We start from the raw sequence: 222,003 nt of genomic DNA, 5'->3' as shown, positions 1-222,003 counted from the left end.
GCGCGCGAGCGCGATCGTGGCCTCGGCGACAGGAGCAATCTCATGCGGTGTGCGGCGCTCCGCCGTCAGCGTGCCTCCCGAGCGCGCGAGCCTTGCTTCGGTGACCCGCAGCGTCTTGTCGAGCACCGTTGGCTTGATTCCGGGCAGCACCGTCTGGATGACGCCGACGCGCACCGGTCTGTAGGCGTTGACGGCGAAGACTTCACCGCCGGCGCACACCTTCGTCACCGCATCGACCAACGCGGAAGCGACCGCGAAGGGGATGATCTTCACCGTCGCGACCATCTGCCCTTTCTCGACGGGGGCATGCTGGGCAAGGGTGGCAATGGTGATGGCGGGATCGATGGCGTTGATCGCGTCGATGACCGCGGCATCGACCGTGAAGATGCCTGCCGCCTCGGCATGAAGATTGACGCGGCCGGTAGCGGCGGGCCTTGCCTCGATGCCGGTGAAAGCCATGCTCTCGGCGATTTTTTGCGCTGCCGCATCCTCGCCCAGGTCGCCGGGAGCAAGCACGGCCGCGACGACTTGCGTAACGCCCGCTGCCTTCAGCAAGGAGACGTCTTCGGCGCTCAGCCTGTGCGCCTTGCGAAACCTTCTTTCGCCGGCGGCGGTGGCATGCGCCAGCACCGCACCCTCGGCCGCTTCGATGGGAATTGGTCCGAACCTCACGCCGCGGCGCCCTTCACGTCCAGTCCGCGCGAGCGGAAGGCAAGGATGGTCTGCGCCAGGATCGCGACCGCTATCTCGGCCGGGCTCGCGGCGCCGATATCGAGCCCGATCGGCGCATGAATGCGGGCGATCTGCTCGGCGCTCGCGCCCAGCGCCAACAGCCGTTCGACGCGCTTGGCGTGCGTCTTGCGGCTGCCCAGCGCCCCGACATAGAAACAATTGGCGTCGAGGGCGGATTTCAGCGGGAAATCGTCGATCTTGGGATCATGCGTGACGGCGGCAAGCGCAGTGTAAGCATCGAGCGGCTGGCGCTGCAACACATCCTGCGGCCATTCCGCGTGCAAGGTGACTTCGGGAAAGCGGTCGGGCGTCGCGAAAGCCGTGCGCGGATCGATGATCTCAAGGGGGTAGCCGGCAATCCTGGCCATCGGAGCGAGCGCCTGACTGATATGGACGGCGCCGATCACCACCAGGCGCGGCCGCGGCAGATGCGCGTTGAGAAAAAAGGTCCGCCCCTCCGCCTCGACGGAGCCGGAATTACCGGATCGAAAAGCCTTGGCGATCGCCACTCCAAGCTCGCCGGCGACCTGATCGCCCTCGCGCACGATACGATCGCGGCCATCTCCGAGATCGGTGACAAGGATCGCGGCGCGGCGGGCGCGGCGCTCGGCGTTGAGGGTTTTCAGCGCGTAGGGATCCATCCGAAGTCACCCCAATCGTTCGACATAGACCTTGATACGACCGCCGCAGGACAACCCGACCTGCCACGCCGTCTCATCGGCCACGCCGAATTCCAGCATCCGGGCCTTGCCGGAACCGATGACGTCGATCGCCTCGGTCACGACGGCACCCTCGACACAGCCGCCCGACACGGAGCCATGGAAATTGCCGTCGGCATCGATGACCAGGTGGCTGCCGACCGGGCGCGGCGCCGAACCCCAGGTCTCGACCACTGTCGCGATGGCGACATCCTTGCCGTCCTTCATCCAACCTTCCGCGATGATCAGCGGGTCGCGGGCCTCATCGAGATAAAGACTGTCGCTCATGGTTGCTTCTCTCAGGGTCTGTTTTTCCGGGGGAGCTTAGAACATATGGCTATGCGGCGCGCCTCGCGCCAAAGTCCATCCACCGGCGCGGGTCGACCGACAGCACCGATTTCTTGTCGAGCGAGGCGCAGAGGTCGGCGAGCGCGTCGAGATTGTGCACCGAGCGGAATTCGTCGACATGCGGCAGCATGGCCCTGACGCCACGGGCGCGCGCCTGAAAGCCGTCGAACCGCAGCAATGGGTTGAGCCAGATGAGCCGCCGGCAGGATTTGCGCAGGCGCTCCATCTCCTGCGAAAGCCCGGCGACGTCGTCTCGCTCCAGCCCATCCGTGATCAACAACACCACAGCGCCCTGCCCCAGCACCCGCCGCGACCATACCAGGTTGAACTCGGCCAGCGTATCGCCGATGCGCGTGCCGCCCGACCAGTCCTTGACCGCCGCCGAGCAGTCGGCAAGAGCGGCATCGGGATCCCTGTGTCGCATCTGCCGGGTCAGATTGGTCAACCGCGTGCCGAAGACGAAAGTGTGCACGCGCCGCCGCTTTTCCGTCAACGCATGCAGGAAATGCAGGAAGATGCGTGTGTACTGGCTCATCGAACCGGAAATGTCGGCCAGCACCACCAGCGGCGGATGAACCTCACGGGCCGAGCGGAATTTCGGCAGGATCAACTCGCCGCCCGTTCGCGCGGCCGACCGCATCATGGCGCGCGGATCGATGCGACGGCCATGCGCGTCGGCCTTGAAACGGCGGGTCCGCACCAGGTCGACAGGCAGCCGCAACGCCGAGATCGCCTTCCTCGCATCTGCCATCTCGGCCGCGTTCATCTGGGCGAAATCCTTGCCTCGCAACAGCTCGTTGCCGGAGAAGGTAAAACGGGCATCGACCTCGATCTCAGGGATTTCCCGAGGCGGCTGGCTCTTCTGATGGCCTTCGAACATCGCCTGGCTGACACGGTTTTCAGCCGCGCGCGGCTTCTGCTTCTCCCTGGCATCAAGCGCCACGGGCGAAAACATCGCCAGCAGTTTCTCGATCAATTCGCGCGATTTCCAGAACAGCCGGAACGCTTCGTCGAAGGTTGCGTGATCCTCGTGACGCGAGACCAGCACCGCGTGCAGCGTCCAGTAGAAATCGTCGCGCGAACCGATGCCGGCCGCGAGCACCGCCTCTATGGCATCCTTGACCGAAGCCGGCCCGACCCGCATCCCGGCCTTGCGCAAAGTGCGCGCGAAGTAAACGATATTGTCGGCGATCCTACCGTCGGCGGTCGCTTCCCTGGGCTCGGCACGGGATGCGGTCACCGCCTACTCCGCCGCCGAAAGCTCGGCCTTGACCTCGTCGAGGATGCGCCGGCCCTCACCCGCGCCGATGCGGGCGATATCGTCCTGGTACTTCAACAGCACGCCGATCGTATCGGACACGGTTTCCGGGTCGAGCGCCACCTTGTCGAGTTCGGTCAGCGCGCCGGCCCAGTCGATGGTCTCGGCGACGCCTGGAACCTTGAACAGCTCGATCTGGCGCAGCTTCTGGATGAAGGAGACCACTTCGGCCGAAAGCCGCTGGTTGGCCCGAGGCACCTTCCGGCGAACGATCTCCAGCTCGCGCTCGGCATTGGGGTAATCGACCCAGTGATAGAGGCAGCGCCGTTTCAGCGCGTCATGGATCTCGCGGGTGCGATTGGTGGTGATGATGACGATCGGTGGCTCTTCGGCCTTGATCGTGCCGAGTTCAGGCACCGTCACCTGATAGTCGGACAGTATCTCAAGCAGGAAGGCCTCGAAGGCTTCGTCGGTGCGATCGAGTTCGTCGATCAGGAAGACCGGGGCGGCACCCGCCTTGCCGGTCAGCGCGTCGAGCACCGGGCGGCGGATCAGGTATTTTTCCGAAAAAACATTGCGTTCCATGGCGGAGCGATCGACCTTGCCCGACGCTTCCTCCATGCGGATCTCGATCATCTGCGCGGCGTAGTTCCACTCGTAGACGGCCGACGAGACATCGAGCCCTTCATAGCACTGCAAGCGGATCAGCCGGCGCCCGAGCGCCTCAGCCAGCACCTTGGCGATCTCGGTCTTGCCGACTCCGGCCTCACCCTCGAGGAACAAGGGCCGGTTCATGCGCAGCGACAGGAAAAGCACTGTCGCCAGCGACCGGTCCGCCACATAGTCCGCGCCGGTCAGGAGATCGAGCGTCTCATCGATCGTCCGCGGCGCGGCGCGCGGTTTCAAGTCGATCATTCCTTCTCCGTGGGTGCCGCAACCCCACTTTCCAGGACATGGTAGGCGCGGGCATGGTAGATCAGCGGCCGCAAATTATCGCCCATGCGCAGGCCTGTCACCTTGCCAAAAAGCACACGATGGGTGGCGAGGTCCTTGGTATCGATCAGTTCGCAGTCGAACACGGCGAGCGCGCCCCGCAGCGTCGGCGCGCCGGTGGAGATGACATCCCACTCGCCAAGCGCGAAACGTTCCTCCAGGGAAAGGCCGGTGATGCCGGAGAACCCGACAGACAGCGGCTGCTGGTGCGAGGCCAAGGTGTTGAGGGCAAATCTGCCGTTCTTCACAAAGGGCTCGTTCTTCGGATTCTCACGGTTGAGACAGACCAGAATGGTCGGCGGCGTGTCCGACACGGAGCAGGCCGCGATCACCGTAGCGCCGCGCTTGCCGGCCGGGCCGTCCGTGGTGACCACGTGGACGTGGCCGGCAAAGTGGCTCATCGCATCGCGATAGGCCTGTGGTCCAATGTCGTTCTTCTTCAGCACCGCAATTTTCCGCAACAGAAAGCCTATCGCTATATATGGCCAGACATGACATGCCACAAGCGAAGTGGCTGAAGCGTATCCTGAAATTCGCGTGTTGCGCCAAAGCCGGGCAGCCTTTAGGTCTTGGCGGCAAACAGTGCCAAGAGCATAAGACCGGCACAAAGGACGCCATCGCTCGAATGCGACCCGGGACAAGAACAATAACGGCGCTGTTCTGGCTGTTTGCAGCCGGCGGTGCGCATGCCGCGACGCTGCTGGTCGGCGTCGCCGCGCCCTTGTCCGGGCCGTCGGCCATCTTGGGCAAACAGATCGAGCTTGGCACCGGCCTGGCGGCGCAAGCGAATGGCATCGAGCTCAAGACCGTGGATGATGCGTGCTCCGCCGATGGCGGCGCCGCAGCGGCAAGGGAGTTCGCGGCGGCAAAGGTCAACATCGTGGTCGGCTTTCTCTGCACCGAAGCGATCGAGGCTGCGATGCCGATCCTGAAGGACACTGGCATTCCGGTCATCACGGTTGGCGTGCGGACCGAAAGTCTGACCGACCGCCGCGCCAAAACCGGCTGGCCGGTCTATCGCCTCGGCCCGCGCGGCGATGACGAGCGCAATGCCGTTGCCGCCACCCTCACCCGTCTGTGGCGCGACGAACTGTTCGCTATCATCGATGACGGCACCATCTATGGCCGCGAGATTGCCGAGACATTTCGCGCAGCGGCGGAGCAAGCGGCGCTGAAGCCCGTCTTCGTCGACACGTTCCGGCCTCAGCTCGACAACCAGATCGGCCTGATCGGACGGTTGAAGAAGGCCGGCGCCACGCATGTCTTTGCCGGCGGAGACGGCGACGACATCGCCATCATGGGCCGCGATGCCGCGCAGCTCCAGGCCGGCATCGTCATTGCCGGCGGCGAAAATCTGCGCACGCCCCCTGGCGATGTCCCTTATGCCACCGGCACGCTGATGATCGCGCCGCCCGAATGGGCCGATGTCGCCGATCCAAAAGTGCTGGCGGCCTTCACGGCGCAAAAAACCGTGGCGGACGGTTATGCGCTGCCGGCCTATGCGGCGGTCGAGATCGCCAAGGCGGCGTCGGCGCAAGCCGCGAGCACGGGCAAGCCGTTGACCGACACAATCACCGGGCATGATTTCGCCACGGCGATCGGGCCGGTCCGCTTCGATGCCAAGGGCGACCTCAGCCAGAGCCCCTACCGTGTCTTCCGCTTCGACGGCACCCGCTTCGTGCCCTTGGAAAGCAACTAATGTTCCGTACCGGCCCGCGCAACCTTATCACCGATGTTGCCGGCCTGCGTGTCGGCAATGCATCAGATGCGAGGCTGAAGTCAGGCGTTACCGCCGTTCTTTGCGACGAGGCCACGGTGGCCGGCGTGCAGATCCTGGGGGGCGCGCCGGGCACGCGCGAGACCGATCTGCTCGAACCGCACAATTCGGTAGAAGCGATCCATGCCGTTGTGCTGTCGGGCGGCTCGGCTTTCGGGCTAGATGCCGCGTCCGGCGTGCAGGCGGCGCTGCGCGAGCGCGGCATCGGCTTCGAGGTAGGCGGGTTTCGCGTGCCGATCGTGCCGGCGGCGATCCTGTTCGACCTGCGCAATGGCGGGACCAAGGATTGGGGCCTTTATCCCCCCTACCGTGACCTCGGCTACGAGGCAGCCCAGGCGGCGAGCGCCGACTTCCAGATCGGAACAGCCGGCGCCGGCACAGGTGCATTGACCGCCGGTCTGAAAGGCGGCCTGGGTTCAGCTTCGACGCGGCTGGACAATGGCGTGACGATCGGCGCGCTGGCCGCCGTCAACCCGACCGGCTCGGTGACCGTCGGCCGCACACGCCACTTCTGGGCCGCTCCCTTCGAAATCGGCAATGAATTCGGCGGGCTCGGCTACCCCTCGCCCATGCCGGACGATGCAAAACGCATTCTGCTCAAATACCGCGACAAGCAGGCCAGCATGCAGATGGAAAACGGTGGCAACACCACCATCGCCGTCATCGCGACCGACGCCGTCCTCACCAAGGCGGCTGCGAAACGGCTGGCGATGTCGGCGCATGACGGCTTCGTGCGCGCCATCTGGCCGACACACACCCCGGCCGACGGCGATCTGGTGTTCGCGCTGGCGACAGGCAGCAGCGGCATCACCCTCGAAGCCGACGCTGCCATCGATCTTTTTGCCGCTGCCGGCGCCACCATGGCGCGCGCCATCAGCCGTGGCGTCCATGCCGCCACGCCCTCAGAAAACGATCTGTTCCCGGTCTGGTCGGCGCGCGCGGACTGACCGAAGATCAGATGGGCCTTGGAGAGGGGCCGAGGGATCAGACTGGATCGGATTTTTCTTCCTCGAACGTCACCGCGACGTCGGAATTCGCCGACAGCCAGACCTTCTTGCCATCGACTTCGGCAACCAGCGCCAGCGAAATATAGTGGTGATGGCCCTTGTGGGCGCCCTCTCCGCTGTCGGCCTTGGTTAGCTTGATGCGCTGGCCGTCGACCTTGTCGACCGTGCCGACATGCACGCCATCGGCGCCGACGACTTCCATATGCTCGCGAATTTTGCTGGTGTCGGTCATATCAGGTTCTCCATTGGGTGGTTCGCCATTGGGATTGCCGACAATAACAAATGAGGGGCCGATTGGATGCATTGGCTTTTCGCCCGCACGACGTTTTGATTCCGCCGTGCTAGGGAGTGAGACAATCGCGGCCGCCGGAGTGAAAAACGATGCGAATGCTTTTCCTGTTTGCCGCGTCGCTCGCCGCACAGCTTGCCGCGCCGGTGGCCAGCCATGCCGGAGACGTCGCCGCATTGGAGATCCTGGGCTTCACCAAGGACGGCAATGTGTTCGCCTTCGAGGAATATGGCGTGCAGGACGGGTCAGGCTTCCCCTACGCCAACCGCTATTACATCGATACCCGCACCGACAGCTTTCTCAAGGGAACGCCGATCCGCGTCCGGCTGGACGACGAGAACGCCAAAGTGGATGCGGCACGCCTTCAGGCGCGGCAAAAGGGTGAGGCAATCGTTGCCCAGGCCGAGCTTGACGCCAACCGCGGCATCACCGCCGGCGCCAACCCGGTGACCGAACTTTCGGCCGACCCGCACCGGATGGTGGTCAATCCGCGCCCAATCTTTTCCCCGGTCGACCAGCCGCTCGAATTCCGGCTGGACGAGATCGGCATGAACGCTACCGAAGGCTGCGAAAGCCAGGGTGAAATCAACGGCTTCCGGCTGCTGCGCATCGAGGCGCAGGACGGCGGCACGACCAGGCTGCTGCATGAGGACAAGTCCATCCCGAAGAGCCGGGGATGCCCGAATGGCTATCGGATCGGGGCGGTGCAGACATTTTCAATGGACAGCCTCAGCGCCTACGCGGTGCTGATCGCGGTACGCCAGTATGGTTTCGAAGGGCCCGATTACCGCTGGATCGCCGTGACCGGCCGCCTGTGATGACAGAGCTTGTGCAATCCGCAAGGCGCAAGGGTGTCCTGAGCCACCTTCGCCGCGCGATGCCAGCCCCCGGCACGGCGCTTCTCGGCGCCGTGCTGTGGGCGGTCACGATGGGCGCCAGCGCGCTCGTCAACCTTTTGCTGGACAATTGGGTGACGCCCCAGAAAATCCGAACCGTCTCGGCGCTGTTCGCCGCCGGCGGTGGCCTGGCCTTTCCGGTTGGCCTCTTCGCTGCCCGGATCGTATCGCTCGGAAGGAGCCGGGAGGTCGCCTTCGCCGCGGCATTCGTCGGCATCGCCGCGGCGACGATCGGCCTGACAGCCTTACTGTATGCTCTGCACTACCGGTCCTACTATGCCGAATGGCATGCACCCGTCTTCACTCTCACCTGGGGATTTCAGTTCGCATTCACGATGGCGGTGGCATCCTACCAATTCGTCGTTCTGGGCATCCGGCTCTATTTTCCGCTCGGTTTTGTCGCCTTGTTCGCCGCCGGCCTCTGGTTTGCGCGGCATCGACGTTGAGCATTTTGCCTGCCTCTGTTAGGACGCGGGCTAATCCCTCCGATACGTCAGGACTGACCGATGATTCCTCGTTATTCCCGACCGGAAATGGTCGCCATCTGGTCGCCCGAAACCCGGTTCCGCATCTGGTTCGAGATCGAGGCCCATGCCTGCGATGCGCTCGCCGAGCTCGGCGTCATCCCCAAGGAAGCCGCCAGAACCATCTGGGAAAAGGGCGGCGCCGCGAAATTCGACGTCGAGAAGATCGACGCCATCGAGCGCGTCACCAAGCATGACGTCATCGCCTTCCTCACCCATCTTGCCGAATTCGTCGGACCGGACGCACGTTTCATCCATCAGGGCATGACGTCTTCGGACGTTCTCGACACCTGCTTTGCGGTCCAGCTCACCCGCGCCAGCGACATCCTGCTCGCCGACATCGACGCGCTGCTGGCGGCGATCAAACGCCGCGCCTTCGAACACAAGGACACCGTCACCATCGGCCGCAGCCACGGCATCCACGCCGAGCCGACGACCTTCGGCATCAAGCTCGCCCAGGCCTATGCCGAGTTCTCGCGCTGCCGCGAGCGGCTGGTGCACGCGCGCGAAGACATTGCCACCTGCGCCATATCAGGGGCGGTCGGCACCTTCGCCAACATCGAACCCTATGTCGAGGAACATGTGGCGGCAAAGCTCGGCCTGAAGCCGGAGCCGGTGTCGACGCAAGTGATCCCGCGCGACCGCCACGCCATGTTCTTCGCCACGCTCGGCGTCATCGCGTCGTCGATCGAACGGCTGGCGACGGAAATCCGCCATCTGCAGCGCACCGAGGTGCTGGAAGCGGAAGAGTTCTTTTCGCCCGGCCAGAAGGGCTCGTCGGCGATGCCGCACAAGCGCAACCCGGTTCTGACGGAGAACCTGACCGGCCTCGCCCGCATGGTGCGTTCCATGGCGCTGCCGGCGATGGAGAACGTGGCGCTCTGGCACGAGCGCGACATCTCGCACTCCTCGGTCGAGCGCATGATCGGCCCGGACGCCACGGTGACGCTCGATTTCGCGCTGTCGCGGCTCACCAGCGTCGTCGACAAGCTGGTCGTCTATCCCGGGAACATGCTGAACAACATGAACAAGTTCCGTGGTCTCGTTCATTCCCAGCGCGTCATGCTGGCGCTGACCCAGGCAGGCCTGTCGCGCGAGGACTCCTACCGGCTGGTGCAACGCAACGCCATGAAGGTGTGGGAGGAAGGTGCTGATTTTCTTGAGGAACTTCTGGCCGACAAGGAAGTGACGGCCGCCCTGCCCGAAGCCGAAATCCGCGAGAAATTCGACCTGGGCTACCACACCAAGCACGTCGACACGATTTTCAGGCGGGTGTTTGGGGAGGCTTGAGCTTTCCTTCTCCCCGTTTACGGGGAGAAAGAAGCTGTGCCGAAGTCCTCTCAAGCCTTCCCAGGAACCGTCCTGATCACCGTCCCCCACGGATCCTCGCGGGTAACCGCATCGCTCACATTGTCCGAACGCATCTCGACCCAGGCCAGCCCTGAGCGGGCTGGATCGCGGCGGCCGGCGCCGGGACTCTGCCAGGCATTGGCGCCGATGTGGTGGTGGTAATGGCCTGAAGACAGGAACACCGCCTGGCCGCCATACTTCGCAACGGTGTCGAAGCCGAATTCCTGGTTCCACCAGGCTTCGGCCTCTTCGGGCCTGCCGACGCGCAGATGGACATGGCCGATGATGCTGTTTTCGGGCGCGCCCTGCCAGCCGGCGTCGCCGGCCGGGATGCTGGCGACAACGGACGGGACGTTCAGCCGTTCGGTCGCCATGGCGATCCTGTCGCCGTTCCATTTCCAGTCCTGCGGGCGGCGGTCGGCATAGATCTCGATGCCATTGCCCTCGGGATCCGTCAGGTACAGCGCTTCGCTGACGAGATGGTCCGAAGCCCCCTCGATGGCGATCTTGTCCGCTATGGCGTGGTTGATCCAGCGGCCGAGATCGGCGCGGCTGGGCAGCAGGAAAGCCGTGTGGAACAGGCCCGCGCTGCGCGGATCATCCGGCTTGGCCGACGTGTCGGGCTCCAGCACCAGCAAGGGCCGCTCGCCGGCACCCAAGGTGATCGCGCCGTCGGCGCGGCTCAGTTCCTGCAGACCCACGACCCGGCGATAGTAGGCTGCAAGGCTTTCGGCGTCGCGCGCCTTCAGCCCGACCCGGGCAACGCTCACCGGGGTGGTGGCGGCAAATGGCAGTTCGCTCATCATTGTCTCCGTTGCGGCAACGCTTGATGAAGCCCCCAAAGCAAGGACCCCGGCGCCGCCGATCATTGTACGTCGTGTCAGTGCCAAAATCCGGTCCTTCACGGCTGTTTGTCTCAGCACCAGAGATCGTCGATCGGGATCGTTCACACAAGACGGCGAAAAGCGAACATGGTGTTCACCGATACGAGCAGAAGCGTCGCCGTCAACGGTTGCATGAGACAATCTCGCTCGCTATCTCAGCGGCATGAAAGTCAAAGACGCAGATATCCTCATCATTCCGGGTTACACCAATTCCGGACCCGAGCACTGGCAGACGCGCTGGCAGTCGAAACTCTCGACGGCGCGGCGCGTCGAGCAGGCGGAATGGTCGAAGCCAGTGTGCGAGGACTGGACGGCGAACGTGGCCAAGGCGGTCAACGAGGCCGAGAAGCCGGTGGTCCTGGTCGCGCATTCGCTGGGGGTGGCGGCGGCCGTCCAGGCCATTCCGCAATTCGTGAAGCCGGTGGCCGGCGCCTTCTTCGTGGCACCGCCCGACGTCTCCAATCCCGAGATCCGTCCGAGGCACCTGATGACCTTCGGACCCTATTCACGCGAGCCGCTGCCCTTCCCCTCGATGGTGATCGCCAGCCGCAACGACCCGTTCTGCGCCTTCGAGGTCGCCGAGGATATCGCCGCCGCATGGGGCTCGCTGTTCATCGATGCCGGCGAAGCCGGCCATCTCAACGCCGATTCGGGCTTCGGTCCGTGGCCGGAAGGCTCAATGACCTTCGCCAAGTTCCTGACGGAACTGAAGGCCTAGAGCCTCCCGGTGCGGTGTCTCAGGCGCCGATCGAATCCTTGATGCCCTTGAGCAAGGTCTTGGCGCCCAGCGAAATCAGCGCGTGTTCGGAGCCGGTGGCAAGCAGGCGGTAGCCCATCGACACGACCCGGCCGGCGATCGCCGGTTCGACGACATAGATCGCGGCGTGCTTGCCGGCCTTGCGGGTGCGCTCGGCAACCGAGGCCACGGTCTCCATCATGCTCTCCAGCGTCGAACTGACGGTGGCGCCGTTGGTCCAGGCGATCGAAAAATCGGATGGCCCGAGGAAAATGCCGTCGATGCCGGGCGTGTCGAGGATGCCGTCGAGCGCATCGAGCGCGGCCCTTGTCTCGACCATCGCGAAAGCCATGGTGCGCTGGTTGGTGTCGCGCAGCCACTCGGCATGGTCGCCCTTGCCATGGCGCGGGAAGGCGTAGGTCGGCCCCCAGGACCGCTCGCCGAGCGGCGGGTATTTCATCGCCGCCGCGAACAGTTTCGCGTCGGCCACCGAGTTCACCATCGGCGCAATGACCGCCTCGGCGCCGAAATCGAGCACTCGGCTTGCCATATCGAAGCGTCCGACCGGGATGCGCACAAGCGCCGGCTTGTTGGCGGCAAGCACGGGCACGAGGCCGCGCAGCACGCTGTCCTCGTGATGGCCGCCATGCTGCATGTCGAGCGTGACCGCGTCGAACCCTTGCTTGGCCAGGATCTCGACGGTCAGGGCATCCGGCACGCCGGACCAGGCGGTCACCAGCGTTTCATCGGCGGCAAGGCGGGACTTCAGCGACATCTAATCTCTTTCCTTGTTAAGGATCGCAGTTTCAGCCGGAAACTGCGGCAAAGGCAAAGAAAAACCGCCCGGTGATGCCGGGCGGTCGATTGGTCCAGCTGTGGAGATCAGGTGTTCTTGATCTGCTCGATCGCCTGCGCCATCAACTCGTCCATGGTGCGGCGGATCTGGTGGTCCGACTGGTCGACGCCTGCGGCATCGAAATCCCTGCGGATTTTGCGGAAAACGTCATGGTCTCCGGCTTCCTCGATATCGGAAATCACGACTTCCTTGGCGTAGGCATCGGCGTCAGCACCAGACTTGCCGAGCTTTTCGGCAGCCCACAGGCCGAGCGCCTTGTTGCGGCGGGCGGAAGCCTTGAACCGAAGCTCCTCGTCAAAAGCGAATTTGCGCTCGAAGCCCTCTTCGCGGTCTTTCATGCTGCTCATGGCGTCCCTCCGGGTCAAATCCGATTCGTTTGCGGTGAATATGTGTGTTGCCGAAGCACAAACCAAAAGGTCGCGAGCCGGTCAATACGCTTCGTGGCATGCTGCGCTGCGGCATTTCAGTCCCGAAAGCGGTTGATTGGAAGGATTTCACGATTGAGCAAACAATACGATTACGATAGACACCGGCATTGAACGCTACCGTCGCCGCACTAATTTAGGCAGACGGACAGGAACTGGTCGCTTGCCGCCTGCCCGCAAATCCAGAGAAAAAATCAAATGAAAAATCGCCGCCGCATTTATGAAGGCAAGGCCAAGATCCTCTATGAGGGTCCCGAACCGGGCACGCTGATCCAGTTCTTCAAGGATGACGCCACCGCTTTCAACAAGAAGAAGCACGAAGTGGTCGATGGCAAGGGCGTGCTCAACAACCGCATTTCCGAGCACATTTTCAACCATTTGAACCGCATGGGCATTCCGACCCACTTCATCCGCCGGCTCAACATGCGCGAGCAGCTGATCAAGGAAGTCGAGATCATTCCGCTCGAGGTTGTCGTGCGCAACGTCGCCGCCGGCTCGCTGTCGAAGCGGCTCGGCATCGAGGAAGGCACCGTGCTGCCGCGCTCGATCATCGAATTCTATTACAAGGCCGACGCGCTCGACGATCCGATGGTGTCGGAAGAGCACATCACGGCGTTCGGCTGGGCGAGCCCGCAGGAGATCGACGACATCATGGCGCTCGCCATCCGCGTCAACGACTTCCTGTCCGGCCTGTTCATGGGCGTCGGCATCCAGCTCGTCGACTTCAAGATCGAGTGCGGGCGCCTGTTCGAAGGCGACATGATGCGCATCGTCGTCGCCGACGAGATTTCGCCGGACTCCTGCCGCCTCTGGGACGTGGCGACGCAGGACAAGCTGGACAAGGACCGGTTCCGCCGCGACATGGGCGGCCTCGTGGAGGCCTATCAGGAAGTCGCCCGCCGCCTCGGCATCATGAACGAAAACGAGCCGCCGCGCCCCACAGGCCCGGTGCTGGTCGCGTCGACCGACGGCTTCAAGGGCAAGCCGCACTGACAGCGGCTTGCAATCCTCTATTCAGAACAGGAGCATATCCAGCGTGATCAAGGCCCGCATTACCGTCACCCTCAAGAACGGCGTGCTCGACCCGCAAGGCAAGGCAATCGAACACGCACTGTCGGGGCTGGGCTTTGACGGCGTCGGCCAGGTGCGCCAGGGCAAGGTGTTCGACGTCGAACTCGCCGGGACCGACAAGGCCAAGGCCGAGGCCGACCTGAAGGCCATGTGCGACAAGCTGCTGGCGAATACGGTGATTGAGAATTACGCGGTAGAGATTGGCTAAACGTGCCCAATGACGTCCAACTCTCAAAGTTCATGAGCCTTGTCCTGCGACATGCTCCGGAACAAGCGGAGTTGGTGCTAGATGAAAACGGCTGGGCGGATTTCGACGCACTCTGCAAGTCTCTGCATACGAAATTCGGGGCGTCCACCGCAGACGTATTGCGCATCGTTGAAGAGAACCCCAAAAAGCGCTTTGCCTTGGAAGGGAACCGCATTCGGGCGGTGCAAGGCCATAGCATCGATGTAGACTTGGGGCTGCAGCCTACGGCTCCGCCAGATGTTCTCTTCCACGGAACCAAGGATGAATTCCTTGCCAGCATCCTGAGAGAGGGTCTGACCCGACAGTCCCGCCAGCACGTACATTTGTCAAAGGACGTTGAAACGGCCCTGATTGTCACGCGGCGGCGCAAGGGCAAAGATGTTATCTTGCAGGTCGACTCGGCCGCAATGGCGAGCGATGGGGCGATGTTCTTCCTCTCTGACAATGGCGTCTGGTTGACCAACCACGTCCCACCCCGGTATCTGCGTCGGATCAACGAACGGGAACTGCCATGAAATCAGCCGTCGTCCTCCTCCCCGGCCTCAACCGTGACCGCGACATGATCGCGGCGCTGACCAAGATTTCCGGACACGCGCCGGCCACCGTCTGGCAAACCGACACCGAAATTCCCGACGTCGACCTGATCGCCATTCCCGGTGGCTTTTCGTTCGGTGATTATCTGCGATGCGGCGCCATCGCGGCGCGCATGCCGGTGATGCGTGCGGTCGCCGAAAAGGCCGCCAAGGGGGTCATGGTCGTCGGCGTCTGCAACGGGTTCCAGATCCTGGTCGAGGCCGGCCTGCTGCCGGGCGCGCTTATGCGCAATTCCTCGCTGAAATTCGTCTGCCGGCAGGTGAAGCTCGAGATCACGAATGCCAACACCATGTTCACCCGGCGCTACCAGCCGGGCCAGATCATCCGTTCGCCGGTGGCGCATCATGACGGCAATTACTTCGCCGACGCCGAGACGCTTGCCCGCCTCGAAGGTGAGGGCCAAGTGGTGTTCCGCTACGCCGAGGGCACCAATCCCAACGGCTCGATCAACGACATCGCCGGCATCGTCAGCGACAAGGGCAATGTGCTCGGCCTGATGCCACACCCCGAAAACCTGATCGAAGCAGCCCATGGCGGCAGCGACGGAAGGGCGTTGTTCGAAGGCGCCCTCGGCATTGCCGCTTGAAGTTTGCAACCGCAGCCTTAAGAATTGCGGTGAATCAAAATAACAATTCCGGGGAGAAACGGTCATGAAACTCTATTCGCGGCCGTTGTCGCCCTACTCGTCGATCGTGCGGGCGCTGGCCTATATCAAGGACGTGCCGCTCAAGGTCATCGCGCCGCCGCCGGGCTTTCCGATCCCCGAACAGTTTCGCGCCATCTCGCCCATGAACCGGATTCCGGTGCTGATCACCGGCTCAGGCGAAACGATCGTCGAATCGGTCGTCATCGCGGAATATCTCGAGGAACGGTTTCCGGAACCGGCGCTGCTGCCGGCCGATTCCAGGGACCGCGCCCTGGTGCGCATGTTCTCGCGCATCACCGATCTCGACGTGCTGACGCCGACGATGAAGCTCTTCGAGCTGCATTTCGTGCAGAAGCGAAACACCGCCGAGATCGATGCCCAGTTCGTCCGCCTTCACCACGGGCTGGCGGCGATCGAGGCGCGCATGGCGCAAGGACCTTTCGCGCTTGGCAACGACATCAGCTTCGCCGATGCCTGGCTGACGCCGACCCGTTTCGTCTTCAACAATTTCCGCGCCATGACCGGCCGCGCCGACCTGCTCGACGCCTACCCGAAATTCGAGGCCTATGAGCAGATCGCCTTGCAGCATCCCGCCCTGTCCCGGGTCTGGGGCGAGATGACGGACGGCCTGAAGGTCTTTCTGTCCGAACTGGAGATGGGTGCAGCTTGACCAGAGCCAAGACGATCGCCTTCGTTGCCGTGGCAGGCCTGGCGCTGGCGTCGTGCCAGTCGAGCCAGAAGAGCACGCCTGTCCCCTCGGGCAAGAGCGCATCGCTGCTTGCCATGGAACAGGTTGCGATCGCGGCCCACAAATGCTGGATCGCCAGCAAGGACCCGGCCTTCAAGCAGTATCAGATGGCGAACGAACTGAATTCGTTCAGCGGCACGCCTCGATTCCTGCTGGTGCCGGCCAAGCACTATGGCGGCAAGCCGCTTCTGGTCGTGCAGGCACAAGGCAATTCGAGCCGCGTCGACGTGTTCGGGCCGCTGATGAACGATCCGCTCGGCGCGCGCATCGGCTCCGACGTTGCCCGCTGGCAGGCAGGCAATCCGTCCTGCACGGCCGCCGCGTAAGCCCGCGATGAGCCGGCTCCTGCAGATTGCGGGACTGGTCCTTGGCCTGATCGGGCTCGTGCTGCAGTTCGCGATCACCATGCCGGCATCGATGGCGGCGGGCCGCGGCCTGTTCGGCTCTGTCGTCTTCTATTTCAGCTTCTTCACCATCCTGACCAACATCGGCGCGGTGCTCGTCCACATCTCGCTTCTGTCGTCCACCGGCTATGCGTGGTTGCCGGCCTTCGCGGGATCACGCATGCGTGCAGGGGTCGCGGTCTCGATCACGCTGGTGTCCATCGTCTACGCCACCGTTCTGGCGCGGCTATGGCAGCCGCAGGGCCTGTTCCTGCTATGCGATGTGCTGCTGCACTACGCGGCGCCCATCCTCTTCGTTGTGTGGTGGCTCGTATCTGGTGCCGACGGCAGGACGCGATGGAGCGACATTTCGTGGTGGGTGCTCTATCCCGTCGCCTATCTGGCCTACGTTCTGGCGCGGGCGCCGCTGGCGGGCGAAGTGCCCTACCCCTTCCTGGATATCGCCCACAACGGCATCGGCAGCGTCGCCATCGCGGCGCTCGCCATAACCCTATTGTTCCTGGTGATATCGGTCGTCGCGATTCTTGCCGATCACGCTCTCGCACGCCTCAGGACAGCAGGCGCTGGGTAAACGCAGTTCTTATTCCCAGAACGGCTTGATGCCCTCTCGATGCGCGTCGCAGCGGGAGATACCGATGTCCTTGAGTTGGTCATCCGTCATCTCGAGCAATGCCAACCGGCTGCGGCGGCGCTCCAGCAAATGGTCGATCCATCTCGCTAGCGATATCACCACCTGCACAAAGCGGCCGACGAAACCTCGCCGCGCCGACGGGCGGCCCGGCTGGCGTAGCAATTCGGTTGTCGGATGACGGATTGTTGCGATTGTATCCATTTTCTTTCTGCCAAAATGATCAATTGCACCCTTTCATGGCGCAATCGTGATATGTATTGACTCTCAAAACGGTGCAATATACAAAATTGTCACCATGACAAATTGGATTCCAGATCTCACGGGCTCCGGGCCGCTCTATCAGCGCCTGGCGGACTCCATAGAAGCGGATATCGATCGGGGCGTGATCGGCGCGGGGGTAAAACTGCCGCCGCAGCGCGACCTTGCCTACGACATCGGCGCCACTGTCGGCACGGTTGGGCGCGCCTACCAGTTGCTGCGCGAGCGCGGTCTCGTCAGCGGCGAAGTCGGACGGGGAACCTATGTGCTCGGCCAGAGCGCGGACGGTGACCAGCCGCAAGAGCCCGATGTCAGTGTCGAAGGCACGCGCTATGTGGATGCCCCCAAGGACAAGCTGCGGTTCGATAGCACCGCGGCGCCCGATATTGGCCAGGGCGCCATTGTAGCCGACGTGCTGTCGCGCGCGGCACAAGATCATCCGCATGAGATTTCCAGCTACACGCGCGACTTTCCGGACCGCTGGCATGAAGCCGGCGCCCGGTGGCTGTCGCGCAATTCCTTCCGGCCAACGGCCGATACGGTCGTCCCGACGCTCGGCACGCATGCGGCAGTCATCGGTGCGATCGCTGCCCTTACGACGCCCGGCGACTACGTCGCCTTCGAGCACCTCACCTACTCGCAGATTTCCCGCAGCGCCGGCCTGATCGGGCGGCGCACGGCACTGGTGGCGTCGGACGACGAAGGCCTGGACCCGACGGATTTCGAACGTGTCTGCGCGCAGAAGCACCCCAGGATGATGTTTCTGATGCCCACGGCGCAGAACCCGACCCTGGCCACCTTGTCGGCGACGCGTCGCGAAGCGATCGCGCGCGTCGCGCGGGAATACAATGTCATCCTGATCGAGGATGATCTCTACGGCCATCTGACCGACGACCCGACGCCGCTTTTGGCCGAATACGCGCCGGAGCGCACCATCGTCGCCGGCGGCCTCTCGAAATCGGTCGCCGCCGGGGTGCGCGGCGGCTGGCTCTCCTGCCCGCCCGCCTATCGCCACCGCATCCGCGTCGCCCACAAGATGATGACCGGCGGCATGCCGTTCCTGCTGGCGGAAGTGAATGCGCGGCTGGTTCTGTCTGGCCAGGCCGGCGATATCCGCAAGCGCAGCATTGCCGAGATCGGCGCCCGCATATCCATCGTGCGCGAGAGCCTGGCAGGCTTCGGCTTCAAGGCGCATGACAAGGTGCCGTTCGTCTGGCTAACCCTGCCCGATCCCTGGCTTTCCGGCACGTTCAAGAATGCCTGCCTGGAGCACGGCGTGCTGATCGACGACGAGGACGAGTTCAAGGCCGGGCGGTCGGAGCGGGTTTTCCATGGCGTGCGCTTCGGGGTTTCACAGCCGAGGCGGCGCGAGGACATCGCCGGCGGCGTAGCGGTGATCAGGCGGCTGCTGGACGAAGGCCGGGCGGGCTACGACAGTTTTTCCTGAACCGGATCAGTTCGCGGGATGACGATCTGGCCGGAGCGACTGCTCGCTTTGTCCGGTTTTCCTGCGTTTTTCGTCAATCGATGGGTGTATCGGCCTGTCGGCTTGCGATAAGAGGGGACTCAAATCCCCACTTCCATGGACATACATCACCGCCCATGACCATTTCCAATTCCATGCCGATCACATCAGAGCTCATTGCCGCCCACGGGCTGAAGCCCGACGAGTATCAGCGCATCCTCGATCTGGTCGGGCGCGAGCCGAGCTTCACCGAACTCGGCATTTTTTCGGCGATGTGGAACGAACACTGCTCCTACAAATCCTCGAAGAAATGGCTGCGCACGCTGCCCACCACGGGTCCGCAGGTCATCCAGGGACCGGGCGAGAATGCAGGCGTGGTCGACATTGGCGACGGCGACTGCGTCGTCTTCAAGATGGAAAGCCACAACCATCCCTCCTTCATCGAGCCCTACCAGGGTGCCGCGACCGGTGTCGGCGGCATCCTGCGCGACGTCTTCACCATGGGTGCGCGGCCGATCGCGGCGATGAACGCGCTGCGCTTCGGTGCACCGGACCATCCCAAGACCAGGCATCTCGTGGCAGGCGTGGTTTCTGGCGTCGGCGGCTATGGCAATGCTTTCGGCGTGCCGACGGTCGGCGGCGAGGTCAATTTCGACGCCCGCTACAACGGTAACATCCTGGTCAACGCCTTCGCGGCTGGCCTGGCCAAGACCGATGCGATCTTCCTGTCGGAAGCCAAGGGCGTCGGCCTGCCGGTCGTCTATCTCGGCGCCAAGACAGGCCGCGACGGTGTCGGCGGCGCCACCATGGCGTCGGCCGAATTCGACGACAAGATCGACGAGAAGCGCCCGACCGTTCAGGTCGGCGACCCCTTCACCGAAAAGTGCCTGCTGGAAGCCTGCCTGGAGCTGATGGCCTCGGGCGCGGTCATCGCCATCCAGGACATGGGCGCGGCCGGCCTCACCTGTTCGGCAGTCGAGATGGGCGCCAAGGGCGACCTCGGCATCGAGCTCGATCTCGACAAGGTGCCGGTGCGCGAGGAGCGCATGAGCGCCTATGAGATGATGCTTTCGGAAAGCCAGGAGCGCATGCTGATGGTGCTGCGCCCCGAGAAAGAGAAGGAGGCCGAGGCGATCTTCCACAAATGGGGGCTCGACTTCGCCATCGTCGGCAAGACCACCGACGATTTGCGCTTCCGTGTCCTGCATCAGGGCGATCAGGTCGCCGACCTGCCGATCAAGGATCTCGGCGACAAGGCCCCGGAATACGACCGTCCCTGGATCGAGCCCAAGAAGCCGGCGCCGCTGGCCGCCAACGACGTCCCGCATGCGGATGTCGCCGATGCGCTGCTGAAGCTGCTCGGCGGACCCGATCTGTCCTCGCGCCGCTGGGTATGGGAGCAGTATGACACGCTGATCCAGGGCAATTCGCTGCAACTTCCCGGTGGCGACGCCGGCGTCGTGCGGGTCGAGGGCCATGCCTCCAAGGCGCTGGCCTTCTCATCCGATGTGACGCCGCGCTACTGCGAGGCCGATCCCTATGAGGGCGGCAAGCAGGCCGTCGCCGAATGCTGGCGCAACCTGACCGCCACCGGCGCCCTGCCGCTGGCCGCCACCGACAACCTCAATTTCGGCAATCCCGAGCGCCCCGAAATCATGGGTCAGCTGGTCGGTGCGGTGAAAGGCATCGGCGATGCCTGCCGCGCGCTCGGCTTCCCGATCGTGTCGGGCAATGTCTCGCTCTACAATGAGACCAACGGCCAAGGCATCCTGCCGACGCCGACCATAGGCGGCGTCGGCCTGATACCGGACTGGTCGAAGATGGTGCGTATCGGTTTCGCCGCCGAGGGCCAGATGATCCTGCTGGTGGGGGCGCCCGCCGCCTGGGGAACGCATCTTGGCCAGTCGGTCTATATGCGCGACGTCCATGGCCGCACCGACGGCCCTCCGCCGCCCGTCGACCTGGAGCATGAGAAACGCGTCGGCGACCATGTGCGCTCGCTGATCGCTTCCGGCATCGTCACGGCGGCGCACGACGTTTCAGACGGCGGCATCGCTGTCGCCCTGGCCGAAATGGCGATGGCGTCCGGCATCGGCGCGACCGTTCCCGGACTTGTCGGCACCGATCCGATCCCCGTCTGGTTCGGCGAGGACCAGGGCCGTTACCTCTTGACGCTTTCCATTGACCCCCATGGTCAGGAATGGGACGCCATCCGCAAGCAGCAGGGCGAACTCGGCATTTTCGCGCCGTGGATCGGCTCGACCGGTGGTGACGCGCTGAAGCTCGGCGACGCCAGGGCAATCGCGGTCAGCGACCTGACCGCCGCGCATGAAGGCTGGTTCCCCCGCTTCATGGATCAGGCCAATTGAACGCACTGGCCGTCCGGGCGCTGCTCGCAGTTGTTTTCTGGCCGTCGTTCTTCTTCTTCTGGTGCCTGGGCCCGTTCGTCTTCTTCTTGCTGTCGACGACGTCGAGCCAGGTTTGCCCGCTTCTCGAAAGACGGGAGCAGTTCCTGGCCATGGCAAACGCCACGCTGCCGATGCTCGCCCTGCAGAACCTCATCTATGCCATTCCGATCATCTGCCTGGTGCTTTGGAGCCGAATTCTGCCGGAACCGGCGCGCGCGAAGCGGATCGTCACCTGCATCAAGCTTTTCCTCGCCGCGGCTGTCGTGGGCGCGCTGTGGGAATATGGTTCCTCGCTTATCTGCGATGGCTATGGCCAACCATTCTTCTCATCCGCCTGGGAGATGACGAGCTATCTGCCGATCGTCAATCTGGCGCTCAACATTCCGCTTTATGTACTGGTCTTCAGCCTTGGCCACGCCTTTTCGACGCGCGAGGATGATCCGATGCAGGACCAGGGCGACGCCAGCATCTGACCCTCAAATCGGACCGGGCCGGACGGAACCGCTTCAATCCGAGCGGGAAAGGCTCTAGGCTTACCCGACTCTCATCGCACGGGCCGCAGCGACGCCGCCCGCCCGACACAGGAATTACAGAATGGCAATGGACGCCCGCGACATCGAGAAACTGATCAAGGACGGCATTCCGGATGCACGGGTGACGATCCGCGACCTCGCCGGCGATGGCGACCATTACGCGGCGGAAGTGGTGGCCGAGAGCTTTCGTGGAAAAAGCCGCGTCCAGCAGCACCAGATGGTCTATGACGCGCTGAAGGGTAATATGGGCGGCGTGTTGCACGCGCTGGCGCTGCAGACCAGCGTTCCGGACTAGGCATTTCCACGCCCATGGGGCGCGTGGCCCGCCGCAGCGGACAGCAAGGATTGCACGATTGGCTCGCTTGGCCCAAACCGGCCCATTGTTTGCGCCATTTGGGCGCTGGCGCGGCTAATGTCTTGTTTCGGGCAACCTATGGGTTTATCTGAAAGACATGCTTCGAGCCTGACTCCCACAGGCGTGAAAGGATCGTCCATGAGCGGCATCAACGACTACATCGACAATGAAGTGAAGAGCAACGACGTCGTCCTTTTCATGAAGGGCACGCCCGGCTTCCCGCAGTGCGGCTTTTCCGGCCAGGTCGTCCAGATTCTCGACTATATCGGCGCCGACTACAAAGGCGTGAACGTTCTGGATTCGGCTGAACTGCGCCAGGGCATCAAGGACTATTCCAACTGGCCGACCATCCCGCAGCTCTACGTCAAGGGCGAATTCGTCGGCGGCTGTGACATCGTGCGCGAAATGTTCCAGGCCGGCGAATTGCAGGACTTCCTGGTCGAGAAGGGCGTCGGCGTCAAAGGCGCTGCCTGATTTAAGATTGGGCACGCGCTGAGCGCATGCCCTGAGCATCCGAGGCCGCCCCACCTCGGCAATTCATGTCCCGATACGGGACCGAGACGAGCCAATGCGCCGGCCCGCCGGCGCATTTTCGTTTGAGAGATCGGACTTGCCGTGGACCAGCAATCGACAGCGCAGCAACGGGCGAGCGCCCTGCCCCAGGCAAGCAAACTGCCCATTCCGCGCTGGGAATTCATCGCGCTCTGCGCGGCGCTGATGGCGCTGAATTCGCTGGCTATCGACATCATGCTGCCGGCGCTGCAGCAAATCGGCGCCTCGCTCGGCGTCGAGAGCGAAAACCACCGCCAGTATGTCATCACCGCCTATATGCTCGGTTTCGGCGGAGGGCAGCTTTTCTTCGGGCCGATCTCGGACCGGTTCGGGCGTCGTGCGCCGCTGGTCTTCGGCCTGATCGTCTATGTCGCCGCCGCGGCAGCCGCCGCCATTGCGCCGAGTTTCGCGATCCTGCTCACCTGCCGGCTCGTCCAGGGTTTCGGCGCCGCCGCGACACGCGTCATCGCCGTCTCGATCGTGCGTGACACATTCGAAGGGCGACGCATGGCCGAGGTCATGTCGCTGATCTTCATGGTCTTCATGGCGATCCCGGTCGTGGCGCCTGGCATCGGCCAGCTCATCATGCTGTTTGCCAGCTGGCACTGGATCTTCGTGGCCATGGCCGTCGGCGCGCTTGTCATATCGGCCTGGTCGCTGCTGCGCCTGCCGGAGACGCTGCATCCGGAATATCGCCGGCCGCTGACGGTAGCCTCTGTCGTCGAGGGCTTTCGCATCGTGCTCACCAATCGCCTCACGCTTTGCTATGCCTTTGCCAGCACATTCATCTTCGCGGCGATGTTCGGCTTCATCAGTTCGGCACAGCAGATCTATGTCGACATCTTCCATGTCGGCGAACTGTTCCCCGTCATCTTCGCCGGCGTCGCCGGTGTGCTCGCCTTCTCGAACTACCTCAATTCGCGGCTGGTCGGACGGATCGGCATGCGCCGCCTGTCACAGGGCGCGCTGCTCGTGTTCCTCTGCATCAGCCTTGCCTGGCTGGTGGTCTCGCTCGAAATGAAGATGCCACTCTGGCTGTTCATCACCTTCTTTGCCGGCGCGATGTTGCCGTTCGGCGGCCTGGGCGCGAATTTCAATGCGCTCGCCATGGAGCCTCTCGGTGAGCTCGCCGGCACGGCCGCATCCATACTGGGCTTCATGCAGACCTTCCTCGGTGCCATCATCGGCGCGCTGATCGGCCAGGCCTTCAACGGCACCGTGACACCGCTTGCCGCGGGCTTCTGCAGCGTCTCGGTTGCGGCGCTGCTGATGATCCTTATTGCCGAGCGGGGCAAGATGTTCCAGCCGCACAACCCACCCGTATCAGGGCATGTCACCGACCTGCATTGAGCTTCGCCGTCGGGCCTATTCCGCCCACAGCTCGCGACGCAGCTCCAGCCAGCTCTCCTTGTCGGGCGCCACCAGCAGGCCACCGCCGACATGCGAGGGCAGATAGGCGCTGCCGTCGAAGCGCGCCGCATGACCGCCGGCCTCGGCATGGATCAGCGCGCCGGCGAGATGATCCCAGGGCATGAGCTTGTTGTAGACGACGAAATGGCCATGGCCGCTGGCAAGCAACCTGTATTCGTGGGCGGCACAGCGGTAGTTGAACTGCGACAGCGTCTTGGTCTGGTTGCAGGCCAGGCGGGTGCGGTCGGGCTCGGCCATGTATTGCCAGGAGACGGCGCCCGTCATCTGCGAGATCGGCGCCGGCGCGGCGACCTTCACCTTCTCGATGGCGCCATGTGCATGGCGGATGTGGCTGCCGGCGCCCTTGGCGCCAATCAGCCAATCCTTGCCCACGGGATCATGGATGATGCCGGCAACCGTCTCGCCCTTGACCACCACGCCGAGCATGACGCCGAACAGCGGCACGCCGGAGGCGAAATTGAAGGTGCCGTCGACCGGATCGATGACGAAAGCAAGATCGGCGTCGCCCAGGCCATCGAGCAGTGCCGGATTGTCGGAACAGGCTTCCTCGCCCACGACCATGGCCGAGGGATAACGCTGACGTAGCCTGGCGGTGATCAGCCGCTCGGCGTTGACGTCCGCTTCCGTCACCAGGTCGGCGGCCGAGGTTTTCTGTCTGATGTCGCCATCGCCCAGCCGGCGAAAGCGGGGCATGATCTCGGTATCCGCCGCCTCGGCCAGCAAGCCGGCCAGCCAGTCGATCGCAGTCTCGTCAAATGTCATCGGAAGCGTCTTGTCCTGTCATGAGTGTGTCGTTCAGGGCGGCGAAATCGAACAGTTTTCGGTCGAGCAGGTGCGACGGCCTGGTGTTGGAAAGCGCACGGATCATCGTGTCCTTGCGGCCGGGCATGCGTCTTTCGATGTCTTCCAGCATGGCCTTCATGGCGTTGCGCTGAAGCCCTTCCTGGCTGCCGCAGAGATCGCACGGGATGATCGGGAACCGCATCGCAGTGGCGAATTTCTCGAGGTCGATCTCGGCGCAGTAGCTCAGCGGGCGAAGCACCATGACATCGCCCTCGTCGTTAAGCAGCTTTGGCGGCATGGCGGCGAGGCGGCCGCCGTGGAACAGGTTCATGAAGAACGTCTCGAGAATGTCCTCGCGATGATGGCCGAGGACCAGCGCCGAACACCCCTCCTCGCGCGCGATGCGGTAGAGATGGCCGCGCCGCAGCCGAGAGCAGAGGGAGCAATAGGTGCTGCCCTGCGGCAGCTTGTCGGTGACCACCGAATAGGTGTCCTGGTATTCGATGCGGTGCGCGATGCCGTTGGCGTTCAGATAATCCGGCAGGATGTGCTTGGGAAAATTCGGCTGGCCCTGGTCGAGGTTGCAAGCCAGCAATTCGACCGGCAGCAGGCCGCGCCATTTGAGATCCAGCAAGAGGGCCAGAAGACCGTATGAGTCCTTGCCGCCCGACAGCGCCACCAGCCAGCGCTGGCCCGGCTCCACCATCGAGAAATCCTCGATCGCCTGGCGCGTGAGACGCAAGAGCCGCTTGCGCAGTTTGTTGAACTCGACCGAGGACGGCACCGCAGCGAATAGCGGGTGGCAGCCGCCTTCCTCGACCGGTTCAAGCATCTCGACGTCTGGCAGCATGTTCATGGCACGGCGGCCCCAGGGTGTGACTTGCGCCCGGATTAGCGCATCGGCCGGAAAATCGAAACGGCAAAGCGGATACGCCAAACAAAAAGGCCGCCTCGACGGGCGGCCTTTCCATGATATCGCAAGAAGCGTTTCGCTTAGCGCGAATAGAATTCGACGACCAGGTTCGGCTCCATCTGCACGGCGAACGGAACGTCCGACAGGCCGGGGATGCGCGAGAAGGTCGCGACCATCTTGTTGTGATCGGCTTCGATGTAATCCGGCACGTCGCGCTCGGCGAGCGCAACCGATTCCAGCACGATCACCAACTGCTTCGACTTTTCGCGCACTTCGACGACATCGCCCGGCTTGCAACGGTACGAGCCGATGTTGACGCGCTTGCCGTTGACGTTGACGTGGCCGTGGTTGACGAACTGGCGAGCGGCGAAAATGGTCGGCACGAACTTGGCGCGGTAGACGACCGCATCCAGACGCGACTCGAGCAGGCCGATCAGGTTCTCGGAGGTATCGCCCTTGCGGCGGTCGGCCTCTTCATAGACCTTGCGGAACTGCTTTTCCGAAACGTCGCCGTAGTGACCCTTCAGCTTCTGCTTGGCGCGCAGCTGCAGGCCGAAGTCGGAAAGCTTGCCCTTGCGGCGCTGGCCGTGCTGGCCGGGGCCGTATTCACGCTTGTTGACCGGGGACTTCGGGCGGCCCCAGATGTTTTCGCCGAGACGGCGGTCGATCTTGTATTTCGCGGATTCGCGCTTGCTCATCGCATTCCCTTTTCAAAACAATACACCCGAACCCTCGTGGTCCGGGTGAAGGAAACGCGCCCTCCTCTGGCCTCCGTTTTCGAGACCTGACAGGGTTCTCCCACGCAACGCGGCGGAAAACCCACGGGACACGTCAGTTCAAACAAGACCGGAAACGGTTGAAGCAGCCGGCCTTGCGCATACAAAACAAACACCGGACATCGCTGCCCGGCGTTGGTGGGGTGGTTAAACCGAGATTTGGCCGGTGTCAAGCTTGTGAATGGCACCCCTAAACGCAACGCTATAGCTTTCGGAGCGTTGAGCCGATGCCGGATGTGGCGGGAGGTTTGCGCCAACGGCACCAGAAGGGACTGGAGCTAGAGGAGTTCAATCCAAATGAAGACGTTCTTCCTTACCCTGGCAGGCGCCGCAGTGCTCGCCGGATCTATGGCGGTCGCCCCTGAACCGGCGATGGCACGGCATTGGCACGGACACAAGCAGGTCTGCCGCATCGTCCAGGTAAAGAGATATGTCTGGCGTCACGGCCACCGCACGGTGGTCATCCGCAAGGTGCGGCGCTGCCACTGGGTCAAATAGCTGGTATCCCGCACATGAACCCCGAAAGGCCCACGACATTTTCGTGGGCCTTTCGACATTACCCGCACAATGCGCCCCGGCGAAAAGCTCAGTGGCTGGACTTCTTGTCTGGCAGTCCCTTGCGCTTGGTCTCGGCGAAGTCCTCAAGCTGCTTTTCGCTCATGGAGTCGTACATCTCGCGCGATGCGCCTTTCAATTCGCTCTTCTTCGTCTCGCCGCGCTTGGCGGAAAGTGCCGCACCGGCGGCTTTCTGCTGGGCTTTCGAGGTAGCAGGCATTGCGGTTCTCCCTTTCTGTGAGGAGAAACGTCGCGCTTTGGCGACAGTTCCAGTGCCGCGTGCTCTGTTCCGGTTCACGTGGCACCTGCCCTGCGATACGATTTTCATGGACAGCCTTCCCGTCTCCCAGGCGCCAGTGTAGGACGACTGCATGAAGTCGCTGACCGACCCTTCCCAAGCGCTCTCCACCGGCCTGGCGAAAATCCGCACCGAATTCCACGTGCCTGATGGATTTCCGGCAGACGTCATGGCGGCGGCGGACGCGGCGGCCAGACGTGTGCCGAACCAGCATGCCGATCGAACCGATATGCCCTTTGTCACGCTCGATCCGGCGGCCTCCACCGATCTCGACCAGGCGTTCTCGATCGAATCCAGCGGCGCCGATCTTCTGCTGCACTATGCCATTGCCGATGTGGCCTGGTTCGTCGGGGACGGCGACGCGATCGATCGCGAAGCCTGGGCGCGGGGCGAGACCTTCTATCTGCCGGACGGCAAGGCCGGGCTCTACCCGCCGGTAATTGCCGAAGGCGCGGCGAGCCTGCTGCCCGACGGACCACACCCGGCGGTGATCTTCACGGTTCGGGTCGCGCAGGACGGCGCGGCGACATTGGATGGCGCGGAGCGAGCCATCATCAAGAGCCGCGCGAAGCTCGCCTATGACAGCGTGCAACCCGCCGACGTGCCGGCCGGCTTCGCCGAAATGGCGCGGCGCGTGGCGGCGAACGAACAGGCTCGCGGCGCTTCGCGTGTCGACCCGCCCGAGCAAGAGGTGGAAAGGCTGGCCGATGGCACATTCCAGCTTTCGTTCAGGCCGATCCTTCAATCCGAGCAAGACAATGCAGCGCTTTCACTGGCTGCCAACATGGCGATTGCCGACGCCATGTTGGCGCACCATACCGGCCTGTTCCGGGTGATGTCGGGGCCAGATGCCTTCAAGGTGCAGAGACTGCGCAACGCAGCACAGGCGCTCGGGCTGTCCTGGCCGGCCTCCGCCAGCCTGCGCGACTATCAGCGGACCCTTGATCCGGCCGATCCGCGACAGGCAGCCCTGATGCTGGAGATCCGCCATGCAGGCCAGGGCGCGTCGTATCAGCCCTACAAGGAGGGCGTTGTTCCCTGGCATGAGGCGATGGCGGCGACCTATGCCCATGCGACCGCGCCCCTCAGGCGGCTGGCCGATCGCTACGTCGTGCGCTGCGCCCTGGCAATCGCCAACGGCCAGCCGGTGCCGCAGGCCGTAACCGATGCGTTCGCCGGATTGCCGAAGGTGATGGGGCGTGCGGACAGCCGCGCCGCGCAGATCAACCACGCGGCCATCGACCTTGCCGAGGCGGTGATGCTCAGGGATCGCGTAGGGGAGACGTTCAAGGCCGCTGTGACGGACATCGTCGACCAAGGGGTTCGCGTCCAGCTTGCCGACATGCCTGTCGTTGCCACGGTCAAAGCCTCCGGGGTCAGACAGGGCGACGGTCTGACGCTGAAGCTTGTGTCGGCCGATCCGGATCAGCGAAGCATCGTCTTCGAGACTGCCTGAGCGACGGGCATTTCCCGTCAGCGAACCGACAGTCCAAAACCCTGCATCAGCCGGCTAACGGCGAAATCCGCCTTGCCCGAGGTGAAGACGGCCATGTCGGGTTCGCTTTGCCGCCGCGGGCCGTCGATTGGCGGCAGCAGCGACAGCGCGCGCCGGGCAATCGCCTCGGCCGGATCGATCCAGTCGACCGGCCAGGGCGCGGTCTTGCGCATGCGGTTTACGAGAAAAGGATAGTGGGTGCAGGCGAGCACGACGATGTCCGTGCGCTGCCCGTCACGCTCCATGAAGCATGGCGTGATCTCGGCGCGCACGGCCTCTTCGTCGACGAAGCCCTCGCGCATGTAGGCTTCGGCAAGCCCCGCCAGCCTGTCGCTGCCGACCAGGCGGACATGGCATTTCTGCGCCCATTTGCTGATCAGATCGCGCGTGTACTGACGTTTTACCGTTCCCGGTGTCGCCAGCACGGACACAAGGCCGGAGCGCGTGCGTTCCGCCGCAGGCTTGACCGCCGGCACGGTGCCGACAAAGGGATGGCCGGGAAAGGCCTCGCGTAGCGCGTCGATCACCAGCGTGGAGGCGGTGTTGCACGCGATGACCGAAATGGCCGGCGTAAACCGCTCCAGCAGCTTGGCGAACAGCGCGAGTATGTGGGTACGCAGCGCCGGCTCTTCCCAGGCGCCGAAGGGGAAAGCCGCATCGTCGGCGACATAGATGAAGCGCCGGTCCGGCATCAACACCCGGGCCTCGCGCAACACGGTCAGGCCGCCGACGCCGGAATCGAACATCAGGATCGGCTGGTCAGTCATTGTCGGTTCCCTTGCCACCCAGCGGCGGCGCATCCTCGTCGTCACCGGCGGGCGGATGCGCTGTCTTGCGATCGGCTTCCGCCTTGTCCGTACGCGCGGCGGCGGGAAGCCGCCGCGGATCATCGCCCGGTGAGCCATCGCCGCGTGGCATCGCCGGCGAAAACCTGTCGAGCGAGGAGATGATGCCGCGCAGGACCTTCAATTCCGGCTCGGCGAAACCAGCCCGCGTCAGCACGGCGCGCAGATTGTCTACCATCTTCGGTTTCTTGGCCGCCGGGCGGAAATAGCCGCGGGCTTCGAGCGCGCCTTCCAGATAGCCGAACAGGCTGTGCAGTTGCTCTTTGGTCGCCGGGACCAGTTCGGGGCCGGCGAAGTTGGTCTGCGTCTCGTCCTCAAGGCCGGACTTCATCCATTCATAGGACATCAGCAGCACGGCCTGAGCGATGTTGAGAGAGGAAAAGCCCGGATCGACCGGGAAGGTCACGATCTCGTCGGCGAGGCCGACCTCTTCATTATAAAGGCCGAAGCGTTCGCGACCGAACAGAATGCCCGTGCGCAGGCCGGCCTGGGAGCGCGCCCTGAGCGCCCTGCCCGCTTCGACCGGCCCGCGTACCTGCTTGAACCCGTCGCGCTCGCGCGCCGTGGTGGCAAAGACGAAATTGAGGTCGGCGATCGCCGAAGCGAGATCGTCGAAAACGCTGACGGTATCGATGACGTGATCGGCACGGCTGGCGGCGGCGCGCGCCTTCTCGTTCGGCCAGCCGTCGCGCGGGTTGACCAGGCGCAGTTCGACCAGGCCGAAATTGGCCATGGCGCGTGCGACCATGCCGATGTTCTCGCCAAGCTGCGGCTCGACGAGGATGATGGCCGGACCTGCGGCTGGGTGGGTGGCGGTATCTTCGATGACTGGCATGATTGTCAATGAACTGCTGTTTGCGGCATTTCAGCGTCCCCTGCCATATTCGGCCGCGAAAATGAAGCATTCGCAAATGACGGCAGCCATCGCCTCACTTCGTGACCGATCGCCGTTTGCGTGGCCAAAAGCGCTTTGATATACGGGCGCATCCCCCGGCCGACGCCACGCGGGCAAGGCCGTCCCATTCCCAGCAACGAGGCATTCTTTCCATGGCGAAGATCAAGGTGGCGAACCCGGTCGTCGAACTCGACGGCGACGAGATGACCCGCATCATCTGGCAGTTCATCAAGGACAAGCTGATCCACCCTTATCTCGACCTGAAGCTTGAATATTACGACCTCGGCATCGAGCACCGCGACGCCACCAACGACCAGGTGACGATCGATTCGGCCAACGCCATCAAGAAGTATGGCGTCGGCGTCAAATGCGCGACCATCACCCCCGACGAGCAGCGCGTCGAGGAGTTCAAGCTGAAGAAGATGTGGAAGTCGCCGAACGGCACGATCCGCAACATCCTCGGCGGCACCATCTTCCGCGAACCGATCATCATGAAGAACGTGCCGCGCCTGGTGCCCGGCTGGACTAAGCCGATCATCGTCGGCCGCCATGCCTTCGGCGACCAGTACCGCGCCACGGATTTCCGCTTCCCCGGCAAGGGCAAGCTGACGATCAAGTTCGTCGGCGAGGATGGCCAGGTCATCGAGCATGACGTGTTCGACGCACCCGGCGCCGGCGTCGCCATGGCGATGTACAATCTCGATGAGTCGATCCGCGAGTTTGCCCGGGCGTCGCTGAACTACGGCCTGCTGCGCAACTATCCGGTCTATCTCTCGACCAAGAACACAATCCTGAAAGCCTATGACGGCCGCTTCAAGGACATTTTCCAGGAAGTCTACGAGGCTGAGTTCGAGGCGGAATTCAAGGCAAAGAAGATCTGGTACGAGCACCGCCTGATCGACGACATGGTGGCCTCCGCCCTGAAATGGTCGGGCGGCTATGTCTGGGCCTGCAAGAACTATGACGGCGACGTGCAGTCCGACACGGTGGCGCAGGGCTTTGGCTCGCTCGGCCTGATGACCTCGGTGCTGATGACGCCGGACGGCAAGACGGTGGAAGCCGAAGCCGCGCACGGTACCGTGACCCGCCACTATCGCCAGCACCAGAAGGGCGAGGAAACCTCGACCAATTCGATCGCTTCGATCTTCGCCTGGACGCGTGGCCTCGCCCACCGCGCCAAGCTCGACGACAACGCCGAATTGAAGCGCTTCGCCGACACACTGGAGAAAGTCTGTATCCAGACCGTCGAGAGCGGCTTCATGACCAAGGACCTGTCGCTTCTGATCGGCCCCGACCAGCCCTGGCTGTCGACCACCGGCTTCCTCGACAAAATCGACGAGAATTTGCAGAAGGCGATGGGGTAATCTCAATCTCTGATATACCGAAGGCTCCGCAAGGAGCCTTCTTCTTTTGGTGGAAGATCAGCGCAACGAAGGGCCTCTTCGATGACCAAGCGAGTCCTCTATGGCGCCGACTACAGCGTCTATGTCCGCATCGCGCGGATGGCGCTTGAGGAGAAAGGCGTCGATTACGAACTCGTGCCTCTCGACATCTTTGCCACTGACGGCATTCCCAGCTGGTATCTGGAGCACCATCCCTTCGGCCGCATCCCGGCTTTCGAACATGACGGTTTTCGCCTGTTCGAGACCAATGCCATCGCACGCTACATCGACGAAGCCTTCGACGGCCCTGCCCTCCAGCCGGCAGATGCGCGCGGCCGCGCCAGGATGAGCCAGATCATCTGCATGCTCGACGCCTATGGCTACCGCGCGATGGTCTGGGACGTTGCGGTGGAGCGACTGGAGAAGGCCAAGCCGGATGAGGGCCTGATCGCAAGCGGCCTGGACCAGGCGGGGAAGTTGCTAAAGGTCATGACGTCGTTGAAGCCGGATGGACCCTGGCTGCTTGGCGGTCAGCTGACGCTGGCGGACCTGCACACAGCGCCGATCATCAGCTATTTCGTCAAGGTTCCGGAAGGGCGCGATCTTCTGGCGCGCTTCACGGAGATTTGGGATTGGTATGCCCGCATCTCCGCCCGTGCGAGCTTTGTGCGCACTGAAAAGGCCGGCTGAGCCACAGGTCCAGGTGCCTACCGGCACGAGTAAAGAGCCGCAGATTTCCGCGGCTCTTCCTGATTCATACCATGGACAAGTCAGAGGGCCCGGCTCGACGCCACCGCGACGGAATCCGCCGCAGGACGCTCCGGCGCTACGCCAGCGGCATGTGGATTTCGGTCAACAATTCCGTCGGCGCAACTTCTCGCGGATTGTTGAGATATTCCTCGAACATGACGCTGTCCCGCAACCGGCGCCCGGATTTCGGCAGCCATTCGGCATAAAGCCACTCATAGGCCTTGTGCATGTTGGCGTAAGGTCCCTTGTGGCGCAGGACCGCGTAGTCGCCGCCCTCGATTGTCCTGCTTTCAAGCGGCTGGGCAACCGGCAAACCGGCCTTAGCGGTGACGCAAGCGTATGAGCGCAGGTCGTCGGCCGCGACGATGTCGGGATCGTCGAGATAAATGCCGATCATGCGCATGTCGGGACGAGCAAGCCCGCGTGCATAGAGCGCGCCGAAGAGTTGCTCGAAAGCCTTGCCGATCTGCATGTAGGAGCCTGAATGGGCAACGCCGGCAAGATGCGTTTGCGGGATCTGGCGAATGGAAACATCGAACATGGAGGAAGCCTTTCCTTGATAGCTTGTGTCAAAGTTCCTGTGGCTTCCTTCCTTCCGATAGCGTGCCGGCGGCATGCCGTAGACCGATCTGAAGATACGGTTGAACGATTGGACATTGGGATAGCCAAATCGTCTTGCAATGTTGCTGACGGACAGATCCGTCGCGACGATCTCGCCGGCCGCCCGATGCAGCCGTAGTCGCTTGACCGTGGCCGCTAGCGTCTCGCCATAGATAGCGCGATAGATCCGATGCCAGTGATAGCTCGACAGGCAGGCGATTTCGGCAAGCCGATCCATGTCGAGCTCCTCATCGAGATGCTCGTGGATGTAGTTCAGAACCTTGCTCAGGCGCGTCTCGTAGACCGCCCATGCCGTATCGCCGTTCATGTCGCGCTTTCTTTGCAATCGATCAGCCGGACGAAACCATAGTCCGATTTGACAAATCCTGCTGACTTGCGGCGGCCGGGCGAACGGCAAAAGGTCCTTTGATGCGGGCCTTTTACAAGTAACCGGCGATCAGGCCGCCTCCAGCGCCGCCCTGACCGCGGCGATCGCGTCATTGGCCTTCGACGCATCCGGACCGCCGGCCTGCGCCATGTCTGGCCGGCCGCCGCCGCCCTGCCCGCCCAGTGCGGCGGAGGCAACGCGCACCAGATCGACCGCGCTGAAACGGCCGACCAGATCATCGGTGACGGCCACAACGACGCTCGCCTTGTTGTCCTCACCGGCGCCGACGAAAACGACGACGCCCGAGCCGAGCGAGGTCTTGCCGGCATCGGCGAGCGGCTTCAGGTCCTTCGGCGAGACGCCCGAGACCGACTTGCCGAGGAAGCCGACGCCCGCGACCACCTCGTTCTCCTGGGCAGCGCCGGCGGCCGAGCCGCCGCCGAGCGCCAGCTTCTTGCGGGCTTCGCTTAGTTCCTTTTCGAGCTTCTTGCGCTCCTCAAGCAAAGCTTCGACGCGCGCCGGCACATCGGCAGGCGAAATTTTCAGCGTTGCGGCAGCCGCTTTCAGGCGCCGGTCCTGCTCATCGAGGTGCCTGCGCGCCGCCTCGCCGGTCAGCGCCTCGATGCGGCGAACGCCGGCGGCGACCCCGCCATCCGAGACGATGCGCACGAGGCCGATGTCGCCGGTCGACCGGACATGCGTGCCGCCGCAGAGCTCCACCGAATAGGGCCGGTTCGCCTTGGCGCCATGCAGGCCGGTGCCCATCGAGACGACGCGCACCTCGTCACCATACTTCTCGCCGAACAGCGCCATGGCGCCCTCGGCGATGGCATCGTCGACCGACATCAGGCGTGTTGTCACCGGGCTGTTCTGGACGACGATCTCGTTGGCCATGCGCTCGACCTCTTCGAGTTCCTCGGCCGAGATCGGCTTGTTGTGCGAGATGTCGAAACGCAGGCGCTCGGGCGCGACCAGCGAGCCCTTCTGCGCGACATGGGTGCCCAGCACCTCGCGCAACGCCTCATGGATCAGATGCGTCGCGGAGTGATTGGCGCGCAGCCGGGTCCGCCTGGCATGATCGACCTTCAGTTCGACAGCTGCACCCGTCTTGACTGTACCGCTCGCCACCTTGCCGAGATGCACGAAAAGGCCATCGGCCTTCTTCTGCGTATCGGAAATCTCGATCGAGAAGCCGTCGCCGGAAATGACGCCGGTGTCGCCCATCTGGCCGCCGGATTCACCATAGAACGGCGTCTGGTTGACGACGACCGCGACGGCCTCGCCCTTGCTGGCGCTGTCGACGGTCTTGCCGTCCTTGACCAATGCCTGGATGAGGCCTTCCGCCTGTTCGGTCTCATAGCCGAGGAACTCGGTCGCGCCGGCCTTTTCGCGCACCGGGAACCAGACCGTCTCGGTGGCGGCTTCGCCGGAACCGGCCCAATGCTTGCGCGCCTCGGCCTTCTGCTGCTCCATCGCATTGGTGAAGCCGGCGAGATCGACCGAGATGCTGCGCTGGCGCAGTGCATCCTGCGTCAGGTCGAGCGGGAAGCCGTAGGTGTCGTAGAGCTTGAAGGCCGTCTCGCCATCCAGCATGTCGCCGGCGTGCAGCGTTTCCGTCGCCTCCGAGAGCAGGCCGAGGCCGCGCACCAGCGTCTTGCGGAACCTCGTTTCCTCGAGCTTCAGTGTCTCTGATATCAACTGTTCGCCGCGCAGCAGTTCTGGATAGGCCTGGCCCATCTCGCGCAACAGCGCCGGCACCAGCTTCCACATCAGCGGCTCGTTCGCACCGAGCAACTGCGCGTGACGCATGGCGCGACGCATGATGCGGCGCAGCACATAGCCGCGGCCTTCGTTCGACGGCAAAACACCGTCGGCCACCAGGAAGGACGACGACCGCAGATGATCGGCGATCACGCGGTAGGACGCCACCGTCTCCGCGTCCGGGGCGCGCCCGAGCGCCGAGGACGCAGCGTCGATCAGGTGGCGGAACAGGTCGGTCTCGAAGACGCTTTCAACCCCCTGCAGGATGGACGCCATGCGCTCCAGGCCCATGCCGGTGTCGATGGACGGGCGCGGCAGGTCGATGCGCTCTTCCTTCGTCACCTGTTCATATTGCATGAACACCAGGTTCCAGAATTCGAGGAAGCGGTCGCCATCCTCTTCCGGGCTGCCGGGAGGCCCGCCCCAGATATGGTCGCCGCGATCGATGAATATCTCCGAGCATGGCCCGCACGGGCCGGTGTCGCCCATCGCCCAGAAATTGTCCGAGGTCGGGATGCGGATGATGCGATCGTCGGAGAAACCGGCAATCTTCTTCCAGTAGCCGGCCGCCTCGTCGTCCGTGTGGTAGACGGTGACCAGCAGCTTGTCCTTCTTCAACCCGAACTCTTTGGTGATCAGGTTCCAGGCAAGCTCGATGGCGCGCTCCTTGAAGTAGTCGCCGAAGGAGAAATTGCCGAGCATCTCGAAGAAGGTGAGATGGCGGGCGGTATAGCCGACATTGTCGAGATCGTTGTGCTTGCCGCCGGCGCGAACACTTTTCTGCGCGGTGGTGGCGCGCGAATAGGAGCGCTTCTCCAGTCCGGTGAAGACGTTCTTGAACTGCACCATGCCGGCATTGGTGAACATCAAGGTCGGATCGTTGCGCGGCACGAGCGGGCTCGAGGCCACGACCTCGTGGCCCTCCTTGCGGAAATAGTCGAGGAATGTCGACCGGATCTCGTTCACGCCACTCATGACTGCTGCCTTTTCGAGAGGGCCGCCGGCCGGACCGGCGGAAAATGGGCTTTTGTATTTTAGAAGATGGACTGGCCTTTTAGCCGTAGCTCTTGAGCCTGTCCAGAAACACGGAATTGGGCCAATCCGTAGGGTACACCGGCCTTCGCACGGGGCCACAAACGCAAACCGCCGGCACGAGGCCGGCGGTCTGTACGCAATACTTGAGAACGCTATTACATAAGCACAAGGACATAAACCCGGATTATGGCCGAACTCCGGCCACTGCCCGGCTGCTACATGGCGCCGGCTTCGTCCTCAAAACCGTCGTCGCCATTGCCCTCGGAGCCACCATTTTCGAGGAATTTCTCGGCGATCAGACCGGCATTCTGCCTCAGCGCCAGTTCGATCTCGCGTGCGGTATCGGGATTGTCGCGCAGGAACAGTTTTGCATTCTCGCGGCCCTGGCCGAGGCGCTGCGAATTGTAGGAGAACCAGGCGCCAGACTTCTCGACCACGCCGGCCTTGACGCCGAGGTCGACCAGTTCGCCGGTCTTCGACACGCCTTCGCCATACATGATGTCGAACTCGACCACCTTGAAGGGCGGCGCCAGCTTGTTCTTGACCACCTTGACCCGGGTCTGGTTGCCGACGACCTCGTCGCGATCCTTGACCGAGCCGATGCGGCGGATGTCGAGGCGCACCGAAGCGTAGAATTTCAGTGCGTTGCCGCCGGTCGTGGTTTCGGGCGAACCGAACATGACGCCGATCTTCATGCGTATCTGGTTGATGAAGATGACCATGGTGTTGGAGCGCGAGATCGAGGCGGTCAGCTTGCGCAGCGCCTGGCTCATCAGGCGGGCCTGCAGACCCGGCAACGAATCGCCCATCTCGCCTTCGATTTCGGCGCGCGGCGTCAGTGCGGCGACCGAATCGACCACCAGCACGTCGATGGCTCCGGAACGCACCAGCGTGTCGCAGATTTCCAGTGCCTGCTCGCCAGTGTCGGGCTGCGAGATCAGCAGGTTTTCCAAATCGACGCCGAGCTTGCGGGCATAGACCGGATCAAGCGCGTGCTCGGCATCGACGAAGGCGCAGATGCCGCCCTTCTTCTGGGCTTCCGCCACCGTGTGCAGCGCCAGCGTCGTCTTGCCCGAGCTTTCCGGCCCGTAAATCTCGATGATGCGGCCGCGCGGCAGGCCACCGACGCCAAGCGCGATGTCGAGGCCGAGCGAGCCGGTCGGCACCGTCTCGATCTCGACGACCTGCTCGTTGGCGCCGAGCCGCATGATCGAGCCCTTGCCGAAAGCCCGCTCGATTTGCGACAGAGCCGCATCCAGAGCCTTTGATTTGTCCACTGCCTTGTCCTCTACAAGCCGCAAAGAATTCTGAGCCATGATACATCACCCCTTGGTCGTCAATGAAGGCCGGACAATCCGTAATCCCTGCCAATTTGTACCTTTTTTGTTCTCATTTGGCAAGAGGCGCCAATATATTGAATTCCAATCATTATCGCGATTTGTTCTTTTTTTGTCTCATGCATCGGGGCAGGAGCAAGGCGGCCATTGGGCCAAGCGCCGTTTGTCATCATCCGCCGAATCGCCATCCCGGATGCGAAGATCTGTCGTGCGGCTTGACGCTTGTGCGACCCCGACAACACAGGTCATAACGCCGCCATGGTGACATCGGCAAAGATACTGGCCCTGGGCGGCGCCCATATAGACCGGCGCGGCCAGGTGTCCGGCGCCTATGTGCCGGCCGCCTCCAATCCCGGCACGATGCGGGAGGATGTCGGCGGCGGCGTCTTCAATGCGCTGCGCAGCACGGTGCGCCGCGGGGTTGCGGCTTCCCTGCTCTCGGTGCGCGGCGGCGACGCCGCGGGCGACACCGTTTCACGCGCCATTGCGGAAGCGGGCATCGCCGACCTGTCGGCGGTGTTTCTGGACCGCACCACGCCAAGCTATACCGCGCTGATCGACCGCGAGGGCGAACTCATCGTCGGCTTCGCCGACATGGCGCTTTACGATCTGGCGTTCCCCAAGCAGATGAGGCGATCCAAGATGCGCGAGGCGGTGGCTGCCGCCGACGCCATTCTGTGCGACGCCAATCTGCCGTCCAGCGCTCTCGAGCGGCTGTTGGCGCTCGCCGCCGGCAAGCCGGTTTTCGCCATTGCGATTTCGCCCGCCAAAGTGGTCCGGCTGATCCCGGTGCTCGGCGCGTTGTCGCTGCTCTTCATGAACCGGCGCGAGGCCGTCGTGCTGGCCGGCGTCAGCGCGAGCGCCGGCGCGCGCGAGACGATCGACGGATTGCGATGCAGCGGCCTTGCCGGCGGCGTGGTCACGGCGGGCAGCGGGCCGGTGCTGGGCTTCGATGAGGCCGGTGCCTTCTCGATCCAGCCACCCGCCCCCAGAAGGGTCAGTGACGTCACCGGCGCGGGTGATGCGCTGGCCGGCGCGACGGTCGCGGCGCTGTTGCGCGGCCTGCCGCTGCGGCAGGCCTTGCGCGAAGGCGTCGCCGCGGCGACGCTGGCGATCGAAAGCGCCAACGCCGTGCCCGATTTCACCGCCGCGAACTTCGCGGAAGCGCTGGCCCTTGTGCCCGATGCCAGGGAAGTGGCATGAGACCGGCAAAATCATAGTGCCGCGGTGAGGCCTGCGCGTCCGGATGGATGCACGGCGCCGCGGATTGGAGACCCACATGACGCCTGAAACCGCCCGTCCCTTCATCGACATCCATGCGCCCGTGGCGCAGGCGCTGGCCGCCGGCCGACCGGTTGTGGCGCTGGAAAGCACCATCATCACCCATGGCATGCCCTATCCCGACAATGGCGCCATGGCGGCGAACGTCGAGAAGATCATTGGCGACGGCGGCGCGGTGCCGGCGACGATCGCCATGGTCGGCGGGCGCATCAAGATCGGCCTGTCCGACGGCGAGCGCGAATCGCTGGCCATGACCGGCGACGCCATGAAGCTGTCGCGCGCCGATCTCGGCTTCGCCGTCGCGCAAGGCCGCACCGGTGGCACCACGGTCGCCGCGACGATGATCGCGGCTGAAATGGTCGGAATCAAGGTGTTCGCCACCGGCGGCATAGGCGGCGTGCACAAGGGTGCAGAGAAGAGCTTCGATATCTCGGCCGACCTCGATGAACTGGCGCGCACCCCGGTCATCGTCGTCTCGGCCGGCGCCAAGGCGATCCTCGACATCGAAAAGACGCTGGAAGTGCTGGAAACGCGCGGCGTACCCGTGATCGGCCATGGCTGCGAGACCATGCCGGCCTTCTGGTCCAGGCAGTCGCCCTTCCGCGCGCCGCTGACCTTGCACAAGCCGCAAGACATCGCCCATTTCTACAAGACGCGGGCCGCACTCGGTCTTGGCGGCGGCATTCTGATCGCCAACCCCGTCCCGGAAGACCAGGAGATCCCGGCCGCGGAGATGGCCGGCTACATCGAAGCCGCGCAAAAGGCCGCCGAGACGCTCAACGTCACCGGCAAGGCGGTGACGCCGTTCCTGCTGGCGAAAATCCTCGAACTCACCGGCGGCCGGAGCCTCAAGACCAACATCGCGCTGGTGGAAAACAATGCGCGGCTGGCGGCCGAGATCGCCAAGGCGCTGTAGGCAGGCGCGGCGAAGGCCCCCTCACCCGGATTGCCAAGACCGAATTGCAAAGCAATTCGGGGCAATCCGACCTCTCCCCGAGGGGAGAGGAGCGCGCCGGCGCCGATGCCTGTCTCTTCTCCCCAGCGGGGAGAAGGTGGCCGCGAAGCGGCCGGATAAGGGGGCGGCCTCGACGTGCCCTTCGTGGCCGTCAGCAACGGATGAAATCACTTCCCCGCCCTTCGCCCCGCCTCGTAGGCGCGCCGCGCCCACAGCGTCATCTCGTCAGGATCGTCGAAGGCGCTGTCGGGAATGCTCCAGTAAGGCATCGCCACCAGCTTGCCGTGGCGGGAGCCGGTATAGGTCCACTGCTTGCAGCCGGCGGCTTCGAAATCCAGGGCGCTCTGCTCATCGGCCTTCAGCTTCAACTCCCCGCGCAACACGATGGCGACAATGACGCCCTCGAAGTAGATACCCTTGCCGCCGAACAGCCTGCGGATGCTGACCGGCCCCAGGCCCTGGAAAAGTTCGGCGATGCGTTCATTGTCCATGGCGCGATCATGTCACCGGCGCCGGATCCTGTCACCGCCGCAACCAAAATCATGCTGACAGGTTGAAAAGCATCCATCGGAGTTTTTCACCATGCCTGTCCTGCTCAAGGGCTCCTGCCGCTGCAACGCCGTCCGCTTCGAGGTGGAAAGCCACACGCCGGTGCCGTTCATGCTCTGCTACTGTTCGATCTGCCGCAAGCAGCAAGGCGGCGGCGGTTTTGCCATCAACCTCGGCGCCGATTACGAGACGTTGAACATCAGGGGCAAGAGCAGCCTCGGCGTCTACCGGGCCGAGATCGAGGATGACGAGCATCCGCATTGCGAGGTCTCGACCGGCGAGCGCAATTTCTGCAGGAAATGCGGCTCGGCGCTCTGGCTCTATGACCCAACCTGGCCTGAACTGGTGCATCCCTTTGCGTCGGCGATCGACAGCGAGCTGCCGACACCGCCGGAGAAGGTGCATCTTATGCTGAAATACAGGGCGAACTGGGTCGAGCCCGTGATCGGCCAAAACGACAAGGCATTCGACGTCTACCCAGAAGAATCGATCGCCGACTGGCACAAACGGACGGGCATGTGGGTGGAGTAGTGTCTTCGCCCCGTCTACGGGGCGAAGGGAAATCAGGCCGAGGCACGCGCCTCGGCCAGCGCCTTGAGGTCGGCGGGCTTCAACTCGACGGATTCGCCGCAGCCACAGGCCGAACTCTGGTTGGGATTGTTGAAGGTGAAGCCGGTGCGCAGCACCGTCTGCTCGAAATCCATCTGCGTGCCGAACAGGAACAGGGCTGCCTCCGGCGCGACATAGACGTGGGCGCCGTCGCGCTCGATATGGTCGTCCTTGGGGTTCGGCTCGGTGACGAGGTCGACCGTGTATTCCATGCCCGCGCAGCCACCCTTCTTGATGCCGAGGCGAATACCATGCGCGTTGTCACGCGTGGCCACGATCTCGCGCACCCGCTCGGCGGCTTTTTCGGTCATCGTGATGACGGCGAAGCGTCCCATGTCATTCTCCACGTTCGCACGGGTTCAAGGCCCGCGGATCATTCTTACCTAAGATGGTGAACATTTTCGAATGCTGCAACCCCGCACAGCACCGGGCCGTCAAGTCAGTCGCTCGCTCTCGGACAAGAGGCGGGAGGCTTCCGCCTGAAGCGTGTCGTTCATACTTGTTGGATGGCGATCCTCGGCCGCATAGAATTGGTCCGTGGCAGCATCGAACGCGGTTTCCGGCAACTCGTCCATCTGGTCCATTCGTCGCTGGCGATCACGCGGAAAATCAGGACCAAAGACCGCCAGAGCGACCCCTGCGGCATCCGCATGCTCGCTCAAGTCGAGCTTATGCATCGCCTCTATGGCACGAGTGATCGTTATTCCGAACGAATTGTGGAAGTATTGATGAAAGGAGCCGTTGAGGACATCGCCGAGCAACAGGTCAGCGCAAACCACATCGGCGACGCTCGACGGCATCTCGCTCAGCACAGCGTCAAACGCAGCCGGGCTGTCCAAACTGTTGAGAAGCCGGTCGCCACCCCATCGCTCCATCAGTATCATGGTCGGAGGTGGTACGAATTCGGGAATTTCTATCTCCCAATCTTCCACGTGGCCCCCGTCAGTACCAGCCGACCGCCACCTGCGCCTCTTCCGACATGCGATCCGGCGTCCACGGCGGATCGAAGGTCATGTTGACCTCGACGCCCGACACGCCTTCGACGGCACCGACGGCATTCTCCACCCAGCCCGGCATCTCGCCGGCCACCGGGCAGCCGGGCGCGGTCAGCGTCATGTCGATCTTGACCGAGCGGTCATCCTCGATATCGATCTTGTAGACGAGGCCAAGCTCATAGATGTCGGCGGGGATCTCCGGGTCGTAGACCGTCTTCAGCGCCGAGACGATATCGTCGGTCAGCCGCGCCAGTTCGTCGGCGGGAATGGCCGAAGCCGAGACAACGCCTTTCGCGGCCGTCTCCGGCGCGGTCTCCGCTGATATGCTTACATCGTCCATGGTCATCACCCGAAGAATTTGCGCGCCTTGTCCAGCGCATCGGCCAAAGCGTCGACTTCGGCTCTGGTATTATACATGCCGAACGATGCCCTGCATGTGGAGGTTACGCCGAAGCGTTTCAACAGCGGTTGGGCGCAATGGGTGCCGGCACGCACGGCCACGCCCTGCCTGTCTATCACCATCGAGACGTCATGGGCATGAATACCTTGCAGTTCGAAGGAGATGATAGCGCCCTTGCCGGGCGCATCGCCGAAGATGCGCAGCGAATTGATGGCGCGCAGCCGCTCATGCGCGTAGGTCTTGAGGTCTTCCTCATGCGCGGCGATGCGTTCGCGGCCGATCTTTTCCATGTAATCGAGCGCCGCACCCAACCCGATCGCCTGGACGATCGGCGGCGTGCCGGCCTCGAAGCGGTGCGGCGGCTCGTTGTAGGTGACGATATCCTCCGTCACCTCCTCGATCATCTCGCCACCACCCATGAAGGGGCGCATGCCAGCCAGAATATCCTTCTTGCCGTAAAGCACGCCGATGCCCGAGGGGCCGTAGACCTTGTGTCCGGTGAAGACGAAGAAGTCGCAGTCGAGGTCCTGGACGTCGATGGGCATGTGCACGGCGCTCTGGCTGCCGTCGACAAGCACGGGAATTCCGCGCGCATGCGCGATGCGCACGATCTCCTTGATCGGCGTCACCGTGCCCAGCGCGTTCGACATCTGGGTGATGGCGACGAGCCTGGTGCGTGACGTCAGCCGCTTCTCGAATTCCTCGATGTGGAACGCGCCGAGGTCGTCGACCGGCACCCACACCAGTTTGGCGCCCTGCCTTTCCCTGATGAAATGCCAGGGGACGATGTTGGAATGGTGCTCCATGATCGACAGCACAATCTCGTCGCCCTCGCCGATATTGGGCATGCCGTAGCCGTAGGCGACGGTGTTGATGGCCGAGGTCGTGTTCGAGGTGAAGACGATGTTGTCGGTGCTCGGCGCGTTGAGGAAGCGCCGCACCGTCTCGCGAGCCTTCTCGTAGGCGTCGGTCGCGGCATTCGACAGGAAATGCAGGCCGCGATGGACGTTGGCATATTCCTGGGAATAGGCGTGCTGGATGGTGTCGAGCACCACCTGCGGCTTCTGCGCCGAGGCGCCATTGTCGAGATAGACCAGTGGTTTGCCGTAGACCTCCCGCGACAGGATCGGGAAGTCGCGGCGGATCGCTTCGACGTCGTAGGGAATGGTTTCGATCTTCTGGTCCATCTCAAACTCTTCCGAGGCACCGCCTCATTCCGTCCAGCACCCCTGATCCGTCTTGGCGCTTCGCGCCAATCCACCTTCTCCCACAAGGGGAGAAGGAAAGCGGCTCACCCGTGCGTCACGAACCACTCGTCGAGCCGCGCTTCCAGCGCCTCGACGATGCCCTCGTCGTCCAGTTCCTCGATGACCTCGGCGACGAACGCCTTCACCAGCAGGCCGCGTGCGCTCTTCTCGTCGACGCCGCGCGCCATCAGGTAGAACAGATGGTTGTGGTCGATCTCGGTGACGGTCGCGCCGTGGCCGCAGACAACGTCGTCGGCGAAAATCTCGAGCTCCGGCTTTGTCGAGAACTCGCCATCATCAGACAGAAGCAGCGTGTTGCAGGCCATCTTGGCGTTGGTCTTCTGCGCGTATTGATGAACGTTGATGCGGCCCTGGAAAACGCCGCGAGCCTTGCCGGTCACAACGTTGCGGATAATTTCGGTCGACGTCGTATGCGGCACGGCATGGTCGAGCACCATCGTCACATCGGTGTGGGTGTCGCCGGCCAGAAGGTTGATGCCGCGCAACTTGAAGTCGGCGCCTTCGCCCGTCGTCTTGACCAGCACCTCCTGGCGCACCAGCCTGCCGCCAGCGTTCATGACGAACAGCGTCAGCCGGGCGTTCTTGCCGATATGGGCCTTGAACTGCGCCAGATGGGTGGCTGTATCCGGCTGCTCCTGCACGATCAGCCACGTCACCTCGGCGCCCTCGCCGAGCACCAGCTGGCTGACGGAACTGACCAGCGCAGCGCCCTCGCCCGCCTGGCGCTCGACAATGACGGCTTTGGCGCCGGCACCGACACGCGCGGCCAAGCGCACATGGGCCTGGCCGCCGGCCTGCAAATTCTGCAACTCGATCGGCTTTTCCAGTTCAGTGCCGTCGGCGATATCGATGAAATAGCCGTCGGCGACGAAAGCCGTGTTCAGCGCGCCGATCGCATCGTCGCTGCCATAGGGATCGAGCCCCGGCGCAATGCTGCCATCGGTCAGCTTTTCCGACAGGCGCTGGAAGGTCACGCCTTCCACGGAAGGCATCTTGGCTTCCGACTTGCCGTTCAGGACCGGCAGCACGGCGGAACCGTCGATGATCGGCGCAATCGCCTTGGCCATTGCGGCCGGGTCGAAATCCGGAACGGAATTCAACAGCCGGCGCAGATCGGTATAGTGCCAGGATTCGACGCGGCGCGTCGGCAGGCCGTGCTTGATCGCCTCGATGGCGTCGTCGCGCTTCAGCGTCACCGCGCCGTCGCCCGGCAACAGCGACAGCCGGTCGCCGAACGCGTCGATCAACGCGGTTTCGGCCGGAGTCCGCTGCGGTTGTGTGTGCATATTCATCAGTTTGACCTTGCCTTCTGGCATCTCACGCGGCTTCGCCGATCACGCCGGCATAGCCATTGGCTTCGAGGTCGAGCGCCAGCGACTTGTCGCCTGATTTGATGACCTGGCCCTTGTAGAGCACGTGAACGGTGTCGGGAACGATGTGCTCAAGCAGTCGCTGGTAGTGGGTGATGACCAGGAAGGCGCGGTCAGGCGCGCGCAGCGCGTTGACGCCGTCTGAAACGATCTTGAGCGCATCGATGTCGAGGCCGGAATCGGTTTCGTCGAGCACGCACAGCTTCGGCTCCAGGAGCTTCATCTGCAGGATCTCCGCGCGCTTCTTCTCGCCGCCGGAGAAGCCGACATTGAGCGGCCGCTTCAGCATCGCCATGTCCATGCTGAGCGAGCCGGCGGCATCCTTCACGCGCTTCAGGAATTCCGGGATCTTCAGCGGTTCCTCGCCGCGCGCCTTGCGCTGCTCGTTCATGGCCACTTTCAGGAATTCCATGGTCGCCACGCCCGGTATCTCCATTGGATACTGGAAGGCGAGGAAGATGCCCGACGTGGCGCGCTCGGCCGGATCCATTTCGAGGATCGACTGGCCGTTGTAGAGGATGTCGCCCTCTGTCACTTCATAATCCTCGCGGCCGGCGAGGATGTAGGACAAGGTCGACTTGCCCGAACCGTTCGGGCCCATGATGGCGGCGACCTCGCCGGCTTTCACCGTCAGGTTCAAACCGCGGATGATTTCGGTGCCGTCGTCGACGATGCGGGCGTGCAGGTTCTTGATCTCAAGCATTGTTCTTTTCTCTGAAATAGTCGTCGTAAGTGATCGAATAATCGGTGTGACGGCGCTGTAGCGCCTTGAACCGCCAGAAGGACAGGCCGAAGGCGATGGCGAAGACCGCGATGCCGACATAAAGATTGACGAAGGCGGCCAAGAGGATGCCCGCGAATGCCGAGACGACGGTCGCGCCGGCATATTTCGCCATGGCGACGTTGCCCTCGCGCCGGACAGCCCAAAGCCGCCGCCAGCGGACGGCAAACCAGATTTCCTCTCTGGGCAGCCCGCTCGCCATGGTCACTAGCCCACCGAGCCTTCCAGCGAGATGCCGATCAGCTTCTGCGCTTCGACGGCGAACTCCATCGGCAGTTGCTGGATGACGTCCTTGACGAAGCCGTTGACGATAAGCGCGATCGCCTCTTCCTCGGGGATGCCGCGCTGCATGACGTAAAACTTCTGGTCCTCGGAGATCTTCGAGGTCGTCGCCTCATGCTCGAACTTGGCGGTCGCGTTCTTGGCTTCCATGTAGGGTACGGTATGCGCGCCGCACTGGTCGCCGATCAGCAGCGAGTCGCAATTGGTGAAATTGCGGGCGTTGGCGGCCTTGCGGTGCGCCGAGACCTGTCCGCGATAGGTGTTCTGCGAGAAGCCGGCGGCGATGCCCTTGGAGATGATGCGGCTCGACGTGTTCTTGCCGAGGTGGATCATCTTGGTGCCCGAGTCGACCTGCTGGTAGCCGTTCGACACGGCGATCGAATAGAACTCGCCCTGGGAATCGTCGCCGCGCAGGATGCAGCTCGGATATTTCCAGGTTATGGCGGAGCCGGTCTCGACCTGCGTCCACGAAATCTTGGAACGGTCGCCGCGGCAATCGCCGCGCTTGGTGACGAAATTGTAGATGCCGCCCTTGCCCTCGGCGTCGCCGGGGTACCAGTTCTGCACCGTCGAATACTTGATCTCGGCATCGTCGAGCGCCACCAGTTCGACGACGGCGGCATGCAACTGGTTCTCGTCGCGCTGCGGCGCCGTGCAGCCTTCGAGATAGGAGACGTAGGCCCCCTCCTCGGCGATGATCAGCGTGCGCTCGAATTGGCCGGTGTTCTTCTCGTTCATGCGGAAATAGGTCGACAGTTCCATCGGGCAGCGCACGCCCTTGGGAACGAAGACGAACGAGCCGTCGGTGAAGACGGCCGAATTCAGCGTCGCGTAGAAATTGTCAGAGGTCGGCACGACCGAACCCAGATATTTCTGCACCAGTTCGGGATATTCGCGGATGGCTTCCGAAATCGAGCAGAAGATGACGCCGGCCTGCGCCAGCTCCTTCTTGAAGGTGGTGACGACGGACACGGAATCGAACACCGCATCGACCGCGACACGGCCCGATTTGTAGACATTGTCGCTGACTTCCTCGAGCTCCGAGGCATCGGTCTTCTGCACGCCGGCCAGGATTTCCTGTTCCTTGAGCGGAATGCCGAGCTTCTCATAGACCTTCAAGATCTCCGGATCGACGTCGCTCAGCGAAGTCGGTCCGGGCGTGCTCTTGGGCGCCGCATAGTAATAGATGTCCTGGAAATCGATCTTCGGATACTCGACGCGCGCCCAGGTCGGCTCCTCCAGCGTCAGCCAACGGCGATAGGCTTCCAGACGCCATTCCAGCATCCAGGCCGGTTCGTCCTTCTTGGCCGAAATGAAACGGATGATGTCTTCGCTCAGGCCCTTGGGGGCCTTGTCCACAGCGATCTCGGTCTCGAATCCATATTTGTATTGGTCGACGTCGATCTTTCGGACCCGATCGATCGTGTCCTGCACAGCAGGCATATGCGTTCTCCATCCACGCCGGGGTCAAGGCCCGACAGTTTTCAAACTATGGCACCGCCGAAATGGACACTTGGCAGCGTCCGCGGCAGCGTAAGTTCCATATAGTGCGCCTCGACCGGAAATTCACCCGGCCACCATGAAACGCACGGCTCTACCAGGCCGAAAGGCCCAAAATCATTTTACTCAAGCATCGGATTTTCCAAAAACCGCTACGCACTTTTCGGTCCGATGCTCTCAACCGCTAAGCGGCTTTTTCCTTGTCCGCCCTACGCGCGGCTATTCCCGCAAGCGCGGCGCGGAACAGTTCGATGTCTTGCGCGCCCGTCGCCGCACCGATCGACACGCGCAGGGCGCCGAGACTGTCACCATAGCCCATGGCTCTCAGCACGTGGCTCGGCCCGACCTTGCCCGACGAGCAGGCGGAGCCGGCCGACAGCGCAATGCCTGCGAGATCGAAGGCGATCTGCGCCGTCTCGGCCTTGACGCCGGGAATAGCGAAGAATGTCGTGTTGGCAAGCCTTGGCGCGCCGGTTCCGAAGATTTCCACGTCAGAAACCAGCGTTTTCACGATGGTTTCGACCTCGTCACGACGTTGACGCACGGCCTCGATGACCTTCAGCCCGGTCACGGCTTCCCGCGCCGCGGCGCCAAAACCGGCAATGCCGACCAGGTTCTCGGTGCCGGCGCGATGACCTTTTTCCTGGCCGCCGCCATTGATCAGCGGCCTCGGCATCATCAGGTCGGAGGCCGCGACAAGAGCACCGACGCCCTTGGGGCCGCCGATCTTGTGCGAAGACAGAATCAGGTAATCGGCGTAACCCGCTGACATATCGATCGAAAGGCGGCCAGCAGCCTGGACGGCGTCGACCACCAGAACACCACCGGCAGCCTTGACGATTTCGGCGATGCGACCCAGAGGCTGGATGACGCCGGTTTCGTTGTTGGCGGCATGGACCGCGACCAGGGGAAGGCCTTCGGCCTTGTCGTGAGCAGCAAGCGCCGCCCTCAACGCGTCGAGATCGGCAATGCCGTCGCCATCGACACCGATCCGCGTCACCTGGGTCGACGGAAAGCGTCCACCATTCAGCAGGCAGGGATGATCGGCCTCGCAGACATAGAGACGGCTCATGCGCACCGCGCCCCGGCCCATCTGCCAGTCCGGCGTCAGAAGCGTCGAGGCGGCCTCCGTCGCACCCGAGGTGAACACGACATGCTCGGCCTTGCCGTTGACGAGCGCGGCCACGTCGCGCCTGGCGTTGTCGACCAGCCGCCGCGCGGCGCGACCTTCACCATGGACCGATGAAGGGTTGGCTGCATCGAACGCCACGACCATGGCCTCGCGTGCCGCCGCAAGCAGCGGCGCGCTGGCATTGTAGTCAAGATAGGCGCGTTTTGCGGCCATTTCCGTCCGTTCAGTCCCGTCAGAAGCCATTCCGCTGTCGTATGGCGTTATTTCCTTGAAATTCCAAGGCGAGCCGTCCTATTTACCCGGCTTGCGGCGAGGGCGGCCGGACGATTGCGTTTCGGCCACCCAGTTTTGAATAATTCTAAACTAGCTTCTATGAAGACGCTCGCCCTGCGTCAAGGTCTGTGGAAGCGGGGCCGGAGCAAGAGTGTTCCGGGCGTCGCGCACTTGTATGTCACGTGGAGTATTTCATGCCTGAGGTCATTTTCACCGGTCCGGCCGGCCGCCTGGAGGGTCGCTACCAGCCCTCGAAGGAAAAGAGCGCGCCGATCGCCATCGTCTTGCATCCGCATCCGCAGTTCGGCGGCACGATGAACAACAAGATCGTCTATGACCTCTTCTACATGTTCCAGAAGCGCGATTTCACCACGCTGCGCTTCAACTTCCGCGGCATCGGCCGCAGCCAGGGCGAATTCGACCACGGCACCGGTGAATTGTCGGATGCCGCCGCGGCTCTCGACTGGGTGCAGTCATTGCATCCCGATTCCAAGAGCTGCTGGGTCGCCGGTTATTCCTTCGGCTCGTGGATCGGCATGCAGCTTCTGATGCGCAGGCCCGAGATCGAAGGCTTCATCTCGATCGCGCCGCAGCCCAACACCTATGATTTCTCGTTCCTGGCGCCCTGCCCGTCCTCCGGTCTGATCATCCATGGCGATGCCGACAAGGTGGCACCGCCCAAGGATGTGCAAGGCCTGGTCGACAAGCTGCACACGCAGAAGGGCATCACCATCACGCAGAAGACCCTGCCCGGCGCCAATCATTTCTTCGCCAACGACGCCGACCTGCTGATCCAGGAATGCGCCGACTATCTCGACCGCAGGCTGGCCGGCGAATTGTCGGATCCGAGGCCGAAGCGGCTGCGCTAAGACATCGAGCAATGCAGATTCGTGGCTATGAGCGGGCAGACAATGCCCGCCTCGTCGAGATATGGCTCGCTGCAGTACGCGCGACGCATCTGTTCCTGAGCGAGGACGACATCCAGTTCTTCCTGCCGCAGGTTCGCGACCAATACCTGCCGGCGCTCGAAGTGTTCGTCGCGCTGGACGACGCAGAATTGACGGGCTTCGCTGGCCTGTCCGGCTCGAAGCTGGAAATGCTGTTCGTCGACCCCGCCCGGCATGGGACCGGCATCGGCAAGAAGCTGGTCGATCATGCGGTGGCGCTCAAAGGCGCCCTTGAGGTCGACGTCAACGAAGAGAATCCCGGTGCGGTCGCTTTCTACCGAAAGTGCGGCTTCCTGCCGGTTGGCCGTTCCGAGCTGGACAGCTCCGGCAAGCCCTTCCCGCTCATCCATATGGCGCAACTGGTACATAGCACAACCGGGTCGGACCGAGCATAATGTGCCTGCAAGCGCGAAAGGCACGACCATGTACGAACCCCCTCATTTCCAGGAAACGCGGCCGGATGTGCTGCATGGCCTGATCCGGGCACATCCACTCGGCATGCTGATCTCGAACGGGCCCGACGGCCCCGAGGCCAATGCTATCCCGTTCCTGCTCGACGCCCAGGTATCACCGAGCGGCAGGTTGCGCGCTCACATGGCCAAGGCGAACCCGCAATGGAAGCTTATTTCGGAAAACCCGTCATCGCCCGTGCTGGTCGTCTTCCAGGGAACCGACGCTTATGTGACGCCGTCCTGGTATGAGACCAAGCGCGAGACAGGCAAGGTGGTGCCGACCTGGAACTACGCCATCGTGCAGGTGCGCGGCACGGCTGAGGTGATCGACGATCAGGACTGGCTGGCGCGGCAGATCGCCGACCTGACCGCATCCCAGGAGGGCACCCGCGAGACCCCTTGGGCGGTGACCGATGCGCCCGCACCGTTCATCCAGTCGCAGATCAAGGGCATCATCGGCCTCGAAATCGCGATCAGCGAGATCCACGGCAAGTGGAAGGTCAGCCAGAACCGTCCCGTCGCCGACCGCGCCGGCGTTGCGCATGGGCTCGAGACCGAGGCGGCAAGCCAGTCGGGCATGGCCCGCCTTGTGAGATCCTACGGCGGTCTGGACGGCAATTAGCACAGACACGGGCGACCCGGCGCCGGCCTATTTTCCCGGAGCAATCAACCGGAATGACGCCTTGCGCACCGGCAACCCCGTCGATACCGGACGGAAGATGAAGCCGAGCCGGGCAAAGACCAGTCCGCATGCCAGTGCAAAGGCGCAGCCGAGCCCGAAACCGGCCACGGTGTCGCTCGGATAGTGGGCGCCGACGAACACCCTGGTCGAGGAGATGCAAGCGGTCACCACCAGGGCTATGTACCAGCGCCGTGGAAACAGAAGCAGCAGGATGCCGAACACCGCGCCCATCGTTGTGGCATGGCCAGAGGGAAAGCCGGCAAAGCGCGCGTCGAACGCGAAAGGATGCAGCGCGAGCACGCCGAAATCATCGAAATAGAGCGGCCGGGCGCGCCCGATCGCATATTTGAGGATGTTGACCAGCAGCCCGGACAGGCCGACGGCGCTCAGCATCAGGAACGCCAGGCAAGTCCAGTTGTAGACGAGCATCAGCGCGCGCCGTGACAGGCTTCGCCAATCGGTGAGGTTGGCTGCGACCAGCAGAAGCGCAGACGGAATGAGATACCAGCCGCCAAGCGCGAACTGGGTCAGGAACTCGGCAAGCCTGGCCAGGCCTGGCGACCATTGGCCGTGCGCCATTCCCGCCGGGGTGTCGAGGCGCACAAAGGCGGCCCCGGTCAGGAACACCCAGACCAGGATCCACGCCCACCATGAGATGTTGGGATAGCGTTCGGGGCGAACCGCAAGGCGATGTCTTGCGATCCGCACCGTGTCGCGAAAATTGTCGAGGGACCGGCGTCCTATGCCCAAAAGCGAACTGGAAACCGGAGGGCGCGATCTCACGAGCATTGGGAACTCGATCCTGTCATCGACCAGCCGTCATTGGTTCACACGATAAAGGCCGAGCGACAGCTTGTCTCCCGACGAATAGTTGAGGCCGTCGATTTCGGCGAGGCGCTTGGCCGATTTGTCCCGCACCGACAACATGCCGTTCAGCTTCTGCTCGTCCTCGATCGGCACCAGCGCCAGGGCGCATGCCGGGTCGGCGAGCAGATGGTCCGCCACGCCGCCAAGGCCGGTGAGCATCGTCTTTGTGCCCACCAGGAACACCAGGCTCGGTTCCTGATAGCGCGACGAAGCGAGAACAGTCGTGTCGCAAGGCTTGTTGGCGAGCACCGCCTGCTTGATGGCCGGGCTCAGCCACATCGGCTTCAGGGACGGGGCGATCACACCGAACAGCAAGGCATAGGTAATGCCGGCGCAAATCGCCACGGCGCCGATGCGGCGCAGCGGCACCTGCAACTGGCGCGAAAAGGCGAAGTAGCCGGCCGCAAGCGCCGCCGCGGCTGCCGGGATGCTCCACCAGGAAAACATATGGGTGAGGTAGATCGGCGCGCCGACACAGACGGCCGCGAGACCAATACTGACTACGACCAGGCCGAAAGCGGTTGCCCACCACAGCCATTGCTGCCAGCGCCTGAGCGGCGCATTGGCGTCCTGTGGCGGCAGGGTCAGCAGCCAGCCGATCAGCAGCGCCACGGCGGGATAGGCCGGCAGGACGTAATGCGGCAGTTTCGTAGGAATGAGTTCGAAGACGAGCCAGAAAGGAATGTACCAGGCAAGGCAGAAGCGCAGCCTCGGATCGTCGCGCAGGCGGTTGATGGCCTGCAGGCCGGCGCCGACCGCGATCAGGCCGAACGGCCACATGAACAGCGAATAGGTCAGCATGTAGAAGCCGGGCGGCAGGCCATGCGATTCCTCGCCCGAAGCGACCTTGCCCAGCATGTCCTTGCCGACGGCTTGCTGCAGGAAGGCGCCGTGGCTCTTCCAGGTGATCGCGGCGAGCCAGGGCAGCGCGATGACAACGACCAGCAGCAGGCCGCGCCCGATCCTGAGCTTCGACAGCCAGCGTCCGTCGCGTTCGAACGCAAAAAGCGTGAGGATGGTCAATGCCGACAGCAGCGGCGCTATTGGCCCCTTGATCAGGATCGCCGCCCCTTGCGCGATCCAGAATATCCACCAGAGATGGCCTCCGGCCGGTTCGTTGCGGCGCGACGCCAGGTAGATTTGCGCCAGCGCGCCTTGCGCGGCCACGCAGCAGGCGAGCAGCATCGCATCGGTCTTTGCGTCGCGGCCTTCGAAAGCGGTGGCGAAGATCGCCGCAGTCACAAGACCGGCGGCGATGCCGGCGCTGGCGCCAAAAAGATTGGTTCCCGTCCAGGCGATCGCCAGCACGGCAAGAGCAATGCCGAGGGCTGAGATCGTACGGTAGACCCAGATCGGCGCCTCGGCCCCCTGCCCGCTCAGCGTGACGGCCGCCGATTGCAGCCAGTAGATGCCGATCGGCTTCTGATAGCGCGAGGCCTCCTGGAAGCGGATATCGACATAGTCGCCGCTCTCCACCATCTGCTTGGTGGCCTGGACAAAGCGTGGCTCGTCGCGGTCGAGCGGCGGCATGGATGCCTGCCCCGAAACCGTCATCACCAGGCTGAACAGGAAGAGGAGGATGTAGTTCCTGTTCAACGCCATGCTTCAGCCTCGCCGATCATTTTCTCGATATGCCCCGGTTCCCGGCAGGCCGGGCCGTCAATCGACCTTGCTCATCGCCGCCTTGCGCTCGTTGGCGATCAGCCAGAGGTTCCTGATGTAGATGAACATGCCCATCGCCTGGCCGGCGATGAACACCGGATCCTGGCGCTGGATGGCATAGATCAGGAGCAGGCCGCCGCCGAACAGCGAGAAGAACCAAAAGGCCACCGGCACCACACTGCGCTTGGCCTTTTCGGAGGCGAGCCACTGGACGACGAAGCGCATGGTGAAGAAGAACTGGGCGATGAAGCCCAGCAGAACCCAGGCGTCGAATTGCTTGATGAAGACCTGGTGAAGCCAGGCCCCCAATTCCTGAAGCACATTAACCACGCTTGATTTCCTCTACTTTTGGCATTCTGCGGCGCCTGCGGCGCAACCACCAGACGCCACCCAGATCGAGCGCGCCCTGCAGGCCGCGATCGAAAATGCCGTAGTTCGACTTGCCGTGCCGGCGCGACCGGTCGACGACGTCGCAGTGCACCACCTTGTATCCTTCCTGGATGACCAGGGCCGGGACGAAGCGGTGGGTGCCGTCGAAGAACGGCAGCTTGCGCAGGATGTCGGCATGAACCGCCTTCAGGCCGCAGCCGGTGTCGCGTGTCTCGTCGTGCAGGATGGCGTTCCTCAGCCAGTTGGCGAAACGCGACGCGAGCTGCTTGACCTTGCTGTCCCGGCGCTTCAGGCGTTGCCCCTGCGCGGCGCCGAAGTCCGGACCGGCGCTGCGCAGTGCGTCGACCAGCACCGGAATGTATTGCGGATCGTTCTGGCCGTCGCCGTCGATCGTGGCGACGATGCCGCCACGCGCGGCCCAGGCCCCTGAACGAACCGACAGGCTCTGGCCAGCGGATTTCTGGTGCCGCAACTCACGCACCGGAAAAGACCGAAGCGCGGCCTGTTGGGCAAGCACGTCGGCCGTGTCGTCGGTCGAGCCGTCATTGACGATGATCAGTTCGAAGTCGCGGCCGGTCATCGCCGCCTCGATCTCGTCGATCAGCAGCGGCAGGTTTGCCGCCTCGTTCCTGCAAGGAATGACGATGGATATCAATGCGTCCGGCATGTCGCGTCGGGGCTCTGTCGTCGATGTGGCATTCATGGATGCCGTGCGGTGCCGCTCTAGGTCGTGGGCTGCAAGAACCTTGTGGCGCGGAGGCCTCATTACGCCAGCCGAAACGATGACGCAAGCATTCGTGCCGGACCACCGGTAACCCCGTTTCAACAAGGGGTGATCGTCGGGACACTGGCGATCCTCGGCGCAGAGGCGATCGGACGCAAAACCGGATTCCACTTTTGCTGATCGCGCTTGGGTGCTAAACGCGCCGCTGATCCATGTAATATGTCGGTCGCGACCGGCCGAACGCTTTGGGAAAAGAAGCATGTTTGCATACAAGTCCGACTTCTTAAACGTGATGAAGGAACGTGGTTTCATCCACCAGATCTCGGATGAGACCGGCCTCGACCAGCTTTTCGCCAAGGAAACGGTTACTGCCTATGTCGGCTACGACGCCACCGCGACGAGCCTGCATATCGGCAATTTGATCTCGGCCACCATGCTTTACTGGCTGCAGGAAACCGGGCACAGGCCGATCGCGCTGATGGGTGGCGGCACGTCGATGATTGGCGACCCGTCCTTCCGCGACGACCAGCGCAGCCTCCTGACGCCCGAGGCGATCGGCACCAACATCGAGGGCATCAAGCGCATCTTCGGCCGTATCCTGCGTTTTGGCGATGGCCCGAACGACGCTATCATGGTCAACAATGCCGACTGGTTGATGAAACTCAACTATGTCGAGTTCCTGCGTGACGTCGGCCGGCATTTCTCTGTCAACCGCATGCTGACCTTCGACAGCGTCAAGTTGCGCCTCGACCGCGAGCAGTCGCTGTCGTTTCTCGAATTCAACTACATGATCCTGCAGGGCTATGATTTCGTCGAACTGGCCCGGCGCCAAAACTGCCGCCTTCAGATGGGCGGCTCAGACCAGTGGGGCAACATCATCAACGGCGTCGATCTCGGCCATCGCATGGGCACGCCACAGCTTTATGCCCTGACCACTCCTCTTCTGACGACATCGTCAGGCGCCAAGATGGGCAAATCCGCGAAGGGTGCGGTCTGGCTCAACGGCGACCTCTTCTCGCCCTATGATTTTTGGCAATACTGGCGCAATACCGAGGATGCCGACGTCGAACGCTTCCTAAAGATATTCACTCGGCTCTCGCTTGATGAAATTGGGAAATTAGGAGCTTTAAGTGGCTCCGAAATTAACGTCGCGAAAAAAATCCTTGCAACGGAAGCGACTGCCATCGTGCATGGTCGCGAGGCAGCTATTGAGGCTGAAAAAACAGCAGAAGCGCTTTTCGAGAGAGGCCAGTCAATCGATTCTCTTCCGACAGTAACGATTAACAGAGGATCGGATGAGCAATGGCAGGTCGGGAGATCAAATACGGCCATAATAGTTGCTTCAGGTCTTGTGTCGTCCAACTCGGAAGCTCGTCGTAAAATCGCAGAAGGCGCGTTTCGTATAAACGATAAATTAGTAACAGACCCTAACGCTGTTGTTTTTTGGACAGATGTCCACGAAGACACTGGCGCATTCAAAGTTCAGCTGGGGAAAAAAAAGGTCGTCCTGGTGCGGCCTGTGTGAGGCCGCTCATCGATATTCGAAGATCGACCTGAATATTCCCGGCGCGATCACCGAGAGCGGGTTGACGTCGAGCACCGGCTTGTTGGCATTGCCCCGAAGCCGATAGGTGACGCCGATCAGGCCGCGATCGCGGCCATTGCCGAGCAAGGCGCCGACGATCGGCAGCTCACCGAAGATGCGATTGAGGCCATAGACCGGCATGAAGGTGCCGGTCATGTCCATGTTGTTGTTCTGATCGTAAAGGATGCCCTGGAACGTCGTGCCGATGCGCGGACCGCGCAGCACGCCATTGGCCAGTCTGAGATAGCCGCTGCCTTTCTCGATCTCGGCGTAGCCGCGTTCGAACTTGACGCGGGACGTGTCGAGAGAACCCTTGACCGCCTGATTGAGGCTGCGGTTGTCGCCGGCCGGCGTGGTCGAGACGATGGAGGCCAGTTTCGGTTCGTTGACGACGAAGAAATTGGTGGTGTCGACCTTGCCCTTCATCGGCCCGTCGCCGGCCCCGGTCAGAGCCAGCGTGATCGACCCGCCTTCCATGTGCTCGTAAACGTTGAGGAAGCGCAGGATCGCCCCGGCGTCCGCCGACTGGACATTCAGCGAGCGCCGGCCGTCGCCAGTGGTGTTGCTGATTGCGATGGCCGCGCCCGAACTCGCCGTGGCGCTGACCTTCAGCCCGTTCACCCGTGAGCCGGCCGCGCTGTAATCGAGCTTCAGGTTGGACAGTTGCTCGTCGTGGAAACCGGTGAGCTGATCGACATCGGCGCTGACGGAAATGGCGTCGCTGCCGGTCGTCTTGGTGGCCGTGTCGACGTCGGAGGTGAACTGCTTGATCAGCGAGCGGGCATCGAGCGCGTTGCCTGATATGCTGACCGCGTAGCCCTTGCCGGATCGCTTGACCGAAACGGCCACGTCGTCGCCCCTGTTCAGCGTCACCTTGCTGAACTTTGCCGACGACAGGGCGCTATTGACCAGGACGATTGTGCCATCGACCGAGAAGGTCTTGCCGTCCAGGTCGAAGTCCGACAGCGTCGTGGTGTCGCCCGATTTGGTCATCACGAAAGTGACGGTCGCGGGGACCCCTGCCCCCTTGCTCCAGCCGGCCCAGGGAATGTCCAGCCGGGCATTGGTCAGGTCGGCCGAGACGTTCTGGTTGCCGCTGCCGCTCTTGTCGATCGCCACCTTCACCGTTCCGCCCAGCAGCGGCGTGAGCCCGGGCATGGCGGCGGCACGGGTCTTGTCGTCGAGCACAAGTGCCACCTTGCGGCTGCGCGGCGGCCCGTTGTCGGCCAACGGCTCGATGAGGTCGAGTTCGGCCGGAATGCCATTCAGGGATGCCTTGGCGGAGATGACGGCCTTTTCCGGATCGACCGTGATCGAACCGTCGGCATCGGTCACGGTCTGCCCCTCGAACGGCTTGGCCAGCGACAGGCCGGTATAGTCGAGCGACACCAGCCAATCGAGCTTCGAGGTGTCCACACCCGACTGCAGCGGAATGTCCGCCTTGACGTGGCCTGTCACGCTGCCCGACAGGTCGTCCGGCAGGAAGCCGACATGGCGCATGGCGTTGATCGGCTCGTAGGAGGCCAGTTCGGCGACGGCCGGCGCTTCCCCTTCGACATCGATGTCGAGCGCGCCGATGACGGGCGGATGGTTCGCCTCCTTGACCGTCAGCGTACCGTTGCTGGCCGCCACCGTCCGGCCGCTGGGCATGAACACCGTGCCGGAAGACAAGGATATGTCGACGTCATTGCCATGGAAGCCGACAACGCCGACAGCGTCGCGGATCGGCGGAATGCGGCCAGCCGTATCGAAACGCGATCCTTCGATCTGGAAGCGCCCGAAAACCTCGTTGGCGGAAAGCGGCACGCCATTGCCCAGGCGATCCGGCACCACCTGGAACTGCAGATTGGCATCGACGACGCGGCCTCCGAACAGATTGTCCAGCACCCAGAGCCGGGCATTGCGCGCCGAAAACCACGGCCAAAGCTGTTTGACATGCGAGACCGGCATGTCATGCACGTTGAGCGCGAGATTGATGCCGGGAGCCTTGCCGTCAACGAACTCCACGGCAGCGGTGCCCAGAACCTCGCTGGACTGGGAGGACCGCACCGCGATCTGCTCGGCCACCAGCTTGTGGCTTCTGGTCTGGTAGACGCCGGCGATACGCGCCAGGAAGGTCAGCGCCGGCTCCGGCGACTCCGACGGCGCCAGGGTCGAACCGTCGCTGGTCAGGTCGTAACGATAGGAAGGCTCCTCGCCCGCCGCGCCCGTCGCGGGTTTTGGTCCTATCGAGCCGCCGAAGTCGAACGAGGATCGTCCGGTCTTCAAAAGCAGCTTGTCCACCTGGATCTTGTTGCTGCCGTTGACAAGCGTGGCGTCGACATCGACGTCGGCCGGCAACAGGCCGCGCGTGCCGAGATCGAGCACCGACCCGGTGGACGACAGCGCGGCCGTAAGGCGCGACGGGGTGGCGCCTGATCCTTCCGAGCCCGTCAGCTTCAAGGCGACGGTCCCAAGCTTGCCGGAGCCCGCGCTGGCGACACTGGCATCCGCCAGATCGAGCTTGGCATCCAGCTCCGTGATGCGATGCGCCGCGACATCGCGCCTGGCGGAAGCCGCGATGGTAACAGTCCGGCCATCGACATCCGCCTCTGAGGAAAACTCCATGCCGCTCGTGCCCGACTGAACGACGGTGGCGTTGGCGATCCTGATCAGTTTGACCGCTCCGGTTTCAGGCAGCACGAATTCGACATTGCTGAGATCGATCCGGCGCATCGAATCTTCCCGCACGGCGTCGAGTGCGCGGTGTATGTTGGCGAACACGGCATCGGACAGCTTCTCCGGGTCGACGAGGCCATCCTCATTGCGCAAGCCGGCGGTCCAGTCTCCGCCCGAGGGCATGGCCGCCGTGACGATGCGCGCGTCCGAAATCCTGGCACTGGTCAGCCGCACCTCGCCCCACAGCAGCGGCACGAGGCGGACGCCGAAGCGCACCCGCCCGGCATCGGCCATGGCCTGGCCGTCGGATGTCTTCAGACTGACATCGCTCACCTGGAGAGCGACGAAGCTCGAACCGTCGAGCGTGATACGGGCGGGCCCGACCGCGACATGGACATCGACACCGGCCAGCCGCTCGATGGCGCTCTCCGCCTCGATGCGCAGCCGGTCCGCCCCGATGCCGGAAAGGCCGATCAGATAAACGGCGGTCGCCGCCAGCAGCACGAGCGCGACGATGCCGGCAAACACGCGCGAGAGTATCCGGAAGCCGCGGCCGATCGAAGCCTGGCCAAGCGGCGGGACGCGGCATGCGGACGGCAAGGCGCCCAGGTCGGTGATCTCATCCCGCCTGAACCTTATCTTCTCGTGCTGCGGATGCTCCTGATCCAAACTCTGATCCGTTTTACGAACTCGCTCGTGGACGAATCCCCGGTCGACACTATATCGGTGTGGCTTCGCGCGTAACCTCAAACAAGGGCATCGATATGACTGACCTCGTCGTGGGCGACCTCGCACCGCAATTCGACCTGCCCCGGGATGGCGGCGGTTCGCTCAGCCTTGCCGCATCCGCCGGCAAGCCCGTGGTGCTTTATTTCTATCCTCAGGACGACACAACAAGCTGCACGCAAGAGGCCATATCCTTTTCACAGCTGAAGCCGGACTTCGAAAAGGCCGGCGCCGTGGTGATCGGCCTGTCGCCCGACCCCGTCAGGAAGCACGACAAGTTCAAGTCGAAATACAACCTCACCATCGACCTCGCCGCCGACGAGGAGCGCAAAGTCATAGAGGCCTACCATTTGTGGGTCGAGAAATCGATGTATGGCCGTAAATACATGGGCGTCGAGCGCGCCACGTTCCTGATCGGCCGCGACGGCCGGATCGCCCATATCTGGCGCAAGGTCCGGGTCAAGGGCCACGCCGAGGAAGTACTCGAGGCCGTGCGCGCGCTTTGAGGCGCGACGCGCCCTAGTCGTCTGACGTTTCCGCTTTCGGCTGCGGCTGCGCCCGCCAGGATTTCGAAACGTGGTTCGCACGATCAACCAGCGCGGCGAGATGACCAGGCAAGCCGCGCGCGCCCATCATCGACCACAGCGTGACTGATTGCGTGGCGAAGCGGCGCTTGAAATCCTCGCCGCCGCAGAGAAAATCGATCGTGGCCAGGCCGCGGTCGAGAGACCACTGGATATAGTCCATCATCAGCACCATGCCCGGCGAGGCGCGCTCGTGCTCGGGGTCGTAAGTGGTGACGAAAGCCATCATCGTGCCGTGCTGCTCGAAATTGATCGAGACGGCGATGATCGTGTCGTTGAGCTCCAGCACGAAGATGCGCAACAGGCCGAGCTCGGCCAGGACGGAGACGAGCGCCGCGAGAACCGGCGAGCCCTCGTCGAACAAATCCGAGACGCGGCCATGCCTGGCGAGCCAGAGGCGCTTCAGCGTCGCGACCCTTGCAAGCACTGGCTCGCGCGGGTCGTCCGCATCGAGCAGGCGGAAACGCAATTCGCCACTTTCGGCCATGAACTTGCGGCCACGGCGATAGTTCTGGCGGCCCTTCTTGGACAGCGTCTCGAACCAATCCGCCCCGCTCTGCCAGGAACCCGCGACGCGATAGCTGATTTCACTGCGGTGGTTCGGCCGAAGCGCCTTGCCATGGCCCAAACCCGGGTCCAGCAGGACACGAACACCGGCATCCGGCAGCAGGCGGTTGAGGTAGACGAGGTCGAAGCCGCCCTGATCAAAAATATGCTGCCAGAGCCGGGGGATCATCCGCGGATCGCTGTTGGGCGCAACCAGCGCGTCGCCATAGTCACTGTGATCCTTCGCCGCCCATTCGAGCATGCGTATACCGGAGCGCCTGAAAGTGGCGAGCGCGATGACGCCGTCGAGCCGGTCGCCGTTCCAGGCAAGTCCGATCCTGAGCGTACGCCGCTCCTGGTGCGGGGTGGTACGCCACCAGGCCGCGATCCAGTCCGGGTGCTGGAAGACAAGCCCGCCGGCCCGATGCCAGAGCGCGCTCCAGGCCGGCGCGATCTCGGCCAGGCGTTCCGCCGATGTCACGACTTCGAAGGTGCGTGTGCGCGGCATGGCGAGCACGAAGGGAGCGTTCATGGCCGTGTCCCTTCTTCCGATGATCGTGAGGTCCGTGGCTTTCCAGGCCGCATGCGCCTGGCAATATGCCTCCACATCCGCTTCAGCGGCATGACATAAAGGCCGGCCAGCGACTGGTAGTCGCGCACGTCGCGGTCGACCAACCCGAACTTGAAGTCCTCGTCGGGCTTCGGCACGCACAATGTTCCGAAGAACCGGTCCCAGAACGAGAACAGCAGCCCGAAATTCTTGTCGTAGTGGCGCGGATCGGTGCTGTGATGCAGCTGGTGCCAATGAGGACACAGGATCACACTGTTGAGCGGGCCGAACGAGATCTTGAAATGCGTGTGCCTGACGAAATCCATCATCAGGATGTTGCGCATGACATAGACATTGACGCCAAAGACGGTCAGCTCGACAAGATTCAGCGAAATCAGCGACCAGATGCCGAAGCAGACGCCCACGATGAGGCCGTCCCAGGCTCTATTCATCAGCTCGTCGAGCGGGTGGACGCGGTCCTTGGTGATCCCGACCATCACCTCGGCCGAGTGATGCACCTTGTGCAGTTCCCAAAGCAGGGGATAGCGATGCTGTGCGACGTGATAGAGATAGTAGGAAATGTCGTAGGCAAGCAGCATGGTGATGGTGAAGATCACCACCGTCACCGGCCCAGCCGGCCCCTCGATCAGAGGCGGCTGGAAGTGGAACAGTGTCGAAAACAGCCAGTTGGTTGCGTAGCCCACCGCCGTGACGAAGACGATCCCGGCGGGCAGCATCAGGAACGGCATAAGCGCCTTCTTCGTCACCCAGAACAGCAAGTCGGCCTTCGCCGAGGGATGGGTGATGACCTCATGCGGGACGACGAACTCGAAAAACTCCTTCCAGCTCTTCTCCTCGGCCGTGCGCCAATAGGCCACGAGCGCGCTGACAAAGGCCGTCAACAGCAACAGCCCGGTCGCCAGCAGACTGGCGCCCGAAATCTTGTCGACTATCTTGCCTGTCAGATCGCTCAGCATTCCCACCGCCACAATGAATCCCAAATCCCCAGACGCCTTTACTCGAAAACTGTCAATTAAATCCAATCGAAGACAGTTAAGAAACTGAACTTGATCCGACAAAGACAGGCCGTTCTCCCGCAGCACAATGGTGCTCATCACCGAAGATTTCGCGGCACTGCGGCCGCGCCATCGGCAGTTTTGCTGCAATCTGTTGCCCGCACCGCGTGCATTCGGTGTCCCGCAATCGATCCGGCAAGCCTTTGTTAACCCTAATAATGTGTAATCGAGCTGTCGTGGTGTCGTAACGAAAGCTTGGTCCCGTGAACGCAACCGGTCAGTCGGCGGTCTTTGGCAGGCGCAAGGAACCCCATACGGTCATCATCGCCCGCGGCAACGAAATCAGGCATTTCACGATCCGGCCCTGGCTCGCGGCATTTATCGGCTCGGCTCTCGCCGCCATTGCCATCGGATACCTGCTGGCGACCTCCTACCTCGTCCTGCGCGACGACCTGATTGGCGCGACCACGGCGAGGCAGGCACGCATGCAGCAGGCCTATGAGGACCGTATCTCGGCGCTTCGCGCCCAGGTCGACCGCATCACCAGCCGGCAATTGCTCGACCAGCAATTGATGGAAACCAAGGTCAGCGAGCTGCTCCAGCGCCAGACCCAGCTCAGCCAGCGCCACGGCCGCCTCGGCCCGTTGCTCGAACGCGCGGAAAACGAGGTCGGCACGACGCCGGCCGACAACCCGACGGCGGCCGCCAAGCCCGAAAAGCATGCCGAAATCACCGGCAGCATCAACCAGCCCGCACAGACCTATGCCGTGGCCAGCCTGAGCGCCGACCTTGGCGCCGCCGATACCAGGCCATTCTCCTTGTGGTCGACGCGTTCCGACCCGCTGCCCAGTGATTCAGCCGCCGACCGCGCCGACAAATTGTTCGTCTCGATCAACCAGTCGCTGAAATCGATCGAGAACGAGCAACTCAGCCGCATCAGTACGCTTGCCGACAACGCCTACAAAAGCGCCGATGCCATTCAGGAGGCGTTGCACGGGGCAGGCCTGCCAGTCGACAGCGATTTCGGCAAAGGCGAAAGCGACGTCGGCGGACCGCTGATCCCGCTCGACAGTTCGATGATCTTCGACAGCAAGGTCAAGGAACTCGACGAGGCGCTGGATACGCTCGACCAGTTGAAGAAGGAAGCGCGTCAACTGCCGCTTGCCAACCCCGCTCCCGGCCATTCCGTCACCAGCCCGTTCGGTGTGCGCACCGATCCCATACTCGGTACCGCCGCCCTGCATTCCGGCATGGATTTCAGGGCGCCGATCGGCATGGACGCGCGTGTCACCGCGCCTGGCGTCGTCACCAAGGCCGGCTGGAATGGTGGCTATGGCCGCATGGTGGAAGTCGATCACGGCAACGGTTTTGCCACCCGCTACGGGCATCTGAGCGAAATCGACGTGACCGTTGGCGAAAAACTCGATGCCGGCGCCGTCATCGGCAAGACCGGCAGCAGCGGCCGCTCGACCGGACCGCATCTGCATTATGAAGTCCGGCACAATGGCGAAGCGATAGATCCCCTGCGCTTCCTCACGGTCGGCAAGAAGGTCGCACAGTATCTTTGAAGCGCTCAACGCTTGAGCTGATAGGCGGGCCGTTTCCAGGATTCGCTCTGCCCTGACCCGAAGATGATCCGCCGACCGCGCCTGGACAATCGCTTCACGTTGCGAATCTGTGCCACTACTTTCTTACAAAAGTCGGCGCCGCCCCTCACCTGCCTGCCGGCATCCTCTACCTACAGCGACTGCTCTGGGCCAACTCAGTTCGCCCGTTGACAGGTTTCAAGTTGTAGGATGATATGTATAACCATACGCAACCGCCACGCCGGCCCTTGAATGACCATCCACGGCCTCTCGCCCGAAACCGTCGCTGCTCTGGAGCATGCTCTGGGGCAAGGCGGCGTCGCCATCGACCCCGCCGGAATGGCGAAATACCTCGTGGACTGGTCGGGTGATCATCGCGGCGAGGCGCTTGCGGTGCTGAAACCGGCTTCGGTCACCGAAGTACAGGCGGCGGTTCGCCTGTGCGGCACGCTCGGACTGGCGATGATCCCGCAAGGCGGCAACACCGGACTTGTCGCGGGCGCGATCGACATCGGTGCGGCGCGTGGCGCAGTCATCATCAACCTGGAGCGGCTGAACAGGATCCGCCGCGTCGACGCCGACAATTTCACGCTGCAGGCCGATGCCGGCTGCATCCTGCAGCACATCAAGGATGCGGCCGAAGATCGCGATTGCCTGTTTCCGCTGGCGCTCGGCGCCCAGGGCAGCTGCCAGGTCGGCGGCAACGCGGCCAGCAACGCCGGCGGCGTAAACGTGCTGCGCTACGGCATGGCCCGCGATCTCGTCGTCGGCCTGGAAGTGGTGCTGCCCGATGGCGAATTGTGGAACGGCTTTTCCGGCCTGCGCAAGGACAATCGCGGCTATGACCTGAAGCAGCTTTTCATTGGCGCCGAAGGAACGCTCGGCATCATCACCGGCGTCGAAGTGAAGCTGTTTCCGAGACCCGGAAAGATCGAGACGGCATATCTGGGCCTGCCCTCGTTCGAAGCGGCCATCGGGCTCTTCCAGCACGCCCGGCGCGAATGCTCCGACCTGATATCGGCCTTCGAGATCATCGGCGCGGAATGCATGGACCTTGCACGCCTGGCCGATCCGAAGGTCGTCACCCCGGTGAATGAGCCCGTCCATGCGCTCATCGAATTGTCGTCGAGTTCCGCGGTCGACCTGCGGGGCTTGCTGATGGATTTCCTTGCCGGCGCGTTGGAAAAACAACTCGTCGCCGACGCCGTCCTGGCCGAGAGCAATGCTCAAGCCAGGGCGTTCTGGGCCATCCGCGAAGGGTTGGTCGAAGGCCAGGCCAAGCGTGGCTACCACGTTCGCACCGACCTGTCGGTGCGCATCTCCGACATCCCGACACTGGTTGACCAAGCCCGCCAGTTCGTCGCGCAGAAGCATCCCGGCTGGATTTCACAGGCCTATGGCCATGCCGGCGACGGCAACATTCATTTCAACGTCCTGCCGCCCCTCGATCTCGCCCAGGCCGATGCGCGCGCCAGGGGTGCTGCCATCACCGCCGGCCTTTACGACATAGCCAATGCGCTGGGCGGTTCGATCAGCGCCGAGCACGGTATCGGCCGCACCCGCCAACACGCCTACTGGGCCGGACTCTCTCCGGTCCATCGCAGGCTCGCCAGCGCCCTCAAGGATGCGCTCGACCCGGACGGGCGCATGAACCCGGGTTGCCTCTTTCCCGCGACGGAGACCCTTTCATGAAACAGCGCCTGGCCGCCATCGGCACAGTCGAGGCACTTCCGCACCGGGTGGCGGCTTTCCTCAGCCGCGAGATCGAATCCGGCGACCTCAATCCCGGCAGCCTGCTGCCGACGGAGCAGCAGCTTTCGGAGAAATTCGGCGTCAGCCGCAACGTCGTGCGCGAGGCGATCGCGCAATTGCGCGCCGACGGCATGGTCGAGGCGCGGCAAGGCATCGGCTCCTTCGTGCTGGCGCCCGAACAGCGCGCGGCGATCCGCATCGACCGCGAGACGCTCCGGGAAGGCCAGAACATGGAGCGGCTCTTCGAATTGCGCTGCATCCTCGAGGCCGAATCCGCCGCACTTGCCGCCGAGCGGCGCGACCAGGAACATCTCGACGCCATCAAGGCAGCGCTCGACCGCATGAGCGGCGAGGAACGCTGGGAGGACGGCAGCATCGACGCCGATCTTTTGTTCCATCGCGAAATCGCCCGGGCAACGGGCAACGCCTACATCCACACCTTCATCTCCTTCGTCTGCGAGCAGATCCGTCGTTCGATCTACTACGCGCGGCAGACCAACCCATTACACGATCTGGTGGAAGTGAATGTCGGCGAGCATGTGCGCATCTACGAGGCGCTCGTCGCAGGCGACCCGGCCGCAGCGGAAGCGGCGATGCGCGCCCACATCATCGGCGCGGCCAATCGTGTCGGCGTCAAGCTGCCGCATTCTCGCGGCGAACGCACCGGCGGAGGAAAATGAGCATGGCTGGCGCAAGCGTAACCCGGATTTCGGACGTCTGCCTTCTCGTCGAGAACGTCGAACGGACCGTCGAATTCTATGTCGACAAACTCGGCTTCCGCCTGCGTCGCCGCGCCGAGGGCTTCGCCGACTTCCATGGCGAGGGCGTCACTTTGGCTGCCTGGGAGCTCGACCACATCAACAGGCATACCGGCGTATCGAACGGGAGATCGCCGCGCCATGCGCACAAGGTCTGTGTCGCCGTGTTGGTCGACACGCCGGCAGATATCGACCGGCTTCATGCCGAACTCAGCGCCAAGGGCGTACCGTTCCACGGCCCGCCCGAAAACTACGTCTGGAACGCGCGCTGCGCCTATTTCACCGATCCGGACGACACGCTTTGGGAACTCTACGCCTGGCTCGACGGCGGCCCCGGCGACTACCACGACGAACAGCCGTAGCGACACCCGCGCCAGGGGAACGGCGCGCAATCAAGAGACGAGACAGTCTTGCAACAGGAGCGAAAAATGAATGGGAACAGGGACTACGAGATGAACCGCCGCGGCTTCATGAAATCCGGCCTGGCGGCTGTTGCCGTGGCATCGGGCGGCATGCAACTGCTGCTGACCCCGGGCGCCAAGGCCGCCGGAAAGGTCGTCATCCAGTATGATTGGCTGATGTCCAACGGCCAGATCGGCGACATCGCCGCCGTTGCCAATGGCTACTTCAAGGATGCCGGGCTCGACGTGGAATTCAGCCCCGGCGGTCCGAACGCCTCGACCGTGCCGCCGGTGATTTCAGGCGCCGCGCAGCTTGGCCAGTTCTCCGAAACGCCACAGCTTTATGCCGCGCGCGCCAGCGGCGTGCCGGTCAAGATCATCGCCTGCGGCTTCCGCACCGGCCCCTACGCGCTCACCTCGAAGGGTTCGAACCCGATCAAGGGCGTCGCCGACCTGAAGGGCAAGAAGATCGGCATCCAGCCGACGGCGCGTTTCGTCATGGACGAAATCCTGGCCAAGAACGGCCTGAGCGCGTCCGACGTCACCGTCATCAACGTCGGCTTCGACAAGGGACCGCTGGTGCGCGGCGATGTCGATGCGATCGGCGGCTGGATCACCAACACCCAGGCGCTGAGCGTCGTTGGCGACGACCGCGTCGACCTCCTGGTGCGCGACCTCGGGCTGGCATCCTATGCCGATGTCTACTTCGCCACCGACGCGGCGATCGAGAAGGATCCCGAAACGCTGGCGAAATTCATCGGCGCCGTTGCCAAGGGCTGGGGCTGGGTGCACGCCAACCCGCAGGAGGCCGTCAAGAAGATGGTCGCCGCCTATCCCGAGATGGACCTCGGCTGGGAAGAAAAGACCGTCAACCTGGTGCTGAAACTCTCCTTCGACGGCACGACCGCCAAGGACGGCTGGGGCACGTTCGACCCGGCTTCGATCGAGGAGCAACTGGCCCTGCTCGACAAGGTCGGACAGTACCCGAACGGCCGGCCCGCCGCCGCGGACGTCTACACAACGAAAATCCTGGAACTGTCGGCCGCCGACCGTCCCAAGCTCGACGCGCCCGCCGCCTGATGGCGAACGCGATCGAAGCCAGCCGGCTCGATGTCGGCTATGGCGGTCGCATCGCGGCCGTCAAGGTGCTCTCCGGTCTCGACCTCACCGTCGAGGCTGGATCCTTCCTTTCAATTCTCGGCCCCTCGGGCTGCGGCAAGTCGACCTTGCTGCGGGTCGTCGCCGACCTGCTCGATCCGCTTGGCGGCACGATCAGCGTGCTTGGCGACACGCCGCACGCCGTGCGCTCCCGGCGCGATGTCGGCTTCGTCTTCCAGGACTCCACCTTGCTGCCCTGGCGCACCGTGCGCGACAATGTCCGCCTGCCGCTCGGCGTCGGGCAAGGCAGCCTGACCCGCAAAATTGAGGACCGCAGCGACGAATTGCTGGACCTGATGGGGCTCGCAGGCTTCGGCGACCGCCTGCCGCATCAGCTTTCCGGCGGCCAGCGCCAGCGCGTGGCAATCGCACGCGCCCTGCTCGGCCAGCCGAAGCTGCTGCTGATGGACGAACCGTTCGGCGCGCTCGACGAAATCACCCGCGATCGTCTCAACGACGAACTTCTCAATCTGTGGCGGCGCACGGGCACGACGATCCTGTTCGTCACCCATTCGATCGCCGAAGCCGCCTATCTCGGCGAACGCGTCATCGTGCTTGCCGCCAATCCCGGGCGGCTGGTCAAGGACATCGACATGCGGCCGCTCAAGCAGGACGGCAATCGCTGTAAGCGTGAAGACCCGGCAATCGTCACCGCCATGGCTGAACTTCGGACCGCGCTGGAGCAGGCATCATGAGGCAGGCGCCGCTGTCGCCGCAAATCGCCATCGCCCTGCCCGTTCTCGGCGCGGCATCGATCCTGCTTGCCTGGCAATATCTTCTGCCGGCCCTTGGCGTGCCGGCCTATATCGTGCCGACGCCGACAGCCATATTCGGCGTGTTCCAGAAGAACTTCGCGCTGCTCCTGGACAATCTGAGGCCGACGCTTATCGAAGCGCTGGCCGGTTTCGTCATCGGCAATCTGGCGGCCATCCTGCTGGCGGTGCTGTTCGTGCATAGCCGCGTCCTGCAGGCCGCCTACTTTCCGATCGTGCTGTTCTTCAACACCATTCCGATCCTGGCGCTTTCGCCGATCATCATCCTGATCTTCGGGCTCGGCATGACGCCCAAGATCGTCATCGCGGCGGTGATCTGCTTCTTTCCGACACTGGTGAACATGATCCGCGGCTTGGACTCGGCCGGCGACAACGAACATGAACTGTTCCGCGTACTGTCGGCCACGCGCTGGGAGGTGTTCTGGAGCCTGCGGCTGCCGCGCGCCTTGCCGATGCTGTTTTCCTCGCTCAGGATAGCGTCGGCAACCGCAGTGATCGGCGCCATCGTCGGCGAATGGATAGGCTCGGACAAGGGCCTAGGCGCGCTGATCATCCAGGCGACGTTCAACTACCAGTCGGACCGGCTCTATGCGGCGATCGTGCTGTCGTCGTGTCTCTCGATCGCACTGTTCTGCGTCGTCGTCCTGGCCGAGCGCCGGGCCATAAGATACTGATCGGAGCCGCTTGAGCCGGTGGGTCAGTCCGATTGCTCGGACAGGAAGCGGATCGCCGCCGAAGCCATCGTGGCCGCGCCAATTCCAAGCGCGGCTTCGTCGACGCGAAACCTGGGATGGTGCAGCGGAAAGACCGATCCGACCGCCTCGTTGCGGATTCCGAGGCGAAAATAGACTGAAGGACGCTTCTCGCTGTAATAGGCAAAGTCGTCGGCAATGCTCCATCCCGGCGTGTTGAGAACATTCTCGACCCCGATGCAGGCCCTGGCGCTGGCGGAAATGAGCTCGGCCATTTCGCCGTCATTGACGACACCGGGCTCGCCCTCGTGAACATCGACCTTCACGCTGGCGCCGTGGCTCGCCGCGATCCCTGCCAGCACCTCGCGAACACGGCGCCTTGCCCGTTCGCGGGTGGCCGTACTGCCGCTGCGGATAGTGCCCTTCAAGGCGACCTTCCCCGCGATCACATTATAGGCGCTGCCGCCATTGATGCCGGTCACCGAGATGATGAGCGGATCGTATGGGTCGATCTCTCGCGACACGATCTTCTGCAGCTCGCTCACCATGGAGCAGGCAACGGCAATCGCATCGACGCCCTCATAGGGCTTTGCCGCGTGCGCGGCCTCGCCGATGACAACCGCATCGAACGTATCGCATGCCAGCGTGTAGGGACCTGAACCGACCGCGACTTTGCCTGAGGGCGTATACGGATCGACGTGAACACAGATCGCCGCGTCGACGTCGTCGAGCAGCCCCTCCTCCACGACCCGTTTGCCGCCGGATGGCTCATCCTCCTCCGCCGGCTGGAAGATCAGGCGCACGGTTCCGCCGAACTCGGCCCTCGAACGATGAAGATGCGCAGCGACCGCGAACCCCATCGCGGCATGCGCGTCATGACCGCATGCGTGCATCACGCCGGGATTTGCCGAGGCATAGTCGACGCCGGACTCCTCTTCGATCGGCAAGGCATCAATGTCGGCGCGAATGGCGATCTTGCGATTGGAGGGCTTGCCGGTGCCGACGATGTCCACCGCCAGGCCAAAGCCCGCGACGTCGCTGATATTGGCGATCCCCTGCTGCGCCAGCGCCTGCCGGAGATAGCGCTGCGTGTTCGCCTCGCGGTTCGACAGTTCCGGATGGCGGTGCAGATGGCGACGGATCCGGATCATCTCGTCGAGAATGCCGGCATCGATGTCCACCGCGCCGACGCCCGGTGCGTTCGTCCCGTCAGGCTTTGACATGGATCTCTCGCGGGAACCGGGTCAAGGTCTCATGTCCGGCTTCGGTCACCAGGATCGTCTCGCTGACCTCGATGCCCCAGCCATCCATCCACATGCCGAGAATGGAGTGAAGCACGTTGCCTGGGGCAAGCACCGTCTTGTCACCCGGCCTGAGGCTGATCGTGTGCTCGCCCCAGTCCGGAGGATAGGCGACGCCGATGGAATAGCCGATGCGCGATTCCTTCTTCAGGCCGTGGCGCTCGATGACCTTGCGCCAGGCGCCTTCGACCGCCTCCGCCGTCGTTCCTGGCCTGACCGCGCCGAGCACCGCGTCCATGCCCTCGATCACGGCCGTCGCGGTATCGGAGACACGCGTCGGCGTCTTGCCGAGCTGCATCGTTCTTGCGAGCCCCGCGGCATAGCGGCGGCAGACGCCGGCAAGCTCCAACGCGATCGTTTCATTGTCTCCGAACCGCCTGTCGCTCCACATGACATGCGGGGCCGAGGCGTTCTCGCCGCCGAGGATGGTCGGCGGAAGAGCGGTGATGTCACCCGCGAAATCCGGACTGCCGGCGACCTGCGCCGCCTGGATCGCGGCAATGGCATCGCATTCGCGCACGCCCGGCGCGATGACTTCGTAGGCGCGGGTCACAGCGGCCTCGGCCAGCGCGGAAGCCTTGCGCAAATAAGCGATCTCGGGCGCAGTCTTGATGGCACGGATCCAGTTCACGAGCAGGTCGGCGTCATGCCATTTGGCGTTCGGCAAGCCGGCGACAAGTCGCGCATGCGCTTTCGGCGAGAAATAATAGGCCTCCAGTTCGATGCCGATGTGCCTGTTTCCCCAACCCTTTTGCGTGATCCAGCTGGCGATCCAGTCCATCGGGTGGCGATCGGCGCGCTGAACGTGGTCTTCCGGGAAGCCGACCACGTTTTCGGGCTTCATCCAGGCCGTCAGCAGACCGCCGGCCGCGTCCATGGCGCGCCCTATCCAGACCGGCTCTTCCTCCTCGATCGTCACCAGCACCACTTGCGGCGTGTAGAAGGACCAGCCGTCATAAGCGGTGATGTAGTGCTGGTTGGCGACGTCGTTGACGATCAGGAGCTCGAGACCGCGTTTGGCCATTTCCGCGCGGATCCTGCGAAGCCGGTGCTGGTATTCGTCGCGGGCAAACGGCAGTTCTATCATCTTTGCTCCATGCTTTGCTGGGTCAACGGTTGCTGGCTCGGCCACCATTGAAGCCATTTGCCGGTGTCGGCAATCGGCCAACAGCGGCACGTGGACAGGTCCTCGCGACCCTCCTCCGAGCGCCGTGGCGCATCCGATTTATTTTTGAATTCCATTTGACTGAATAAATCTTTGATGCGAACCTTACGTCAACTCGGGGGCGCAAGGCATGGCATTGCGGGGAACCAATCAGGAGTTCGGGCGGCCTTACAACCGGCGCATCGTCCTGGAGTCCATCCGCCTTCACGGCCCGATTGCGCGCGGTGACATCGCCGGACGCGTCGGCCTGACCGTGCAAACCGTGTCGACCATCGTTCGCGAACTGGAGGAACAGGGTTTTGTCCTGTCCTCGCGCGAAGAGCCTAAAGGGCGTGGCCTGCCCCCGGCAACGCTTCGGATCAATCCGGAGGGCGGCTATGCCGTGGGTGTCCACATCACCCCGTTCGGCATCAATGCCGCGCTGATCAATCTGAGCGGCGACGTGATCGAGAGCGCCTATCGCGAGGCTCCCAACGCAACGCCCGACCACGCCTTCGACCTGATCGGCGCCATGGGGGCTGAGTTGACTGGCCTGCGCGCCGGTGGACGGGTTCTCGGGGTCGGCATGGCCCTGCCCGGACCTTTCGGCGTCGAATCCATGAGCTTTGTCGGCCCGACCACCATGACGGGCTGGAAGGACGTCGCGCTGCGCGATCGGCTGGCCGCCGCGACCGGACTGCCGGCCTTCTTCGAGACCGACATGGCGGCCGCGGCCATGGGCGAACGACTCTACGGCCTAGGCACGCAATTCTCCGAATACTATTACCTCTATTTCGGCGTCGGCCTCGGTGGGGTCATGGTGCATGACGGCATCGCCCTGCGCGGCGCCTGGGGAAATGCCGGCGAAGTCGGGCATATTCCTGTCGTCCCGGGCGGCGAGGCCTGTCCCTGCGGCAACAGCGGCTGCCTCGAACGATACCTCTCGCTCGAGGCGCTGGGGCGCTGGAACGGCAGCGAGGCCGACTGGGTGGCGGAGGTCGCGCCGATCTTCCACAATGCCATCGCCGTCATCGAAAATCTGTTCGACCCTGAAACGGTCATCCTCGGCGGACTGGCATCAGCCGAACTGCTCGAACGGCTGGCCGCTTCGACCGACGACCTCCACAACTCCGTCTCGGCGCGCAAGGACCGAAAGGCGCGCCGGGTCATGGTCGCGCGCGGCGGTCAGCATTCCGTGTTGCGCGGCGCCGCAGCCCTCGCCGTATCGGGCGTGCTGTCGCCGCGCTTTGGCCAGATGTTCGCCGCCGAGCGCGAGCGCGGGCGCGATCTGCTGACCGCCAGGGAGATTGCGGCATGAGCGAACCCCTTCTGGTGCTAGACAATGTTACCAAGAACTATGGAGCGATCGAAGCCCTGAAGGGGATCAGCTTTTCGATCGGCCGCGGTGAAGTCGTGGCCTTGCTCGGCGACAACGGCGCCGGCAAGTCGACGCTGGTCAAGATCATCGCGGGCGGGCTGGAGCCGACTTCCGGCCGCATGCTGTTCGAAGGCAAGGAGTTTCTCGCCAGATCGCCGGCCGAAGCCAAGGCGGCGGGCATCGAGACCGTCTACCAGGATCTTTCGCTCTGCACCAATGTCGACGTGGTGGCCAATTTCTTCATGGGCCGTGAGATCACCAAGAAGGTTCTTGGCGTCCCCGTGCTCGACGAACGCGCCATGGAGGCCGTGGTTTCCAAGGCTCTGGCCAACGCTGGCACGCGCATCCCGTCGCTGCGGACCAATGTCGAGCATCTCTCGGGCGGCCAGCGGCAGGCCATCGAGCTCAACCGTTTTGTCCATTGGGGCGGCAAGCTGGTGCTGCTCGACGAACCGTTCGCAGCCCTTGGCGTCGAGCAGACGCGGCGCGGTCTCGACATGATCCGTCAGGTCGCCAACCAGGGCATCGGCGTCGTCATCATCACCCATATCATGCAGCAGGCTTTCCAGGTCGCCGACCGGATCGTGGTGATCCGGCAAGGCGTGGTGGCCGGCGATGTCGCCAGAAACAAAACAAGTCCCGATGCGGTGATCAACATGATCACCGGCGAGACGCTTGCCGGTGCCGGACCGGCGGGCTGAGGGACAAAGAGGGGTCCGGCTTAACAGGGAGCCAACGACATGAAGCGAATACTTCTTGCTGTCTTCGGTATCCTGGCACTGGCCGTTGCCACGCTCACGCCGGCATTCGCCCAGTCCAAGGGTACCGTCTATTACATGGTGCCGACCTTGCTCGACGAGTTCCAGACCGGCTCAGTGAGCGCGCTGGAACTGTTCCTGAAACAGGTCGGCTACGAGATGAAAACGCTGAACGCCGACAACAAAACGGACGCCCAGCAGTCGCAGATGAACGATGTGATCGCGCTGAAGCCCAAGGCGATCATCCTGGCAGCAGTCGATTTCAACGCGTTGAAGCCATCGATCGAGGCGGCGCGCGCCGCCGGCATTCCGGTGGTCGAGTTCGACCGCCAGATCACCTCGACGCCCTCCGATTTCACATCGGTGGCCGGCACGGTCGAGATCGGCCACATCGCCGCCGATCAGGCGGAGAAGCTGCTGAAGGCGAAGAACGGATCGGTGAAGGGCAAGGTGCTGCAGGTGCTCGGCGACCCCGGCGATCCCTACACGCTCGACATCCAGAAGGGTTTCGAGGAGAAGATGAAGGCATTCCCGGACGTCAAGATCATCTCGCTTCCGGCCATGCAGTGGGAGGCCAGCAACGCCGGCACGATCGTCGCCGACCAGATGCTCGCCAACCCCGACATCGACCTGATCTTCAGCCATGCCGCGCATCTGTCGGTCGCCGCCGTCGCCTCGCTCGAGGCCGCCGGCAAGAAGCCCGGTGACGTCATGTTGATGAGCTCGAACGGCGCGCCGGTCGGCCTCGACCTGATCCGCAAGGGCTGGCTCAACGTCGAAGTCGAGCAGCCGCTCTACGCACAGGCGGCCGCCGTCGCCATGTTCATGGACAAGGTCGCCAACAAGCAGGAGATCAAGCCCGGCGACTATGACGTGCTTGGCCTGAAATCGGTTGTGACCAAGGAGGCCTGGGGCCCGAACATCAAGATCCCGGGCGCCGCCATCACCAAGGAGAACGTCGACAATGCGGCCTTCTGGGGCAACCAGAAGGCGCCGACCGACACGGTCAAGTCAGTCGAATAGCAGGACACTGTCCGACACGCTCCGGGCCATCGGGCCCGGAGCAATTTCCGCGCAATTCCAATCCGCGCATGATTGTCTTGGGGATCGCAGGATCTCGGGACCATGCCGACAGCCGGATCGAACCATGAATCCCAGCACGCGCCACGTCCTCGAATTCATTCTCGACAACCTCGTCTGGTTCATGCTGGTCTTCGTGCTGGTCGTGTTCTCCCTGTTCATTCCCAACTATTTCCAGCTCGGTATCTTCGCCAACATCATCGAGGCCTCCAGCGTGCTCGGCGTCATGTCGATCGGCCTGGCGCTGGTCATCATCGCCGGCCATATGGACCTGTCGGTCGAATCGGTGGCCGCGCTCAGCGCCATGGCGGTGGGAATCCTGTTTTGCTCGTCGGGCATCGGGCTTGGCATCCAGTTGCATCCGGAATGGCTGATGGTGCCGGTGTCGCTGCTGCTGGCGCTTGCCGTCGGTGGGCTGATCGGCGCCTTCAACGGGTTCCTCGTCGTCAAGGTCAAAATGAGCGCCTTCATCATCACGCTGGCGTCCTATATCTGGGTGCGCGGCCTGGTGCTGGTCATTTCCGGCGGCCGCTCGGCGCAGGATCTGGCGCCGGCGATCCGCTGGTTCGGCATCCAGCGGCTCATCGGCCTGCCACTGACCGCCTGGATCGCCATCGCCTGTTTCGTTGTCTTTTCGCTGATCATGGCCAAGACGCCATTCGGCCGTCACCTCGTCATGATCGGCGGCAACGAGACCGCGACCTTCCGCGCGGGCATCAGGGTCAATCGCAACCTGATCATCGCCTTCGTGCTTGCCGGCGCCATTGCCGGCCTTGCCGGCTGGCTGCTGGCGATCCGGACCTCGGGCGCCACCGCCAATCTCGGCGTCGGCTTGTTGTTCAACGCCTTTGCCGCGGTCGTCATCGGCGGCGTCAGCCTGAAGGGCGGTGTCGGCACCCTGCCCGGCGTCTATGCCGGCGTGCTCCTGCTGTCGGCCATCAACACGGCGATCAACCTCATGGGCCTGCCGGCGAACTTCACCCAGGTCATCCACGGCCTGCTGGTGCTGGCGGCCGTGCTGCTCGACGCCTTCAAGCAAACCATTCGCCAAAGATTGGCGTGAGAAGGGATTGGCGACAGGCATGACCGGACGATTGAAAGACAAAGTGGCGCTGGTCATCGGCAGCGCGCGGGGTATCGGCAAGGGAATCGCGCTGCGCTTCGCCGAGGAAGGCGCAAAACTGGTGCTGGCCGATTCGGAGAGCGAGGCCGGGCAAGCGACCGCCAACGAACTCGGCGTTCCCTTCCTCCGCACCGACATCTCGCAGATGCGCGACGCGGAGGCCGCCGTCGCACTGGCGCTGAAACAGCATGGCCGTCTCGACATCATCGTCCAGAACGCCGGCATCTATCCTTGGCAACTGATCGAAAACACCAGCGCCGACGACTGGGACCGCGTCATGGCCGTCAACCTGCGCGGCACTTTCAACGCCAGCCGCGCGGCACTGGTGCCGATGAAGGCGCAGCGCTACGGGCGCATGCTCTACACCTCGTCGATCACCGGCCCGCATGTGACCAGCCCCGGCCACGGCCATTATGCGGCGACCAAGGCCGGTATCAATGGCTTCATCCGTTCGGCGGCGCTGGAATTTTCCGGCTACGGCATCACCGTCAACGGCGTCGAGCCCGGCAACATCCTCACCGAAGCCATCCAGGAGCATCGCGGCGCGGCCTACATCAAGAACATGGAGGATTCTATCCCGCTTGGCCGGCTGGGCAGCCCCCGCGACGTCGCCAATGCCTTCCTGTTCCTGGCCTCGGACGATGCCGGCTACATCACCGGCACGACCATTGTCGTCGATGGCGGGCAATTGCTGCCGGAGGGCAAGGATTTCCGGATGGCGCCACCTTGATACCGACGCGGGGCGTTTGCTCGCCCCCATTCTGACTGCAAGGGCGCGGGGGTGATATGCCACGCCTGCCATGGCTGCGGCCAGTGAACGGCCTCGATGCGTGGCCCATCAAGTAGGCTGGAACATTAGGCCTTGCCCCGCATTTTCTTTCGAGGTTTTAAAAACCGCGGGGTGTGCAAATTGTCTGTGATTGAAAGTCCCGAACGTGATCAGATGATCGCGCTTCGTGAGCGCTCAGGCGTTTCTCAAGGCGAAATGGCCAAGGCGATGGGCATACCGCCACCGACATATCAGGCCCTTGTCTACGGAGTGACACGCATCAAGCCCATTCACTACGAAATGGCCAAGATGGCGCTGATCAAGATCGCGATCTCCAAGGGCGATGGCAGCATCCTGACCCCCGAACTGAGAGACTTCATTCAGTCGGCTTACCAGCTCATCGCCTAGGATGCGGGAAACAAGGTCGTGCGAAGTCTAGGCATGTCGGAGAAAGCCGAAACTTCCGGAAGCCTGAACTTCCTTGTTCAAGGGAGGGTAGCTAACCCCTTGAACTTAAATGGCGCGAGTGACGAGGCGCGAACGGCGTGACATGCCGGCGATATTGCAAACCTAATCAACGATCGATTTCGACTCGTTCACGCTGCAATCTGCGCCAAAGGCAACCGAAGCTGAAACTGAAATCAGTCGATTTTTCGCTACTGGCCCTTGGCCTTCTCGTACAGGCTCTTTCCCCAGGGGGAAACCTCCCCAGTACTGGGAACGCGGCGGCGTCCGGCGAGTAAGTCACACCAACTCAAGCTCTTTAGAATGGTTGCTGATGTGGTAGTATGCCATTATGGTCATTTTTCCGAACGCAAAAGCCCGCCCCGGCGCGAACCGAGGCGGGCCTTTGTTTCCTCTGCTGTTTGATCACTGCAGCTGTGTATTTACCGCTTAGGCGGCCACCTGCGAAACGCGCTGGGCCGGCCATCTGGGCCCTCCGGTGTTGCTCTTGTGCAATGGTTTATCTCGGCGGGATACAATATCTCCCCTGACATTCCCACCACTGATATTGCCCGTTGACCTTCGTTATAGATCTTTTCCCCCCTGGTCCCACATCATCACTACAACCGTTGCGACAGGAACCTTGATCCTTCCAGCGAACGCCGATCCAAACGTTGCAATTGTTAATCCAATATCTCCCACTACCATCGAGCGTAAGGCATGCCGCCGAGGCAACAGCCGGAGCGGCAAAGAACCCAAACAACGCGACCGCTACAAATCTAAACTTTCCCACTATTAGCCCCCTTCGATACTTCAGACATAGCGCTCCAATGCGCGACTGCCATTGTAAGCAACGGGGCGTTTGTTCCGCAGCTCCCATTTGGGGGGCAGAAATGGACAATGGAGACCGCCGAGCGCGGATCACTCTTCTGTCGCGGCGGCGAGCGTGGTGGTGTCATCGGTAGGATTCGGCAGCGGCAGGCCGGACGCGCGGAAGCAGTCGACAACGAGCAAGGTCAGGCAGGCTGCAGCCAGCGCGTCGCAATGGGCGAGGCAACCATTTTGCGCAGCTTGTAGCGATGACGGGAGCGCGCGGCTGAACGCCTTAGGCTGGATCCCCGTCAGCAAAATGCCAGGACTAAACATCAAATATTGGCGTACATAGAATCACTCGCGGTCACGCTGCTGGACGATGCAGCGATCCTTCGGTCGCGCGGTTTCACATCAGGTCCTGAGGGCGCGCGGTGGCGTGCCCCGTACCAAGGATTCCCTGACCGACGATTTCGCGAATGCGCAAAAATGGCGTTCAGCGAAACGAAAAGCGCCGGCTGATGGACATGCGGCGTTCCGGCGCGGTCGAAGCCAACGCCGGCGGCGCCTCCGTCGAGGCGATCTCGGCGAAGATGGGCAATTCGATCGACGAGAACAAGGCGCTGCAGAAGACCTACATGCCGGTCAATCTTGCAGCCGTGCGCGCAGCCGACGATAGCCGCCGCAAGGGGCGTGCGCTTCTTGGCCAGGAACGGAATGAATACAAAAAATTGAAACTCTCCGGAAAATGAGAGTTGAAACTTGTTCAAGGGAGGGTAGCTAACCCCTTGAACTTAAATGGCGCGAGTGACGGGGCTCGAACCCGCGACCTCCGGCGTGACAGGCCGGCACTCTAACCAACTGAGCTACACCCGCGCATTTGACGAGCACGGTCAGCCGTGTTCGTCGTTGGGGCGCTGGATAAGGGGTTCGGTACCGGGTGTCAAGCGCACCAAACCATCATAACTGCAAACTGGAGAAGGTTTTTTGACAGCCGGCGTTTTGGTCGCAAATCAGCCCGCAAAACCCCGGGGCCGACGCGCATGGGCCTTGCGAAGCCGGCTGCGACCGCTTAAAGGTCCGGCCCGGAGCGGGCGATTAGCTCAGTTGGTAGAGCGCTTCGTTTACACCGAAGATGTCGGCGGTTCGAGTCCGTCATCGCCCACCACTTCGCTCTCTGGTTTTTTGAACTATTTCGCATCGTCGGCAGGCCGTTTCGTGGGGTTTCGAGCCGATATCTAAAGACAGGTGTGATGCGCTTTTGGATGTTTTCCGTTCGTCGAGACATTGTGGCGTCGCTGATTGGATGCCTGTTGGTGTCCGGCTGCTTCGATCTGAAGCAGGATCTGGCGTTCCGGCGTGATGGAACGGCTACGGCCAACGTGCGTATAGCTGTCGATGCCACGGCGCTTGCGATGGCCAAGGACGTCAACAGCAAATGGTGCAGTTCTGAAAAGCTGTTGTCTTCGAAGGGAATCACCGGAACCGCCGAGCGCACGACCGAAGGAGGGGATGAAGTCTGCTCCGTGTCTTTCTCCGGCAAGACGGAGGATCTCGTCGCGGCTCTATCGAACGCAAATGTCGGAGGCGACAAGAGGCAAGGCGTTCAACTCAACCGCCTTGGGGACAACTACGAATTCGTCGTCAATTTCCCCAGTCTGAAGCCAACCGACAAATATGCCGACGACCCGATGGCGCAAGGGTTGCGGACCCTCATCCTGGCGAAGATGTCCGGCAGGCACATCGCCTGGACGCTGACGGCGCCGCGCATCATCGAGACCAGCGGCACCATATCGGAAGACGGACGGACGGCATCATATTCGCGGCCGCTCGCCACGGTATTCTCCAGCGACCGGCCCACGACATTTCGTGCGGTGTTCTCACTGGAGCCGCCTGGAATGTTCGAGCAATTTCTGAACTGGTTTCGATAGGCAATAGAGGCTTTTCCGGCAAGGCTCATTCTTGAGCGGCCCTGGCCCGCCTCAGTTCCTCGAAAGAATCGCCTCCACTTCCTGTAGCGTCGGCATCGATGGCGCGGTCCCTTGTCGTGTCACCGAGATGCCGGCGACGGCACAGGCGAATCGAACGGCTTGCAGCGGCTCCACGCCACGCGACAGCGCGGCGGCGAAGCCGCCATTGAAGGCGTCGCCCGCTCCGGTGGTTTCCACCACCGGGCCGGCAGTGATGGCCGGGACATGTTCCGAGCGGCCCCTGGTGTGCAGCAGCGCGCCCTTGTCACCGAGGGTGACGATGACCGTGCCGGCACCCTTTTCGAGCAGCCTGTCGCCCGCGACACGCGCGTCGTCGACGGAGGCCACCTTCAATCCGGTCAACTCTTCCGTTTCGGTCTCATTGGGCGTGAGATAGTCGCAGAGCGAATAAATGCCGTCGGGAAGCTTTGCCGCCGGCGCCGGGTTGAGGATGGTGACCACCCCCGCCCCGCGCGCTATTTCCAATGCCCGCAGCGCGGCATCGATCGGCTGTTCGAGTTGCGTGACGAAGACGCCGGCGCCACGGATCAGCCCCGCATTGGCTTCGATATCGGCCGGCGAAATCAGCATGGCGGCGCCGGGGCTGACGATGATGGCGTTGTTGCCGGTTTCCTCTTCGACGAAGATGTAGGCGGCACCCGTATAGCTGCCGGGCGTGTCGATGACTGCGCTTTTCACGCCTGCATCCTTCCAGGTCCGCTTGGCCATGTCGGCGAAGGCGTCGACGCCGAGCCGGGTCAGGAACGTGGTGTCAGCGCCGAGCTTGCCGGCGGCCACGGCCTGATTCGAGCCCTTTCCGCCCGGGCCAAGCTTGAACGAATTGCCGAGGATCGTTTCGCCCATGCGCGGCTGCCGCCGCGCCCTGTAGGCCGTATCCGCGACAAAGACACCCAGGATGACGATCGGCTTGCCCGGGGCCATGCCTCTACTCCGCATCCGGCGGCACGACGCCCTTGCGGAAGGCGAAGCAGCCATAGAAGCGGCGTTCGCCGGTCTGGATGACGCAATAGGCCTGCTTGGCGCGCTCGTAGAAGGCGTAGCGCTCGACCGGCAGCATCGGCCAGGACTTGCCCTCGGCCGCGTCGATCTCCCTCTGCACCTCTTGCTGCACCGCTGGAATCTCGTCCGGCTTGCCGACGATCTCCATGCGCGCGGCGGAATCATCGACGAACGTGTCCAGTGGATAAAGCGACAGAACCGCCTTCACCACCTCGGCGGCCGGCGCGTCGATGCGCAGGAGGTAGCCGAGCGCGGTCTGGCGCGCCACCGAATCGGAGGGGAAATTGGTGTCGGCAATGATCAGGTCGTCGCCATGTCCCATTGCGCGCAATGCCTGCAGCACATCGGCATTGAGCAGCGGGTTGATCCCTTTCAGCATGATGGTCCTCGTCCGTTGGAGATCAGAGACGCTTGCCGGTCTCGGCGTCGAACAGGTGGATATGGTCGAGCCTCGGCTTGAGCTTGAGCGTATCGCCCGGCTTGAAGTCATGACGCTCGCGGAACAGCGCCACCATCTCGCCGTCGCCGAAGCGCAGGAAAACCAGCGTTTCCGAGCCGGTGGGCTCGACCACCGAAATCTTCGCCGGCACGCCATCGGGATGGATTTCGAGATGTTCCGGGCGCACGCCGTAGACGACGGCCCGCCCCTCTTCCACGGCATTGCCTTGCGCTACCGGAAATACCGTTCCGGCAATGTCGACGCCGTCCTTGCGCATGACGCCCTTGAGCAGGTTCATGGACGGCGAGCCGATGAAGCCGGCGACGAACAGATTGGCCGGGCGGTCGAACAGATCCAGCGGCGCGCCGACCTGCTCGATGCGGCCGTCGCGCATCACGACGATCTTGTCGGCCATCGTCATGGCCTCGATCTGGTCGTGGGTGACGTAGATGGTGGTGGTCTTCAGCCGCTGGTGCAGTTCCTTGATTTCGGTGCGCATCTGCACGCGCAGCTTGGCGTCGAGGTTGGAGAGCGGCTCGTCGAACAGGAACACCTGCGGATTGCGCACGATGGCACGGCCCATGGCCACGCGCTGGCGCTGGCCACCGGACAGCTGGCGCGGATAGCGCTTCAGATAGGGTGCAAGGTCGAGAATGTCGGCGGCGCGCTTCACCCGCTCCGCCACCACGGCCGGATCGGTTTTCCTGAGCTTGAGGGCGAAGGCCATGTTCTGCTCCACCGTCTTGTGCGGATAGAGCGCGTAGTTCTGGAACACCATGGCGATGTCGCGCTTGGCGGGCGGCAGATTGTTGACGATGCGGTCGCCAATGGCGATCGTGCCGCCGGAAACCGTTTCCAGGCCGGCCACCATCCTGAGCAGTGTGGACTTGCCGCAGCCCGAGGGACCGACCAGCACGACGAATTGCCCATCGGCAATGTCAACGCTGACCTCATGCAGCACCTTGACGGTTCCGAATGCCTTGGCCACATTGGCGATCGCGACTTGAGCCATCGTCCCCCCTTTTCTTGCGGTGAAGCTAGCCATTGCAAAGGGCAAGGGCAAGTCGGTATCTTATAGATAAAAAGTCATCGTCGTTGACAACGTAATCGATTACGCGAATAGTGTCTAATGCCAATCCGACAGTCGGATTTTCGTCCGGAAATCGGAGCTCCAGGCGACGCAGGGTGGGGTCCCACGTGCCCGTATGATAAAGGAGAACCGCCGCCGTTTCGGCGTCTGAAAGGTTGGCATTTCAAATTCGAGATTGGTCAATTCACCACTGTTGTTCTGGGAGGAATGGTAGATGAAAGTCGGTCTTTACGAGAAACTGGTGCGCGCAGGGGCAACCCGGCGCGATGTGTTGAAGGGCGCGGCCAGCATGGCGGCGATCGCCGCTGCGTCCGGCGCCGGGCTCGGCGCCCTGACACGCCCCGCTTCGGCGGCAAGCGAGCTGCGCGCAAAAATCCTGCAGATTCCAGGTGTCGGCAAAGGTCAGCCGACCGACGCCGACTTCCAGAAGGTCGGCGAGCTGTGCCTCGAAGCCACCAAGGCCAATGTCAAGGAAGGTGAGTTCGCCGGTGTCGAACTCAAGTTCATGGGCCTCAACAACCAGAACCTGCACAATGTGCTGTTTCGCGGCTTCCTGAAGCCTTGGGAGGCCTATACCGGCGCCAAGATCAGCTGGATCGACCTGGCGCAGGCCGACTACAATGCCCGCCTGCAGCAGTCGATCGCCACTGGCACCGTGGATTTCGACATTGCCGAGATGGGAGCGCCTTTCGAAGGCGATGTCTGCGGCAAGGGGCTGACCTCGGAAATGCCGGACTGGGTCAAGAAGCAGATCGATATCGACGACCTGGTCAATTATCTGAAGCCGCCGGTCGGCACCTGGGAAGGCAAGCAGTATCGCGTCACCATCGATGGCGATACGCACAACTTCAACTACCGCGCCGACGTCTTCGCCGACCCGGATCTCGCCAAGCAGTGGAAGGACAGCGGCGGTGCCGGCGAGTGGGGCGTGCCCAAGACCTGGCAGCAGGTGCAGGCCGTGACCAAGTTCCTCAAGGGCAAGAAGTTCAAGGGCCAGGACGTCTATGGCTATCTCGACGCGCCCAAGCCCTGGGGCGGCTTCGGCTTCTACTTCCTCGGCAGCCGCGCCACCGCCTACGCCAAGCACCCCGACGACAAGGCCTGGCTGTTCGACGCCGACACGATGAAGCCGCGCATCAACAATCCGGCCTGGGTGCGCGCCATCCAGGACGTGATCGACGCGCTGCCGTCCGAACCCGCCGACCAGATCAACGCCGACCCGAATACCACCGGCTTCCAGCAGTTCCTGGCCGGCACCGGTTCGATGATCCCATGGTGGGGCGACATCGGCTCCAATGCCAAAACCAACGATTCCTCGGTGGTTGGCGACCTGTGCGGCTTCGACATCCTGCCGGGCTCGGATGACGTCTACAATTCGAAGACCGGCCAATGGGACAAGCTGCCGGGCGGCCCCAACTATGCGCCCAACCTCGCCTATCTCGGATGGGGCATCTACGTCATGGCCCGCGTCGACAGCGATCCGAAGAAGCAGAAAGCCGCCTGGAGCGCGGCGGCGCATCTCGGTGGCAAGGACCTGGCAATCTGGACGGCCATGTATCCGTCCGGCTTCCAATGCTACCGCAACAGTCAGCACGACATCGACGAATGGGTGGCCGCCGGCTACGACAAGGCGTTCATCTCGAACTACCTGGATTCGCAGTTCAACTCCTACAACCATCCCAACGGCGCGATCGAGCCGCGTATTCCCGGCATCTTCCAGTATTACAGCGCCGCGGAAGACATCCTGGCCAACACCTTCGCGGGCAAGATGAAGGCACAGGAAGGCGCCGACGCCATCGCCGCCGCCTGGGAGAAGCTGACCGACCAGATCGGCCGCGAGAAGCAGATCAAGCTCTACAAGGCCTCGCTCGGCGTGTAGGCTTCTCCTTATGAACCGTGGCCCGGCGGCAGCGCCGGGCCACGCCTTTCAGCTTCGGCTCCGGGAGGAGCCTCCCAAACGGGCGGAATTTGTGGCTGACCAGACTTCGACCGCGAACCAGTGGCCGGCAGGCGCCGGCGCTTACGATCTGATCTCGCCGGCCCGAAAGCGGCTCGGATGGACATTGATGGCGGCGGCAACGCTTGGCCTGCTGGCGACCATCGTGTTCGAGATATTGTACAGGGCCGAGACGGAAACCTGGCGTCCCGCCGTCTATGCCTATGTGCTCTGGGGCGTGGCGCTGGGCATAGGCCAGGTGCTGACCCGCGGCGAGGATGGCCAGCGCGCGCTGTTCCTGCTGCCGGCGTTGCTCTTCACCATCGCCATGGTGATCTTCCCGACGCTGTTCGGCTTCTACATCGCGCTGACGGACTGGAACCTCAGTTCCTTCAGTGGTCGCAAATTCAACGGGCTCGACAATTTCTGGCAGATGCTGGGCGATCCCTACTACCGCAACGCGCTGTTCAACATGGTGCTCTACGTGCTTGCGGTTGCGGTCGAATATGTCATCGCCTTCGGCCTGGCACTGCTGCTCAACGCGCAGATCCGCGCACGAAAATTCTTCCGCGTCGTCTTCCTGATGCCCTTGATGCTGTCGCCCGTCGCGGTCTCCTGGATGATCGGCAAATCGCTGATGGAGTACCGGTTCGGGCCCGCCGCAACGCTGGCGCGCCATCTCGGCTGGGACAATCCTGCCTTCTTCTCCGACCCGATCACCGCTCGCATCTCGATCATGATACTCGATGCCTGGACCTTCATTCCCTTCATGATGATCATGCTTCTTGCCGGCCTGCAGGCCATGTCGCGCGAGGTGCTGGAGGCGGCCCGGGTCGACGGCGCCAATGCATGGCAGACCTTCTGGCAGGTCACCTTCCCGCTGATGCTGCCAGTCTCGGTGACCGCGGTGATCCTGCGCATCATCTTCAAGCTGAAGCTTGCCGACATCATCATCACGGTGACGTCGGGTGGCCCGGGCGGCGCCACCGATTCCGTCTCCAGCTTCATCTACCGCGAGTACCGCGACCGCTCGAATGTCGGCTACGGCACCATGCTGGCGATGGCCTATCTCGTCATCATCGTCGTGTTCGTGACCTGGCTGCTGAAAATCGCCAACCGCTTCGTGCGCAACGTCAACTGAGTGGCCACGATATGAGCGTTCAGACCACCAACTATACCGTCTCCGAAATAAGCTCCCCGGCGAGTTTCATCACCAGCCGCGTCTTCATCTATGGGGCGCTCGTCGTCTGGGCCTTCATCTGCCTGTTTCCGATCTACTGGACGATCACGACCTCGTTCAAATCGGCCGTCGACGTCACGCAGGGCCACCTCATCCCGTTCGTGGATTTCCAGCCGGACTGGAAAGGCTGGCGGTCGCTCGGCCTGTCACCGGATTCGATCTTCGAGACCTCGACAGTGCGCGACGAGTTCCTCAAGCGCTTCATGAACTCGGTCATCACATCGGTCGGCGCGTCGAGCCTTGCCATCATCATCGGCAGCCTCGCCGCCTACGGACTTACCCGTTACCGCTACAAGTTCGCCTGGTTCAGGAACGAGGACATCTCCTTCTTCTTCCTGTCGCAGCTCATCCTGCCGCCCGTCGTGCTGGCCCTGCCCTTCCTGGTGCTTTACCGGGAAGTCGGGCTGCTCGACACACGCCTCGGCCTGATCCTGCTCTACACGCTGATGGTGCTGCCGATTGTCATCTGGATCATGCGCGACCAGTTCAATTCGATCCCCGTCGAGCTTGAGGAGGCGGCCCTTGTCGACGGCCTGTCGATCTGGGGCGCCTTCTTCCGCATCGTCATGCCGATCGCGCTGCCGGGCATGGTGGCCGCCTTCATCCTGGCCATGGTGCTGTGCTGGAACGAATACTTCTTCGCCGCCCTTTTGACCTCCACCGACGCCAAGACCATTCCGGTCATGGTGGCGAGCCAGACCGGTTCGCAAGGCATCAACTGGTGGTCGATGGCCGCGCTCGCAACGGCCGCGATCGCGCCGCTCGCCGTCATCGGCATCGCGCTCGAACGTTACCTCATCATGGGCATGACGGCCGGAGCGGTGAAGTGACGACCCGGTACTGGTTCGCGCGCAACATCCGCGCCGGACACAAGGGCTATGACCGCTACGGCAAGGGCGTCATGCCGATCGCCTGGCAAGGCCGGGCCGTGATTGCCGGCTTCGTGCTGGCGATGCTGTGCGGCGGCCTGCTGATGGCCCTGGTCGGCTTCTACGCCAACCATCTCGCGCTCGGCATAGCCCTCTACGTCATCCTCGCCATAGCCGGCGCGGGCACCTTCATCTGGGCGGTCGCCACCAGGAGCGATCCGGACAAATCCATTGCCGACTACCGCGCGGAGAAGCAACGCGCGCAATCTTCAGCCAAGCTGAAGTGAATTCTTGAATCGGCCTGATTGCAAAAGTGCCAAGCTCCATCGGCACGATTGACCGCGTTACAGCATCTTGCCGTGTCCGGTCCGTGGATCGATAGTATCAATCCGAATGCGGAGCTCGCTGGAAGCAGCTTATCTCGGGGATGATGCATGGAAGAGCTTGGCGGATCAGCCGAAAGGCCACAGCGCGTCGTGGTCACGGTGCATGGCATTCGCACGTTCGGCCAGTGGCAGGATCGTCTGCGCGATCTGATTCACAAGCGGGCACCGGACGTGACCGTCGAGCCTTTCCGTTACGGTTATTTCAGCGCGCTGGCCTTTGCGTTCCCGTTCTTCCGATGGCTGGCAGTGTTGTTCTTCCGCGCCAGACTGAGGGACCTGATCCGCCGGCATCCGAACGCGCGCTTTGTCTTCGTGGCGCACTCCTTCGGCACGCATCTTACGGTGCATGGCCTGAAGGGCCTGAACAAAGACGAGGTCCCAGCGATCGACCTGATAATCCTTGCAGGAAGCGTGCTGCGCCCGAACTTCAATTGGCCGCGGTTCATGGAAAAGGTGCCGGCACGTCAGGTGGTGAACGACTGTGGCATCAACGATTCCGTACTCATCCTCAGTCAATTCGTGGTGCTGTTGACCGGCATGGCTGGTCGCGTCGGTTTCTACGGCTTTACCGGAGGCAATGTTCTCAATCGCTTCTTCGTCGGCGGCCATGGGCTTTACTTCGCGTCGAACCGTCACGACGCCAATCACTTCATGCGGACCCAATGGCTGAGTTCGATCGTCGATGACGCCCAACCCATGCCTGTCGACCAACGACCGCCATTCGGCGTCCTGGGCGGCCTGTCCAACGCTACCGTGAGATTGTCCGACCCGCTGAAGCTCGTCCTCTACGGCGCGCTGGTCTGGTTCGCCTACGACACGCTTTACCGCCAGCCGCGGCTGGAGCTCATCGCCGAGCAGGGCTCGCGCGAAGTCGCGGTGGCCGCGACGGCGATGGAAAACGACCTGCGCATGCCGACCTCCTACCAGTCAGCGATCCGCGTCGCGAAGCTCCGCGGTCAGGTTCGCGATCGCGACCGGGCGCTTGCCGAGGACATTGCGCGCTACTCCGGCCAAAGGCTGGCAACATTCGCCGACGCGCTCAAATCCCTCGAGCCCGGCGCCGTGTTCCGCTGGTCCGGCGTATCCTATGTGGCGGCCGATCCGCCGCTGCGCCTGCCCGGCGCACCAGCCTGGTTTGCGCGTGCGGGCGAGCCTGCGCGACTGCTGACGATCGACACGGATTCCACGGTTGCGGTTGTCGACGCCGGCGCAAGCCGCACGGTCGCTCGCCAGCGTATTCGCGAGGAACATGAAGGCCCGGTGGTCGGCGCAACCGAGGTGCTGTCACTCAAATCGGTTCCCAACATGATCGGTTTGGAACTCGTCGTTGAGCGTCCGAACGACGACGATTTGAGCCATTATGCGGTTACGGTCGATTTGGCCACCGGTGCGATCGAGAGCCACGCCGGGGGAGACGAGCGGACGACTTTCACCGCCACGCCCGACTGCAGCGCGTTCAAGATCGCCAAGGACATCGATGACTATGACGAGGACAACCTGTCGGCCGACCAGCTACAGGCCCTTCGAAAGGACATCCAGGAGGAAACCGCGATCACCGCGCGCTGCGTAGAACGGTCGGTTGCACGGGTCCCGAAGACATTCGTGTTCCCCAAGCTAATCGAGGAGAACGCGAACTGGCGTGTAGCCCGTGTCATGGCTGAGACACCGCCGGACCCCCAGGCATTGACGCCCCCCTGCCAGTCCTTGTCGGAAAGCGTCAAGTTTCCTCATGTCATACGCCCGGATGGGAGCATTCTCGACTTCTCGAAAACCGGGCGAAACGAACAAGGCGAACTCGTTGAGGATAACCCTGAAATCCGGTTCATCGACCCCGAAACAGGGGAAGGAAAGTGCTACGTCGAATTTCAGGGAGCCGGCGGAAAGACATTTGCACTCAACTACCGGTTCGCGGGCGAATGGCACATAAGCTACGCCATTTGCGAAGTGCTGGACGGCCGGACCGTCGGCAGATGCGTGTCGCCCGGCTTCGCGTGGAACGGCAGCGGCGATATTGTCCGGTCGCCGGACGGCAACCTCCTCGTGGTCTCCGGATTTGGCGCCGGATCCGCGCCGCCATGGAACATCACCGATCTGAGAACGATGCAGACCACATTCCGGGAAGACCCGACCTTCGGCCGCGTTTCCGGGATCGCCTTCGGAGCGGATTCGCGCACCGTTGCCGTCGCGGGACCGTTGGAAGGGATGGCTGGAGCCTTGAGGCTCGTCATCTACGATCTCGCCGACCCGATCAAGCCGCTCGCCAGCCGCATCATCGAGAGCTCGGCCGCGCCGGAACCGCTTGCTCAGGACGTCGCGAACCCTTTGGACACCGTTGCCATGTTCGGTTCCGATGGCGGATTCGTGGTGGCCATGCCCTATGGCGATGTCTTCGGCTTCCAGCTTGCAGACTACAACCCTCTTCCGGAACCAGCAGCGCGGTTGCTGGAGGCTTTGGGTGGCGCCAATGAACGATCATCGGCCATCACGCTCGACTGGTTGGCAACTCCTCTGGGTTTCTCGCCTCAGGCGCAGATCCGCTTTGACTTCGAGCCGGGGCAGAGGCAATTGCTGGCCTATGATCGTCGGCAGGCGAGGCTGATGGACACAACCGGCGGATACATGCTGACGGGCCTTGTCAGGCCCGCTGAACTGCCGGGTTGCAGTGGTGACATCGGCTCCGCGCAGTTGGAGGCCGACGGTCGCATATCAGTTTCGACGGGCACATGCGCGGCGGAGCGCGCCGCACCACTGGACTTCAAATCCGTGCCGCAGACGGCGAGCCAGGCCAGGATGCCGCAACCCGCCGACCCGAGCGGTCACCGGGAACTGCCGGAGGAGCGCGCAACGCAGGAACAGCGTTCTATGTCTCCGGACAGGTGAGGCTAGCTCTTCAGGATCGCGCGCAGGTGATCCATGATCATGGCGACGCCTTTTTGTCCCAGTTCCGCCGACGAGTCCTTCGCGCCCGCCGTGTACCAGCTCTTGTTGTCCCGGAAATGGTCGGCATCGACCGCCTCCGGACATAGCGCCAGCATCAGCGATGTCTCGCCGATGCCGGCATGATCGAAGGGATATCTGCCATTCATGGCGGCCGGCATCAGCGGATGCACCTGCACCCAGTTGAAGAAGTTTTCGCCGACCGCGTGTCCGGCATAGTAGTCGGCCATCGTCTCGGAACCCCACCAGCCCTCGCCGCGCTCCCTTTCGAGGAACCGGAAGATCGCCTGACGGCCGGCGGTCTTGAAGGCAAGATCGGTGGGCATGCCGGCGGCGAAGTTCTCGGTCTGATGATGAATGATGGCGTGGATGTTGCGAAAGCCGATGCGCAGCAGGCTGTAGAACAAATCCTCGCCGAACGGCGCCAGTTGATTTCCTCCGACCTGCACCGAGCCGGTGCCTTCGGGCGCCGCTACGGCGTAGCTTGCCGCGCCATAGTAGAAGGGCGGCAGGATGACGACGTCCCTCTCCTTCTCGAGCAGCTCGAGCGTCTTGACGACGGCCAGCGTATCCATGCCGACGGCCATGTGCTCGCCATGGTATTCGAGCACGCCCAACGGCAGCGCGACGGGCCATCTTTCGGCGATAGCCTTGCGGATCTGGTGCGGCAGCATCAACTCGTAGCGCATGATCTATTCCATGTTGGTGTGGCGGGCGCGCATGGCCTGCGGCGACGCGCCGGTCAGGGATTGGAGCTTCAGCACCATCACCTCGAACAGCAGGAACAGCGCTCCTTCGAAAACCGATCCCATCGGCAGGACCGATGTCTTTCGCGGCCCCTGGTCGTCGGCCATGGTCTGGGCCGGGATGACCAGCGTGGCGTCTGCCAACCCCGCCGCTGTGCCGCCGGGCTGAGCCGTCAGCAACAGGTTGGTTGCGCCAGCTTCCCGAGCGACGCGCATCAAGGTGAGCACCGTGGTGGTTTCTCCAGGCCCCGAACTGGCGAGGAAGACATCACCCGAGCCGAGCGGCGGCGTGGTCATATCGCCGACCACCGAGACAGGGAGGCCCAGATGATAGAGCCGCATTGCGAATCCCTTCACCTGCAAGGCTTCCCGACCGCAGCCATAGACGACGATCTGTCTCGCGCCGGCCAGCATCCGGCAAGCCGCGTCGATGCGGCTATCCTCGACACGCGCCAGCACATCGCCAAGCTCGTCGAGCGCGGTCCTGAACATTTCCAGGCCCGAGCTGCTCACAGCCGCACCCCCGGGGTGCCGGCAACCGGAAACGACTGGCAATTCCTGGTCACATCTTCCCCCGAACAGCCTGCTTTTTTTCATGCTAGCAATCACGAAAATGCGTGTCCAACGCTCGCCGGCGCTTTTGCCGGGCCACGGCCATGATAGTGTCATGTCAGACAAATCAATCCCGGGAAAATCGCAGGACATGAAGACACGGCATTTCGACCGCATCGGCAATGGCGGTATCAGCTTTACGGAACTCGGCTTCGGCACCGCGCCGCTCGGCAATCTCTACCGCGCCGTTTCGGACGAGGACGCCAACGCCACGCTGGAGGCTGCCTGGGCGACCGGCTGCCGCTACTATGACACCGCACCGCTCTACGGGCTTGGCCTGTCCGAAACGCGCCTCAATCCGTTCCTGCGCTCCAGGAAACGTGACGATTACGTGCTGTCGAGCAAGGTTGGCCGCATCATGCGCGCCTGCCCGCCCGACCAGCGCACGGGCATCGGCAAATTCTTCGACACGCCGTCGCGCAGGGAAGTCTACGACTACAGCTACGATGGTGTGATGCGCTCTTTCGAGGCCTCTCTCGAGCGACTTGGCGTCGACCGCATCGACATCCTCTTCGTGCACGACGTCGATATCTTCACCCATGGCAGCAAGGAAGCGTCCGACCAGCGCATCGAGGAGTTCATGCGCTCGGGTTATTACGGCCTGCTGTCGCTGCGCGACCAGGGCGTCATCAAGGCGTTCGGCGGCGGCATCAACGAGTGGCAGGTTGCGCAGACTTTGGCGGAGCGCGGCGACTTCGACCTGTTCCTGCTGGCCGGGCGCTACACATTGCTGGAGCAGGAAGCGCTGACGTCCTTCCTGCCGCTCTGCCAGAAGCGCGGCATCGGCATCGTTCTGGGCGGCCCCTACAATTCCGGCATCCTGGCAACGGGACCGAAGCCCGGCGCCTACTACAACTATTCCGAGGCGCCAAAGGAAGTCCTCGAGCGGGTCGCCGGGATCGAGGCTGTCTGCAAGCGCCATGGTATCAGGCTGATCGAGGCCGCCTTGCAGTTTCCGCTGCTGCACCCTTCGGTCGTCTCGGTCATCCCGGGCGGCCAGCGGCCGAGCGAGGTGGAAAGCAACCGGTCGCTGCTCGACGCGAAACTTCCGGCGGCATTGTGGGCCGACCTCAAACAGGAAAGGCTGATGCGCGCGGACGCGCCGACGGCATAACCGGCATCGTGCGGCCAAAGGCACAAAAATGAAAAGCCGGGCTAGCCCGGCTTTTCCAGTATTCTAAAAAGAAAAACGCGCTTAGTTGACGGCGTCCTTGAGGCCCTTGCCGGCCGAGAACTTCGGCACGGTACGCGCCGGAATCTTCACTTCCGCGCCGGTCTGCGGGTTACGGCCCGTCGACGCCGCACGCTTTGACACGGAGAAATTGCCAAAGCCGACAAGCCGGACATCGCCGCCCTTCTTCAGTTCGCCGGTGATGACGGAAAATACCGCATCGACCGCCGACTGCGCGTCACCCTTCGAAATGCTCGCGGCGTCGGCGACAGCGGACACCAGTTCGTTCTTGTTCATAAAAATTCCCTTCCATGAGAACACCGGAACTAACGACTCATCCGGCAGGAAACGGACTTTAGAAAGAAGCGTTCCCGCAACCAAGTCGAAAAGCCCGGAAAAATTGGAAAAAAGCCCGGAAATCCGGGGTTTTTCACATGAAAAAGCCGGGCGCGAGGCCCGGCTCTCTGTTTGTGCGTTGCAACTTTAGCCAGAACTAATGCGCAAGCGACTTGCCGGCATCGTCGGCGCTATCCGTGGCGGCCGGAGGATTGACCGGCTCCACCCACTCGATCGGCTCAGGCATGCGCACAAGGGCGTGACGCAACACCTCGCCGACCCGCGAGACCGGAATGATTTCCATGCCGTTCTTCACGTTGTCCGGAATCTCCGCCAGATCCTTGGCATTGTCTTCCGGGATCAGCACCTTCTTGATGCCGCCGCGCAACGCGGCAAGCAGCTTCTCCTTGAGGCCACCGATCGGCAAGATGCGGCCGCGAAGCGTTATCTCGCCGGTCATCGCCACATCGGCCCGAACCGGGATACCGGTCAGCACCGACACAATGGCCGTGGCCATGGCGGCGCCCGCGGACGGACCGTCCTTCGGCGTGGCGCCTTCCGGCAAGTGGACGTGGATGTCGCGCTTGTCGAAAAGCGGCGGCTCGATGCCGAAATCGATAGCGCGCGAACGGACATAAGACGCCGCCGCCGAAATCGATTCCTTCATGACGTCGCGCAAATTGCCGGTCACCGTCATGCGGCCCTTGCCGGGCATCATCACGCCTTCGATCGTCAACAGTTCGCCACCGACTTCCGTCCAGGCAAGACCGGTAACGACACCGACCTGATCGTCCGCCTCGACCTGACCGAAGCGGAAGCGCTGGACACCGAGGTAATCGGCGAGGTTCGCCGCCGTGATGCTCACCGACTTCTTCTTCGTCTTCAGGATCTCGGTCACCGCCTTGCGCCCGAGCTTCATCAGCTCGCGCTCCAGGCTGCGCACGCCCGCTTCACGGGTGTAGGTCTGGATGATGGCGCGGATCGCGTCCTCGCTGACCGAAAACTCCTTCGGCTGCAAGGCGTGGTCGCGCACCACCTTGGGCAGCAAGTGCCGCTTGGCGATCTCGATCTTCTCGTCCTCGGTGTAGCCGGCGATACGGATGATCTCCATGCGATCCATCAGCGGCGCAGGGATGTTCAGCGTATTGGCCGTCGTCACGAACATCACGCTCGACAGGTCGTATTCGACCTCGAGGTAATGGTCCATGAACGTCGCGTTCTGTTCGGGGTCGAGCACCTCGAGCAGAGCCGATGACGGGTCGCCGCGGAAGTCCTGGCCCATCTTGTCGATCTCGTCGAGCAGGAAGAGCGGATTGGACTTCTTGGCCTTCTTCATCGACTGGATGACCTTGCCGGGCATCGAGCCGATATAGGTGCGGCGGTGACCGCGGATCTCGGCCTCGTCACGCACGCCGCCAAGCGCCATGCGGATGAACTCGCGGCCGGTCGCCTTGGCGATCGACTTGCCGAGCGAGGTCTTGCCGACGCCGGGAGGGCCGACGAGGCACAGGATCGGCCCCTTCAGCTTCTTCTGGCGGCTCTGCACGGCCAGATACTCGACGATGCGGTCCTTGACCTTGTCGAGGCCGAAGTGGTCGGTATCGAGCACGTTCTGGGCATAAGCCAGATCCTGCTTGACCTTGGAGTTCCTGCCCCACGGGATCGACAGCAGCCAGTCGAGATAGTTGCGCACCACGGTCGATTCAGCCGACATGGGCGACATCGTCCTCAGCTTCTTCAATTCGGCTTCCGCCTTTTCGCGGGCCTCCTTGGAGAGCTTGGTCTTCTTGATGCGCGCCTCGATCTCGGCGGCCTCGTCGCGGCCGTCCTCGCCTTCGCCGAGCTCCTTCTGGATCGCCTTCATCTGCTCGTTGAGGTAGTACTCGCGCTGCGTCTTCTCCATCTGGCGCTTGACGCGCGAGCGGATGCGCTTCTCCACCTGCAGGACGGAGATTTCGGCTTCCATGAAGCCCATCGCCTTTTCCAGCCGCTCCTTGACGGAGAGCGTGGCCAGCATTTCCTGCTTCTCTGGAATCTTGATGGCGAGGTGCGATGCCACCGTATCGGCGAGCTTGGAATAGTCGTCGATCTGGCTGGCGGCGCCCACCACTTCGGGCGAGATCTTCTTGTTCAGCTTGACGTAGTTCTCGAAGTCGGTGACGACCGAACGAGCCAGCGCCTCGACCTCGACCTCTTCCTCTTCCGGCTCGACGAGAGCCTTGGCCTGCGCCTCGTGGAAATCGGGACGGTCGGTGAAGGAGACGATTTTAGCGCGCGAGGCGCCCTCGACCAGAACCTTGACGGTACCGTCGGGCAGCTTCAGCAATTGCAGCACATTGGCGAGCGTACCGATGTCGAAGATCGCATCGGGCTCGGGATCGTCATCGGCGGCATTCATCTGGGTGGCAAGCAGGATCTGCTTTTCCTGCCCCATTACCTCCTCCAGCGCCTTGATCGACTTCTCACGCCCGACGAAGAGCGGAACGATCATGTGCGGAAACACCACGATGTCGCGCAGTGGGAGGACTGCGAAGACGCCGTCGCTGGGAGCCTTGGATATTTTGGCCATTGTCCAACCTTTCATGTCGCGGCCACCATCAGGCCAACCGCGAATCTCATATTAACGACCGGGGATCGTTCCGCCTACCACCGTTTGTGACGGGAGTTTTACAGCACAGAATTCGGCACCTCGGCCTTCATGTGTTAGGTGGATGCAAGCAGGGCAAAGATCAAGGGTTAACATCGTGTACAGCCCACTCCTTCGGCGAGGTTACGCGCCCGTCACAGCAAAACGGCGCCGCAAGGGCGCCGTTCCACTTGATATAAGGGGTCGAGGCCATTTTCAGGCGCTGACATTGCCCTTCTTTTCCTTCTGTTCGGAATAGATGTAGAGCGGCCGGGCGCTGCCGGTCACCACCTCTTCCGAAATAACCACTTCGCGCACGCCTTCGAGCGCCGGCAGTTCGAACATGGTGTCGAGCAGGATCGCCTCCATGATCGAGCGCAGGCCGCGCGCGCCGGTCTTGCGCTCGATGGCGCGCTTGGCGATCGCCGACAACGCGTTCTCGTGGAAGGTCAGATCGACATTCTCCATCTCGAACAGGCGCTGGTACTGCTTGACGAGCGCATTCTTCGGCTCGGTCAGGATCTGGATCAGCGCCGGCTCGTCCAGGTCCTCCAGCGTCGCCAGCACCGGCAGACGGCCGACGAACTCGGGGATCAGGCCGAACTTCAGGAGATCCTCGGGCTCGACCTGGCGGAAGATGTCGCCGGTGCGGCGATCTTCCGGGGAAGCCACGGTGGCGCCGAAGCCGATCGAGGTCTTGCGGCCGCGATCCGAGATGATCTTGTCCAGCCCGGCGAAGGCGCCGCCGCAGATGAACAGGATGTTGGCGGTGTCGACCTGCAGGAATTCCTGCTGCGGATGCTTCCTGCCGCCCTGCGGCGGCACGGAGGCGACCGTGCCTTCCATGATCTTGAGCAGCGCCTGCTGCACGCCCTCGCCCGAAACGTCGCGGGTGATCGACGGGTTGTCGGACTTGCGCGAGATCTTGTCGATTTCGTCGATGTAGACGATGCCGCGCTGCGCCCGCTCGACGTTGTAATCGGCGGATTGCAGCAGCTTCAGGATGATATTTTCCACGTCCTCGCCGACATAGCCGGCTTCGGTGAGCGTGGTGGCATCAGCCATCGTGAACGGCACGTCGATGATGCGGGCCAGCGTCTGCGCCAGCAGCGTCTTGCCGCAGCCGGTCGGGCCGATCAGCAGGATGTTGGACTTGGCCAGCTCGACATCGTTGTTCTTGCCGGCATGCGCGAGGCGCTTGTAGTGGTTGTGGACCGCCACCGACAGCACGCGCTTGGCGTAGGGCTGGCCGATGACGTAGTCGTCGAGAACCTTGAGGATCTCCTGCGGTGTCGGCACGCCCTCGCGCGACTTCACCATCGAGGTCTTGTTCTCCTCGCGGATGATGTCCATGCAGAGTTCGACGCACTCGTCGCAGATGAAGACCGTCGGACCGGCGATCAGCTTGCGCACTTCGTGCTGGCTCTTGCCGCAAAACGAGCAATAAAGCGTGTTCTTGGAATCACCGCTATTGTTGCCGACCTTGCTCATTTTCATGTCCTTTCATGGCCGCCCGCCGATGGTCTGGCTGAAAGGGCGCATACTCTATTTATCGCGGGAATCCGCCGCCGCCAGTGTCCCGGCTCCCGCAACGTATTCCGTACGAAACACAAATCAGAAAACGTGGCAATGATTCGCAGCTTCCCCACGCAAAGCTAAGCCGTCGAAAATCAACATAGCCTTAACGTAGGCAATCCCAACGTCCGAGGGAACAGCCAATTGTGGCCGAAATGCCGCAAGACGCGCCAAAAGCGCGTGATGCCGCCATCCAACTGCCAACCAGCCCTTATGCCACCGCCCCTTCGGCCGGCTCACGCGACGAAATGACCTTGTCGATCAAGCCGAAATCCTTGGCCTCGTCGGCGGTCATGAAATGGTCGCGGTCGAGCGTGCGCTCGATCTCCTCGTAGGTCTTGCCGGTGTGCTTGACATAGACCTCGTTGAGACGGCGCTTCAGCTTGACGATGTCCATGGCGTGGCGCTCGATATCCGAGGCCTGGCCCTGGAAGCCACCCGACGGCTGGTGAACCATGATGCGGGCGTTCGGCGTAGCAAAGCGCATGTCCTTGTGGCCGGCGGTCAAGAGCAGTGAGCCCATCGATGCCGCCTGGCCGATGCACAGCGTCGACACGGCCGGCTTTATGAACTGCATGGTGTCGTAGATCGCCATGCCCGAGGTGACGACGCCGCCGGGCGAATTGATGTAGAGGTTGATTTCCTTCTTCGGGTTCTCGGCTTCGAGGAACAGGAGCTGCGCGCAGACCAGCGTCGCCATGCCGTCCTCGACCGGACCGGTAATGAAGATGATGCGCTCCTTGAGGAGGCGCGAGAAGATGTCGTATGCCCGCTCGCCGCGATTGGTCTGTTCGACCACCATCGGGACCAGGTTCATGTAGGTTTCGACGGGATTCTTCATCTGATATCTCTTGTCTCGCGGTGGGATTTTCCGGCGCCGGACAGGCTGGCAGCTCGGGCAGAATCGGTTCTGGATCGTTACGACGTAAATAGGATGCCGGCTCATCCTTGTGCAAGGCCGACCCGTCCTAGCCATCTGGGTAAGTCGAATCAAGCTTTCTGGCGGGAATTCGCCGCATTGAGCCTGCTCACGCCGCTTCACGACGCCGTCGGAGACGGCCAGGTAGCGGTTCCTTAACCGCATCGCTTAACGAAATGTGCCGAAACCGCTTTTCTCCGGCATGGCTTGCCCTACAATCCAACGTTGAACCGTCATTGTACCGTTCAACAGGGGGAGTGTCATGTTTGGGAAAACCGCATGCTTCGCCATTGCCGGGCTGACCGTGCTCGGCTCGATCTCGCCGACCGCCGCCGGCGGCCGCGCCGTCGAATGTTATGAGCCTGTCCGGACAGCCGCCGTCTATGACACGGTCTACGAAAACGTCATGGTCAGGCCTGCCGGCCAGCAGGTGGTGGATTATGACCCGCCGATCTACGGCACCCGCGAGCGCGTGGTGATGACGGTGCCCGCTCAGGTTCGATATGAGGTGGTGCCGGCGATCACCCGGACCGTCTATCACACCGTCAGGGTCGATGGCGGCGGCTACTCCTGGGAATGGCGTGTCATCCATGGCCGCAAGGTGCTCTGCAAGATCTGGCACAAGGCCCGCTACGAGCGTGTCGCCGAGACGGTTGTGATCCAGCCGGAGCGCACGCGACGTGTCGTCATACCCGCGCAATACGACAGCATAGCCGAAGAGGTGCTGGTGCGGCCCGAACAGCGGCGCATCATCGACGTTCCCGCTTCCTACCAGACCGTGGCGCGGCGCGTGCTGGTCCGCGAGGGGTCATCCGGCTGGCGGCGTGTGCATATTCCAAGGCATTGCCAGGATTAGGTCAGGTTACCTCGGCTCGCAGCCAACGCTTCAAGCCCGCGACATCGCCATTGCCGACCGCCGCCGCGACGCGCCTGCCGACGGCCGCGCCGAATTTGTAGCCGTGGCCGGAGCAGGCCGAGACGACAAGGCACCTGCCCTTCTCATGCGCCATGAACTTTTCGTCGGCGGTGAAGGTGTAGGCGCAGGTGACGACTTCGGTAATCCGGTATTCCTCGATGCGGGCGATCGGCGGTGAAAACAGGTTGCGGATCGCCTCGCCCTCGCCCGGCACCGGGTCACGGTTCCAGTCGGCGTCGCTGGTCGGCACCTTATGCAGGCCCGAGCCGAACTTCATTCCGGCGCCGCGGCTGAGCGGGATCATGTAGCCATCGGTCTTGCCGCCGACATCGAGGATGACAGGGGCGGTTTCCCATACGGCCCTGAGGTCCGCGGGCGGTTCGACATAAGCGAGCGCGGTGCGGTAGGTCTTCAGGTCTCCGCCGAGTTCGGGAAATAGTTTCAGCACCCAGGCGCCGGCCGCGACGACGATGCGGTCGGCCTGCATGGTTTCGCCGTGTTCCAGAACGACATGGCCGGCCTCGGCATCGATCTCCGTCACCTTGCTGTGCTCGTAGACATTGGCGCCGTTGGCGCGCAGCCATGCCGCCAATCCCGCCGCGATCTTCCTGCAATGCAGCGCTCCGCCTTCCGGCGAAAGATAGGCATAGCGGAACGAACCCGGTTCAAGGAAAGGCCAGCGCCTCACCGCTTCGTCCGGCTCGAAGAGTTCGAACGGGAAATTTCCTTCCTCCAGCCCTTCCCGATAGTCCTCGGCCTCGTCGCCCGGCTCGCGCGATATACAGAGGAATCCCCTTGCATCGAGATGGTTCTCGCCGAGATCAGCCCACATTTCGTCCCAGGCTTCATAAGCCTCGCCGATCATGCGGCCATAACCTGTTCCGGTCCGATAGGCGCGGCGGATGATACGGTGATGGTCGCCGGATGCCGCGAGCGGATTGGCGATCGGCCCCTGCTCGACGATCGAGACGCCGTGACCCGCCTTGACCAGCGACCAGGCGGTCGAAAGACCGGCGATGCCCGCGCCGACAACGATCACATTCATCAATTCAGACCTTCCTCACCCGGAATGATTGGCTCAATCCATCGTGCTTGGGGCGCCAACATACGGTCTGGAATGAGGCTGGCAAGGCGCGCTATGGAACGGCATGACCAAATCGACGCCGCCCTACCTCGCCTTTGATCCAGCAAGCCGCCGGTTGCGGCTCGACCCGCACGAACCGGCTTTCTTCCTGGACCCGTACAAGGCCTATGCGTTCCTGCACAGCGCTTCGAACGCCTTTTTCTGGGAGGAATTCGGTTTCTGGTGTTTCGGCGGCTTCGACGACGTCAACAGGCTGCTGCGTGACCGGCGTTTCGGCCGCCAGAACCCGGCAGGCATTCCCGACCGCCGCGGCATCGGCCAGGACCGGAGCCATCTCGAGGCGTTCGACGGCATCGAGGCGAACTCGATGCTGGAGCTGGAGCCGCCGGTGCATGCGCGGCTCAGAACGCTGGTCAACCGGGCTTTCGTCTCGCGCCAGGTCGAGCGTCTGCGGCCGCGTGTCGAGACGCTCGCCAATGAACTGATCGACCGTTTCGACCCGGCCGGCCCCGTCGACCTTTTACCCGCCTTCGCCTCCCCCCTGCCGATCACCATCATCGCCGAAATGCTTGGCGTGCCGGTCGATATGGGGCCACAACTGCTCGACTGGTCGCATCAGATGGTCGCCATGTACATTCATGGTCGCACCCGCGAGACCGAGGACACCGCAAACCGCGCCGCGGGTGAATTTTCCGCCTTCCTGCGCGGCTACGTCACCGAGCGGCGCAAGAACCCCGGCGACGACCTGTTGTCGCTGCTGATCTCGGCGCAGGAGGACGGCCAGAAGCTCACAGAGGATGAGTTGGTGTCCTCGGCGATCCTGCTGCTCAATGCCGGGCACGAGGCGACCGTCCACCAGACTGGCAATGCCGTGCGCTCAATCCTGATGCAGGGCGGCGACCCCAGCCGTTTCTTCACCTCGGCGGAAGCGACTGCGGCAACGGTCGAGGAGTGCCTGCGTTTCGACGCGCCGCTGCACATGTTCACCCGCTATGCCTATCAGGAGATCGAGGTCGCCCCGGGAATTGTCGTGCAACCGGGCCAGACGATCGGACTTTTGCTCGGCATGGCCAATCATGATCCGCGCGCCTTTGCCGAACCGGCGGCCTTTCGGCCTGACCGCACGGACCAGAAGAACGTATCGTTTGGCGCCGGCATCCATTTCTGCATCGGCGCGCCGCTTGCGCGGCTCGAACTGCAGGTATCGCTGAAGACTTTGTTCGAGCGGCATCCGCGACTGCATCTTGCCGAAGAGCCCCGCTTCCGCGACACTTACCACTTCCATGGGCTGGAAACGCTCTCGGTCGGCTTCTGAACGATCGCGGGCTTGGGGTTGCGCGATGAAGCTGTTCTGGAGACCTGCGACGGCGTTCGCATTGGCGTTGCTATGCGCCTGCATCGGAGCGACGCACGCGCAGCAGCAGCCGGAAAACATCCCGCAGGAAAACAGCGATTCTGTCGCGCGGGCCATCGCTGGCAGCCTGCTCGAGCGCCGGACGGGAGCGGCCGTGCCCGCGGACAGATTCTGGGCGTATGAAGTCGACTTCAACCTGGACGGCCTGTCCGAAATCTATGCCTATGTCGCAGATCCCAATTGCGACGGCGTGAAATGCGGGCTCTTCCTGTTCGTGCTGGAAGGCGACACCTATCGCGAGGTGCTCGGCGACGTCCCAGGCGCCAGACTTGCGGCTCCAGACAAGGTCAGCCTCGGCACCTTCAAGCGCAATGGCTTTTTCGATCTGCAACTCGACCAGAGGGTGCTTGGCTGGACGGGCGACCGCTATGCGGACGCATCAACCTTCCCCGCTACACTGCTTGACGGAACTGCCTTCCTGGCGGCCTGCGAAAAGAGCAAATCAAGCGAACAGCCCGAAGAAGGCGAGGCCGAGAAAATTGCCGAAGCGTGCCAATGTCAGATCAATCGATTGCAGACGATAGGCTTTTCACAGGCCGAGCTTGACCAGTACTCCGGGTCTTTGGGCGAGAATTTCGAGTATCCCGGCGGCGGCAAGGACAAGGCCTGGCAGGCCGTCGCCGCGAACGGGAGCGACGTCGCAACCGGCTGCGATGTCGCAGCCGGCAAGAGCCAATGGCCCTCGAGCTCTCTCAGTCATGGCGACCAGCCTCAGCAGAAGCTCAATTTCGACGGCTTTCTCGACGCCTGCCCGGCGCAGGATTTCATCCTCACCAACCACAAGACCGGCTCGCCCGACCGGGCGCTAGCGCTTTGTGGCTGCCTCGCCCGGGAGATCCCGACCTATGGCGTGAGCCAGGAAGGAATGGATCTCCTGGCGCAGTACTACCGCAACGAGATTTCGGACTCCGATCTCGAAGCACAGGACGCCGATTTGCTGGCCTCGCACGACAAGGCGTCGGAAGCCTGCCTCGGCGCGTTTCCGGCGAAATGATCAGAGCTTGATCACATATTCCTTGCGAGTCGTTTCAAGCACTTCCCAGCTTCCCTTGAAGCCGGGTCTCAGCACGAAACTGTCGCCGGCCCTGACGGTTCGCGCTTCGCCGCCATCCTCGGCGATGACCGAAACGCCTGCCAGGATGTGGCAGAACTCCCATTCGTCATAGACGATGCGCCACTTGCCGGGTGTCGATTCCCAGATGCCGGCATAGAGGCCGCCATCCCGCTCCTCGATGTTCCAGGTGCGGAATTTCGGGTCGCCGGAGATCAGGCGGTCCGGCGCCGGAGCGCCGGATTCGGGTTCGACGCTGTCAGTCGATATTGTCAGGTAATGCGAGGACAGGATGTGCTCCAACAGTGAGTAGTGAGTAGTGAGTAGAATTGCCCCATCGGTTCGTGAGAAACTAGTCCCTACTGACTACTGACTACCGACCACTCACTACCTCAAGGCATCAGACCTTGGCGAGTGCCTGTTCGAGGTCGGCGACGATGTCGGTGACGTCCTCGATGCCGACCGAGAGCCGCACCGTGTCCGGCCCGGCGCCGGCCTTGACCTTCTGCTCGTCGGAAAGCTGGCGGTGCGTGGTCGACGCAGGGTGGATGACCAAAGACTTGGTGTCGCCGACATTGGCGAGGTGCGAGAACAGTTCGAGCGCCTCGACGAACTTGACCCCTGCCTCGTAGCCGCCCTTGAGGCCGAAGGTGAACACGGCACCGGCGCCCAGCGGAGAATATTTCTTCTGCAGGGCGTTGTTCTTGTCGCTGGGCAGGCCAGGATAGTTCACCCAGGCGACCTTGGGGTGGTTGGACAGCCAGCCAGCGACCGTGATGGCATTGTCGCAATGGCGCTGCATGCGCAGCGGCAAGGTTTCCAGCCCGGTCAGGATCAGGAAGGCGTTGAAGGGTGAGATGGCCGGGCCGAGGTCGCGCAGTCCGAGCACGCGCGCGGCGATGGCGAAGGCGAAATTGCCGAAGGTTTCGTGCAAGACGAGGCCGCCATATTCGGGGCGCGGCTCCGACAGCATCGGGTACTTGCCCGACTTCGACCAGTCGAAGGTACCGCCGTCGACAATGACGCCGCCGATCGAATTGCCATGCCCGCCGATGAACTTGGTCAGTGAATGGACGACGATATCGGCGCCATGCTCGATCGGCCGGATCAGGTAGGGCGAGGCAAGCGTGTTGTCGACGATCAGCGGCAGGCCGTGCTTGCGCGCGATGTCGCCGATCTTCTCGATGTCGACGAAGGTGCCGCCGGGATTGGCAAGACTCTCGATGAAGATCGCCTTGGTCTTGTCATCGATCTGGCTCTCGAAGGTCGACAGGTCGTTGGTGTCAGCCCAACGCACCTCCCAGCCGTAATTCTTGAAGGCATGGCCGAACTGGTTGATCGAGCCGCCATAAAGCTTGTTGGCGGCGACAAAATTGTCGCCCGGCTGCATCAGATTGTGGAACACGATGAGCTGCGCGGCATGGCCGGACGCGACCGCAAGGGCGGCAGTACCGCCTTCAAGCGCGGCGACGCGCTCCTCCAGCACCGCCTGGGTCGGGTTCATGATGCGGGTGTAGATGTTGCCGAAGGCCTTCAGGCCGAACAGCGAGGCGGCATGATCGGCGTCGTCGAAGACATAGGAGGTCGTCTGATAGATCGGCGTGGCGCGAGCGCCGGTCGCCGGATCGGGCTTGGCGCCGGCATGGACGGCGAGCGTGTTGAAGCCGGGTGTACGGGTCACTGAAACCTCCCTCGAGAACCTATGAAATTCGCCGGGCATTCTTGGCGAAGCCCGGCGCTGATGCAAAGAAGAAAATACCTTTCGGCGTGCGATGTGCGATGAACGCTTGGGAAACTCAGCCGCTTCCCGAAATAATTTTGCGCGTCCGGGGACTTGCCTACTTCTGGCGCACGCCAAAACTCTGGAAGCCCTGGCGCATCAGCGGCTTTTTCGACGACAGCACGCCGGAATTGACGCCGGTCCAACCGATCTCGCCGGACAGCTTGCCGTACTCGATCTTGGGGCAGCGGTTCATCACCACCTTGATGCCGGCGGCCTCGGCGCGCGCGGCCGCATCGTCATGACGCACGCCGAGCTGCATCCAGATGACCTTGGGCAAGGGATCGAGTTGGAGGATCTCTTCCACAATACCGGGCACAGCCGATGGCGCGCGAAAAATGTCGACCATGTCGATCGGCTCCGGAATATCGGCCAGCCTGGCATAGGTCATCCGACCGAGGATTTCCTTGCCGGCCTGGCCGGGGTTTATCGGGAACACCGAAAAACCCTTGGCCAGCAGATATTTCAGCACGAAATAGCTCGGCCGCACATCGTTGGCCGACGCGCCGACCATGGCGACGGTCTTCACCGAATTGAGGATGCCGGAAATGTAAGTGTTGTCGTAGCTATCGTGGTTCATGCGGCTTCCTGCGGTAGTGGTATCGATAGAGTTCACGGCTGAATCCGAGCGAGGCGTAGAGTGCGCGGGCCGCTGTGTTGTCGGCAACCACCTGCAGGCATGCGGCAGACGCACCGGCCCGCCGCGCCCAATCGACCAGGGTGCCGACCGTCCCACGGCCAAGGCCTTGCTGCCTGAAAGCGCTGTCGGTTTCAACCGATTCCACGACGAGCATGCCATCGCGGATAACGCCGAAGGCGACCGCGACGACCACCCCGTCGCGCGAGATCGACACGAAGGCCCTGTCGCCGACGATGGAAGCCGTCATCCGGCGAAAGATGCGGCGTTCGTCTTCGTCATAAGCGCTCATGCGAAACCGCGCCGCGAACCAGTCCTCGCCGGGGATTGGCGAAACCGCGACCCTGGCGTCACGGACTTCCGCCATATCGTCGATCCCAGCATAGAGATGGATCGTTCCGCCCTCCGGCTGGTAGCCGCGGCGATCGAGCTCGGTTTCAAGTTCGCCTGCGATGTCGGGCACACGAAACAGCGGCGTCTGACCGTGACCGATGTAGAAGGCCTCCGCCGCGTCGATCACCCTGTCGGGCGCACCACGCCGGCCGCGCAGGGGATTGGCGGAGTTCGGCCTCCGGATCCGTCCGCCCGAGCGCCGCAGAAGCCAGCCATCGACGATCATCTCGACTGCCGCCGGCCAACCTTCGTGGCAAGCCTGCTCAACCCGCCAGTTGAGGTCATCATCGCCGATGCTCAAATCTCGTCCTCCCTCAGCGCTTCCTCCATAAAGGCCTGGGGATCGCTGCAGAAGTCACGCATCATGCGAAAATGATCGGTATCGGTGTAATCGGTCGGATCGAGCCCGAACCGGCTGATGCGGAACAGCCGAGCGCCCGGACAGGCCATCAGCAGTGGCGAATGCGTTGCCATGATCACTTGCGCCGTGCCGGACTGGTCCATGCGCCGCAGCATCTTCAGGAGTTCGATCTGCCGCGATGGCGACAGTGCGCTTTCCGGCTCGTCGAGGATGTAGATGCCTTGCCTGCGGCAGCGCTCCTCGAAGAAGCGGATAAATCCCTCGCCATGCGACCAGGACAGGAAATCCGGCGGCGGTGGTCTGAACGGGTCTTCCAGCGCTGCCTGATCGAGATATCGGGCGACCGAGTAAAAAGATTCGGCGCGAAAGAACCAGCCGGCGGTGACCTTTGGCAGCCAGTGGCCGCGCAAGGTATTGGCAAGCGCGGCGCCGCTGGTGTCGATAGCGACGGAATGGTCGACCGGGCGATATCCTTTCCCGCCGCCGGCCTCGTCATAGCCGGCGAGCGCGCCGATCGCTTCGAGCAGCGTCGATTTGCCGGTGCCGTTCTCACCAACGATGACAGTGATAGGCGTGGTGAATTCTAGCTCGAATGCGTGGCCGCGAAACAGCGGCAAATTCCAGGGGTATTTTTCCCAGTCCACCACCCGCTCGGGGTCAAGCAGCACACGCCTAAGATACGGCGCCTTGAGCCGCGTCAATTGCTTGCGGTATGCCATCACACGATCAGCATCATTCTGGCAGCGAAATCGTGCCGTCTTCCGCGATCGGAAAGGCCGGATTGTGCGCCACTTCCCAGACATGGCCATCTGCATCGGCGAAATAGCCGTACCAGCCGCCCCAGAAGGCGCGGCCGGCCGGCTTGACGACGTTGCCGCCGGCCTTTTCCGCCATGGCGAGCACCTCGTCGACTTCGGCGTCGGAACGGGTGTTGTAGGCGAGATAAACCGCCGAAGGCGCCTTGGCGAAGGCGATCCCCACATCCTCTTCGGCGCTGACGCGCGGAAACAGGCCGAGGATCGCGCCGCCCATCTGGAAGAAGGCGACGCCGTCGGTGATCCCGGCATGACGCTTCAGGCCCATCGCCTCGTAGAAACGCACCGCACGGTCGAGATCGTCCGTGGCGATGGTGATGATGGAAATGCGCGGTTCCAAGGCTACTCGTCCGTCCATTCGGGCTTGCGCTTGCCGATGAAGGCGCCAATGCCCTCCTGCGCGTCGCGCGCCAGCATGTTCTCGACCATGACGCGGCCGGTGTAGGAATACGCGTCCGCCAGCCCCATCTCGGCCTGCGCGTAAAAGGCTTCCTTGCCGGTCTTGATCACCAAAGACGATTTTGAAGCAATGGTTTGCGCGTATTTATTGACGATCTGATTCAGGTATTCACGCGGTACGACGCGATTGATCAGCCCGAACTCCCTTGCGGTTGCCGCATCGATGGTCTCGCCGGTCAGCAGCATCTCCATCGCCTGCTTGCGCGAGACGTTGCGCGACAGCGCCACCATCGGCGTCGAACAGAACAGGCCGATATTGACGCCCGGCGTGCAGAACGTCGCCTCATGCGAAGCAATCGCCAGATCGCAGCTTGCGACCAGTTGCAGGCCGGCGGCGGTGGCCAGCCCGTCCACTTCCGCGATCACGGGCAAGGGATGGCGCACGATCGCCTGCATCAGCTTGGCGCAGGCGGCAAAGGTCTCCTCGAAGAAGGCCTTGCCGCGATCGGCGTCGGCGCGCCGCGCCGTCATTTCCTTGAGATCATGGCCGGCGCAGAACACTTTTCCCGATGCGGCCAGGATGATGACACGCACGGACCGATCCGATCTGGCGCGTTCCAGTTCAGCCGCAAGCGCCGCCATCGTCGCCAAGGACAGCGCGTTGGCGGGCGGGCTAGCCAGCGTCAGGCGAAGAACGCCCTTGTCCAGGCTGGCAAGAACGGGGCCGTCGGCGACGGCCGGCTTGATGGCGACGATTTCAGCCAATTTGCAACCTCTTTGTCCGCCCGTCTTCGCGGGCCATGGAGCAAAAGAACTAGCACGCTGCCGGTTGAAGAACAGCCGCGAGGCGTGTTTTCTCGAACTCACGAGTTGGTCCAGGCGCCCGCGACTGCGGCCGCCGCTCACAATACAGGAAACCGCCCATGCCTGGCCAAAGCAATCTGAAACCCGTGCTGACGGCAGCGGAAGTCAATACGCTGATGGAGACGGTTTTTCCGCAGCTCAATGAGAACTCCACCGCCTATGAGGCGATCGAGGTGTTCCCCGGGGGCTGCACCGTGCGGCTCAATGCCGGCGAACGGCATTTGCGCCCGGGCGGCACGGTGTCCGGCCCTGCCCTGTTCACGCTTGCCGACATTGGCGGTTATGTCTGCGTGCTCAGCCATGCGGGACCGGACGCGCTCTCGGTCACCACCAATCTCAACATCAACTTCGTGCGCAAGGCCGAGGCGGGTCCCATCGATGGCCATTGCCGCATCCTGAAGCTGGGAAAGAGCCTGATGGTGTTCGATATCGACATCGTTGCGGGCCCGGAAGGACAGACGATCGCGCATGCCACCGGCACCTATTCGATCCCACCCAAGCGCACCGGCGATGTGGTAAAATAATACCTTTTGCCTAGGCCATTGTTTTTGCTATTGTTTCCTCGCTGAATGGCTTTTTCAACGTCTTGACGCGATAACTCCCCTCGCCTATAAGCCCTCACGAAGCAGCGGCCCGCAAAGGCCGCCGTTTTGTTATTGGCGGCGGGGAAATGTCTCATCGCCAATCCAAGCAACAAGAAACGCCTTCCCTGTGAAGGTCACAACCGAGAGCAGAAAACATGACAACCTTTTCGCAGAAGCCTGCGGATGTGGTGAAGAAGTGGATCCTGATCGACGCCGAAGGTCTCGTCGTCGGTCGTCTGGCCACTGTCATCGCCAACCATCTTCGCGGCAAGCACAAGCCGACCTTCACCCCGCATGTCGACGACGGCGACAATGTCATCGTCATCAATGCCGACAAGGTGGTGTTCACCGGCAAGAAGTTCACCGACAAGGTCTATTACTGGCACACCGGCCACCCCGGCGGCATCAAGGAGCGCACCGCGCGCCAGCTGCTCGAGGGCCGTTTCCCCGAGCGCGTCGTCGAGAAGGCCGTTGAGCGCATGGTTCCGCGCGGCCCGCTCGGCCGTCGCCAGATGAAGAACCTGCGCGTCTATGCAGGTGCCGAGCATCCGCATGTCGCCCAGCAGCCAGAAGTCCTCGACGTGGCCAAGCTGAATTCCAAGAACAAGAAGGTCGCATAAGATGGCTGAGCTTTCCTCGCTCGCAGAGCTGGGCGCCGCTACCGGTAACACCAACACGCAGCCGGCAGCCCCCGTCCATGTCCAGAAGCTCGACAAGTCGGGCCGCGCCTATGCCACCGGCAAGCGCAAGAACGCCATCGCGCGCGTCTGGGTGAAGCCGGGCTCCGGCAAGATCATCGTCAACGACAAGGAATTCGCGAACTATTTCGCGCGTCCGGTCCTGCAGATGATCCTCAACCAGCCGATCATCGCCTCCAACCGCGCGGGCCAGTACGACATCGTCGCGACCGTCGTCGGCGGCGGTCTGTCGGGCCAGGCCGGTGCCGTCCGTCACGGCATCTCGAAGGCGCTGACCTATTACGAGCCGGCGCTGCGCGCAGTGCTCAAGAAGGGCGGCTTCCTGACCCGCGACAGCCGCGTCGTCGAGCGCAAGAAGTACGGCAAGGCAAAAGCCCGCCGTTCGTTCCAGTTCTCGAAGCGCTAAGCGCTTCGCAGTTTCGGACAATCGAAAAGGCCGCCTCCGGGCGGCCTTTTTGCGTTGCCCGCCTTCATCCGGAGGAGTGATCGGCATCGCGGATGAACAGGAAAGCGCAGACGGCTGCGGCAGCCACGGCCAAGGCCGAGCCCAGGAAGGCCAGTTGCATGCCTTTGATGGTGCCCAGCGCCAAGGCGGAGCCGAACAGGGCGACACCGATGGCCCCACCCGACTGGCGCACCGTGTTGAGCACGCCCGATGCCGTTCCCGACATCTCGGCAGGCACCGCTGACAGGAGCGCGGTGGTCATGGCTGGCACGGCAAGACCGATGCCTATCGGCAGGAAGAGCAGCCGCCAGAGCAGCGAGGCATAGGACGTGTCGGCCTGTATCAGCGCCATCAGGCCGAACCCGGCAGCACCGACGAGCAGGCCGAGCGCCATCGGCAGGCGCGGGCCATAGGTCGCGGCGATGCGCCCCGCGGCGATGTTCGACACCGTGACCGCCGCCATGAACGGCAGGAAGGCAAGTCCGGTCATCTCAGGCGAAAAATGCCTCTCCTGCTGGAAATAGAGGCTGAGCATGAAGATCGTGCCGTAGAGCGTCAAATTGACCGCCAGCCCGACGAGGCTGGTCACAGCCGGGATGCGGCTGGCAAACAGTTTCAGCGGAAACATTGGCGCCTTGGTCCTGCTCTCCACCAGCAGGAACAGGCTTCCGGCCAAAACAGCCAAGATCAGCCCGCCGACGACCGGCATCGAGGTCCAGCCCGACGATCCGGTTTCGATGAAGGCCCCAGTCAACGAGAAGAGCGTCAGCACCACCAGCCCCTGTCCGGCCCAATCGATCGGCGGCCGCTCGGCCTTCAGCGGCGTTTCCTCGAGGAACCGGTAGGCCATCCAGATGGCGAGGATACCGATGGGCAGATTGACCAGGAAGATGCTGGCCCAGCCGAGTGAGGCGACCATGAAACCACCAAGCACCGGTCCGGCCGACAACGCGATGCCGCCCGCCGCCGTCCACAGGCCGACGGCACGCGCCCGGCGAGGCTTGTCGGAGGCGTAGGCGCGATTGAGCAGCGCCAGCGAACAGGGCATCAGCAATGCCGCACCCGCCCCCTGCACGGCGCGCGCCGCGATCAGCACCCAAGGGCTCTGCGCCAGGCCGCAGACCAGCGAGGCGATGCTGAACAGCGCCATGCCGCCGACGAAGACGCGGCGAGCGCCGATCCTGTCGCCGAGCGCTCCGCCGGCGAGCAGCAATGAGGCAAAGGCAAGCGTATAGGCGTCGACCACCCATTGCAGGCCGCCTATGCCCATCGAGAGCGCCGCCCCGATCCTGTTCAGCGCGACATTGACGATGGAGACATCGAGTTGCACGACGACGAAGCCGAGACTGGTCGCGGCGATTGTAGCGGCGTAGGCCGCGGGGCGGCTGGAGACCATGGTATCGGGCATGCCCATGGATAACGGCTTCCCCCTGACACCGTTGCGTCAGGAGACGCCGGCCCGCGACAACTAGGCCGGCATGCCGATCACGGCAAATCAATTGATGCTGGTGGTCGCGGCCGATCGCGGCCATGGCCGCCTTCCCGTCGCGCGCGGCGCGGCGCCATGCTACGAAACAGGGACCGGCCTTCTCGGTCCAGAGGATATTTGGACAGGCAGTTCTTAGGGGAGATCTCAGATGTCGTCACCCGAACCGATCAAATTCACCGACGGCGCGGCTTACGAGCGCTTCATGGCTCCCTGGAGCCGATCCGCCGGGTCTTTGTTCCTCGACTGGCTGGCGCCGGACTCCGGACGGGCCTGGGTTGACGTCGGTGCCGGCAACGGCGCGTTCACCGAGCTCATCCTAGCGAAGTCCGCCCCTTCGTCCGTTTGCGCGATCGATCCATCCGAAGCGCAGATTGCGGCTGCTCGGCAAAAAATCTCGGCAAAACAGGTAGAGCTGTCGATTGGCGATGCGATGGCCCTTCCCTACGACGCCAACCGCTTCGACGTCGCTGTGATGGCGCTGGTGCTGTTCTTCGTCCCCGACCCGCGCAAGGGCGCCTCGGAAATGCTCCGCGTCACCAAGCCCGGCGGCATTGTCGCTTCCTACACCTGGGACGTCATGCGCGGCGGCACCCCTACGCAGCATTTGTGGGAGGAGATGGATGCGATGGGCAAACCGGCCGCACGTCCGCCGAGCGCGGAGGTCTCGCGTTTCGCGGCGCTGAAGGCGCTTTGGGCGGAGTTCGGCATCCGCGATGTCGAGACGCGCGAGCTTGTCGTCGAACGCACCTTCGCTGACTTCGACGATTATTGGCTATCCATGGTCGTGAGCAGCCCGAGCGGAATCGTCGGGAAGCTGTCGGATGCGGAGAATGCGGAGCTGAAACGCCGACTAAAGGACAGACTGCCGGCAAGCGCCACGGGAGCGATCACGGTTCACGCCTGGTCGACGGCGATCAAGGGGCGAAAGGCCGCTTGATGCGTGCGGCGCCTTACGTCGCCGCTTTCTTCTTCGCTTTCGCCGTTGAACAGCGGCACCATGCGCTCATAGCTCTGGCTCAATTGATGCTGGCGGTTGCGGCAGGTTCGAGGCGTTCGCCCGTCCCCGCGTAAGGCACGCGAAAACCGTTCGCCGACAGCCAGTCGATCGCCGCCTTCGGCTCGTCGGTCTGGATGATGGTTGCGCCGCGATCCGCCCAGAAACCCCAGGCCTCGCGCGGCAGGCTGGCCTGTACCGCCAGTTCGTCGCCACGACCGCCGGCGAGGAAGCCGCCAGGCTTGTTGACGATGGCGTAGGTATCGGCCCAGATGTGCCAGTTGCCGCGCACGGCGGCCGCGCGCATGCGTGTGCTGAACAGCGGTCCGCCGGTTTCGGTCAGCGTCTGCGCGCCCGCCCGCCAGTTGATCAGTTCGATCGCGCGCGGCGCAAAAGCATGGTCGACCGTTTCGGCGAAACCGGCATCATGCACCGCGTCATCGGCGAGGATCGGCATGAACTGGACACCGCCGCCGATGACGGCCATGGCCGCCTTCACCGTGGTGATCCTGGCCTGGTTCCAAAGGTTTTCCTTGACGATGACCTGGTCGGCCATGCCGAGCTCCCGGGCCACCGCGATCATGCCCGGGAGGTCGCCGACTTCGAGCTTGTTGTCGAGATTAATGAGGATCCTGTCCCTGGTCGCCAGCAGCATTTCGCGCAGCGTCGAGACCCTCTCATCGGTGACGGCGCGGGTGCCCTCGACCACCAGCCGGCAGTCCTTCAGTTCGGCCAGCGTGTATTTTACCACCTCGCCCTTGCAGGTGGTGGTGCGGTCGAGCCAGCTGTCATGCATGACGACGAACTGGCCGTCCTTGGAGCGCCGGATGTCGACCTCGACGATCTCGGCGCCCATGGCGATCGAGCCCTCGACGGCCGCGAGGGAATTTTCCGCATAGAGCGTCTTGCCGGCCTGCATGCTGCCGGCCCGGTGCGCGGCCACCATGACATGGTCGCGCCACTGGTTGGCGTGTTCGAAGCGGTCGAGTATCTGCCTGGCGCGGCCTTCGGCGGCCAAAGCCTGACCCGACACCGCGAGCGCGGTCGAAAGCAGAAGGCTCAGCCAGACGGTCCGCATCGAGAATCGCTCCTTGCCGGATCGAGCCGGGGATAGGCGATGCCCGTGACGGCCACGTGAACGAAGCCGCCTAGCGGTTGGCGGGCGATGCGGTTCAGATGCGCTTGGACAGCCGGCGAAACCAGGCCATTGCCGGCATTTCGATCAGCCGCCAGGTCGCCCATGAAACGGCAATGGTGGCAGCGAACATGACAATGATCGCCGCGGTGCCTGCCCAGCCATTGCCGAAGCCCGTCGCCGGCTGGCCGCGCAGCATGAAGTCGCCGACAAGGCCGACGCCGAGCTTGCGCTCGACGAGCCCGGCGATGTTGATGAGCCGCGCCTGGACGAAGATGTGGACCATGTAGATCGAGTAGGACAGCGCGCCGAGCGTCAGCATGAACGGCGTCCTCAGCAAGGCGGAAATCCAGCCGCCTTCATGGGCGAACAGGAACAGCGCCAGCACAAAGACCAGCGGCGCCGCGATCCCGAGATCATTGTCGCCCGCCAGCGAGACGAACAGGACGATGACCGCCACCATGACGATCTCGGCAAGGGTCCAGTCCATGCGCGCACCGTTCCTGGCGAGAGCCTGTCGCGCCCTTGCAATGGAATCATGCTGAAACCAGGCCAACAGTGCGCCCAGCGAAAAACCGTAGAGACAACGGATGAAGCCGAAATCGTAGGACACATCCATATGATGCGTGGAGAAGCCAAGCAGGAACAGCGGCGCGGTGACGGCGGCGGCAACGAACCATACCCAGGCGCGTGCCCCGGCAACGAACACCACGGCCGCGAACAGGAGGTAGGCGAAGAACTCGGCCGAAATGCTCCAGCTCGGCGCATTCCAGGTCAGCTGATGTTCGAAGCCCATGCCCTGCAGCAGAAGCAGATTGGCGACCAGGCTCCTCAGATCGAAACCACCGGTGAAGGGCGCGGCGCCGGTACCATGCAACTGCGGCAGCATCAAACGCAGCAGCTCGAATCCCGCGAAAGCCGCGAGCATGAAGAGATGCAGCGGGTAGATGCGGCCGAAACGCACCAGCGCGAAGCGGGCGACCTGGTCAGGCTGGTTCAGCCTGCTGCCATAGCTGCTGGCGATGACAAAGCCGGACAGGACAAAGAAGAAGTCGACGAAAAGGTAGGACGAACCAATGAAGGCGCTCTGCGAGATCACAGAAGCGGTGGGGAAATGAAACAGCGCCACAAGCAGCGCACAGATGCCGCGCCACGAATCGAGAACCTGGAAGCGCTCGCCTGCTATCGTGCCGGCGTGGGTCGACACCACGGCATCGGACGGATTAAGAAACGCGGTCTGCGTCATGATGGTACAAATCCTGTCTTGCCGTGGCACCCGGGCGGCGCCGTTTCGTCTCCCCAAGCTGTGACTGGCATCTTCCATGCCGGTTCTGTAGTTGTTGCACCCCGATGAAAACGAGGACCAGTAATGGCGACCAAGAACATCGACCACGCCTTCACCGCCCGCTCCAAGACGGGCGGCGCCCTTGAGCCGACCTATTCCGGCGCGCTGTCGTTCATGCGGCGCAAATACACCAAGGACGTGAAGGGCGCGGACGCGGTCGTGTGGGGCATCCCCTTCGACGCCGCCGTCACCAACCGGCCCGGCGCGCGATTCGGGCCGCAGGCGATCCGCCGCGCCTCGGCGATCCTCGACAACGACCCGCAATACCCGTTCTCGCGCGACCTGTTCGAGCATCTGGCCGTCGTCGACTATGGCGATTGCCTGCTCGATTCGGGCAATCACCAGAAGACACCCGGCGCGATCGAGCGCGAGGCGGCGAAGATCCTGAAATCGGGGGCGTTCCTTTTGACGCTCGGCGGCGACCATTTCGTCACCTGGCCGTTGCTCAAGGCGCACGCCGCCATCCACGGGCCGCTGGCGCTGGTGCAGTTCGACGCGCATCAGGACACCTGGCCCGATGACGGCAAGCGCATCGACCATGGCTCCTTCGTGGGCCGCGCCGTCAACGAGGGCATTATCGATCCCGATCGCTCGATCCAGATCGGCATCCGCACCCACGCGCCGGACACGTTCGGCATCAAGATCCTCTACGGCCACGAAATCGAGGAAATGCGGGCGTCCGACATTGCCTATGCCATCGTCGACCGCACCGGCGGCAAGAAGACATATCTGACCTTCGACATCGACTGCCTCGACCCGGCCTACGCGCCAGGAACCGGCACGCCGGTCGCCGGCGGTCCCTCCTCGGCGAAGATCCTGTCGACGCTACGCCAGCTCAACCAGATCGATATTGTCGGCGCCGACGTCGTGGAGGTTGCACCGGCCTATGATCACGCCGATATAACGGCGATTGCCGGCTCGATGGTGGCCATGCAGTATCTCGGCCTGCTGGCCGAGCGCAAGGCACGGCAGGAAGAGCTCAACAACGGCAATCACAATGGTGCCGCGGTGAATCACGGTCACGGCATATAGTCTTGGAATTTCAGGGAATTTGATCAGGTCATGAAACCGAAAATCTTCATCGACGGCGAGCACGGAACAACCGGCCTGCAGATCCGGGCGCTGCTTGCCGAGCGCGGCGACCTGGAGATCATTTCCATCCCGGCGGAGCGCCGCAAGGAAACAGCGGCTCGCGCCGAATTCCTCAATGCCGCCGATATCGCGATCCTGTGCCTGCCGGACGATGCGGCCAAGGAGAGCGTCTCGCTGATCGCCAATGACACCACCAAGGTCATAGATGCCTCGACCGCGCATCGCGTGGCCGAAGGCTGGGAATACGGCTTCGCCGAAATGGATAAGGACCAGGGCAGGAAGATCGCCTCGGCCAAACGCATCGCCAACCCCGGCTGCTGGCCACAGGGGCCGATCGCGACACTGCGTCCGCTGGTCACGTCAGGCCTGCTGCCCGCCGATTTCCCGATCACCGTCAACGGCATTTCGGGTTATTCGGGCGGTGGTCGTCCGATGATCGAGGACTACGTCGCCAAAGGCGAAGACGCCTCGGAATTCCTGCCCTATGGCCTGACCCTGCAGCACAAGCACGTGCCGGAACTCAGGGCCTATGCGAAGCTCTCGCATGATCCGATCATGCAGCCTGCGGTCGGCAATTTCGCCCAGGGCATGATCACCGTTGTGCCGCTGCAACTCGGCGGGCTCGACCGTGTGCCGACGGGCGCCGAACTCCACGCGGCCATCGCGGACCATTTCGCCGCGATCAAGGGCGGCGTGGTCGAGGTGGCCCCCTATGCGCATCTGGAACGCGTGCCGGAGATCGATCCCGAGGCCTATAACGGCACCAACCGCATGAAGGTCTATGTCTTCGCCAACGACAAACGCGCGCAGGCGCTGCTGCTGGCGGTCTACGACAATCTCGGCAAGGGTGCTTCTGGCGCCGCCGTCCAGAACATGGACCTGATGCTCGGTCTTTGATGGACGCACCGGCATTTCCAGCACGCTGGAAGGTCAGCGCTCCCGAACTCATTGCAGAGACCTTTTCGAGCCGCATCTGGAAGGTGCGGCGCGAGGACGGCTCACCTGCCGTGGTCAAGGCGCTGAAGCCTTTCGACGATGTCGCCGACGAACTGCGCGGCGAGCATTTCCTGGCCTGGCGGCGCGGCGAAGGCGCGGTGCGGTTGCTGGGGCGTGACGGCCACTCGATGCTGCTCGAATATGCGGGCGAGCGAATGCTGTCGCATGTTCTTGCCGAGGACGGCGACGATGCCGCCACCAGCATCGCCGCGGATGTGATGGTCAAACTGTTCTCGCCCGGGAAAGACCCCTTTCCGCGCGAGTTTCAACCGCTCAGGGAGCGCTATGCCAGCCTGTTCAGGAAGGCAGCGGCGGATCGCGACGAGGCTGTCGCAAGTATTTATGTCGAAGCCGCTGCTATCGCCGATCGGCTGCTGGACAATCCGCACGACATTCGGCCGCTGCATGGCGACCTGCACCATGAAAACATCCTGCATGGACCACGCGGCTGGCTGGCGATCGACCCTAAGGGTATCCTCGGAGATCCCGGTTTCGACGCGGCGAACATGTTCTACAACGCGCCCGGCCATGACGAGATCTGCAGCGACCCCGAGCGGATCGCCCAGATGGCGGAAGTCTTTGCCAGGACACTCGGCCAGACGCCGGCTTCCATCCTCGACCACGCCTTCGCCTGGGGCTGCCTTTCCTCATCCTGGCACCATGAAGGCAAGAACGAGAAAGACGAAACCCGCGAATTGTCGATCGCGGCGGCGGTCCGGTCGGTGCGGGCGCATTTCTGACTTCGGCGAGCGCCGGCGGTAACTGCCTGTTCACCATGATCGGCTACTGATTTGTCCTGGCTCCCACCAAGGACTTGTCATGGTCAGCGCGATCTCGGGCTCCTCCTCAACCACCCAGTATTCCTCGTCCAGCGCCTCGAGCAACGCAGCTCAGGAGGCTGCCCTCGAAAAGCAGATCCAGGACCTGGAAGACCAGGCCAAGGCGGTCAAGGATCAGGTTCAGGCAGCCCAGATACAGCAGGACATCGCCACCGCTCAGGCAAAGCTCGACGCGCTCAAGGCAGCAGACGCCGAAAAAGCCGCCAAGGCCGCTCAGGACCAGTCCACGAATTCCGCCGCCGCGTCGCGCCAAGCGGAATTCGACGGCCAACCAACCAGCCAGTCGCATTTGTTCTCGATGTAAGAGGCGGTCAGCCCTGCAGAGCTAGGCGTATTGCGGTCGCCAGGAATGACAGGCAGAAGCCAATAAGTAGCACGTATCTCCGCTTCATAGGTGGGCGCGTCGGTAAAGGATAGGCGCACTTGGTGCCGCGCCAGTGCGCGGCAGCGAAGCCAAGCAGCACCAGAGCAAAGCCCTGATGGGTCAACGCCAGGTGCAGCGGCACCTGCATCAGGAGCGTGCTGATGCCGATCGTGGCCTGAACGACAACCATAAGGAACAGAAGCAAGGCCCGGCGGGCATGGGTGCTGCCGGGCATGTGCCGCAAGACGGCGATCATATGCCAAAGCGCCACGGCAAAGAGCGCATAGGCGCCGATCCTGTGCACGAACTGCACGGTCTTCGGATTCTCGAAGAAGTTCAGCCAGGCGGGCTTCAGGAGCAGCAGGTCGGCCGGGATCACCTGACCATCCATCAGCGGCCAGGTGTTGTAGGACAGACCGGCATGAAGCCCGGCGACGAGCCCGCCGAGATAGATCTGGACCAGCGCGAGCAGCACGATGAAGCCGGCAAGCCGCTGCGTGGAGCGGTCGGCCGCCGGCTCCGAATGCGGCGCCAGCCCCCGTGCCACCACCATGGTCGCGGTGAAGATCAACGCGGCGAGCGTCAGATGCGTCGCCAGCCGGTACTGGCTGACCGAGACGCGATCGACCAGCCCCGAGGCCACCATCCACCAGCCGATTGCGCCCTGCAGCCCGCCGAGCGCCAGAATGCCGACGAGCTTGAGCCCCAAGCCTCTTTCGATACGGCGCGTCGCCCAGAAAAACAGCAGCGGCAAGGCGAAGACGACACCGACGCTGCGCGCCAGGATGCGGTGCGCCCACTCCCACCAGAAGATCGACTTGAAGTCGTCGACGCTCATGCCCTTGTTGATTTCGGTATATTGCGGGATCTGCTGGTAGCGCTGGAACTCTTCCTGCCATTCGGCGTCGTTGAGCGGCGGGATGACGCCATGAACCGGTTGCCATTGGGTGATCGACAGGCCCGAGCCGGTCAGACGGGTGGAGCCGCCGACCAGGACCAGCCCGAACAGCACCAGGAGCACAATGTAGAGCCAGGCGCGCACAAGAGCCCGGTTTTGCAGGTCACGGTCGCGGGCCTGATAAGGCGCGGCAGCTGATATGGCGGCCATCGGTTATTCCAGCATGTTTGAAATCGGCGGATTGGTGGACCATCGCACCCGCGCTGGCAAGTCCGGGCGGCGCGGCACGCCGTCGCGCCGCCCGTCCCGGGTTGCGCGTGCCCCGCGTTCGGCCTAAGCGATAGCCATCAACGAGGCCGCCCAATGTCCATTCGCCTGAAGAAACTGATCGGGATGTTCCTGCTGGTGGCGCTGGTCATCGTCTATGCGCTGGTTGCGTCGATCTTCGCGGTCGCCCGCCTCTCGGAATCCGGGGCCTGGGTGCATTTCCTGTTCTTCCTGCTCAGCGGCCTTCTGTGGGTGCTGCCGGCGATGGGCATCATAAAGTGGCTGATGCTGGAGCCGCCGCGCTCCAAGGGGTGAGCGGAACGCTTCCAATCGTCCCCTCCGCAAGGCTGAAAACAAGAACGTGATTCAGCCGCAAACGGACTTCAGGCTAATGTGACGGCATCCGCTAGCGGGGGCCGTCATGCCGATAAGGATGTTCGCGGGGCTGCTTCTTCTTTGCAGCTTGTGTGCGGCCTCGATCGCGGCGGCCGAAACCATCGACGTCTCGGATGCCCATGGCGGCAGCGTCGCCGCCTACAGCCAGCGCTGGAAGGCGCTCGCGGCGCGCGGCGTCAATGTGCGCATTGTCGGCAAGTGCCAGTCCGCCTGCACGGTGCTGCTGGGTTACATCCCACGCAGCCGCATCTGCGTGATGCCGGCGGCGAGTTTCGGATTCCATCTGGCGCATCGCACCGACATGACCGGCGTCCTGTGGAACGCCTACGCCTCGGACATCAGGGGCTGGATAAAGGCCCATGGCGGCCTGACGTCGGATTTCAAATGGATGAGCGCTCCGGACACCTACCGCTACTTCCACAAATGCTGACAATCCGCCGACGTTTGGTCGATAGGGAAGCAGTTCTCAGACAGTGACGACCATCTTGCCGGCATTGGCCAGCGGCGTCGTCACGCCCGAGAGCATGGTGCGGATGTGGGCCAGGCTCTGGTAGCGGCCGTTGACCGAGATGCGGGGCAAGGCATGCAGAAATCCGGCGTGCTCGGCACGCAGCACGCCATGACGGGTCGTGACGGCGGAAACGTAGCCGGCGTCGCGGGCAAAGCCGACTTCCCGGCAGCCAACGGCGCTGGCATAGCCATAGGGATAGGCGAAGTGGCGCGGTTCGATGCCGAGCCTGGTCTTCAATATGCCCTTCACGGCGTCGGTCTCGTGCCGGGCATCAGCCTCGGAAAGGCGTTTGAGATTGCAGTGGTTCACCGTATGGGCGCCGATCGTGACCAGCGGATGTCCTGCAACGGCGCGGATTTCGTCCCAATTCATCAACGTGCGCAGACGCGGAGCATCCGCGCTGACGCCGTTCGACCTCGCCAGATCGCGCAGTACCGACCGCAGTTCCTTCTCCGGAACCTCGGTGGTCAGGTAGGTATGCAGCCGGGCGATGGCCTGTTGCTTCCTGAGTGGGGTCGTGCAGTCGATCACCGTCGATCCGGCCGGCGTCGCCAGGGTCAGGCGATCGCAGGCATCGACAATGTCCTCGACCACATCCCACCACAGATCGGCGGTGCCGTCGATCAGCCCGGGCGCGACATAGATGGTTATCGGCGCACCATGCTTTTCCAGCACAGGCAGCGCCTCGGTCATGTTGTCGCGATAGGCGTCATCGGCGGTGATGGTGGCGAACCGGCCGCCCTTGCCGCCAGCCTTGATGCGCTCCACGGCTTCGTCCATCGAGACGAAAGCATAGCCGCCCGCCTTCATGTCGGCGATGACAGCGTCGAGGAAGCTGGGCGCTATGTTGAGGTGCCGGTTGACGCTGTCGGGCTTTTCGGGCGTGGCTGTCACGCGGTGCAGCATCAGGATGGCGCCTATGCCGCCGACAAACGGTCTGGCCAGCGGTGCGAGGCCGGTATAGCGGGCGACGTTGAGCGCCAGTTTCCGGATTGCCTCCCCACCGTCGATCATTCATTCACCTTTTGCGCCTAGGCTTATCCAAGCACGGAATACGCCTGAGCGAACCCCCAAATCGGGACCAATACGCCCTAAGGATTGAGGTATGGTTGACGCAGCCGCGTCATTTGACGGCAATCGGCCGGCGAAGACCGAAGCCGCGCCACGCGCCTTGCCGAAGGAAGCCGCCGAGCTTTCGGTTTCCGTTGCCGCCGAGGAAGGGCTCGCCGCTTATGCGAGCTTCTGCGGGACAGCTGTTCACGCGCCGGCTCAGGGCGCGATGTGGGTCCGCAACTGGGCCGCGCACGTCCAGCCGGACCTGCTCGTGGCCACGCTGGACGTCGAAGGCAGGCCCGCGCTCGCGCTGGCGCTGGAGGTCGTGACGCACGGCCCGTTTCGTGTCGCCCGTTTCATGGGCGGCAGCCACGCCAACGGTAATTTCGCCGCCGCCGATCCGCGATGGCTGGCCAGATTGGACTCCGAGGCTTTGCGCCGGCTTTTCCAGGCGATCGCAAAGGGCCGCCCCGACATCGACCTCATCGCGCTGGAACGATTGCTGCCGGACCTGGACGGCATAGCCAATCCGTTTCTGTCCCTCCGCCATTTTGCCAGCCCGAACATTTCGCTGGCCGTCGATCTCACGGGCGGTTTCGACGCGCTTCTGTCGCGCGCAAGCGGCAAGCGCAAACGCAAGAAGCATCGTTCGCAGACACGCAAGTTCGACGCCGTCGGGAGTCACCGCCGCATCGAGGCGCGTGGTCTGGATGAAATGGAGAGGCTGCTCGACGCGTTTTTTGAAATGAAGGAAGTCCGCTTCCGCAAGATGGGCATCGCCAATGTCTTCGGCGACGAGCGCACACGCGCCTTTTTCAGGGACCTGTTCGGGCAAGCCCTGGCAGAGGAGAAACCGCCCTTCGTGCTGCATGGGCTGGAGGTCGCCGGCAAGCTGCGCGCCGTCACCGGATCCAGTCTTTCGGGCAAGCGCCTGATCTGCGAATTCGGAGCGATCGCCGAGGATGACCTCGCGCACACCAGCCCTGGCGACTTTCTGTTCTTCGACAATATCCAGGACGCCTGCGAGGCCGGCTTCGCGGTCTATGATTTCTCCGTCGGCGACGAACTCTACAAGCGGCAGTGGTGCGATATGGAAACGCAGCACCGCGAGGTGCTTGTCCCGTTGACGCTCAAGGGTCGCGCGCTGGGACAGGCGCTGCGCCAGGGCGCCAGGCTGAAAGCCTTCGTCAAGAACAGCCCGACCATCTGGAGATTGACCAAGCTGCTGCGCCGCAAGGCGGTCCGACAGGCCGCACCCGCCGCGGGCGAAGACGACAGCTAAGCCTGCCGACGTCGAAGGGTGCGAGGTCCGAGCCCCGGCGCCGGTGGCAAAGAACTCTTATCCATGCTGAAATCCCGGCAGAAACCGTCGCAGTGGACCAGGCACAATGAAACCAACCATCCGCACGCTGTCGGCCCGGGAGCTTTGTGTCCTTATCGATTGGGCGGCGGCCGAGGGATGGAATCCCGGCCTCGACGATGCGGCGATGTTTCAGGCCGCAGATGCCGAAGGTTTCATCGGGGCCTTTGTCGGCGGCGAGATGGCCGCCGCGATCTCGGCGGTGGCCTATGGGCGCGATTTCGGTTTCATCGGCCTTTACATCTGCCGCCCGGACATGCGCGGCCAGGGCTATGGCAAGGCGATCTGGAGCGCCGGCATGGCGAGGCTCGCCGGGCGCACCATCGGGCTCGATGGCGTCGAAGAGCAACGGGCCAACTACCAGCGCAAGGGATTCTCGCCGGTCTACGAGACCATTCGGTACAGTGGACGGCTGGCAACCCGGTCCACCGGCGCCGGAAACATCCGCCAAATCACCGCGCGCTCGACCCCGGACATCATTGGCTACGATGCCTTGTGTTTTCCCGCGCCCAGGGCCGCTTTCCTGCAGCGATGGCTGCAACCGCCACACCAGGCGCTGGTGGCGATCACGTCACGGGGGGTGGCCGGCTATGCGGTGGCGCGTTCCTGCCGCGATGGCTTCAAGATCGGCCCGCTGTTCGCCGACGACACCGACATCGCACTCGAACTGCTGCAAGGGCTGGCGACCGCATGCGATGGCGGCGACCTGAACATCGACGTGCCGGCCACGAGCACGAAGTTCATCGCGGCGCTGGATGCAGCCGGCTTCGCACCGACCTTCAGCACCACCCGCATGTATCAGGGGCCGACCCCGACGACCGGCGCCGACAGGATATTCGGCGTGACCACTTTGGAGCTGGGTTAACCCGGACGAGACCGCATACCGCGGTTCGCTCAGGCGGCCGAACGCCGTCCCGGCACCGGAGTGCCGGGCGGCTCGTGGCCGAGCGGTGTCACCAGCGTCAGGTCCGGATAGCCGCTCTCGATCAGTTTGACGGCGGCCTGCGTCACCTCGTCGTCCGGTTCAAGCATGGACAGGAAGACCTCCGTGGCATCACCGCCCAGGCGGCTGATGCCTTGCGCGTCCGCCGGCCCGCATTCGACCACCACCAGATCATAGGCCGTCGTCAGCGACTGCATAATGATCGGCAGCCGGTCGGCCGCGCGCATGGCGAGAACCGGATCGGCGGTGCCGACGGGGACGACATGGCAGTCGGAATAGAGGTCGCCATGAATGACGTCGCTGAACTGCGCCTGCGAGGCAAGCAGATTGGTAATGCCGGGAAAGAGCCCGCTGTCCAGCATCGGCCGCGAGGCGGCTCCCGAGGCGGTAAGGTCCATGAGCAGCACCCGCAGGCCAGCATCGGAAACCTCGCGCGCGACCAGGACGGCGGACGCCGCCGCCTCGTCACCCTCGGGCGACACGAATATGGCGCGCGCAGCGCCGCTCGCGATCAGCTTCTCGGCCGCCTTCTCGATGTCGATCTCGCCGAGCACCGAGCGTGGCCGAGGCGCCGCCACCGGTTCCGGCTCGGACACGAATTCGGGTGCGGCGGCTTCGGTTGTGACGGGGGACTCGGCCTGCTCAGTCCGTTCGGCCGCGACAGTCACAGGCGCCTCGATATCGGCAGCCGTATCCGGCCATTGCGCTTCGGTGGCGCGATTGGCGAACGCGCTGGCCACGGCCGGTTCCGGGCGGATGGGCGTCTCCTCATGGGCCGCCGGCGGCATCGGCACTTCGTCGATCGGTTCCAGACGGACCCGCCTTGCCGGGCGCATGGCTCGGCCTGAGAAAAGCTCCCGCAACAGCGTGAACACCGCGGTCAGCAGGAGAGACGCCGCGGCGGCCGCGCCGACGATCGGCCCGATCTTCGGGAAATAAGGCTCGGAGGGCACCGAAGCCGCCGAGACGACGCGGGCGTCGACCGGCACGTAGTTGCGGTCCTGACGCGAGGCGGCCTCGCGGTAGTTGGTCAGATAAAGCTCCAACTGCTGGCGCTTGGCGGCGGCGTCGCGCTGCAGCGCGTCGAGATCGACCTGCTGTTCGCCGGCCTGAGCCGACGCCGCCTTCAGCGTGTTCACGTCGGCGACCAGCTGGCTCTCGCGCGCCTTGGCGGCATCGGCCTGCATCGCCAGGCCCTTCATGATTTTCTGGGCCTCGCTGCGGATCTGCGCGTCGAGATCGGCGAGCTGCGATTTGGCGGCGCGGATGCGGGGATGGTTGTCGAGCAGCGTCGTCGACATGTCGGCGATGTTGGCGCGCAGCTCGACCTGCCGCTCGCGCAGACGCTGGATCAGGTCGGACGAGAGCACTTCAGGCAAGGAGTCGAGCGAACCGCCATTCTGCAGCGCCTTGCGAACGTTGTCGGCGGTTCCCTCGGCAGCGGCGCGGTTGGCCCGCACCCGCGACAGTTCGGTCGTCAGCTCGGCCAGTTGCTGCGTGGCGAGCACGGAATTGTTGCCGCCGATCAGGAGATCGGACTGGGCGCGGTAGGCCGCGACCTTGGCCTCGGCTTCCTTGACCTGCTTGGACAGGTCGGCGATCTCAGGCGCCAGGAAGTCAGCCGCAGCGCTATTCGATTCGCGCTTGGCCGCACCCTGCCCGGCAATATAGGCGGCGGCGATGGCATCGGGAACGGCCGCCGCCAGCTTCGGATCCTCGGACGAGAACTCGATGGCAATGATGCGGGTCTTCTCAACGCCATAGACATTGAGTTTCTCGCGCATCTTCTTGAGCACGCGCTCGTCGGCCGGAACGTCCATCGGATCGGTCTTCAATCCGAGCAGGATGAGCACGCGGCTGATCGACGACATGTTGATCGTCTCATCGAACTCATGCAGCCGCGACAGGCCGAGCTTCTGGGCCACCTGCTTCAGTATCTCGTTGGACGAGATAATCTGGACCTGGGTGGCGACGCCCTGCTCGTCGAGGATCGGCTTGTCGCCGTCATTGTTGCCGGCCGGGCGGGTATAGACGGATTCACGCGGAACGATCTCGACCTGCGTTGAGGCCTTGTAGTGCTTGGTGGCCAGCGAAGCGAGCGCGAAGGCCAGCCCGGTCACCACCAGAACGGCGATCAGAATCCGCAGCCAGTTCCTCGCCAGACTGGCAAAGAGCTGACCGAGATCAACGTCGACATCTGCGGCCGCGGACTGAACGGACATGCATCCCTACTCCGAAACTGAGTCAGCATGCACCGTAAACAACTATGGTAACCCAGGCGTTAAGATCGCGGTAAGATTGCGTTAGGATTTACTGGCGACAGCCAAGAAAAAACGACAAAACCTCAAAAACCCCCGCCGGCATGAATGATCCCGGCCATCTCCTTTACCGCCCATTAACCCTAACAGGATGATAACGGGCTCGATCCCAGATGTTTGCTGCGACGCCTGCAGCGGCCAGTCGAAGGTACGTGTCCGGTCATGAAAAGCACTGCATCCCTCTTTCACGCACTGCTTGCCGTATCGATGCTTGCCGGCTGCTCCAGCTACCGGCCGACGCCGGCGGCTTTTCACGAAGTTCTCGACCAGCCCTACCGCCTCGGCGCGGGCGACCGCGTTCGCGTCACCGTGTTCGAGCAGGACGGCTTGACCAACACTTACAGCGTCGACCAGTCCGGCTACATTTCCTTCCCGCTCGTCGGCGCCATACCGGCCCGCGGCCACACCGCGCAGCAGATGGAAAAAGAGATCGCCGACAAATTGCGGCAAGGCTATCTGCGCGATCCCGACGTCTCGGTGGAGATCGATCGCTACCGGCCGATCTTCGTCATGGGCGAAGTGGGCGCGGCCGGCCAATATTCCTATGTGCCGGGCCTGACCGTGCAGAAGGCGATCGCCATTGCCGGCGGCTTCACCCCCCGCGCCAACCAGGAAAGCGTCGACATCACCCGCGACATCAACGGCAAAGTGCTGACCGGCCGCGTGGTCACATCCGATCCGCTGCTGCCTGGAGATACAGTCTACGTCCGCGAACGCCTGTTCTGACAGACGCGACGTGGCGGACAAGCTCAGGATCGTCCATTGCTTTCGCTCACCCGTGGGAGGCGTCTTCCGGCACGTTCGCGACCTGGCGGATGCACAGGCGACCGCCGGCCATATGGTCGGGATCGTCTGCGATTCGACCACCGGCGGCGAGTTCGAGGAACGCCTGTTCGAACAGATGAAAGACACGCTGGCGCTGGGCGTCCATCGCACGCCCATGCAGCGCCATGTCGGGCCGGGCGATCTCGCCTCGGCGCGGCGCACCTACAGGATCATCAAGGAATTGCGGCCGGACGTACTGCACGGGCACGGCGCCAAGGGTGGCGCCTATGCCCGTCTGTTCGGCTCATTGTTGCGGGTATCAAGGTCTCGCGTAGCCCGCCTTTATTCGCCGCATGGCGGCTCCCTCCACTATGACGAGAGCACGGCGACGGGGAAGCTGTTTTTCGCGCTCGAACATTTCATGGCGCGCTTCACCGATTGCCTGCTGTTCGTCTCCGACTATGAGCGGCGCACCTATCGCCGGAAGGTCGGCGAGCCGCCGATCCCGAACGTGCTTGTCTACAATGGACTTCGCGCCCCGGAATTCGAACCGGTGATCACCGCGCCCGGCGCGGCGGACCTGCTCTACATCGGCATGATGCGGGACCTCAAGGGACCAGACATATTCATAGATGCCCTCGCCGCCGCCGGTCCCCAGCTCGGCCGCGCGCCGAGCGCCGTCATGGTGGGTGATGGCGACGACCTGCCGCGCTACCATGCGCAGGTGAAGCGGCTCGGGCTTGAAGGTAGCGTCCGCTTCCTGCGACCGATGCCGGCCCGCGAAGCCTTCAGCCTGGCTGCGATCGTCGTCGTTCCCTCGCGCGCCGAGGCCATGCCCTACATCGTGCTGGAAGCACTTGCGGCGGAGAGGCCGATGATCGCGACCGCCGTCGGCGGCATCCCCGAGATTTTCGGGCCTGGCTCCCCTGCCCTTATCCGGCCGGACGCTGTCGAACTGGCCGGGAAGATGAGCGAGGCGTTGGCCGATCTGGTTGCCTACGGCGAATCGATGCCCGACGGCCACGACCTCAAGGCACGCTTCGGCGCCGACGTCATGGCCGCCGAGATCGAGAAGGCCTACTTTGCGGCGCTCGGCAGGTAAGCGCCAAACCCGTCCAAAACCACTGGTTGTTTCAAGGCTTTGTTAGCTCTCTTTTGCTATCCAGTGCCGCGAAGCTCGCGGACAGTTCCCATGAACGAGATCGACCCCGCGCACCGCTTTTCAGCAGAAGCAGTGCGCAAATTCGACGGCCCGACCGATGGCGAAGCGCCAGCCGGCATGAACGATGTCGCCCGGCAGGTCGCCTCGCAGTACCGGCGCGATACGATGTCGCCGGTCATGGTCAGCGGTGTGCTGCGCATGGTCGAATTCGCGCTGCTGTTTCTTTCGGGCCTGTGCGTCTATTTCTACTATGTCGGGTTCTTCAATTACCTCGCCTGGCAGTATCCGCTGACGATGGTGGCCGCCTCGTTCCTCGCCGTGGTGCTGCTCGATGTCACCGACTGCTATCAGGTCGTCTCCCTGATGCGGCCGATCGCCAATTTTGGCCGCATCCTGGTGGTCTGGGCCGGTACGTTCGCGCTGATGGCATTGACTGCTTTCGCGATGAAAATGTCGGAAGACTATTCGCGCCTGCTGTTCGGCACGTGGTTCGTCATCGGCTTCGTCTGCCTTTTCGCGCTCAGACTGGTCATGTCGAAGCTGATCCGGCGCTGGGCGCGCGACGGCCGCATGGAGCGGCGCGCGGTCATCGTCGGCGGCGGCAAGGCGGCGGAAATCCTCATCCGTTCGGTGGAGAAGCAGCCCTACAACGACATTCGCATCTGCGGCATCTTCGACGACCGCGGCGACAAACGCTCGCCGCCGATCGTCGCCGGTTATCCCAAGCTCGGCACCATTTCCGCGCTGATCGAATTCGCCCGTATCGCGCGCATCGACATGCTGATCGTGTCTTTGCCGCTGACTGCCGAGACGCGGGTGCTGCAACTGTTGAAGAAGCTCTGGGTGCTGCCGGTGGATATCCGGCTGTCGGCGCATTCGAACGCGCTGCAGTTTCGCCCGCGCGCCTATTCCTTCATCGGCTCGGTGCCGCTGCTCGACATCTTCGACAAGCCGATCAACGACTGGGACTCGGTCGCCAAGCGTGCCTTCGACATCGTTTTCAGCCTCATCGGCATCGTCGCGTTCTCGCCGGTGATGCTGGCCACCGCGATCGCCATCAAGCTCGACAGCAAGGGGCCGGTCCTGTTCAAGCAGAAGCGGCATGGCTTCAACAATGAGGTCATCGAAGTCTACAAGTTCCGCTCGATGTATGCCGACAGGTCGGACCCGACCGCCAAGCAGACCGTGACGAAGAACGACCCGCGCGTGACCCGCGTCGGCCGCTTCATCCGCAAGACCTCGATCGACGAACTGCCGCAGTTCTTCAACTCGCTGCTCGGCTCGCTGTCGCTGATCGGGCCGCGCCCGCATGCCATCGCCGCGCAGTCGCACAACCTTCTCTACAACGAAGTGGTCGACGGCTATTTCGCGCGCCACAAGGTCAAGCCGGGCGTCACCGGCTGGGCGCAGATCAATGGCTGGCGCGGCGAGATGGATACCAACGAGAAGATCCGCATGCGGACGGAATACGACCTCTACTACATAGAAAACTGGTCGCTGCTGTTCGACTTGCGCATCCTGTTCCTGACACCGATACGATTGCTCAACACGGAAAACGCCTATTGAGCGCGATTTCCCACGAGCTGCCGCGAGCGGCCGTCAACGCCAAGCTGATCGCGCTGATTTCCTCGGCCGCGGTCGGGTTCGGCATCCTGCTGTCCGGCTTCGTCATCAGCGAGCCCGCGCCCTACGAAATCTACATGGCCGGGCTGATCGCCGTCTGGGCTCTCTTCGGCCTCAGGATTTCGCGCGCCGCCACGCCGCTGCTGGTTCTCTTGATAGCCATGAACATCGGCGGCATGATTTCCATGACGCAGATGTCGGACCTCGCCAACACGCCGCTTTATCTCGCCGTATCCTTGTTCCTCGCCTTCAGCGCGGTGTTCTTCGCCTCCGTCACGGCCGTACAGCCGAGCCTCTACCGGCTTATCTTCATCACCTACACGATATCGGCCGTGATCACTTCGCTGCTCGGCATAGCAGGCTATTTCCATGCCTTTCCCGGCGCTGAGACCTTCACCAAATACGACCGCGCCGCCGGCGCCTTCCAGGATCCCAACGTGTTCGGCCCGTTCCTGGTGCTGCCCGGTATCTACCTGCTGTACCTGCTCCTGACCGGTCCGGTTTCTCGCATGCCGTTGCTGGCGGTGCCGTTGCTCATCATCACGTCGGGCATCTTCTTCTCCTTCTCGCGCGGCGCCTGGGGCATGTTCGCGGTCTCCGCGGTACTGCTCACCGGTTGCCTGTTCCTGCAGAGCAGGAGCGGCATGTTCCGGCTGCGCGTCGTCATCATGACCATTGCCGCATTGTCGCTGCTGGCCATCGCCATCATCGTCATCCTGCAATTGCCCGGGGTGTCTGACATGTTCACCCAGCGCGCCCATCTGGAACAGAGCTATGACACGGCCCGCCTCGGCCGCTTCGCCCGCTACGGGCTCGGCTTCCAGATGGCCATGGAGCACCCCTTCGGCATCGGCCCTCTGGTCTTCGGCAAGATTTTCGGCGAGGACACGCACGATATCTGGCTGAAGATGCTGATGGATTACGGCTGGCTGGGCTTCGTGTCGTTCCTGACGCTCGTCGTCTGGACCATAACGGCAGGGTTCCGCATCCTTCTGCGCGACCGGCCATGGCAGCCCTATCTCTTGTGCGCCTACGTCGCCTTCATCGGCAATATCGGGCTGGGCACCTTCATCGATATCGACCACTGGCGCCACATGTACCTGCTGCTCGGCCTGGTGTGGGGCGCGATCGCGCTTGAATATCGTCATCAGCAGCAAATGCGGCCGGCTTGGCCGGGCTCGTCCACACCCGTGATCGCGGCAGGATAATTGTCACGGAAAACGGTTGACCCGAACCGGGTTATCACGATACATCGCGACCGGTCCGGAGTGTAGCGCAGCCCGGTAGCGCACTTGACTGGGGGTCAAGGGGTCGTCGGTTCGAATCCGGCCACTCCGACCATTTAAATACAGGACTTGTCCCCGAAGTCCGGCCTGCCGCACCAGACAACTTCAAAAGCAACCCTGGCGCATTGCCTTGATCCTGGAATGGTTCAAGCGCTCAACCCTGGCAGACATCAACCCATTCAGCACCGATCAGATCGACCATCCGCTGCGGTGCGATTCGCACGGCGGCGTTGGTGGCGCCGGCGGCAGGCACCACCTCCTCGAATTCGCGCAGAGACACGTCGCAGTACACCGGTAACGGTGCCGGCAGGCCGAACGGGCAGACGCCGCCGACCGGGTGGCTCGTCGCCTCGACGACCTCCGCGGCGTCCAGCATGCGCGGCTTGCCGCCGAACCGGTCCTTGAATTTGCGGTTGTCGAGCCTTGCTATACCGCTGGTCACGACGAGCATGGTGCGTTCGCCGGCGCGAAGGCAGATGGTCTTGGCGATCTGCGCCGGCAACACGCCATGCGCCTCCGCCGCCAGCGTCACCGTGGCAGAACTCGCCTCGGTGACGATCACCTCGATATCAGGCGCATGAGCGGCGAAGAACGCGCGAACAGACTCAAGGCTCATGCCGAAAAACCCATCATTGACCCCCGATATCCGGCAGGCGCGGTCAGGCGCGGGATGCCTGCATGTATAAACACGCGCCGTGCGCCAATCAGCAAGCCCGCGCCGCTGTTGAACGCGATGGCATCAACAAGAAACCCGCCAAGCGAGCCTTGGCGGGTTTCCTGGATATGCGTGTTGCCGGTTCTATGCCAGAGGCCGGCCTTGCGCGGCCGGTATAGCGGCGGCGGGAGCAATCAGGGCATCATCGGGCAGCCGAAGCGCGGACGCGATGCGGCGCAGCTTCGCCGGATCGAACTCCCTGCCGTTCTCGATGTCCTCGATCTCGTCGACGGCGAGGCCACAGGTCAGGGAAAGCTCCTCCACGCTGTAACCGCGGGTTTCGCGCATCGCCTTGAGGGTCGTGTAAATCGGGCCATTCTCCCTGGTTACTGGTTGGGAGACGGCATGGCCTTTTGCATTCTGGGGCATTGGCAACTCCGTTGGCTGAAAGAGTTTTGATGAAAAGGGTGTTGCCTGAGACGGCGCGAAGATGCCCCGCCGCCGGCGATTTGCCAAGCACCAAACGGACCGTCACGTTATCGTGAAGCTGAACTCGTGCCGCTGCCCCACATACGCCTCTCGATCAAGTTGTTTTGAACGCTTCCGCTGCCTTTTGACCGGCGCTTTGGCCACGCCCATTCGTTGTCGTGGTGTAGCTGGGATGAGGACCATCCGGTTCCGGCCAGCCTCTCTCCTGGAAGGATCCATGCAATGAACCTCAAGACATCCCTTATCGTGCTCGGTACGCTTGCCGGCGCTTTCGCCGGCAGCCCGGTTGCCGCCCAGGCGGCGGATATGCTGCGCGTGCGCGGCACGGTCGTCGGTTTCGAAACGCCGATGCTCACGGTGAAGACCCGGCAAGGTGACACCGCGGTGGTCAAACTCAATCAGGACTGGAAGATTTCCGGCGTCGAGAACGCGTCGGTAAAGGACATAAAGCAAGGCGATTTCCTCGGTATTGCCTCCGTTTCGAAGGCGGATGGCGGCAGTGGCGCATTGGAGGTCGTGGTTTTCCCGGCGGCTTTGAAGGGCACCGGCGAAGGGGACCGTCCATGGGACCTGCAGCCGAACAGCCGCATGACAAACGGCACCGTGGCCGACGTCACCGATGTGAACGGGCGCGCCGTGACGCTGACCTATGACAATGGGCAGACCAAGAAGATCTCAATACCCGACAGCACGCCCGTGGTGACCTTCGCAGCAGCCACGCCGGACGACATAAAGCCGGGCGCGACGGTCTTCGTTACCGCCCAGCGCGCGGCCGACGGCACGCTGACCTCCAGCCGCGTGGTGGTGGGAAACCATGGCGTGGTTCCGCCGATGTAGCCGAAACAGGCGGCGAAAGCGCGGTCCTCGACCTGTGACGGCAGCACCGGAGACCGCGCCTTGCCAGAAACAGTCCAGAAACAAAATTCTACAATCGGGAAATACTGACGAAAAAATTCGGGCGCGTAATTTCAAGCGCGGCGGTCGGGTCCTCGACCCGATTTAAACATGCCTGCGAAAAAAGGAAACGATCCATGAAGAAGTCCCTCCTCTCGGCCCTCGGCCTCGCAGTCGCAGTTGCCTTCACCGTGCCGGCTATCGGCGTGGCGAGTGCGGATGCGGCACCGATGGCAAAGCACCATCGTCATCACCATCATCATCGCCACCACCATCGCCATCATCACCACCACCACCATCATCACCATCACCACATGAAGAAGATGGTGAAGAAGGCCTGATACCGCAGCCTCCAACGAGAAGACCAGCCTTGGCTTCTTGTTCAAGGCTGATCTCTCTTGGCTTTACATCGCCAAGCTCACCATGAATCGGGCGTGTTGCGGCAAACTTCGCTGGACTGGCATTTTGGTCATCCATCGGAGATAGCGGTATCTTCCGCGCAAAGCCAAATCGCGATACGGCGGGATGTTTCTGACCGGCATACACTGACCGGAGTCAGTTTTCGTCAACCAGTCAGGTATCCCGATGACGGCCAAGGCCGATCTTTCCCGGACAAACCGCATTGTCCTGTCGGCGGCCCGATTGTGGCTGACGCTTCGCCACCCTGTTCTCATCGTGCGCTTCTTCATGAAGCTGGGCTATCTGCCCAATCCGGCCGCGCCGACGCGCTACCATGAGCTTCTGCTGTGGCGAAAGATCCTCGATCGCAACCCGCTCTTCGTCACGCTGACCGACAAGCTCGCGGCCAAGGCCTATATCCATGCGATTTGCCCCGAGATCGCCATACCAAGGACGCTCTGGCGCGGACGTGACGCCGCGGACATTCCCCAGGATCTGCTGACCGGTGCCGTCGTGGTCAAGGCAAACCACGGCTGCGCGATGAACATGTTCGTTTGCGACGGCAAACCGGATCGCGCCGACATCGAGCGCAAGGCGCGCCGCTGGCTCAGGAAACGCTATGGGCGGCGCAATGGCGAGTGGGCCTACTGGCCTGTCGTACCCAGCGTTTTCGTGGAAGAGCGGCTTGCGCTCAGCGGCGGTACGATTGCCACCGACATCAAGGTCCATGTCTGCAGCGGGGTGATATGCCACGTCTGGGTGGAGGATAAGCACGCCAAACGTTCGGTGCTGTTCGACCGGAAGGCCAATCCGTTGCCCGGCCGCGATCCGGACTATCCCGGTGAAGACCAGGGACTGCCCGTCAATGCGAGGCTGCTCGACCATGTCCGCCAGGCAATCTCGATGGCGCCCGGCATAGCCGGCGACCTCGACTATATCCGGGTGGACTTCCTGGTCACCGACGATCGCCTTTATGCCGGCGAGATCACAGCCTATTCCGCCGCCGGATACGGCACATGGACGAACCCGGCGATCGCGGCGGAAATCGAGCACCTCTGGAGGATCGATCAATCCGCCTTTCTGCGACGGCGGCACAAGGGCGTCATGGCCGTCTATGCAAATGCACTTCGTGCCAGATACCGGGACGACGCCATAGCTCGCAGTCCGGAATGAAAATGAGAGGTGCTCCGCAGAAGGCCGGCTGACCGACAATTCATGCCAATTCAGGATAGCTGTGCCCACTTACCCTTTTACGAAAGCACAAAATCACGATAGGCATGGATACATCCGATCCATGATGTTTCCGGATCGGACTCAGCCAACAATGGCCAGGTATTCCCGATGTCTGCCAAGGCCAGTTTTTCCTGGACAGGACGTATCATTCTGTCGGTCGCGGGGCTGTTTCTGATCCTTCGCCACCCCGCGCTTACTGTGCGCTTCGCAATAAAACTGGGCTATTTGCCCAATCTGGCCACGCCCGAAACATACCATGAGATGTTGCTCTGGCGGAAAGTCGTCGACCGCAACCCTCTGTTCGTCACGTTGACAGACAAGCTTGCGGCCAAGGCTCACCTGCGCGGCGCCTGCCCCGAACTTGCCGTGCCCCGGACGCTCTGGTTTGGGCGCGATCCCGCCGACATTCCGCTCGACTTGCTGGCGGGTGATGTCATCATCAAGACCAACCATGGCTGCGCCATGAACATATTCGTGGCCAATGGCGTCCCCGATCGCGGCGCCATCATCGCCAAGGCGAGGCACTGGCTGAGAAAGCGCTATGGCCGTCGCAATGGCGAATGGGCCTATTGGCCCATCGTTCCCACCGTCTTCGTGGAAGAGCGGCTCGCGCTCTCCGGAACAACGATTGCAACCGACATCAAGGTGCATGTCTGCGGCGGCGTGGTAACGCATGCCTGGGTCGAGGATAAGGAAGCGGGACGTTCGCTGCTTCTGGACCGGGACGCCAATCCATTGCCCGGGCGCGACCCGGACTATCCCCGCGAGGACCAGGCCGTGCCCGCCAACACGCGGCTTCTCGACTATGTCCGTGAAGCGATATCGATCGCCCCTGTCATCGCCGGCGACCTCGATTATATCAGGATCGACTTCCTGGTTACCGATGATCGTCTCTATGGCGGCGAGATCGTCGTCTATCCAGGCGCGGGCTATGGCACGACCACGAATCCCGCGTTTGCCGGCGAGATCGAGCTGCTCTGGCGGCTGGACCAGTCGGCGTTCCTGCGCCGCCAGCACAGCGGCGTGGTCCGCCTCTATGCCGACGCGCTGCGCGCCAAATGCCAAAGCCGTATCATAAGCCGTTGATAAAATCGGCAATGGCGGCCGCGCAAGAAGGCGAGCCGCCATTTCCTTCCTAATTCGCTGTACCTGAATGCATCAGCGCCGGCTGAACAGCAGACTGGCGACGACACCGAGCACGACAAGGCCAACGGTGGCCGCTGCCGCTGGATGGTCGCGGGCCGATTTCTCGATCACCCTGCCCTGTTTGCGGATTGCGGGCATGGCATCGCGCAGGCGGCCGGCAAGATCGGAATATGTATCGAGAGCGGCATCACGGCCGTCGTCATAATAAGCGCCACCCCGCTTTGACACTGCCTTGCGCAATGCCGCGAGTTCCCGTGACAGGATCGCGACCTGCTTTTCCAGGTCAATGTCCGAAAGGGTCGAAAATGATGCCATCATACGTTTCCTTTGCTTTTGCTCGCGTCTTGCAGAAGGAAACGTAACGCCCTGCCCGGAGGCGGGTTCCAGCTTCGAGGCTTTAAAGCGCTCCGTGGCTGTCAGCGCACCTGGTCAAGCAGTCGCTTGCATTCCAAGAGGTCGAACAGCGCCTCCTGCAGCAGCGCGCGATTGTCCCGCGACAGTTTCGACGCGTCAGGCGGCACCGGCCCCTCCTCGTCGCTCTTGCCCAGGCCGAAGAAGCGGCGGCTCGGCTTGACCCTTGGCTGGCCAACCAGTTCATCGTCGCCGCCGCGCGGCTGCGCGGCCGGCGTCAGCGGCACCTGGTCGGCCTGCTTGCGTTGCGAGATCGCTTCGACAGCGGCCATGTCGCCGTTGCCGATGGCCACCAGGAAATGATTGCCGTTTTCGCGCAGCAGCTTTTGCACGCCCTTGATGGTGTAGCCCTGGTCATAGAGCATATGACGGATGCCCTTGATCAACTCGACGTCCTGCGGCCGGTAGTAGCGCCGGCCGCCGCCGCGCTTCATCGGCTTGATCTGGTTGAAGCGTGTCTCCCAGAAACGCAGCACATGCTGCGGCAGGTCGAGATCCTCGGCGACCTCGCTGATGGTGCGGAAGGCGTCAGGGCTTTTGTCCATGGGCGAAATCCTCACGCTGGAGCGTGACCCGGAACGATCTTCAGACGAGATCACACTCGACAGAAAGACAAGCTCACTCCGTTTGCGCGGAATGGACCATACGCGGAACACCAATCCGGCCAAGCTGCCGAATCGGGCTTATTTCAGCGGTTTGTGAAGCAATATTCAAGTCCGGCGCCATGTTAGGGCCGGTTATCAACCGCAATGGGCAGGCTACTTGCCGCCCTTGGCCTTGCTGTTCTGGTGGGAACGCAGGATGCGGCTCTTCAGCACGTTCGACGACTTGAAGGTCATCACCCGGCGCGGCAGGATCGGAACCTCTTCGCCGGTCTTTGGATTGCGGCCGATGCGCTCATTCTTGGAACGGACATGGAAGGTCGCGAAAGACGACAGCTTGACCGTCTCGCCGCGCACAATCGCTTCGCAAATCTCGTCAAGAACCGCCTCGACGAGCTCGGCCGATTCAGTGCGCGACAGGCCGACCTTTCGGTATACGGCCTCCGCCAGGTCGGCGCGAGTAAGTGTCTTTCCCCCCATGCGACCGTCCCATCAGCTCAAAACACAAAATCGGCACAACAACCGCAGACCCTAAGTAATTGATCCGGCAAGGTCAAGGACCGAAACCGGGGCGTGCGGCACTTACCAGCGAACCAGAACCGCGCCCCAAGTGAAGCCACCGCCCATGGCTTCCAGAAGCACCAGGTCGCCCTTCTTGATGCGGCCGTCGGCGACAGCCACCGAAAGCGCCAGCGGCACGGAAGCAGCCGAGGTGTTACCGTGCAAATTGACGGTAACCACCACCTTTTCCTCGGCAATCCCGAGCTTCTTGGCCGAAGCGTCAATAATCCGTTTATTGGCCTGGTGCGGCACGAACCAGTCGAGATCCTCGGCTGATATGCCGGCCTGTGAGAATGTCGCCTCGATCACGTCGGTGATCATGCCGACCGCATGCTTGAAGACTTCGCGGCCTTCCATCCTGAGATGGCCGACCGTTCCGGTCGTCGAAGGGCCGCCGTCGACGAACAGCTTGTCCTTGTGCGTGCCGTCGGAACGCAGGCTGGCAGCCAGCACCCCGTGGTCGGCAATCCCGCCTGTCCCCTCTCCTGCCTCCAGCACCAAGGCGCCAGCGCCGTCGCCGAACAACACGCAGGTCGAACGGTCGCTCCAGTCAAGAATGCGTGAAAAAGTCTCCGAGCCGATTACCAGCACGCGTTTGGCGAGGCCGCCACGGATGTAAAGATCAGCCGTGGTCACGGCATAGACGAAACCCGAACACACCGCCTGCATGTCGAAGGCGAAGCCGTGATGCATACCGAGCCGGTTCTGGATTTCCACCGCGGTGGCCGGAAACGTGTTGTTGGGCGTCGAGGTCGCCAACACGATCAGGTCGATATCATCAGGCGTCAGTCCGGCATTGGCGAGCGCCGCGCGCGCCGCGGCCTCGCCAAGAGAAGCCGTCGTCTCGTCGTCACCGGCGATGTGGCGCTGGCGGATGCCGGTGCGCTGGGCGATCCACTCGTCCGAGGTTTCGACCATGCCTTCGAAATCGGCATTCTTCATGATGCGGCGGGGCAGCGCGGCGCCCGTGCCGCGCACGATTGATCTGATCAAAGCTCTTTCCTATTCCTTCGCGTCGCTAACGACGTCGGATTTCCGGGATGTCAGGGCATGCGGGTTGCGCGCATGAAACAGGTCCAGGTCGGCCTCGATGCGGTCGAGCAGATTGTTGCGCACCATGTCGTAGCCAAGCTCGATCGCGGCGGCAAAACCATCCGAATCCGCGCCGCCATGGCTTTTGACGACGATGCCGTTCAGCCCGAGGAAAACGCCGCCGTTGGAGCGGCCGACATCCATCTTTTCGCGCAAGCGGTCGAAGGCGCCCTTGGCGAAGACATAGCCGATCTTGGCCATCAGGGTGCGGCTCATGGCGGCACGCAAGTAACCCGCGATCTGGCGCGCCGTGCCTTCGGCGGTCTTCAGCGCGATATTGCCGGCGAAACCTTCCGTGACCACGACGTCGACCGTACCCTTGCCGATGTCGTCGCCCTCGACAAAACCATGGTAATTCATCGAGGCCATGTTGGCCTCGCGCAGCATGCGTCCGGCTTCCTTGACCTCTTCCTGGCCCTTGATCTCTTCGACGCCGACATTGAGCAGGCCGACCGTTGGCCGGGCGATGCCGAACACCGAACGCGCCATGCCGGTGCCCAGAATGGCGAAATCAATGAGCTGGTGCGCATCAGCGCCAATGGTGGCGCCGACATCCAGAACCACGCTTTCGCCGCGCAAGGTCGGCCACAATGCAGCGATCGCCGGACGGTCGATGGTGGCCATGGTGCGCAGGCAGAATTTCGACATCGCCATCAGCGCACCGGTGTTGCCGGCGGAGATGCAGGCATCGGCCGCGCCGGACTTGACCGCTTCGATCGCCTTCCACATCGAAGACTTCCAGCGGCCATGGCGCAGCGCCTGGCTTGGCTTGTCGTCCATCCTGACCGCGATCTCGCAGTGGAAGAACTCGCTCACCTCGGCCAGTTTGGGAAACTTGGCCAGTTCAGGGCGCACCAGTTCCTCACGCCCGTAGATGACGAAGCGGATGTCGGGACGACGGGTGGCGACGGTCATGAGCGCCGGGATGACCACGGCTGGTCCGTGATCGCCGCCCATGGCATCGATGGAAATCCTGATCACGCGGTATTCATCTCACGGGTTATGCGGCAGGTCGCTTTGGTGATCGCGAAGGTTCGGCGAAAATAGCGGTTTTGGGTTTTCGTACAACCGACTTTTCCGTCGCGGGCGAGGTTTTCAGGATTTTCCCAGCAAGGATCGCAGTTTTTGCTGAAATTCGTTCTCAGCCGGTTCAGCATCGCCGGCAGTGTCCAGCGACGCGCCCTGCTTGCGCGGATAGGGGTCGATCGCCAGTCCGAAGAACTGCTCGGCAAGAGCCCCGACATCGATCGTGTCGCCCGAAAATGTCTCCGGAGCGTCAGGTCCGTCCGCATCGAGCAATATCTCGCCACCGCCTTCGAAACCCAGCCTTCCAAGTTTTGAATCCTCCGGCAGCAACAGCGCCTCGACCGGTTCGTCGATATGGGCCACGACGGGTTCGAGCGTGACGATGCAGGCCTGGGTGATATCGGCCTCGACACGGCCGCTGACCTTCACGCCATTGCGCTTCCAGGACGTCACCAGGAGTTCGGCTCGATAGGCTTCGACCGACAGAAGGCCATGCTCAACGGCAAGCGCCGCGCGCTGCGCGGCATCGGCTTCGATCACCACGGGAAGCCCTTTCTGCGGCAGCCGGGCGACGTTCGCGAAAAAGGAAACCGGGCTTTGCGGATCAGCGTGTTTCATCGGTCAACCTCGCTGGGGAGCGGAAAGGCCACGGTGCCGGAAACGATTGATTCGGTCGGACGGGCGGCCAACTGACGGCAGGCCTCGGTCACATAGGCGGCCAGTTGCGGCGCCTCCGGCCATGTACCGGCATCTGGCCGGACATTGCGGGCAAGTGCGGCGGTCAGCCCTTCGACATCATTTCTTTCCAGCGCATCATCATAGGCCGCGGTGCGGCCATAAAACATCTTCGCCAGCTTCTTCATGCGCTTGGGCACGCCGACATCGCCGATGCCAAGTTCGCGCAGCGAATGATCGACATCGAGGAAGAACTCGTCGACCAGCACCTGCGCGATATCCTGCGCCACGCCGTCCTCCCCGCGCAACCGATGCTGGACCAGGAACATATGCAGCGAAAGCATCTCGAAACGGCCGAGCGGCGTGTCCGGCACATTCCAATGGGAATAAAATACTGTCTGCCGCGCCGCCGCCACGATTTGTGCGTAAAGCGCGTCCGTGATGGCGCGGTTGGCGTGACGTTCGCGACCAAAAAGGCGCTGGAACATGGGGATGGTCTCCGGGGACCGTTTGTTGAATTGGCCTTGTTGCATCGGCAAGCAAGCTGGTTTACCGGTTTTGCGGCCCAGCGCAAGTTGCGGCGATATAATGGAGAATTGTTGTTGCGCGCGCTGAATTTCAAGTCGACCTTCACGTCCAGGCCCGCTAGCGCGGTTTCACTGCTGCTCGTCGTTTCGGCGTTGTCGGCCTGCCACACAAACAAGATGATCGGCGATCTCAACCCGAGCGAGACGTTTACGCAAGGTTATGTCATCGACCAGCAGGCGGTCGATTCGGTGCCGGTCGGGTCGAGCCGCGAGCAGGTGCTGCTGGCGCTTGGCACGCCGTCGACGACGGCGACCTTCGACAATGAGGCGTTTTATTACATCTCGCAGACGCGCAAGCGCTATGTCGCCTTCGACAAGCCCAGGCTGGTCGACCAGAAAGTGCTGGCGGTCTATTTCGGCGCCGATGGCCGCGTCACGCAGATCGCCAATTACGGTCTCAAGGACGGCAAGATTTTCGACTTCATCTCGCGCACCACGCCGACCGGCGGCAAGGACCAGAACTTCCTCAGCCAGATCATCAGCGGCGCCAGCAAGATCGCACCCGGCATCCCAGGAGCTGGCGGCGTCTAATCCTCTTCGGCCAGTCTTTCGGGCCACACTGTCTCAGGCGACCAAAAACCCGTGGGAGCGATCTCACGGGTTTTTGTTTGGCCAGCGGCGGGCCGGCTTGCCAGTGATGAGACAGTCCGTTATCGGATCCGCCGGGCTGGGGGGCTTGAATATGACCAGTGATCACCGCGCAGCGCCAGATGGCTGGATGGCCACTGGAACACCCGACCAGCAAACCGTGACATCGGACTGGCTCGCCATCGACCCGCCGTCGATCGACGGCGTCAGAATCAAGGAAATCAAGCCGGTCGCAACCTCCAACGGCTACCTGACCGAGGTCTTTCGGGACGAGTGGGATCTCGATCAACGGCCTGTCGGCCAGGTCTTCCAGCGCACGATGTATCCAGGCGCGGTGACGGGCTGGCACGCGCACCAGACGACGCTGGACCGGCTTTTCTGCTGCACCGGCAGCGTGCGCATATCGCTCTACGACGGCCGAAAGGCCTCGCCCAGCTTCGGCACGGTCTGGCACAAGATAACCGGGGCGTCGCGTCCGGCCATTGTCATCATTCCGCCAGGCGTCTGGCATGGCGTGACCGCGCTTGGCCCGGAAACGGCTTTGCTGCTCAATCTCGTCGACAAGGCCTATTCATACGAGGCGCCCGACCATTGGCGCCTGCCGCCGGACACGGACCAAATCCCTTACAAGCTGGTGTAGCGTGGAACGGCCCGGCCAGTCCGATCCAACCGGGCGGGCCACGCCGCTTGTCTCAGTGGTGATCGCCACTCACAACCGGCCCGCCGCCTTGCGGCAAGCCCTCTACAGTGTGCTGCGTCAGACCCTGCAGGATTTCGAGATCCTCGTCATCGGCGATGCCTGTGCTCCTGATACGGCGGCGGCCATCGCCGGCTTCGCCGATGCGCGCATCGCCTATGTCGACCTGCCGGTCAATTTCGGTGAACAATCCGGCCCCAACAACATAGGCCTTGCCAGAGCGCGCGGGCGCTTCGTCGCCTTGCTCAACCATGACGACCTCTGGTTCCCCGACCATCTGGCGGCAACCACCGGCTGGATGGATGCGACCAGCGCCGACATCGTCATCGCCCGCGGTGCCATCATCGAGCCGCGATCAGATCAAGGCGATCTCCCCAGGAACCTGATCTTCGGGGTTGGCAGGAACGGCTTCTACGATCCCGTCATCACGGCCGGATACGGATCGGCGCAAGTTGTCAGGCGGTCGTCGCTCCCCTGGCTCGGCCCCTGGCGGCCGGCCGTCCAGTGCTTCTGCGAAAGTTCGCAGGACTGGCTCTTCCGCGCATGGCGTAAAGGCGCCGTGATCGCGACGATGCCGCATTTGACCGTGCTCAGCCTGTTCTCCGGCACACGCAGGGGCAGCTATGTCGAAGACACGGCGGCCGAGCAGCAGGACCTCGTCGAAGCCATGAGAGCGCCCGACGTCCTGCGCGTAAGGATTCTTGCCGAGGCCATTCTTCCCTCCCCCCTTAAGAAATCGACCTATCTCAAACGTAGGTTTCTGGCCGCCTGCGGGGTCCACCCGAGAGCCAGGGAGTTTCGTCGCAAATATGGCCCCGGCGCCTTTGTGGACAAGCTGCGCGTCATACGCGGCCTGCCACCGCTGCCCGAGCGCGAACCGGGAGTGCAGGAGATGCTGGCGCGCTATCAACGAGCCGTGGATCTGGGCGCGCAGGAAAAGGGCTGAACACCTTGCTGGAGTTCGTTTGCTCGCGCGCGTTGCACTTCGGCATGACGCAGAACGGGCAACACCGACGGCGCCCATCGCCGAGGAATGCCTTTTTCCTATAATGTCTATAAAAAAGATAGAATTTCTGTATCGAGTGGATTTCCGCCCGTACTGTGCCGTTCATATCAGTACGGACAAATGCTCCATGGCCAAGACAGTACGTTTCAATGCCTTCGAGATGAATTGCGTGGGACACCAGTCGCCCGGGCTCTGGCGTCACCCGCGCGACCGGTCCTGGCAATACAAGGATTTGGAGTACTGGACCGACCTGGCCAGGCTTCTGGAGACAGGCTTCTTCGAATCCGTCTTCATCGCCGATGTCGTCGGCTACTACGACGTCTACAAGGGAAACCTGGACAACGCGCTGCTGCAGGGTGTGCAGATCCCGGTCAACGATCCGTTGCAACTTGCCAACCCGATCGCGCTGGCGACCAGCCATCTCGGCATCGGCATCACCGCATCGACCAGTTTCGAGCACCCCTACACATTCGCGCGGCGGCTTTCGACCGCCGACCATCACACCAAGGGCCGCGTCGGCTGGAATATCGTTACGTCCTATCTGGAGAGCGGCGCCAAGAATGTCGGCCAGGGCGGCCTGCGCTCGCATGACAACCGCTATGATGTCGCGACCGAATATGTCGAGATCCTCTACAAGCTGTTCGAGGGCAGTTGGGAGGAAGGCGCCGTCCTCCGCGACAAGGAGCGCGGCATTTTCGCCGATCCGTCCAAGATCCACGAGATCGGCCACCGCGGAAAGTATTTCGAGGTACCTGGCTATCACCTCAGCGAGCCATCGCCGCAGCGCACCCCGGTCCTGTTCCAGGCCGGCGCATCGGGCGCGGGCAAGCAGTTCGCCGCCGGCCATGCCGAATGCGTCTTCATCTCGACGCCGCTCAAGGATGCCACGCGCGCCTATGTCGCCGACATCCGCCAGCGGGCCGCCGCGCAAGGCCGTGATCCCAAGAAGGTGCTGATCTACGCGATGGCGACCATCATCGTCGACGAGACAGACGAGAAGGCCCGCGCCAAATATGAGGACTACGCCAGATACGCTTCCTATGACGGCGCGCTGGTGCTGATGTCGGGTTGGACCGGCATCGATTTCGGCCACTACAAGCCGACCGATACCGTGAGGAAGGTGAAGACCAACGCCATCATCTCGGCGGTCGAGCATCTGGCCGAAGGCGACAAGGTGTGGACGATCGAGGAACTGGCCAAGTGGGGCGGCATTGGCGGTCTCGGCCCGCTCTTTGTCGGCTCGCCGTCGACCATCGCCGACCTGCTGCAGGAATGGGTTGAGGAAACCGACATCGACGGCTTCAATCTCGCCTACGCGCTGGCGCATGACAGCTTCGCCGACGTGATCGGCTATGTCGTCCCCGAACTCCAGAGGCGGGGCGTCTACGCAACGTCGTACCGCGAGGGCACGCTGCGCGAAAAGCTGTTCGGCGAAGGGCCATACCTGCCGGCAAACCATCCCGCCCACCGGTTCCGCGACATCGAACGCGTCAAGCTGGAAGAAGCGGCCGCGGCTTCCGGCGAAGCCGCCTGAGCCAAAGCCGGCACCCCCGACCAGACCAAGCCGTGGCGGTCTCCGCTCGCCGCTGAAGGCGAAGCCATGGCTGCCGGACACCAGAAACGACGGACCATCACCCGATGACCACGCCCGCGCGCCCTGCCCTGCAAGTCAAGAATGTCTCTCTGTCATTCAAGGGCGTCAAAGCTATTTCCGATCTTTCCTTCCAGGTCGAAGCGCGGGAAATCTGCGCGCTCATCGGACCGAACGGCGCCGGCAAGAGCTCGCTTTTGAACATCCTCAACGGCGTCTATGTGCCCGATGCCGGCGACATCATCTTCGAAGGTGAGCACTTTCGGCGCATGGAGCCCCTCGAGGCCGCCCGGCGCGGCATCGGGCGCGGCTTCCAGAACAACGCTCTGTTTTCCGGCATGAGTGTCATCGACAATGTGATCACCGGGCTCTCCCGGCATTCGCGGCTGACCCTTGTCGAGGAAATGTTCCGGCTGCCGCGTGCGCGCAACGAGGAGCGCCGCTTCCGCGAGCGGGCCCACGAAGTCCTGCGTCTGTTTGGCCTCGACCGCCACGCCGCGACCATCGTCGGCACATTGCCCTATGGGGTGCAGAAGAAAGTCGAACTTGCCAGGGCCGTGGTCGCCGAGCCGCGCCTGGTGCTGCTCGATGAGCCGCTCGCCGGGATGAACGCCGCCGAAAAGCAGGAGATCGCCACGGTCATCGGACGCCTCAATCGGGATCTCGGCCTGACCATCGTGCTGATAGAGCACGACATCGGCATCGTGCTCGAACTCGCCCACCACGTGGTGGTGCTCGATTACGGCCGCAAGCTCGCCGATGGGCCGCCCGAGACGATCCGCGACAATCCCGATGTCATCGCCGCCTATCTCGGCTCCGAACGCACGGAAATCGCCGCATGAGCATGTTCCTGGAAACCCTCATCGGCGGCCTGCTCGCCGGCACCATGTACTCGCTGGTCGCGATCGGCTTCGTGCTGATCTACAAGGCGTCGGGCGTCTTCAATTACGCGCAGGGCTCGATCCTGCTCTTTGGCGCGCTGACTTTTGTTTCGCTGACCGGGCAAGGGGTGCCTGCACCCGTCGCCATCGCGATCACGATCGCGCTGCTCGTGCTGATGGCGATCGCCATCGAAAAGCTGCTGTTGCGGCCCCTCACCAACCGCAGTCCGATGACGCTGTTCATGGCGACGCTCGGCCTGTCCTACCTCATCGAGGCGGTGGCCCAAGGCATCATGGGCTCACAGGTTCGCGCCCTCGACCTCGGCATAGACGACCTGCCGATCTTCGTCGGCGACATCATGATCAGCCAGTTCGACCTGATCGCGGCCGGTGTCGCGCTGGCCCTTGGCATCGGCCTGTCCCTGCTCTTTAACCGCACCCGTATCGGCATCCAGCTTCGCGGCGTCGCCGACGACACGCGCGCTGCGCTGTCGCTCGGCATCGACATCAACCGTATCTGGCAGATCGTGTGGGCGGTCGCGGGTGTGGTCGGGCTGGTCGCGGGGCTTCTGTGGGGCGCACGCCAGGGAGTGCAGTTCTCGCTGTCCCTGGTGGTGCTCAAGGCGCTCCCCGTCCTCATCATCGGAGGCTTCACCTCGATTGCCGGCGCCATCGTCGGCGGCCTCGTCGTCGGCGCCGGCGAAAGCCTTGCCGAGACCTATCTCGGCCCCTTCCTCGGCGGCGGCATCACGCCCTGGTTCGCCTATGCGCTGGCGCTCGTCTTCCTGTTCATCCGCCCCGCCGGCCTGTTCGGCGAACGCCAGATCGAGAGGGTCTGAGCCATGTCCGAGATCGATCTGCGCATCGCTGCCCCCGTGAACGGCTCCGCCGCCCTGCGCGCCGCGGGCCTCGCCGCCGGCACCATACTGATCCTGGCCGCCCCGCTTCTGGCCTCCGAATACTGGATCAACGCCATCATCGTTCCCTTCCTGATCCTGTCGCTCGCGGGGCTCGGCCTCAATCTTCTGACCGGATATGCGGGACAGCTCTCGCTCGGCGCCGGCGCTTTCATGATGGTCGGCGCCTACGCCACCTTCTCGCTGCAGCTTCGCGTGCCGGACTTGCCCCTGCCGCTAGCGCTGATCGTCTCGGGGCTGATCGCGGCCAGTGTGGGGCTTGCTTTCGGCATCCCCTCGACGCGCATCAAGGGGTTCTACCTGATCGTCAGTACGCTCGCCGCGCAATTCTTCTTCGAGTGGCTGTTCCTCAAGTTCCCGTGGTTCTACGATGGCAATTCGTCGGCCACGATATCCCTGCCCCGTGGCCTTACGGTCTTCGGGCTCAATGCCGAAACGCCGCACGGGCGTTACTATCTGACGCTCGGCGCCGTCGCGCTGCTCACTCTTTTGTCTTTCAACCTGGTGCGCAGCCAGACCGGGCGCAACTGGATGGCGATCCGCGACATGGATACGGCAGCCGCGGTGATCGGCGTGCCGGTGACGCGGGCGAAGCTGCAGGCGTTCGCCATCTCGAGCTTCATTCTCGGCGTTTCCGGCGCGCTCTGGGCGTTCGCCTATCTCGGCTCGGCCAGCGTCCAGAGCTTCGGCCTGTCGCGATCCTACCAGATCCTGTTCATCATCATCATCGGCGGTCTCGGCACCATTCGCGGCGCCTATCTCGGCGCCGCCTTCGTCAGCCTGCTGCCCCTCGCGCTGGACTGGCTGTTCCAACACCTCTTCAGCGGTCACGTCGATGCCGGCCTGCTGCAGAACATCCAGAAAGGCATCTTCGGACTGCTCATCATGTGGTTCCTGGTCAAGGAACCCGAAGGTCTTGCGCGCCTGCTCGGCATCAGGCTGGCAGCGCGCCGGCGACTGTTTCCATCCTCTCAAAACTAGGAGCTAAATCCATGAAACGACTGCTTTTAGCCGCGCTTCTTGCCGGCACCGTCTTCTCAGGCGCGACCGTGACCCGGGCCGCGGATGTCAGCCAGTACATTCCGCTGCCGACCTACCGGGTCGGCGCCTACGCCTCGTCGGGAGAGCTCTGGTGGGCCGGCGAACGCGACTATTTCCGCTACATCAACGAGGTCGAGGGCGGCGTCGAGGGCGTGAAGCTCAACTATGAGGAGTTCGAGACCGAATGGAGCCCTGACCGCACGGTGGAAGTCTACGAGCGCGTCAAGGCGGGCAAGGACGGCTCGCCGCTCGCCTTCTTCTTCACCCACGGCACGCCGGCGACCTATGCCCTTCTCGAGAAAGCGGCGGCCGACAAGATTCCGCTCATCGATCCGGCCGGCGGCAAGACGGAAACGGTCGACGGCACGGTGTTCCCCTATGCCTTCCCGCTGCTGTTCAGCTACTACAGCCAGGCCTCGACCGGCATCAACTATATCGCTTCCAAGGTCGGCGGCTTCGACAAGCTCAAGGGCCTCAAGATCGCGACCGTCTATCACGACAGCGCCTATGGCCGCGCCAGCCAGCCGGCGATCGATGTGCTCGCCAAGAAATACGGTTTCGAAAACATCCAGATTCCGGTCGCCGACCCGGGCAACGAGCAATCGCCGCAATGGCGCCAGATCCGCGAGACGAAGCCCGACTGGGTCTTCCTGCGCACCTGGGGCGTTTCGACAGTCGTGGCGATCAAGACGGCGCAGCGTTTCGGTTTCCCGGCGGACCACATCATCGGCGACGTCTGGGCGGGCTCCGAATCCGACGTGATCCCGGCCGGCAAGGCGGCCATCGGCTATTCGGCGCTGGCGCCCTATCCGGGCGGCACCGATTTCGACATCCACAAGCGCCTGAAGGCGGAGATCCTCGACAAGGGCAAGTCGGATCTGAGGGACCAGAAGCTTTTCGGCGCGGTCAACTACAATGTCGGCCTCGTCAACGCCGCGCTGGCGGTGGAAGCGCTGCGCACCGGCTACAAGCATTTCGGCGCCAGGCCGCTGAACGGCGAAGAAGGGCGCTGGGCCTTCGAGCACCTGACGATCGACGATGCCAGGCTGAAGCAGATCGGCTTCGAAGGGCTGCTGCAGCCGATCAAGATCACGCCCACCGACCATGAAGGCGGCGGCGCTGCCCGCATCCAGAGTTGGGACGGGGAGAAATGGGTGCTTCAGACCGACTGGATCAAGGCCGACCACGACCTTCTCAATCCGCTGATCAAGGAAGGCGCGGCCGCCTATGCCAAGGAGCACGGCATCACACCGCGCACGCCGGACACCGAGACCAATTGATTGTCGGGCATCGGGGCGTGGCGGATGCCGCGCCCCGATGAAATGAGGCCAATGATGACCGCCACACTTCCCATCACCGATGCCACTGCGCGCAAGCTTCTCGATGTTTCCGGCATCGAGGTTGTCTACGGCGGAGCGATCCTGGCGGTTGCCGACGTTTCGCTGACGATCAAAGAAGGTGAAATCGTCGCTTTGCTCGGCGCCAACGGCGCCGGGAAAAGCACGGTCCTGAAAGCGATTTCCGGCCTCGCCGCCGCCGATCGGGCCACGGTGCGCCGTGGCCATATCCATTTCGACGGAGAGACCATTCTGGGCAGCCCCGCCAACCGGTTGGCGGGGCGCGGCATCGTCCATGTGCTCGAGGGGCGCCATGTCTTCGCGCACCTGACTGTCGAGGAGAACCTTCTCGCTGCCGCCTTCCTGCGCCGGCCGGCCCGCAGCGAACTCAAACGCCAGATCGACGATATCTATGCCTGGTTTCCACGGCTCAGGGACAAACGGCGCACTCAGGCCGGCCTGACCTCGGGGGGCGAGCAGCAGATGCTCGCCATCGGCAGGGCGCTGCTTACCCGGCCGCGCCTGGTCTTGCTCGACGAGCCTTCGATGGGGCTGGCGCCGCGCATCGTGCAGGAAATCTTCGAGATCATCGTGCGGCTCAACCGCGAAAAGGGAACGGCATTCCTGCTCGCCGAGCAGAACGCGGCCCTGTCGCTTGCCCATGCCGAGCGGGCCTATGTGCTGGAAAGCGGGCGCGTGGCGCTTGAAGGCAGTGCATCCGATCTTGCGGCCCGCGACGATCTTCACCGGATTTATCTGGGATACAGGGCCTAGAGCAATTCCAGAGAGAATAGGGCCGCCCGGCGATCCCATGAGGCTCCGGGCCCACCCTGTGAAAACTGAACTCCAATGAAAAACCCGCGGGATCGCTCCCGCGGGTTTTGTTTTTGAGAATAAGCCGGGCTCAGCCGTGCGCGAGCACGGCGAGCAGCAGCAAGGCCACGATGTTGGTGATCTTGATCGCCGGATTGACGGCCGGGCCGGCAGTGTCCTTGTAGGGGTCGCCGACCGTGTCACCGGTCACCGAGGCCTTGTGAGCCTCCGAGCCCTTGAGGTGCTTGACGCCGTCCTTGTCGGTGAAACCGTCCTCGAACGACTTCTTGGCGTTGTCCCAGGCGCCGCCGCCCGAGGTCATCGAGATGGCAACGAACAGGCCATTGACGATGACGCCGAGGAGCGATGCGCCGAGAGCCGCGAAGGCCGAAGCCTTAGAGCCCGAGATCAGCAGCACGCCGAAATAGACGACGAGCGGCGCCAGCACCGGCAGCAGCGACGGCACGATCATTTCCCGGATCGCCGCCCTGGTCAGGATGTCGACCGCACGCGCATAGTTCGGCTTGGACGTGCCGGCCATGATGCCCTTGTCCTCGCGGAACTGCTTGCGCACTTCCTCGACGATCGAGCCCGCGGCACGGCCGACGGCCGTCATGGCAATACCGCCAAACAGATACGGTATGAGGCCGCCGAAGATCAGGCCGGCGACGACATAGGGATTGGAGAGGTCGAAGGAGATCTCGCCCATGCCCTGGAAGTAGGGATATTTGTCGCCATTGGCGGCAAAGAACCTCAGGTCGTTCGAATAGGCTGCGAACAGCACCAGCGCACCCAGACCGGCTGAACCGATGGCATAGCCCTTGGTCACCGCCTTGGTGGTGTTGCCGACCGCGTCGAGCGCGTCGGTCGAATGGCGCACTTCCTTGGGCAGGCCGGCCATTTCGGCGATGCCGCCGGCATTGTCGGTGACCGGGCCGAAGGCGTCGAGCGCCACGATCATGCCGGCAAGGCCGAGCATGGTTGTGACGGCGATGGCCGTGCCGAAGAGGCCGCCGAGCTGGTAGGTCGAGATGATGCCGCCGACGATGACGATTGCCGGCAACGCCGTCGATTCCAGCGAGACCGCGAGGCCCTGGATGACGTTGGTGCCGTGACCGGTCACCGACGCCTGGGCGATGGAGTTGACCGGGCGCTTGTTGGTGCCGGTGTAGTATTCGGTGATCACCACGATAAGACCGGTCACCACGAGGCCGATGAGGCCGCAGATGAACAGGTTCTTGCCGGTGATGACGATGCCGGCGACGGTGCCGATTTCACCCCAGCCCACGGTTGCCGAAGTGGCGACGCCCAGGCCGACGATCGAGAGCAGGCCGGTCACGATCAGGCCCTTGTAGAGCGCACCCATGATCGAACCGTTGGAGCCGAGCTTGACGAAGAAGGTGCCGACGATCGAGGTCAGGATGCAGGCGCCGCAAATGGCGAGCGGATAAAGCATCGCCGCCCCCAGAGCGGCGGTGCCGCCGAAGAAGATGGCGGCCAGGACCATGGTGGCGACCACGGTCACCGCATAGGTTTCGAACAGGTCGGCGGCCATGCCGGCGCAGTCGCCGACATTGTCGCCGACGTTGTCGGCGATGGTGGCCGGGTTGCGCGGATCATCCTCGGGAATACCGGCCTCGACCTTGCCGACCAGGTCACCGCCGACATCGGCACCCTTGGTGAAGATGCCGCCGCCAAGACGAGCGAAGATCGAGATCAGCGAGGCGCCGAAGCCGAGCGAGACCAGCGAGTCGATGACGACACGGTCATTTGGCTGAAGACCCATGAAGTGGGTCAGGATGAGATAGTAGATCGACACGCCGAGCAGCGCGAGGCCGGCCACCAGCATGCCGGTGATGGCGCCCGACTTGAAGGCGATGTCGAGACCAGCCGCAAGGCTGTTGGAAGCCGCCTGCGCGGTACGCACGTTGGCGCGGACCGAGACATGCATGCCTATGAAGCCGGCCGCGCCCGAGAGCACGGCACCGATCAGGAAGCCGATTGCCGCGGTGACGGACAGCAGCCACCAGGCGAGAAGCAGCACGACCACGCCGACGATGGCGATGGTGGTGTACTGGCGCGCCAGATAGGCCTGCGCGCCTTCGCGGATGGCGGCGGAGATTTCCTGCATGCGTGCATTGCCCTGATCGGACGCGAGGACCGAACGTGTCGCCCAGATGGCGTAAAGGACAGAAAGCAGGCCGCAGGCGATGACGGCGGAAAGTATGGTCATTGCCGAATTTTCCTCGATTGTTGGCCCAAATGAACCCCTCCCTGGGCCGATGAGACAAAGACCGGATTCCGCGCGCGGAATCCACCTCTTCGCATCGGTGTATGCGAAACAGGGCCGCGAACGTCAAGATATTGTTCGGTTTTTGCCCGGCTTTCGCCCAAAAGACGGCGGACCCGATGAGAGTGCCGGCGAAGCCCCTGATTTAGATCGATTGAAATAACGCGGGGGAATTGTCCGGGCATCCCCGGCGCGCCCGAAATCTACTCCGCTTCACGCCCCATCCTGCGCGCGGCATAGCGCTCGACCGCCGAAAGCCCGTCATAGATCAGCACCGCGAGCGCGGCCACGATCAGGCCGCCCTGCAGGATGAAGGCAAGGTTGTTGGACAAGAGGCCCGCTATGATCACCTCGCCCAACGTCCTTGCGGCCACGGTCGAGCCGATGGTGGCCGTCGCCAGGCTGATCACCACCGACAGCCTGATGCCGCCGAGGATGATCGGAGCGCTGAGCGGCAACTCCACCTTGGTGAGCCGTTGCCAACCGGTCATGCCGGCGCCGCGGGCTGCCTCGACGACATTGGCCGGAAGCGTCGTCAACCCGGTCAGTGCGTTCTCGAAGATCGGCAGCAGCCCATAGAGAAACAGCGCGATCAGCGTCGGCTTTTCGCCGAAGCCGACCGCCGGCACCGCCAGCGCCAGCACAGCCACCGGCGGAAAGGTCTGGCCGATGTTGACCAGGCTGCGCGACAGCGGCAGGAACTCCGCACCCGCCGGGCGAGTGACAAGGATGGCCAGAGCCACCGCCACGATCGTGGCTGCGACCGTAGCGATCAGCACGGTGCGCAGATGCAGCAGCGTCAGCGTCAGCAGGCTGCCCTGATTGTAGATCGCCGGCGCATTGTTTTCGGTCAGTGGCTTGAGCAGCGGCTCGAACCAGCCAGGACTGGTGATGAAGGCCAAAAGCAGCACGACCAGCGCGAGCCTGAGCAGCAAGGGCAGCCAGGCTTTCATCTCGGCCTCGCCGCGCGCTTGACCAACCCGTCCACCGTGACGCGGCCGAGCGGTTTGCCGTCGGCGCCCTTGACCGGCAGCGCCGGCTTGCCCGACCACAACAATTCAGCCAGGGCGTCGCGCTGGCTGGCATCGCCCGGTATCGCCTCGCCCTCGGCGGAACCCTGCTCGACGGCGTCACGCACCCGCCCGAGCGACAACAGCCGGAACGGCCTCTCGCTGGCGCCAACCAGCGTCTCGACGAAGCCGCTGGCCGGATTTGCGAGGATTTCCGCCGGTCGGGCGTATTGCACCAGCTTGCCGCCATCCATGACCGCGATCTTGTCGCCCATATGCACGGCCTCCTCCATGTCATGGGTGACAAGGATGATGGTGGTGCCGAAGCGCTTCTGGATCGCCAGCAGGTCCTCTTGCGCCTTGGCGCGGATGATCGGGTCGAGCGCGCCAAACGGCTCGTCCATCAACAGCACATTGGGCTCGGCGGCGAGCGCGCGCGCGACACCGACACGCTGCTGCTGGCCACCGGAAAGCTCATGGGGATAGCGCGGCCCGAATTCCTGGGGATCGAGCTGATAGAGCGTCATCAATTCGTCGACGCGCGCCTCGATGCGGGCCTTGTCCCAGCCGAGCAGCACCGGCACGGTGGCGATGTTCTGCGCCACCGTGCGGTGCGGAAACAGGCCGTGACCCTGGATGGCGTAGCCGATGCTGCGGCGCAGTTCGTAGCCCGGCACGGAGCGGTTGTCGGCGCCGTCGAGCTTGATGATGCCCGATGTCGGCTCGACCAGCCGGTTGATCATGCGCAGCAGCGTCGTCTTGCCGGATCCCGATGTGCCGACGATGACGGCGATGGTGCGTGGCTCGATGACCATCGACACATTGTCGACCACCGTGGTCGCATCGTAGCGCTTGGTGATGCCTTCGATCTCGATCATGACGTTTCAACCCTGCGCCTGGTGGCAGTCAATTCGATCACCGCATCGAGGATGATGGCCGCGGCGAAAGCCAGTGCGACGGTCGGCAGCGCGCCCAGCAGCACAAGGTCCATCGCCGTCTGGCCGACACCCTGGAACACGAACACGCCGAAACCGCCGCCGCCGATGAGCGCCGCAATCGTCGCCAGGCCGATGTTCTGCACGAGAACGATGCGGATGCCGGTCAGGATCACCGGGAAGGCCAACGGAAACTCGACGCCGAACAGGCGTTGGCGGTCGGTCATGCCCATGCCACGCGCCGCATCGTTGGCGGCACGCGGCACGCCGGCAAGGCCAACCACCGTATTGGCGACGACCGGCAGCAGCGAATAGAGGAACAGGGCAACAAAGGCGGGCGCCGTGCCGATGCCCCTGATGCCGAGCGCGGCGGCTCCCGGCACGTGGATGGCAACCCAGCCGAGCGGCGCGATCAGCAGGCCGAACAGCGCGATCGAGGGGATGGTCTGGATGATGTTGAGAACATTGAGCACGCCGGCCCGCAGTGCTTCGACACGGTGGCAGAGGATGCCGAGCGGCAGGCCGACAACCACCGCGGCAAACAGGGAGCCTAGCGCCAGCGTCACGTGTTTGGAGCCTTCGGCCCAGAAACTATCGGCACGGTTGGCGTATTCCTTGAGAATGGAAAGATCGTTCCAGCTTCCCGACATCAAAAGCAGGCCGATGGCCACGGCGGCTGCTGCCAGCACGCCGACCCTGGCCCACGGCGACAGGTTCAGCCGTGTCAGCACATCGGCCAGCAAGAGCGTGAAGGCGAAGATGAGTATCCAGAAACCGGAAGCTGGAGACACGCGCGCGAAGGTGTTGCCGGCGGGTGTGAGGAAGGTGCCGGCCACACCTATCAGAAGCGCCAGCGCCGCGAGCGCCACGACGCTGGCCGCCAGGCGCAGCAGAAGCGGCGTCCTGAACAGCGCGATGAGCGCTGCAGCGACGATGACAGCGAGCAGCAAAGCGCCTGTCGTTGCCGGCAACGCATCGATAATCGAACGCGCCTGGCCCGGAACAATGCGGTTGGCGCGAAACGTGGCGAAGGGGGCGAGGAACGCCGCATAGGCCGTGATCACGGCGATCACCACGCCGAGCTTGTCGAAGCGCAGGGTCATGACAGCTCCTCTTGAGGAGCGATTTGCCACGCCGTGCAGATTTCGCTGGCGATTGGCGAAAGCCGGAACGAGATTCGATCTCCCCCTTTGCGGGGGAGATGGCCGGCAGGCCAGAGGGGGGTGGGACAGATCGCAACCTCGTCAGTGACTGCTTGCCGAGGGTGAACCCGGTGGAATGCCGTGGTTACAATTGACCTGGACCGCGGCGGGACAGCACCCCCCTCTGTCCTGCCGGACATCTCCCCCGCAAGGGGGGAGATTAGCAGGTCCATCGGCCGCACCTGTCCAACCCGCACTTTTGCCGCGATCTCTGCCTGCTACTTCAAGAACCCATTCTTCTTCAGAAAATCTTCCGCAACCGCTTTCACCGGCTCGCCGCCGACCTGCACGCGGCCGTTCAACTCCTGCAACGTGACGAGATCCAGCTTGGCGAAGACCGGCTTCAGCAGCGTCTCGATCTCGGGATGTTCCTTGAGCACGGATTCGCGGATGATCGGCGCCGGCTGGTAGACCGGCTGGACGCCCTTGTCGTCGTCGAGCACCACAAGACCCGAAGGCGCGATGCCGCCATCGGTGCCGTAGACCATGGCGGCATTGGCGCCGCTGGTCTGGTTGGCGGCGGCGGCAATGGTCGCGGCAGTATCGCCGCCCGAAAGCGTGATCAACTGCTCCGGCTTAAGCTTGAAGCCGTAGGTTGTCTGGAAGGCCGGAAGAGCGGCGGCAGAATTGACGAACTCGGCCGAGGCCGCCAGCACCACCTGGCCGCCGCCCGCGACATACTTGCCGAAGTCGGAAAGCGTCGCGAGCTTGTTGGTGTCGGCCACTTCCTTGCGCAGCGCGATCGCCCAGGTGTTGTTGGCCGGCGCCGGCGACAGCCAGACGATCTTGTTTGCGTCATAGTCCAGCTTCTTGGCCGTCTCATAAGCCTTGGCGGCATCCTTCCAGACGGGATCGTCGGCCTTTTCGAAGAAGAAGGCGGCATTGCCTGTGTATTCCGGATAGATGTCGATCTCGCCGGCGGTAATTGCCTTGCGAACCACCGGCGTGCCGCCGAGCTGGATGCGGTCCGACGTCTTGATGTTGTTGGCGTTGAGGACGAGCTGAATGATGTTGCCGAGCACGCCGCCCTCGGTGTCGATCTTCGAGGAGACAACCACCTGAGCGTTGGCCGATGCAATCGTGATGCCGAGCGCGAGCGCCGCGCCAGCCAGACCCTTGATTGAAAACATTGTGAGAATCCCTTGCTATGAACCGGAATGCGGCGGCCGCATATGAGCATGGCTTCAACGCCCCGTCGGGGTACACGGTTTCATAACAATGGGCACAGGCGCAATAATTTTGTTTGGACAACGCAAGTCGAGCCGAAGCAATCCTGACAGCATCATGCCAGGCCGGCCGTTCCGGGATCAGGCTTCCGCCTTGCGCGAACTGGTCACCTTGAGCGCGCCGAGAGCGACGAAGCACAGCACGGTGACCGGGAAGATCATCCAGTTCAGCATTTCCCAGCCCCAGGCATTGTAGACGACGCCCGACAGGAGCGACGCGCAGGCGACGGAGCCGAACAACATGAAGTCGTGGAAACCCTGCACCTTGCCTTTTTCCGATGGCCTGTAGCTGGCCGCCACCATCGCCGTTGCGCCGATGAAGCCGAAATTCCAGCCGAGGCCGAGCAAGATCAGCGAGGTCCAGAACTGCCACAATGCCAGGCCCGACAGGGCAACGGCCCCACAACCGATCAACAGCACGAGGCCGGTGGCGACAACGCGCTCGGCGCCGAAACGATGGATCAGCGAACCGGTGAAGAAACTCGGTCCGAACATGGCCATGACATGCCAGGAAATGCCAAGCGTGGCATTGTCCTCCGACAGGCCGCAGCCGACCATGGCGAGCGGCGCGCCGGTCATGACGAAGCTCATCAGCGCATAGCTACCAACGGCACAGAACAGAGCGGCGACGAAACGCGGCCTGGTGACGATTTCCGACAGGGGTCTCGCGTCCCCATCGGCGACATCAACCCTGCTTGCTGCCTTCGGCCGCAGGCGCAGGAACGACAGGATGACCGCACCGGCGGCGGCGAGCGGCAGGATGGCGGCGAACGAGCCGGCGAACATCACGGGGGCGAACAGTTCGCGGGTGAAAATGACGATCTGCGGCCCGAGAATGGCGGTGACGATGCCGCCAGCGAGCACGAAAGAGATGGCGCGCGCCTTGAATTCCGGCGGAGCGTTGTCCGCGGCGGCGAAGCGGAACTGCTGGACGAAGGCGCCGCCGATGCCGAGCACCAGCAATGCGAGGGCGAACAGCCAGAAACTGCCGTGAAACAGCGCCAGGGTGGCGCTGAGGCCGCCCAGCGCGGTGACGGCGGTGCCGGTCATGAACCCGCCGCGCTGACCCAGCCGGCGGATGATGGCGGCGGCCGGCAAGGCGCCCAGGGCCACGCCGAGGTTGTAACCGGTGATCGGTGCGGTGGCGAGCGACTTGTCCGCGCCAAGCAGGTATTGCCCGGCAAGCGCGCCCATGGAGATTGCGATGGGTGCCGCCGAGCCGACGACCGCCTGCGAAACGGCGAGGATCAGCGCAGTCCGCCGTGCCTCCCTGCTCGCCTCGGCGGCGATGGCCGTCACGATGCGTCCTTGCCCCGCCCCTCGCCGCGCACACGGCGCGACACACGGTCGAGCACTGCATTGACCAGCTTCGGCTCGTCTTCCTCGTAGAACGCCTTGGCGATATCGACATATTCCGACACGATCACGGCCACTGGCACGTCTTCGCGCTTCATCAGCTCGTACACGCCGGCGCGCAGGATGGCGCGCAGCGTCGAGTCCAGCCGCGACAGCGGCCAGTCGTCGGTCAGAGCCTGGCGGATGATCGGATCGATGGTCTTCTGGTCTTCGACCACGCCGGTGAGGATGGCGCGGAACCATTGGGCGTCGGCCTCCCGGTAAAGCGCGCCGTCGACTTCCTTGCCGAGGCGGAACGCCTCGTACTCAGCCGTGATCTCGAAGACACCGCTGCCCGCGACATCCATCTGATAAAGCGCCTGCACGGCGGCCAGACGGGCAGCGCCACGCTTGTTGGCGTGGCGCACGGCACCGGTCGAGGCGGGATCGTTCACGATTGGGCTCCGAATTTCTCTTTGAGCGCGATCATGGTCAGCGCCGCGCGCGCGGCAAAGCCGCCCTTGTCGCCTTCCGAGCGCTTGGCGCGCGTCCACGCCTGCGCATCGTTCTCGGTGGTGAGGATGCCGTTGCCGATGCAAACGGAGTCCTGAACGGACAGATCCATGAGCGCGCGGCTCGATTCATTGGCGACGATATCGAAATGATAGGTGTCGCCGCGGATGATGGTGCCGAGCGCCACGAAGCCATCGTAATGCGTGCCGCCTTCCGCCGCGCCGTCCAGCGCGAAGGTGATGACAGCGGGAATTTCGAGCGAACCAGGAACGGTGACGACGTCATAAGTCGCGCTCGCCTCATCGAGTGCGTTTGTCGCGCCATCGAGCAGCGCGTCGGCAAGATCGTCGTGGAAGCGCGCTTCGACAATCAGCAGATGCGCCTTCGCCTTCGGACGAATGAACGCTTTGCCGTGTTGGGATGTGCCAGCCATAAAAGTCTCCGGGGGGTTGCCGGTGACTTAGGCCGAAGCGGGGTTCACCGCAAGCGGAAGATTGGACAAGGTAGCGCTTGCTTATCGCGTCCTTGGGTAAGGCACCGATAGCAGATAGCGGGTGCCGAGGCTCTCCGCCCAGGCGAGAACAGCTTCGTGGCTTACCAACCGGCCTTCGTCTACATCGGCAATTGCTTCGCGCGTCAGACGTTCTTGCCGTTTGGAATCATCACTCTCTCTGTCGGAGCCTTTCGTCATCTGAACAGTTCCGCGATATCGGCCATCGGCCGAAACAGCTTCATGGACCGGTCCGGAAATGGCAAAAAACCCTCGCGTTCGTAAAAGCGCCGCGCGTTCTCGTCCTTTGCATCTACAATGACGGCGAACGAAGCAATCTCGCTACTGAGCGATCGAAGCAAGGCATCGGCCAGTAGATATCGGCCGTAACCTCGGCCCTGTTGTCGTCGATCAACGGCCAGGCGCCCGAGCAGCGTCGCCGGAATAAGCGGATAACGCGGCAGCTTGCGTACAGTCTGGGCGGGCCACTCGCCGACACTCACGGCAGTCGATGAGAGCGTGTAGTAGGCGGCGATAGATCCGTTCGGCATAACCAGCACAAACGGCGCAGCAATGTTCTTGCGGGCGTCTTGCCCCGCTTGCAGTCGAAGATATCGATCGAGCGGTTCTGCGCCGCTTTCGAATGAATTTCGGTCGTGCTGCGGGGCAAGCACCTCAACTCGCAGAGGTGCTTCAGCCGAGCCTGTCATCCTCAGATGCCAGTGGCTTGGCGATACCGACGCACCGTATCGCGCAAGCGATCGTTCACTGGTTTCGGATTGACGAGAGCATCCACGAAGGCCCGACTGTCGCGGACAGACAGCTCTAGCCGCTCGTGCTCCTCGATTGCGCGTCGGGCAGCTTCCTGGAGGCTGGTCAGCACAAAATCCGTCACAGTGCGACCCTGCAGTGCCGCAGCATGCTCGATAAGGCTCTTCTGGTCGGCCGTGACGCGTGTCTCGAGACGCTCGCCACGAACACGGCCACCTGCTGGATGTGCTGTCATTGTCACTCTCCTGGTGACAATGTACGGCCAATGGCCGGCAAATTCAAGGCTGGTAACTCAAAGCCCCTCTTTCGCTGCCTCCGCCAGACGTGCGGCGTAGCGGGCCATGGTGTCGATCTCGAGATTGACGCGGTCGCCGGCCTTGCGCTCGCCCCAGGTGGTGACGCTCAGAGAGTGGTGGATCAGCAGCACGTCGAAGCGGGTGCCTTCGACCTTGTTGACCGTAAGCGAGGTGCCGTCGAGCGCGACCGAGCCCTTCGGCGCGATGAATCTCGCCAGATGGCGCGGCGCTTCCAGCGTGAAGCGCACCGCGTCGCCCTCGTCCTTGCGTTCGACGATCTCGGCGGTGCCATCGACATGACCCGACACGATGTGGCCGCCCAGTTCATCGCCGATCTTCAGCGCCCGCTCCAGATTGATCCGCGTGCCAGATTTCCAGCTCGCGGCCGTGGTCAGCCGCAAGGCTTCCTCCCAGGCCTCGACCTCGAACCAGCGCGCGTTCGAACCGTGCTCGGGCAAGGCCGTGACCGTCAGGCAGACGCCGCCGCACGAAATCGAGGCACCGATGGCGATCGTTTCGGGATCATAAGCCGTGTCGATGCGCAGGCCGACGCCTTCGCTCAGCGGCTTGACGGCGGCGACGGTGCCGATATCGGTGACAATTCCGGTGAACATCGATCGCTACCCTAAAAATCCCTGATCCATTCGGCATAACCGTCCTCGCCGAAGCGCATCTCGCGCAGCTTGCGAAACCCTTCGGGGATATGGTCGGCATCGATCGGCGATGCAATGCCGCCGTCGCCGATCGCTTCCGGCCCCTGGAAAAGCACGATGCGGTCGACCAGACCATCGGCCAGAAAGGCGCTCGCCACCCTGGCGCCGCCCTCGACCAGCACGCTCGCCATGCCAAGCGCGGCAAGGTCGTCGAGCAGTTCTGGCAGCGCCACGCCGCCCTCATGCGTCTCGGTGCCGATGAAGCGCACGCCGGCGCGATCGAGAACGGCCCGGCGCTGCGGGTCGGCTTCGAGACACGCAGCGAGATACAGCGGCACGCGATCGACGCCCGAGACCAGTTTCGAGCTCTCCGGCAACCTGATCTGCCGGTCCAGCACGATGCGGACCGGCGAACGGTTCTCCAGTCCCGGCAAACGCACGGTCAGGGCTGGATCATCCTCCAATGCGGTCCCAATGCCGACCAGGATGGCATCGGCCTCGGCCCGCATCAGATAGACCTCGCGGCGTGCGATATCACCTGTGATCGCGACCTGGCCGGCGCCTTGCCTGCCGATCTTGCCGTCGCTGGAAAGCGCAAGCTTCAGAATCACTTCGGGACGCTTCCTCAGCGAACGAATGAGATAGCCCGCCATCTGCTCGGCCGCTTCCGGCGCCAGCACCTTTTCGACCACCTCGATGCCGGCGGCCCGCAGGATCGCATAGCCCTTGCCAGAGACGCGCGGGTCGGGATCGCTCGCGGCGCCCACGACACGCGCAATGCCGGCATTAACCAGCGCATTGGCGCAAGGCGGCGTGCGGCCGTGATGCGCGCAAGGTTCCAGCGTGACATAGGCGGTGGCACCACGCGCCAGTTCACCGGCCTCGGCAAGCGCCTCAGTCTCGGCGTGCGGCCGTCCGCCGACCGCGGTGACGCCGGTGCCGACGATCATCGGACCCGCGCCATCGTCCCGCACGATCAGCGTGCCGACGGACGGATTGGTCGATGTCCTGCCTGCATTCCTGCGCGAAAGCCGCAGCGCGGCGGCCATGAAACGGCGATCAAGGGCCGCCTGCCCCGCCTCGCTCAAATGCAGTGCTGCCATGCTCAGCCGGCGTCCTCTTCGCTCTTTTCCTCGTCGCCCTTCAACTCGCCCAGCAATTCGTGGAAATCCTTGGCCTCGCGGAAATTGCGGTAGACCGACGCGAAACGGACATAAGCGACATCGTCCAGGGACTTAAGCGCCTCCATCACAAGGCGGCCGACTTCACCGGAGGCAATTTCCGTTTCGCCAGAACTTTCGAGCTGACGCACAATGCCGGTCACCGCGCGGTCGATCCGCTCGGGATCGACATTGCGCTTGCGCACGGCGATCTCCACCGAGCGCAGCAGCTTGTCGCGGTCGAACGGGACTTTCCGGCCCGATTTCTTGACCACGACAAGGTCACGCAGCTGCACGCGCTCGAACGTGGTGAAGCGGCCGCCGCAATCGGGACAGACGCGCCGCCGGCGTATCGCCGCGCCATCCTCGGCGGGGCGCGAATCCTTCACCTGCGTATCTTCGGACTGGCAATAGGGGCAGCGCATGAAAAGCCTTGGGTTAGCGAATCTGGTGAAGGGGAAGGCTTAGAGCCTTTCCGGCGCGGATTGAAGCAATTCCGTTCTTCGGCGGCCTGCCGCGCCTCAGAGATAGCGAGGCGCAAGGAAAATTGCGAGAGCCACCACCAGCCACAACGCAATGCCGCCGGCAACAGCGAGGCGATAGTCGACCTTGTCGATGAACAACCAGCAGGCGGCAAGGAAAGCGAGATAAGCGGGGATGGTCTTGACGCCCGCGAGGCAGGCCTCGCGAAAACCGGCCGCATTGCCTTTGGAGCCCACGGCGAGCAACGCTATGACCGCGAAAGTCGGCGCGAGCGGCAGGATACCCGGCAGCACATTGCCGCGTTTGGACGCCCAGGCGATGAGCGCCGTTACCAGACCTCCGACCACCCCTTTCCAGACGATGTCCATGCTTGGTCCTTCAAATCCGTCCGTCGCGGTTACGGCGCAACGTCCTTGGTTGGGAAGCCGCAGGATGTGCCGAGGTTGCGGTAAGCCTTGGTGAAGCCGTCCATCGGGATGCTGGCGATAGATTGCTTGTCGAAAGTCACATCCAGGGAAGTGACCTGGCGCATGGCACGCAGCAACGCAAGACTGGTCTTGGGCTGATTGTCGACGGTCCAGGTCGGGCGGCCGTTGACGGCGTCGCCGGACAAGACCGTTGCCGGAACCTTGACGCCGGGATCGCCGAAAACGGCAGCGACCTTCTTGGCTGTGACGAGGGACCGGTTATCGATGGTGATCATGACGGAGGGATAGGCATTGGGCGGCAGCGCGTCACCGCTCGAGATCGACAATGTCAGCGTGCCCGAATTACCGCCCGCATCGAAGAATGCCGTGGAGGCAGCGCAGGTCTTGTGCGCATCCTGGCCGGTATCGAGCGCGTCGACCATGGTCGTCCACCGGCCGAAGGTGCTCATCGCCGGCATATCCGGCGCCGGCTGCGACTGCGCCAGGACAGGCCCGCATGCGGCAAGCCAGCCAACGGCAACAAGTGAGGCGAGACCAAATTTGCGCATCATCCATTCTCCGGTTTCATGCGCCACCCGATCGAGGTGGCGCACTGCCCGGCGGATAAAAGATGACACTTCGCGGCTGGTCAACCGCGATAAATCAGGTCAACCGAGATAGGGATAGAGCGGGAAGCGATCGGTCAGCGCCACGACCTTGGCCTTGACGGCTGCCTCGACCGCGGCATTGCCCTCATCGGAATTGGCAACCTTGAGCCCGTCCAGCACCTCGGCGATCAGCTTGCCGATCTCACGGAATTCGGCCTGGCCGAAGCCGCGCGTGGTGCCGGCAGGCGTGCCGAGGCGCACGCCGGAGGTGACGAACGGCTTTTCCGGGTCGAACGGGATGCCGTTCTTGTTGCAAGTGATGTTGGCGCGGCCAAGGGCGGCCTCGGCGCGCTTGCCGGTGGCGTTCTTGGGGCGCAGGTCGACCAGCATCAGATGGTTGTCGGTGCCGCCGGAGACGATGTCGAGACCGGTCTCCTTGAGGCTCGAAGCCAGCGCCTTGGCGTTGGCGGCGACGCTTTCGGCATAGAGTTTGAAGCTCGGCTTCAGCGCCTCGCCAAAAGCTACCGCCTTGGCGGCAATGACATGCATCAGCGGGCCGCCCTGCAAGCCGGGGAACACCGCCGAGTTCATCTTCTTGGCGATCTCCTCGTCATTGCACAGGATCATGCCGCCGCGCGGGCCGCGCAGCGACTTATGCGTGGTGGTCGTCACCACATGGGCGTGCGGCAGTGGCGAGGGATGCACGCCACCGGCGACGAGGCCGGCGATATGAGCCATGTCGACCATCAGGTAGGCGCCGACCGCATCCGCGATCTCGCGAAAACGCTTCCAGTCCCAGATGCGCGAATAGGCGGTGCCGCCGGCCAGGATGAGCTTCGGCTTGGTCTCGTGCGCGGTCTTCTCGATCGCGTCCATATCGAGCAGGTGATCATCCTTGCGCACGCCATAAGAGACGACCTTGAACCACTTGCCGCTCATGTTGACCGGCGAGCCATGGGTCAGGTGGCCGCCCGAATTGAGATCGAGGCCCATGAAGGTGTCGCCCGGCTGCAGCAGCGCCAGGAACACGGCCTGGTTCATCTGGCTGCCGGAATTCGGCTGGACATTGGCGAAGTTGCAGCCGAACAGTTTCTTGGCGCGCTCTATCGCGAGTTCCTCGGCGACGTCGACGAACTGGCAGCCGCCATAGTAGCGCTTGCCCGGATAGCCCTCGGCATATTTGTTGGTCATGATCGAGCCCTGCGCTTCGAGCACGGCGCGCGAGACGATGTTTTCCGAGGCGATCAGCTCGATCTCGTGGCGCTGGCGGCCGAGTTCGTTGCGGATGGCGCCGAAGATCTCCGGATCGGCGTCTTCCAGCGTGGTTTCGAAGAAGGATTCGAATTTGTTCGACGCTGCCGCTGCTGTTGCCATGGCCTGGAATCCTCCGGTTCGGGGACAATTTGTTCATGCATCGCGTCGGCCCAAAACCGCTGCACACCTCTGGGCGACCTGCATTGCCGCGCCATTAACACAGTTGTTTTCGACCCGCCACGTTTGCAGCGCGAAATTTGCTGGCCGGTTTGCGGCAGAGACCGCAAATCGGGCGCACCAGATGCCCTAGCTTCTCGTCTGCCTGCCGTTCAACAAGGCTTCGGTGAGCGTGATCTCAGTATACAGCGTTCGTGCGGTATGGTCGTTGATCTCGCCGCGGCGAAGCATGGCGCGTACAGCTTCACGCTCGGCGGCGATGCCGGCAAGCCTCAGATCGATCTCCAGCCTTCCTGCCTCGCGCACCTCGGCGCGCGCTTCGTCGGCCTCGTCGGACGCGGCGACGCGCCGCTGATAGGCGGCGACGATGCCGTTGGCGGCGGCAAGCCTGACGCCGGGCACATCGCCCTCCTCCTCGTCCGTCTGCGCGAGGCTTTCCAGGTGGGCGATGGCGGCCTTCGCCGCGCCGACACGCGCCATGCGCTCCTCGGCAGCGCCCGCGTCCTCGCCCGGCTCCACCAGCCCGCGCGCGATTACCGGCAGGGCAAGGCTGGCAAACACCAGGGAACAGATGATGACGCCGGCGGCGAGGAAGATGACCAGATCGCGCGCGGGGAATGGCGATCCATCCTGCAGAGCCTGCGGCAGCGACAATATGCCTGCCAGCGTTATGGCGCCGCGCACGCCAGCCACCGATCCCGCCAGCCGCACGCGCAGGCCGAACGGCTCGGCCTCACGCTTGCCGAACCGGGCCGCGACACCTGCTGCAATGTCGCCGACCCAGATCCAGACGAAGCGCAGCGCGATGAGACAAAGCGTCAGCGCCACGACGGTCAGTACCGGCTGAATGGCGGGGTATTGGCCTGTGAGTTCCGGCGGCACCTTGCGGATGATTTCGGGAAGCTGCAGGCCGAGCACGATGAACAGCGCGCCGTTGAAGACGAAGGACAACGTCGTCCACAACGAGATTGTCTGCATGCGCGCCGAAACGCCGAGAAAACGAAATATGCCGGTGCTTCCGGTCAAAAGGCCAGCGGTCACGGCGGCCAGGATGCCCGAGGCCTCGAAGTGCTCGGCGGCGAGATAGGCAACGAAGGGAAGCAGGATCGTGATCAGCACTTGCGCCTCGGCCGGAACGCCGCCGATACGGTTGAGAAGCTGCAGCGCCTTGGCGGCCACGAACAGGGCTGCGACGCCGGCCAGGATGCCGACTGCCACGGCATAGAGAAAGCTCAGCGAGGCGTCGGCGAAGGAGAAGCTGCCGGTCAACGCCGCAGCGACGGCAAAGCGGAACATGACGAGGCCGGAGGCGTCGTTGAGCAGCGACTCGCCTTCCAGAATGTGCATCAGCCGCGCCGGAACGACATTGCGGTCGACGATCGCGGAGACAGCCACCGCATCGGTCGGCGACAGGACGGCAGCGAGGGCGAAGGCGACAACCAGCGGGATGCTGGGCACCAGCCAGTGCAGGGCACAGCCGAAGCCGACGATGGTAAAGAAGACAAGGCCGATGGCGAGGTCGAGGATCGGCTTGCGCAATGCCATCAGTTCACGCTTGGGCGCGCTGAAGGCATCGCTGTAGAGCAGCGGCGGTACGAACACGAGCAAAAACAGTTCGGGATCGATCTCGACATGGATGCCGCGTACCGGCCAGGCAAGGGCCGCGCCTATCGCGATCTGCAAGACCGGCAACGGCACCCGCACGAGCCGGACCAAGGCGCCCGAGACGGCAACGAAGACGAGCACGACGAGGACGAAGATGGCGGCTTCCATGGCGCGATTCCAGCTGTTTCGCCAACCATGCGCAATCGCCGCTGCCACGTCCATACGGCGCCGGCTCGCCTCGATGCCCGAGAGTTTGCCAGCGGCCTCGCCCAGGTGGTCGATCGCCGACCATCAATGAAAGGCTGGCGCCCGGCGTCAGCGCAGGGCTGCCTAGGGGCACCGGGTGGCCAGCCTCCACGCCAGTCCCCCCGAACATTGGCGTGGTAATGCGGAAAGACTTGCGCAACGCCATCCGTCCTGAGTGCATCCGCAAGCCCTGCCCTCCTGAATACGCGACGATGCCATGGCCTCAACCTCCCGATAGCGCGGGGTTGACAGGTGGCCTTCGCCAGCCGGCAGCCTTGCGGCTGGAATGCGGCTGTGCCACGCTGCATGACGGCTGACGGACGGGGGTTCGATCGATGCTGTCACGGATCATGGCACATGCCGAACCGGCCTTCGCGTCAGCGACGGCCGAGGACGCCAGTCTTGCCTACTTCACCGCGATGGAGGCGTTCGGCGCTTCCTATCTGCAGACACGTCTCTACCGCCGTCCGGCGGCGACGCTGACCTCGTCCAGCCATTGGGCGGCCGGCGGCTTCATCACGCGCCTGGCGCCGACCGGTTGGCCGGGGAGCCCGGCCTTCGACTATGTCTGCTTTGAGTGCAATCCCTTGCTGGGCGCCATACGCGAAAGCCGCACGCGCTACCGCTTCTCCGATTTTGCGCCGCGTGGCACTTCGACGTTCGGGGCTTATTGGGATGCACTCAGCGAGGCCGGGATCAATGACGCGCTGTGCGCCACCTCCTATGGCGCCGACGGCACGATCGCCTCGCTTCACCTCGGTTTCGCCGAACGCGACTTCACCGCCGAGGAGATCTTCGCCATTCAGATGACCGGCCTCGTGCTCACCGAAAGGCTGATGAGCCTGACCACGCCGCCGCCCGCCGACACCGTTCGGCTGACGGCGCGCGAGCGCGACAGCCTGGCGCTTGTCGCCGAAGGCAAGACGGATTGGGAAATTTCTGTAATCCTCGGCATCGCCGAGGCGACGGTGCGCTTCCACGTCGACAATGGCAGGCGCAAGCTCGGCGCCGTCAACCGGGCCCAGGCGGTGGCACGGCTGGTGAACCAGCGGCTGATCTAAGCTCTTCAGCAAACAAAAGGCCGCCTCCAAGGGCGGCCTTTTGTCAAAACTATCAGAAGCTTAGAGCGAGGATGTGAGCTGCAGCTCGCTGGCCCCATCCAGCCCGTATATGTCGTCGCGGAACTGGACCACGCCGGGGCCCGTCGACCAGGCCGACAGATAGAGGAAATGCACCGGCACAGGATTGGTGACCTGGATCGGCGTGTTCTGGCCGGTCTTGATCGCTGCCTCGAAATGCTGGCGGTCCCAGCCGGGGGTGTCGCGCAGGATCCAGGTGACGAGATCGCGCACGTTCTGGACGCGCACGCAGCCCGAAGAGTCGAAGCGCATCATCTTGCCGAACAGGCTCTGCTGCGGCGTGTCGTGCATGTAGACGCCATCGGGGCTGGGGAAGTTGATCTTGACCGACGCCATGGCGTTCTCGGAGCCCGGATCCTGGCGGAAACGGTACTTGGCAGCATCGTCGGTCGACCAGTCGACGTTCATCGGGTCGACTTCGCTGCCATCGGGTGCAAACAGGCGGATATGGCTGTTCTTGAGATAGTTGGGATCCTTCCGCATCAGCGGAATGATGTCCTTGCGCACGATCGAGACCGGCGCGTTCCAGTACGGATTGACGATGATCTCGTTGATCTTGGAATTGACGATCGGCGTCTGGCGATCGATCTTGCCGACGATGGCAGTGTGGCGAAGCACGACACGGTCGTTCTCGACCGCCTCAACCTGAGCCGCCGGAATATCGACCAGGACATAGCGGCTGCCGAGCGAGCCGGCCTTTTCCTTCAACCGTTGCAGATTGGTCTGCAACTGGCCGAGCCTGATCTGCGCCGAAACGTTCATCGCGGCATAGGTGTACTTGCCCATCGAGCCATCAGCGGGCAGGCCGTGGCGCAGCTGGAAGCGCTTGACCGCCGAGTCCACATAGGAATCGAAGGCCGTGGAGATGCCAGCGTTCTGCGACAGGTCGCCCGCGATCATCAGACGCTTGCGCAACGGCACGACATCCGGGTCGTCGACGCCAAGCTGGAGCTTCTTGGTATCCGGCACCGGCTGCCAGCCGCCCTGCGCTGATATGTTCTGGTACTGGGCGACCGCCTGTTCGGTGAAAGCGACGGTCTGCGGGCTGAAGATCGGCAGCGTCGAGGCCACCTTGCCGCCCTCGCTGGCACGGGCGTCGAACTGGTCGTCCCAATTGCCGCGCGCCGAGGATTTCAGGATATCCCCAATGACATCCTGCGCGCTCGCGCGGCCGGCCACCATGGCAGCGGCGAGCATCGAGGCTCCGGAAAGGAAAAAGCGGCGGCTGGTTCTCATGGACGTTCCAGACATTCTTGTAGCATTGATCAAGGGGCAATACCGCCCGCACCTTAGAGTTGGCAATCTTAACAATTAGCCAACCATGTCCGTATCGGGTCGGCCACAAACGCTCGAGGCTCGGTACGGGTTCCCAGCGAAAACACGACTTTCGCCACGCTATCACCGGCATCCTCGGTTCCATTGGAATATGGCGGCAACGTGGCCTTGCGCCGGAATCGGCCCGGCCGGCGTCCTGAAAAGAAAAGGACCGATGCTTTTCGGCACCGGCCCTGACTGGAGGTCGCTGTGTTGCCACGCTTCTGCGGCGCGGCTTGTGTTCTTGAAAAGGATTACATCCGGTAGGCGATGGTGTCGTTCCAGAAGCGGTCGAGGCGCTGCAGGGCACGGTTCATCTGCTTGAATTCGTCGGTGTTGATGCCGCCGACCTGCTCGATCGAGCCGACATGGCGCTCATAGAGACCGGCGACGACTTCGGCCACCTCGTTGCCCTTCGGGGTCAGCGAGACGCGGACCGAACGGCGGTCGATGCGCGAACGCTGGTGGTTGATGAAGCCGAGATCGACCAGCTTCTTCAGATTGTAGGACACGTTCGAGCCGAGATAGTAGCCACGCGAGCGCAGCTCGCCCGCGGTCAGCTCCGAGTTGCCGATGTTGAACAGCAGCAGCGCCTGGATGGCATTGATGTCGGAGCGGCCGTTGCGGTCGAATTCGTCCTTGATCACATCGAGCAGGCGGCGGTGCAGCCGCTCGACCAGCTGAAGCGATTCCATGTACAGGGAACGGATTGCCTCGCGGCGATCGTCGGATACGTTTGCGGTCTTCGCCGCCGGACGCGAATTGATCATTGTCTTTGCCTCTCGTTTGTCGCCCTGGTGATTTTTTGTTTTTCACCTTGATCGCGACACTATCGAATACTCATAAAATTCGACTTAAACGCCAAGGCTAACAAGAGCTTACCGGTAAGAGGTTTCGGAAGACGCTTAACGAACGGTCACCCGAGCAAGGATCATTAACCTAAAGATTTAGGCAATGTTTTCCGGTCTGGATCGAGGCGGTTTCCGGACCGCCAATGTTCACAGGAGCTTAGGGCCGCACCGGGCGCTTCTGGAGGTGGATGACGACGCGGAAGACGATGTAGAGCAGCGCCACTGCCGCATGCGAGACGACGATGAGCAGGCGATGGCCGAAAAGCTCGGGAAAGCCGGCATACATCACCGTCTCGGTGACGGCGCAGATGAACCAGATAACCGGCCCCCAGGAGGCGAGCATCCACAGACCGGCCGCGGCGAAGGGGAAAAACACGGCGAGCATCACCGCCGCAACCTGCCAGTGCACCGGCATCAGGTCGAAGCGCCAGAGCGAGCCCGGATAGAAGCCGATCAGCTTGATCCAGTACAGGATGCCGAACAGCAGGCAGTAGCCTGATATGACGCGCTGGAACCAGGCGAAGATCACCTCGACCGTCGAGGGCTGCAGCACGATGCGCCTGGACGTCACCTCGCTCACAGTTCGAGCTCCCGATCACCGAGCGGGGCGAAGTAGGCATCGACATCCGTCTCGCTGACGGCATCGAGACCTGCCGGCCGCCATTGCGGCTTCGAGCCCTTGTCGATGATGGCCGCGCGGATGCCCTCGTAGAAATCGTGCCCTGCAAGCATGCGGTTCAGGATGCGGAACTCCATCCTCATGCATTCGCCCATCGACAGGGTCTGCCCGGCGCTGATCTGCCGCCAGGCGACGCGCAGGCTGGTCGGCGAGCGCATGCGGATGGTGGCCAGAGTCTTGGCCGCGAATTCGTCGCCGCCCGCCGCGCGTTCCAGGCTGTCGATGACATCCTGCAACGAGGCCTGTCCAAAATGGCGCGCGATCGCCTCCAGGGCCGGCCCATCGGTCTCTCGCATGGCGGGCACGAAGAAGCCGCGCAGCACCGATTCCGGATCGCCGGTCAGCACCAGCCGATCAAGGATGCCCGCCTGGTCCTCGGCCTTGACGGTGTGGGTGGCGAGCCCCGACCACAGGGCGTCGCCATAGCGGATGCGGTTGCCGGTCAGCGCCAGATACATGCCGAAAGATCCGCCGAGGTCCGGCAGCAGATGGCTGGCGCCGACGTCAGGGAAGAAGCCGATGCCGACCTCCGGCATGGCGAACTGGGCATTCTCGGTCATCACCCGGTGCGAGCCGTGAAACGAAATGCCGACGCCGCCGCCCATGACGATGCCGTCGATAAGCGCGACATAGGGCTTCCTGTACCCTGCGATGTAGGCGTTGAGACGATACTCGTCGGCGAAGAACTCGACCGGCGGCTTCCCCGCCTGGCCGGCTTCGTAGATGTGCATGATATCGCCGCCTGCCGAAAACGCCCTGCCCTCGGCTTTCACGACAACGACATCGACGCCATCGTCACGCTCCCAGGAACGCAGCGCCTTGGCCAGCGCCGTGACCATGCCATGGGTGACGGCATTGAGCGCCTGCGGCCGCGTCAGTGTGACGACGCCGGCCCTGCCCAACCGTTCGAAGCGAATTTCGTCGCCTCCGCCAAAATCCATCGCCAGAGAATCCCTTGCCCGCGCCTGCGGGAGGAGAAGTGCTAATGGCGGCGCATGGGTGCGTCAATGGCAGGAGCCTGCCCGTCCCGGTCTTGGCGGCCGGCGGCGGTCGATGCTACGAAGATCACGCCGTTGCATGCGATGCACCTATCCTGCGGCGCGGACGGCTTCGGGGGACAATCGGCCATGTCCGGATTTTTCCGTGCCATGCTCTTGACGATCGGGCTGATGATTGTTGGCCTTGCACCGGCGGTCGCCGTCACTACCGACGATCTCTATCGGTCGCAGACCATCGTGACCGGCCAGGGTGAGGTGAACCGCCAGATAGGCTTCAGGAACTGCCTGGACCGGGTTCTGGTCAGGGTTTCGGGCGATCGGCGACTGGTGAATAGACCAGAAATGGCTGAACTGCGCGACAAAGCCGGCAGCTTCGTCGATTCCTTCCGCTACCATGACCGACTGGAAGGGATCCCGATCCATGACGAGCAAGGCACGCACGACCGGCCGCATGATCTCACCTGCCTTTACAAGCCTGACGTGATCGACAAGGTGCTGGCTTCGCTCGGCAGCAGGCCCTGGCTTGGCGAACGGCCTACCCTGTCGATACTTCTGGCCGTGGAACGCGAGGGCCGTGGCTTCGTCCTCTCGAGTGATGGAGACGAAAGCCCTTACATGCGAGAATCGTTCGAGGCTGCTGCCCAGCCCATGGCGATGTCGATCCTCATTCCCGATAAGGCTACGCTCGGCAAGGGTGGCTTGATCTTCGAGGAAGTCAGGGCCATGGCCACCTCGCCTGAACTGCTGAGCAACGATGCAAGAACCCTTGGCGGCCGCCCCCTGCTTTTCGGGCACATCGGCTGGCGCGACAAGGACTTGGGCTGGACCGCGGACTGGTGGCTTGCAGTCGATGGCAAAACCTATGACTGGCAGGTGCGTGGTGTCAGCTTCGACGACGCGTTTCGGGTGGCCATCGCCGGCGCGGCACAGATTCTTTCCGGCAACGGCCAACCCTGACCGCGATATGCCCTCGGCTACATTTACCGGCGGATCGGCTATTGGAAAGCTGGCACAATCGTGTCGCATTGGTCCGGGGCGCGTCCGCGTGGTAAAAGCCGCCGACCTGGAGTTTAGGCCATGAACAAATTCACCCCCGCAAAGCCAGCCGGCGCCCGCAGCGTCGACGAAGTCACCGGCAGCCGCCGCCTGCGCCGCATGCGCAAGGCAGACTGGTCGCGCCGGCTCGTGCAGGAGAACCGGCTGACCGTCGACGACCTGATCTGGCCGATCTTCGTCGTCGAGGGCAAACAGGTGCGCGAGCCGATCGCCGCCATGCCGGGCGTCTTCCGCCTGTCGATCGATCTTGCCGTCAAGGAGGCCGAACGCGCCGCAAAACTCGGCATTCCGGCACTGGCCACCTTCCCCAATGTCGATCTGGCGCTGCGCGACCAGACCGGCTCGCACATCCTCGATCCGGACAACGTCATCAACCGCGCCACCCGCGCGATCAAGGACGCGGTGCCCGAGATCGGCATCATCACAGACGCCGCGCTCGACCCGTTCACCAGCCACGGCCATGACGGCATCCTGCGCGACGGCATCATCGTCAATGACGAAACTGTCGAGCAGGTCGCCGCGGCGGCCGTTATTCAGGCAGCGGCGGGCGCCGACATCATCGCGCCTTCCGACATGATGGACGGCCGTATAGGCGCCATCCGCGACGCACTCGACGCCAATGGTTTCCAGGACGTCGCGATCATGTCCTACGCAACCAAATTCGCCTCCGCCTTCTACGGTCCCTACCGCGAGGCGGTCGGCACGGCGGGGCTGCTCAAGGGCGACAAGAAGACCTACTACATCGACCACGCCAATTCCGACGAAGCGGTGCGCGAGGCCGAACAGGACATCGCCGAAGGCGCCGACATGCTGATGGTCAAGCCGGGCCTGCCCTATCTCGACATCATCCGGCGGCTGAAGGATGAATTCCAGATGCCGACCTTCGCCTACCAGGTGTCGGGCGAATATTCGATGATCAAGGCGGCCGGGGCCAATGGCTGGATCGATGGCGAAAAGGCGATGCTGGAATCGCTGCTCGCCTTCAAGCGCGCCGGTTGCGACGGCGTGCTCACCTATTTCGCGCCGGAAGTGGCTCAGATGCTGAAGGGGTGAGCTCATCCCCATCCCTGCCTGTGACCCTTCCCGCAGGCAGGGCCACCGGCACGGCTCCCCACGTCACCGTCAATATCTGGCAGGAGCCTTGCTCCCACGTTGGAAATCACGATTGTAATCCGCAGCCTGCTTGCTAAAATAAACTGCTTGCAAAATAAAATCAGGCTGACGAGGAAGACCCCGTGTCCAAACTGCGCGTGAACGCTTTCACCCTGTCGCTTGACGGCTACGGCGCCGGTCCCGGCCAAACCCTCGAGACCCCGCTCGGCGTCGGCGGCGAAAATTTGCACAAGTGGTTTGTCGGCACCCGCACCTTCCGCAAGATGGTGCTCGGGCAAGATGGCGGCACCACCGATACCGACGATGCGTTCGCAGCGCGCGGCTTCGAGAATGTCGGCGCCTGGATCCTGGGCCGCAACATGTTCGGGCCGGTCCGCGGCGTATGGCCCGACGAGAACTGGAAAGGCTGGTGGGGTGACAACCCGCCCTACCATGTCCCGACCTTCATACTCACGCACCACAAGCGCGCGCCGGTCGAGATGGAAGGCGGAACGACCTTCTATTTCGTCACCGAAGGCATCCATGCGGCGCTGGAACAGGCAAAGGCAGCGGCCGGCGGCAAGGATGTGCGGGTCGGCGGCGGTGTTTCGACCATCAGGCAGTATCTGCAGGAGAAACTCATCGACGAGATGCACCTGGCCGTCTCGCCGGTCCTGCTGGGTTCCGGCGAGCATCTGTTCGAAGGCCTCGACCTGCCGAAGCTCGGCTATCGCTGCACCGAGCAGGTGGCGACAGCCAATGCGACCCATGTGATGATCGGGCGGGGGTAATTACAGCTCTTTCTCCCCGTCGCTATACGGGGAGAAATGCCCGGCAGGGCAATGAGGGGCAGCACTGCCGTATGGAGATTGGCGACACGCTATCGGTGCTGCCCTGCCGGGTGTAATCAATCGTCAGCGTCGGCGACGCCCCTCATCCGCCCTTCGGGCACCTTCTCCCCGTGAAACGGGGAGAAGGAAGAAGGTGCTCAATACTTCTCCGGCACATACAGCTCGCGCGGCAGGACCTGGCGTTCGTATTGCGGATTGAAAACGCGCTCGGGCAGCGAAATTTCCTCATGCGGCACCTCCTCATAAGGCAATTGCTGCAGGAGGTGGTCGATGCAGTTCAGCCGCGCGCGCTTCTTGTCGTTGCCCTCGACGATGAACCAGGGTGCTTCCTGGATGTTGGTGCGGGCGAAGGTTTCTTCCTTGGCCTTGGTGTACTGTTCCCAGCGCACGCGCGACTGCAGGTCCATCGGCGACAACTTCCACTGCTTCATCGGATCGTGGATGCGCATCAGGAAGCGCATCTGCTGCTCCTCGTCGGTGATCGAGAACCAGTATTTCACCAGCGTGATTCCCGAGCGCACCAGCATGCGCTCGAACTCCGGCACGTCGTGGAAGAACTCCTCCACCTGATCGGGTCCGGCAAAACCCATCACCCGCTCGACGCCGGAGCGGTTGTACCAGGAGCGATCGAACAGGACGATCTCGCCCCCGGCCGGCAGATGGGGCACGTAGCGCTGGAAATACCATTGCGATTTCTCGCGCTCGGTCGGCGCCGGCAGCGCCACGACGCGGCAGATGCGGGGATTGAGCCGCTGGGTGATGCGCTTGATGACGCCGCCCTTGCCGGCTGAGTCACGGCCCTCGAAGACAACCACCAGCTTCTTCTTGTGGTGGGCGACCCAGGATTGCAGCTTGATGAGTTCGGACTGCAGCCGCAGCAACTCGCGGAAATAGGTCAGGCGCTCGATGGAGGGCGGGTGCGAGTTCTTGTAGATCTTGGCGATCTCCAGCGACAGCGCCGGCTCGGACAGTTCCAATTCATAATCCTCGTCGAGCGTGTCGGCGAGTTCGGCTTCCAGCCAGTCCTTGGCTGCTGAATTCGGTTTTAGTTCGTTCATCGTACTGCTCCGATGCATGCCGCCGTTTATCGACACAAGATACGCCCGGCACGAGCCGGAGCACACCTTAAGCCGACTGAGATACAGGGCCGCAATGACGGTTTTATTGCAAGCCATGCGCATGGGGGCACCTTCGACGTCAGCGAAACGGCGGAGATGGCGGGGCGACAAACGGATCGAATTGTCCTACAAATCTCCAACCGCATCCCTTGGACGCCCCTTCGTGGCGCCCGCTTCAACGCAATCGCGAGGATATGACATGGAATACCGCACGCTCGGCCGCTCAGGCTTGAAGGTTTCGACGCTGACCCTTGGTACCATGACCTTCGGCGGCGCCGGGCCGTTCGCCGCCGTCGGCAACAGCGACCTTGCCGAAGCCAGGCGGATGATCGACATGTGCATCGATGCCGGCATCAACCTCATCGACACCGCCAATGTCTACTCGAACGGCCTCTCGGAGGAGATCATCGGCGAAGCGCTCGGCGGCAAGCGCAAGAACGACGTGCTGATCGCCTCCAAGGCAAGGATGCGGATCGGCCACGGGCCGAACGACGAGGGCCTGTCGCGCCATCACCTGATCCGCGAGTGCGAGAGAAGCCTGAAGCGGCTGAAGACCGACGTCATCGACATCTACTTCGTCCACCAATGGGACGGCCTTACCCCGGTCGAAGAGACGATCGCCGCGCTCGACACTTTGGTCGGCCAGGGCAAGGTGCGCTACATCGGCTGCTCCAATTATTCCGGCTGGCAGGTGATGAAGGCGCTCGCGGTCAGCGACAGCCGCCACCAGCAGCGCTTCGTCACCCAACAGATCCATTACACGCTGGAAGCACGCGAGGCGGAATATGAGCTGTTGCCGATCTCAGTCGACCAGGGGCTCGGCGTTCTGGTCTGGAGCCCGCTTGCCGGCGGGTTGCTGTCGGGCAAATACCGCCGCGACAGCCCGACCGCGCGCCAGCTCGCCGGCTGGTCCGAACCGCCGATCCGCGACGAGGACCGTCTGTGGCGGATCGTCGACGTGCTGGTCGACATCGGCAGGGATCGTGGCGTGTCGGCGGCGCAGGTGGCGCTTGCGTGGCTGCTCGGCCGCCCCGCGGTCTCCTCGCTTGTCATCGGTGCCCGCAACGATGCCCAGCTCAAGGACAATCTGGCGGCCGCCACCCTGGAGCTCAGCCTGGACGAGCGCCAGCGTCTCGACGCGGTCAGCCGCCCGCCGCTGCTCTACCCCTACTGGCACCAGCAATTGACGGCGAAAGACCGCTTCGGCGCTGCCGACAAGGTTCTCGACCGCAGCGTCATCTGACCGGCAGCACCGGGCCGGGCGGGCCCTAACCTTCGATGAAGCGCCAGACCGCGGGATCTGGCTTTATCTGGCCGCTCAGCACGAAATATTTGTAGAGCACCAGAAACGATATCGCCCGTTCGGCGCCTTCATTGCCGAATGTGCGGCAATAGGCGTTCGCCGCCGCAACGATGCGCTCGGCCTCGGCCGGGCGCCGCTCGAAATAGGCGACCTTTTCGGCAAGATCGGAAAAGTCCGCCGAGAGCGGCACATAATGCACATTGGCCTCGAGCAGCCGCTCTGCAAACCATGTCTCGTATGTCGGCGGCGGCATCAGGCAGAGCGACTTCGAGGCCATGATCCATTTGAGATTGGTCGCGACGTCATTGCCTTCGAGCGAGACGATGTAGCGGTATTTCTGGTGCTGGCTGATGCTGAGAAAGGGCTTGCTGTATTCGGCCGGCGCATTGGGCTTGTGCGAGCCGGCGTCACAGAACGGCAGATCGCGCACGGCGTTGAGAAATCTCTTGCGGATCGGATTGTTGAGATCTCCCCGCCAGACCACCGACGGCAGTTTGTCGGCGAACCGGATGGCGTCGGCCGGCATCTGGAAGTGACGAAACTTGTCGAGCTTCATGATGACGGCGTTCTCGTCGCCGTCGCCGATCGGGCGGTCCTTCACGATCGTCGGCACCTTGGGCACTCTCATGACGTCGCCGAATTCCACGTCGATGAGCAGCCCGGGATCGAAGTAGCGGGCGAACTCCTTGAGATCGTAATAGTACATGGTCGGCGTGAAAGGCAGCTTGCTGACGCGCACCGCGCGGGCGCTCGGCGCGAAACCGTCAGAGAGCTTGTTGTAGTAGTTCAGCCGCCGGCGGGCCGCCTCGTCGGATAGCCTCGCCTTTTCGAGATGGGCGCCAAGCCTGGCACGAAACAATGCCTGGGGGGCGGCATCGCGAGCGAAATTTCTCGCATAATAGAAAACCCTTGCCGCCGTTCGCGCAATTGTGGCCATGGCTCACTTGATCAAAACAACCGGGCAGCTCTAGACGCCGGCGCCCCGGCGTCTCCTACACCATTGTGGCGCCCTTCTGGCAAGCCCCGGCGCGGTTGCCCGCTGTCAGCTCAAGGGAATGCTAGGCCGCGACGACAGCAAATCCCCTGGCGCGGAGCCCGCGACGGTCGTTGGCGAGCGACGTCACCAGCCGGTCGCGGCTGCCGACGATATGAGCTGAAAGCAGCCGGGCCGCGTCCTCGGCATTGCCAAGGCGTATCGCCGCCAATATGGCGCGATGTTCGGCCCAAGCGCGACCGAGGGCTGCTTCGTCGCGCACCTCCAGCCAGCGTGCGCGCGAAAGGCGGGTCATGGCATCGCGCACCGCGCGGAACAGGAATTCGTTTCCAGACAGGTGCGCCAGCTCGATGTGAAAATCCATGCCGACGCGGTGCCATTCCTCGCGCGGTGTGTTTTCGTCGCAGGAATCGAGCATCGCCTCGATGACGTCGACAGCGCTTGTATCGGCGCTTGAACATGTGAGCCGCACCGCCGCGACCTCGACCGCTTCGCGATAGACCGCGATCTGCTCCAACTCGGCGAGATTGATCGGCGACACCGTCCAGCCACGGCCGTCCCTGGCGACCAGCCCCTCGGTCTCCAGCCGCAGAAGTGCCGCCCTGACCGGCGTACGCGAGGCGCCGAAGCGGCCTTCGATCCAGCGCTCAGTCAGTTTCTCCCCCGGACCGACCTCAAGCCCCAGGATCATTTCGCGCAACTGCCGTTCGACATTCTGCATCTGCGACATCGCGCTGCCCTTTTGCGAAGCCGCATTGACAGCGGCGAGGTTGAAGTTCATGACGGATACCGGCTTGGTATCCCAAAATGGTATACGCGACAAGTGCCGACATCGAGCAGGCAGGACATGACACAGGAAGACACGCATCAGAGCGGCTACAACATCCATTGGCGGCGCAACCTGGCCGTCTGCTTCGCCGGTTCGTTCAGCACGCTCATCGCCATGACCCTGCTGCTGCCCTTCCTGCCGCTCTATGTCGAGCAGTTGGGTGTGAAGGGGCATGCGGCGATCGTCCAATGGTCGGGCATCGCCTATGGCGCGGCTTTTTTCGCGGCCGGGCTGGTGGCGCCCCTGTGGGGACGGCTTGGCGACCTTTACGGCCGCAAGCTGATGCTGATTCGCGCCTCGTTCGGCATGGCGGTGTGCGTTTCATTGATGGGCATGGTGCAGGATGTGTGGCAACTGGCGGCGCTGCGCCTGCTGATCGGACTGGCCGGTGGCTACTCGTCCGGCTCCACCATTCTCGTCGCCATGCAGACGCCAAAGAATCGCTCCGGCTGGGCGCTGGGCGTGCTCTCCGCGGGCATCATGGCCGGCAACCTCGTCGGCCCTCTGATCGGAGGCGCCTTGCCGCCGCTGATCGGCATCCGCGCCACCTTTCTTTCGGCCGGCGGCGTCATCTTTCTTGCCTTCCTGGCCACGACCTTCCTCATCAAGGAGGAGCACCGCAAACCCGCCAAGGTGGAAGGGAAGCGCGCCAGCGCATTCTCCCTCATCCCCGACAAGCGCCCTGTTATCGCGATGCTGGTCACCGGGATCCTGCTGATGGTCGCCAACATGTCCATCGAACCGATAATCACGGTCTACGTGGCGCAGATCATCGACGATCAAAGCCGGATCACGCTGATCTCGGGTTTCGTGATGTCCGCGACGGCTCTCGGTACGATCCTGTCGGCACCGCGCCTTGGCAAGCTGGCCGATCGGATTGGACACTGGAACGTCATCATCGGCGCGCTGTCCGTCTCGGCACTGCTTTTGATCCCACAGGCCTTCGTCACGCAGGGCTGGCAGTTGATAGCGTTGCGCTTCCTGATGGGGCTCGCCTTGGGGGGATTGCTGCCCTGTATCACCAGCGTCATCAGGCACAATATCCCCGACGGTGTGGGCGGAAATGTGCTGGGACTTTCGGTCTCGGCCCAGTACATCGGCCAGGTGGCGGGGTCCGTGGCCGGCGGCTTCATCGGCGGCCATTTCGGCATGCAGGCGGTGTTTTTGGGAACATCCGTGCTGATGGCGCTCGGCGCCGTCTACAACTGGGTTGTCCAGTCGCGGCGGGCACGGCATATGGTGGCGGCAGCGGGCGAGTCCTGACAGGCTCGTCCTGCCCGGCCAAGAAGGAGCACGTCAACCATGACCCTCGTCGATCCAGGCAGCCGTATCCTCGTGCTCGCGGGCGGCCTTGTCGGTGCGGCGGGCGTGGCGCTGTCGGCGGTCGCTGCACACCGCGGCGGCGCCTTCACCGGCACAGCGGCATCGTTCCTCTTGATGCACGCGCCGGTTTTCCTCGTCATCGGCCTTCTCGCCTCAAACCGGTTCCTGCGGATCGCCGGCTTTCTCCTGCTCGCCGGCCTGCTGCTGTTCGCGGGCGATCTTCTGGCCCGTGATTTCCTTGGTTCGAGACTGTTTCCGATGTCGGCGCCGATTGGCGGCACGCTGCTTATCGCCGGCTGGTTGGCGATAGCGGGGTGTGCTTTCGCGCGCGCCGACCGCTGACGCGTCAGCCTGCCCGGCGCGCGCGCCGGAAAAGCAACGCGCGCGGGCGCATGGCCTGCGCCTTCGGCCGGCCTTCCAGCCGGTCGGAGGCCTGCGAGATACCCCAATAGTTGCGGTAAATGTCCTCGAACAGATGATTGACGGGATGCATGGCCGTAGCCCTCTTCAAGTCAAGATTGAACCGATCCAGACAATGAGCAAAAAGGCAGCCGATCAGGCGCGCCAGCGCTCCACCAGAAATCGCAGTTCACGAACCCATGGCGTGGATCGGCTGCGCCTGCGTCTCGCCTTCTCCAGGCTGACGCCCCAGTCACCGCGATAGATGTCTTCGAACAGGTAGTTGACGGGATGCATGAGCTTGCTGCCTTGGTCTCAGGTATTGGATCGATTCAACGATACGCTCGAATCCTTTTGTGTCAAGCAAATTCTTGAATCGATCCAACGATGGGTTAGCATCGTCCCGTCACCTATGTTAGACAGCATCAGGATCGAGCAAGGCAGACGAGGCATATATTGGATCGAAGCACCAGACCGGTCAGACTGGCTGACGTCGCCAAGGCGGCGGGCGTGTCGCACGGCACGGCATCGAATGTCTTCAGCCATCCCGAAATCGTACGCGAGGAGGTGCGCGAGCGCGTCAAGGCGACCGCCGAGGCGATGGGCTACGCCGGACCGGACCCCAAGGGCCGGCTGTTGCGCGCCGGCAAGGTGAATGCCATCGGCGTCGCCACCAACGAGCCATTGTCGTATTTCTTCGACGACCCCTTCGCGCGGGTGATGATGGCCAGCATCTCGCAGGCCTGCGATGCGACTGGCGCTGGGATTTCGCTGGTTTCAGCGGCCAACAGCGAACATCTCGCCTGGAACATCCAGAGCGCGCTGGTCGACGGCTTCATCGTGTTCTGCATCGAAGGCGATTCGCGGCTGGTCGAACTGGCGCGCGAGCGCAAACTGCCTTTCGTGGCGCTGGATCTCGATTCCGAAAATCAGAGCGTGGCGGCGATCGGTGTCGACAACATCGCCGGCGCCGGCCTTGCGGCGCGGCATCTGGCAGAATTCGGCCATCGCCGCTTCGCCGTGCTCACCCTGCCCTGTGCTGAAGGCGGCTTCGGCCCCATCACCCAGGCGCAGGCAGAGACTTCCCTTTATGCAGGTACGCGCGACCGCCTGCGCGGCTACTTCGCCGAACTTTCCCGCTTCGACATCGACGTTTCGAAGGTGCCTATCTATGAGACGGTGAACGACCAGGAAAGCGTTTGGGCGGGCCTGGACCATTTTTTCGCGAGCTCCGAGACCCCGACCGCCATATTGGCCATGTCCGACAAGATGGCGCTGCATGCGCTCGACTGGATGCGCCAGCATGACATTGCCGTGCCGGGCGACGTCTCGGTGGTGGGATTCGACGGCGTTCCGGAAGGCGCGACGTCCAAGCCGCCGCTCACAACCGTGGCCCAGCCGATCGCCGAAATGGGCCGCCGCGCCGTCAAGGCGATCCTGGAAAACGAGGGAACCTCCAGCCGTCAACTGATGCCGGTCGACCTCGTGGTGCGAGCCTCGTCGGGCCCCGCTCCCACGCGATCCTGAGCCGCGGGCCTCTCGTTACCGGTTGGTGCCGGCGGCCATCGAACCGACATTGAATGTCTCGCGAACCGCAGGCACGCCGGCACGGACCGGCTTGCCTTTGGCGGAACCGCCGATGCCGGACAGCCATTCAAGATAGAAGGCAAGGGCAAACTGCATGGCAATGCCGGCTGAAAGCAGCAGGCCGTCATAGACAAGCCCGCCCGGATTGATCAGCTTCATCACCTGGGCGACCATGGCAAGCACCGTGCCGGCGATGAAGACCGGCAGGGAACGCTTGCCCAATATCGCCAACGGATGATCGGGACTGGTCCGGAAGAGGTTGGAAAGCGTCGGCAAGGCGACGATCAGATAACTCACCGCCAGTATGTGCAGCAGGCGCGGCAGCGACAGGAAAGTCTTGTCGAAGCCGCCTATCACCACCGGCAGGTTGAACCAGGTGATCTGTCCCCAGAGCGGGCTGTGCACCCAGGCGAGCGCGGTCAGCACGTACGCCGCCGCGGCGCCGACAAGCCAGCGATTGACCGGAATGGTCCCGCCGCGTCTGACATGCAGCATGGCGGCGACGCCGATGTTGAACAGGAACTGCCAGGAGAGCGGGTTGAGAAACCAGAATCCGGGCTCGGGATAGTTGGGCGGGGCGATCTGCCAAATGCCCGCGATGAGCCATAGTGCGCCCGACGCGACCAGAGCCATGACAGGCCGGTAGCTGATGAACAGCACGAAAGCCGGCGCCATCAGAAGCAGTGCGGCATAGACCGGCAGGATGTTGTTGTAGCCAAGCTGATGGCCGAGCGTGACGATACCGACCAGAACCTCCGGCGTGTTCTTCATCAGCGGCTCGATGTTGATCATCGTCAGCAGTTCGGGCCGCCTTGCAAACACCGCCACGGCGCAGAATATCGCCATCACCGCCATCGTCGTGACGATGTGGGCGGCGTAGAGCACACTTGCCCGCCGCCACATCTTGAGGGTGGCGAAAAGGCGACCGCCCGGCTGGAATTTCGTTCCATAGGCGAGCGCGACGGCAATCCCCGATATGAGGACGAACGCCTCGGCCGCGTCCGAAAAGCCGAAATTCTTGTAGGTCAGGGTTTCGAAAGCCGTGCCCGGCACATGGTCGACGAAAATGGTGAGCAGCGCGAGCGCGCGCAAAACATCGATACGCGTATCGCGTCCGGGCGGAACAGGGGTAGTCATCGACAAAAGGCCTCAAAGCTGGTTGTTCATGTCCAGCAATGCGACCCCCGGGGCGCACCGCTTCGATTCCTCCCACGCGGAGTATATCGGCGCTTAAACGGGCAGGAATGCGCCTGGTTCAATCAACTTTCGCGGAGCAAGAAAATATTGCGTTTTGAAGCCGGCAAATTGAGCGGAACCTTATATAATCAAGGGGATACGATATGATCGATGCCGACGTTGAAAACGCTCCGGTGCGCATGGATCTTGCATTCCCCTATCGCCTTCTGGACGCCGGCAAACATGGGAGAGAATGCCTTTTTCTGCTCCACGGATCGGGCGTCGATGAGTCCACGCTGGTGCCGCTGGCAAGACGGATCGTACCTGGCGCCGTGCTGATCGCGGCGCGTGGCCGAATCCGCCAAGAGGACGGATTTCGCTGGTTCGAACGCATAACCCCAACGCGGTTCGACCAGGAAAGCATCCTTGCCGAGACGGCAGCCTTTGCGACATTTGCCGGCGAGGTCGCGAGGTGCCACGGGCTTGATCTCGCGCACGCGACATTTCTGGGTTATTCGAACGGCGCCAACCTGGTTTCCAGCCTGATGCTGCTCCATCCGGGTCTTGTGCGCCAGGCGGCGCTGCTGAGGCCCATGCCGGTGCTCGACAACGTGCCGGCGACGCGGCTTGGCGGAACGCGCACGCTGATCATTGCCGGGTCAGCCGACGAGACCTACGGACCTTTCGCGGCGCCGCTGGTGACGCTGCTCAACCGGCACGGCAGTGAGATCGACGCCCGGATTGTTCCGTCGGGCCATGAAATCGGCGATCCCGACGCCGCTATCGTCAGGCAATGGATGGCTGCATCGCCAGCGTCGGCAACGGCAATCTGACGGGCAAGCAGCGAGAGGCCGCCCTCAGGGCCCGCTTACCCGGGCTTCCGCCCCCGCGATCATCAGGGCAAGTCCGCTTTCGAACAGCGCTTCATGTCCGCCGGCGCGATAATGGACCAGTGCCCGCGACAATAGCGGGTAAGTCCGCGCCGCGGCATCCAGCGCTTCGCCCCGCCCTGAGCCCGGCGAATATTCGGCTTGTTCCTCCATCACGCAGCCGACCGTGTAGCGCCCGATCGTCATCAGCAATTCCATGGCGGGGACAGCGGGGAGCCCCTCGCCTTGCAAAAATTCCAGCAACCCTTCGAAATGCTCGAGGTCTCCGGGATCCGCTTCCGTTCCGGCGTGGACTCGCGCACCGTCGCGATAGGCGGTCAGGGCGCCCCTGAAGCTGCGCGCATTCCTGCGCACGAAATCCTGCCAGGTCTCGCCCGGCCCCGGGGTTCGATGGCGATGGCCGCGCCGCAGCATTTCCTCGTTCATCGCATCGAGCAACGCACGCTTGTTCTTGAAATGCCAGTAGAGCGCCGGCTGCTGGACTTTCAGCCGCTGCGCCAGAAGGCGGGTCGACAGCGCATCGATGCCGACCTCGTTGAGCAAAACCAGCGCCTCGTCGACGATCCGCGGCTTGTCCAGTTTCATGCCAACCCTCTCTTGCCGTCCCAATTTATCAGTGATAAAGGCAGCGCCTTATCGATGATAAATTGTAGGAAAGAACGCTGGCGATGAAAAGAGCCTATCTCATCGTGCTGATGGCCATGGCATTGGATGCCGCCGGCGTCGGACTGGTCATGCCGGTCTTGCCGGGACTGCTGCGGGACGTTGGCCATATCGAAGACATCGGCTGGATATTCGGCGCGTTTCTGTCCGCCTTTGCGGCGATGCAGGTGCTGTTTTCGCCGCTGCTTGGCGCCTTGTCGGATCGGTATGGCCGCCGTCCCGTGCTGCTTGTCTCGCTAGCCGGATCGACGATCGACTATCTCTTCATGGCCTTCGCGCCGTCGCTGCCGCTGCTGTTCATCGGCCGGTTGATCGCGGGTATTACCGGCGCGAGCATGGCGGTGGCTTCCGCCTACATGGCCGACATCAACGGCGAGGACCGGCGCGCCCGCGCCTTCGGCCATCTGAGTGCCGCCTACGGTGTCGGTTTCATCGCCGGCCCGGCGCTCGGCGGGCTGCTCGGCGACATCTGGCTGCGGGCGCCCTTCCTGGCAGCGGCCGCCCTTAGCGGCCTGAATCTGGTGCTGGCCTTCTTCCTGCTGCCGGAGCCGAAGCGAGGCGAAGAAGGTGGTGAGTTGCCTTCCTTGAACCCGCTCGCGCCGTTGCGCTGGGCTCTCACCTTTCCAGCGATCCTGCCGCTGCTCGGCGCTTTCGCCGTGCTTGGCCTCGTCGGCCAGGTCGGCGGAACGATCTGGGTGCTCTACGTGCAGGACAAGTTCAACTGGGATCTTTTCACCGTCGGTGTCTCGCTGGCCCTGTTCGGCCTCTTTCATGCCGGCGCCCAGGGCTTCGTCGCCGGACCGATCGCGGAACGCTACGGCGAAAGACGGACGCTGATCATCGCGGTTTTGGCCGACAGCATGGCCTATGTTTCGATCGCGCTGGCCGGACAAGGCTGGGTGGCATTCGCGCTGTTGCCGCTGTTCTGCCTCGGCGGCATCGGTGCCCCGGCCCTACAGTCGCTGTTGACGTCACGCGTCGGCGCCGACCATCAGGGACGGTTGCAGGGTGTGCTCACCAGCGTGATCAGCCTGGTCTCGGTGTTCGGCCCGCTCGTCATCACCACGCTCTACTTTCGCACCCGCGCGGTCTTTCCCGGGACGGCATGGATCGCGGGTGCGGCGCTCTACATGCTCTGCTTGCCCTTGCTGCTCAGAGCCGGACCTTCCATGGCCAAGCAAGAGCCCGCCCTCTAAGCATTTCTTGGGTGCAGGGCATGAAACCGAGGTGTTTTCCGCTCGAAAGCGGCGGCGGACTTCCGTTGTCCACAGCAGCGACATACCTCTGTTACATACTGGCTATGGAGATACTGTTCGCTAGGGAGAGGTCCGCATGGCCGACAAGAACAGCGTCATTCTGCTCGACGACACGTCGCAATTGCCTGTCATCGCGGCCAATCCGGCCGAAATCGCCCGCATCGAGGGAAGCATCGATGTGCGCGACCGCGCCGCCATTTCGGTGTTCGGCGACCGCGCTCAGCAGGCCGTCAGCGATTATGCCGACAAGATCCTCGCGCAGTTGCGCAACCGCGACCTGGGCGATACCGGCGATCTCCTGACCGACATCATCATGAAGGCCAGGAACCTGGACCCGGCCTCGCTCAAGGACCAGGGTTTTCTCAGCAGCCTCTTTTCCTCGTTCAAGGCCCGCCTCGAGCGGTTCAAGGAGAAGTACGAGGACGTCGCGGGGCAGATCGATCGCATCGGTCTGGAACTCGACCGCCACAAGGACACGCTGCGGCGCGACATCGCCGTGCTCGATGACCTGCACGAGCAGACCAAGGGTTCCATCCTCAAGCTCGATGCCTATGTGCAGGCCGGCAAGAAATTCGTCGACGACTACCGCGCCAATGAACTGCCCAAGCTGAAGGCGGCGGCTGAATCTGCCGGGGGCGACGCCGGCGGCACGCTCGAGGCGCAAACCTATCAGGACGCAGTGCAGGCGCTCGACCGGCTGGAGAAGCGCGTCTTCTACCTGGTGCAGGCGCGCCAGCTCGGCATCCAGCAATTGCCGCAGATCCGCATCGTCCAATCCGGCGACGAGACCTTGATCGAGAATTTGCAGGCGACCTCGGCGCTAACCGTACCGGCCTGGAAGCAGAAAATGGTCATCCTGCTCGGCCTGACCAACCAGAAATCGGCGCTCGAACTGCAAAAGACAGTGACCGACGCCACCAACGAGATGATCCGCCAGACCTCCAAGATGATGAAAGACCAGGCAATCTCGATCGAAGAGCAGGCGCAGCGCGGCATCGTCGACGTCGAGACACTGGCGCAGGCCAACCGCGATCTGATCGACACGGTGCAAGGCGTGCTGAAGGTCCAGCAGGAGGGCCGCCAGAAGCGGGCCGACGCCGAAAAGCAGATGGACCAGATGACGCTCGATCTGAAGAAAGCGCTGACTCAAGGCTGATCGGAACCGCCATGCCGAAGACGCTGACGTCCGTCCTGCTGCTGATCTTCTCGGCGCTGCTTGCCGCCTGCAATTCGAGCCACGTGAACTTCTCGATCGTTTCCGGTTCCGAGAACACGGTGTTGGAACCGATCGTGCAGGAATTCTGCGCCAAGCAGGGCGCGACCTGCACTTTTGCCTATGAAGGCTCGCTCGACATCGGGCTCGGGCTGCAGCGGCCCGCCGGGCTCGACCAGGACGCGGTCTGGCCTGCCTCGAGCGTGTGGGTCGATCTTTTCGACACCGGCCGCAAGGTGCGCAACCTCACCTCGATCGCGCAGATGCCCGTCATTCTGGGCGTGCGCAAATCGAAGGCCGCGGAGCTCGGCTGGATCGGCAAGCGGGTCTTCATGAAGGACATCCTGGCCGCCGTGAAGGACGGCAAGCTCAAATTCCTGATGACCTCGGCCACGCAGTCCAATTCCGGCGCCAGCGCCTATCTCGCCATGCTGTCGAGCGCGCTCGGCGGCAAGGAGGTGATCGAGCCCGGCGATCTCGACAATGCGAATGTGCGTGAAACGGTGAGTGCCCTGCTGCAAGGCGTGGAGCGTTCCTCCGGCTCGTCGGGCTGGCTCGCCGACCTTTATGTCGACAGTGCAAGCAAGGGCACCGACTACGATGCTATGTGGAACTATGAGGCGACGCTGAAGGAGACCAACGACAAACTGAAGCAGATGGGCAAGGAGCCGCTCTATGCCATCTATCCGGCCGATGGCGTCGCGGTCGGCGATTCTCCTCTCGGCTTCATCGACCATGGACGCGGCCCGGACGTCGAAAAGTTCTTCACCGATCTGCTCGCCTATCTGCAGTCGGACGCGGTGCGCAAGCGCATCGCCGACACGGGCCGCCGGCTGCCGCTTGGCGGCGAGGCCGTCCAGGCCGCGGCCGAGCCCGACTGGAATTTCGACCCGGGCAGGCTGGTGACCTCGATCCGCATGCCGGAGCCGGCGGTGATCCGCAAGGCGCTTGATCTCTATCAGGAGGCCCTGCGCAAACCGTCGCTGACGGCACTGTGCTTCGACTTCTCCGGCTCGATGGAGGATAAGGGCGAGAAGCAATTGCAGGCCGCCGCCCAACTTCTGTTCACGCCGGAAAAGGCCAGCGAAGTGCTGGTACAATGGACGCCGTCCGACCGCATCTTCGTGCTGCCGTTCGACGGTGCGGTGCGCGGCAGTTTCGAAGCGGCCGGCGATGCCGGCGGGCAAGCCAGGCTGCTGGCAGCCGTGGCCGAGCAGCATGCCGGCGGCGGCACCGACATGTATGCCTGCGCCCAGCAGGCGCTGCAGCAGATCACCGCCACCCCGGACCTGCCGAAATATCTGCCGGCGATCATCATCATGACCGACGGCCGCACAGACGGGAGCGCCGACCAGTTCCTCCAGCAATGGCGCGCCGCCCCGGTGCGCGTGCCGGTGTTCGGCATCACTTTCGGCGATGCAGACAAGAGCCAGCTCGACAGCCTTGCCAAGGCGACTTCGGCGCGGATATTCGATGGCAGCGGCGATCTTGCAGGCGCCTTCCGCGCCGCCCGCGGCTACAACTGAGATGCGCGGCTAGCATGCGTGGCTTGTTCGGCAACGACTGGAACTGGATCGCGGCGGGCCTGGTCTCGGCAGCGCTCCTGATCGGTTTGAGTTTTCTCACGCATTTTCCGTTCCTGGTGTCGGCGATCATCGCGGCGCTTGTCTTTGCCGGACTGGTCTTCGTGCTGGCGCCGCGCCAATTGTTCGAAGGCCTCGACCTCGGCTCGATCAGCGGCAGCCGGGTGGCGTTCGCGCGCGAACTGCTGGCGCAGGCGCAGCCGGCGGCGGACCGCCTCGCCGCCGCGGCCCGGGGGATCTCCGACAAGGACATGGCAGCCAAGGTCAAGAACCTGTCCGACATCGCCGCCGATGTGATCGCCAGGGTCGAGGCCAAGCCCGAAACCGCCCCTTCCGTGCGGCGCTTTCTCACCTATTATGTGCCGCAAGCGGCGGAAGTGGCCGAAGGCTATGCGACGCTGGCGAATCGGCGCGCGCCAAGCCAGGCGCGACTGGCCAATGTCGGCTCGGTGATCGCCAAGCTGCAGGACGCCTTCGTGCACTATGCAGACAGCCTGGCTGATACCGAACTTGGCACGCTCGACGTTGACCTGCGGCTCATCCAGGAGTCGCTGAAAGAGGATATCGGTCGCTGATGGCCATTTCGCGCCGCGCTTTTGGACTGGGTCTGCTGGGTGCCGCCGCGGCGGGGACCGGTGGCTATCTGGCGCTCAAGGATCGCCCGGAATTCCGTGGCTATCTCGGCAACAAGGCGCATCTTTTCGGCTTCATCGGCGGGGAGAAGCAGGCTTTTCTGGCCGATCCGGATGTCGTCCATGCCCTGGGAGGCTACGGGCTGGAGCTCGATGCGCGCGTCGCCGGTTCAGTCGAGATGGTGCGCGAGCCGGCTTTGCTGACCCAGAAACCGCAATTCCTGTGGCCGTCCTCCTCGATCATGGTCGACCTTGCCCGCAAGAGCGGGGTGGCGATCCGCAACGACCAGGTGGTGCTGAACTCGCCGATCGTCGTCTATACCTGGGGGCCCGTGGTGGAAGGCCTCAAGAAGAGCGGACTGGTCACGGTCGCCGCCAAGGGTGGCTACAACCAGCTCGATCTCAAGGCATTGCTCGATGCTATTGTAGCCGGCAAAAACTGGTCCGATCTCGGTATTGACGAGCTTTACGGCCGGGCACGGATCGTCTCGACCGATCCCAATCGCTCCAACTCCGGCTTCATGTTCGCCGGCCTGGTGCTGAGCCTGATGAGCGGCGACGTGGCGACGCAGGAATTGCTCACCCAACATGGCGACCAGGCCAAGGCGATCTTCCGCGGCATGGGACTGAAGTCGTCTTCGTCGGGAAAGCTGTTCGACCAGTACATTGCGGGCGGCCTCGGCGCCGAGCCGATGGTGGTCGGCTACGAAAACCAGCTTGTCGAATGGGCGCTCGCCGACCCGGCGCGCTGGCAACGGGTGCAGGCCGGCATGGGCGCCAAGCCCGAAATCCTTTATCCCCGGCCGACCGTGTATTCAGCCCATCCGCTGATCGTCATCGATCCGGCCGTCGATAGGCTGCTGGAGGCGCTGACCAGCCCGAAGCTGCAGGAGCTCGCCTGGTCCAAACACGGTTTTCGCGGGCCGCTCGGCACCGTCGCAGACGGAGCCGATACGGCGATTGCCGGTGTGAGGCCGGCGGAGATCGAAGCAGTGCTGCCGATGCCTTCTGCCGATGTGATGCTGGCGCTGCTGGCCCAGATGGAAGGATGAGCGTCGAAGAAGCGACGAGACTACCTGCCCATCCGGTTCCACGCGTCGAGCCCGGCAATCTTGTAGGCTTCGGCAAGCGTCGGATAGTTGAAGGTGTTGTTGACGAAGAAATCGACCGTGCCGCCGAGGTTGATCACCGCCTGGCCGATATGGATGAGTTCGGTGGCGCCCTCGCCGACGATATGCGCACCGAGCAGACGGCGCGTCTCGATTGAGAACAAGAGCTTCAGGAAGCCTGTGTCGACGCCCATGATGTGGCCGCGCGAGGTCTCGCGGAAGCGCGCCACACCAACCTCGTAGGCAGCGCCGCTCTGCCGCACCTGCTCCTCGGACTGGCCGACGGTCGAGATCTCCGGCACCGCATAAATGCCATAGGGGAAGGTTTCCGGCGGCGGCGGTAACGTCACGCCGAAAGCATGGCAGGCGGCCACCCTGCCCTGCTCCATCGACGTCGAGGCCAGGCTCGGAAAACCGATGACGTCGCCGGCGGCGTAGATGTTGGGCACCGTGGTCTGGAAGGTCTGCGGATCGACCTTGATGCGGCCCCGGGAATCGGCCTCGATGCCGACGACGTCGAGGCCGAGGCTGCCGACATTGCCGGTCCGGCCAGCGGCGTAAAGCACGACTTCCGAGCGGATGGTGCGCCCGTCGGCCAGTTCCACCTCCGCGGTCTCGGGTTTTGAGCGTATCTCCTTGACCGCGCTGCCCAGCCTTATCGTCATGCCACGGTCGCGCATCTGGTGGATGAAGTCGTCGACGATCTCGCGATCGACGAAATCGAGGATGGAGTTGCGCGGCTCGACCAGCGTCACCGGCACATCGAGCGCCGAGAAGATCGTGGCGTATTCGACGCCGATGACGCCGGCGCCGATCACCGTCAGCGTGCGGGGCAGCCGGTCGAGTTCCAGCATCTCGTCACTGTCGAAGACACGTGTCTTGTCGAAGGGAACGTCGCTTGGCCGGTGCGGCCTGGTGCCGACCGCGATCAGCGCGTTGGCAAAGCCGACCTCGCTGTAGTCGCCATGGTCCGTCGTCAGGCTGACCTTGTTGGGACCGAGAAACTTCACCGCCGCCCGCGCGCTCTTGACCGTGTTGCGCATGAACTGGTGCTGCAGCACCTCGACCTCGTGATCGAGCGTCTTGTGCAGGCGCTCGATCAGGTCGCCGACCGAAATATCCTGCTTGACCCGGTAGCCGCGTCCATAAAAACCGCGCTCGCGCCAGCCCGAAAGATTGAGCACGGTTTCACGCAGCGTCTTTGAGGGAATGGTGCCGGTGTGCACCGAGACGCCGCCCAGACGCCGGCCGCGGTCGACCACCAGCACGGACTTGCCAAGCTTTGCCGACTGCACCGCAGCGCGGCGGCCCGACGGGCCGCTGCCGATAACCAGCATGTCGTAGTCCATATGTCCCCGTCCCCTCGGCGTCTTGCTGCGCCGCAACAAGCTAACGCCATCCGCGATGCAAATTCAACCGGTTCAGACCGTCGGCCCTGTTTCATCCCGCCTCTCGGCGCGATGAAGAGCCCGACCTTGATTCCGCCATTCGCCTTCACCATTTTCTGATGAGGTGGGCGCAGGCTAAGCAGGCCCCTGTTACGAGGAAATGACATGAACGCGCGCGTTCTCGACGGCGAAATCATCAACACCCGGCTCGACGATGTCAGGGCCTATGAGGGCGTGCGCACCCGGCGCATCCTGGCTTTCGTGCTCGACTACATCATCGTCGCGCTGCTCACCATTCCGTTCGCCATACTGGTGTTCTTCCTCGGTGTGCTGACCCTCGGGCTCGGCTGGATGCTGTTCGGCATCCTCGTGCCGGCTGTCGCCATCCTCTATATCTGGAACACGCTCGGCAGTTCCGACCAGGCCACCACAGGCATGAAGATGATGGGTATCCGCCTCGACCGGCTCGACGGCAGGCCGATCGACGGGGTGACGGCGGTCGTCCACTCCGTGCTGTTCTGGGCCGGCAACGTCATCCTGTCGCCGCTGGTTCTTCTGGTCACCTTGTTTTCGGACCGCAAGCGCACGCTGCATGACCTTCTGCTCGGCACGGTGGTCAGCCGCACCGGCCGATAAGGCATTTTTCGGAAGCGATCTCGCCATGTCGGCTCAAATGTGAAGGCCTTCATTCGCGCGGGTCTTCACAATCCTGTTGAATTTTTCGCTTTCCGCGCCAAAGGTAGAGCGACTCGAAGGAGTGTTTCCAAGACTTAGATGACGCAGCATCCGACCCAGTCGCCGCAGTTCTTCCTGACCGCGCCGTCGCCGTGCCCCTACCTCGACGGTCAGTTCGAGCGCAAGGTGTTCACGCATCTGGTCGGCGACAAAGCGCCGGAGATGAACGATCTTCTGACGCAAGGCGGCTTCAGGCGTTCGCAGAACATTGCCTACAGGCCAGCCTGTGAAACCTGCCGCGCCTGCGTTTCGGTGCGCATCCTGGCGCAGGAATTCAACGCCAGCCGCAACATGAAGCGTGTGCTACAGCACAATTCCGATCTTGTCGGCGCGATGCACAATGCCGAGCCCTCGACAGAGCAATATTCGCTGTTCCGCAGCTATCTCGATGCCCGCCACCGGCGCGGCGGCATGTCCGACATGACGGTGCTCGACTACGCCATGATGGTCGAGGACACCCATGTCGACACCAAGGTGATCGAATACAGGCGGCGCGGCCCCGACACCTTCATCACCGGCAAGGGACAGGGCGAACTGATCGCGGTGGCGCTCACCGACAAGATGGCCGATGGCCTGTCGATGGTTTATTCCTATTTCAATCCCGAATTCGAGGAACGTTCGCTCGGAACATTCATGATCCTCGACCACATCGCCCGCGCCCGGGCGATGGGCCTGCCCCATGTCTACCTCGGCTACTGGGTCAACGGCTCGCGCAAGATGAATTATAAGATGCGCTTCATGCCGCAGGAGCATCTCGGCCCGAAAGGCTGGGAGCGCTACACCAACGAAGCGGTTTCACGCTGAGTTCTTCCCCGATCCACGCTTAAACTGTTTCAAGGCAGCGGATGCTGGTCTTTCAGCCGGTTGGCTGGAGAGAGTGCGTCATCGCACCATCAGCCGCCAGCCTGCGTTTCATTGCGAAAGTTCCTGCATGTCCTCGCACCTCGATCACCAGAAAGGCCTTCTGATAACCGCCATTGGCGGGCTGACGCTGACAGCCGACATACCCTTGATCCGGCTCGCCGATGGCGGGGCATGGACGATCATGCTTTTGCGCACCGGCACCACATTCGTCGCGGCCATGGTCATCTGGTCGGTCTGGCGGGCACTCAGCCGAAACGCGCCGCCGCTGATCCCCGGCTGGTCCGGCCTGATCGTGGCGCTCTGCTATGGGTTGACGGGGGTCACCTTCGTCACCGCCGTCTTTCACACCTCGACCGCCGACCTGGTGTTCATCCTGGCCTTCAACACCGTCTTCTCCGGTTTGCTGTCCTGGATATTCCTGAGAGAAAGGCCGCAACTGGTGACGATCGCGGCAATGGTGATCATGATCCTCGGCGTGCTGGTCATCGTCGGCGGGTCGGTCGGCACCGGCAAGCTGTTCGGCGACTTCATGGCGCTCTGCTCGGCCTTCTTCATCGCGATCGCCATCACCATCTCGCGCGCCAGCGGCAAGGACATGGGGTTCACTTCACTGGTCGGCGTGCTTCTGCCGCTCGCGCTCGCCGCCTTCATGGTCTCGGGCGAAGGTTTTCACGTGAATGCGCCATGGTGGATCATCTTCAACGGCGCGGTCATCATGCCGATCTCGTTCTTCTGCCTCGCGGCCGGACCCAAATATATCTCAGGACCTGAAGTGGCGATGTTCTACCTGCTCGAAACCGTTCTGGCGCCCGTCTGGGTGTGGATGATCTTCGCCGAGACGCCGACCCGCAACAGCCTGATCGGCGGCGGTATCCTGATCGTCACGTTGGTCGCCCATTCGCTCTGGCAGTTGCACGACGGGCGCAAGCGCCGGAGCGACCTCGTGGTGCACCATCCGGTGTAGGGACGCGCGGGCCTCGATCAGGCACTTTCCTTCTTGGCCGCGTCAGGTTCGGGCAGTACCTCGATGCGCGGGCTTGCCTCGATCTCGGCCGCCGCTCCGGCGGCCGTATCGTCGGCCAGTTCCACTTCGCGCAACCACTCGCGCCAGATCGCGACAAGTAGCGCCATCAGCACCGGGCCGATGAACAGGCCAAGAAAGCCCATTGTCTTGACGCCGCCGATCAGGCCGAAAAAGGTCGGCAGGAAAGGCAGTTTTATCGGCCCGCCGACCAGCTTCGGGCGCAGCGTCTTGTCGACGATGAACAGTTCGACCGTGCCCCATATGAACAAGGCCAGCCCCGGTATCAGCGAGCCGCTGGCGGCGAGGTAGATCGAGACCAGGGTGAAGGACAATGGCGCGCCTCCGGGGATCAGCGCCATGATGCCAGTGAGAGCGCCGAGCGTTACGGGCGACGGCACGCCGGCCAGCCAGTAGGCGATGCCCAGCACAAGCCCCTCTCCGATAGCAATGATCGTCATGCCGGTCACGGTCGAGGAGATCGTCGCCGGCACGACGCGCGAGATCCGCTCCCACCGGGTCGGCAGGATGCGTTCGCCCAGGCGGTCGATCTGCCCGGCGAAGTTCTCGCCGTCGCGATACGCGAAGAACAGAGCGATCATCATGAACAGCAGCGTCAGGAAAAGGCTGAACGCGCTGCCGCCGGCGGCGAGCGCGCCGCGATAGATGCTGCCGATATTGGCGCCGCTGACAAGCTGGATGAGTTCGCCGATGCCGCCTGGATGGCCGAGATTGGTCGTCCACTGTTCGTTCAGCCACTCGCCAACGACCGGCAGCGTGGCGATCCAGTGCGGCGTCGTGGCGCCGTGGCGGTTGGTCTCGATCGCCCAGCCGACCCACTCACGCACCTCGTTGATGGCATAGGTGCCGGCAAGCGCGATCGGAATCACCAGGAAGGCCAGAATGAAGATGATGGCGAAGGTGGCGGCGATGGTGCGGTTGCCGCCAACCCCGGCAAGCAGGCGCTGATAAAGCGGCCAGCTGGCGAAGGCGATGACGAGTGCTGCCAGCACCGGGAACAGGAAGCCGTGGAAGAAATAGACGCCGGCAGCGACGATCAGCACCAGCAGCCAGCGCGCCGCCGACAAGGGCGGAATGACGGCCGAGCGCAACGGCGTCGACAGGCCGAACAGGCGCTGCTGCCGTTCCGGTTTCTGGATTATGGATTCCTTCAAACGCTGACCTTTCCCAAACACCCTTCCCCGTTATGCGCCGACATAGTGCAGCAATCGTGACGATAGTCCAAATGTCTTGGAATCTCCCCCCTTGAGGGGGAGATGGCCGGCAGGCCAGAGGGGGTCGCCGCGCGTAAAGCGCTGGCGTTCTCTGCTCAAAACATAAGATCGCGTCCGGTCGCGCCGACCCCCTCTGTCGCCTTCGGCGACATCTCCCCCTCAAGGGGGGAGATCAGCTACCCAAACTTGCCCGTCCTCGGGAAGCCCTTTGGCACCATGCGTCCGGCGGACGCCCGGGCGCCGATCCATTCGGCCAGTTCCTCGCGCGACCTGACGAAGGTGCGGTCGGCCGAATCCTGCCAGGAGAGGCCGGTCTCGAGCGTGAACGGCTTGAGATCGAGCAGGCCGCCATCCTTGTACTTCTGCAGCCGCACGCCCTTGCCGCGCCCCATCTCCGGGATCTCGGAGAGCGCGAACACCAGCATCTTGCGGTTCTCGCCGACTATGGCGAGATGATCGCCGGTCACCGGAATGCAGCGCTTGGCCTCGTCGGGCGCCTTGACGTTCATCACCTGCTTGCCCTTGCGGGTGTTGGCGACGACTTCCTCCTCGGGCACGATGAAGCCGTTGGCGTCATATGAGGCGAGCAGCAGCTTGCGCTTGGGATCGTGGACGAAGGCGGTGACGATGTCCTGATCGTTTTCCATGTCGACAATGATGCGGATCGGTTCGCCATGACCGCGCCCGCCGGGCAGGCGGTCGGCGCCGATGGTATAGAACTTGCCGCCCGTCGTGAAGACCAGCACCTTGTCGGTGGTCTGGGCATGGAAGGCGAGCTTCAGGCTGTCGCCTTCCTTGAAGGTCAGCGCCGAAAGATCGGCCAGATGCCCCTTCATCGCCCGCAGCCAGCCCTTCTCCGAAACCACCACGGTGACCGGCTCACGCTCGATCATGGCGTGCGCGATGTCGGTCAGGTCGTGCTCGGGCGCGTCGGCGAACTGGGTCCGGCGCTTGCCGAGCTCGGTCTCCGGGCCAAATTTGTCGCGAATGCTGGTGACTTCCCACTTGATCATCGACCACTGCTTGGCGTCGGAGGCGAGCAGTGCCTCGATCTGCTTCTTTTCAGTGGTCAGACCGTCGAATTCCTTGCGGATTTCGAACTCCTCCAGCTTGCGCAAGGCGCGCAGGCGCATGTTGAGGATGGCCTCGGCCTGTGTGTCGGTGAGCGACCAACGCGCCATCATCACCTGCTTGGGCTCATCCTCCTCGCGGATGATCTTGATCACCTCGTCGATGTTCAGATAGGCGATCAGGTAGCCGGCAAGGATCTCCAGCCGTCTTTCGATCTCGGCCAGCCGATGCTTCGAGCGGCGGATCAAGACGTCGCGGCGATGGTCGAGCCATTCCTGCAGCACGCCCTTGAGCGAAAGCACGTTCGGCACCTTGCCGCGCGACAGCACGTTCATGTTGAGCGGGAAGCGGCTTTCCAGCTCGGTCAGCTTGAACAGCGATTCCATGAGGATGCCCGGATCGACGGTGCGGCTCTTCGGCACCAGCACGACGCGGATATCCTCGGCGCTCTCGTCGCGGATGTCCTCCAGCAGCGGCAATTTGCGCGCCATCAGCAGTTCGGCGATCTTCTCGATCAGCCGCGCCTTCTGCACGCCATAGGGAATTTCCGTGACGACGATGCTCCAGGTACCCCTGCCCTGATCCTCCTGGTGCCACTTCGACCGCACACGGAAACCGCCGCGACCGGTCTCATAGGCTTCGAGGATGGAGGCGCGGCTGTCGACGATGATGCCACCGGTCGGGAAATCAGGCCCCTGGACGAAATCCATCAGCTTCGACACCGGTGCATCCCGATGCTCGATCAGGTGAAGGGCAGCGTCGCAGAGCTCGGCCGCATTGTGCGGCGGGATCGATGTCGCCATGCCGACCGCGATCCCCGACGAACCGTTGGCCAGCAGGTTCGGGAAGGCGCCGGGCAACACCGCCGGCTCCTCGTCTTCTTCATTGTAGGTAGGCCGGTAGTCGACGGCGTCCTCGGTAATGCCGGCGAGCAGTTCGGTCGCCACGTCGGTCATGCGCGCCTCGGTGTAGCGCATGGCGGCGGCATTATCGCCGTCGATGTTGCCGAAATTGCCCTGCCCGTCGACCAAGGGGTAGCGCATCGAAAAATCCTGCGCCAGCCGCACCAGCGCATCATAGATCGACTGGTCGCCATGGGGATGGAACTTGCCCATCACCTCGCCGACGATGCGGGCGCACTTGGCGAAACCCTGGTCGGGATTGAGGCGCAGCAGGCGCATGGCGTGCATGATACGGCGATGGACCGGCTTCAGTCCGTCGCGAACGTCGGGCAGCGCCCGGTGCATGATGGTCGACAGCGCATAGGCAAGATAGCGCTCTTCCAGCGCCTTCTTCAGATCGACCGGTTCGATGTGATCGCCGCCGCCATCTTCAGGCGGCAAAAGCCTTTTTCCCATGGGCTGGGACTAGCCGAGTGGGTGATTCGCGGCAAGAGGCGCGCGCCTTGCGGGCCTGTTGGAGCCTTGTTCTGCAACACGAAAGCGGAAGGTTAGGCTTGCCGACCAACATCAGCCTGTTACACGCCGCCTCTATCTGGCAGGCGCCAAGGCATTCGGGCGGAGCGGTTCTTCATGACAAATTCACCGCTATGGACAATCACACCGGGTTCGGGTTTGCCTTTCGCCGCGATTCTTGACCATTGTGACGGGTGCGCCTTTTTCCCGTCCAGTTCGTCACGGAATGGTGATGGCGCAAAGAATTGAAAAACAATTTCAGGACACTCTCAGGGACCTTGCGATGACAATCAAACGCTCAACTCTCACGAAATTCGCTTTTTCGACCTTCTTGCTCACTCTGCCGCTGAATGCGGCGCTTGCCCAGGACGCGGCGGTCGCCGACCGCCTCAAGGCGGCACTGGCCGCCCAGGGCGTCGACATCTCCTGGACCGGCGTCACCGGCGACAACACCAGCATGGTGCTGCAGGGGGTCGCCATCAAGCCGGCTGCCGAAAAGGAAAGCCTGTCGATCGGCGACGTCAAGCTCGAGAACGTGACCGAGGCCAATGGCGGCTATGACATCGGCACCGTTTCGACCTCCGCCTTCGAACACAGCAAGGACGGCGTCACCCTCAATCTCAGCCCGTTCGTCATCCACGACATGAGCGTGCCTGCCGATGGCGCCACCGGACCGCTCGGCTCGCTGATGATGTACAAGTCGGCCGAGCTTTCGAACATGACCGTCAAGGTCGCCGACAAGACCGCCTTCTCGATGGACGGGCTCGCCATCGAGATCACGCCGCCCGCCGACGGCAAGGCGATGGAGTTCACCGGCGATACGGAAAAGTTCACCGCCGACCTCTCGCTGGTCGATGACCCGAAGTCGAAGGAAGTCATCAATGCGCTCGGCTACCAGAACATCTCCGGCAAGTTCGAGATGGCCGGCAACTGGCAGCCTTCGGACGGCAAGATGGAACTGTCGAAGTATGACATCTCGGTCGAGAATGCCGGCACGCTCGGCATGACCTTCGACCTCGGCGGCTACACGATGGACTTCATCAAGTCGCTGCAGGACATGCAGAAGAAGATGGCTGCCCAGCCGGAAGGCGCTGACAATTCGGCACAGGGCATGGCCATGCTCGGCCTGCTGCAGCAGCTTTCGTTCAACAGCGCCTCGATCCGTTTCGACGACGATTCGCTGACCGGCAAGGTGCTGGAATATGTCGGCAAGCAGCAGGGCATGTCGGCCAAGGATATCGCCAACCAGGCCAAGGCGATCGTGCCGTTCGGCATGGCCCAGCTCAACAATCCGGAACTGACGGCGCAGGTGACGGCGGCGGTCAGCAAGTATCTCGACGATCCGAAGAGCCTCGAGGTCTCGGCCGAGCCGCCGGCTTCGGTGCCGTTCGCGTTGATCATGGCGGGCGCCATGTCCAACCCGCTCGACCTGCCCAAGACGCTCGGCGTCTCGGTCAAGGCGAACGAAGACTGATCGACGCCGACCCGATACCAAAAAAGCCCGGCAGCGATGCCGGGCTTTTTTATGGATTGTCGAATCGAAAGAACCTGTTCGGACCCGTCCCTGACGTTCCGGATAAGGCCGGCGCTCAGGCGTCCTTCTTGGTCGGCGCGACACGCAGCGCCAGATCGCGCAGCTGCTGCGGCGTCGCTTCCGACGGGGCGTTCATCAACAGGTCGTAAGCCTGCTGGTTCATCGGGAACATGGTGATCTCGCGCAGGTTCTTGGCGCCGACCAGCAACATGACGACGCGGTCGATGCCGAATGCCGCGCCACCATGCGGCGGCGCGCCGTACTGGAAGGCGCGGTAGAGGCCGCCGAAGCGCTCCTCGACCGTCTGGCGGTCCAGCCCGACCATCTCGAACGCCTTGACCATGGTTTCCGGCAGGTGGTTGCGGATGCCGCCGGACGCGATCTCGAATCCGTTGCAGACGGCGTCATACTGGAACGCCTTGATGCCGAGCGGATCCTGGCCGTTGAGCGCATCGATGCCACCTTGCGGCATCGAGAACGGGTTGTGGGCGAAATCGATCTTCTTCTCGTCCTCGTTCCATTCGAAGAACGGGAAGTCGACGATCCAGCACAGTTCGAACCGGTCGCGGTCGACGAGGTTGAGTTCCTCGCCCGCGCGGGTGCGCGCGGCGCCGGCAAAAGACACGAACTTCTTCGGATCGCCCGCGACAAAGAAAGCGGCGTCGCCGTCGGCAAGGCCGAGCTGCTGGCGGATCGCCTCGGTGCGCTCCTCGCCGATGTTCTTGGCGAGCGGGCCGGCGCCCTCGAGCTTTTCGCCTTCCTTGCGCCAGAAGATATAGCCCAGCCCGGGCTGGCCCTCGCCCTGCGCCCAGGAATTCATGCGGTCGCAGAAAGCGCGGCTGCCGCCGGTCTTGGCCGGAATGCCCCACACCTCGGCCCTGGGATCATTGGCCAGGATGTTGGCGAAGACCTTGAAACCGGAGTCGCGGAAATGATCCGAGACCGCCTGCATGACGATCGGGTTGCGCAGGTCCGGCTTGTCGGAACCGTATTTGCGCATGGCCACATCGTAGGGGATGCGCGGCCAGTCCTTGGTGACCGGCTTGCCGTTGGCGAAAGCCTCGAAGACCGAGGTCATCACCGGCGCCATGGTGGATAGCACGTCGTCCTGCTCGACAAAGCTCATTTCGAGGTCGAGCTGGTAGAATTCGCCCGGCAGCCGGTCGGCGCGCGGGTCCTCGTCGCGGAAACACGGCGCGATCTGGAAATAGCGGTCGAAGCCCGACACCATGATCAACTGCTTGTACTGCTGCGGCGCCTGCGGCAGCGCGTAGAAGGTGCCGGGATGGATGCGCGACGGCACCAGGAAGTCGCGCGCGCCTTCCGGTGAGGAAGCGGTCAGGATCGGCGTGGAGAATTCGGTGAAGCCCACCTCGCCCATGCGCCTGCGCATCTCGGCGATGATTTTCGTGCGCGCCACGATGTTCCTGTGCAGCGTCTCGCGGCGCAGATCGAGGAAGCGGTATTTCAGCCTGATGTCCTCGGGATAATCAGGCTCGCCGAACACCGGCAGCGGCAGCTCCTTGGCGGCCGACAGCACTTCGATCTCGCGGGCGAAAATCTCGATCTCGCCGGTCGGCAGGTTGGCGTTCACAGTCTCGGGCAAACGCGCCTTGACCTCGCCGTCGACGCGGATGACCCATTCACCGCGCACGGTCTCGGCGACCTTGAAGGCCGGCGAATCGGGATCGGCGACGATCTGGGTCAAGCCGTAATGGTCGCGCAGGTCGATGAACAGCAGACCGCCATGGTCGCGCACGCGATGCACCCAGCCCGACAGGCGAACGGAATTGCCGACATCGCTCTTTCTCAACTGGGCACAGGTATGGCTGCGGTAACGGTGCATGGTCATGGATAAAAGTCCGGGATTCTGGGTTGTGGACCGAAGCATCCGAGCCCGGCCTCAAAATTTGCCGGAAAAGCGCATGGGAGGCCTGATTTGTCAAGGCAATGGGCCTGCCTGTGGCGCGCCGGCCAATCGCTCTGTCCATTTCGGTTATCGGGGCGAAGCTGCCGCGACATCATGAGCCCGAGGTCGACAACCGCAGACGATGCGCAAGATAGTCGATAACCAGCGCGGTTCCGGGGGAAGACATCGCGTTCCGATGAAGCCGGATCTCGGCCCCCGGCAATGGTGGCAGCTGCTGGCCGGGATCCATGGTGCGCAAGCCGGGCCTGAGCATGCTACCCTTGACCACGGTTATCGCCAACCCCTGCTCGACGATCGCCTCCGTCGCGGCGAGACTCGGGCTGACATAGGCCAGCCGCCACGGTCGACCCGCTCTGTCGAGCGCCTCGACGGCCCATGACCGAAACAGGCAATCGGGATCGGAAAGGGCAACGGGCAGAGGATCGAGTTCCTCCACGGCATGCGCCGCAGCCCCAACCCAGATCGCCCGCTCGCGGCATATCAGTTCTCCGTCGGCGGTATCTTGCGGATGCATGGCGAGGACCGCGTCGAACGATGAACCAAGCCTTTTCAGCAACCGGGCGGTGAGACCGATCTCCATTTCGACCTGCATGAGTGGAAATCGTGCCGCGATATCGGCGAGCAGGCGCGGCAGAATCTTGGTGCCGTAGTCCTCCATGACCCCGATGCGAATGCGGCCAGCCACCTGTTGGTTTGAAACACGCGCGATCGCCTGCTCGTTAAGGGCAAGAATTCGGCGCGCGTCGATCAGAAAGCTCTCTCCCGCCGCCGTGAGTTCGACGCGCGCGGTCGACCGGCGGAACAAGGCAACCTGAAGACGCTCCTCAAGACGTTTCACCTGCAGACTTATAGTGGCCTGCGTTCGATTGAGCTGCCCGGCGGCTCGCGTGAACGAGAGGCGCTCGGCAACAACCACGAAGGCTCGTAATAATTCCGGATCGACACTGCTCATTGAGGAATATTATCAAGCTTATTTTCTTTATTCGATTCCTTTTATCTCGCCCCGTCGATATCGCTGACTTCGAGTTGGCGGAGGTCGCGAACCATGGAAATTCTGGGAGTGCTTGCCGCTATCCTCTCCAGCGCCCTTGGAGGCACCGCGGTCGGCGCCACAAGATACCTCGCCAGTGCTCTCGACCCTCTCACAATTGGCGCGGTCCGGTTTGGCGGCGGATTTCTGGTTCTCGCGGCTTTGGCCTTTGTGCGGCGAGACAAATGGCCACCGAGGAGCGATTGGCCGGGCGCCGGCGCGTTGGGCCTGCTGTTTTTCGGCCTGTTTCCCGTGCTCTTCAATGGTGCTCTGGTCTACACAACCGCCGCGCGCGGAGCCCTGGCGCTTTCGACACTGCCGCTGCTCACCATGCTGGCCGGAGCGGTTCTCAGGATCGAACGGCCGACAGGGCGCAAGATTGCCGGCGTCCTGATCGCGATGGCCGGGGTGGCCACCTCACTCGGCGCGACCCTGACGACTGCTCCGCCCGGCGCAATGCGTGGTGACCTGCTGATGGTCGCCGCGGCGTTCTGCATGGCGCTTTACAATGTCTGGTCGCGCCCTTTTCTTTCCCGGTGCGCGCCGATCTCTTTCGCGGCGTTCGGAATGGGCGTGGGTACAGTCTGCCTGTCCACCCTGGCGGTTTTGCGTGGCGGCATCGCGCAAATTGCCGCGCTCGACGCGTCGCAGTGGATTGCAAGCACTTATCTCGCCGTCGTCTGCGGGGCCTTCATTTTCTTCCTCTGGGCGTTCGCCCTGCGGCGCGCACCGCCAACGCTTGTCGCCGTCTCCGTGGCGGTCAATCCGGTGACGGCATCGATATTCGGCGTCGTCTTCCTGGGCGAACCGGTGAGCGCCAAACTGATCGTGGGGCTGCTGGCGGTGCTTGCCGGAATAGCCATCGCATCCGGAGCCGTCCTCCGGCCCGGCGCAGACGCCCAGCAAAGCTGATGCTGGCCCGAACTGGGTGGGGCTCACGCTGGTCATTCCGGTAGCGAGGCAATTGCGGCTGGCATTGGCCAGGGCGATGGTCCATGAAGGGATCACCGATACGTGATTGCCTTTCAATGTCCTCCATCCGCCCGTTGATCCCTCTCCTTCTTGCCGCGGGCATATTGCTCGGCGGCAATGGACTGCAGGGCACGCTGATCGCGCTGCGCGGCGCGCAGGAAGGGTTTTCGCCTTCCGACATCGGCCTCATGGGCACCTTCTATTTCGCCGGCTTCCTGCTTGGCTGCCTGGCGATCACACGCATCATGAAGGCGGTCGGCCATATCAGAGCATTTTCGGCCCTGGCGGCGATCGCTTCGGTCGGAACCCTGCTTCTGGTCCTGGTCCTCGATCCGGTGATGTGGTGCGCGGTGCGCTTTGCCGGCGGCTTCTGTTTCGCCGGGTTGTTCACCATCGTCGAGAGCTGGCTGAATTCCGGCGTCACCAACAAGGACCGCGCCCGGGTGCTGGCGATCTACCGGATGGTGGATACCGGATCGGTGACCGGCGCGCAGTTCCTGATCCCTGTCTTTGGCGCAGGTGGTTTCACCATATTCGCCATCATGTCGATCATGATCACGCTGTCGCTGGTGCCGGTTTCGCTCGGCGACCGCTCCAACCCGACGCCGCCGGAGGAGGTCAAGCTCGACCTCGCCCGCGTCTGGCGGATATCGCCGCTGGGCTGCTTCGGCTGCATTGCCGTCGGCGTCACCAACAGCGCGTTCCGCACGCTATCGCCGGTCTATGCCGAGCAGATCGGCATGTCGGTCGCCGATGTCGTCACCTTCGTCAGCGTCGGCATTTTCGGCGGCGCCATCATCCAGTATCCGCTCGGCTACCTCTCCGACCGGTGGGACCGGCGCCGGGTGCTGTTGATGACCACATGCGGCGCCATGCTGGCGGCGCTGGCGCTGGTGTTCATCGCCGGCAGCAATCCGCTGCTCAACTTCATCATCGTCTTCCTGTTCGGCTGTTTCGCCATGCCGCTCTATTCGCTGTCGGCGGCGCATTCCAACGACCGCGCCGACACCGGCGAATTCGTGCTGATCAATGCCGCTCTTATGCTGTTTTACTCCTTCGGCGCCATTGGCGGGCCATTCGCGGCCTCCACGGCCATGCAGTATTTCGGGCCGAGCGCACTCTTCGTGTTCAGCGCCATCGTCTACGCAATCTTCATCGCCGTCATCGTGTACCGCATGCGGGCGCGGTCCGGCGTGCCTGTGGCCAAGCGCAGCCGCTTCACGGCGCTGCTGCGAACATCGACCGTTTTCGCGCGGCTGGCCAGAAGAAACAGTGATCCGGACGGGCCGGAGGGGTCTTGAGAAGCGTGCCACAGCTTGACGAAAGCCTTCCCGGCTGAAATCTAGGAAGACCCTACTCCTGCCAAAAGCGATTTGATGCACGTCATCACCACCCAGAAAGAACTCGAGACCGTTCTCGCCGCTTTCGAAAAGTCGAGTTTCGTTACTGTCGACACCGAATTCATCCGCGAAACGACCTTCTGGCCTATCCTGTGCCTGATTCAGATGGCCGCGCCCGGCGTCACAGCGCTGATCGATCCGCTGTCGCCGGACATCGACCTCGCCCCCTTCTTCAGGCTGATGGCCAATGAAGCGGTGGTGAAGGTCTTCCATGCCGCGCGGCAGGACATCGAAATCATCGTCCATCTCGGCGATCTCGTTCCGCATCCCGTTTTCGATACGCAGGTGGCGGCGATGGTGTGCGGCTTCGGCGACAGCGTTTCCTACGATCAGCTGGTGCAACGGGTCACCGGCGCGCGGCTCGACAAGTCATCGCGCTTCACCGACTGGCGCCACCGGCCGCTGTCGGACAAGCAGCTCGACTACGCGCTGGCCGATGTCACGCATCTGATCGAGGTCTATCAGCACCTCAGCGCCGAACTGGCGCGCGAAAACCGCGCCCACTGGCTGAACGAGGAAATGGACGTCCTGACCTCGCGCGAGACCTATGACCCGCATCCGGAGGATTCCTGGAAGCGGCTCAAGATGCGGCTGCGCAAGCCGCAGGAACTGGCGATCGTGCAGGCGGTTGCAGCCTGGCGCGAACGCGAGGCGCGCGAACGCGACGTGCCGCGCGGCCGCGTGCTCAAGGATGACGCGATCTACGAGATCGCACAGCAGGCGCCGCGTGATGCCGCAGCACTTGGCAAATTGCGTACCACGCCGAAGGGCTGGGAGCGCTCCTCCACGGCAACGGCGCTGCTGGCGGCTGTCAACACCGCGCTGTCGCTGCCCAAGGACCAGATGCCGAAACTGCCGAAGAATTTCCAACCCCCGGAAGGATCGAGCGCGGCCGCCGAGCTGTTGAAAGTGCTGCTCAGGATCATCGCTGAAAAACAGGGCGTGGCCTCCAAGGTCCTGGCCTCCAGCGACGACATCGACCGCATCGCCGCCGAGGGCGAAGAGGCGGATGTTCCAGCCCTGCAAGGCTGGCGACGCGTCGTCTTCGGCGAACAGGCGCTGAGGCTTGTGCGCGGCCAGATCGGCATCAAGTTCGATAAGCGCAAGATCGCGCTGTTCGATCTGTAGGGGCGGCTTTCCGATTTCCCTTCTCCCTTGTGGGAGGAGGTCAGCACGTCTGCGTTGCTCAGACCGCGCCCAGCAGATGCAGCGCGAGCCAGATCCAGCCGAGCAGGATAATCACCGCTCCGAGGAAGAAGGACCGGCTACGCAGCAGAAGGTTGTTGCTGGTCAGGTGAACCCAGGCGTGGAAATAGCGTGAAACGACAAAAATCCACATTAGCGCCAGCGTCAGATAGTTGACGCCATTGGTGAGGTGCAGCGTCAGGCAGAGCGCATAGAAAAGCACCGGCAGTTCGAACTGATTGCTGAGATTGCTGGCGACGCTGACGCAGGAGGCCGGTTCGCTCGAGCGCGCCTTGTACTGGCCGACCTTGGCTTCGCCTGACTTGACGGCAACATATCTGCGCCGGCCCAGCACGGCGTAGACGATGTAGATCAGCAGCACGTGCGCCAGCATCGGCCAGAAGATCGTCGTCTGGTTCATGAAACCTCCCCTGCCCTTTGTGGCATCAAGCCTGGCTTTTCTGGCCCATCAGCCAGAAGATCATAATGACGGCCACCGGGACGGCGAGAAGCGCGAATTTGGCGACGATCAGGGCCGAGGCGAAAGACAGCGAATCGGCGTTCGCCGACAGGAAGTCGGACAAGAGCCGCGCCACGGCAAGGTTTTCGGCGTAGTCGGCGATCATGTAGGGCAGCACGAGAACCAGGGCGAAGATGGACTGGGCCTGCGGCGGCAGCACGCGGAAATTCTTCAGGCGCCGGCCGGTGGCCAAGATAAGGCTGACCAGAGTCAGCGACAGCAATGCCGGGAACAGGAGATCGAAGGTCAGATAGTGCCAGACCAGAATGATCTCCCCGCCGCGCCGGCCGAGCGCCGTCAGCCAGGCCATGCCTTCGTCGGGCGTGAAGCCGAAATAGCGCATGTCGAGCGACGGCAGGCCGCCGCTCAACTGGCGGAAATAGAAGAACTCCAGCAGCGTCATGGCGATAAACACCGACGCCGACAGGAAACACAGTGCCCCCGCGTGGCGCGACAGCCGCAGGACCGTCGCCGTCAGGCTCCGCCCGAGCCCGTACTGTTCAGACTCCGCCGGGATAGTTCGGGCTTTCGCGGGTAATCGTGACGTCATGGGCGTGGCTTTCACGAAGTCCGGCATTGGATATGCGCACAAAGGTGGCGCGTTCGCGGAAATCGGCAAGGTCGCGGCCACCGACATAACCCATAGCGGCTTTCAGCCCGCCTGCAAGCTGGTGCAGCACGCCAGACACAGGTCCTTTGTAGGGAACCTGCCCCTCGATGCCTTCCGGCACCAGTTTCAGCGTGTCGCGAACCTCGGCCTGGAAGTAGCGATCGGCCGAACCGCGCGCCATGGCGCCGACCGAGCCCATGCCGCGGTAGGCCTTGAAGGAACGGCCCTGGTGCAGATAGACCTCGCCCGGGCTTTCGTCGGTGCCGGCCAGCAGCGAACCGATCATGGCGGCACTGGCGCCGGCGGCCAGCGCCTTGGCCAGGTCGCCGGAATATTTGATGCCGCCATCTGCAATCACGGACGCGCCTGACTTATGCGCGGTTTCGACCGCGGACATGATGGCCGAAAGCTGCGGCACGCCGACGCCGGCGACTATACGCGTCGTGCAGATGGAGCCTGGACCAATGCCGACCTTGACGGCGTCGGCACCAGCGTCGATCAGCGCCTGCGTGCCCTCGGCGGTGGCGACATTGCCGGCCAGGATGCGGACCGAATTCGAAAGCTTCTTGGCGCGCGTCACGGCGTCCAGCACACGCTGCGAATGGCCATGCGCGGTATCAATGACGAGAAGGTCGACGCCGGCCTCGATCAGCCGCTCTGCGCGCTCGAAGCCGTCGTCGCCAACGCTGGTGGCGGCGGCGGCACGCAGGCGCCCCTGCGCATCCTTGGTGGCATGCGGGTTGAGTTGCGACTTCTCGATGTCCTTGACGGTGATCAGGCCAACGCAATTACCTTGTTTGTCGACGACGACGAGCTTTTCGATGCGGTGCTGGTGGAGAAGCCGCTTGGCCTCGTCCTGGTCGACATTCTCCTTGACCGTGATCAGGTTCTCACGGGTCATCAATTCATAGACCTTCTGCGCAGGGTCGGAGGCAAAGCGCACGTCGCGGTTGGTCAGGATGCCGACCAGACGCCCGGTCTTGTGGCCGCCGGTGCCGCCATTCTCGACTACCGGAATGCCCGAGATGCCGTTGGTACGCATCAGCGAAAGCGCGTCGGCGAGCGTGGCGTCGGGGCCGATGGTGACCGGATTGACGACCATGCCGGATTCGAACTTCTTCACCTGCCGGACCTGCTCGGCCTGCTCGGCCGGCGAGAAATTGCGGTGAATGACGCCGATGCCGCCGGCCTGGGCCATGGCAATGGCAAGCCGTGCCTCGGTGACCGTATCCATCGCCGCCGACAGGATCGGCACGTTGAGGTCGATGTCGCCGGCGATGCGGGTGCGGATGTCGGTCTGACCGGGCATGACCTCGGAATGGCCGGGCTGCAGCAGCACGTCGTCAAAGGTCAGCGCCAGCGCGCCGGTGGACGTTTCGATGATCTTTGCCATGGCCAGTCCTTTGAATGCGGAAAAGCGCTGGACCGGGATGGGCAGCGCCGACTCTCATCTTCCCTTTCAGGATTGGCGCTGGCTGGTACCACGTCGCGGCGAAGATGAAAAGCCGATGATTGCAGGGTTTCACCAAGTATGGGGTTTATGATGACGAGCGCCACCACGGGTTGCGGGTCGCACAAAAGTGACAGCAAATTAATGCGACATCCGGCACAAGGCATGATAACCGCCCGGTTGTATCGGCTTGCCCCAATCGGCACGCAGTTTTTGACCAGTTCGGACGCGTTCGTTGAACCGCATCATTCCGCTCATACTGGCGGTCGCTCTTTTCATGGAAAACATGGATTCGACCGTCATCGCGACATCGCTGCCGGCGATCGCCGTCGATATCCAGACCAGCCCGATCGCGCTGAAGCTGGCGCTGACCGCCTATCTGGTGTCGCTGGCCATCTTCATTCCGATCAGCGGCTGGATGGCGGACCGCTTCGGCGCCAAGAACGTCTTTCGCGCCGCGATCGCGGTATTCATCGTCGGTTCGGTGGCCTGCGCCTTCTCCGGCTCGCTGCCGGCCTTTGTGGTTTCACGCTTCCTGCAAGGCATTGGCGGCGCCATGATGACGCCGGTCGGACGCCTGGTGCTGGTGCGGGCGACGCCCAAGAGCGACCTGGTCGCCGCCATGTCCTGGCTGACGGTTCCGGCGCTGGTCGGCCCGCTGGTCGGGCCGCCGATCGGCGGGTTCATCACCACCTACTTCACCTGGCACTGGATCTTCCTGATCAACGTGCCGATCGGCCTGATCGGCATCTGGCTGGCGACCCGCTTCCTGCCCGAAACCGAATCGATGGAGACGCCGCCGCTCGATTTCGTCGGCTTCGTCCTGAGCGGGCTGGCGGCATCCGGCGTCGTCTTCGGCCTGTCGGTTGTCAGCCTGCCCTACCTGCCGCCGGCGACCGGCTTCATCACCGTGGCTGTCGGCCTGGTGTCGGGCGCGCTTTACCTCATGCATGCGCGCCGCGCCAAAAATCCCCTCCTGGCGCTCGAGCTGTTCCGCAACCAGGTGTTCCGCTCTTCGGTCCTCGGCGGCTCGCTGTTTCGCATCGGCATCGGCGCGGTGCCGTTTCTGCTGCCGCTGATGTTCCAGATCGGTTTCGGCCTCACGCCCTTCCAGTCCGGCATGATCACCTTCGTCTCGGCGGTGGGTGCGATCGGCATGAAATTCGTCACGGCGCTGATTTTCCGGCTGGCCGGCTTCCGCAGGGTGCTGATCATCGGCTCGCTGGTTGCGGCTGCGTCGATCGCCATCTACGGGCTGTTCACTCCCGATACCCCCTATGTGCTGATGCTTGCCATCCTGCTGGTCGGCGGCTTCATCCGCTCCATGTTCTTCACCGGTGTGAACGCGCTCTCCTACGCCGAGGTTTCCGCCGAGGACACCAGCAAGGCCACGCCCATAACTGCGGTCTTCCAGCAACTCTCGATCGCGCTCGGCGTGGCGCTGGCCGGCGGCATCCTGGAAGTCTCGACATCGATCCATGGCGGGCCGCTGCGGCTGGCCGACTTCCACATCGCCTTCTTCATCGTGGCGGCGGTGTCGGCGGCGGCGTCGGTGTCGTTCATGCGGCTGGCGCCCGATGCCGGCAATGCCGTGTCCGGCCATGGCCGGCTGACGACGCCCAAGACACTGGAACCCGCCAGATCGCCGGGAGAATGAAGCGATGAGGCGCCTTTCCCTTCTCGCGAGAAGGCAAAGCGGCGCTATTCGCTCCCCGCCTCGCGCCCTTTGAAGTCCTTCGCCAGCAGATAGAGCTCCACCGACTCATCCCGCGAAGCCGGCGGCTTGACGTGGTGGACGGAGCGAAAGTTCTTCTTCAGCATCGAGAGCAGTTCGTTCTCGGCGCCCCCCTGAAAGGTCTTGGCCAGGAAATGGCCGCCGGGCTTCAGAACGGACACGGCGAAATCGGCCGCCACCTCGCACAGATGCATGGTGCGGATGTGGTCGGTGCGCTTGTGGCCGGTGGTCGGCGCGGCCATGTCCGACAGCACGATATCGGGGGCGCCACCCAGGGCTTCGGACAGTTTTTGCGGCGCATCCTCGTCGAGGAAATCCATCAACAGCACCGGCGCGCCGGGCACCGCATCCATCTCGAGATAATCGATGCCGACGACATGCGGATTCTCAGCCGTCGATTTCGTGCGCGCGGCCGCGACCTGGCACCAGCCGCCGGGAGCGGCGCCGAGGTCGATCACCTTCATGCCCGGCTTCAGGAGATGATGCTTGTCGTCGATCTCGATCAGCTTGTAGGCCGCGCGCGAGCGGTAGCCGTCCGCCTTCGACCTCTGGACATAGGGATCGTTGATATGGCGCTGCAGCCAGCGGCGCGAGGATTCCTTGAGCCCGCTTTTCTTCTTGATGCGGGTCTTCAGCACGCGAATGCCGGCGGAGCCTGGCTTTTCCGGTTTCTTGGTCATTGCCTGTTTTCTTTTTCGAGCGTGGTCATCCCCTGCCGCGCCCATCATTGCGCCAAACACCGTCGTCGGCCATCAGTTCACTCAAGATGCCTTCGCGCAGCCCCCGGTCGGCGACGCGCAACCGCTCCGACGGCCAGACGGCTCGGATCGCTTCGAGGATAGCGCAGCCGGCCAGCACCAGATCGGCGCGGTCGGCACCGATGCAGGGATTGGCGCAGCGCTGCTGGAAATCCCAGCCGACCAGTCTTTCCACCATGCGGTCGACACTGTCGCGATCCATCCAAAGGCCGTCGACGCGGCGGCGGTCGTAGCGGTCGAGATCGAGATGAACACCGGCCAGCGTCGTCACCGTGCCCGAAGTGCCCAGCAGATGGAAGTTGGGGCTGGCCTTGAGGTGGCTCAGCCGGTCGCGGCCATCGAAAGTGGCCAGCCGGCCGGCGACATCGTCGACCATGGCATCGAAGATTTCACGCGTTACGGTGCGGCCCCCGAAGCGTTCGGCCAGCGAGACGACGCCGACCGGCAGCGACGTCCATGAGACGATGTGGTTGGCGAGCCGTGGCGAGCGGCGTCCGCTAAGGTCGATCAGAGCGATCTCGGAGGAGCCGCCGCCGATGTCGAACAGGACCACGCCCTGCGTGTCGCGCTCGACCAGCGAGCCGCAGCCGGAAACCGCCAGACGAGCCTCGGTCTGGCGGTCGATGATTTCGAGCTTGAGGCCTGCCTCGCGTTCGACGCGTTCGAGGAATTCGACGCCGTTCGCCGCCGAGCGGCACGCCTCGGTGGCGATCAGCCTCGCCTTCCTGATCTTGCGACCGCGCAATTTGTCGCCGCAAACCTTCAGCGCCTCTACCGCCCTGTCCATCGCCGGCTGGCCGAGGCGGCCACTGGCGGTGAGGCCCTCGCCGAGCCGCACGATGCGCGAGAAGGCGTCGATGACCCGGAACTGCCCGTGACGCGTCGGCACGGCGACGAGCAGCCGGCAATTGTTGGTGCCAAGGTCGAGCGCCGCAAACACCGGAAGCTCGTGCGCCGGCGGGCGCCGCGTGGCCTGTTCCGGGCGCGATGCCGGGGCAGCGGCGGGGGCCGGCGTCTGCTTCGGATCCGTTGCCGGGCCGGCGGTTTTGCCCGGGGCCGCAGACCGATCACCCTCCGGACGCGCCTCATCGCGCGCAAAAACCTTGCGCCCGCGCCTTCGCTTGCGCCGTTTCTTGGGTTTGCCCTTCTGGGGCGCGTCGGCCGCCTGTCCATTGGCGGAGCGTTGCTCCGGCGGGCGGCGTTGCTGCCAGTTCCCCTGGCCCGAAGGGCCTGGGGAAGCGCTGGACGCGCCTACCTCCGGCGCGCCGGCGCCGGTGTCGCGGTCTTCCACTGTCGTTCCTTCCAGCGCCGCGCGAACCGATAAAGGACGCAGCAGGCGCTTCAGTGTTTTAAGTTGGGGCAAGACTAACAGCGCCGCGCCCGATCACCAAGAGTGCCGCATGCGAATTTTGCCGGCTGGGCCGGCGAGGCGCATAGTCCACGTAATGTATCGGCAAGGCTGGGTTGTTAGGCGCAGTATCGTGGACATTGTCGCTCCGAAACCGGTTTGATCATCGCCTGGGGGCGATTTTTGAACCAGGCCTGCCCCGGTAAACCCGCGTCGGCGCCGGGCGCGACAAGTGTTCGCGGTTGAATAGCCGGCTTCGATGAGGCATTCCTGAAATGAATTGGGGAATCCGGGGCACCAGGCCTCTCGACAGAAAAGGAAACGGGCACGAACGCATGGCAGTCAGGCAATGAACTGGAGACGCTATTTCTGGCCGGTCGTCGGCATCGCCGCGGTGATCTTCTCACTGCTCCTGCTCTGGCACGAATTGCGTGGCATTTCGCTTGACGACGTCTGGGACGGGCTGGCCGCCATTCCGACGCGCGGCTGGATCCTTGCGGCGCTGAGTTCCGTCGTCGCCTATGCCGCACTCGCCGGCTACGACCACATCGCGCTCCTGCATATCGGCAAGCGGGTGTCTTGGCTGTTCGTGACGCTCTGCTCCTTCACCACCTATGCGCTGTCGCACAATATCGGCGGCTCGGTGTTTTCCGGAGCCGTCATCCGCTACCGCGCCTACGGGACCAGGGGCCTGACCGGCCAGGATGTCGGCGTGCTGGTGGCGATCTGCTGGATCACCTTCGTGCTGTCGACCATCCTGGCAGCAGGGCTGGTCCTGGTGTTCGAGCCGGAAATCATCGACCGCTTTTCAGGCATTGCCCATCATGGGCTGTCGGAGGCCGCCGGTATCGCGATGCTGATCATCGTGGCGGCCTATGCGTTCGGCAGCTGGCTGCACCTGCGCCCGCTCAAGATCGCCAGCTTCCAGATCCACTACCCGGCGTTGCCGATCGTGGCGCGGCAGCTGCTGATCGGCCCGATCGAATTGCTGGCGGCGGCGGCGATCATCTTCTTTGCCCTGCCCGAGGCGAACAATCCCGGCTACTTTGTCGTGCTCGGCGTCTTCCTCGTCTCCTTTTCGGTGGCGCAGATCTCGCACGCGCCGGGCGGGCTTGGCGTGTTCGAAGTGGTGTTCCTGGCCGGGCTTTCCGACATGGCTCCCGTGGGCGTGCTGGCCGCGCTGCTGGTGTTCCGGCTGTTCTACCTCATCATTCCGCTGATTCTCGGCCTCGGCGTCGTGCTGTTCTTCGAACGCTCGCAGTTCAGCCGCAAGCAGGGTTGAGGCGCGGGCTTCCGCGCCCGGCACGCGGCCCGCTACTGAGCGGGCCGCGAGACCAGCCGACAAAACGTTGCGATTGAACCGCAAAGCAGGCTTGACTATTTTCCACTGGCGGCTACAAGGCAGCGCTCACAGCGGCCAGCCCGCTCGGCCCGCGCGGTTCATGACCACGCCTGCTGGGGAATAGGTTAACGGTAGACCCACGGACTCTGACTCCGTTAGTCCTGGTTCGAATCCAGGTTCCCCAGCCAAAAATTCTACAACAAGAATAATGGTTTGGTGGGTGGTTTAGCTTCACTTTGCGTTGCTATGCTCGCAGATCCCCGCAAAGGCTTCGTCATGCCCACCGACAGCCAGTTCATCCTCGAAAGTATCCGCCAAGGCTCCGTGGCGCTCTCCGACGACGAGTTCGCCATCGACAGGCTGGTGAAGTATTTCGGCAATGGGCGAATCCGGTGGCACATCGAATTCCGTGGGCATCGCATCGAGTTCACGACCGGCCAGCTCAAGAAGCAGCCTACCTTCCGCAGGAAGATACTCGAACAGGCTGGCGTGTTGCCGCCGCAGCGCACCGGGGCCGACTACAGGCGATGGGCGCTCGATCTGAGGAAGAGCGCGTTCGAGCTTCCCTGGCGCGACAGGCCGGTCGATGCCGGCTTCGCCATCAGCGGTCTTGTCAGTCTTGGCGGCGACCGCTGGACGGTTGACTACCAGGGCAAGGTCATCAAGTTCACGACAACCAAACTCCGCCGCCAAACCAGTTTCCGCAAGCGGATGCTGCTCAAGGCCAAGGTGCTGCCGCCCCAGATGGATCCGACTGCCTACCGGAAGTGGATGGACTGGCTCATTCAAAACGCTACCAAGGCCGCACCGCAGGCCGGCGATGCTTTGATGAGCGAGAGAAGCTGGCTTGACGACCTGCCGGAACTGGCTGGGTGGCAAGATGAGGGCGGCCCGATATCCTAGTTGCCCACGCGATTTAGAGCACAACCCGATTCGCAAGATTTTGGCATGCAAACGTCTGATGATCAGCAACCTGCGCCAATCGCACTGTTGGGCCATCCTCTCAGACCACTATTATAAACGGTGAATATTTTGATCGGAGACAGGGTATAGTAGTGAGGAGACTTGCAAATTCTTTGCTAAAGAAGGCGAAGGCGGCAAATAGCGCGGCCTCGAAACGTCAAGACGCGCAAATTTTTTCATCACCCTTTGGTGGTCAGGCAATTGCGATACTCGAGCCCCACCGAAAATCCCTTAAAATGCCCGTCCGGCTTTATCATTATACTTCGTCGGTTGGCCTACTCGGGATAGTTAAAAACCACTGTCTCTGGTTTTCGGACAGCTCATTCATGAACGATGGCTCCGAGGTTATGTATGGGCTGATGATATTCAGATCGGTGATAAACGAATTTATGGACGGAAAGCCAGCTGCGGAGGTGGAAGCAGCTAACCAACTCTACCAGGTCGTCGTAGATCAAAAAAATATCTACCGACAGACGATATTTTGCATGAGCGATGAAGGAAACCTTCTAAACCAGTGGAGAGACTACGGCAAAGACGTCACTGCCTACAGCGTGGAAATGGACACTGCTAAGCTGATCGAAAAAGATGCGTTTAATTTTTACCCTGCCCTCTATCCTCTGATCTACGATCCAGAAAAACAACTCGACCTAACGCGAAATCTTTTTAGTAAAATATATGAAATTGCAAAAGCCACTGGCCTTGACGACCCGCAACAAAATGAGACTCACTTTGCAGTAGCCGCTGCCGAAGTGTCACTTCTAATAAACCATTTTAAAAACCCTGCGTTTGCTGCCGAAAAAGAATGGCGACTAGCTTGCAATATTCCAGCCAATTCAAAGGATATCGCTCCAGAATTCCGTCCTTCAAATCTCGGAGTTGTTCCCTATTATATTTGGCGCCGATCAAACCCCGGTGAAAGACTGCCGATCACGAGCGTTATTGTCGGTCCGACGCCTTATGCGCAAGCTTCAGACATAGCACTGAAAATGTTCCTGAGCCGATCCGGCTATGATGTTTCGACCCATTATTCCACAATTCCGATTCGACGCTGAGCCGCCGTGACCCCAACGACATCCACTCCGAAAAAGACGATCGCACCGGAGAAGTCGATCAAAAGAAACGTCTGAAGACATGGACCGCTTCAATCTCGGCAGCTACCGCCGCCCCATCTCCACCCGCTCCACCGAGACCCAGCGCTGGTTCGATATCGGGCTCAACTGGTGCTACGGCTTCAACCATGAGGAAGGCATCAAGTGCTTGGAGAAGGCGCTGGAGACCGACCCTGATTGCCCCATGGTGCATTGGGGCATCGCCTACGCCGCCGGGCCTTTCTACAATCTGACCTGGAAGGAGCATGGCGCGGCCGAGGCCGACAGCGCGGCCAGGCGGTGTTTCGAGCATGTGGGGCTGGCGCGCGCCAATGCGGCCGGCGCCAGCGCGGTCGAAAGGCAATTGATCGAGGCGCTGGCCCGGCGGTTCCAGAAGCCGCATCGGGTGAGCCCACAGGAATTCGAACAGTGGGACGACGCCTACGCGGCCGCGATGCGGTCGGTGTACCAGAGCTTTCCTGGCGACCATGACGTGATGGCGCTGCTGGTCGAGGCGCTGATGATGCGCACGGTGCGGCGGTTGTGGAACCTCAAGACCGGTGAGCCGGCGCCGAATTCAGACGTCGTCGAGGCGCTCGACGTCTGCGAACGCTCGATCCGGCTGGCCGACGAAACCGGCGTCACCCAGCATCCGGCGATCCTGCATCTGCACATCCATCTGCTTGAGATGTCGACCCAGCCGGAACGGGGCCTGCGCTCGGCGGAATTGCTTGGGCGGATGTGCCCCGATGCCGGGCACATGAACCATATGCCCGGGCACATCTATGTGCTGTGCGGCGACTATGAGAAGGCCAAACTCGCCAGCGAGAAGGCGGTGCGCGCCAACGACCTCTATCTCGCCTATGCCGACGAGCCGACCTACTACCTGCTCGGCTGCTGCCACGACCTGCATCTGATGATGTTCACCTGCATGTTGTCAGGCCAGTACGGGCCGGCGCTGCGGGCCGCAGACAAGGTACGCGGCCTGGTCACGCGCGATGTCGTCGCCATCCCGGATAGGCCAAAGCTCACGCAGACCGTGGAAGGCTATCATGCGATGAGATCGCATGTGCAGGTGCGCTTCGGCCGCTGGCAGGAGATCATCGACGAGCCGGCGGTCGCTGAACCAGGCCTCTATGTGCTGACGGCGGTCATGCAGCACTACGCCAAGGGCGTCGCGCATGCGGCGTTGAGGCAGTTTTCAGAAGCCGAGCGTGAACGCGAAGAATTCCACCGGCACCTGGAAGACATTCCGGCCGAACGGCGCTTTCTCAGCAATCCGGCCCGTGCCTCGCTGGCTGTCGGCGCCGCTCTTCTGGACGGCGAGCTTGCTTACCATCAGGGCAGGCATGACGAGGCCTACGCCCATCTCAGGCAAGCGGTGGAGCTTGACGACAATCTGTCCTACACCGAGCCGTGGGCGTGGATGCACCCGCCGCGCCATGCGCTGGCGGCGCTGCTTCTCGACCAGGGCCACGCCGAGGAGGCCGAGCAGGTCTATCGCGACGATCTGGGCCTCAGCGGCAAGGTGCAGCGATGCGCGCAGCATCCGGACAATGTCTGGGCGCTGCACGGGTTGGTGGAATGTCTGAGGCAGCGCGGCGAAAGCGAAGAGTTGCCATCACTGAAAACGAGGCTTGCAGCAGCGCTCGCCAGAACGGATGTGCCGATCAGCTCGTCCTGCCTGTGCAGGACGAGCGTGCAGCCAACGGCAAGCTGCTGTCACTGACAGCGACGCTGGCTACGGCCGGCGGCGGTCAGCGCGCCTAGATCGGGCGAGCTAGGCCAGCCACTTCTCGTAGTCGGCCACCAGCAGGTGCAGCGGGGCAACATCCTCCTCGATGTTGGAGAAGCGTCCGATCGGCTCGCGGAAGACATTGTCGGTGAGGTCGTCGTTGACGGTCGAGACTTCGCCGATCAGCACATCCTTGCCCTCGGCCCAGAAGGCATGCCAGACGCCGGGCAACAGCGTGACGCTCTGGCCTGGATCGAGCTTCAGCAGTCCGCCCGCCGGCAGCCTGTGGATGGTGCCGTCGACCGGCACCGACACTTCGGCCTTCGGGTCGATGCCGCCGTCGCGGTCATGCATGAAAAGTTCCAGCACCAGCTTGCCGCCGCCGCGGTTGATGATGTCCTCGGCCTTGATGTTGTGGCGATGCATCGGCGACAGCTGGTCCTTGCGCGAGATCATGATCTTCTCGGCGTAGAGCATGCCCATGCCCTTCTTCATGTCCTCGTAGCGGCCGTTGCGAACGGTGAACAGGAAGAGGCCAAGCTCCTTGAACTTCTCCTGGCCGTAATCGGTAATGTCCCAGCCGAGGCGTGAGGTGTGGATGGCGGAGGAATCGACCTGGCGCGCCTTCATCTCTTCTGGCGACCAATAGGCGAAGGGCGGCATGATGTAGCCGAAAGAGCGGATGAAAGCATCGGCTTCGCGGATAATCTCGTTGATGGCGGAGCGTTTCATGATCGTGACCCTCGTATCGATTTGTCCGGTAAATCCGCATAGCCGAACGCGGGTTCTGTGTCGATGCATACCGCCGGTCAGACCTGCCCTTGCGGCCTCGCTCATGGCCCACAGGTCGGGTCCGCTGGCCACGTGACATCGCCGGCTTTGAGGCTCATAACGCCAGCGACTTTTCACAGGGACAGCCGATGCCGAAGATCCACGACCTCGATACGCCGTCGATCCTGATCGACGCCGCCCGCGCCGAAGCCAACATTGCCCGCGCGCAGGCTCATGCCGACCGGAACGGGCTGAAGCTCAGGCCGCACATCAAGACACACAAACTGCCGTATTGGGCAAAGAAGCAGGTGGCGGCGGGAGCGGTCGGCATCACCTGCCAGAAGATCGGCGAGGCCGAAGTGATGGCGGACGCCGGGCTGGCCGATATTTTTCTTCCCTACAACATCCTTGGCCGCGCCAAGCTCGAGCGGCTGAAGGCTCTGCACGGCCGCGTCACCCTGTCGGTGACGGCCGACAGCAGGGACACGCTGGAAGGGCTGGCAGCGACCTTCACCGATACCGGCCATCCCTTGTCGGTGCTGGTCGAATGCGACACCGGGATGGGCCGTTGCGGCGTGCAGAGCGCCGACGAGGCGGTGGCGCTGGCAAAGGTGATCGACAAGGCAGGCGGCCTCTCCTTCGGCGGGCTGATGACTTATCCCGCGGCTGGGCGCGCGGCGGAAGCCGAGGCCTGGCTCGCTGGCGCCAAGCGGGCGCTGGCCGCATCGGGGCTCGCCTGCGACCGTGTCTCCAGCGGCGGTACGCCCGACATGTGGCGTTCCGCCGACACATCCGTCGTCACCGAATATCGGCCCGGCACCTACATCTATCTCGACCGCTATCAGGTCGCCAAAGGCGTCGGCACCTTGGACGATTGCGCGCTGACGGTGCTGGCGACGGTGGTCAGTCATCCCACGCCAAACCGCGCCATTCTGGATAGCGGCAGCAAGGCGCTGTCCTCGGATACGCTCGGACTGAAGGATTTCGGTGAACTGCTCGGCGTTCCCGGGGCGCTGGTCACGGGCCTCAGCGAGGAGCATGGCACGGTCACGCTTTCGGACAACGCAGGCCTGCGCATCGGCGAGCGCGTGCGTGTGGTGCCCGACCATTGCTGCGTGGTGACGAACCTCTTCAACGAGGTCACCCTGATCGACGGCGAGACGATCCTGGAAACGATGCCGGTGGCCGCGCGGGGACTGATGGGCTGAGCCTCAGGCCGGCCTTTCGGCCTGGCGCGCCGCCACCCGCCGCATCGCGATGATCCGCCGGCGGCGGATTTCGGTGCGCATCGCCATCAGGTGAAGGGCGAAGAACAACACCGTGAAGCCGATGGCCATTACCAGCAGCGGCCATAGCAGGCTGGGGTCGATGGTCGGGCCGTCCATGCGGAACACCGAGGCGGGCTGGTGCAGCGTGTTCCACCAGTCGACCGAGAATTTGATGATCGGGATATTGATGAAGCCTACCAGCGTGATGATGGCTGCGGCCCAGGCGGCGCGACCGGCATCGTCGAGCGCGCGGGTGAGCGCGATGATGCCGAGATACATCAGGAACAGCACGAAGACCGAGGTCAGCCGCGCATCCCATACCCACCAGGTGCCCCACATCGGCTTGCCCCAGATGGAGCCGGTGATCAGCGCCAGCGCGGTGAAGACCGCACCGATGGGCGCCGCGGACTTCAGCGCGACATCGGCCAGCGGATGGCGCCATACCAGCGTGCCAAGGGCCGAGAGAGCCATCAGCGTGTAGCACATCATGGCGAGCCAGGCGAAAGGCACGTGGATGTACATGATGCGGACCGTAATGCCCTGCTGGAAGTCCTCGGGTGCGGTGAAGCTCATATAGAGCCCAGCCGCAAGGACGAGCGCCGCGAGAGACGCCAGCCATGGCACGAGCCTGTCGGCCAGCGCGACGAACCGCGTCGGGTTGGCAAGGTCGGCCCAGCCGGTCAGGCGTGAAGTCGTGTCGCTCATGCGGCCTTACATAGACCGGCGGCGTATCTTCGGCAATCGAAGGAGTGGGACGATCCTCCTTCTCGATCCTGGAGAAGGAGGACGCCATACAATCAGGCGGCTTCGTTCACCGAACGGCTGAGGCGGCGGACTTCCTCGTCGTTGAGCAGGCCGCCGGCGCGCAGCAGGCTGGCGAACCGGCCATTGCGCAGCGACAGCTCGGCAAAGCCACCCATCTCGACCACCCTGCCCTTGTCCATGAACACGACCAGATCGGCGTCACGGACCGTCGTCAGGCGGTGAGCGATGATGAAGGTGGTGCGGTCGCGCCTGAGTTCGTCGATCGCTTCCTTGACGCGGTCCTCGGTCTCGACGTCGAGGGCGCTGGTCGCCTCGTCGAGAACCAGGATCGGCGCATCCTTCAACACGGCGCGCGCAATGGCGATACGCTGGCGCTCGCCGCCCGAAAGCTGGCCGCCGCGCTCGCCGACCACGGTGTCGTAGCCATTGCTCTTGGCCAGGATGAAGTCCTGCGCGGCGGCGGCAGCAGCGGCCGCATGGACCTCGTCATTGCTCGCATCGGCGCGGCCGACGCGAATGTTGTCCTCGATCGATCGGTTGAGAAGGCCAGCATCCTGGAACACGGTGGCGATCGAATGGCGCAGCGACTTGCGGGTCACCGTGCGGGTGTCGATGCCGTCGATCAGGATCCGCCCGCTGGATGGCGAGAAGACGCGTTGCAAGAGGTTGATGAGCGTGGTCTTGCCCGCACCTGTCGGGCCGACGATGGCGACGGTCTGGCCGGCCTGGACCTCGAAGGATACGTCGCTGACGCCCTGCCCCGAATTGGCGAACTCGAAGCTCACATCCTCGAAACGGACATGGCCGGTGACATTGGTGAGTTCGCGCAGGCCATCCGGTTCGGCGGCATCGGCGGCCGAATCCTCGAGCTTGTAGAACTCCTCGAGCTTGGCGCGGGCCTCCGATATCTGGTTGGCGAAAGCCGACATCTGGTCGAGCCGCGAGATCAGCAGCGTGGCAAAGCCGGTGAAGGCGATGACATCGCCGACCCGCAACTGGCCATGCGTGACGAGATAGGCGCCGATCAGCAGCACCACCATCATCGAGATCGTCGAAGACAGGCGGTTCAGCGCGTTGGCGATGGCCCACCAGTCGAGCACGGGGTTCTGGGCATCCAGCAGGTTCTTCACATAGCTGCGCAGCGTCTCGGCCTCGTGGCCAAGACGGTTGTAGCTCTGGAGGACAGCGACGTTGCTGACCGAGTCCGTCACATGCGCGAAGACCTTGTGATAGTGACGCTCGACGGCTGCCTGACCTTCCTTGGTGCGCTTCATCACCAGGCGGCCGACGCCGACATAGAGTACACCGAGCGCAAGCAGCACCATCGACATGCGCACATCCATGCTGAGCGCGGTCGGAACCAGCAGGACGAGTGCGACAGCCGTTGACAGATGCTGGCGCATGAATTCGAGCCAAAGGCTGAACAGCGTCTCGACGGCACGCAAAAGCGTGTGAAGGGCGTTCGACGTGCCGCGCTGATGATGCCACGCGAGCGGCATGGTGATCACGCGTTCGAAGGACTCGCAAAGCACTTCGCTACGCCGGGCATGTGCGAAGCGGTCGGCGCCGCGCGCCACCAGAACGAAAGCGATCACATTGAAGGCGCCGAGACCGGCCCAGAGTGCAAGCGTCGAGAAAACCGACCCATTGGTGGAAATGGCGTCAATCACCCGGCCGAACAGGATCGGCTCGACGATGGCGATGGCGGCAAGGGCGACGTTGGC

224 protein-coding genes and 4 tRNA genes (2 of these 228 running past the window's edge) are annotated in these 222,003 nt (G+C 63.1%); 114 read left to right on the top strand and 114 right to left on the bottom strand.

The window, feature by feature from the left end:
* The 6 genes in view from FFS37_RS06010 to FFS37_RS05985 are tightly spaced (at most 49 nt apart) and all read right to left on the bottom strand, a layout consistent with a single transcriptional unit that may run on beyond the window.
* Window positions 1-672, bottom strand: partial view of an NTP transferase domain-containing protein gene (locus tag FFS37_RS06010; RefSeq protein ID WP_137930019.1) — the 5' end (the start) only. The gene continues 939 nt to the left of window position 1, outside the view; 672 of the gene's 1,611 nt are visible here — the first part of the coding sequence; it begins with the start codon at window positions 670-672; the stop codon falls past the left edge of the window.
* Complete coding sequence (locus tag FFS37_RS06005) at window positions 669-1,373, bottom strand: XdhC family protein (protein ID WP_137930018.1); 705 nt, start codon at window positions 1,371-1,373, stop codon at window positions 669-671. Before FFS37_RS06005 ends, FFS37_RS06010 begins: the two co-directional genes overlap by 4 nt.
* Before the next feature lie 6 nt (window positions 1,374-1,379).
* Entirely contained in the window at window positions 1,380-1,718 is a 339-nt protein-coding gene (locus FFS37_RS06000; protein WP_137930017.1) for an XdhC family protein, read from the bottom strand.
* Between the two features lie 49 nt (window positions 1,719-1,767).
* Entirely contained in the window at window positions 1,768-3,018 is a 1,251-nt protein-coding gene (locus FFS37_RS05995; protein ID WP_137930016.1) for a vWA domain-containing protein, read from the bottom strand.
* A 3-nt stretch (window positions 3,019-3,021) separates the two neighbouring features.
* The gene (locus FFS37_RS05990; RefSeq protein ID WP_137930015.1) at window positions 3,022-3,951 is read right to left on the bottom strand and encodes an AAA family ATPase; all 930 of its coding nucleotides are present in this window, start codon (window positions 3,949-3,951) and stop codon (window positions 3,022-3,024) included.
* Window positions 3,948-4,475, bottom strand: coding sequence for a flavin reductase (locus FFS37_RS05985; protein WP_137930014.1), 528 nt, complete (start codon window positions 4,473-4,475; stop codon window positions 3,948-3,950). Before FFS37_RS05985 ends, FFS37_RS05990 begins: the two co-directional genes overlap by 4 nt.
* Before the next feature lie 179 nt (window positions 4,476-4,654).
* Between FFS37_RS05985 and FFS37_RS05980 the strand changes: the two genes are divergently transcribed.
* Window positions 4,655-5,728, top strand: a complete 1,074-nt coding sequence (locus FFS37_RS05980) for a branched-chain amino acid ABC transporter substrate-binding protein (protein WP_137930013.1) — start codon at window positions 4,655-4,657, stop codon at window positions 5,726-5,728.
* Window positions 5,728-6,753, top strand: coding sequence for a P1 family peptidase (locus tag FFS37_RS05975; protein ID WP_137930012.1), 1,026 nt, complete (start codon window positions 5,728-5,730; stop codon window positions 6,751-6,753). The genes FFS37_RS05980 and FFS37_RS05975 overlap by 1 nt, the downstream gene beginning before the upstream one ends.
* Window positions 6,754-6,790: 37 nt before the next feature.
* On the opposite strand, the gene FFS37_RS05970 is transcribed toward FFS37_RS05975, so the two are convergent.
* Complete coding sequence (locus FFS37_RS05970; RefSeq protein WP_115143044.1) at window positions 6,791-7,045, bottom strand: DUF2171 domain-containing protein; 255 nt, start codon at window positions 7,043-7,045, stop codon at window positions 6,791-6,793.
* A gap of 149 nt (window positions 7,046-7,194) precedes the next feature.
* Here FFS37_RS05970 and FFS37_RS05965 point away from each other — a divergent pair, with 149 nt between their 5' ends.
* The 3 genes from FFS37_RS05965 to purB are packed head-to-tail and all read left to right on the top strand — an operon-like array spanning window position 7,195 to window position 9,812.
* Entirely contained in the window at window positions 7,195-7,920 is a 726-nt protein-coding gene (locus FFS37_RS05965; protein WP_137930011.1) for a DUF2259 domain-containing protein, read from the top strand.
* Window positions 7,921-7,979: 59 nt separating this feature from the next.
* Complete coding sequence (locus FFS37_RS05960; RefSeq protein WP_171026194.1) at window positions 7,980-8,444, top strand: hypothetical protein; 465 nt, start codon at window positions 7,980-7,982, stop codon at window positions 8,442-8,444.
* A 60-nt stretch (window positions 8,445-8,504) separates the two neighbouring features.
* On the top strand, window positions 8,505-9,812 hold the full coding sequence (gene purB, locus FFS37_RS05955) for an adenylosuccinate lyase (protein ID WP_137930009.1): 1,308 nt from the start codon (window positions 8,505-8,507) through the stop codon (window positions 9,810-9,812).
* Between the two features lie 50 nt (window positions 9,813-9,862).
* Here purB and FFS37_RS05950 read toward each other — a convergent pair whose 3' ends face one another.
* Window positions 9,863-10,675, bottom strand: coding sequence for a VOC family protein (locus tag FFS37_RS05950; RefSeq protein ID WP_137930008.1), 813 nt, complete (start codon window positions 10,673-10,675; stop codon window positions 9,863-9,865).
* 244 nt (window positions 10,676-10,919) lie between these two features.
* Here FFS37_RS05950 and FFS37_RS05945 point away from each other — a divergent pair, with 244 nt between their 5' ends.
* A complete protein-coding gene (locus FFS37_RS05945; protein ID WP_137930007.1) occupies window positions 10,920-11,474 on the top strand; it encodes an RBBP9/YdeN family alpha/beta hydrolase in 555 nt (184 codons plus the stop codon).
* 19 nt (window positions 11,475-11,493) lie between these two features.
* On the opposite strand, the gene FFS37_RS05940 is transcribed toward FFS37_RS05945, so the two are convergent.
* Window positions 11,494-12,267 carry an HpcH/HpaI aldolase family protein gene (locus FFS37_RS05940; RefSeq protein WP_137930006.1) on the bottom strand — a complete coding sequence of 258 codons (774 nt, stop codon included), beginning with the start codon at window positions 12,265-12,267 and terminating at the stop codon, window positions 11,494-11,496.
* Between the two features lie 107 nt (window positions 12,268-12,374).
* A complete protein-coding gene (locus FFS37_RS05935; RefSeq protein ID WP_137930005.1) occupies window positions 12,375-12,695 on the bottom strand; it encodes a DUF1476 domain-containing protein in 321 nt (106 codons plus the stop codon).
* Between the two features lie 276 nt (window positions 12,696-12,971).
* Between FFS37_RS05935 and purC the strand changes: the two genes are divergently transcribed.
* From purC to FFS37_RS05900, 7 genes are all read left to right on the top strand, one after another.
* Window positions 12,972-13,766 carry a phosphoribosylaminoimidazolesuccinocarboxamide synthase gene (gene purC / locus FFS37_RS05930; protein ID WP_137930004.1) on the top strand — a complete coding sequence of 265 codons (795 nt, stop codon included), beginning with the start codon at window positions 12,972-12,974 and terminating at the stop codon, window positions 13,764-13,766.
* A gap of 43 nt (window positions 13,767-13,809) precedes the next feature.
* A complete protein-coding gene (purS, locus tag FFS37_RS05925) occupies window positions 13,810-14,052 on the top strand; it encodes a phosphoribosylformylglycinamidine synthase subunit PurS (RefSeq protein WP_137930003.1) in 243 nt (80 codons plus the stop codon).
* Window positions 14,053-14,054: 2 nt separating this feature from the next.
* Window positions 14,055-14,606, top strand: coding sequence for an RNA 2'-phosphotransferase (locus FFS37_RS05920; protein ID WP_269750804.1), 552 nt, complete (start codon window positions 14,055-14,057; stop codon window positions 14,604-14,606).
* Window positions 14,603-15,271: a phosphoribosylformylglycinamidine synthase subunit PurQ gene (purQ, locus tag FFS37_RS05915; protein WP_137930001.1), complete on the top strand. Its 669-nt coding sequence runs from the start codon at window positions 14,603-14,605 to the stop codon at window positions 15,269-15,271. Before FFS37_RS05920 ends, purQ begins: the two co-directional genes overlap by 4 nt.
* Before the next feature lie 64 nt (window positions 15,272-15,335).
* On the top strand, window positions 15,336-16,001 hold the full coding sequence (locus FFS37_RS05910; RefSeq protein ID WP_137930000.1) for a glutathione S-transferase family protein: 666 nt from the start codon (window positions 15,336-15,338) through the stop codon (window positions 15,999-16,001).
* On the top strand, window positions 15,998-16,405 hold the full coding sequence (locus FFS37_RS05905) for a hypothetical protein (RefSeq protein ID WP_137929999.1): 408 nt from the start codon (window positions 15,998-16,000) through the stop codon (window positions 16,403-16,405). The genes FFS37_RS05910 and FFS37_RS05905 overlap by 4 nt, the downstream gene beginning before the upstream one ends.
* 7 nt (window positions 16,406-16,412) lie before the next feature.
* Window positions 16,413-17,054, top strand: coding sequence for a Pr6Pr family membrane protein (locus FFS37_RS05900; protein WP_137929998.1), 642 nt, complete (start codon window positions 16,413-16,415; stop codon window positions 17,052-17,054).
* A 9-nt stretch (window positions 17,055-17,063) separates the two neighbouring features.
* Here the strand turns inward: FFS37_RS05900 and FFS37_RS05895 are convergent, their stop codons facing one another.
* Complete coding sequence (locus tag FFS37_RS05895; RefSeq protein ID WP_137929997.1) at window positions 17,064-17,315, bottom strand: DUF1127 domain-containing protein; 252 nt, start codon at window positions 17,313-17,315, stop codon at window positions 17,064-17,066.
* Window positions 17,316-17,409: 94 nt separating this feature from the next.
* Between FFS37_RS05895 and FFS37_RS05890 the strand changes: the two genes are divergently transcribed.
* From FFS37_RS05890 to FFS37_RS05865, 6 genes are all read left to right on the top strand, one after another.
* The gene (locus tag FFS37_RS05890; protein ID WP_137929996.1) at window positions 17,410-18,819 is read left to right on the top strand and encodes an aminotransferase-like domain-containing protein; all 1,410 of its coding nucleotides are present in this window, start codon (window positions 17,410-17,412) and stop codon (window positions 18,817-18,819) included.
* Window positions 18,820-18,974: 155 nt separating this feature from the next.
* Window positions 18,975-21,206 carry a phosphoribosylformylglycinamidine synthase subunit PurL gene (gene purL / locus FFS37_RS05885; protein WP_137929995.1) on the top strand — a complete coding sequence of 744 codons (2,232 nt, stop codon included), beginning with the start codon at window positions 18,975-18,977 and terminating at the stop codon, window positions 21,204-21,206.
* Window positions 21,203-21,718, top strand: a complete 516-nt coding sequence (locus FFS37_RS05880; RefSeq protein WP_137929994.1) for a hypothetical protein — start codon at window positions 21,203-21,205, stop codon at window positions 21,716-21,718. Before purL ends, FFS37_RS05880 begins: the two co-directional genes overlap by 4 nt.
* Window positions 21,719-21,839: 121 nt before the next feature.
* The gene (locus tag FFS37_RS05875; RefSeq protein WP_056562227.1) at window positions 21,840-22,073 is read left to right on the top strand and encodes a BolA/IbaG family iron-sulfur metabolism protein; all 234 of its coding nucleotides are present in this window, start codon (window positions 21,840-21,842) and stop codon (window positions 22,071-22,073) included.
* Window positions 22,074-22,271: 198 nt separating this feature from the next.
* Window positions 22,272-22,607 carry a Grx4 family monothiol glutaredoxin gene (gene grxD / locus FFS37_RS05870; RefSeq protein WP_137929993.1) on the top strand — a complete coding sequence of 112 codons (336 nt, stop codon included), beginning with the start codon at window positions 22,272-22,274 and terminating at the stop codon, window positions 22,605-22,607.
* 204 nt (window positions 22,608-22,811) lie between these two features.
* Complete coding sequence (locus FFS37_RS05865; protein ID WP_171026193.1) at window positions 22,812-24,035, top strand: multidrug effflux MFS transporter; 1,224 nt, start codon at window positions 22,812-22,814, stop codon at window positions 24,033-24,035.
* Window positions 24,036-24,050: 15 nt separating this feature from the next.
* Here FFS37_RS05865 and FFS37_RS05860 read toward each other — a convergent pair whose 3' ends face one another.
* From FFS37_RS05860 to rpsD, 3 genes are all read right to left on the bottom strand, one after another.
* Window positions 24,051-24,878 carry an inositol monophosphatase family protein gene (locus tag FFS37_RS05860; protein WP_137929992.1) on the bottom strand — a complete coding sequence of 276 codons (828 nt, stop codon included), beginning with the start codon at window positions 24,876-24,878 and terminating at the stop codon, window positions 24,051-24,053.
* Window positions 24,868-25,755: a tRNA 2-thiocytidine(32) synthetase TtcA gene (gene ttcA / locus FFS37_RS05855; RefSeq protein ID WP_137929991.1), complete on the bottom strand. Its 888-nt coding sequence runs from the start codon at window positions 25,753-25,755 to the stop codon at window positions 24,868-24,870. The genes FFS37_RS05860 and ttcA overlap by 11 nt, the downstream gene beginning before the upstream one ends.
* 137 nt (window positions 25,756-25,892) lie before the next feature.
* The gene (gene rpsD, locus FFS37_RS05850; protein ID WP_137929990.1) at window positions 25,893-26,510 is read right to left on the bottom strand and encodes a 30S ribosomal protein S4; all 618 of its coding nucleotides are present in this window, start codon (window positions 26,508-26,510) and stop codon (window positions 25,893-25,895) included.
* Window positions 26,511-26,885: 375 nt separating this feature from the next.
* Here rpsD and FFS37_RS05845 point away from each other — a divergent pair, with 375 nt between their 5' ends.
* Window positions 26,886-27,086, top strand: a complete 201-nt coding sequence (locus tag FFS37_RS05845; RefSeq protein ID WP_137929989.1) for a hypothetical protein — start codon at window positions 26,886-26,888, stop codon at window positions 27,084-27,086.
* 88 nt (window positions 27,087-27,174) lie between these two features.
* Here FFS37_RS05845 and FFS37_RS05840 read toward each other — a convergent pair whose 3' ends face one another.
* Window positions 27,175-27,363, bottom strand: coding sequence for a DUF3008 family protein (locus FFS37_RS05840; RefSeq protein WP_137929988.1), 189 nt, complete (start codon window positions 27,361-27,363; stop codon window positions 27,175-27,177).
* Window positions 27,364-27,514: 151 nt separating this feature from the next.
* On the opposite strand from FFS37_RS05840, the gene FFS37_RS05835 reads away from it, so the two are divergent.
* Complete coding sequence (locus tag FFS37_RS05835; RefSeq protein ID WP_137929987.1) at window positions 27,515-28,897, top strand: RNB domain-containing ribonuclease; 1,383 nt, start codon at window positions 27,515-27,517, stop codon at window positions 28,895-28,897.
* Between the two features lie 17 nt (window positions 28,898-28,914).
* On the opposite strand, the gene murI is transcribed toward FFS37_RS05835, so the two are convergent.
* The gene (gene murI, locus FFS37_RS05830; protein WP_137929986.1) at window positions 28,915-29,703 is read right to left on the bottom strand and encodes a glutamate racemase; all 789 of its coding nucleotides are present in this window, start codon (window positions 29,701-29,703) and stop codon (window positions 28,915-28,917) included.
* Entirely contained in the window at window positions 29,696-30,616 is a 921-nt protein-coding gene (locus tag FFS37_RS05825) for an RNA methyltransferase (RefSeq protein ID WP_137929985.1), read from the bottom strand. Before FFS37_RS05825 ends, murI begins: the two co-directional genes overlap by 8 nt.
* 212 nt (window positions 30,617-30,828) lie before the next feature.
* Between FFS37_RS05825 and FFS37_RS05820 the strand changes: the two genes are divergently transcribed.
* Both FFS37_RS05820 and FFS37_RS05815 read left to right on the top strand, forming a co-directional pair.
* A complete protein-coding gene (locus FFS37_RS05820; protein ID WP_137929984.1) occupies window positions 30,829-32,040 on the top strand; it encodes an NADP-dependent isocitrate dehydrogenase in 1,212 nt (403 codons plus the stop codon).
* 81 nt (window positions 32,041-32,121) lie between these two features.
* Window positions 32,122-32,748, top strand: coding sequence for a glutathione S-transferase family protein (locus tag FFS37_RS05815; RefSeq protein WP_137929983.1), 627 nt, complete (start codon window positions 32,122-32,124; stop codon window positions 32,746-32,748).
* A 136-nt stretch (window positions 32,749-32,884) separates the two neighbouring features.
* Here FFS37_RS05815 and FFS37_RS05810 read toward each other — a convergent pair whose 3' ends face one another.
* The 3 genes from FFS37_RS05810 to recA all read right to left on the bottom strand — a co-directional run bounded on the left by FFS37_RS05810 (window position 32,885) and on the right by recA (window position 37,908).
* Window positions 32,885-33,736, bottom strand: a complete 852-nt coding sequence (locus tag FFS37_RS05810) for an AraC family transcriptional regulator (protein WP_137929982.1) — start codon at window positions 33,734-33,736, stop codon at window positions 32,885-32,887.
* Between the two features lie 129 nt (window positions 33,737-33,865).
* Window positions 33,866-36,532: an alanine--tRNA ligase gene (gene alaS, locus FFS37_RS05805; protein WP_137929981.1), complete on the bottom strand. Its 2,667-nt coding sequence runs from the start codon at window positions 36,530-36,532 to the stop codon at window positions 33,866-33,868.
* 275 nt (window positions 36,533-36,807) lie between these two features.
* A complete protein-coding gene (recA, locus tag FFS37_RS05800; RefSeq protein ID WP_013895892.1) occupies window positions 36,808-37,908 on the bottom strand; it encodes a recombinase RecA in 1,101 nt (366 codons plus the stop codon).
* A 279-nt stretch (window positions 37,909-38,187) separates the two neighbouring features.
* Between recA and FFS37_RS05795 the strand changes: the two genes are divergently transcribed.
* Both FFS37_RS05795 and FFS37_RS05790 read left to right on the top strand, forming a co-directional pair.
* Window positions 38,188-39,132, top strand: coding sequence for a carbohydrate kinase family protein (locus tag FFS37_RS05795; RefSeq protein WP_137929980.1), 945 nt, complete (start codon window positions 38,188-38,190; stop codon window positions 39,130-39,132).
* Window positions 39,133-39,208: 76 nt separating this feature from the next.
* Window positions 39,209-40,126 carry a pseudouridine-5'-phosphate glycosidase gene (locus FFS37_RS05790; RefSeq protein ID WP_137929979.1) on the top strand — a complete coding sequence of 306 codons (918 nt, stop codon included), beginning with the start codon at window positions 39,209-39,211 and terminating at the stop codon, window positions 40,124-40,126.
* A gap of 206 nt (window positions 40,127-40,332) precedes the next feature.
* Here the strand turns inward: FFS37_RS05790 and FFS37_RS05785 are convergent, their stop codons facing one another.
* Complete coding sequence (locus FFS37_RS05785; protein WP_137929978.1) at window positions 40,333-40,656, bottom strand: TfoX/Sxy family protein; 324 nt, start codon at window positions 40,654-40,656, stop codon at window positions 40,333-40,335.
* A gap of 91 nt (window positions 40,657-40,747) precedes the next feature.
* Here FFS37_RS05785 and FFS37_RS05780 point away from each other — a divergent pair, with 91 nt between their 5' ends.
* On the top strand, window positions 40,748-41,245 hold the full coding sequence (locus FFS37_RS05780) for a GFA family protein (RefSeq protein WP_137929977.1): 498 nt from the start codon (window positions 40,748-40,750) through the stop codon (window positions 41,243-41,245).
* Window positions 41,246-41,277: 32 nt separating this feature from the next.
* On the opposite strand, the gene sufA is transcribed toward FFS37_RS05780, so the two are convergent.
* The 9 genes from sufA to FFS37_RS05735 all read right to left on the bottom strand — a co-directional run bounded on the left by sufA (window position 41,278) and on the right by FFS37_RS05735 (window position 49,264).
* Complete coding sequence (sufA, locus tag FFS37_RS05775) at window positions 41,278-41,658, bottom strand: Fe-S cluster assembly scaffold SufA (protein WP_137929976.1); 381 nt, start codon at window positions 41,656-41,658, stop codon at window positions 41,278-41,280.
* Window positions 41,659-41,757: 99 nt separating this feature from the next.
* Window positions 41,758-42,255 carry a DMP19 family protein gene (locus tag FFS37_RS05770; RefSeq protein WP_137929975.1) on the bottom strand — a complete coding sequence of 166 codons (498 nt, stop codon included), beginning with the start codon at window positions 42,253-42,255 and terminating at the stop codon, window positions 41,758-41,760.
* 10 nt (window positions 42,256-42,265) lie between these two features.
* Complete coding sequence (locus FFS37_RS05765) at window positions 42,266-42,658, bottom strand: SUF system Fe-S cluster assembly protein (protein WP_137929974.1); 393 nt, start codon at window positions 42,656-42,658, stop codon at window positions 42,266-42,268.
* Window positions 42,659-42,663: 5 nt separating this feature from the next.
* Window positions 42,664-43,905 (bottom strand): cysteine desulfurase, encoded by a 1,242-nt coding sequence (locus FFS37_RS05760; protein ID WP_137929973.1) that lies wholly within the window; start codon window positions 43,903-43,905, stop codon window positions 42,664-42,666.
* A gap of 104 nt (window positions 43,906-44,009) precedes the next feature.
* The gene (gene sufD / locus FFS37_RS05755) at window positions 44,010-45,278 is read right to left on the bottom strand and encodes a Fe-S cluster assembly protein SufD (RefSeq protein WP_137929972.1); all 1,269 of its coding nucleotides are present in this window, start codon (window positions 45,276-45,278) and stop codon (window positions 44,010-44,012) included.
* A gap of 25 nt (window positions 45,279-45,303) precedes the next feature.
* Window positions 45,304-46,059: a Fe-S cluster assembly ATPase SufC gene (gene sufC, locus FFS37_RS05750; RefSeq protein ID WP_137929971.1), complete on the bottom strand. Its 756-nt coding sequence runs from the start codon at window positions 46,057-46,059 to the stop codon at window positions 45,304-45,306.
* Window positions 46,052-46,339, bottom strand: a complete 288-nt coding sequence (locus tag FFS37_RS05745; protein ID WP_137929970.1) for a hypothetical protein — start codon at window positions 46,337-46,339, stop codon at window positions 46,052-46,054. Before FFS37_RS05745 ends, sufC begins: the two co-directional genes overlap by 8 nt.
* Before the next feature lie 5 nt (window positions 46,340-46,344).
* Window positions 46,345-47,862, bottom strand: a complete 1,518-nt coding sequence (gene sufB, locus FFS37_RS05740; protein ID WP_137929969.1) for a Fe-S cluster assembly protein SufB — start codon at window positions 47,860-47,862, stop codon at window positions 46,345-46,347.
* Window positions 47,863-48,103: 241 nt separating this feature from the next.
* On the bottom strand, window positions 48,104-49,264 hold the full coding sequence (locus tag FFS37_RS05735; protein WP_137929968.1) for a cysteine desulfurase family protein: 1,161 nt from the start codon (window positions 49,262-49,264) through the stop codon (window positions 48,104-48,106).
* A 254-nt stretch (window positions 49,265-49,518) separates the two neighbouring features.
* On the opposite strand from FFS37_RS05735, the gene FFS37_RS05730 reads away from it, so the two are divergent.
* The 3 genes from FFS37_RS05730 to FFS37_RS05720 are packed head-to-tail and all read left to right on the top strand — an operon-like array spanning window position 49,519 to window position 51,345.
* Window positions 49,519-50,193 carry an alpha/beta hydrolase gene (locus FFS37_RS05730; RefSeq protein WP_137929967.1) on the top strand — a complete coding sequence of 225 codons (675 nt, stop codon included), beginning with the start codon at window positions 49,519-49,521 and terminating at the stop codon, window positions 50,191-50,193.
* An 11-nt stretch (window positions 50,194-50,204) separates the two neighbouring features.
* Window positions 50,205-50,666, top strand: a complete 462-nt coding sequence (locus FFS37_RS05725) for an acetyltransferase (RefSeq protein WP_137929966.1) — start codon at window positions 50,205-50,207, stop codon at window positions 50,664-50,666.
* Between the two features lie 28 nt (window positions 50,667-50,694).
* On the top strand, window positions 50,695-51,345 hold the full coding sequence (locus tag FFS37_RS05720; protein WP_137929965.1) for an FMN-binding negative transcriptional regulator: 651 nt from the start codon (window positions 50,695-50,697) through the stop codon (window positions 51,343-51,345).
* A gap of 27 nt (window positions 51,346-51,372) precedes the next feature.
* Here the strand turns inward: FFS37_RS05720 and FFS37_RS05715 are convergent, their stop codons facing one another.
* From FFS37_RS05715 to FFS37_RS05700, 4 genes are read right to left on the bottom strand one after another with little or no spacing between them, the layout of a single operon-like run.
* Window positions 51,373-52,194: a phosphatase PAP2 family protein gene (locus tag FFS37_RS05715; RefSeq protein WP_137929964.1), complete on the bottom strand. Its 822-nt coding sequence runs from the start codon at window positions 52,192-52,194 to the stop codon at window positions 51,373-51,375.
* A 30-nt stretch (window positions 52,195-52,224) separates the two neighbouring features.
* Window positions 52,225-53,874, bottom strand: coding sequence for an ArnT family glycosyltransferase (locus tag FFS37_RS05710; RefSeq protein ID WP_171026182.1), 1,650 nt, complete (start codon window positions 53,872-53,874; stop codon window positions 52,225-52,227).
* 57 nt (window positions 53,875-53,931) lie between these two features.
* Window positions 53,932-54,264, bottom strand: coding sequence for a lipid-A-disaccharide synthase N-terminal domain-containing protein (locus tag FFS37_RS05705; protein WP_137929963.1), 333 nt, complete (start codon window positions 54,262-54,264; stop codon window positions 53,932-53,934).
* The gene (locus FFS37_RS05700) at window positions 54,257-54,991 is read right to left on the bottom strand and encodes a glycosyltransferase family 2 protein (protein ID WP_137929962.1); all 735 of its coding nucleotides are present in this window, start codon (window positions 54,989-54,991) and stop codon (window positions 54,257-54,259) included. The genes FFS37_RS05705 and FFS37_RS05700 overlap by 8 nt, the downstream gene beginning before the upstream one ends.
* 316 nt (window positions 54,992-55,307) lie before the next feature.
* Between FFS37_RS05700 and tyrS the strand changes: the two genes are divergently transcribed.
* Window positions 55,308-56,573 carry a tyrosine--tRNA ligase gene (gene tyrS / locus FFS37_RS05695; RefSeq protein WP_137929961.1) on the top strand — a complete coding sequence of 422 codons (1,266 nt, stop codon included), beginning with the start codon at window positions 55,308-55,310 and terminating at the stop codon, window positions 56,571-56,573.
* 6 nt (window positions 56,574-56,579) lie between these two features.
* Here the strand turns inward: tyrS and FFS37_RS05690 are convergent, their stop codons facing one another.
* Window positions 56,580-59,960 carry a YhdP family protein gene (locus tag FFS37_RS05690; protein WP_137929960.1) on the bottom strand — a complete coding sequence of 1,127 codons (3,381 nt, stop codon included), beginning with the start codon at window positions 59,958-59,960 and terminating at the stop codon, window positions 56,580-56,582.
* Between the two features lie 95 nt (window positions 59,961-60,055).
* On the opposite strand from FFS37_RS05690, the gene FFS37_RS05685 reads away from it, so the two are divergent.
* Window positions 60,056-60,523 (top strand): peroxiredoxin, encoded by a 468-nt coding sequence (locus FFS37_RS05685; RefSeq protein ID WP_137929959.1) that lies wholly within the window; start codon window positions 60,056-60,058, stop codon window positions 60,521-60,523.
* A 13-nt stretch (window positions 60,524-60,536) separates the two neighbouring features.
* Here FFS37_RS05685 and FFS37_RS05680 read toward each other — a convergent pair whose 3' ends face one another.
* Both FFS37_RS05680 and FFS37_RS05675 read right to left on the bottom strand, forming a co-directional pair.
* The gene (locus tag FFS37_RS05680) at window positions 60,537-61,679 is read right to left on the bottom strand and encodes a GNAT family N-acetyltransferase (protein ID WP_137929958.1); all 1,143 of its coding nucleotides are present in this window, start codon (window positions 61,677-61,679) and stop codon (window positions 60,537-60,539) included.
* A complete protein-coding gene (locus tag FFS37_RS05675) occupies window positions 61,676-62,674 on the bottom strand; it encodes a sterol desaturase family protein (RefSeq protein WP_171026181.1) in 999 nt (332 codons plus the stop codon). The genes FFS37_RS05680 and FFS37_RS05675 overlap by 4 nt, the downstream gene beginning before the upstream one ends.
* A 302-nt stretch (window positions 62,675-62,976) precedes the next feature.
* Between FFS37_RS05675 and FFS37_RS05670 the strand changes: the two genes are divergently transcribed.
* The 7 genes from FFS37_RS05670 to FFS37_RS05640 all read left to right on the top strand — a co-directional run bounded on the left by FFS37_RS05670 (window position 62,977) and on the right by FFS37_RS05640 (window position 69,815).
* Window positions 62,977-64,281 carry a M23 family metallopeptidase gene (locus tag FFS37_RS05670; protein ID WP_137929957.1) on the top strand — a complete coding sequence of 435 codons (1,305 nt, stop codon included), beginning with the start codon at window positions 62,977-62,979 and terminating at the stop codon, window positions 64,279-64,281.
* Window positions 64,282-64,551: 270 nt separating this feature from the next.
* Entirely contained in the window at window positions 64,552-65,991 is a 1,440-nt protein-coding gene (locus FFS37_RS05665) for an FAD-binding oxidoreductase (protein WP_137929956.1), read from the top strand.
* Window positions 65,988-66,731: a FadR/GntR family transcriptional regulator gene (locus FFS37_RS05660; protein ID WP_137929955.1), complete on the top strand. Its 744-nt coding sequence runs from the start codon at window positions 65,988-65,990 to the stop codon at window positions 66,729-66,731. Before FFS37_RS05665 ends, FFS37_RS05660 begins: the two co-directional genes overlap by 4 nt.
* Window positions 66,728-67,171: a VOC family protein gene (locus tag FFS37_RS05655; protein WP_137929954.1), complete on the top strand. Its 444-nt coding sequence runs from the start codon at window positions 66,728-66,730 to the stop codon at window positions 67,169-67,171. Before FFS37_RS05660 ends, FFS37_RS05655 begins: the two co-directional genes overlap by 4 nt.
* Window positions 67,172-67,261: 90 nt before the next feature.
* On the top strand, window positions 67,262-68,290 hold the full coding sequence (locus FFS37_RS05650; protein WP_137930134.1) for an ABC transporter substrate-binding protein: 1,029 nt from the start codon (window positions 67,262-67,264) through the stop codon (window positions 68,288-68,290).
* On the top strand, window positions 68,290-69,063 hold the full coding sequence (locus tag FFS37_RS05645; RefSeq protein WP_137929953.1) for an ABC transporter ATP-binding protein: 774 nt from the start codon (window positions 68,290-68,292) through the stop codon (window positions 69,061-69,063). Before FFS37_RS05650 ends, FFS37_RS05645 begins: the two co-directional genes overlap by 1 nt.
* Window positions 69,060-69,815 carry an ABC transporter permease gene (locus tag FFS37_RS05640; protein WP_137929952.1) on the top strand — a complete coding sequence of 252 codons (756 nt, stop codon included), beginning with the start codon at window positions 69,060-69,062 and terminating at the stop codon, window positions 69,813-69,815. The genes FFS37_RS05645 and FFS37_RS05640 overlap by 4 nt, the downstream gene beginning before the upstream one ends.
* A gap of 23 nt (window positions 69,816-69,838) precedes the next feature.
* Here FFS37_RS05640 and FFS37_RS05635 read toward each other — a convergent pair whose 3' ends face one another.
* Window positions 69,839-71,056: a M20 metallopeptidase family protein gene (locus tag FFS37_RS05635; RefSeq protein ID WP_137929951.1), complete on the bottom strand. Its 1,218-nt coding sequence runs from the start codon at window positions 71,054-71,056 to the stop codon at window positions 69,839-69,841.
* Entirely contained in the window at window positions 71,043-72,221 is a 1,179-nt protein-coding gene (locus FFS37_RS05630) for a M24 family metallopeptidase (protein ID WP_137929950.1), read from the bottom strand. Before FFS37_RS05630 ends, FFS37_RS05635 begins: the two co-directional genes overlap by 14 nt.
* Before the next feature lie 208 nt (window positions 72,222-72,429).
* On the opposite strand from FFS37_RS05630, the gene FFS37_RS05625 reads away from it, so the two are divergent.
* The 6 genes from FFS37_RS05625 (at window position 72,430) to FFS37_RS05600 (ending at window position 77,794) form a co-directional block, all read left to right on the top strand.
* The gene (locus FFS37_RS05625) at window positions 72,430-73,596 is read left to right on the top strand and encodes an ROK family transcriptional regulator (protein ID WP_137929949.1); all 1,167 of its coding nucleotides are present in this window, start codon (window positions 72,430-72,432) and stop codon (window positions 73,594-73,596) included.
* Window positions 73,593-74,357, top strand: a complete 765-nt coding sequence (locus tag FFS37_RS05620; RefSeq protein ID WP_137929948.1) for an ATP-binding cassette domain-containing protein — start codon at window positions 73,593-73,595, stop codon at window positions 74,355-74,357. The genes FFS37_RS05625 and FFS37_RS05620 overlap by 4 nt, the downstream gene beginning before the upstream one ends.
* Before the next feature lie 39 nt (window positions 74,358-74,396).
* Window positions 74,397-75,437, top strand: a complete 1,041-nt coding sequence (locus tag FFS37_RS05615) for a sugar ABC transporter substrate-binding protein (protein ID WP_137929947.1) — start codon at window positions 74,397-74,399, stop codon at window positions 75,435-75,437.
* A gap of 124 nt (window positions 75,438-75,561) precedes the next feature.
* On the top strand, window positions 75,562-76,557 hold the full coding sequence (locus FFS37_RS05610) for an ABC transporter permease (RefSeq protein WP_137929946.1): 996 nt from the start codon (window positions 75,562-75,564) through the stop codon (window positions 76,555-76,557).
* Window positions 76,558-76,576: 19 nt separating this feature from the next.
* Window positions 76,577-77,347: an SDR family NAD(P)-dependent oxidoreductase gene (locus tag FFS37_RS05605; protein ID WP_137929945.1), complete on the top strand. Its 771-nt coding sequence runs from the start codon at window positions 76,577-76,579 to the stop codon at window positions 77,345-77,347.
* Window positions 77,348-77,479: 132 nt separating this feature from the next.
* On the top strand, window positions 77,480-77,794 hold the full coding sequence (locus FFS37_RS05600; protein ID WP_137929944.1) for a helix-turn-helix domain-containing protein: 315 nt from the start codon (window positions 77,480-77,482) through the stop codon (window positions 77,792-77,794).
* A 957-nt stretch (window positions 77,795-78,751) separates the two neighbouring features.
* Here the strand turns inward: FFS37_RS05600 and FFS37_RS35695 are convergent.
* A complete protein-coding gene (locus tag FFS37_RS35695) occupies window positions 78,752-78,976 on the bottom strand; it encodes a hypothetical protein (RefSeq protein WP_171026169.1) in 225 nt (74 codons plus the stop codon).
* Window positions 78,977-79,119: 143 nt separating this feature from the next.
* Between FFS37_RS35695 and FFS37_RS05595 the strand changes: the two genes are divergently transcribed.
* Entirely contained in the window at window positions 79,120-79,392 is a 273-nt protein-coding gene (locus FFS37_RS05595; RefSeq protein WP_137929943.1) for a hypothetical protein, read from the top strand.
* A gap of 47 nt (window positions 79,393-79,439) precedes the next feature.
* On the opposite strand, the gene FFS37_RS05590 is transcribed toward FFS37_RS05595, so the two are convergent.
* Window positions 79,440-79,516: transfer RNA gene (locus FFS37_RS05590), tRNA-Asp, on the bottom strand.
* A 216-nt stretch (window positions 79,517-79,732) separates the two neighbouring features.
* On the opposite strand from FFS37_RS05590, the gene FFS37_RS05585 reads away from it, so the two are divergent.
* Window positions 79,733-79,808 (top strand) — tRNA-Val (locus tag FFS37_RS05585).
* 148 nt (window positions 79,809-79,956) lie between these two features.
* Entirely contained in the window at window positions 79,957-80,571 is a 615-nt protein-coding gene (locus FFS37_RS05580; RefSeq protein ID WP_137929942.1) for a hypothetical protein, read from the top strand.
* 51 nt (window positions 80,572-80,622) lie between these two features.
* On the opposite strand, the gene rbsK is transcribed toward FFS37_RS05580, so the two are convergent.
* Genes rbsK through FFS37_RS05565 form a run of 3 tightly spaced genes read right to left on the bottom strand, consistent with a single transcriptional unit; the run spans window position 80,623 to window position 83,081 of the window.
* Window positions 80,623-81,552 (bottom strand): ribokinase, encoded by a 930-nt coding sequence (rbsK, locus tag FFS37_RS05575; RefSeq protein ID WP_137929941.1) that lies wholly within the window; start codon window positions 81,550-81,552, stop codon window positions 80,623-80,625.
* Between the two features lie 4 nt (window positions 81,553-81,556).
* Window positions 81,557-82,009 carry an RbsD/FucU family protein gene (locus FFS37_RS05570; protein ID WP_137929940.1) on the bottom strand — a complete coding sequence of 151 codons (453 nt, stop codon included), beginning with the start codon at window positions 82,007-82,009 and terminating at the stop codon, window positions 81,557-81,559.
* A gap of 22 nt (window positions 82,010-82,031) precedes the next feature.
* On the bottom strand, window positions 82,032-83,081 hold the full coding sequence (locus tag FFS37_RS05565; RefSeq protein ID WP_137929939.1) for an ABC transporter ATP-binding protein: 1,050 nt from the start codon (window positions 83,079-83,081) through the stop codon (window positions 82,032-82,034).
* Window positions 83,082-83,373: 292 nt separating this feature from the next.
* Between FFS37_RS05565 and FFS37_RS05560 the strand changes: the two genes are divergently transcribed.
* The 5 genes from FFS37_RS05560 to FFS37_RS05540 all read left to right on the top strand — a co-directional run bounded on the left by FFS37_RS05560 (window position 83,374) and on the right by FFS37_RS05540 (window position 90,470).
* The gene (locus FFS37_RS05560) at window positions 83,374-85,038 is read left to right on the top strand and encodes a type 2 periplasmic-binding domain-containing protein (protein ID WP_137929938.1); all 1,665 of its coding nucleotides are present in this window, start codon (window positions 83,374-83,376) and stop codon (window positions 85,036-85,038) included.
* A 91-nt stretch (window positions 85,039-85,129) separates the two neighbouring features.
* Window positions 85,130-86,236, top strand: coding sequence for a carbohydrate ABC transporter permease (locus FFS37_RS05555; RefSeq protein WP_137929937.1), 1,107 nt, complete (start codon window positions 85,130-85,132; stop codon window positions 86,234-86,236).
* Window positions 86,237-86,247: 11 nt separating this feature from the next.
* Window positions 86,248-87,165: a carbohydrate ABC transporter permease gene (locus FFS37_RS05550; RefSeq protein WP_137929936.1), complete on the top strand. Its 918-nt coding sequence runs from the start codon at window positions 86,248-86,250 to the stop codon at window positions 87,163-87,165.
* Window positions 87,162-87,491: a hypothetical protein gene (locus FFS37_RS05545; RefSeq protein WP_137929935.1), complete on the top strand. Its 330-nt coding sequence runs from the start codon at window positions 87,162-87,164 to the stop codon at window positions 87,489-87,491. The genes FFS37_RS05550 and FFS37_RS05545 overlap by 4 nt, the downstream gene beginning before the upstream one ends.
* Window positions 87,492-87,638: 147 nt before the next feature.
* Complete coding sequence (locus FFS37_RS05540) at window positions 87,639-90,470, top strand: hypothetical protein (RefSeq protein ID WP_137929934.1); 2,832 nt, start codon at window positions 87,639-87,641, stop codon at window positions 90,468-90,470.
* Window positions 90,471-90,472: 2 nt separating this feature from the next.
* Here FFS37_RS05540 and FFS37_RS05535 read toward each other — a convergent pair whose 3' ends face one another.
* The gene (locus tag FFS37_RS05535) at window positions 90,473-91,216 is read right to left on the bottom strand and encodes a creatininase family protein (protein WP_137929933.1); all 744 of its coding nucleotides are present in this window, start codon (window positions 91,214-91,216) and stop codon (window positions 90,473-90,475) included.
* 3 nt (window positions 91,217-91,219) lie between these two features.
* Window positions 91,220-91,765, bottom strand: a complete 546-nt coding sequence (locus tag FFS37_RS05530) for an SIS domain-containing protein (protein WP_137930133.1) — start codon at window positions 91,763-91,765, stop codon at window positions 91,220-91,222.
* A 211-nt stretch (window positions 91,766-91,976) separates the two neighbouring features.
* On the opposite strand from FFS37_RS05530, the gene FFS37_RS05525 reads away from it, so the two are divergent.
* Window positions 91,977-92,999 (top strand): aldo/keto reductase, encoded by a 1,023-nt coding sequence (locus tag FFS37_RS05525; RefSeq protein WP_137930132.1) that lies wholly within the window; start codon window positions 91,977-91,979, stop codon window positions 92,997-92,999.
* An 81-nt stretch (window positions 93,000-93,080) separates the two neighbouring features.
* Here the strand turns inward: FFS37_RS05525 and hupB are convergent, their stop codons facing one another.
* From hupB to FFS37_RS05505, 4 genes are all read right to left on the bottom strand, one after another.
* On the bottom strand, window positions 93,081-93,353 hold the full coding sequence (gene hupB / locus FFS37_RS05520; protein WP_127268007.1) for a DNA-binding protein HupB: 273 nt from the start codon (window positions 93,351-93,353) through the stop codon (window positions 93,081-93,083).
* A 196-nt stretch (window positions 93,354-93,549) separates the two neighbouring features.
* Window positions 93,550-95,961, bottom strand: a complete 2,412-nt coding sequence (gene lon / locus FFS37_RS05515) for an endopeptidase La (protein ID WP_137929932.1) — start codon at window positions 95,959-95,961, stop codon at window positions 93,550-93,552.
* Window positions 95,962-96,234: 273 nt separating this feature from the next.
* The gene (clpX, locus tag FFS37_RS05510) at window positions 96,235-97,509 is read right to left on the bottom strand and encodes an ATP-dependent Clp protease ATP-binding subunit ClpX (protein ID WP_010915651.1); all 1,275 of its coding nucleotides are present in this window, start codon (window positions 97,507-97,509) and stop codon (window positions 96,235-96,237) included.
* A gap of 295 nt (window positions 97,510-97,804) precedes the next feature.
* A complete protein-coding gene (locus FFS37_RS05505; RefSeq protein WP_135900786.1) occupies window positions 97,805-98,434 on the bottom strand; it encodes an ATP-dependent Clp protease proteolytic subunit in 630 nt (209 codons plus the stop codon).
* A 340-nt stretch (window positions 98,435-98,774) separates the two neighbouring features.
* Between FFS37_RS05505 and FFS37_RS05500 the strand changes: the two genes are divergently transcribed.
* Window positions 98,775-99,368 carry a hypothetical protein gene (locus tag FFS37_RS05500; protein WP_137929931.1) on the top strand — a complete coding sequence of 198 codons (594 nt, stop codon included), beginning with the start codon at window positions 98,775-98,777 and terminating at the stop codon, window positions 99,366-99,368.
* 1 nt (window position 99,369) lies between these two features.
* Here the strand turns inward: FFS37_RS05500 and FFS37_RS05495 are convergent, their stop codons facing one another.
* A complete protein-coding gene (locus tag FFS37_RS05495; RefSeq protein WP_137929930.1) occupies window positions 99,370-100,473 on the bottom strand; it encodes an NAD(P)/FAD-dependent oxidoreductase in 1,104 nt (367 codons plus the stop codon).
* A gap of 103 nt (window positions 100,474-100,576) precedes the next feature.
* Here FFS37_RS05495 and FFS37_RS05490 point away from each other — a divergent pair, with 103 nt between their 5' ends.
* Both FFS37_RS05490 and FFS37_RS05485 read left to right on the top strand, forming a co-directional pair.
* A complete protein-coding gene (locus FFS37_RS05490) occupies window positions 100,577-101,827 on the top strand; it encodes a cytochrome P450 (RefSeq protein WP_137929929.1) in 1,251 nt (416 codons plus the stop codon).
* Window positions 101,828-102,020: 193 nt separating this feature from the next.
* Complete coding sequence (locus tag FFS37_RS05485) at window positions 102,021-102,920, top strand: hypothetical protein (RefSeq protein ID WP_232375583.1); 900 nt, start codon at window positions 102,021-102,023, stop codon at window positions 102,918-102,920.
* On the opposite strand, the gene FFS37_RS05480 is transcribed toward FFS37_RS05485, so the two are convergent.
* From FFS37_RS05480 to FFS37_RS05450, 7 genes are all read right to left on the bottom strand, one after another.
* A complete protein-coding gene (locus FFS37_RS05480) occupies window positions 102,921-103,271 on the bottom strand; it encodes a cupin domain-containing protein (protein WP_137930131.1) in 351 nt (116 codons plus the stop codon). It lies immediately after the preceding gene.
* 106 nt (window positions 103,272-103,377) lie between these two features.
* Window positions 103,378-104,658: an O-acetylhomoserine aminocarboxypropyltransferase gene (locus FFS37_RS05475; protein ID WP_137929927.1), complete on the bottom strand. Its 1,281-nt coding sequence runs from the start codon at window positions 104,656-104,658 to the stop codon at window positions 103,378-103,380.
* Between the two features lie 157 nt (window positions 104,659-104,815).
* Window positions 104,816-105,337: a CoA-binding protein gene (locus FFS37_RS05470; RefSeq protein WP_137929926.1), complete on the bottom strand. Its 522-nt coding sequence runs from the start codon at window positions 105,335-105,337 to the stop codon at window positions 104,816-104,818.
* The gene (locus FFS37_RS05465) at window positions 105,324-106,088 is read right to left on the bottom strand and encodes a GNAT family N-acetyltransferase (RefSeq protein WP_137929925.1); all 765 of its coding nucleotides are present in this window, start codon (window positions 106,086-106,088) and stop codon (window positions 105,324-105,326) included. Before FFS37_RS05465 ends, FFS37_RS05470 begins: the two co-directional genes overlap by 14 nt.
* Window positions 106,085-106,867: an AAA family ATPase gene (locus FFS37_RS05460; protein WP_137929924.1), complete on the bottom strand. Its 783-nt coding sequence runs from the start codon at window positions 106,865-106,867 to the stop codon at window positions 106,085-106,087. Before FFS37_RS05460 ends, FFS37_RS05465 begins: the two co-directional genes overlap by 4 nt.
* A gap of 13 nt (window positions 106,868-106,880) precedes the next feature.
* Entirely contained in the window at window positions 106,881-107,303 is a 423-nt protein-coding gene (locus FFS37_RS05455; protein WP_137929923.1) for a VOC family protein, read from the bottom strand.
* 2 nt (window positions 107,304-107,305) lie between these two features.
* A complete protein-coding gene (locus FFS37_RS05450; RefSeq protein ID WP_137929922.1) occupies window positions 107,306-108,127 on the bottom strand; it encodes an enoyl-CoA hydratase in 822 nt (273 codons plus the stop codon).
* A gap of 158 nt (window positions 108,128-108,285) precedes the next feature.
* Here FFS37_RS05450 and FFS37_RS05445 point away from each other — a divergent pair, with 158 nt between their 5' ends.
* The 3 genes from FFS37_RS05445 to rpsI all read left to right on the top strand — a co-directional run bounded on the left by FFS37_RS05445 (window position 108,286) and on the right by rpsI (window position 109,914).
* Window positions 108,286-108,750 (top strand): PaaI family thioesterase, encoded by a 465-nt coding sequence (locus FFS37_RS05445; protein WP_137929921.1) that lies wholly within the window; start codon window positions 108,286-108,288, stop codon window positions 108,748-108,750.
* A 215-nt stretch (window positions 108,751-108,965) separates the two neighbouring features.
* Window positions 108,966-109,430 carry a 50S ribosomal protein L13 gene (gene rplM / locus FFS37_RS05440; protein ID WP_010915638.1) on the top strand — a complete coding sequence of 155 codons (465 nt, stop codon included), beginning with the start codon at window positions 108,966-108,968 and terminating at the stop codon, window positions 109,428-109,430.
* Between the two features lies 1 nt (window position 109,431).
* On the top strand, window positions 109,432-109,914 hold the full coding sequence (gene rpsI / locus FFS37_RS05435) for a 30S ribosomal protein S9 (protein ID WP_137929920.1): 483 nt from the start codon (window positions 109,432-109,434) through the stop codon (window positions 109,912-109,914).
* Between the two features lie 64 nt (window positions 109,915-109,978).
* Here the strand turns inward: rpsI and FFS37_RS05430 are convergent, their stop codons facing one another.
* Entirely contained in the window at window positions 109,979-111,367 is a 1,389-nt protein-coding gene (locus tag FFS37_RS05430) for an MFS transporter (RefSeq protein ID WP_232375582.1), read from the bottom strand.
* A gap of 223 nt (window positions 111,368-111,590) precedes the next feature.
* Between FFS37_RS05430 and FFS37_RS05425 the strand changes: the two genes are divergently transcribed.
* Window positions 111,591-112,379, top strand: coding sequence for a class I SAM-dependent methyltransferase (locus tag FFS37_RS05425; RefSeq protein WP_137929919.1), 789 nt, complete (start codon window positions 111,591-111,593; stop codon window positions 112,377-112,379).
* Between the two features lie 79 nt (window positions 112,380-112,458).
* Here the strand turns inward: FFS37_RS05425 and FFS37_RS05420 are convergent, their stop codons facing one another.
* On the bottom strand, window positions 112,459-113,514 hold the full coding sequence (locus FFS37_RS05420) for a glycerophosphodiester phosphodiesterase family protein (protein WP_137929918.1): 1,056 nt from the start codon (window positions 113,512-113,514) through the stop codon (window positions 112,459-112,461).
* Window positions 113,515-113,608: 94 nt separating this feature from the next.
* Entirely contained in the window at window positions 113,609-114,817 is a 1,209-nt protein-coding gene (locus FFS37_RS05415) for an acyltransferase family protein (protein WP_137929917.1), read from the bottom strand.
* 123 nt (window positions 114,818-114,940) lie between these two features.
* Between FFS37_RS05415 and speB the strand changes: the two genes are divergently transcribed.
* The 4 genes from speB (at window position 114,941) to FFS37_RS05395 (ending at window position 118,147) form a co-directional block, all read left to right on the top strand.
* Complete coding sequence (speB, locus tag FFS37_RS05410; protein ID WP_137929916.1) at window positions 114,941-115,948, top strand: agmatinase; 1,008 nt, start codon at window positions 114,941-114,943, stop codon at window positions 115,946-115,948.
* Between the two features lie 30 nt (window positions 115,949-115,978).
* Window positions 115,979-116,905 carry an N-acetyl-gamma-glutamyl-phosphate reductase gene (argC, locus tag FFS37_RS05405; RefSeq protein ID WP_137929915.1) on the top strand — a complete coding sequence of 309 codons (927 nt, stop codon included), beginning with the start codon at window positions 115,979-115,981 and terminating at the stop codon, window positions 116,903-116,905.
* Entirely contained in the window at window positions 116,902-117,744 is an 843-nt protein-coding gene (locus tag FFS37_RS05400) for an aminoglycoside phosphotransferase family protein (RefSeq protein WP_210240441.1), read from the top strand. The genes argC and FFS37_RS05400 overlap by 4 nt, the downstream gene beginning before the upstream one ends.
* A gap of 79 nt (window positions 117,745-117,823) precedes the next feature.
* Window positions 117,824-118,147, top strand: coding sequence for a hypothetical protein (locus FFS37_RS05395; RefSeq protein WP_137929913.1), 324 nt, complete (start codon window positions 117,824-117,826; stop codon window positions 118,145-118,147).
* A 7-nt stretch (window positions 118,148-118,154) separates the two neighbouring features.
* Here FFS37_RS05395 and FFS37_RS05390 read toward each other — a convergent pair whose 3' ends face one another.
* Window positions 118,155-119,315 (bottom strand): COX15/CtaA family protein, encoded by a 1,161-nt coding sequence (locus FFS37_RS05390; RefSeq protein ID WP_137929912.1) that lies wholly within the window; start codon window positions 119,313-119,315, stop codon window positions 118,155-118,157.
* Between the two features lie 153 nt (window positions 119,316-119,468).
* Here FFS37_RS05390 and FFS37_RS05385 point away from each other — a divergent pair, with 153 nt between their 5' ends.
* Together FFS37_RS05385 and FFS37_RS05380 are read left to right on the top strand one after the other, a co-directional pair.
* Window positions 119,469-119,687, top strand: a complete 219-nt coding sequence (locus FFS37_RS05385) for a DUF2842 domain-containing protein (RefSeq protein ID WP_137929911.1) — start codon at window positions 119,469-119,471, stop codon at window positions 119,685-119,687.
* Between the two features lie 106 nt (window positions 119,688-119,793).
* Window positions 119,794-120,198, top strand: a complete 405-nt coding sequence (locus FFS37_RS05380) for a hypothetical protein (RefSeq protein WP_137929910.1) — start codon at window positions 119,794-119,796, stop codon at window positions 120,196-120,198.
* Window positions 120,199-120,234: 36 nt separating this feature from the next.
* On the opposite strand, the gene FFS37_RS05375 is transcribed toward FFS37_RS05380, so the two are convergent.
* Complete coding sequence (locus FFS37_RS05375) at window positions 120,235-121,293, bottom strand: polysaccharide deacetylase family protein (RefSeq protein ID WP_137929909.1); 1,059 nt, start codon at window positions 121,291-121,293, stop codon at window positions 120,235-120,237.
* A gap of 91 nt (window positions 121,294-121,384) precedes the next feature.
* Here FFS37_RS05375 and FFS37_RS05370 point away from each other — a divergent pair, with 91 nt between their 5' ends.
* The gene (locus FFS37_RS05370; RefSeq protein WP_137929908.1) at window positions 121,385-122,614 is read left to right on the top strand and encodes a GNAT family N-acetyltransferase; all 1,230 of its coding nucleotides are present in this window, start codon (window positions 121,385-121,387) and stop codon (window positions 122,612-122,614) included.
* A 106-nt stretch (window positions 122,615-122,720) separates the two neighbouring features.
* Window positions 122,721-123,557, top strand: a complete 837-nt coding sequence (locus FFS37_RS05365; protein ID WP_137929907.1) for a GNAT family N-acetyltransferase — start codon at window positions 122,721-122,723, stop codon at window positions 123,555-123,557.
* A gap of 29 nt (window positions 123,558-123,586) precedes the next feature.
* Here FFS37_RS05365 and FFS37_RS05360 read toward each other — a convergent pair whose 3' ends face one another.
* The gene (locus tag FFS37_RS05360; protein WP_137929906.1) at window positions 123,587-125,857 is read right to left on the bottom strand and encodes a GumC family protein; all 2,271 of its coding nucleotides are present in this window, start codon (window positions 125,855-125,857) and stop codon (window positions 123,587-123,589) included.
* Between the two features lie 258 nt (window positions 125,858-126,115).
* Here FFS37_RS05360 and FFS37_RS05355 point away from each other — a divergent pair, with 258 nt between their 5' ends.
* From FFS37_RS05355 to FFS37_RS05335, 5 genes are all read left to right on the top strand, one after another.
* Entirely contained in the window at window positions 126,116-126,679 is a 564-nt protein-coding gene (locus FFS37_RS05355) for a polysaccharide biosynthesis/export family protein (protein ID WP_137929905.1), read from the top strand.
* Window positions 126,680-126,689: 10 nt separating this feature from the next.
* A complete protein-coding gene (locus tag FFS37_RS05350) occupies window positions 126,690-127,820 on the top strand; it encodes a glycosyltransferase (RefSeq protein WP_137929904.1) in 1,131 nt (376 codons plus the stop codon).
* A gap of 90 nt (window positions 127,821-127,910) precedes the next feature.
* A complete protein-coding gene (locus FFS37_RS05345; protein ID WP_137929903.1) occupies window positions 127,911-129,446 on the top strand; it encodes an undecaprenyl-phosphate glucose phosphotransferase in 1,536 nt (511 codons plus the stop codon).
* Window positions 129,443-130,711, top strand: a complete 1,269-nt coding sequence (locus tag FFS37_RS05340; RefSeq protein ID WP_137929902.1) for an O-antigen ligase family protein — start codon at window positions 129,443-129,445, stop codon at window positions 130,709-130,711. Before FFS37_RS05345 ends, FFS37_RS05340 begins: the two co-directional genes overlap by 4 nt.
* Before the next feature lie 56 nt (window positions 130,712-130,767).
* Window positions 130,768-130,844, top strand: a tRNA-Pro gene (locus tag FFS37_RS05335).
* A 99-nt stretch (window positions 130,845-130,943) separates the two neighbouring features.
* Here FFS37_RS05335 and FFS37_RS05330 read toward each other — a convergent pair.
* Together FFS37_RS05330 and FFS37_RS05325 are read right to left on the bottom strand one after the other, a co-directional pair.
* Window positions 130,944-131,405 carry a YbaK/EbsC family protein gene (locus FFS37_RS05330; RefSeq protein ID WP_137929901.1) on the bottom strand — a complete coding sequence of 154 codons (462 nt, stop codon included), beginning with the start codon at window positions 131,403-131,405 and terminating at the stop codon, window positions 130,944-130,946.
* Between the two features lie 183 nt (window positions 131,406-131,588).
* The gene (locus FFS37_RS05325) at window positions 131,589-131,873 is read right to left on the bottom strand and encodes a helix-turn-helix domain-containing protein (RefSeq protein WP_137929900.1); all 285 of its coding nucleotides are present in this window, start codon (window positions 131,871-131,873) and stop codon (window positions 131,589-131,591) included.
* A gap of 282 nt (window positions 131,874-132,155) precedes the next feature.
* Here FFS37_RS05325 and FFS37_RS05320 point away from each other — a divergent pair, with 282 nt between their 5' ends.
* The 3 genes from FFS37_RS05320 to FFS37_RS05305 all read left to right on the top strand — a co-directional run bounded on the left by FFS37_RS05320 (window position 132,156) and on the right by FFS37_RS05305 (window position 135,545).
* Window positions 132,156-132,770, top strand: coding sequence for a hypothetical protein (locus FFS37_RS05320; RefSeq protein ID WP_137929899.1), 615 nt, complete (start codon window positions 132,156-132,158; stop codon window positions 132,768-132,770).
* Between the two features lie 642 nt (window positions 132,771-133,412).
* A complete protein-coding gene (locus FFS37_RS05310; RefSeq protein WP_137929897.1) occupies window positions 133,413-134,399 on the top strand; it encodes an ATP-grasp fold amidoligase family protein in 987 nt (328 codons plus the stop codon).
* Between the two features lie 168 nt (window positions 134,400-134,567).
* Window positions 134,568-135,545: an ATP-grasp fold amidoligase family protein gene (locus tag FFS37_RS05305; RefSeq protein WP_137929896.1), complete on the top strand. Its 978-nt coding sequence runs from the start codon at window positions 134,568-134,570 to the stop codon at window positions 135,543-135,545.
* Window positions 135,546-135,617: 72 nt separating this feature from the next.
* Here the strand turns inward: FFS37_RS05305 and FFS37_RS05300 are convergent, their stop codons facing one another.
* The 7 genes from FFS37_RS05300 to FFS37_RS05270 all read right to left on the bottom strand — a co-directional run bounded on the left by FFS37_RS05300 (window position 135,618) and on the right by FFS37_RS05270 (window position 140,460).
* Window positions 135,618-135,920 carry a hypothetical protein gene (locus tag FFS37_RS05300; RefSeq protein ID WP_137929895.1) on the bottom strand — a complete coding sequence of 101 codons (303 nt, stop codon included), beginning with the start codon at window positions 135,918-135,920 and terminating at the stop codon, window positions 135,618-135,620.
* A gap of 101 nt (window positions 135,921-136,021) precedes the next feature.
* Window positions 136,022-136,561 (bottom strand): MerR family transcriptional regulator, encoded by a 540-nt coding sequence (locus FFS37_RS05295; RefSeq protein WP_137929894.1) that lies wholly within the window; start codon window positions 136,559-136,561, stop codon window positions 136,022-136,024.
* Window positions 136,562-136,774: 213 nt separating this feature from the next.
* A complete protein-coding gene (locus FFS37_RS05290) occupies window positions 136,775-137,098 on the bottom strand; it encodes an integration host factor subunit alpha (RefSeq protein ID WP_006201891.1) in 324 nt (107 codons plus the stop codon).
* A gap of 102 nt (window positions 137,099-137,200) precedes the next feature.
* Entirely contained in the window at window positions 137,201-138,172 is a 972-nt protein-coding gene (locus tag FFS37_RS05285; RefSeq protein WP_137929893.1) for a beta-ketoacyl-ACP synthase III, read from the bottom strand.
* 9 nt (window positions 138,173-138,181) lie between these two features.
* Window positions 138,182-139,252 (bottom strand): phosphate acyltransferase PlsX, encoded by a 1,071-nt coding sequence (gene plsX / locus FFS37_RS05280; RefSeq protein ID WP_137929892.1) that lies wholly within the window; start codon window positions 139,250-139,252, stop codon window positions 138,182-138,184.
* Window positions 139,253-139,366: 114 nt separating this feature from the next.
* Window positions 139,367-139,915: a YceD family protein gene (locus FFS37_RS05275; protein ID WP_137929891.1), complete on the bottom strand. Its 549-nt coding sequence runs from the start codon at window positions 139,913-139,915 to the stop codon at window positions 139,367-139,369.
* Window positions 139,912-140,460, bottom strand: coding sequence for a ubiquinol-cytochrome C chaperone family protein (locus tag FFS37_RS05270; RefSeq protein ID WP_137929890.1), 549 nt, complete (start codon window positions 140,458-140,460; stop codon window positions 139,912-139,914). The genes FFS37_RS05275 and FFS37_RS05270 overlap by 4 nt, the downstream gene beginning before the upstream one ends.
* 114 nt (window positions 140,461-140,574) lie before the next feature.
* On the opposite strand from FFS37_RS05270, the gene FFS37_RS05265 reads away from it, so the two are divergent.
* From FFS37_RS05265 to FFS37_RS05225, 9 genes are all read left to right on the top strand, one after another.
* Window positions 140,575-141,090 (top strand): outer membrane protein assembly factor BamE, encoded by a 516-nt coding sequence (locus FFS37_RS05265; protein WP_137929889.1) that lies wholly within the window; start codon window positions 140,575-140,577, stop codon window positions 141,088-141,090.
* 151 nt (window positions 141,091-141,241) lie between these two features.
* Window positions 141,242-141,787, top strand: a complete 546-nt coding sequence (locus tag FFS37_RS05260) for a dTDP-4-dehydrorhamnose 3,5-epimerase family protein (RefSeq protein WP_171026179.1) — start codon at window positions 141,242-141,244, stop codon at window positions 141,785-141,787.
* A gap of 1 nt (window position 141,788) precedes the next feature.
* Window positions 141,789-142,790 (top strand): glycosyltransferase family 2 protein, encoded by a 1,002-nt coding sequence (locus tag FFS37_RS05255; RefSeq protein ID WP_137929888.1) that lies wholly within the window; start codon window positions 141,789-141,791, stop codon window positions 142,788-142,790.
* Window positions 142,791-142,977: 187 nt separating this feature from the next.
* Entirely contained in the window at window positions 142,978-144,384 is a 1,407-nt protein-coding gene (locus tag FFS37_RS05250) for an LLM class flavin-dependent oxidoreductase (RefSeq protein ID WP_137929887.1), read from the top strand.
* A gap of 104 nt (window positions 144,385-144,488) precedes the next feature.
* Complete coding sequence (locus tag FFS37_RS05245) at window positions 144,489-145,283, top strand: ABC transporter ATP-binding protein (protein ID WP_137929886.1); 795 nt, start codon at window positions 144,489-144,491, stop codon at window positions 145,281-145,283.
* Window positions 145,280-146,161 carry a branched-chain amino acid ABC transporter permease gene (locus tag FFS37_RS05240; RefSeq protein WP_137929885.1) on the top strand — a complete coding sequence of 294 codons (882 nt, stop codon included), beginning with the start codon at window positions 145,280-145,282 and terminating at the stop codon, window positions 146,159-146,161. The genes FFS37_RS05245 and FFS37_RS05240 overlap by 4 nt, the downstream gene beginning before the upstream one ends.
* 3 nt (window positions 146,162-146,164) lie before the next feature.
* Window positions 146,165-147,220 (top strand): branched-chain amino acid ABC transporter permease, encoded by a 1,056-nt coding sequence (locus FFS37_RS05235; protein ID WP_137929884.1) that lies wholly within the window; start codon window positions 146,165-146,167, stop codon window positions 147,218-147,220.
* A gap of 11 nt (window positions 147,221-147,231) precedes the next feature.
* Window positions 147,232-148,560, top strand: coding sequence for an ABC transporter substrate-binding protein (locus FFS37_RS05230; RefSeq protein ID WP_137929883.1), 1,329 nt, complete (start codon window positions 147,232-147,234; stop codon window positions 148,558-148,560).
* Between the two features lie 51 nt (window positions 148,561-148,611).
* Window positions 148,612-149,391 (top strand): ABC transporter ATP-binding protein, encoded by a 780-nt coding sequence (locus FFS37_RS05225; protein WP_137929882.1) that lies wholly within the window; start codon window positions 148,612-148,614, stop codon window positions 149,389-149,391.
* Between the two features lie 130 nt (window positions 149,392-149,521).
* Here the strand turns inward: FFS37_RS05225 and FFS37_RS05220 are convergent, their stop codons facing one another.
* The 17 genes from FFS37_RS05220 to FFS37_RS05135 all read right to left on the bottom strand — a co-directional run bounded on the left by FFS37_RS05220 (window position 149,522) and on the right by FFS37_RS05135 (window position 166,013).
* Window positions 149,522-151,663 (bottom strand): sodium-translocating pyrophosphatase, encoded by a 2,142-nt coding sequence (locus FFS37_RS05220; RefSeq protein ID WP_137929881.1) that lies wholly within the window; start codon window positions 151,661-151,663, stop codon window positions 149,522-149,524.
* 260 nt (window positions 151,664-151,923) lie between these two features.
* Window positions 151,924-152,673 (bottom strand): ABC transporter permease, encoded by a 750-nt coding sequence (locus FFS37_RS05215; RefSeq protein WP_137929880.1) that lies wholly within the window; start codon window positions 152,671-152,673, stop codon window positions 151,924-151,926.
* A complete protein-coding gene (locus FFS37_RS05210; RefSeq protein WP_137929879.1) occupies window positions 152,670-153,608 on the bottom strand; it encodes an ABC transporter ATP-binding protein in 939 nt (312 codons plus the stop codon). The genes FFS37_RS05215 and FFS37_RS05210 overlap by 4 nt, the downstream gene beginning before the upstream one ends.
* Window positions 153,605-154,768, bottom strand: coding sequence for an ABC transporter permease (locus FFS37_RS05205; protein ID WP_137929878.1), 1,164 nt, complete (start codon window positions 154,766-154,768; stop codon window positions 153,605-153,607). The genes FFS37_RS05210 and FFS37_RS05205 overlap by 4 nt, the downstream gene beginning before the upstream one ends.
* 317 nt (window positions 154,769-155,085) lie before the next feature.
* Entirely contained in the window at window positions 155,086-155,997 is a 912-nt protein-coding gene (gene osmF / locus FFS37_RS05200) for a glycine betaine ABC transporter substrate-binding protein OsmF (protein WP_137929877.1), read from the bottom strand.
* Between the two features lie 177 nt (window positions 155,998-156,174).
* Entirely contained in the window at window positions 156,175-157,392 is a 1,218-nt protein-coding gene (locus FFS37_RS05195) for an MFS transporter (protein ID WP_137929876.1), read from the bottom strand.
* Window positions 157,389-157,883, bottom strand: coding sequence for a transcription antitermination factor NusB (nusB, locus tag FFS37_RS05190; protein ID WP_137929875.1), 495 nt, complete (start codon window positions 157,881-157,883; stop codon window positions 157,389-157,391). The genes FFS37_RS05195 and nusB overlap by 4 nt, the downstream gene beginning before the upstream one ends.
* Window positions 157,880-158,374 (bottom strand): 6,7-dimethyl-8-ribityllumazine synthase, encoded by a 495-nt coding sequence (gene ribH, locus FFS37_RS05185; protein WP_137929874.1) that lies wholly within the window; start codon window positions 158,372-158,374, stop codon window positions 157,880-157,882. The genes nusB and ribH overlap by 4 nt, the downstream gene beginning before the upstream one ends.
* Window positions 158,375-158,628: 254 nt before the next feature.
* Entirely contained in the window at window positions 158,629-159,141 is a 513-nt protein-coding gene (locus FFS37_RS05175) for a GNAT family N-acetyltransferase (protein WP_137929873.1), read from the bottom strand.
* 2 nt (window positions 159,142-159,143) lie between these two features.
* Entirely contained in the window at window positions 159,144-159,437 is a 294-nt protein-coding gene (locus FFS37_RS05170) for a type II toxin-antitoxin system TacA family antitoxin (protein ID WP_137929872.1), read from the bottom strand.
* 57 nt (window positions 159,438-159,494) lie between these two features.
* Window positions 159,495-160,112: a riboflavin synthase gene (locus tag FFS37_RS05165; RefSeq protein ID WP_137929871.1), complete on the bottom strand. Its 618-nt coding sequence runs from the start codon at window positions 160,110-160,112 to the stop codon at window positions 159,495-159,497.
* Window positions 160,113-160,123: 11 nt separating this feature from the next.
* Complete coding sequence (ribD, locus tag FFS37_RS05160; protein ID WP_171026178.1) at window positions 160,124-161,254, bottom strand: bifunctional diaminohydroxyphosphoribosylaminopyrimidine deaminase/5-amino-6-(5-phosphoribosylamino)uracil reductase RibD; 1,131 nt, start codon at window positions 161,252-161,254, stop codon at window positions 160,124-160,126.
* A 2-nt stretch (window positions 161,255-161,256) separates the two neighbouring features.
* The gene (gene nrdR / locus FFS37_RS05155) at window positions 161,257-161,736 is read right to left on the bottom strand and encodes a transcriptional regulator NrdR (RefSeq protein WP_137929870.1); all 480 of its coding nucleotides are present in this window, start codon (window positions 161,734-161,736) and stop codon (window positions 161,257-161,259) included.
* A gap of 96 nt (window positions 161,737-161,832) precedes the next feature.
* Complete coding sequence (locus tag FFS37_RS05150) at window positions 161,833-162,162, bottom strand: GlpM family protein (RefSeq protein ID WP_137929869.1); 330 nt, start codon at window positions 162,160-162,162, stop codon at window positions 161,833-161,835.
* A 29-nt stretch (window positions 162,163-162,191) separates the two neighbouring features.
* On the bottom strand, window positions 162,192-162,770 hold the full coding sequence (locus FFS37_RS05145; RefSeq protein ID WP_171026192.1) for a hypothetical protein: 579 nt from the start codon (window positions 162,768-162,770) through the stop codon (window positions 162,192-162,194).
* Window positions 162,771-162,869: 99 nt separating this feature from the next.
* Window positions 162,870-164,183 carry a serine hydroxymethyltransferase gene (glyA, locus tag FFS37_RS05140; protein ID WP_137929868.1) on the bottom strand — a complete coding sequence of 438 codons (1,314 nt, stop codon included), beginning with the start codon at window positions 164,181-164,183 and terminating at the stop codon, window positions 162,870-162,872.
* 186 nt (window positions 164,184-164,369) lie between these two features.
* Window positions 164,370-166,013 (bottom strand): Na+/H+ antiporter, encoded by a 1,644-nt coding sequence (locus tag FFS37_RS05135; RefSeq protein WP_137929867.1) that lies wholly within the window; start codon window positions 166,011-166,013, stop codon window positions 164,370-164,372.
* A gap of 413 nt (window positions 166,014-166,426) precedes the next feature.
* On the opposite strand from FFS37_RS05135, the gene FFS37_RS36435 reads away from it, so the two are divergent.
* The gene (locus tag FFS37_RS36435; protein ID WP_137929866.1) at window positions 166,427-167,152 is read left to right on the top strand and encodes a response regulator transcription factor; all 726 of its coding nucleotides are present in this window, start codon (window positions 166,427-166,429) and stop codon (window positions 167,150-167,152) included.
* A gap of 60 nt (window positions 167,153-167,212) precedes the next feature.
* On the opposite strand, the gene FFS37_RS05125 is transcribed toward FFS37_RS36435, so the two are convergent.
* The 4 genes from FFS37_RS05125 to FFS37_RS05110 all read right to left on the bottom strand — a co-directional run bounded on the left by FFS37_RS05125 (window position 167,213) and on the right by FFS37_RS05110 (window position 171,015).
* On the bottom strand, window positions 167,213-168,466 hold the full coding sequence (locus FFS37_RS05125; RefSeq protein ID WP_137929865.1) for a L,D-transpeptidase family protein: 1,254 nt from the start codon (window positions 168,464-168,466) through the stop codon (window positions 167,213-167,215).
* Between the two features lie 332 nt (window positions 168,467-168,798).
* Window positions 168,799-169,314 (bottom strand): transcriptional regulator LdtR, encoded by a 516-nt coding sequence (ldtR, locus tag FFS37_RS05120; protein ID WP_008875359.1) that lies wholly within the window; start codon window positions 169,312-169,314, stop codon window positions 168,799-168,801.
* A gap of 238 nt (window positions 169,315-169,552) precedes the next feature.
* Window positions 169,553-169,975 carry a DUF6163 family protein gene (locus tag FFS37_RS05115; RefSeq protein ID WP_137929864.1) on the bottom strand — a complete coding sequence of 141 codons (423 nt, stop codon included), beginning with the start codon at window positions 169,973-169,975 and terminating at the stop codon, window positions 169,553-169,555.
* Window positions 169,972-171,015 carry an enoyl-CoA hydratase/isomerase family protein gene (locus FFS37_RS05110; RefSeq protein WP_137929863.1) on the bottom strand — a complete coding sequence of 348 codons (1,044 nt, stop codon included), beginning with the start codon at window positions 171,013-171,015 and terminating at the stop codon, window positions 169,972-169,974. The genes FFS37_RS05115 and FFS37_RS05110 overlap by 4 nt, the downstream gene beginning before the upstream one ends.
* A 186-nt stretch (window positions 171,016-171,201) precedes the next feature.
* On the opposite strand from FFS37_RS05110, the gene FFS37_RS05105 reads away from it, so the two are divergent.
* From FFS37_RS05105 to FFS37_RS05095, 3 genes are all read left to right on the top strand, one after another.
* Window positions 171,202-172,029: a DUF2066 domain-containing protein gene (locus FFS37_RS05105; RefSeq protein WP_137930126.1), complete on the top strand. Its 828-nt coding sequence runs from the start codon at window positions 171,202-171,204 to the stop codon at window positions 172,027-172,029.
* A 120-nt stretch (window positions 172,030-172,149) separates the two neighbouring features.
* On the top strand, window positions 172,150-173,181 hold the full coding sequence (gene hemB / locus FFS37_RS05100; protein ID WP_137929862.1) for a porphobilinogen synthase: 1,032 nt from the start codon (window positions 172,150-172,152) through the stop codon (window positions 173,179-173,181).
* A 182-nt stretch (window positions 173,182-173,363) separates the two neighbouring features.
* A complete protein-coding gene (locus FFS37_RS05095; protein ID WP_137929861.1) occupies window positions 173,364-174,011 on the top strand; it encodes a dihydrofolate reductase family protein in 648 nt (215 codons plus the stop codon).
* A gap of 197 nt (window positions 174,012-174,208) precedes the next feature.
* Here FFS37_RS05095 and ppk2 read toward each other — a convergent pair whose 3' ends face one another.
* Window positions 174,209-175,129 (bottom strand): polyphosphate kinase 2, encoded by a 921-nt coding sequence (gene ppk2 / locus FFS37_RS05090; RefSeq protein WP_137929860.1) that lies wholly within the window; start codon window positions 175,127-175,129, stop codon window positions 174,209-174,211.
* Window positions 175,130-175,388: 259 nt separating this feature from the next.
* On the opposite strand from ppk2, the gene FFS37_RS05085 reads away from it, so the two are divergent.
* Window positions 175,389-176,432, top strand: a complete 1,044-nt coding sequence (locus tag FFS37_RS05085) for an aldo/keto reductase (RefSeq protein WP_137929859.1) — start codon at window positions 175,389-175,391, stop codon at window positions 176,430-176,432.
* Window positions 176,433-176,457: 25 nt separating this feature from the next.
* Here the strand turns inward: FFS37_RS05085 and FFS37_RS05080 are convergent, their stop codons facing one another.
* The gene (locus FFS37_RS05080) at window positions 176,458-177,429 is read right to left on the bottom strand and encodes a glycosyl transferase family 90 (protein WP_137929858.1); all 972 of its coding nucleotides are present in this window, start codon (window positions 177,427-177,429) and stop codon (window positions 176,458-176,460) included.
* Window positions 177,430-177,550: 121 nt separating this feature from the next.
* Window positions 177,551-178,216: a GntR family transcriptional regulator gene (locus FFS37_RS05075; protein ID WP_137930125.1), complete on the bottom strand. Its 666-nt coding sequence runs from the start codon at window positions 178,214-178,216 to the stop codon at window positions 177,551-177,553.
* A 117-nt stretch (window positions 178,217-178,333) separates the two neighbouring features.
* Here FFS37_RS05075 and FFS37_RS05070 point away from each other — a divergent pair, with 117 nt between their 5' ends.
* Together FFS37_RS05070 and FFS37_RS05065 are read left to right on the top strand one after the other, a co-directional pair.
* The gene (locus FFS37_RS05070; protein ID WP_137929857.1) at window positions 178,334-179,578 is read left to right on the top strand and encodes an MFS transporter; all 1,245 of its coding nucleotides are present in this window, start codon (window positions 178,334-178,336) and stop codon (window positions 179,576-179,578) included.
* Between the two features lie 39 nt (window positions 179,579-179,617).
* Window positions 179,618-179,980 carry a DUF423 domain-containing protein gene (locus FFS37_RS05065; protein ID WP_137929856.1) on the top strand — a complete coding sequence of 121 codons (363 nt, stop codon included), beginning with the start codon at window positions 179,618-179,620 and terminating at the stop codon, window positions 179,978-179,980.
* A 4-nt stretch (window positions 179,981-179,984) separates the two neighbouring features.
* Here FFS37_RS05065 and FFS37_RS35690 read toward each other — a convergent pair whose 3' ends face one another.
* Both FFS37_RS35690 and FFS37_RS35685 read right to left on the bottom strand, forming a co-directional pair.
* Complete coding sequence (locus FFS37_RS35690; RefSeq protein WP_171026177.1) at window positions 179,985-180,131, bottom strand: hypothetical protein; 147 nt, start codon at window positions 180,129-180,131, stop codon at window positions 179,985-179,987.
* 62 nt (window positions 180,132-180,193) lie between these two features.
* Window positions 180,194-180,334 (bottom strand): hypothetical protein, encoded by a 141-nt coding sequence (locus tag FFS37_RS35685; protein WP_171026176.1) that lies wholly within the window; start codon window positions 180,332-180,334, stop codon window positions 180,194-180,196.
* A 159-nt stretch (window positions 180,335-180,493) separates the two neighbouring features.
* Here FFS37_RS35685 and FFS37_RS05060 point away from each other — a divergent pair, with 159 nt between their 5' ends.
* A complete protein-coding gene (locus tag FFS37_RS05060; protein ID WP_232375580.1) occupies window positions 180,494-181,564 on the top strand; it encodes a LacI family DNA-binding transcriptional regulator in 1,071 nt (356 codons plus the stop codon).
* 15 nt (window positions 181,565-181,579) lie between these two features.
* Here the strand turns inward: FFS37_RS05060 and FFS37_RS05055 are convergent, their stop codons facing one another.
* Window positions 181,580-182,761, bottom strand: coding sequence for an OpgC family protein (locus tag FFS37_RS05055; RefSeq protein WP_137929854.1), 1,182 nt, complete (start codon window positions 182,759-182,761; stop codon window positions 181,580-181,582).
* A gap of 203 nt (window positions 182,762-182,964) precedes the next feature.
* On the opposite strand from FFS37_RS05055, the gene FFS37_RS05050 reads away from it, so the two are divergent.
* Window positions 182,965-183,633, top strand: a complete 669-nt coding sequence (locus FFS37_RS05050) for an alpha/beta hydrolase (RefSeq protein ID WP_137929853.1) — start codon at window positions 182,965-182,967, stop codon at window positions 183,631-183,633.
* A 24-nt stretch (window positions 183,634-183,657) separates the two neighbouring features.
* On the opposite strand, the gene FFS37_RS05045 is transcribed toward FFS37_RS05050, so the two are convergent.
* Window positions 183,658-184,275, bottom strand: coding sequence for a TetR/AcrR family transcriptional regulator C-terminal domain-containing protein (locus FFS37_RS05045; RefSeq protein ID WP_137929852.1), 618 nt, complete (start codon window positions 184,273-184,275; stop codon window positions 183,658-183,660).
* A gap of 77 nt (window positions 184,276-184,352) precedes the next feature.
* Between FFS37_RS05045 and FFS37_RS05040 the strand changes: the two genes are divergently transcribed.
* From FFS37_RS05040 to FFS37_RS05020, 5 genes are all read left to right on the top strand, one after another.
* Entirely contained in the window at window positions 184,353-185,549 is a 1,197-nt protein-coding gene (locus tag FFS37_RS05040) for a TCR/Tet family MFS transporter (protein ID WP_408631429.1), read from the top strand.
* 136 nt (window positions 185,550-185,685) lie between these two features.
* Window positions 185,686-186,765: a toxic anion resistance protein gene (locus FFS37_RS05035; protein ID WP_137929850.1), complete on the top strand. Its 1,080-nt coding sequence runs from the start codon at window positions 185,686-185,688 to the stop codon at window positions 186,763-186,765.
* 11 nt (window positions 186,766-186,776) lie between these two features.
* On the top strand, window positions 186,777-188,348 hold the full coding sequence (locus tag FFS37_RS05030) for a substrate-binding domain-containing protein (protein ID WP_137929849.1): 1,572 nt from the start codon (window positions 186,777-186,779) through the stop codon (window positions 188,346-188,348).
* A 14-nt stretch (window positions 188,349-188,362) separates the two neighbouring features.
* Window positions 188,363-188,980 (top strand): 5-bromo-4-chloroindolyl phosphate hydrolysis family protein, encoded by a 618-nt coding sequence (locus FFS37_RS05025; RefSeq protein ID WP_137929848.1) that lies wholly within the window; start codon window positions 188,363-188,365, stop codon window positions 188,978-188,980.
* On the top strand, window positions 188,980-190,089 hold the full coding sequence (locus tag FFS37_RS05020; protein WP_137929847.1) for a substrate-binding domain-containing protein: 1,110 nt from the start codon (window positions 188,980-188,982) through the stop codon (window positions 190,087-190,089). Before FFS37_RS05025 ends, FFS37_RS05020 begins: the two co-directional genes overlap by 1 nt.
* A 20-nt stretch (window positions 190,090-190,109) precedes the next feature.
* Here the strand turns inward: FFS37_RS05020 and sthA are convergent, their stop codons facing one another.
* Window positions 190,110-191,495, bottom strand: a complete 1,386-nt coding sequence (gene sthA / locus FFS37_RS05015) for a Si-specific NAD(P)(+) transhydrogenase (RefSeq protein ID WP_137929846.1) — start codon at window positions 191,493-191,495, stop codon at window positions 190,110-190,112.
* Between the two features lie 204 nt (window positions 191,496-191,699).
* Between sthA and FFS37_RS05010 the strand changes: the two genes are divergently transcribed.
* The 3 genes from FFS37_RS05010 to FFS37_RS05000 all read left to right on the top strand — a co-directional run bounded on the left by FFS37_RS05010 (window position 191,700) and on the right by FFS37_RS05000 (window position 194,097).
* A complete protein-coding gene (locus tag FFS37_RS05010) occupies window positions 191,700-192,170 on the top strand; it encodes an RDD family protein (protein WP_137929845.1) in 471 nt (156 codons plus the stop codon).
* A 138-nt stretch (window positions 192,171-192,308) separates the two neighbouring features.
* Window positions 192,309-193,073, top strand: a complete 765-nt coding sequence (locus FFS37_RS05005) for an arginyltransferase (RefSeq protein WP_137929844.1) — start codon at window positions 192,309-192,311, stop codon at window positions 193,071-193,073.
* Window positions 193,074-193,200: 127 nt separating this feature from the next.
* Window positions 193,201-194,097 (top strand): DMT family transporter, encoded by an 897-nt coding sequence (locus FFS37_RS05000; RefSeq protein WP_137929843.1) that lies wholly within the window; start codon window positions 193,201-193,203, stop codon window positions 194,095-194,097.
* A gap of 17 nt (window positions 194,098-194,114) precedes the next feature.
* Here FFS37_RS05000 and FFS37_RS04995 read toward each other — a convergent pair whose 3' ends face one another.
* Both FFS37_RS04995 and parC read right to left on the bottom strand, forming a co-directional pair.
* Window positions 194,115-195,329, bottom strand: a complete 1,215-nt coding sequence (locus FFS37_RS04995) for an AI-2E family transporter (RefSeq protein WP_137929842.1) — start codon at window positions 195,327-195,329, stop codon at window positions 194,115-194,117.
* Between the two features lie 236 nt (window positions 195,330-195,565).
* Window positions 195,566-197,818 carry a DNA topoisomerase IV subunit A gene (gene parC, locus FFS37_RS04990; protein WP_137929841.1) on the bottom strand — a complete coding sequence of 751 codons (2,253 nt, stop codon included), beginning with the start codon at window positions 197,816-197,818 and terminating at the stop codon, window positions 195,566-195,568.
* 340 nt (window positions 197,819-198,158) lie between these two features.
* Between parC and FFS37_RS04985 the strand changes: the two genes are divergently transcribed.
* Window positions 198,159-199,349: a DUF945 domain-containing protein gene (locus FFS37_RS04985; protein ID WP_137929840.1), complete on the top strand. Its 1,191-nt coding sequence runs from the start codon at window positions 198,159-198,161 to the stop codon at window positions 199,347-199,349.
* A gap of 115 nt (window positions 199,350-199,464) precedes the next feature.
* Here the strand turns inward: FFS37_RS04985 and aspS are convergent, their stop codons facing one another.
* Window positions 199,465-201,255, bottom strand: coding sequence for an aspartate--tRNA ligase (gene aspS / locus FFS37_RS04980; RefSeq protein WP_171026191.1), 1,791 nt, complete (start codon window positions 201,253-201,255; stop codon window positions 199,465-199,467).
* Between the two features lie 175 nt (window positions 201,256-201,430).
* Window positions 201,431-202,291, bottom strand: coding sequence for a LysR family transcriptional regulator (locus FFS37_RS04975; RefSeq protein WP_137929838.1), 861 nt, complete (start codon window positions 202,289-202,291; stop codon window positions 201,431-201,433).
* A gap of 93 nt (window positions 202,292-202,384) precedes the next feature.
* On the opposite strand from FFS37_RS04975, the gene FFS37_RS04970 reads away from it, so the two are divergent.
* The 3 genes from FFS37_RS04970 to rnd all read left to right on the top strand — a co-directional run bounded on the left by FFS37_RS04970 (window position 202,385) and on the right by rnd (window position 205,869).
* The gene (locus tag FFS37_RS04970; protein ID WP_137929837.1) at window positions 202,385-203,281 is read left to right on the top strand and encodes a DMT family transporter; all 897 of its coding nucleotides are present in this window, start codon (window positions 202,385-202,387) and stop codon (window positions 203,279-203,281) included.
* A gap of 116 nt (window positions 203,282-203,397) precedes the next feature.
* Window positions 203,398-204,642 carry an MFS transporter gene (locus tag FFS37_RS04965; RefSeq protein ID WP_137929836.1) on the top strand — a complete coding sequence of 415 codons (1,245 nt, stop codon included), beginning with the start codon at window positions 203,398-203,400 and terminating at the stop codon, window positions 204,640-204,642.
* A 75-nt stretch (window positions 204,643-204,717) separates the two neighbouring features.
* A complete protein-coding gene (gene rnd / locus FFS37_RS04960; protein WP_137929835.1) occupies window positions 204,718-205,869 on the top strand; it encodes a ribonuclease D in 1,152 nt (383 codons plus the stop codon).
* Between the two features lie 58 nt (window positions 205,870-205,927).
* On the opposite strand, the gene FFS37_RS04955 is transcribed toward rnd, so the two are convergent.
* From FFS37_RS04955 to guaB, 3 genes are read right to left on the bottom strand one after another with little or no spacing between them, the layout of a single operon-like run.
* Window positions 205,928-206,347, bottom strand: coding sequence for an MAPEG family protein (locus tag FFS37_RS04955; protein WP_137929834.1), 420 nt, complete (start codon window positions 206,345-206,347; stop codon window positions 205,928-205,930).
* A 25-nt stretch (window positions 206,348-206,372) separates the two neighbouring features.
* Window positions 206,373-206,996, bottom strand: a complete 624-nt coding sequence (locus FFS37_RS04950; protein WP_137929833.1) for a hypothetical protein — start codon at window positions 206,994-206,996, stop codon at window positions 206,373-206,375.
* Window positions 206,947-208,449 carry an IMP dehydrogenase gene (gene guaB, locus FFS37_RS04945; RefSeq protein WP_137929832.1) on the bottom strand — a complete coding sequence of 501 codons (1,503 nt, stop codon included), beginning with the start codon at window positions 208,447-208,449 and terminating at the stop codon, window positions 206,947-206,949. Before guaB ends, FFS37_RS04950 begins: the two co-directional genes overlap by 50 nt.
* Here guaB and FFS37_RS35680 point away from each other — a divergent pair.
* Both FFS37_RS35680 and FFS37_RS04940 read left to right on the top strand, forming a co-directional pair.
* On the top strand, window positions 208,436-208,600 hold the full coding sequence (locus FFS37_RS35680; protein ID WP_171026175.1) for a hypothetical protein: 165 nt from the start codon (window positions 208,436-208,438) through the stop codon (window positions 208,598-208,600). The two genes, guaB and FFS37_RS35680, sit on opposite strands and share 14 nt — an antisense overlap.
* A 141-nt stretch (window positions 208,601-208,741) precedes the next feature.
* Window positions 208,742-210,163: an MFS transporter gene (locus FFS37_RS04940; protein ID WP_137929831.1), complete on the top strand. Its 1,422-nt coding sequence runs from the start codon at window positions 208,742-208,744 to the stop codon at window positions 210,161-210,163.
* 44 nt (window positions 210,164-210,207) lie between these two features.
* Here FFS37_RS04940 and FFS37_RS04935 read toward each other — a convergent pair whose 3' ends face one another.
* Both FFS37_RS04935 and FFS37_RS04930 read right to left on the bottom strand, forming a co-directional pair.
* A complete protein-coding gene (locus tag FFS37_RS04935; protein WP_137929830.1) occupies window positions 210,208-210,921 on the bottom strand; it encodes an RlmE family RNA methyltransferase in 714 nt (237 codons plus the stop codon).
* Window positions 210,922-210,946: 25 nt separating this feature from the next.
* A complete protein-coding gene (locus tag FFS37_RS04930; protein WP_408631428.1) occupies window positions 210,947-212,371 on the bottom strand; it encodes a Ppx/GppA phosphatase family protein in 1,425 nt (474 codons plus the stop codon).
* 325 nt (window positions 212,372-212,696) lie between these two features.
* On the opposite strand from FFS37_RS04930, the gene FFS37_RS04925 reads away from it, so the two are divergent.
* From FFS37_RS04925 to FFS37_RS04905, 5 genes are all read left to right on the top strand, one after another.
* Entirely contained in the window at window positions 212,697-213,629 is a 933-nt protein-coding gene (locus tag FFS37_RS04925; RefSeq protein ID WP_137929828.1) for a lysylphosphatidylglycerol synthase domain-containing protein, read from the top strand.
* A 174-nt stretch (window positions 213,630-213,803) separates the two neighbouring features.
* Window positions 213,804-213,877: transfer RNA gene (locus FFS37_RS04920), tRNA-Gln, on the top strand.
* An 88-nt stretch (window positions 213,878-213,965) separates the two neighbouring features.
* A complete protein-coding gene (locus FFS37_RS04915; RefSeq protein ID WP_137929827.1) occupies window positions 213,966-214,592 on the top strand; it encodes a hypothetical protein in 627 nt (208 codons plus the stop codon).
* A gap of 386 nt (window positions 214,593-214,978) precedes the next feature.
* Complete coding sequence (locus FFS37_RS04910; protein ID WP_171026174.1) at window positions 214,979-215,704, top strand: DUF2971 domain-containing protein; 726 nt, start codon at window positions 214,979-214,981, stop codon at window positions 215,702-215,704.
* Between the two features lie 79 nt (window positions 215,705-215,783).
* A complete protein-coding gene (locus FFS37_RS04905) occupies window positions 215,784-217,469 on the top strand; it encodes a tetratricopeptide repeat protein (protein WP_137929825.1) in 1,686 nt (561 codons plus the stop codon).
* Between the two features lie 51 nt (window positions 217,470-217,520).
* On the opposite strand, the gene FFS37_RS04900 is transcribed toward FFS37_RS04905, so the two are convergent.
* Entirely contained in the window at window positions 217,521-218,207 is a 687-nt protein-coding gene (locus tag FFS37_RS04900; RefSeq protein ID WP_137929824.1) for a D-lyxose/D-mannose family sugar isomerase, read from the bottom strand.
* Between the two features lie 188 nt (window positions 218,208-218,395).
* On the opposite strand from FFS37_RS04900, the gene FFS37_RS04895 reads away from it, so the two are divergent.
* On the top strand, window positions 218,396-219,454 hold the full coding sequence (locus FFS37_RS04895; RefSeq protein WP_137929823.1) for a D-TA family PLP-dependent enzyme: 1,059 nt from the start codon (window positions 218,396-218,398) through the stop codon (window positions 219,452-219,454).
* A 3-nt stretch (window positions 219,455-219,457) separates the two neighbouring features.
* On the opposite strand, the gene FFS37_RS04890 is transcribed toward FFS37_RS04895, so the two are convergent.
* Both FFS37_RS04890 and FFS37_RS04885 read right to left on the bottom strand, forming a co-directional pair.
* A complete protein-coding gene (locus FFS37_RS04890; protein WP_137929822.1) occupies window positions 219,458-220,219 on the bottom strand; it encodes a heme ABC transporter permease in 762 nt (253 codons plus the stop codon).
* Between the two features lie 92 nt (window positions 220,220-220,311).
* Window positions 220,312-222,003, bottom strand: the 3' portion of a protein-coding gene (locus tag FFS37_RS04885; RefSeq protein ID WP_137929821.1) for a glucan ABC transporter ATP-binding protein/ permease. The gene runs 78 nt beyond the window's last position; only the last 1,692 of its 1,770 coding nucleotides appear in the window; its start codon lies beyond the right edge, outside the window — the gene reads right to left on this strand; it ends in the stop codon at window positions 220,312-220,314.

The organism is Mesorhizobium comanense (genome assembly GCF_005503535.1).
In the GTDB taxonomy this organism is placed as follows: Bacteria; Pseudomonadota; Alphaproteobacteria; order Rhizobiales; family Rhizobiaceae; genus Mesorhizobium; species Mesorhizobium comanense.
Note: the sequence above shows the minus strand (reverse complement) of the source record. Positions and strands in the feature narration are given on the sequence as shown.

What these genes read in the sequence shown, in the direction of transcription:
- FFS37_RS05445 (WP_137929921.1), top strand. Translation starts at nt 108,286, where the DNA reads ATGCCTGGCCAAAGCAATCTGAAACCCGTGCTGACGGCAGCGGAAGTC.
- FFS37_RS05635 (WP_137929951.1), bottom strand. Translation starts at nt 71,056, where the DNA reads ATGTCAAAGCCTGACGGGACGAACGCACCGGGCGTCGGCGCGGTGGAC.
- FFS37_RS05725 (WP_137929966.1), top strand. Translation starts at nt 50,205, where the DNA reads ATGCAGATTCGTGGCTATGAGCGGGCAGACAATGCCCGCCTCGTCGAG.
- FFS37_RS05680 (WP_137929958.1), bottom strand. Translation starts at nt 61,679, where the DNA reads ATGAACGCTCCCTTCGTGCTCGCCATGCCGCGCACACGCACCTTCGAA.
- FFS37_RS05645 (WP_137929953.1), top strand. Translation starts at nt 68,290, where the DNA reads ATGGCGAACGCGATCGAAGCCAGCCGGCTCGATGTCGGCTATGGCGGT.
- FFS37_RS05305 (WP_137929896.1), top strand. Translation starts at nt 134,568, where the DNA reads ATGTCTGCCAAGGCCAGTTTTTCCTGGACAGGACGTATCATTCTGTCG.
- FFS37_RS05250 (WP_137929887.1), top strand. Translation starts at nt 142,978, where the DNA reads ATGGCCAAGACAGTACGTTTCAATGCCTTCGAGATGAATTGCGTGGGA.
- FFS37_RS05605 (WP_137929945.1), top strand. Translation starts at nt 76,577, where the DNA reads ATGACCGGACGATTGAAAGACAAAGTGGCGCTGGTCATCGGCAGCGCG.
- FFS37_RS05025 (WP_137929848.1), top strand. Translation starts at nt 188,363, where the DNA reads ATGCGTGGCTTGTTCGGCAACGACTGGAACTGGATCGCGGCGGGCCTG.
- FFS37_RS05245 (WP_137929886.1), top strand. Translation starts at nt 144,489, where the DNA reads ATGACCACGCCCGCGCGCCCTGCCCTGCAAGTCAAGAATGTCTCTCTG.
- FFS37_RS05820 (WP_137929984.1), top strand. Translation starts at nt 30,829, where the DNA reads ATGGCGAAGATCAAGGTGGCGAACCCGGTCGTCGAACTCGACGGCGAC.
- FFS37_RS05295 (WP_137929894.1), bottom strand. Translation starts at nt 136,561, where the DNA reads ATGGACAAAAGCCCTGACGCCTTCCGCACCATCAGCGAGGTCGCCGAG.
- FFS37_RS05610 (WP_137929946.1), top strand. Translation starts at nt 75,562, where the DNA reads ATGAATCCCAGCACGCGCCACGTCCTCGAATTCATTCTCGACAACCTC.
- purQ (WP_137930001.1), top strand. Translation starts at nt 14,603, where the DNA reads ATGAAATCAGCCGTCGTCCTCCTCCCCGGCCTCAACCGTGACCGCGAC.
- FFS37_RS05420 (WP_137929918.1), bottom strand. Translation starts at nt 113,514, where the DNA reads ATGCGGACCGTCTGGCTGAGCCTTCTGCTTTCGACCGCGCTCGCGGTG.
- FFS37_RS05535 (WP_137929933.1), bottom strand. Translation starts at nt 91,216, where the DNA reads ATGCGCTACGAGTTGATGCTGCCGCACCAGATCCGCAAGGCTATCGCC.
- clpX (WP_010915651.1), bottom strand. Translation starts at nt 97,509, where the DNA reads ATGAGCAAGGTCGGCAACAATAGCGGTGATTCCAAGAACACGCTTTAT.
- argC (WP_137929915.1), top strand. Translation starts at nt 115,979, where the DNA reads ATGAAACCGAAAATCTTCATCGACGGCGAGCACGGAACAACCGGCCTG.
- FFS37_RS04925 (WP_137929828.1), top strand. Translation starts at nt 212,697, where the DNA reads ATGAACTGGAGACGCTATTTCTGGCCGGTCGTCGGCATCGCCGCGGTG.
- FFS37_RS05320 (WP_137929899.1), top strand. Translation starts at nt 132,156, where the DNA reads ATGAACCTCAAGACATCCCTTATCGTGCTCGGTACGCTTGCCGGCGCT.
- FFS37_RS05650 (WP_137930134.1), top strand. Translation starts at nt 67,262, where the DNA reads ATGAACCGCCGCGGCTTCATGAAATCCGGCCTGGCGGCTGTTGCCGTG.
- FFS37_RS05030 (WP_137929849.1), top strand. Translation starts at nt 186,777, where the DNA reads ATGCCGAAGACGCTGACGTCCGTCCTGCTGCTGATCTTCTCGGCGCTG.
- FFS37_RS05395 (WP_137929913.1), top strand. Translation starts at nt 117,824, where the DNA reads ATGGTCAGCGCGATCTCGGGCTCCTCCTCAACCACCCAGTATTCCTCG.
- FFS37_RS05790 (WP_137929979.1), top strand. Translation starts at nt 39,209, where the DNA reads ATGACGCCTGAAACCGCCCGTCCCTTCATCGACATCCATGCGCCCGTG.
- parC (WP_137929841.1), bottom strand. Translation starts at nt 197,818, where the DNA reads ATGGGAAAAAGGCTTTTGCCGCCTGAAGATGGCGGCGGCGATCACATC.
- FFS37_RS05145 (WP_171026192.1), bottom strand. Translation starts at nt 162,770, where the DNA reads ATGCGCAAATTTGGTCTCGCCTCACTTGTTGCCGTTGGCTGGCTTGCC.
- FFS37_RS05075 (WP_137930125.1), bottom strand. Translation starts at nt 178,216, where the DNA reads ATGTCGCAGATGCAGAATGTCGAACGGCAGTTGCGCGAAATGATCCTG.
- FFS37_RS05210 (WP_137929879.1), bottom strand. Translation starts at nt 153,608, where the DNA reads ATGATCGAGATCGAAGGCATCACCAAGCGCTACGATGCGACCACGGTG.
- FFS37_RS05665 (WP_137929956.1), top strand. Translation starts at nt 64,552, where the DNA reads ATGACCATCCACGGCCTCTCGCCCGAAACCGTCGCTGCTCTGGAGCAT.
- FFS37_RS05700 (WP_137929962.1), bottom strand. Translation starts at nt 54,991, where the DNA reads ATGCCGGACGCATTGATATCCATCGTCATTCCTTGCAGGAACGAGGCG.
- FFS37_RS05980 (WP_137930013.1), top strand. Translation starts at nt 4,655, where the DNA reads ATGCGACCCGGGACAAGAACAATAACGGCGCTGTTCTGGCTGTTTGCA.
- FFS37_RS36435 (WP_137929866.1), top strand. Translation starts at nt 166,427, where the DNA reads ATGCTGTCACGGATCATGGCACATGCCGAACCGGCCTTCGCGTCAGCG.
- FFS37_RS05625 (WP_137929949.1), top strand. Translation starts at nt 72,430, where the DNA reads ATGGCATTGCGGGGAACCAATCAGGAGTTCGGGCGGCCTTACAACCGG.
- FFS37_RS05010 (WP_137929845.1), top strand. Translation starts at nt 191,700, where the DNA reads ATGAACGCGCGCGTTCTCGACGGCGAAATCATCAACACCCGGCTCGAC.
- FFS37_RS05900 (WP_137929998.1), top strand. Translation starts at nt 16,413, where the DNA reads ATGAGCCGGCTCCTGCAGATTGCGGGACTGGTCCTTGGCCTGATCGGG.
- FFS37_RS05035 (WP_137929850.1), top strand. Translation starts at nt 185,686, where the DNA reads ATGGCCGACAAGAACAGCGTCATTCTGCTCGACGACACGTCGCAATTG.
- FFS37_RS05935 (WP_137930005.1), bottom strand. Translation starts at nt 12,695, where the DNA reads ATGAGCAGCATGAAAGACCGCGAAGAGGGCTTCGAGCGCAAATTCGCT.
- lon (WP_137929932.1), bottom strand. Translation starts at nt 95,961, where the DNA reads ATGGCCAAAATATCCAAGGCTCCCAGCGACGGCGTCTTCGCAGTCCTC.
- FFS37_RS05890 (WP_137929996.1), top strand. Translation starts at nt 17,410, where the DNA reads ATGACAAATTGGATTCCAGATCTCACGGGCTCCGGGCCGCTCTATCAG.
- sufC (WP_137929971.1), bottom strand. Translation starts at nt 46,059, where the DNA reads ATGCTTGAGATCAAGAACCTGCACGCCCGCATCGTCGACGACGGCACC.
- FFS37_RS05975 (WP_137930012.1), top strand. Translation starts at nt 5,728, where the DNA reads ATGTTCCGTACCGGCCCGCGCAACCTTATCACCGATGTTGCCGGCCTG.
- FFS37_RS35680 (WP_171026175.1), top strand. Translation starts at nt 208,436, where the DNA reads ATGATCTTTGCCATGGCCAGTCCTTTGAATGCGGAAAAGCGCTGGACC.
- FFS37_RS05675 (WP_171026181.1), bottom strand. Translation starts at nt 62,674, where the DNA reads ATGCTGAGCGATCTGACAGGCAAGATAGTCGACAAGATTTCGGGCGCC.
- FFS37_RS05540 (WP_137929934.1), top strand. Translation starts at nt 87,639, where the DNA reads ATGGAAGAGCTTGGCGGATCAGCCGAAAGGCCACAGCGCGTCGTGGTC.
- FFS37_RS05070 (WP_137929857.1), top strand. Translation starts at nt 178,334, where the DNA reads ATGACACAGGAAGACACGCATCAGAGCGGCTACAACATCCATTGGCGG.
- FFS37_RS05460 (WP_137929924.1), bottom strand. Translation starts at nt 106,867, where the DNA reads ATGGCATACCGCAAGCAATTGACGCGGCTCAAGGCGCCGTATCTTAGG.
- FFS37_RS05235 (WP_137929884.1), top strand. Translation starts at nt 146,165, where the DNA reads ATGTCCGAGATCGATCTGCGCATCGCTGCCCCCGTGAACGGCTCCGCC.
- FFS37_RS05745 (WP_137929970.1), bottom strand. Translation starts at nt 46,339, where the DNA reads ATGGCGAGCGGGCTGCCCAGAGAGGAAATCTGGTTTGCCGTCCGCTGG.
- FFS37_RS05470 (WP_137929926.1), bottom strand. Translation starts at nt 105,337, where the DNA reads ATGAACCACGATAGCTACGACAACACTTACATTTCCGGCATCCTCAAT.
- FFS37_RS05685 (WP_137929959.1), top strand. Translation starts at nt 60,056, where the DNA reads ATGACTGACCTCGTCGTGGGCGACCTCGCACCGCAATTCGACCTGCCC.
- FFS37_RS05370 (WP_137929908.1), top strand. Translation starts at nt 121,385, where the DNA reads ATGGTTGACGCAGCCGCGTCATTTGACGGCAATCGGCCGGCGAAGACC.
- FFS37_RS05170 (WP_137929872.1), bottom strand. Translation starts at nt 159,437, where the DNA reads ATGACAGCACATCCAGCAGGTGGCCGTGTTCGTGGCGAGCGTCTCGAG.
- ribH (WP_137929874.1), bottom strand. Translation starts at nt 158,374, where the DNA reads ATGGCTGGCACATCCCAACACGGCAAAGCGTTCATTCGTCCGAAGGCG.
- speB (WP_137929916.1), top strand. Translation starts at nt 114,941, where the DNA reads ATGGCGACCAAGAACATCGACCACGCCTTCACCGCCCGCTCCAAGACG.
- FFS37_RS05110 (WP_137929863.1), bottom strand. Translation starts at nt 171,015, where the DNA reads ATGGATTTTGGCGGAGGCGACGAAATTCGCTTCGAACGGTTGGGCAGG.
- murI (WP_137929986.1), bottom strand. Translation starts at nt 29,703, where the DNA reads ATGACTGACCAGCCGATCCTGATGTTCGATTCCGGCGTCGGCGGCCTG.
- FFS37_RS05550 (WP_137929936.1), top strand. Translation starts at nt 86,248, where the DNA reads ATGAGCGTTCAGACCACCAACTATACCGTCTCCGAAATAAGCTCCCCG.
- FFS37_RS04895 (WP_137929823.1), top strand. Translation starts at nt 218,396, where the DNA reads ATGCCGAAGATCCACGACCTCGATACGCCGTCGATCCTGATCGACGCC.
- FFS37_RS05125 (WP_137929865.1), bottom strand. Translation starts at nt 168,466, where the DNA reads ATGAGAACCAGCCGCCGCTTTTTCCTTTCCGGAGCCTCGATGCTCGCC.
- FFS37_RS05840 (WP_137929988.1), bottom strand. Translation starts at nt 27,363, where the DNA reads ATGCCTGCTACCTCGAAAGCCCAGCAGAAAGCCGCCGGTGCGGCACTT.
- FFS37_RS05640 (WP_137929952.1), top strand. Translation starts at nt 69,060, where the DNA reads ATGAGGCAGGCGCCGCTGTCGCCGCAAATCGCCATCGCCCTGCCCGTT.
- FFS37_RS05560 (WP_137929938.1), top strand. Translation starts at nt 83,374, where the DNA reads ATGAAAGTCGGTCTTTACGAGAAACTGGTGCGCGCAGGGGCAACCCGG.
- FFS37_RS05360 (WP_137929906.1), bottom strand. Translation starts at nt 125,857, where the DNA reads ATGTCCGTTCAGTCCGCGGCCGCAGATGTCGACGTTGATCTCGGTCAG.
- FFS37_RS05710 (WP_171026182.1), bottom strand. Translation starts at nt 53,874, where the DNA reads ATGGCGTTGAACAGGAACTACATCCTCCTCTTCCTGTTCAGCCTGGTG.
- FFS37_RS05565 (WP_137929939.1), bottom strand. Translation starts at nt 83,081, where the DNA reads ATGGCTCAAGTCGCGATCGCCAATGTGGCCAAGGCATTCGGAACCGTC.
- FFS37_RS05735 (WP_137929968.1), bottom strand. Translation starts at nt 49,264, where the DNA reads ATGGCCGCAAAACGCGCCTATCTTGACTACAATGCCAGCGCGCCGCTG.
- FFS37_RS05240 (WP_137929885.1), top strand. Translation starts at nt 145,280, where the DNA reads ATGAGCATGTTCCTGGAAACCCTCATCGGCGGCCTGCTCGCCGGCACC.
- ldtR (WP_008875359.1), bottom strand. Translation starts at nt 169,314, where the DNA reads ATGATCAATTCGCGTCCGGCGGCGAAGACCGCAAACGTATCCGACGAT.
- FFS37_RS04965 (WP_137929836.1), top strand. Translation starts at nt 203,398, where the DNA reads ATGTCCTCCATCCGCCCGTTGATCCCTCTCCTTCTTGCCGCGGGCATA.
- FFS37_RS05380 (WP_137929910.1), top strand. Translation starts at nt 119,794, where the DNA reads ATGCCGATAAGGATGTTCGCGGGGCTGCTTCTTCTTTGCAGCTTGTGT.
- FFS37_RS05205 (WP_137929878.1), bottom strand. Translation starts at nt 154,768, where the DNA reads ATGACCCTGCGCTTCGACAAGCTCGGCGTGGTGATCGCCGTGATCACG.
- FFS37_RS05065 (WP_137929856.1), top strand. Translation starts at nt 179,618, where the DNA reads ATGACCCTCGTCGATCCAGGCAGCCGTATCCTCGTGCTCGCGGGCGGC.
- FFS37_RS04955 (WP_137929834.1), bottom strand. Translation starts at nt 206,347, where the DNA reads ATGAACCAGACGACGATCTTCTGGCCGATGCTGGCGCACGTGCTGCTG.
- FFS37_RS05860 (WP_137929992.1), bottom strand. Translation starts at nt 24,878, where the DNA reads ATGACATTTGACGAGACTGCGATCGACTGGCTGGCCGGCTTGCTGGCC.
- FFS37_RS05275 (WP_137929891.1), bottom strand. Translation starts at nt 139,915, where the DNA reads ATGAAACACGCTGATCCGCAAAGCCCGGTTTCCTTTTTCGCGAACGTC.
- FFS37_RS05050 (WP_137929853.1), top strand. Translation starts at nt 182,965, where the DNA reads ATGATCGATGCCGACGTTGAAAACGCTCCGGTGCGCATGGATCTTGCA.
- FFS37_RS04970 (WP_137929837.1), top strand. Translation starts at nt 202,385, where the DNA reads ATGGAAATTCTGGGAGTGCTTGCCGCTATCCTCTCCAGCGCCCTTGGA.
- FFS37_RS04900 (WP_137929824.1), bottom strand. Translation starts at nt 218,207, where the DNA reads ATGAAACGCTCCGCCATCAACGAGATTATCCGCGAAGCCGATGCTTTC.
- osmF (WP_137929877.1), bottom strand. Translation starts at nt 155,997, where the DNA reads ATGTTTTCAATCAAGGGTCTGGCTGGCGCGGCGCTCGCGCTCGGCATC.
- hemB (WP_137929862.1), top strand. Translation starts at nt 172,150, where the DNA reads ATGAACAAATTCACCCCCGCAAAGCCAGCCGGCGCCCGCAGCGTCGAC.
- FFS37_RS05310 (WP_137929897.1), top strand. Translation starts at nt 133,413, where the DNA reads ATGACGGCCAAGGCCGATCTTTCCCGGACAAACCGCATTGTCCTGTCG.
- FFS37_RS05760 (WP_137929973.1), bottom strand. Translation starts at nt 43,905, where the DNA reads ATGGACCAGAAGATCGAAACCATTCCCTACGACGTCGAAGCGATCCGC.
- FFS37_RS05345 (WP_137929903.1), top strand. Translation starts at nt 127,911, where the DNA reads ATGAACGAGATCGACCCCGCGCACCGCTTTTCAGCAGAAGCAGTGCGC.
- FFS37_RS35690 (WP_171026177.1), bottom strand. Translation starts at nt 180,131, where the DNA reads ATGCATCCCGTCAATCATCTGTTCGAGGACATTTACCGCAACTATTGG.
- FFS37_RS05950 (WP_137930008.1), bottom strand. Translation starts at nt 10,675, where the DNA reads ATGAGCGAACTGCCATTTGCCGCCACCACCCCGGTGAGCGTTGCCCGG.
- FFS37_RS05300 (WP_137929895.1), bottom strand. Translation starts at nt 135,920, where the DNA reads ATGGCATCATTTTCGACCCTTTCGGACATTGACCTGGAAAAGCAGGTC.
- FFS37_RS05260 (WP_171026179.1), top strand. Translation starts at nt 141,242, where the DNA reads ATGACCAGTGATCACCGCGCAGCGCCAGATGGCTGGATGGCCACTGGA.
- recA (WP_013895892.1), bottom strand. Translation starts at nt 37,908, where the DNA reads ATGGCTCAGAATTCTTTGCGGCTTGTAGAGGACAAGGCAGTGGACAAA.
- grxD (WP_137929993.1), top strand. Translation starts at nt 22,272, where the DNA reads ATGAGCGGCATCAACGACTACATCGACAATGAAGTGAAGAGCAACGAC.
- FFS37_RS05940 (WP_137930006.1), bottom strand. Translation starts at nt 12,267, where the DNA reads ATGTCGCTGAAGTCCCGCCTTGCCGCCGATGAAACGCTGGTGACCGCC.
- FFS37_RS05715 (WP_137929964.1), bottom strand. Translation starts at nt 52,194, where the DNA reads ATGCTCGTGAGATCGCGCCCTCCGGTTTCCAGTTCGCTTTTGGGCATA.
- FFS37_RS04890 (WP_137929822.1), bottom strand. Translation starts at nt 220,219, where the DNA reads ATGAGCGACACGACTTCACGCCTGACCGGCTGGGCCGACCTTGCCAAC.
- rplM (WP_010915638.1), top strand. Translation starts at nt 108,966, where the DNA reads ATGACAACCTTTTCGCAGAAGCCTGCGGATGTGGTGAAGAAGTGGATC.
- FFS37_RS05080 (WP_137929858.1), bottom strand. Translation starts at nt 177,429, where the DNA reads ATGGCCACAATTGCGCGAACGGCGGCAAGGGTTTTCTATTATGCGAGA.
- sufD (WP_137929972.1), bottom strand. Translation starts at nt 45,278, where the DNA reads ATGAATATGCACACACAACCGCAGCGGACTCCGGCCGAAACCGCGTTG.
- FFS37_RS05430 (WP_232375582.1), bottom strand. Translation starts at nt 111,367, where the DNA reads ATGGGCATGCCCGATACCATGGTCTCCAGCCGCCCCGCGGCCTACGCC.
- FFS37_RS04905 (WP_137929825.1), top strand. Translation starts at nt 215,784, where the DNA reads ATGGACCGCTTCAATCTCGGCAGCTACCGCCGCCCCATCTCCACCCGC.
- FFS37_RS05365 (WP_137929907.1), top strand. Translation starts at nt 122,721, where the DNA reads ATGAAACCAACCATCCGCACGCTGTCGGCCCGGGAGCTTTGTGTCCTT.
- FFS37_RS05525 (WP_137930132.1), top strand. Translation starts at nt 91,977, where the DNA reads ATGAAGACACGGCATTTCGACCGCATCGGCAATGGCGGTATCAGCTTT.
- FFS37_RS05415 (WP_137929917.1), bottom strand. Translation starts at nt 114,817, where the DNA reads ATGACGCAGACCGCGTTTCTTAATCCGTCCGATGCCGTGGTGTCGACC.
- FFS37_RS05795 (WP_137929980.1), top strand. Translation starts at nt 38,188, where the DNA reads ATGGTGACATCGGCAAAGATACTGGCCCTGGGCGGCGCCCATATAGAC.
- FFS37_RS04935 (WP_137929830.1), bottom strand. Translation starts at nt 210,921, where the DNA reads ATGACCAAGAAACCGGAAAAGCCAGGCTCCGCCGGCATTCGCGTGCTG.
- FFS37_RS05630 (WP_137929950.1), bottom strand. Translation starts at nt 72,221, where the DNA reads ATGATAGAACTGCCGTTTGCCCGCGACGAATACCAGCACCGGCTTCGC.
- FFS37_RS04985 (WP_137929840.1), top strand. Translation starts at nt 198,159, where the DNA reads ATGACAATCAAACGCTCAACTCTCACGAAATTCGCTTTTTCGACCTTC.
- nrdR (WP_137929870.1), bottom strand. Translation starts at nt 161,736, where the DNA reads ATGCGCTGCCCCTATTGCCAGTCCGAAGATACGCAGGTGAAGGATTCG.
- purC (WP_137930004.1), top strand. Translation starts at nt 12,972, where the DNA reads ATGAAAAATCGCCGCCGCATTTATGAAGGCAAGGCCAAGATCCTCTAT.
- FFS37_RS05045 (WP_137929852.1), bottom strand. Translation starts at nt 184,275, where the DNA reads ATGAAACTGGACAAGCCGCGGATCGTCGACGAGGCGCTGGTTTTGCTC.
- FFS37_RS05810 (WP_137929982.1), bottom strand. Translation starts at nt 33,736, where the DNA reads ATGAACGGCGATACGGCATGGGCGGTCTACGAGACGCGCCTGAGCAAG.
- FFS37_RS05055 (WP_137929854.1), bottom strand. Translation starts at nt 182,761, where the DNA reads ATGACTACCCCTGTTCCGCCCGGACGCGATACGCGTATCGATGTTTTG.
- FFS37_RS05005 (WP_137929844.1), top strand. Translation starts at nt 192,309, where the DNA reads ATGACGCAGCATCCGACCCAGTCGCCGCAGTTCTTCCTGACCGCGCCG.
- FFS37_RS05135 (WP_137929867.1), bottom strand. Translation starts at nt 166,013, where the DNA reads ATGGAAGCCGCCATCTTCGTCCTCGTCGTGCTCGTCTTCGTTGCCGTC.
- FFS37_RS05785 (WP_137929978.1), bottom strand. Translation starts at nt 40,656, where the DNA reads ATGGACAATGAACGCATCGCCGAACTTTTCCAGGGCCTGGGGCCGGTC.
- FFS37_RS05105 (WP_137930126.1), top strand. Translation starts at nt 171,202, where the DNA reads ATGTCCGGATTTTTCCGTGCCATGCTCTTGACGATCGGGCTGATGATT.
- FFS37_RS05330 (WP_137929901.1), bottom strand. Translation starts at nt 131,405, where the DNA reads ATGAGCCTTGAGTCTGTTCGCGCGTTCTTCGCCGCTCATGCGCCTGAT.
- FFS37_RS05655 (WP_137929954.1), top strand. Translation starts at nt 66,728, where the DNA reads ATGAGCATGGCTGGCGCAAGCGTAACCCGGATTTCGGACGTCTGCCTT.
- FFS37_RS04910 (WP_171026174.1), top strand. Translation starts at nt 214,979, where the DNA reads ATGAACGATGGCTCCGAGGTTATGTATGGGCTGATGATATTCAGATCG.
- FFS37_RS05720 (WP_137929965.1), top strand. Translation starts at nt 50,695, where the DNA reads ATGTACGAACCCCCTCATTTCCAGGAAACGCGGCCGGATGTGCTGCAT.
- FFS37_RS04975 (WP_137929838.1), bottom strand. Translation starts at nt 202,291, where the DNA reads ATGAGCAGTGTCGATCCGGAATTATTACGAGCCTTCGTGGTTGTTGCC.
- FFS37_RS05500 (WP_137929931.1), top strand. Translation starts at nt 98,775, where the DNA reads ATGTTTGGGAAAACCGCATGCTTCGCCATTGCCGGGCTGACCGTGCTC.
- FFS37_RS05505 (WP_135900786.1), bottom strand. Translation starts at nt 98,434, where the DNA reads ATGAAGAATCCCGTCGAAACCTACATGAACCTGGTCCCGATGGTGGTC.
- FFS37_RS05620 (WP_137929948.1), top strand. Translation starts at nt 73,593, where the DNA reads ATGAGCGAACCCCTTCTGGTGCTAGACAATGTTACCAAGAACTATGGA.
- FFS37_RS05220 (WP_137929881.1), bottom strand. Translation starts at nt 151,663, where the DNA reads ATGACCATACTTTCCGCCGTCATCGCCTGCGGCCTGCTTTCTGTCCTT.
- rpsI (WP_137929920.1), top strand. Translation starts at nt 109,432, where the DNA reads ATGGCTGAGCTTTCCTCGCTCGCAGAGCTGGGCGCCGCTACCGGTAAC.
- purL (WP_137929995.1), top strand. Translation starts at nt 18,975, where the DNA reads ATGACCATTTCCAATTCCATGCCGATCACATCAGAGCTCATTGCCGCC.
- FFS37_RS05815 (WP_137929983.1), top strand. Translation starts at nt 32,122, where the DNA reads ATGACCAAGCGAGTCCTCTATGGCGCCGACTACAGCGTCTATGTCCGC.
- FFS37_RS05230 (WP_137929883.1), top strand. Translation starts at nt 147,232, where the DNA reads ATGAAACGACTGCTTTTAGCCGCGCTTCTTGCCGGCACCGTCTTCTCA.
- aspS (WP_171026191.1), bottom strand. Translation starts at nt 201,255, where the DNA reads ATGCACCGTTACCGCAGCCATACCTGTGCCCAGTTGAGAAAGAGCGAT.
- FFS37_RS05595 (WP_137929943.1), top strand. Translation starts at nt 79,120, where the DNA reads ATGCGCAAAAATGGCGTTCAGCGAAACGAAAAGCGCCGGCTGATGGAC.
- FFS37_RS05165 (WP_137929871.1), bottom strand. Translation starts at nt 160,112, where the DNA reads ATGTTCACCGGAATTGTCACCGATATCGGCACCGTCGCCGCCGTCAAG.
- purB (WP_137930009.1), top strand. Translation starts at nt 8,505, where the DNA reads ATGATTCCTCGTTATTCCCGACCGGAAATGGTCGCCATCTGGTCGCCC.
- rpsD (WP_137929990.1), bottom strand. Translation starts at nt 26,510, where the DNA reads ATGAGCAAGCGCGAATCCGCGAAATACAAGATCGACCGCCGTCTCGGC.
- FFS37_RS35695 (WP_171026169.1), bottom strand. Translation starts at nt 78,976, where the DNA reads ATGTTTAGTCCTGGCATTTTGCTGACGGGGATCCAGCCTAAGGCGTTC.
- FFS37_RS05490 (WP_137929929.1), top strand. Translation starts at nt 100,577, where the DNA reads ATGACCAAATCGACGCCGCCCTACCTCGCCTTTGATCCAGCAAGCCGC.
- FFS37_RS05765 (WP_137929974.1), bottom strand. Translation starts at nt 42,658, where the DNA reads ATGGACGATGTAAGCATATCAGCGGAGACCGCGCCGGAGACGGCCGCG.
- rbsK (WP_137929941.1), bottom strand. Translation starts at nt 81,552, where the DNA reads ATGGCCCCGGGCAAGCCGATCGTCATCCTGGGTGTCTTTGTCGCGGAT.
- FFS37_RS05835 (WP_137929987.1), top strand. Translation starts at nt 27,515, where the DNA reads ATGAAGTCGCTGACCGACCCTTCCCAAGCGCTCTCCACCGGCCTGGCG.
- FFS37_RS35685 (WP_171026176.1), bottom strand. Translation starts at nt 180,334, where the DNA reads ATGCATCCCGTCAACTACCTGTTCGAAGACATCTATCGCGGTGACTGG.
- FFS37_RS04915 (WP_137929827.1), top strand. Translation starts at nt 213,966, where the DNA reads ATGCCCACCGACAGCCAGTTCATCCTCGAAAGTATCCGCCAAGGCTCC.
- FFS37_RS05325 (WP_137929900.1), bottom strand. Translation starts at nt 131,873, where the DNA reads ATGCCCCAGAATGCAAAAGGCCATGCCGTCTCCCAACCAGTAACCAGG.
- ttcA (WP_137929991.1), bottom strand. Translation starts at nt 25,755, where the DNA reads ATGAACATGCTGCCAGACGTCGAGATGCTTGAACCGGTCGAGGAAGGC.
- ribD (WP_171026178.1), bottom strand. Translation starts at nt 161,254, where the DNA reads ATGGCAGCACTGCATTTGAGCGAGGCGGGGCAGGCGGCCCTTGATCGC.
- FFS37_RS05270 (WP_137929890.1), bottom strand. Translation starts at nt 140,460, where the DNA reads ATGTTCCAGCGCCTTTTTGGTCGCGAACGTCACGCCAACCGCGCCATC.
- glyA (WP_137929868.1), bottom strand. Translation starts at nt 164,183, where the DNA reads ATGGCAACAGCAGCGGCAGCGTCGAACAAATTCGAATCCTTCTTCGAA.
- FFS37_RS05385 (WP_137929911.1), top strand. Translation starts at nt 119,469, where the DNA reads ATGTCCATTCGCCTGAAGAAACTGATCGGGATGTTCCTGCTGGTGGCG.
- FFS37_RS05085 (WP_137929859.1), top strand. Translation starts at nt 175,389, where the DNA reads ATGGAATACCGCACGCTCGGCCGCTCAGGCTTGAAGGTTTCGACGCTG.
- sufB (WP_137929969.1), bottom strand. Translation starts at nt 47,862, where the DNA reads ATGCCTGCTGTGCAGGACACGATCGATCGGGTCCGAAAGATCGACGTC.
- FFS37_RS06005 (WP_137930018.1), bottom strand. Translation starts at nt 1,373, where the DNA reads ATGGATCCCTACGCGCTGAAAACCCTCAACGCCGAGCGCCGCGCCCGC.
- FFS37_RS05175 (WP_137929873.1), bottom strand. Translation starts at nt 159,141, where the DNA reads ATGACAGGCTCGGCTGAAGCACCTCTGCGAGTTGAGGTGCTTGCCCCG.
- FFS37_RS05495 (WP_137929930.1), bottom strand. Translation starts at nt 100,473, where the DNA reads ATGAATGTGATCGTTGTCGGCGCGGGCATCGCCGGTCTTTCGACCGCC.
- FFS37_RS05215 (WP_137929880.1), bottom strand. Translation starts at nt 152,673, where the DNA reads ATGAAAGCCTGGCTGCCCTTGCTGCTCAGGCTCGCGCTGGTCGTGCTG.
- FFS37_RS05355 (WP_137929905.1), top strand. Translation starts at nt 126,116, where the DNA reads ATGAAAAGCACTGCATCCCTCTTTCACGCACTGCTTGCCGTATCGATG.
- FFS37_RS05150 (WP_137929869.1), bottom strand. Translation starts at nt 162,162, where the DNA reads ATGGACATCGTCTGGAAAGGGGTGGTCGGAGGTCTGGTAACGGCGCTC.
- FFS37_RS05020 (WP_137929847.1), top strand. Translation starts at nt 188,980, where the DNA reads ATGGCCATTTCGCGCCGCGCTTTTGGACTGGGTCTGCTGGGTGCCGCC.
- FFS37_RS05375 (WP_137929909.1), bottom strand. Translation starts at nt 121,293, where the DNA reads ATGATCGACGGTGGGGAGGCAATCCGGAAACTGGCGCTCAACGTCGCC.
- FFS37_RS05960 (WP_171026194.1), top strand. Translation starts at nt 7,980, where the DNA reads ATGCCAGCCCCCGGCACGGCGCTTCTCGGCGCCGTGCTGTGGGCGGTC.
- FFS37_RS05570 (WP_137929940.1), bottom strand. Translation starts at nt 82,009, where the DNA reads ATGCTGAAAGGGATCAACCCGCTGCTCAATGCCGATGTGCTGCAGGCA.
- FFS37_RS04950 (WP_137929833.1), bottom strand. Translation starts at nt 206,996, where the DNA reads ATGACGTCACGATTACCCGCGAAAGCCCGAACTATCCCGGCGGAGTCT.
- hupB (WP_127268007.1), bottom strand. Translation starts at nt 93,353, where the DNA reads ATGAACAAGAACGAACTGGTGTCCGCTGTCGCCGACGCCGCGAGCATT.
- FFS37_RS05390 (WP_137929912.1), bottom strand. Translation starts at nt 119,315, where the DNA reads ATGGCCGCCATATCAGCTGCCGCGCCTTATCAGGCCCGCGACCGTGAC.
- FFS37_RS05990 (WP_137930015.1), bottom strand. Translation starts at nt 3,951, where the DNA reads ATGATCGACTTGAAACCGCGCGCCGCGCCGCGGACGATCGATGAGACG.
- FFS37_RS05615 (WP_137929947.1), top strand. Translation starts at nt 74,397, where the DNA reads ATGAAGCGAATACTTCTTGCTGTCTTCGGTATCCTGGCACTGGCCGTT.
- FFS37_RS05895 (WP_137929997.1), bottom strand. Translation starts at nt 17,315, where the DNA reads ATGGATACAATCGCAACAATCCGTCATCCGACAACCGAATTGCTACGC.
- FFS37_RS05225 (WP_137929882.1), top strand. Translation starts at nt 148,612, where the DNA reads ATGATGACCGCCACACTTCCCATCACCGATGCCACTGCGCGCAAGCTT.
- FFS37_RS05530 (WP_137930133.1), bottom strand. Translation starts at nt 91,765, where the DNA reads ATGTTCAGGACCGCGCTCGACGAGCTTGGCGATGTGCTGGCGCGTGTC.
- ppk2 (WP_137929860.1), bottom strand. Translation starts at nt 175,129, where the DNA reads ATGAACGAACTAAAACCGAATTCAGCAGCCAAGGACTGGCTGGAAGCC.
- sufA (WP_137929976.1), bottom strand. Translation starts at nt 41,658, where the DNA reads ATGGGACGCTTCGCCGTCATCACGATGACCGAAAAAGCCGCCGAGCGG.
- FFS37_RS05730 (WP_137929967.1), top strand. Translation starts at nt 49,519, where the DNA reads ATGCCTGAGGTCATTTTCACCGGTCCGGCCGGCCGCCTGGAGGGTCGC.
- FFS37_RS05845 (WP_137929989.1), top strand. Translation starts at nt 26,886, where the DNA reads ATGAAGACGTTCTTCCTTACCCTGGCAGGCGCCGCAGTGCTCGCCGGA.
- FFS37_RS05875 (WP_056562227.1), top strand. Translation starts at nt 21,840, where the DNA reads ATGGCAATGGACGCCCGCGACATCGAGAAACTGATCAAGGACGGCATT.
- sthA (WP_137929846.1), bottom strand. Translation starts at nt 191,495, where the DNA reads ATGGACTACGACATGCTGGTTATCGGCAGCGGCCCGTCGGGCCGCCGC.
- FFS37_RS05425 (WP_137929919.1), top strand. Translation starts at nt 111,591, where the DNA reads ATGTCGTCACCCGAACCGATCAAATTCACCGACGGCGCGGCTTACGAG.
- FFS37_RS05780 (WP_137929977.1), top strand. Translation starts at nt 40,748, where the DNA reads ATGCCTGTCCTGCTCAAGGGCTCCTGCCGCTGCAACGCCGTCCGCTTC.
- FFS37_RS05945 (WP_137930007.1), top strand. Translation starts at nt 10,920, where the DNA reads ATGAAAGTCAAAGACGCAGATATCCTCATCATTCCGGGTTACACCAAT.
- tyrS (WP_137929961.1), top strand. Translation starts at nt 55,308, where the DNA reads ATGTTTGCATACAAGTCCGACTTCTTAAACGTGATGAAGGAACGTGGT.
- FFS37_RS05660 (WP_137929955.1), top strand. Translation starts at nt 65,988, where the DNA reads ATGAAACAGCGCCTGGCCGCCATCGGCACAGTCGAGGCACTTCCGCAC.
- rnd (WP_137929835.1), top strand. Translation starts at nt 204,718, where the DNA reads ATGCACGTCATCACCACCCAGAAAGAACTCGAGACCGTTCTCGCCGCT.
- guaB (WP_137929832.1), bottom strand. Translation starts at nt 208,449, where the DNA reads ATGGCAAAGATCATCGAAACGTCCACCGGCGCGCTGGCGCTGACCTTT.
- FFS37_RS05000 (WP_137929843.1), top strand. Translation starts at nt 193,201, where the DNA reads ATGTCCTCGCACCTCGATCACCAGAAAGGCCTTCTGATAACCGCCATT.
- FFS37_RS05970 (WP_115143044.1), bottom strand. Translation starts at nt 7,045, where the DNA reads ATGACCGACACCAGCAAAATTCGCGAGCATATGGAAGTCGTCGGCGCC.
- FFS37_RS06000 (WP_137930017.1), bottom strand. Translation starts at nt 1,718, where the DNA reads ATGAGCGACAGTCTTTATCTCGATGAGGCCCGCGACCCGCTGATCATC.
- FFS37_RS05825 (WP_137929985.1), bottom strand. Translation starts at nt 30,616, where the DNA reads ATGCCAGTCATCGAAGATACCGCCACCCACCCAGCCGCAGGTCCGGCC.
- alaS (WP_137929981.1), bottom strand. Translation starts at nt 36,532, where the DNA reads ATGAGTGGCGTGAACGAGATCCGGTCGACATTCCTCGACTATTTCCGC.
- FFS37_RS05965 (WP_137930011.1), top strand. Translation starts at nt 7,195, where the DNA reads ATGCGAATGCTTTTCCTGTTTGCCGCGTCGCTCGCCGCACAGCTTGCC.
- FFS37_RS05290 (WP_006201891.1), bottom strand. Translation starts at nt 137,098, where the DNA reads ATGGGGGGAAAGACACTTACTCGCGCCGACCTGGCGGAGGCCGTATAC.
- FFS37_RS05910 (WP_137930000.1), top strand. Translation starts at nt 15,336, where the DNA reads ATGAAACTCTATTCGCGGCCGTTGTCGCCCTACTCGTCGATCGTGCGG.